Below are 230686 nucleotides of genomic sequence, written 5' to 3' on the forward strand. Positions count from 1 at the left end.
GGGGTAGTCCTAGGACTACCCCGCAGGGCCGCTCGTCGTTATCCTATCGTTTCCGCAAAGTTTGTTCGCATCCCTCCACTTGCTTACCAATTCATGAATCTCTCAAATTCATACGTCTAAGGTCGCAATTCCCGCGTTTTCGCCCGCCCGCCTCCCCAAGAGGCCGGCCAAAAGCTCCCGATCTCCGATGACGAGCGCGTCGCCGAGTGGGACACGACTCTGGAGACTCTCATGTCCATTGCTCGAACGACGGACGATACCGACATGGACGAGCGGTGGAAGAATGGCTACAGCGGTTCTCAGCCGCATCGCACACAGAAGAATTGGTCGATGGCCTTGATGTTCGGGCGAAACCGTTCGCTTTGTGCGATATGCCTGCGTTAACTGTTGTAATGAAGCGAAATCGGTGCTGGCTCCTTGTAGGGTGGGCACTGCCCCCCAGCGTTCCGCAAGGCCCGGTAGATGTCACTAGCCATCAAATTGAGGGCAGAGCGAGTCGACGACTTTCCTGCCCTCGATCGTCACCGGGAAAGACGGGTGGGCGATGCTCACCCCACGGGATGACTTCGGCTCCGATCTCGCCCCATGAGCCGGGAGAATTTCGCGCGGAGATTCGACGAGTCCCACCCGGCACACCCGCAATTCGAGGGGATGTCTCGAGGTGCGGATCATCGTCCTCGACTCCGCCCTTCTCGGGTTGGTAGGCTCGACAGGGTGTTTTTTCTTTCCGGATCGGCGATCCTAACGCCCAACCCTGGTTCGATCGCCCCGAATCTCGTGATCGAGTTCCATAACATCATGATCGTATCTATTGTTTTTACAGGCTTGCTGGCGATCTCGGCCAACGCGGCCGATCTTGGCGAACTGCCCGACTTCACCAAGATCGGCGGAGAGTTGGATCGTCGTTCCGAAGCAAAACAGTTCGTCGATTTGGCAAAGCTGTTCGCTAGCAGTAATGAACGCCTTCACTCATCCCTTCTCAAGTTGTATGAGGCCTCCGCGTGGGCCGATGGCGGCCATGCCGAGGAAGCGGTCAGGGCCCTCGAGCAGGCGTTCGATTACGGGTTGAAGAACCCGAATGTCGTGACCAAGTATCCGAGCCTCGGGGGTCTGAAATCCCATCCCGCGTGGGCTGGGATCGAGGGAAGGATCAAGCGTCTGCGAGACCAAATGAGCGACGTCGAGCACTTCCAGGTCCACACGGAAGACGCCGTCGCGTTTTGGAAGGCCTACGAGCGGGCTCGCGACGACCGTCCTCGCGCGAGGGAGATCTTCGGCGACTGGATTCTGAGCGGGTCGCCCGCCCTGCGGGATTATTACGCGAACCGTTACATGAGCGTCGACAACCTGGTCCAGACGACGTTGGTCACCTATCCGAAGTATTACGAGGCTCTCTATGATCGATTCGAACCCGCTCGACTCGATTCGATCAAGGAGCAGACGATTGCCAATATGAAACGATTCCGGACCCATTATCCCCGGGCGATTTTCCCCCATGGATACTTGATGATCGGCGTCCTCAATTCGGCGGGGTCGGTCACGGAGCTGGGCGTTTTTATCGGCCTTGACATGTACAAATTAGATGATGGTATCTCGCTGGAGGAGTTGCCCGACGGGCTCAAGAGGATGATCGGCGACCCCGGTGGGATCCCCGGCACGTTGACGCACGAGTTGATGCACTTCCAGCAAAGCTATCGCGACCCGATCGGCGGCGTCCTGCTCCGCAAGGTCTTCGAAGAAGGGGCCTGCGACTTCTTGACGGAATTGTCCTCGGCCAAGCCAGGGCCGGAGGGGACGCGGCAGCGTTACTTCCGTGAGCACGAGGCCCATATCCTCGACGAGTTCCGGCACGAGATGAACGGGACCGACCTCTCGAAGTGGATGTATAACGGCAGCCGCGATGGACGCCCGGCGGATCTCGGCTACACGCTCGGATACGTCCTCTCCAAGTCCTACTACGAACGCGCGGCCGACAAGAAACACGCCGTCGACGAGCTCCTGAACACCAACCGCTTTATGCAACTCATCGAAGAGGGCCAATACAAGGCGGCATTGACCTCGAAGACGCCTGCCCAGTAGGGCCGCCGAGTAGCGAAGCACGTCCGAGCATTCAGCCGAAGCCGTATCACATGGCTCTCGCGGGTTGCGAGGACCCAGTAACCTTTCCTGACAAGCCCTGAGAAGCCTCGATCGGCAGAGTCAAAACGAAGGGCCCGCGGCTCATCGCCGCGGGCCCTTGGAAACTCCCCGACTAGGACTCGAACCTAGAACCTAGCGGTTAACAGCCGCTCGCTCTACCGATTGAGCTATCGGGGAATGGATTGATGGGACAAAAGGCCGACTGAGGATTGGATTGGCCCGACGAGTGGTTGAAGAAACTCACGAGTCGGACCGAAGGCAAAAGGCCCGCGGCTCATCGCCGCGGGCCCTTTACAAACTCCCCGACTAGGACTCGAACCTAGAACCTAGCGGTTAACAGCCGCTCGCTCTACCGATTGAGCTATCGGGGAATCGGCCCGTTGAGGATAGCGAATGAAGGCCACGAACTCAAGGGCAGATCTTCGAAACTTGGGGATGAATTACAGAAGGAGGGCATTCCCTTGCTTCGGACGTGGCCGGGAGACCAAACGCCGAAATAGAAGGGCGGCGAGGCGATCCGCCGGCCTCGTCGTCACTCTTTGGTCGCGGTCTTGGCGTCGTGCTGTTCGATCGCCTTCTCGAGGATCCCGACGATCAGGGCGTTGAGAGAGGCTTTGTCTTCTTTCGCCCAACTCGCCAGTTGTTCGTGGAGGACGGGTGGCATCCGGATCTGGAAGTGGACCACGGTCTCAGGCATGGGTAGAACTCCTCAGCTCAAAGGAGACATCGTCCGACGGTGGCGGTGGATACCAACGCCCCATGGTCGCATCGGACAAATCTCGCGATGGGGCATGCACTCTCATTGTACCCGAAAAACTCTCCAGAGCCCTCGGCATTTTCCCGATCGCGAGAGGGAAGCTTCCGATTTCGGTTGTCCGGCGGCGCGAGAATGCTTACAACACTCCGTCTGAAGGCGGAGACGCGAGGCCCGCCCCCCTTTTTCCCGTCGCTTTCCCGAATTTCTAACCGACCCCTCGTGGGGAGGCCCGGGACGGGAAACGGGGCCCGTCCGAGCCATCCTGAATCGTCCTTGCTGGGCTGAGTCATCCAGGTTGCATCCTCGAAACGTCAGGGCCGAGGTTGTCCAAATGTCGACGGAAGACAACGAACGACCGGAGACCTGGGAACCGGGCGAGCATGCCGACCCGCAGGCGGCTTCGGGCACGTCGGAGATCATCCGTCAGTTCGTCGAGCATTGGGGGATGATGGCGCGGTCGTGGGGAATTAACTCCACGATGGGCGAGCTTTTCGCCCTGCTCTATATCTCGGGGACCGACTGGACCGCCGACGACCTCAGGGAGCGGCTCCAGGTCTCTCGAGGCAATGTCAGCATGAATCTCAGGGAGTTGATGGCCTGGGGCGTCGTCCACAAGATTCACCGCCAAGGAGAACGCCGCGAATTCTATCGCGCCGAGACCGACGTCTGGACGCTCTTCCGTCGGATCCTCGCCGAACGCAAACGACGCGAGCTCGACCCGACCCTCGTCGTGCTCCAGAAAAGTGTTGCGAAAGTGCGACAGGAGCCCGGGTTGGACGACCTCGAGGCCCGGATCTCCGCACTCCAGAATTTCTTCGGGCTGATCAACTCGCTCGCCATCCGCATGCTCAAGCTGGAGACCGAAGACCTGGCGGACCTCCAGCTCCTGCTCGGAGACCCGGAGGAAGCTCCTCCCCCGCAATAGTCGAGGCGGGATGCCGCTCCCCGCGGCCGAGGGTTCAGTGAATCGGGAACTGCCGACCGGCAGGGACGGCCCCCGAGGAAGATCCTCCGGAGGTCGCGTGAACGTAACTGCTTCGGGGCGCATGATCCTGACACCGTCGGGCGACCTGAAGTGCTGAAGGCCCGAGTTCCGACAATATAGGGAGTAACGGTCTTGTCCATCGGCCCGGTCGCTTCCTGATTTCTTTTGGGGAGGATCATGGAAGATGGGATTCGATTGCTCTAAACTTAGGGATCGAAGTGTCGCGACGGAGCCATACCGGCCGAGGGACCGCGAGACTCGGACCACGAGCCCAAGACCCTGGAGTCGGGGTGCCTCGAGCGGGAGGGGAAGCGCGATACCGGCGTCGATCCGCCCGGCAGTCGCGGCCCCTCTTTTCTTTGACGACGGTCGAGACATCGGCTAGCTTTTCGAAAGCCGAATCCCCCCCTTCACTCCTGACCTCGGTCCGAAGACGAGCGGCCAATCAGTCCGGACCATTGACATCGTGTTGATGACCCTCCGGGCCTCGTCCGAAACACCCTCGCCAACCGGCATCCCGTGGCCCGCGTCGCGTTCCGGGCTAACCTCAAGCGGAGTTCTGTATGAGCACTGTGTCGGAGGATCAATACCGCCCCGGCCTTGAGGGGGTGGTCGCCAATGAGACGGCGATCGCCAACCTCGAGGGAAAGGAAGGGGACGGCGGGCTTGAGTATCGCGGGTATCGGATCGAGGATCTGGCCCAGTCGGTCTCGTATGAAGAGACGGCGTTCCTGCTCCTCCACGGCGACCTCCCCTCGGTCACGCAACTACGCGAGTTCGACGCCCGGCTCCGCTCGGCCCGCAGCTTGCCCGAAGCCCTGATCGACCTGTATCGCAAGATTCCCGACACGAACCATCCGATGGACGTCTTGCGGACGTCGGTCAGCGTCCTGGCCCACTTCGACCCCGACGTCAACGCCCCTCCGTCCGACCACGCCGCCAACGTGCGGAAGGCCGAGCGGATGATCGCGCAGATGGCCACCGCGGTCGCCTACCGCGAGCGGATCGTCAACGGGCTCCCGTTGGTCGAGCCCCGCGATGATCTCGATCACGCCGCCAACTTCCTGAACATGGTCAACGGCAAGGTCCCGTCCGAGACCATGCGGCGCGCGTTCGACCTCTCGCTCGTCCTCTACACCGAACACGAGCTCAACGCCTCGACCTTCTCGGCACGCGTCACCGTCTCGACGCTCTCCGACATCTATTCGGGGATCGTCGCGGCGATCGGGACGCTCAAGGGGCCGCTCCACGGCGGCGCCAATGAAGAAGCCTGGAAGGTCCTCGAGCAAGTCGGGTCACCCGACAACGCCGAGCGCTGGATCCAGGATGCCCTGGCCCGCAAGGAGCGGATCATGGGCTTCGGGCACCGCGTCTACAAGACCGGCGACCCTCGCTCCCGGATCCTCAAGGAGTTCTGTACCCGGCTGGCGGCCGAGGTGGGCGACGACCGCTGGGAACGGATCGCCGAGCCGATCGAACAGGCCGTGACGACGCAGAAGAACCTGCCCCCCAACGTCGACTGGCCGAGCGCGCGCCTGTATCACTACATGAACCTGGACATCGAGCTCTACACGCCAATCTTCGCGATGGCACGCGTGGCCGGGTGGTCGGCGCACATCATCGAGCAGCTCGACCACAACCGACTGATGCGCCCCAGGGCTCGCTACATCGGCCCGCCGAACCGCCACATCAAGCCCATCGCCGAGCGTTGAGACCCGCGCGTCGGCTTCGCACCGACCTCATGAAACGACCCGGCGTGCCCCAAGGCCCGCCGGGTCGTGCTATTTGACGTCCCGTTCGTCGTCCTCTGCTCCTGGCGAACGGACTTCCTGCCCGGCCCCTTGAGGCCAAGAAAACGGCAGAGCCTCGCGCGAACGTCGGTCCGTGCGAGGCTCTGATTCGTCTTCGGAACGTCGAAATACCAGGAGAACATCCGGGACGCGGATCAGGCGACCGGGTCTGCGTTCCGGGTCATTTCTCCTCTTCCTTCGGCATGTCCTCGGTCGCGGGAGTCGCTCCCTCTTCGGCAGGAGCCGCGGGGGTCTCGGCCTTCTTGGTCGCGTCTTGGCGGGCCCGCCCCAGGTTCTTGATCAGGGAGCGGTCGACGGCCTCGACACGGCCCCGGATCGGCGCACTGTAGTCGAACCCGAGGTAGGCCAGGAGGCGCTCGATCCGCATCGGACGGACGCCGTTGTCGCGGGCCTCACGGATCGCCACAGAGCGCTTCTTGAGGAAGTCGGCGTATTCGACCGTGCTCTGGTCCTCGGTGTCGCGTTCATAGTTCCGCAGCGGCTGGCGATCGTCGGTGATGTACCAGGCGTCGCGGCCGGTGAGCTTGCCTTGCTCCTTGCCGATGAAGGGAGGCGGCAGGTCGTAGTCGACGATGCCACCGGCGGCCGTGATCATGCGGATCAGGTCCGCACGATCGTCTTTCCCGTCGCGGTTGACATCCATCTTACCGATCAGCGCGAACCGCATCGGCTCGTTCGGCGACCAGGCCGGCGAGTAGACGATGTCCCCGAGGCGGATCGGTTCGACCGGATTCATGGTCTTGGTAATCTTGCCCAGGCTGTAATTGTCGCCGACGAACGTCAGTTCGATCGTCCCCTTCGGCCGCTCGGTCGGGATGCCGGGTGAGCCGGTGTCGAAGATCGTCAGCTTCATCTGGGGGCGTGCCCCCATGCTGTGGGTAAGGTTGGTGCGGACCTCACCTCGGTTGTAGTCCACGAAGGTAATCCGACCGTCCGGACGGTCGAGGATCGTCTCCACTTGCGCCTTGGCGTCCTGGTGTTCGCGGACGATGTTGAGCAGGTCGGACTGCTTCTTGGTCGAGTCTTCCCGCAACTGGCGGAGCTGAGTGTTGAGGGTGGCGATCTCGGTCGCCTTGTTGTTGATTTCGGTCTGGTAGAGGTCGATCTTGGCCAGCAGGTCGGCACGGGCCTGGTCGTGCTTGGTGTGCTCGCTCGCCACATCGGCCTGGGCCTGGCTCTTGGCCTTCGCCTCGACGTCGAGCTGCTGCTTGTTCACGATGTTGACCGACTCAAGGCTACGCCTTTGGTCGACGTATGCCAGGGCGACGGACGTGGTGAGCCTCGCCTGGTTCTTGAGCATGTCGGTGACGCGGGCCAGCGACGAGATGAAGTTCTTGTTCGGCTCGCCCTGATACGACGCCAGGAGGCTCTGGGCCGTGTTCTTCACCTCTTCCAGGGCCGGGCTGTTACCCCCCGCCGCCTGGACCTTGCCGACCATCTCGACCACCATCGGGCCGATCTCGCCGATTTCCTTGTTGATCTTGTCGTTGGCGGCCTTGATCTCGCCCTTGACGGCTTCGTATTCCTCGGCACGCGAGCCGATGTTGCCCTTCAGCTCCTCGTATTGCTTGAGGATGAGGCCTTCCGCGGTTTTCGACTTTCTCAAATTATCTTCGGAGGCGGAGAGCTTCTCCGTAGCGTCCGAGTAGTTCGAGAAGAGGAAGTACGATGTGACGGCCAAGATAACCGTCAGCGACACGAATGCCGCCACGGCGATCTTGAGCCCTTGTGACTCGTTAGCAGCAGCCATAGGTCAGCACTCCCTCCGAGGGACCTCGAGCGCACTTCGCCGTCGATCCACCGGTTTGCAGAAACTATGTCACATGAGACGGCCGATGTCGGGAGAAGACGAGAAAAACCTTCGAAGTCCTGACACTTGGACGAAAAATCGCGCCGAAAGTTCCCTTTTGCGGACCTGCCATACGACGACGCCTGTCAGGGGGAGAGAGGATCCCTGAATGGATGTCGAGTTCGCCAAACCCTTGACACTATCCCAGAGGCAACATACCCTGTGAAGGTCGCTCGAGCCTGCCTCGACGCCCCTCAATCCGGCACATATCCCTTCTTCCTTTTTCCATGACCGACCACGATCCCCATCAGTCGAATTTTCTCGACCCGGCTCCGCCTCCTCGGTCCAAGTCGAAGTCGAAGCCTACGATTTATATTCTTGACTCGTTTTCTCTAATTTACCAGGTCTTTCACGCCATCCCATTAATGACGGGACCGAGCGGGCAGCCGACCCAGGCGGTCTTCGGGATTTATCGCGACCTGCTCAACCTCATACGCGACCGTAAGCCGGACTATCTCGCCGCCGCATTCGACGGCGGGCGGCCCGTGTTCCGCTCCGAGATCCTGCCGGAATACAAGGCCCAGCGGGCCGCGATGCCGGATGATCTCGTCCCGCAGATCGATGTCATCCGCCGCGTCTTCGAGGGGTTTCGAGTCCCTGTGCTTCTCTCGGAGGGGAACGAGGCCGACGACGTCATCGCCACGGTGGCCCGCCGGGCCACCGAGCGCGGGCTCGACGTCGTGATCTGCACGGCGGACAAAGATGCCCGGCAGTTGCTCGACGATCAGACGCGTATCCTCAACCTCCGGACTCAGAAGTTTCTCGACGTCGAAGGGTTGAAGGCCGAATGGGGCGTGACCCCGGCCCAGATCGTCGACCTCCTCGCCCTGACCGGCGACACGTCCGACAACATCCCCGGCGTCCCTGGCATCGGGCTGAAGACCGGAGCCAAGCTGCTCGAGGAGTTCGGCGACCTCGAAAACCTCTTGAAGAACGTCGACAAGGTCTCCGGCGCGAAGCGCAAGGAGAATCTCCGCGAGTTCGCCGAGACCGCGAGACGGGCCCAGACCCTCGTCGTCCTCCGCGACGACCTCGAGCTCGACCTCGACTGGGACGCCCTTCGGCTCGCCAAGCCGGACGTACAGGCGCTCAAGGCCCTCTGCGTCGAGTCCGGGTTTCATCGATTCCTCGCCGAATTGCCCGAGGACGAAGCCAAGCCACCGAGGGACTGGGTCGCCGATTACCGACTCGTGAACACGCCCGAGCGCCTGGCCGACTTCATCCACGCGCTCGGCCAGCAGCCCCGGTTCTGCCTCGATACGGAGACCACAGCGGTCGACCCTTTGCGTGCCGATCTGGTCGGCCTCTCGTTCTGCTGGGAACCTGGGGTTGCCTATTACCTCCCGGTCCTCGGCCCCGCGACGGACCAGACGCTCGACGCCTCGAAGACGCTCGAGGCCCTCCGGCCGATCCTGACCGATACCTCGACCGAGAAGATCGGCCAGAACCTCAAGTACGACATGCTCGTGCTCCAGAGAGCCGGGATCGAGATCGGCGGCCCGATCACGGACACGATGGTCCTGAGCTACCTGCTCGAGAGTGGCGAGCGTAACCACAACCTCGACCAACTCTCGCACCGGCTCCTCGACCACGCCATGGTCCCGATCACCGACCTGATCGGCAAAGGGAAGACCCAGATCACGATGGACCGGGTCGAGGTCTCCAAGGTCGCGTACTATGCCGGCGAGGACGCCGACGCGACCTGGCGGATCGAGTCGATCCTCGCGCCCAAGGTCCGGGAAGACGGGCTCTGGGATCTCTACGCCGATCTCGAGAGGCCGCTCGTCTCGGTCCTGGCGCGGATGGAGACGGCGGGGATCAAGGTCGACGTCCCGATGCTCGAGAGGCTCTCGGCCGATTTCGCGGGTCGGCTCGAGACCATCGAAGCCGAAATCTTCAAGCTCGCGGGCCATCCGTTCAACATCGGCTCCGGTCCTCAACTCCGCCAGGTGCTGTTCGAGGAGTTGAAGCTCCCGTCGCTCCAGAAGACGCCGGGGGGAGAGCCGAGCACCGCCCAGGAGGTGCTGGAGGAGCTCGCGGCAAAACACCCCCTGCCCCGACTGCTCATCCAGCATCGCCAGTTGACCAAGCTCAAGAGCACGTATCTCGACGCCTTGCCCGCACTCGTGCACCCCGGCGACGGCCGGGTCCACGCCTCGTTCAACCAGGTGGTCGCGGCCACCGGCCGGCTCAGCTCGAGCGACCCAAACCTGCAGAATATCCCGGTACGCACCGAGGACGGCCGGCAGATCCGGCAAGCCTTCGTCCCAGGCTTCGAGGGGTGGTCGCTGCTGACGGCCGATTACTCGCAGATCGAGCTCCGGATCCTCGCCCACTTCTCCGGCGACCCGGCGTTGACTCGGGCGTTCGCCGAGGACCACGACATCCACAGCGTGGTCGCCTCGCGAATCTTCCAGGTCTCCGAGTCGTCGGTCGACGACGCGATGCGGCGCGTCGCCAAGACGGTCAACTTCGGCGTGATCTACGGCCTGAGCCCATTCGGGCTCGCGAGCCGGCTGGGGATCTCGCAGTCGGACGCCTCGGCGTTCATCGACGCCTACTTCCAGGAATACGCGGGCGTCGATGCGTTCATCACGCGGACGCTCGAAGAGGCGCTCGCAACGGGCCGGGTCGAGACCATCCTCGGCCGTCGCCGCCCGATCAACGGCATCAAAAATACGACGGGACGCAACCGCAACCTCGCCGAACGCACGGCCGTGAACACCGTAATCCAGGGTTCGGCGGCCGACCTGATCAAGCGCGCGATGCTCGACGTCGACCGCCGGATCCGCGAGGAGGGACTGCAGGCGCGGATGCTCCTCCAGATCCACGACGAGCTTGTTTTCGAGGCACCTCGGCAGGAAATCGACTCGCTCGCAATCCTGGTCCGCGAGGCCATGACCCGGGCCCTGGACCTCAAGGTCCCGCTCCGCGTCGACCTCGCGGCCGGCCCGAACTGGCTCGACGTCGAGGCCATCGCCGAAGGTCCCGTCGCATGACGAATGGCACCCTCGGCGCGACGCCCGAATCGAGGCCGGGCGAGCGTCGAACGAGCGATTTCCTGGCGGCTCTTTGCGTGAGGATTCGATTCGAACTGTTGGTGGGAAAAATGAACCACGTCCGATGAAACCCGTTGCAGAAATACGGAGGATGGCGTATAAACGATTGAGTCGTCTATCAGAGATCCGCTCTCGCATTGTGTCTGCCCCTTCACGGTTCCGATTCCTTCCCTCTACGGCCTGTGCGAGCCGTGGAACGCCTCGGGCGAGAAGGATCGGCGACGTAATACCCTCGGGAACCCACCGCCTGGCCCCGATCCGACCCGTACCCCAAACGTTTCGTTAATCCACCCGTCCTGGACAGGATCCCGGTTCACTCGGGATGGTCTCTGCGCCATCACGCGAAGTCCCGAGCGACCGTGGGGTGTCACTTGTCGCCGCTCAGAATGGGCGCCGTCGCCCTCGGCGGTGGGTAAGTGCTTGGATCCGTGTCCGGAATGATCGCCGTCGCGGCTCGACTCAAGGTTAGTCGAGGATGTTCATGAACTCGCGGTCTCGTCGGACAACTCGCTCGCGCCCTGGCCCGTCTCGCCCTTCCGGCCCCTGGAAGCATGGCGCAATCCCCGTGATCGGGGTGATCGGCGAGATCGGCGCCGGCAAGAGTGCGGCCTCGGCGTCGTTGGCGGCCCGCGGAGCGTTCGTGATCGACGCCGACGCGGTCGGGCATGCCCTTATCAATCAGCGACCGGTCCGTGACGAGGTGATCGCCCGCTTCGGCACCGGGATCCTTTCGCCCGAAACCGCTTCGGGAGAGCCCCCGGAGATCGATCGCCGGGCGCTCGGCGCGATCGTCTTCGCCTCGCCTTCGGCGCTCGCGGACCTCGAAACGATCGTACATCCGAAGATGCGTCGGACGTTCGAGCGTGCCATCGCGCGGACGGTCCGGCGCGGCCAGGCCCTCGCGATCGTCCTCGACGCGGCGATCCTGCTCGAAGCGGGTTGGGAAAACCTCTGCGACCGGGTCGTCTACATCGACACCCCCCGGGACCAACGGCTGGCCCGCCTGCTAGCCCAGCGCGGTTGGACCGAAGAGACGCTCCTCGCCCGCGAGCGGTCGCAGTGGCCCGCCGAGAAAAAACGGAGCAAGGCCGACGTCGTCATCGCCAATGACGCCGATGCCGGCGCCTTGGAACACAGCCTAGGACGATTCTGGGAGTCCCTCCCCGGCCTGGCGCGACGACCCTCCGAGCCCCCCCGAGGGGGCCCCGCAGGGGCCCGCGGCCTCTCTCCCCGGACACCCCGCGAGACTTGACGCGACCCACCCATCGCCGACCGGAGGAAATGAACGGATCCCTCGCCCCGCTTCGCCCCAAATTCTGCCTTGCGACTCTTTCGATGAGTATGTTCCGCCCGACCCGTTGACTTGCGCCCGTGATGCCCGAGCGCTTCACCTGCCTCTCATGACCCCTTCATCCGCGCGGCCGGACGATTCGATGTCCTCCCGCGCGGTCGGTCCCGAACCGAGGCTCGAACCGTAGCCCGGCGGCTGACCGCGACTTCGAAAACGCTAGATTTCGAACGAGGAGAATCGAACGCCATGGCCAACGAGACTCGCCCCCGCCGGGAGTCCTCCAGCACTTCCCGCATCCGCAAGGCCGCCTCGTCTACGGGAGGCCCGGCCCCCGCCTCGACCGCCGCCGACCACTCGAACGGAACCGGCCCCACCCCTCCCGTCTCGAACACGTCCACGCCCGAACCGGTCGATCCGCCGGTCGTCACCAACGATTACCGCGAACGAATCGAGCGCGAGCCGTATCCCCAGGAGCGCCCCGCCGACCGCGAGCCGATCCGATACGTCCGTGAGCGTGAGCGTGAAGTGGGACTTCCCGTCCGCGAGCGACTCCGGGATCGTAGCGACCGCAGCGACCGCGAAGTAGCCGGCGGCCCCGTGAGGGCGGAACGAGACGGCGTTGCGGCGTCCCGCGAGCGAGTCCGCGACCACGACCTGGCGGTCTCGAGCCGAGAGCGCGGCGAACGTGAACCGACCATCCCCTCGCGAGACCGCGATCGAGACCGCGACAGGGATCGGGATCGGGACCGCGATCGGGAATTCACCCCGGCCCCTCGCATCGAGCGTGAGCCCATCTCGGCCGCTCCGCCGGCGAGCGCCCCCGCAAGCCCCCTGGGCACCAACCTCCCCGACGAGGAGGAGGATGTCTTTGGCGACGCCGCGATCCACGACCGTTATGAAGACATCAAGCGCGGTGAGATCCACCTCACCGAGCTCCAGAAGATGACGATGCCGCAGCTTATCCGGACCGCCAAGTCCGAGGGCGTCGTCGAATACACCGGCTTGAAGAAGCAGGACCTGATCTTCAAGATCCTGAAGGAACGGGTCAAGCAGAACGGCCTGATGTTCGGCGAGGGGACACTCGAAGTCCTCCCCGATGGCTTCGGCTTCCTCCGCAGCCCGGACTACAACTACCTCCCCTGCCCCGACGACATCTACGTCTCGCCGAGCCAGATCCGCCGGTTCGGGCTCAAGACCGGGGCGATCGTCGCCGGGCAGATCCGCCCCCCCAAGGAGAACGAGCGTTACTTCGCCCTCCTCCGGGTCGAGGCAATCAACTACGAGGATCCCGACCGTTTGAGCGAGAAGGTCGGCTTCGACGACCTCACCCCGCTCCACCCGCTCGGCCGGATCCAGCTCGAGACGGGCCCGGATGAGATCAACATGCGGGTCGTCGACATGGTGACCCCCATCGGCAAGGGCCAACGTGGGCTGATCGTCGCGCCACCGAGGACGGGTAAAACCATCCTCCTCCAGAAGATCGCCAACAGCGTCCTGACGAACCACCCCGACGCCTACGTGATGGTCCTCCTGATCGACGAGCGTCCGGAAGAAGTCACCGACATGGAGCGGTCCGTGAAGGGGCCGACCGCCGAGGTCATCAGCTCGACCTTCGACGAGCCGGCTTCGCGGCACATCCAGGTCGCGGAGATGGTGATCGAGAAGGCCAAGCGGATGGTCGAGTACGGCCGGGATGTCGTGATCCTGCTCGACTCGATCACGAGGCTCGCCCGCGCCTACAACACCGAGGCCCCGCACTCGGGCAAGATCCTCACCGGCGGTATCGACGCCTCGGCCCTCCAGAAGCCCAAGCGGTTCTTCGGGGCCGCCCGCAAGATTGAAGAGGCGGGCAGCCTCACGATCCTCGCCACCGCCCTGGTCGACACCGGGAGCCGGATGGACGACGTGATCTTCGAGGAATTCAAAGGCACCGGCAACATGGAGCTGCACCTCGACCGTCGCCTGGTCGATAAGCGGGTCTGGCCGGCCATCGACGTCAATCGCTCGGGGACCCGGCGCGAGGAGCTGCTGATGGACCCCGAGGAACTCCGTCGCGTCTGGATCCTCCGCCGCGTCCTCAACGACATGAACCCGGTCGAAGCCATGGAGCTCCTCACGGGCCGGATGCGGAAGGCGAAGACCAACGCCGAGTTCCTGATGAGCATGAACCTGTCCTGATCCGCTTCGGGCGGATCTCTCGGACAACCCCGGACGGCCCAGGACCGAACACGGTCCGGGCCGTCCGGACGTGTCGTCTCCCGGTTTCGAGGCTTCGCCCCCGTCACGAACGAGGACGACGCCCGACTCAAGACCTCGAATCTCACGACGCCAAGACCACCTTATGACGACCTTTGAAGGGGACTTCTCCCCGCCCTCCGGCCGATTCGCGATCGTGGTCGCTCGGTTTAATTCCACGGTGACCGAGGCCTTGCTGGCGGGATGCCGCGACGGCTTCATTCGCCTCGGAATCGCCGAGGACCGGCTCGACGTGGCGTGGGTGCCCGGCTCGTTCGAAATCCCGCTCGTCTCCCGCACCCTGGCCGAGAGCGGCCGGTACGTGGCCGTGGTCTGCCTCGGCTGCGTGATCCGAGGCGAGACGGGCCACTACGACCACGTCGCGGGGCAGGCTGCCGCCGGGGTCATGCAGACGGGGATCGCCACGGGGGTCCCCGTGATCTTCGGCGTGCTGACCACGGAAACGGTCGAACAGGCCCTCAACCGCTCGGGCCTGAAGGCGGGAAACAAAGGGGCCGAGTCCGCGATGGCGGCCATCGAGATGGTCAACTTGCTAGGACGAATCAAGGCCGTGGAAGGGAACCCCAAGAGCTGACGGAACCCGGCACCCGGCAAGACTGAGGGAGCGAAATCGATGTCGACACAACTGCTGCCCCAGGCGTTCTGGTTCCGCCTCGCCGTGCCTTGCACTCGCGTCGACGGGATCCCGAAGGCGGGCACCAAGGGAAGGCTCCTCGACCTCCCCGCTTCGTGCTCGATGCCGGACTTCACTCCGCTCGACGACCGGAGTTCCTGGGCGGACGTCCGCGTCGCCTGGAATGTCGAGGGCCTGGCCGTCCAGGTCGAGGCAAAGGGGACGTCGAGCAAGGCAGGCATCGGCGACCGCCTGGAGGGGATGGATGGGCTCCGAGTTTGGGTCGACACCCGAGACACGAGGAACGTCAGCCGAGCCACGAAGTTCTGCCACCGGTTCGACGCGAAGTTGACCGCGGCGAGTCCTCGATCGAGCCTGAGCGTCGAAGTCGCCCGGCGCACGATCTCTCGGGCCGTCGCCGAGCCCCCCGTCCCCCGCGCCAATACCATCAGCTCCCAGGCCGAGCGCACTCGCGACGGCTGGCGCATCGAAATCTTCTTCTCGGCCGAGGCGCTCCACGGCTTCGACCCCGAGACCAATCGACGACTCGGGTTCGCCTACCAGGTGTCCGATCCCGACCTCACGGACCAGTTCCTCGGGGTCGGGCGGGAGTTCCCCGTGGGCGAGAACCCGAGTCTCTGGGCGACCCTCGAGCTGCGTGACTAGGGCCGAAATCGGCCCGCATCCCTTGTCGAGATCACTGGACCTTCCCCAATGTCAGACGCCTCAACGAACAAGCCGAATCCCGACGACGCCATCAATGCCGCGCTTGACGCGGTAACTTCGGGAGGGCCGATACGTCCCTCGGGCGAGGTCCCCCTGAAGCGACAGTGGGACGAGCAGCTCGAGGCCGAGCTCGAGGCCGCACTCGCCGGATTCGACTCCTCGAAGTTCGACGTCCCCTCGTCACGTACCCGCGAGAATGGACGAGGCCACGCTCCCAAGGGGGGGCGGGGCCAGGAGACGCGACAAGGGCCACAGCAAGGCAAGGTCGTCGCGGTCCGGGGCAAGAGCGTCTTCTTCGACCTCGGGGCCAAGAGCGAGGGGATCGTCCCCCTCGACCAATTCGGGGAGAACATCCCGAAGCCCGGCGACATGGTCGAAGTCGTCGTCGACCACTTCGACACCGATGAGGGCCTGCTCATCCTGTCGCTCAAGGGCGCGGCGGTCGAGGCCAACTGGGAAAACCTCCGGAAAGGCCTGATCGTCGAGGCTCGCGTCACCAAGACGAACAAGGGCGGGGTCGACGTCGACGTCGACGGGATCCGCGGGTTCCTCCCCATCGGCCAGATCGACATCAACCGGGTCGAGGATGCGTCGGTCTACGTCAACCAGCGCCTCCGCGTCGTGGTCACCGAGGCGAACCAGCGGGAACGCAACCTCGTCGTCTCCCGGCGCGACCTGCTCGAACGTGAACGCGAAGAACAGAAGGAGAAGACCTGGGCCGTTCTCGAGGAGGGCCAGGTCCGCGAGGGGCTCGTCCGATCGATCAAGGACTTCGGGGCCTTCGTCGACCTCGGCGGGGTCGACGGCCTGATCCACGTCGGCGAGATGAGCTGGTCGCGAGTCACGAACGCCGGAGACGTCCTCAAGGTCGGCCAGAGCGTCCAGGTCAAGATCCTCAAGATCGACCGCCAGACGAGCAAGGTCAGCCTCGGCCTCAAACAACTCACCCCGAGCCCTTGGGACCGCGTCGACGAGAACTACACGCGAGGAATGGTCGTCCCCGGCAAAGTGACTCGCTTGATGGACTTCGGAGCCTTCGTCGAGCTCGAGCCCGGGATCGAAGGGCTCGTGCACGTCTCGGAGCTCTCTCCGAACCGGGTCCGACGGGTCGCCGACATCGTCAAGCCCGAGCAAGAGGTTGAGGTCCGGATCCTGAAGGTCGAATCCGACGCCAAGAAGATCTCCCTCTCCCTCCGCCCGCTCCCGACCGTCGCACCGGTCGAGGCCGTGGTGGAGGAGGAAGAGGACGAGACCCCGCAGCCCCCCAAGCCCGAGCGGAAGACCCCGCTCAAAGGCGGCCTCGGCGGAGGCGGCAGCAACCTCTTCGGGCCTTCGAGCCCGGAGTGAGTTTCCGCCGATCCGATTCTCTCATCACGAAAAGACACAGGGCCGGGCTGTTTTCAGCCCGGCCCTGCCTCGTGAAGGAGACCGAATACGCTTGCGTAAGTCCACATGAAGATTCGTGTCGGGTGGGCACTGCCCACCCGGCAAAACGCCGCGTCGCGAAGTGCGATTGAACAAGCTTGCGTAGGCTTATGCGAAAAGGCTCGTCGTCTCGGGGTGGCCGTACATCAGGTTGAAGTTCTGGACCGCAACCCCCGCCGCCCCCTTGATGAGGTTGTCGAGGCAGGCCAGGACGACGACCTTACCGCGCACCACCCGGACGGTGATGTCGCAGAAGTTGGTGAACGCCGAATCCTTGGTGGTCGGCAGGTGTCCGACGACCCGGACGAACGGGCTCTGCGCATAGTACGAGCGATAGAGTTCGATCAGGTCGTGCTCGGTGACCGTCCCCTTCGGGGTCGCGTAGATCGTGGCGAAGATCCCCCGGTCCATCGGGACCAGGTGCGGCGTGAAGATCACCTCGACGCCATCCCCTTGCGAACGACCGACGTCGCTGAGGACCTGGTCGATCTCGGGGGTGTGTCGGTGCCGCCCCACGCTGTAGGCCGAGAAGTTCTCGTTGCACTCGGGGAAATGGGTTTCTTGCTTCGGGACTCGCCCCGCGCCCGAGACCCCGCTCTTGGCGTCGATGACGATCCCCTTGCGTTCGATCAGATTCTCGGAGATCAGTGGCGAGAGCGCCAAGATGCTCGTCGAAGTGTAACAGCCGGGGTTGGCAATGAGGGACGCACCCGGGATCTTCTCCCGATAGATCTCCGGTAGCCCGTAGACGGCCTCGTGCAACCCCGAAGGGTCGGTGTGGGTGTGGCCGTACCAATCGGCATACACCTGCGGGTCCACGAGTCGATAGTCGGCGCTCAGGTCGATGACCTTGACCCCGCGTTCTCGAAGACCAGGGACGACCGCGAAGCTCGCCGTATGGGGTAGGCCGAGGAAGGCCACCTGGGCCCTTTCGGCCACGCGGTCCGCGTCGAACGGTTCGCACTTGAGGTCGATCCTCCCTCCCAAGCTGGGATGGACCGAATCCAGGCGAGGGGCTTCCCCTTGCCGGGAGGTCGCGAGGGTGATCTTCGCCCCCGGATGATTCAAGAGAATTCGGATCAACTCACGCGCGGCATACCCCGTCGCGCCGACGATCGCTACGCCCGTCATTGCATCAATTCCTGAGTCGACTTCGATCCACGTCCGAGCCAGAAGAACGACAGGAGCCACACGGACCACGCGCCCGCGGAGATCCAAGCCCCAAGTCGGGCATCATCAGCCCGATACTCCAGCCTCAAGGTCCTCGCCTCAGGGCCGGGGACCACAATTCCCTGCCAACCATGATCGCCCCGCCCTTTGAACACCGGGAGGAGGTCCGCGGGAGCCTCGCCCTTGTCCCCGATCCATGCGCCTCGCCACTGAGGATCGGCGAGTTGCGAGACGATCACGACACCCTTCCCCGTCACCTTAAGCTCGACCTCAAGACGCTCAGGGTTCACCCTTCGAGCGGGCAATGGGCTAGCCGCCATGAGCAGGTCGGGTACGGAGGGTCGAAGCCCTGGTAACGCTTTCAGGATGTCCCCTGCCCGACCGTCGGTCAAGGGAACGAACCATGCGAGGACTCCTGGAGAGGGAAGCTTCCAGATCGTGAATGCCGACGCCAAGGGGCCCTGCTGCTCAACCCAATCGGCGCCGTGCAGCCAGCCCGCGAGCGCGGGGTCCTGGATTATCTCCCTTGCATCCCATCCCGGCAGCCTCGAGTTGTTGGCCGACAACTTGGGCGACTCAAGCGGGTCAAGGATCCGGACCGAGGCTCCCGACGCACGAATCGCGGCGACGATCTCGGGCTCCGCCTCGGGTCGGCCCAAGGGGGCCTCGGCCTTGCGGGTCACGCTCGGTAGCGAAGGGAGGTCGAGCGTCCGGTACGATGACACCGGTGCCGCCCCGGCGACCATCGGGAGATTCCGCGAGACGTCGAGGACACGCTCGCCTCGGAATTGCTCCGACAGCTTCGCGAGGACGGGACTTTGCTGAGTCAACGACCGAATCGGCCCGAGGTCGGTCGCCCGATGGCGGCCGGCCGCCCACAAATCGACGCCCGTGATGACGAGCAAACCCACGTCGAGGACACTGCGTCGCCTTGCGAACGGGGCGAGGATGAGGAGGGTGATCACTATCGAGAACGTCACCACCAACTCCTGGCGGTAGATGGCCAAACGCTCGGTGGCGAATCGTCGGCCCGGCATTCGGACGACGCGTTCGCCCTGACGCGCCAGGGCCGTCTGGACTCGCAAGTCGTTGTTCTGAGGTTGGCGGGCCATGCTCATCACGTCACGAAACGAGGGGTCGCGGCCCGGTCCCGACGGGTTCTTCTCATCGACATGGGGCCAGGGCAAGAGGTTCGTTGCCTGGGTATAGAGACCGGCCAGGGCCGGCCAGCCCGGACGCTCGGTGCTTAACAGCGCCCCCTCGATGAGCATCAGGACGAGCCCAATCCATACGGCCACGAGGATCGCGAATCGCGCCAGAGCCTTCGAAGGTGAAGCCCATGTCAGTCTGGCGTCGAACCCCTTCCCCGCGAGAAGGCAGAGGGCCAGCTCGGTCGCCAGCGAAAGCCGGCCGGGTGCCCGGAAGAAGGAGAACCCGGGGATTCGGCTCCACGTCTCAAACCCTGGAGCATAGGGGCCGAGGCTCAGGAACAGGGTTCCTAGGGCGACGACAAGGAGGGCTCGAACCGCCGGATCCTGCCGCAAGCGGCGTAGTGCCATCCCCGCGAGGAACAGAGGGACCAGGCCGATGTAGCCGAGGTATTCCTCGGGCGACGTGTGGAACGGATCCCAGACGAGCGGCCGCCACAGCGGCGACCGTTGGAACAGGCCAGGCGCCACGTAACTGATCAGATGAAGCGGCGTCGCGGCGAATCCGGAGAGATACCCCAGGTCGCGCTGCCCCTCCGCGAGTCGGGCGAGTCGGAACGTCGGCCAGAGTTGGGCCGCGGCCAGCGGAAGCATGGCCACGATCGCCAGGGCCATCAGGATCCCCCGGCGAGGTATCGTCCGAAGTCCGATGCCCCCGCTCAGGAACAAGAAGATCAGCCCCACCTGGGTGTAGAACGCCAGTTGGAAATGCCCGGGGAGGACCTGCAAGGTCAGGACGAGTGCGAGGAGTAAGGGTGTCCGGGCCGTCCCTCGGCCGCTCGCGATCAGCCAACCCAGGCCCCAGGCCCAGGGCATCCAACTCCCGACCGTATATCCCCATTGATGAGGAAGGTGAATTAAGTAGAATCCCGAACTCGCCCAGGCGAACCCCGACAAGGCCGAGCCGGTCGGAGAAACGCCGAACCGGCGAGCCGCCCAGTACGCTCCCACCCCCCCCCAGAGCGTATGAAGCAACAGGCTGGCGACGTAGGCGACTTCGAGGGAGAGAAGTCCGTAGAGCAGCCAGTGGGGTGGATAGTAGACCCCCATCTGACTCTCGCCCAACCCCGGGAAGCCGTACCCCCAGAGGGCATTCCAAAGGGGGAGCCGACCGGCATGAAGTGCCCGGCCGAGTTCCGCCATCAGGCCCAACGAGAACTGCGTCACGTCGCCGCCGACCGGCATCTTCCCGCCGAGTCCGATCGGCCAGAGCCAGGCCAGGATCCCCAGCACCATCGCGACCGGTGCCAATGCCTGGGCTCTTACTCCCCGCCTCTCTTCGATCAACCGACACCCCCCTGCCGCCCATCGGTCTCTCGCCGACGTCGCCGGACAAGAGTGCTCGTGTTGGTCATTTTCTCCTCGAGCTTGAGGAAAAAACTACAAAGGCCGTTAGCGATTTTACACTTCGCGTGAATTGTTAACGAACCTGCCGACGCCCGTTCTCGCATTAACCCGATGGCAAATCGGCACTTAACCTCTCTCGAAAGACGACTTCTTCGCTTTTATTTCGAAGCGGCACGCGAACTGCGTCTTCAGGGTATTTTGTTGGCAGTTCAGTGAGTCTTCAAGGCCGCATCACTTCTTCAAAGAGGAGAGAGCCATGTTGGTCCTGAGCAGGAAGCTCGGTCAACGATTTCAAGTGGGACAAGACGTCCGAGTGACCATCGTGAAGATCGACCGGAATTCGGTCCGGATCGGCATCGAGGCTCCCTCCGACGTGACGGTCTACCGCGAAGAGATTGTCCCCCAGGAAGAAGAGCGGCCCGTCAATGCGGGTGCCGTCTGAAGGCCGAGCCGTTCGCATGATGCGTTGAGCGTATCATCGACAGTCTCTCCTCTTTATAAATCGCTTCCCCCCTTCTTTTCGGCGTCTCGTCCGAGTCCCCGATGGCTCGGGACCTCCCGCCCCGGAATGGTTGGAGCGGCCTCCCCAATTCGGTATGTTGGAACTCGTGGCAGGGACCACGATTCTCGACGATGCCTGAGGGTTGCCGTTGATGCGGGTTGTGGTGGCGCCTGACAAATTCAAGGGAAGCCTGACGGCCCCCGACGCGGCCCGAGCGATCGCTCGAGGGGTACGCCTTGCCGCGCCCGGCGCGGTGATCGACGAAATACCAATGGCCGACGGCGGTGAAGGGACCGTCGAGGCCCTGATCGTGGCGACCCGCGGGAACTTCCATGAGGTTGAGGTCTCGGGGCCCATGGGCCAACCCGTCCGTGCGCGTTTCGGCATGCTCGGCGACGGGAAGACGGCCGTAATCGAGATGGCGTCGGCTTCAGGCCTGGTCCTCGTCCCTCGGATGGAGCGCGACCCGGCACGAGCGTCGACGCGAGGGACCGGCGAGTTGCTCCTGGCCGCCCTCGAAGCCGGTGCGCGCCGACTCATCGTCGGAATCGGCGGCAGTGCGACGAACGACGGAGGCGCCGGACTCGGTCAGGCGCTCGGGTATCGGCTCGTCGATGCTAACGGACGCGAAATCGGTCCGGGCGGCGGAGCCCTCGGACAACTCGATCGGATCGAGACGAACGAGCACGATCGTCGGCTTGATGACGTCGAGATCGACGTCGCCTGCGATGTCGTTAATCCGCTCTGCGGCCCCGACGGGGCCTCCGCGATCTACGGCCCTCAGAAAGGGGCGGGGCCCGAGCTGATTCAGCAACTCGACCGCAACCTCGACCGCTTCGCCCGGATCGTCGAACGCGACCTGGGACGGTCCATTCGCGATCTCCCGGGCTCCGGCGCCGCGGGAGGACTCGGGGGCGGCTTGGTCGCCTTCGCGGGCGGTACGCTCCGACGTGGTGTCGAACTCGTCATCGACGCCGTGGGTTTGGTCGAGCGACTCCGAGGGGCCGACCTGTGCCTCACCGGGGAAGGTGCGCTCGATGCCTCGAGCGCCTTCGGCAAGACCGCCGTCGGGATCGCTCAGGTTGCCAAGTCGCTGGGATGTCCGACCCTCGCGCTCGCGGGGACGATTGGGGAAGGCGCCGAGGAGGTCCTCTCGCGAGGGATCGTCGCGTCGTTTAGCATCTGCCCGGGCCCCTGCTCTCTGGACGAGGCGATGGCCCAGTCGGCCGTATTCCTCGAGCGGGCCGCCGAGCACGCAACTCGGGCCTTCCTGGCCGGTCGCCAATCCAACCGCTGAGACACCGATGGGCTCGACGCAACCGACCGGCGAGTTTGGCCTGATCGCCTGGATTCGCGAACGCTCGACGACTCGAGGGCGTGCGGCGTTGGGGATCGGTGATGACTGCGCGGTGCTCCGGGCGAAGGCGGACGCCGACTGGCTGATCACGACCGACATGCTGATGGACGGTCGCCATTTTCGGCTCGAGCACGACTCGCCCGAGGCCGTCGGATACAAGGCACTCGGGGTCAACATCTCCGACATCGCCGCGATGGCGGGCGTCCCGTTCGCGGCCGTCGTCGCCGTCGCCCTGCCCCGCCAAGGTGCGACGGAACTCGGGAAGCGGATCCACGACGGGATGCGGCCGCTGGCCGATCGCTTCGGGATCGACCTCGTCGGCGGCGACACCAACGCCTGGGATGGTCCGCTCGTCATCAGCGTGACGCTTGTCGGTGAGGCGACGGGACGGGGCCCCGTCCGTCGGAGCGGAGCCAAGGTCGGGGATGTGATCTTCGTCACGGGCCCGCTCGGCGGCAGCCTTTCGGGAAGACATCTCACTCCCGAACCTCGGGTCGCGGAAGCCCTGGCACTCCACCAGGCCGTCCCGATCCACGCCCTGCTCGACATCTCGGACGGGCTCTCTTCAGACCTCGGGCATATCCTCGAAGAAAGCGGCGTCGGAGCGATCCTCGACGCCGAAGCCATCCCCGTCCATGCCGACGCCCTGGCCGCCAGCCACGCCGACGGCCGGACGCCGCTCGACCATGCGCTCAATGACGGCGAGGACTTCGAGCTCTGTCTCGCCGTCGACCCTCGCGACGCCGATCGGCTCCTTGCCTCTCCCCCCGCCCCGTCCGTCCTCCACCGGGTCGGATCGATCGTCGCCGAGCCCGGTCTGAGGATCCGTCAGGTCGATGGGACGGTCGTCCCGCTCGAGGCCCGAGGCTTCAACCACCTAACCTGATCCGGCCGACCTTGGGGTCTCTCCATGCACGTGGTCCCGAATGCCCAGGGATTGATGATCGAGGTCGAGTCGGAGGCCGAGACCGAACGGGTCGGCCAGGCCCTCGCGGCTTGCGTCGCGCCCAACACTGTTATCGGCCTCATCGGCCCTCTCGGGGCCGGGAAGACTCGCCTGGTCCGGGCCCTCGCGGAAGCGCTCGGGGTCGACTCGAGGGCGATCGCCAGCCCCACATTCGTGCTCATCCACGAATACGAAGGGCGGTTCCCCATCTACCACTTCGACACCTACCGCCTCTCCGATCCGGACGACTTCGAAGCGCTTGGTGTCTCGGATTACTGGCAGGCGGGCGGACTTTGCCTCGTCGAGTGGGCCGACCTGGTCCTCGAGCAGTTACCTCTCGACACGTGGTTCCTCCGAATCGAGCCGACGGACGAGAGTCGCAGGCGGTTGACCCTGACAATCCCGGATCGGCCGGAAATCTTCAGGCTGCTGGCCGATTCGCTCGTCAGCCCCAAAAGAGCGCCAAGCGATGGAATCTCGGCATGATCCTTCGTAGTCATGGAGCGAGGATTGGGAGTGGATTGACCCGGCCCGACGCTTAGATAGCCTGCCTGTGCGGCCGTGGAACTCGGGCAAGTGCAAGTTCCTACGCCGGCCGGCGCCGACTCCGGTCTGTCGCCGGACGGTCAGCCAACGTCGATGTGATCGACGGCGTGATGGAGGGCGAGCGAGAGGCGCTCGACTTGGTCCGCACCCGGTGGCTTCCCTTCAACGAGGCCGCGGAGATCCTGGGCATCGCCAACGGCACCTTCGGTCCAGGCTGTTGTCCGAGACGTCCCGCGACCTCGACCCGGCCGTCACGCCGACCATCAAGACCTAAGCCGCCCCTTCCAGATTCGATCGAACCGGGCCATGATCTTGTGGGAGGCTGCGATGCCCGACGAGCCCCGCGTTCAAGAACTGCTCGATGAACTGCTCGACTCGGGGGCGACTCCGGAGGAGGTCTGCCGAACATGCCCGGAATTCCTGCCCGTCGTCCGCGTGCGATGGCGGCAAATCTGCTGGGCACGTGATGAGCTCGATGCGCTGCTCCCAGTCTCCTCGCACGATCAATCTTCGGCGAATCCCTCAGAAGATCGCCCCCTGCCACGCGTCCCGGGCTACGAGATCGGGGCGGTGCTCGGCCACGGCGGCATGGGCATCGTCTTCCAGGCCAAGCAACTGCGCCTGGGGCGCTTTGTCGCCCTCAAGATGACGCTGGCCGGTACCTACGCCGGACCTCGCGATCGTGAGCGGTTTCGCCGGGAAGCCGAGGCGATCGCCGCCGTCCAGCACGCGAACATCGTCCAGATCCATGACGTGGGTGAATGCGCGGGGCTGCCCTATCTCGCGATGGAGTTCGTGGGGGGCGGGAATCTGGCCCGGAGGTTGGGAGGCATCCCACTGCCGGCACGAGAGGCGGCCTCGTTGCTGGCGATCCTGGCCGAGGCGACACATGCGGCCCATCGGGGAGGGATCGTCCACCGCGACCTCAAACCTTCCAACATCCTGTTCACGCCCGAAGGCACGCCCAAGGTCACCGATTTCGGGCTCGCCAAGCGTCTCAAAGGCGACGCCAGTCTTACCTTGAGCGGCGTCTCACTGGGCACGCCAAGCTATATGGCCCCCGAACAGGCCGAGGGCAAGATCAAGGACGTCGGACCGCTCGCCGACGTCTATGCCCTGGGTGCAATCCTCTACGAATGTCTCACAGGCAGGCCGCCCTTCCGAGCCGAGTCGGCGGCAGCAACGCTCCAGCAGGTCGTGACCGACGAGCCGGTCGCTCCGCGGCGACTGAATCCATCAGTGCCGCGCGACCTGGAAACGATCTGCATGAAATGTCTGAACAAGGTGTCGACGCGACGTTACGCCAGCGCCGAGGAACTCGCCAACGACCTGGAGCGATTCAAAGCAGGGGAGCCCATCCGGGCTCGGCCTGTTGGGGCTGTGGAGCGCAGCTGGAAATGGGCACAGCGGCGGCCGACGCTGGCGGCGTTGTTGGGGGTTCTGTTGTTCGCGATGATCGGACTGACAGCCTTGTCCGCCATCGCCCTGGACCGCGAGAAGAAGGCGCGACGGGAAGCGATTAAGGCGAAGAAGGCTCGTGACTTTTTGATAAGCATTTTTCGGATCAAGGACACTCACACGGGAAACACCACGACCGCCCGACAGATCCTCAACCAGGCCGAGGAGCGTATTCCCGTCGAGTTTGCGGACCAACGAGAACTGCGCGACGAGCTGCTGGCGGTAATTGAGGATGTGAATCGCAGCCTGGCTCCGGCCATTCCCGCCGCCATGATCCTGCAGACGCAGGGCGCCATCACGTTACACTCCCAACGCGGCGACACCGACCGGCCCGGGCCGCAGATGCTGCTTTATCCCGACGACCGCCTGACCCTGGCGGCGGATGCCCGGATGCAGCTCGTCTTCCTGTCCGACCTGCGGAAGGGATGGCTGCAACCGGGCCGGGACGTGACCATCGGTCGCAAGGACTGTTCCCCGGGCGATGCGGTCCGGAAGTGTGACGACAGCATACTGATGACGTTCGTCCGCCTGCCGAAGGGGACCTTCTACATGGGCTGGGACGGCAAGCCAGATTCGGCGAAGAAGACGGAGATCAAGGAGGACTTCGAGGTCGCCGTGCATCCCGTGACCCAGGGGCAGTGGGAAGCCATCATGGGCAATAATCCCAGTTGGTTCTCCCGCAAAGGCCTCGGTAGGACCTCGGTCCTGGAGATCTCCGATGAAGAGCTGAAACTGTTTCCCGTGGAGAGCGTTTCGTGGGACGACACGCAGGAATTCCTCAAAAAGCTGAACGAAAAGGAACGAGGACGAGACTATTGGTACCGCTTGCCCACCGAGGCAGAATGGGAATATGCTTGCCGGGGAGGGGCCACGTCTTTAGAAGAATGCTCGCATCATTTCTATTTTGACAAGCCGACCAATGACCTTTCGTCGGAGCAGTCGAACTTCGACGGCAACCGCCCGTTTGGCAACGCACCGAAGGGGCCCTATCGAAGACGGCCGACCCGGGTGGGTGCCTATCCCTCGAACAAGCTGGGGCTGTGCGACCGACACGGCAACATCTATCAATGGACCGACACCGCCCAGGGCTCGTTCCGGGTCTTCCGGGGCGGCGGCTGGAGCGATGACGGCGCCGGCTGCCGTGCGGCGGACCATAACTGGGATTTGCCGTCGTTCCGGTTCAACGTCCTCGGCCTCCTCCTTGCCCGAGTTCCCCGCCCAGTGGCTGACCAGGCAGGCAAGAGCGGACCAAACCAGTCCCCATAGGCAAGACAACAGCACGCTTGTCGATACATTCCACATTGCGACCAGAATCCGGCTACCGCCCCGATTTACATCTAAACATTTTGAAGTTCTTTGAAAGAATAATTTTTAAAACGTGAATTTCTTATTATTCTCATCATGCCTCTCCTCATCACCAGGACAAGGTGGACAGCGATCCATCTCCTCACGGTAGAGTTCGGCCACCTTGGTGTATCGCTCCGGGAGCGTGTTGAGCTGGTCCTCCGTCAGGTTTTCGATATCGATGAGTTCATTCCTCGCCTTGTTGACGGCGAAGATCAGCTCGTCGAGTTTGAGAATGCAGGGCTTTCGACTCGCGGTTCTGGGCGTTCTGGATCTGGAAGACCATGAGGAACGTGACGATGGTCGTCCCGGTATTGGATCACAAGCTGCCAGTTGGAGGAAAAGCCGCAGGACGGGCCCGCCAACGCCCAGGCGATGACGACCGGGAGGGCGCTCAGAAATCCCCAGCGACCGCCGGTCGCGCGAATCGTCCAGCCGGCAAGTCTCGAGAACAGGTCCCGACGGGCCGGGGGGATTGAAGGTATCGTGATTGGCTTTCCAGCCGAAGCTACCGCCATCGTTGCGACCTCTGTTAGGATCCGGAGAGGCGTCGTTGGGGGAAGGCGGACACTTCGGGAGAGACGCCGGGACGACGATCCCGGCCACCATCTCCATGAGACGACCCTCGGACAAGTCCCCCCTTGACGTCGAGTCGAGGGAGACAATCGCGATGGTCGATACAACCTGAAACGACGACACTCCAACAACACTTCTCACGCATCCGGGATGCCAACAATCAGATGGAGATCCAACCCGACTTTGATGTAGTGGTTGTCGGTGCGGGTGCGGCCGGTCTTGTGGCGTCGTTCCGCGCGGCGGAGCGGGGACGTCGCGTCCTCTTGATCGAGAAGAACCGCAAGCCAGGCGTGAAGATCCTCATCTCGGGGGGGACGCGCTGCAACATCACCAACGCGCGCGGCCTGCGAAGCACTCGGATGATCTCGGGACCGATCTCCGACGAGTATGATCCTCGCGAGGCGAAAGGGGCGAAGAGCATCCAGCAGGCGTTCGGCGAAGGGGGAGGCAAGTTCCTCGGCCCCGCCTTGAGAGCCCTGAACGTCGAGCGGACCGTCGAGCTCTTCGAGGCGGAAGGGCTCTCGACCATGATCGAGGGCAACGGCAAGGTCTTCCCCGCCTCGAACCGCGCGACGGACGTCCTGGCGGCCCTGTTGCGACGGTTCGAGCGTTCCGGGGCGACGATGCGATGCGAGACGCCCGCCCTCGGTATCGCCTCCGTCGATCAGGGCTTCAAGGTCCGACTTCACAACGGCTCGATCCAAACTCCCCGAGTCATCGTGGCGGTCGGCGGTCAGTCGTTTCCCGGCTGTGGGACGTCGGGAGACGGCTACGCGATGGCGCGCGAGTTCGGCCACTCGATCGTCACGCCCAAGCCGGCACTCGTGCCGATCCGGGTCCACCCCGAATGGGTCCCCGGATTGAAAGGCCTGACGATCCCCGACGCCCTGGCGTCGATCCGAGGGACGAGCGGCCCTTCGCTCTCCGAACGTCGCGAGGCCGTCCTCTTCGCCCACTTCGGGCTGACGGGCCCGGCGATCCTCGACGTGAGCCGCAGCGTCGCGCGACACGAAGGCCCGGAACAACTCGACCTGGTGCTCGACTTCGTCCCCACCCTTCGCGCCGACGCTTTGGACCAGGAGCTCCAGGCGTTGTGTCGGAGTGGGCGACGTGCCGTCGTCGGCCTCTTGCCGGAGCCCATCCCCCGACGTCTGGCGGAGTCCATCCTGGGCGCCTCAGGGATCCCGTTGGGAAGGATGGGGCCGGACCTCTCGCGAGACGAACGCCACCGCCTGGTCGGCAACATCAAGGGGATCCGGCTCCCGGTCTCGGGGACGCTCGGGTTCGCCAAGGCTGAGGTGACCAGCGGAGGAGTGGCCCTCGACGAAGTCGAGTCGACGACGCTCGAAAGCCGGCTGCGGCCCGGCCTTCATTTCGTCGGCGAAGTCCTCGACCTCGACGGCCTGATCGGCGGCTACAACTTCCAGGCAGCCTGGAGCACCGGCTGGCTCGCGGGCGAGTCGGTGTGAGGCGTTGGCCTCGAACTCTGCCACATCAAGACGACAGGGCCACCTACAACTTTTGTAGGGCGGACATTGCCCACCCTACAAATGCCGAAGCGATCACTTGTGGGCGAGTCGGCTCGAGGTCTCGACCTCGAGCTCTGCCTTGTCAGATCGTGCCAGGAGGACCGGCTTCGGGATGGAGCCAGTCGTAGAATGAGCGGTCCGACAAGGCCCCCGAGGCGCCTCGCTCGGGGACGAACCAGCGATGGAGCGGGTTGTATCGGAAGGAGCCGGGGACGATCGCCCCGGAGTCATCGACGCTGAAACGACCGAGCAGGTCGACCTGGGCCGGTTCGTTCCCCTCCTCGGTGTCGTAACGTGGATCGACGAGGAAGAGGGCCCCTCCAGGATGCGCGGTCGCCTCGCGGATCACGTCGGGGTTCAGGATGGCCACGTCGTTCATGTAGTCGGCGAACACCTTGGCGAACTCGGGGTTCGCCTCGAAGTCTTCGCCATCGAATCCCCCCTCGTCGTCGGGGGTGAATTCGCCCACGATCGCTCGAGAATCAATGCCGACCCGCTGAGCCAGTTCGGGCTCGATGAAACAGGCGACGTGGCGCAAGACGCCCTCGTGCTCGATCTTGAAGGCGTTCAGGAGGGTTGCGGTCGGCTCGGACATGGGGCCTCGACTCTCTCGGCCGGCAATATGGGGAAGTCAGTCCTTCGCGATTGACGAAGAGCGAAGGCCCAGTTTCATAGGATGAATCGACTCAGGTCCTCGTCCTTGACGAGTTCCTCGAGGCGAGCTCGGACGTAGGCCGCGTCGACGGTCACGTGCTTGTCGGGGCGGTCGGGGGCGTCGAAGCTCACCTCTTCCACGATCCGTTCGAGGATCGTGTGCAGTCGACGCGCACCGATGTCCTGCGTGGATTGGTTCACCTGGAACGCGAGGTCCGCCATCGTGTCAATCGCGTCGGGCGTGAACTCGAGCGTCACCCCTTCCGTCGCGAGGAGCGCCTGGTATTGCCGGATCAAGGAGGCCCGGGGCTCACGGAGGATCCTGGCGAAGTCGTCGCGGCCCAGGCTATCGAGCTCGACGCGAATCGGGAACCGGCCCTGGAGTTCGGGCATCAGATCCGAGGGCCGGGAGCGGTGGAACGCCCCCGCGGCGAGGAAGAGGACGTAATCGGTCTTGACCGGGCCGTACTTGGTCGTGACGGTGGTCCCTTCGACGATAGGCAGGAGGTCGCGTTGGACCCCTTGCCTCGACACGTCGGGGCCTCGCCCTCCCCCACCCTCTTCGCCTGCGATCTTGTCGATCTCGTCGAGGAAGACGATTCCGGACTCCTCGGCGAGCGCCACGGCCGCCTGGTTCACCTTATCGGGGTCGATCAGGCCCTCGGATTCCATCGCGATCAGCAAGGGCCGGGCCTCGGAGACGGGCAAGGTCCGGGTCTGAGGGGCCTTGGGGACGAGCTTCTCGAACATCCCCTGGAGGTCCATCTCCATCTGCTCCAGGTTCCCCGCGCCGAGGATCGATACGGGCGGGGCGCCTCGCCCAGGGAGCGTGAGCTCGACCTCGCGGTCTTCGAGCTCGCCAGCCTCGAGCCTCGCGCGCATCTTGTCCCTCGAGCGTTGGCGACGCTCGGCCGCCTCGGCGGCCTCGGGGGAATCCGGATCGACCCACTGGCTCGGAGGTGTGGGAAGGAGGAGGTCGACCAGCCGCTGCTCGGCTCGTGACTTGGCCTGTTCGGCCACTCGCTCGCGCTCGTTGACCTTAACCAGGCTGATCGACGCCTCGACCAGGTCTCGGATCAGGCTCTCAACGTCTCGGCCGTAATATCCAACCTCGGTGAATTTGGTCGCCTCGACCTTCACGAACGGGGCGCCGACGAGTTTTGCGAGCCGCCGGGCGATCTCGGTCTTGCCCACGCCGGTCGGGCCGATGAGCAGGATGTTCTTGGGCGTGACATGCCCTCGGATGTCTTCCGGGAGCTGCTGCCGGCGCCAGCGGTTCCGGAGCGCGATCGCCACGGCCCGCTTCGCGGCATCTTGCCCCACGATGTCATGGTCGAGCTCGGCCACGATTTGCCGGGGGGTCAGGTCGCGCACGGGAGCTCCTCCACCGTCAGATGGCCATTCGTATAAATATCGATCCCCGAGGCGATCAGGAGCGACTCGCGGACGATCTCCGACGCGCTCAGGGTCGAATGGGCCAGGAGGGCCCGGGCCGAGGCGAGGGCGTATCCGCCCCCCGAACCGGTGGCGAGGATCCCGTCGGTCGGCTGGATCACGTCCCCGGAGCCGCTGACGAGGAGGCTGTGCTTCGGGTCAACGACGACGAGGATCGCCTCGAGCCGGCGGAGCATCCGATCCGTCCTCCAGAGCTTGGCCAGCTCCGTCGCGGCGCGAGGGACGTTGTTCGGGTAGTCCTTGAGCTTCGACTCGAACCGTTCGAGCAACGCGAAGCCGTCCGCGGCACTCCCGGCGAAGCCGACCAGGACCTTGCCTTCGAGCAACTTCCGGATCTTGACCGCGTCCGACTTCATCACGGTCGTACCGAGCGTGACCTGACCATCGCCTCCAATCGCCACCCGGTCCCCACGTCTCACCGAAAGGATCGTCGTCGCGTGCCAGTCCAAGTCGTCTCCCTCCCCTCCACCTCGCATGTCACGGACAGGATCTGCCCGAGACGTCGAGCATACTGACGACCTTCGGGCATTGCCAAGCGACGAGTGCTCCCCGAAGCTTCACAGGGCCGGGAGCCAAGCGTCTTCGGCAGCTTCAACCTCTTTGGAAATCAACGAGTTGCGCCAATTCCACCGGGCGACACCCGCACCGCCGCCTCGACCTCGATGGTGCGGAAGATTGAGCGCCGCTAAGAATCGTGTCGATACGAAGGAGAGTGATTAGTCTGCGGGAAAGACGGGTCGGTCCGAATGGGGACCGCGAGGCAGGCGAGGAGGGCACGATGCACCGTCTGTGGATCAGGACCGCGGTATGGGCGGTGGTGTGGACTGGCGTCTCGACGAGCACGGCGGGCGCGGCGGGTTGGGCGGAGTCCTGCTTCGCCGAGAAGGGGCACGACTTCGGCCCCGTCCCCCGAGGAGCGAAGGTCCACCACGACTTCGTGATGACGAACCGCCTCAGCGAGCCCGTCACGATCGTGAACGTCCGCGCCTCGTGCGGATGCACCACCGGACGAGCGAGCAACACGCTCGTCCAGCCGGGCCAGACGACGGTCGTCGAGGCCGAGATGGACACGAAGAACTTCGTCGGCCCCAAGGCCACGACCCTCTTCGTCACTCTCGTGACCGCCAGTGGCAACGAGGGCGAGGCGCGACTTGGCGTCCAGTCGCTGATCCTCAGCGATGTCGTGCTGAACCCCGGGACCGTCGAGTTCGGTACCGTCTCGCGAGGCCAGACCCCCAGCCAGGTCCTGACGATCGACCGCGTCGGATCGCCGACCTGGAAGGCCGAGCGCATGGTCTCCTCCAGCCGGGCCATCAACGCCAAGCTCCAGGAAACCGCCCGGAACGGCGCCAGCGTCGGCTACGTGCTGACCGTCTCGCTGAGGCCCGACGCCCCCGCGGGCATGATCCGCGATGAGATCCGGATCCTGACCAACGACGCCGAGTCCCCCAGCATCCCGATCATGATCACCGGCATGGTCCGAGGCGAGCTGACCGCGAAGCCCAGCCTACTTGCGATGGGCAACGTGGCCTCGGCGGGCGGGGTGCAGGGACGAATCCTCGTCATGGGCACGAAGCCCTTCCTCATCCAGTCGGTTGAAGGGGCCACCGACGGCTTCCGCGTCGGCCCGCTCGACCCGAAGCCCAAGACGGTGCACGTCCTCTCGATCAGCTACCGCCCCGAAGAAGGGAAGACCCGCGGCGACCTCCGCCATCCCTTCCGGATCACCACCAACCTCCCCGGCGAACCGCCGCTCGACGTCATGGCCACCCTCCACGTCTCGCCGTAACAAAGGGCGAGATCCCGAACATTTGAAACCCGGCTTTTTGTTCAAAGCCGGGTTTCTGACGCGTCCGGCATCGACATCCCCCTGCCCAGCCTCATCACCTTACCCGCGGGAACCGGGTCGGTTCGTACCGCCAGTCCCTGGCGAGTCGGTGATCACTCAGCCGACGGGGCTCGCGACGCTTTCTCAGCAATCCCGCTGATCCCGAATCGTCGCGCGAGCTCGCTCTCGACCTCCGCCCATGGGACGTCGTGGCGGCCGAGCAGGACCATGACGTGGAAAACCAGGTCGGCGGCCTCTCTGACGAGGTGGGCCCGACCGTCCTCGCCCGGCTCGGAAGCGGCCTCGATGACCTCGAGGGCCTCCTCGGCGATCTTGCCGACGATCTTCGGATCCCCTTTACGCAAGAGGGACGCGACATACGACTTCTCGTCCGCCGGATTCGCCTTCCGCTCGGCGATCACCGCCAGCAAGGCCGGTACTATCGAGGATTCGGACATCTTCGACTTCGCCCTTTCGCGCAGCGGACCCTCGAAGCCGACGGCCGACACCCTAGCCGTCCGCTCGTTTCGCAATGCCGCCAAGGCCTCTCAGGATAACTTCCGCCGGCCCGAGTTGAGAACCGTGGGCGCCCGGAACCCCTCGAAACGCCGGCCTTGTTGGCCCATCGGCGACGCTTGCCGACGATGCCCCGACTCTGGCAAGATTGGGGAAACCTCGAGGGTTCCTCAAAGCGAAGCGCCCAAGCGTGCGACACGCCACATCGATCCGAGCGAATAGTTCCATGCCGAACCCGGGCGAAGTCGAAACGGAGTTTGGGGTCCCGATCCCGGGTCAGATCCTCCCCGAGGCGGAGTGGGCCCGAACGGCAATCAAGCGCCTCCCTTACCCTCCGGCTCCCCTCAACTGGTCCGAAATTTTCGGCCGATCGGCACCGGTGATCCTGGAGCTCGGCTGCGGCAACGGGCGGTATACCCTGCTCAGCGCCCTCGAACGCCCCGACTCCAACCATGTCGGCGTCGACATCCTCCCCGTGGTCATCCGCTACGCGACGCGCCGGGCCAATCAGAGGGGGTTGCACAACGTCCGGTTCGCGGTCAAGGATGCGGAGACGTTCATGGCGGAATACGTCCCCGAGTCGAGCGTCGCCGAGGTCCACCTCTACCACCCCCAGCCCTACCACGATCCGAGGCGGGCCCACCTCCGGCTCGTGACCCCGCGCTTCCTGGCGTCCGTCCATCGCGGACTAACCGCCGGGGGGCTCTTCGCGATCCAGACCGACAATCCCGATTATTGGTCTTACATCACGCAACTCCTCCCCGTCTTCTTCGAGTTCCACGAGCAGGAAGGCGTATGGCCCGACGCCCCCGAAGGACGCTCGAGGCGCGAGATCCTCTCGAGAAGCCGAGGAGTGCGGATCTTCCGGGGCTGGGGACGCCGCCGCGACGACATCGGCCGCGACGAGGCGATCCGGCTCGCCGAGCAACTCCCCCCGCCCACCTTCCGGAGCCGAGGCCCCTGGTGCGATCTCGACGCCTGGGAAGAAGGGGGCCCTCCCTCCGGAAGTCGTCGATAAAAACAGAAATTGCACCAACAATTCAAAAATTCTTCATTTCCGAGTAATTAGCATCACCACCGAGGGTCGCCTTGCCTCGAAGGGCGCCTATCCCGATAGCCAAGGCGGCCTGAGAGCCAGCCCACAACGCCGCTCGCTCCTGAGCGGATTGAGTTGCGACAGCACGATGTGGACTCGGATCAGTTCGTCGAGCCCGAGCTGCGGATCATGGCGAGGACGGCCTCGACATGGCCATGGTGCAGGGATCGGGTGATCGTGAAGGCGTCGGCGGCGGGGATGAAGGCCGCGCCCTTGAGGGAGCGGCTGAGGAGGTCGATGACATGGAGCGGGAGATCGGAGAGGTTTCCGAGTGTCTCATGCTTGACCTTGCCGTCCTGGCGGAAGGTGCGTCGAAGGTAATAGCTGGTGTAGACGACCCCCTTGATGGTGTTCGTAACTTTGGCGACATGAACGGCGTGTCGTTTTCGACCCATATCGGAGATCTGACGCCGAGGTGCCGAGAGCGTCAACAATATTCCGAACGGATTTTGGCTACAATTCCGACTCGAAATCGCAGTTAACGCCTTGGCGTGCCGGCGTTTGCGTCAAAAACGGCCCTGGAACTCCGGGTTAATAAGGGACGGTTGGGCTATGATGTCTCGTTCTCTCGACGTCGAAAGGTCAGAGAAGAACGTGCCTTCGAGATGCTTGTGGTCGTCATCGGCCTTTCGGCCTCAACGCATCCTAATATTGTCCAAAGCCGGGTTTCTGATGCACTCGACATGATCACGAAGTCGCTGGGCACAGGTCGCGTCCGCAGAGTCGCTGGGCTCACGACGTCGGTTACGTCCCTCGTGGCACCCGAGTCCTTCGGCCGCACAGCGAATTGGGGGTCATAACCCACAGGTCTTCGTGAAGGGCGGTCTCTACTTTTCGACCCCGAAAAGGCTGAGATCCACGGGCTCCTCGGCGCTCAGTACGAGCTTGCGCTTCACCCTGGGCCAGACGCCGAGGAGCGCATCAACGTAGAGACGTTTGACAGTCAAGCTCCTCGCGGGACGGGCTGCGTCGAGGAGCGCGAGAAAGCGAGAGGCTCCAGCCTTCGCCAGGGCGACGGAACGATCGGCGCGGGCCCGAGCCTTTTCGATCCTGGCGAGGGCCGACGACTTGGCGGCGGTGAGCGTCGTGGACTCATAGGCCCTCGCCTCGTTGATCCGACGCTCGCGCTCGCTCTCGGCGGCCTGCGCGGCGGCGAAGTCGGGGGCGACTTCGCTGGGCGGCCGGGCATCGGTCAGGCTCACACCCAGGATGGCGATCCCCAACCGGTCGCGGTCGACGGTCCGGGAAATCTCGGCCTCGACGTCGAGCGCGACCTCTGCACGACCGTGACGCAACGCCGCGTCGATCCCTTTCCGTGAGAGCGTCCGGGTCAGACTCGCCTCGACAAGATGGGCCAGGAGCGGTTCCGTCTCCGAGGCCCGAAGCGTGAAGGCGACCGGGTCCTCGACCCGATACTGCACGACGCCTCGGGCACGGAGCAAGTTCAGGTCGCCCGTCAGGTACTCACCGGCCCCTGGATCGTCATCGGGCCCGGGTGTGCCCACGAGTCCAACCTCAAGCCGTCGCACGGCATCGGTGCGAATCCGCGTCGTCAGGTCGACCCCATAAGGACCACCCCAGTGGAGGCCAGGCACTAAGGGCCGAGGCAGGACGCGGCCGAGTCGTCGCACGACCACGACTTCGCCAGGCGCAACGACCAACAGGCCCGTGGCAAGGTAGCCGACGAGGGCCGCGAAGCCCAACGATGTCAGGATCCATCTCCACGAGATCACGGCGTCCGCTCCATCCTGCTCGCCCCCGAGCCGGGAGTCGACGCCGGCGGTCGTTCGTCCAGGAGTTCCTGCGAAGGCCCTTGCGTCAGCAGCTTGAGCAACGGACTCCCAGACGAGAGGACGATCGTCGCCTTCTCATCGAGGAGGGCGCGATACGTCTCGAGGGTCCTCAGGAACTCGTAGAACTTGGGGTCCTGCGCGTGCGCCTTGTTGTAGAGCCGAGTCGCCTCGGCCTCCCCCTGCCCGCGGACCCTCTCCGCCTCGGCGTCGGCCTCGGCGAGGATCGCGTCGCGACGGCGGTCGGCCTGGCTCGTCAGTGTCTGATACTTCGCGTCCCCTTCGGCCCGGAGCGTCGCGGCGACCTGCCGGCGCTCGCTGCGGATCAGTTCGAAGACAGCCGGACGGACCTCGACCGGATGGTTGAACCGCCTAAGCCGAATATCGATGACGTCGACGCCAAGCTCCGTCTTCGCCGCGGGAGCGACGGCCGCGAGGACTTCGGACGTCAGGGCGTCGAGCGTCCAGACCTTCGCGTCAGTCGAGGCCATCGACGCGAGATCCCGCCTCCCGATCGCGTTGCTGAGTGCCGCGGCGACTCGCTCATCCAGACGGGCCTCCGCCGCGTCGAGGGTCCCCGCCGACGCCAGGAATCGCGCCGGCTCGTCGACCCTCCAGACAACGTAACTAGCAACTTCCAGATTCCGCTTATCCCCCGTGATCACCTCACGCGCCGGCGGACCGAAGACCTGGAGCCTCCGATCGATCGCCTCCGTCGACTGCCAGGGCCACTTCCACGAGAGCCCCGTCTCTCCCGGAGTATCCCCGAGGATCGCGACCAGGCGGCCGAACTCGGTGATGAGAACAAACTGGGTCTCGTCGACGACGACCGCCGATCGCCAGGCGATCGCCGACGGCACCGCGAGCCCCAACATCACAAGCATCCATCGGATCGACCGTCTCATGGAGAAGTTCGCTCGTCGGGCTCGATTCCAGGTTGATCGGGGAGTCCTCAGGGCCAAGACACGTCATCCGCCGACTTCGAGGGCGATCGCTTCAATACACGCCAAGGAGAATGGCCGGGACGGAACATGCGAGGAGTGCCCCGACGGAGAGGATCGGCGTGGCCCAGAGGGCCATCAGGCACCAGTCCCTCCGGGCGCTCGACGGCATCGTGAAGAGCAGAGTCAGCGTGGCGACGGCGGGGAAGACGACGGCATCGACCAGGGCGGCAATCAACACATACTCGCCTCGACCCATCTTCATGGCCATGGTAAGCGGCACGGCGCAGAGGCTGATGATGAGGATCACGGCCATGGATTGGCCGATCGAGAGCGCCCATCGCAAGGACCCGGGCGTGGCGTTCATGGCGTTCCCTTTTCGGTCGAGGCGGGATTCGTCGGGACAGCCAACGCGGGTAAGGCGGCCCCCAATGGGACATCCGGCAGGATGAGATGCCGGTGCCGCGTCTTGTCGGGGTCGAGCACCACCTTGGGCTTCCCGGCGAGGGCCGTGGCAATCGACTCCCAGTAGAGCCGGTGGTCGGTCAAGTTTGAGAACGGGGCACGCGCCGAGAGCTCGTCGAGGAAGGCGTCGGACTGCCCCGAAGCGATCGCGACGCGGGATGTCCGGTCGGCCTGGGCCCGGTTCACCGTCGCCTCGGCGCGACCTTGGGCCTCGGCCAACGTCTTGGACTCGTACGTCTCTCCTTCGATCGCCCGTCGCAGCCGATCACTCTCGGCCCTGGAGACGTCTCGATAGGAGTCGACGACCGGCAGCGGAGGATGAACATCCTGGAACGCAACCCCGACGATCACCAGTCCGAGACCATAGGCGCGGACTCGCTCCTGAAGGAGTCTCGTCGCCGCCTCTTCCGAAGCATGTCGGCCCGAAGTCAGCAGGTCGTCCAACCCGCGCCGGCCGACGACGGAACGGACCACCGACTCGGCGAGGGTGCGTAGGGCGTTCTCGGGATCTTCGGCCCCGAATGCGTACGACCGGAGCGCCTCGGTCCGCGAACCGTCGACGCGGTATTGGGCGATCGCCGCGAGCTCCACGAGTTGGCCGTCGCCCGTCAGGAGCAATGACTCGTCTTCCGCAAGCGCGACGACGCCTCGGTCATGCCGAGATTCCCAACGTACCGGCCCCTCGGCCTCGACGCGCTTCGAGCGGAACCCGAGCTCGACCGACCGGACTCGATCGGGGAAGACTCGCGTTACCCGTTCGATGGGCGGCGGCCAGCGGAGGTGCAATCCCGGCGCAAGTACGGCGACAAAACGCCCGTGGCGCCGGAGAAGTCCCAACTCGCCCGGACGGATCGTCGTCCAGCCCTTCGTCGCGAGCACGAGACCGATCGAGGCGAGTACCAGGGCCACGAGACCTCGCCAGCGCAAGGCGACGCGGTGAATCACGAACGAGGGGTCGAAGCGATCGTCGAACCGGGCGATGACCTCGCGGAGAGACCGCAGCGAGCGCGTCGGCACGAGCGAGGACCAGCCGCCGAAACCGAGCAGACGCATCGAATTCACCAAGACCAGGAACGAGCCGGCCTGGTGGAGGATCGCCGCGGCAACGGGCCCGAGGATCCCGAGCGCCGCCGCTCCCATCGCGAACGCATTCAACCCGAACGCAAAGCCGATGATGTTCTGGCGGATGATCGCGACCGTTGAACGTGACAGCCGCACCAGATCCGGGAGCACGCGCAACGGGTCGCCCAGGACGACGAGGTCGCCCGCCTCGGCCGCGAGGTCGGCGCCGATCCCGCCGAGGGCGATTCCGACGTCCGCCCTCGCGAGCGCCGGCGCATCGTTGATCCCGTCGCCGACCATCGCCACCCGACGCCCGGCCGCCTGCCGCTCCTCGACCCAGCGGGCCTTGTCGGCCGGCATCAACTCGGCGACGAGCGTCGAAATATGTGCCTTCCGAGCAACTGCCCTCGCCGCGTTCTCGCGGTCTCCGGTCAGGATCACGATCTCGGTGATGCCGAGATCCTCGAGGTCGTGGACGACATCGTGCGCCTCGGGCCTTGCCCCGTCTCGCGCCCCGATGAGCCCGGCCGGCCGCCCGTCCACGACGACGATCAACGGGGTCTCACCCCTCGCGTCGAGCGCCTCGAGGGCCGACTCGACCTCGTGTCCAACCTCGATCCCGTGTTCTTCGAGGAGTCGCCGATTGCCCACGAGGACCTGGGCTATGCGTTCGCCGTCGACCCGGCAGCGGGCCGAGACCCCGGCTCCGGGGAGCGCGATCACGTCGTTGGCGGCCTCGAAGACCAGTCCCCTTCTCGAAGCTTCCTGCGTCACGACTTCCGCGAGGGGATGCTTGATCGACGACTCGGCGGCGGCGGAGACGCGGAGCAGACCTTCCTCGTCCCAACCTTCGAGCGGGACCAGGCTCGCCAGCTCCGGCCGTCCTCGCGTCAGCGTCCCGGTCTTGTCGAACGCAAACGTGTTGCACGACGCGAGGCGTTCGAGCGCCTCCCCCCCCTTGATCAACACTCCATGGCGGGCGAGCCACGCCATGCTCGCCAGGATCGCCGCCGGGGTCGCGAGGATCAGGGCGCAAGGGCATGCGACCACCAGGACCGCCACCGTCCGGAACCAGACGTCGGGCCACCCCAGGGCATATCCCGCCACCAGAGTCAGGCCCGCGACGACTTCCACGACGGGCAAGAAGTAAAACGCCAGGCGATCCGCGGTCCGCTGGATCGGCGCCTTGTGATGCTGGGCCTCGGCGACGAGCCGGAGGACTTGGCCGAGCGTCGACTCGTGCCCGACCTTCTCCGCCCGGATGTCGAGCACACCGAATTGGTTGACCGTCCCCGAGTAGACCGAGTCGCCTTCCCCCTTGTCGACCGGGATCGACTCGCCGGTCAACGCGGCCTGGTCGACCGTCGAACGTCCGGCGACCACCGGACCATCGACGGGGATGCGCTCGCCAGGCCGGACCACGACCAGATCCCCTTCGACGACCTGGTTGGCGGGGACCTCGAGCTCAATACCGTCTCGACGGACCCTAGCCGTGCGGGGCGTCTGGTCGAGTAACCTACGGATCTCGCGCTGGGTCCGGTCGAAGGTGAGGGCCTCGAGGACTTCGCCGACCAACGCGATAAAGACGACTTCGGCCGCGACGAATGGCTGCCCGATCACCAAGGCCGCCAGGCACGCCTGCGCCAGGGCGATGTCGGCGCCGATCCGCCCATGCACGAGGGCCTCGAGTGCCCCATAAACGATCCTCGCGGCCCCGATGACCGCGGCCACCATCACGAGCGAGACCCCGCCCGGCTTCCGCCACGGCTCCCACCCGAGCCAATCGAACAGCACGTCCGCCCCGATCAGGAGCCCCAACACGGCCGTCAGGAGGTAGAGCGACCGACGATCATCGACAAGCGAAGACGCCCCCCCGCCTTCGATCGCCTGGGCGCGAAGGTGATGCATGTCGGCGGGATGATATTCGCGGTGCATGGTCGTCTCGGCGGGCTCGCATCCGGCGAGGACGGGGAAGGATCTCGGCGACCGGCGTGTCGACGTTCAAATCAAGGTGGGTACCGGCGAGGTTCACCGATGGCCGCCCCACAAACCCAAACCACACTACCGCAAGTCGCCCTCTAGGTCCACCGCCCAGGCCGCTTGCATTCAGGGGTGGCGTTTGTGAATCCCGCCAAGCTATTGGGTTCCCGTCGACGGCGCTCGGTGACACAATTAGGATTGGATTGAAAGATGGGTCAAGCACGGGCCCACAAGCTTCGGGACCTCGGTACGTGCGTCCCTGTTCATCGCCGAGTGAGCGACCGACCCAAAACCCGACCTCGACGTGAGACCCAAAGGTTTCCGAGGCGGACCATGTCGTCGATCGTTATACAAACGTCATCGCCGACTCGCACCGAAGCCTGGCTTCGTAGGGATGACATGATCGATATCGCCATGAGTTAAAAAATCATCATGATTACAGAAAACCAGGCAACACCCTCACCAGCTCATCACCGTCGATTGACCCTGCTCGACCTCATGATCGTGGTCGCGGGGGTCGCGGTCAGCCTTTGGGTCCTGCCGGAAGGAGTGATCCCGACCGCGGTGACGGCGTTCTCGATCATCACCGGGAAATACGGATACTATGCGAAGGCCCAATGGCTATCCATACTTTTTGTTCGATTTACATATCCTGTGACATTCATCTGGACGCTTACCACCGTGGCGCTCGCACTCACCCCGCCCTGTCCGCCGGCCCGTAGACTCGCCCGCCAACCGGGCTTTGTCGCCTGCGGCGTCGTCGTCATGACCGTGCTGATCGCCGGGCCACTAAACTACGCGATCTCCAGTCACAACTTCATCCCCGGACTGTCCATCTCGACGCGATTTCAAGTCGAGCTCGGTGAAGCCCTCACGTTTCGCCGTGGAGAAGGGGGCTTCGCCGTCGCGGCGGCCTGGTTGGTCCTGTGGGCCAACGGTCGCTGGCGAGCCCAGCCGAGTTTAGCGGATCGACTCGGCCGACTCGTGGGTCTTTTTTGGATCGTGACGATACCATGCGGATGGACATTGGCTGGCACATTCTAACGGGATTAATCCCACGATTTCACGATGGCAACGATCTGCTTTGTATGTTCCTCGGACAGGCCGGACACGACCGCCCGATCCTTGATCGTGTTGTTGATCTTCAACGACACAACGACCTTGCCATCGACGAGGATCACCACAGTTTTCCTTTGTGCTTCTCCGTGGCCGCGGCCATCTTCTTGGCCCCCTCCGCCGTGAAGCCCAGACCAAGGGCCGTTTCTTGACTCGCGTCGAAACTGGAGTAGGCCCGTTCAATCCCTTCCTCGGTGACAATCGCAGTCGAGTGACCATAAATTTTTTATGTCGTTCCTTCGACTTTCTCTTCCTTCAGTCCATCCCCGGGCTTCGAGTCGCCGAGGCGGATTTCCAACTTTGCCTCCTTTTGGATAGGGGCGGCCGTAGCGTCGTCGAGCGGGAACACAGGCCGCTCAAGCAAAGAAACACGACCATCTCGATTCGGGCGATCATTCCGACTCTCCTGCAGGCTAGAGACGAACTTGCTTCTTAACGGATCAATTCGTTTGATTGTACTAATTCACCCAAGCCAACGCTAAATCAATATTGTTTAGACATCATCCTCACTTGCCAAAAGAAAATCCATCTTTGCTCGAGGGATTTCTCCGAGGATAACGCTGTCGATCGTGATGCGAATCAGTTCAGTCCTTAGCCTCCGTTGATCGAATTGGCCACGCTTGCAGGGGACAAGACACGAACACGACGGAAACATCGAGTGGACGGTCGGAATCATGGAGTCCTCGATCCTGCGGAATTCAACCTCACGTCATCGGATCTCAGAGCCGTGTCTAATCGCGTCAGGGCACGCTTCCTGTCAAATGTCGGCGGAGATGGACGAGCAGCGTCCGGAGTTGACCACATCCGGTTCAATCAGGACCAAGCCCGGCGATCAAAGCCAGACGATCCTGCCAACATTACCCCAATCCACAGGGCTGAAGGTACGGCAACTGATAGACCGGCGGCGCCAGCCGGGTTAGAGTCGATCGTTAGTCAACGCGCGACACCCTTAAGAATTGAAAACGGGCGACGAGAGGAGGCCGGCGTGCGTCTCGGGGATCTTCGTGCATCAATCCTCTGGGTTTCTGCAGGCATGGTCGTCGGATGCTCGGGTGGGACGCCGACGGAAGACGTGGCCGCCTCCAAGAAGAACGTGAGTCGGATCGAGGCCGGTCCCGACGCCGCGAAACAGGCGCAGACGGCCCTGATCAACGCCAAGGCGGGCGACGTCGTCGAATTCGGGGAAGGCCGGTTCCCCTTCAAGACGACCCTCTCCCTCGACGTCAGCCACATAACGATCCGCGGCCAAGGGCCGGAGAAGACCATCTTCGTCTTCAAAGATCAGGGGCCTGGGACGGGGGGTGAAGGGTTGCTCGTGACGAGTAAAGAGGACGTAACCCTCCAGGACTTCGCGGTCGAGGACGCTCGGGGCGACTCGATCAAGGCGAATGGCACGAAGCGCATCATCTTCCGGAACGTCCGTGCGGAGTGGACAGGCGGGGCGAAGGAGTCGAACGGCGGGTACGGGCTCTATCCCGTTCTCTGCAAGGATGTCCTGATCGAAGGCTGTACGGTGGCTGGCGCATCCGACGCCGGGATCTACGTCGGCCAGTCCGAAGGGATCATCGTCAGGCGAAATACGGCCCGGCAGAACGTGGCGGGCATCGAGATCGAAAACTCGACACGTGCGGATGTCTACGAGAATCTCGCCACCGACAACGCCGGGGGTATCCTCATTTTCTCGCTCCCGGACCTGCCCACGAAGGTCGGCCGGCAGTGTCGGGTCTTCAAGAACAAGATCCTCGCGAACAACCACGCGAACTTCGCGCCCAAGGGGAACATCGTCGCCACGGTCCAACCCGGCACCGGCCTCATGATCATGGCCAACGACCAGGTCGAGGTCTTCGGCAATACCTTCGAAGAGAATCAAAACATCAGCCTCTCGGTCCTCAGCTACCTCATCACCGAGCGACCGATCAAGGACGAGAAGTACGACCCCTTCTGCGAGACGATCCACATCCACGACAACCAGTTCGCTTCGAACGGAAAGAAGCCGGGCGGCGCGATCGGCGAACTTCTGGTCAAGGTCGTGGGGATCCCCGTACCGGACATGCTCTACGACGGCTTCGCCAACCCCAAGTCGCTGGTCGACGGCAAGCTCCCGGAGTCGCTGGCCCTCAAGATCCACGACAACGGCAACGCCCGAATCGCCAGCCTTGATCCTTCGACCTTGGCCGCAACCTCCGGCACATCATCGGCCGCCGCAACGGTCCCGAAGATCGATCGGGGCCTGGAACCGTACAAGGGCTCCCACCCTCCCCTGGCTCCCGTTTCGATCGAGGGGATCCAGTGACGAGGACTTCGGCATTCGTGGGTTGGTTCGGGTTCCTTCTCGTGTTCGTCACGTCCTGCGCCCCCAAGAACGCGCAGGACGCCCGACCGTCCGGGCCTTTCCCGAAGCTGTCCCAATACGGCCTGTTCGCCGACGCGAAGGCGCAGACACCGGCCGACGGGGTCATCCCTTACGAGCTCAACACGCCCCTCTTCAGCGATTACGCCGAGAAATTCCGCTTCGTCAAACTCCCAAGCGGTTCGCATGCCACCTACCGCGAGGAAGACGTTTTCAAGTTCCCCGTCGGCACGGTGATCGCGAAAACGTTCGCATACCCCGTCGATATGCGCGATCCTGGCAAAGGGCGACGGCTCATCGAAACTCGGATCCTCAAACACGAACCAGAAGGCTGGGTCGGCCTCCCCTACCTCTGGGACGAGTCGCAAACGGAGGCCACGCTGGACGTGGCCGGCGACCTGGTCGACGTCTCCTGGATCCACCACGACGGTCGGCCTCGGACCAATAACTACATCGTCCCCAACGCGAACCAATGCAAAGGGTGCCACACGTCGGGCGAGTCGATGACTCCCATCGGCCCGAAGGCTCGCCACCTCAACCGAGAGGCCCTCGTCTCCGGCGCGATGGAAAACCAGTTGACCCACTGGACACGCCTCGGAGCCCTGACCGAGGCCCCTGCCCCGTCCGCTACACCTCGATCCGCCGTCTGGGACGACCCGTCAACGGGAGACCTCAACGCCCGCGCCCGGGCCTGGCTCGAGATCAACTGTGCCCACTGCCACAGCCCGCAGGGGCCCGCGAGAAACTCGGGGCTCGACCTGCTCGCATCGCAGAAGAACCCGACCGCGATCGGGATCGGCAAGACGCCGGTCGCCGCCGGGATCGGGTCGGGAGGACTCGCCTACGACATCGTCCCTGGCGCCCCCGATCAGTCGATCCTTGCGTATCGGATCGCCTCCACCCATCCCGGCGTCATGATGCCCGAGCTCGGCAAACGCCTCGTCCACGACGAGGGTGTCGCCTTGATCCGTCAGTGGATCGCCGCGATGCCTCCGGTCGCTTCCCCGCCTCGATCATCTTCCTCGGCCGGGCCCCTCGGCTTGCTCGATCGCCGGACGCAATCCGTCCTCGATGTCCCTTAATCTTCCCGAAGGACGGCGTGAGGGATCACCTGGGAAGAGGTGGTTCTCCTTCGTCCCCCTCGGGATCCTCTTCGTTCTGCATGGCCTGTTCGTCGGCCCAAGCGGCGAGCGCCTCGGGCGAGATCTCTTCGTTCGGCCGTTCGTGGAGGAGCGAGGGACGTTGGCGGATAGCCAGGGTGCGCCGAAGGCCCGACATCCAGCGGAGCAAGGAGAGGACGAACATGGCTCCGACCGCGATCGCCATCCAGGTCTTGGCTCCCCCTCGCTCGCCTCCCTTGGGAACTTCGGGCGGGGACCAACCGATTTTGCCGATGAGCACCGGCGACGTGTAGAACCCGAGGTCTTTGCCCGAGCGGTACTTCATCAACTTCAGGAAATAGCCGTTGAAGACCACGCGCTCCGAGAGGTTGTCACCGATCGGGAAGCCCTTGGGGGCGTCCTCGAAGACGCAGACATAGGGATTGCGCTGACTGTCGGAGGTGACCATCCAGGCTTCGTAGAGGCGGCCGGTCTTACTCAACTGACTTTCATAAGTCATCGCCCGCAGGACGGTGCCGAGGATGTGGATCGGCACCCCGCGATAGTCCTTGGGACGCTCCCAGACCTGGATCGAGAGCACGTCGCGGCGGCTCTCACGAGCGAGGACGTCGGGTGTCTTGCCCTTCGCCTGGTCCAGTAGCTTCTTGTACGCCGCCATGTCGCGAAGGCCGAGCGAGGTCTTGTCGGTGACCGTCTCGAATTCGACCGAACGGTCGGGCACGATCGGTGTGATTGGGACGGCCGCGACGGCCTCGGGTTCGCCGACCAACTGCCCCGAGTACAGATACTGCCAGAGGAAGGCCATCCCGCCGGCGAGGATCACCGTCAGGACGAGCAACCTCGGCAACTCCGTGCCCCGGAAGTACGTGTTGGGCGAATTCATTTTAACGACCTGGCAATGGATCAATGAAGGCGGATTTATCCGCAGATGACGCAGATGAATACAGATATTCTTAAAACAAAGAAATTATTCAAGAATTTTTTAATTCCAATCTGTGTTCATCTGCGGTTAAATCCGCCTTCTCTTGTTTTTATTCATTCCGTATTTCATCGGATCAAGGCTCGTTCTTCTCCTCCGGCGTAAGCTCGGCGAAGCTGAGTTTGGGCTCCTTCTTGGCGTCGGAGAAGGCCCGGGAGAAGACGTCGATGACTTGCATCAACGCCGAGTATTTCAAATCAGGGTCGACCTTGATCAGGGTCTGGTCGAAGGGCAGGTTGGGGTCGGTGAAGTAGACGTCGAGTTCCTTCTTGAGGGGCCCGAGGTCGTCGGACGTCAGGGCGATGTCGTTGTCACCGAGGGTAATCCGACCGAGCATTCCCCCTTCCCCCGCGCGGAGCGTCGTGGGGAGGGTCTTGAGGGACGCGGGGACGTCGGCGTCGGTCGGGGCCGACTCCGGCGACTCGGCCTTGATGTCGGTGGCCGGCGACGCGGGGAGCAGGTTCATGGCGAACTGCCCCTCCGTCGGCATCGGGTGGTAGGTCAGGATGAAGAACGTGAGGAGCTGGAACGCCATGTCGAGCATCGGCGTGATCGGCACGTCGAGGCTCTCCTCCCGTCGCTTTCTTCGATGACTCAAGGGGACGCTCCCGAATCAGGCCTCGAGGGACGAAGAGCCCAGAAGGGTCGGCGCGAGTCAATCTCGATTTGACTCAGGGCGCATTCATCGCCTTCAGGGCGAACTTCCGGAACCCATTCGCCTGGCAGGCCTGGATGAGTCCGAAGATCGCCGAGAAGTCGGTATCGCGGTCGGCGCGGAGGATGATGGTCGTCGGCAGGTCTTTGGTGGCGTTGAGCTTGACCCCGGCGGCTTTCATGTTGAACTTCACGAGGTCGGCCTGGTGCTTGATCTCGCCCTTCGCCTTGTGCAGCGGCATGTCCTCGCCCGCCATGAGCAGGTGGCCGTCGCGGCTGACGTTGAGGACGAGTCGGTCGTCGGTCGCGGAGGCATCCCCCTCCTCGATCGGCCTCGCCGACCCCGCGACCGGCAGCCGGACGCGTTGGTCGTAGTTCTGGTCGCTGAAGTTGATCACGAGCATGAAGAACGTGATCAACTGGAAGACGACGTCGAGGAGCGGGGTGAGGTTCGGCTCGGCTTTCGTCTCGCTGCTCATCGAGGCGGACATGTCGACGCCTCCTTCAGCTCGCCTTGACTTGCTTGGCCGCCTGGACGAGTGCGGCGATCGTCCGGTCGGCCACCTTGGTGACCTCCATGGTGATCACCGCGATCCGGTTGCGGAAGAACGAGAAGAAGAAGATCGCGGGGACGGCGAGCGCGACCCCTTCGAGCGTGATGAAGAGGGCCGTCGAGATCCCCTCGGCCACCTTCTCGGGCTTGGGCTGGGAGCCCGCGGCGGTCGCGATCTCCTGGAAGCTCATGATCATACCCCAGATCGTCCCGACCAGCCCGATCATCGGGCCAAGCTGGCCGATGATGGCGAGGTAGCTGATCCTCGACTCCATGCCGGTGACGAGCTCGTCGGTGGCGACGTTCATCGCCTCCTTGGCCTCCGCGCGGCCGTTGGGCAGGTTGGCGACACCGACCCGGACCACCTTGGCGAGGAACGACTCGTTGTCCCGGCAGGCGTCGTAGAGCTCCTGGAACTTCCGGTCACGGATCGCCGCCTCCATCTTTTCGATGAGCGCGGGGGGAGCCGCCTCGGAGACGCGGAGCTCCATGAAGAGCCGGATCACGACGGCGGTGAAGTAGATCGACAGGAAGAGGAGGAAGACGCCGATCGGTCCCGACGCATCGAACGCCCAGCGGAGGAGCGACTTCGGCTTGGGCGGGGTCGCCTCGGCGGCGGCGGCCGAGGCCGGGGCCGGGGTCTCTTTCGCCTCAGCGGGGGCTGCCTCTTTCGGCTCCGGTGCCGCGTCCTTGGCCGGTGCCGCGTCCTTGGCCGGAGGAGGCGCGACCTTGGGAGGCTCTTGCGCCCAGCCTCGGGTCGAGGATGCCGCCCACAGGACGACGAGGGTGCCGATCAGGAACAGGCCCCATTCCTTGGCCTGTCCACTCCACAAGCGGCTTGACAAGGGCAACGTCGACATCGCCTGAGGCTCCCTCGAAAGTGGGTGGCCGACACGAGCGTGAAGTTTTGTTTTGAGCGATTCCGTCATCTTCAAAACGGCGGCGAGGGCCACGCGCAACGATCGCGGCTGAGGATGCGCCGAGAGGGGAGTCGTCGCAACCGAAATCCCGAGCGGGACTCCGGTGTTGCCCCAATGCAATCACTATTCAAGGAACCCTTTCCGAAGTCAACTCCGTCGAGCCGATCGAGGTTGTTTCGTCCGCAGGGGTTTCTCATTCTTGAGGTTGCTCTCGCCACTCGGCTCGGAAAAAATGATACTACACCAGATACGATGAGGCGCGGACCCGCGCGAGGCCGTCCTCAACGACGTCATGAATCCCATACTTGAGGACGAGGCTCCCGGGTCGGGCACGAGGTCAATGCCAATGTCGAACCTGGTCAGTGTGGCCACGCTCCTCCTCCTGTGGGGGGCGCCCCCCGCCCCCTCGGCACCGACGGACCTCGTCTCCGCCCTGGAGAACGCGGTCGCGGACGCGATCGAGCGGGTCGAGCCTTCCGTGGTCGCCGTCGCCCGCGAGAAGTCGGAGAATGACGCGACCACGGCGATCCGGGGCCGGAACCCGCTCCCACCCGCCGGGCCGCTCAGCCCCGACACGCTGATGTTCGACTACGGCTCCGGCGTGGTGGTCGGCGGGTCGGGCGAGATCCTCACCGCCTTCCATGTCGTCAAGGGGGCGAGCCGGCTCCACGTCCGCGCCCTCGGCGCCCCCGAATTCGAAGCCGAGATCATCGCGGCCGACCCCAGGAGCGACCTCGCGGTCATCGCGCCTCGAGAGGTGCCGGGCGCCCCGGCGCCGAAGCTCAAGCCCCTCACTATCGGCGACGCAAGCGCCCTGCGTAAAGGGGCGTTCCTCGTGGCTCTCGGCAACGCCTTCAACGCGGCCAGGAGCGACGGCCGGCCTTCGGCGAGCCTCGGGATCCTTTCCAACGTCGCCAGGCGCCTCGAGCCCTCCCCGAATGAGCCACCTCACCTGGCCCTCAAGCACTACCCGACGTTGCTCCAGCTCGACGCGAAGCTCAACCTGGGCATGAGCGGGGGCGCGGTGGTCAACCTCAGAGGAGAGCTCGTCGGCCTGACCTCGAACAGCGCGAATGCGGCCGGATACGACGCGCAGGCCGGATACGCCATCCCGATGGACGCCCTCGGCCGAAGGGCCGTCGAGGCACTTCGCGAGGGCAAGGAGGTCGAGTACGGCTTCCTCGGGATCCAGCTCCATCGAGAGGGGGGCACCAGCCGAGTCAAGGATGCCGTGGCCGGGACGCCGGCTGCCGACGCCCTCGTCCGAGCCAACGACCTGATCACCGCGGTGAACGACACCGCCATCACGGGGATCGACAGCCTCATCCTGGCCATCAACGCCGTCCCCGCGGGGGCCAAGGTCACCCTCAAGCTCATCCGAGGCGACGAACGGATGGAACGCGTCGCCGAGGTGGCCAAGTTGCGGGTCGAAGGCGAGGTGATCGCCACCAACCGACCGACCGCCTGGCGAGGCCTCCGGATTGACTACACGAGCACGTTGCCCCAGGTCGCCTTCGGCGAGGACGTTTTGAAGGCCATGGCCGGTGGGGGGGTTGCCATCGTCGAGGTCGAGTCGGGCTCCGTCGCCGAGAAGGCCGGCCTCAAGGGGGGGCAGGTAATCCGGGCCGTCGACGAGAAGAACGTCCGCAACCCCCGCGACTTCGCCGCCGCCGTCGCGAACCGTGACGGCCCCGTTGTGCTCAAAACTGACGCGGGGCCGATTACTGTTCCCGCACCTTGACCCAAGACCAGAACCCTTTGTCGACCCGGAGTCCAGCGAGAGGTCGAGGCCTTCGCTCGATCGGGATCGTGCCGCGAAATGGGACTCGGGGCCTCTCGGGCCGCTTGATTCAGCCCGCCCCCTTCACAATCACCGGCCTCGAGCCGCCAGAGACCATCGACCTTTCATGATGACTACCGACGAACTCCGCGAACTCTATCTCGACTTCTTCGCTTCCAAAGGCTGCGTTCGACGGCCGAGCGATGTCCTCGTCCCGAAAGAGGACGCCACGGTCCTCTTTACCCCGGCCGGCATGAACCAGTTTAAGCGCGAGTTCATGGGTCTGGGAGATCCCAGTTTCACCCGCGCGACGACCTGCCAGAAGTGCATCCGGACCGGGGACATCGAGAACGTCGGAAAGACCGCATTCCACGAAACGTTCTTCGAGATGCTGGGGAACTTCAGCTTCGGCGACTACTTCAAACGCGAAGCGATCCACTGGGCCTGGGAATTCCTCACCAAAAGCTTGAAGCTCGACCCCAACCGTCTCACGATCACCGTCTACCTCGACGACGACGAAGCCTTCAACATCTGGCACGACGAGATCAAGGTCCCGACCTCGCGGATCACCCGCATGGGAGAGGACGACAACTTCTGGCCGGCGGGCGCCCCCACGCACGGCCCGAACGGCGTCTGCGGCCCTTGCTCCGAGATCTTCTACCACGGCAACGGCCCTAAGGAAGTCGAGATCTGGAACCTGGTCTTCACCCAGTTCAACCGGATAGGACCGGGCCAGCTCGAACCTTTGCCGAAGAAGAACATCGACACGGGTATGGGCCTCGAGCGTGCCGCCGCGTGCCTGCAAGGGGTCCCCACGGTCTTCGCCACCGACATCTTCAAGCCGATCGTGGCCTCCGTCGCGGACCAGCTCGGGGTTGAGTACGTCCCGTCCGACCCGAACGGGATCCGGATCCGCCGGATGGCCGACCACTCGCGAGCCCTGGCGTTCTGCATCCACGAGAACGTCCAGCCGTCCGCTAAAGAAGAGGGCTACGTCCTCCGCAGACTCCTCCGGCGCGCTGTGCTCGACGCCTACCAGATGGGCCACCGGGACCCGTTCCTTTACAAGATCGTCCCGACCGTGGCCGAGGTCATGGCTCGTCCCTACCCCGAGCTCAAAGAGAGTGTGCCGAGGATCCAGACCGTCATCCGTGAGGAAGAAGAGCAATTCCTCAAGAACCTCGAGAACGGTCTGAAGCGATTGGATAACCTGTTCCGCAAGACCAAGGCCGCAGGATCGGACACCGTCTCTGGCGCTGATGCCTTTAACCTCCACCAAACCTACGGCATCCCGGTGGAGATTACGGAAAGTCTCGCGTTGGACCAGAACCTGCGAGTTGACCTGGACACCTTCAAGACGGCCCAGGAAGAACATGCCGGGATCTCTCGAGGAGATGACGAGGCGGCCGACGTCTTCCGTACCGGCCCCCTCGACGTTCTGAAATCATCATATCACCATGGCAACGAGTTCCTGGGCTATACCACGACCGAGGCTGACGGCACCGTCATCGGCATCCTCGAACAGAACCGGCTGGCCGACTCGGCCACGGTGAACGGCGGGGCGCTCGTCGCCCTCGTCCTCGACCGCACTCCGTTCTACGGCGAGAGTGGTGGCCAGGTCGGCGATGTCGGCGAGGTCCGGGGTGACTCGTTCGTCTTCCAGGTGACCGACACCAAGAAGGACAATGACTTCACCCTGCACATCGGCAAGGTCGTCGAGGGGACGGTCTCGCTCAACAGCACGGCCCACGCCAAAGTTGACAACGACCGCCGCGACGCGATCCGCCGGGCCCACTCGGCCACGCACGTGCTTCACCACGCGCTCCACATCCACCTCGGCAAACACGCCCAGCAGGCGGGCAGCAAGGTTGAGCCCGACCGGCTCCGCTTCGACTTCGCCAACCCCGAGGCGGTCGGCCGCGAGCGACTCCACGCGGTCGAAGAAACCGTGAATCATCGGATCCTTCGGGCTGAACCGGTCTCGTGGTCGACGATGCCTATCGAGCAGGCGAAGTCGCTCGGCGCAATGGCGCTCTTCGGCGAGAAGTACCCCGAGGTCGTCCGCGTCGTCCAGATGGGCGAGTTCTCTCGCGAGCTCTGCGGCGGCACCCACCTCGACAACGTCGGGCAGGTCGGCCTCTTCAAGATCATCGGCGAGGAGTCGGTCTCCGCAGGGACGCGCCGGATCACCGCCCTGACGGGCAAGGCGGCGCTCGAGCACGTCCGCCAGGAAGAAGCCGTGCTCGCCGAGGTTGCCTCGACCCTTCGCGTCCCGCCGGGACTCGTCGGCGAGCGCGTGTCGGCCCTGTTGGAGGAGATCAAGGCCCTCAAGAAGCAGGCCGCCCAGCGTCGGACGGACGCGGCTCCGAAAGCCTCGCCCGACGAGATGCTCGCGACGGCCTCGAAGGTCGGCGACGTCTCCGTCGTGGCGCAGGCCCTGGAAAACGCGAGCCCCGACGAGCTCCGGCAGCTCATCGACGTCCTCCGGCGCAAAGCCGGGACCGGGCTGGCGGTCCTCCTGACCTCCGTCGCCGAGGGAAAGGTCCAGCTTGCGGCCGGTCTGACCCCCGACCTGATCGCCCGAGGCCTGCACGCCGGCCTCTGGCTCAAGGACGTCGCGCCCGTGGTCGGCGGCGGCGGCGGCGGCCGGCCCGACCTCGCCCAGGCCGGCGGGAAGAATCCCGAGCAGATCCCGGCCGCTCTCGAGAAGGCCCTCGAGTCGGTCAAGGCCAAGCTCGGAGGCTGACCACCCACGCGGTCGACGTTCTCTCGGGGGCAGGGATCCAAGTTGATCGCGGCCCAATTCGAGCCGAGAGGCCGACCCGACCGCAGGACTTCTCGGCCGAGGTGACGGCCTTCATGGCCGTCTCGCGGCTCGGGATCATTCGCCCCGAGCCTGCCAAGTTCCTACGCAGGGAAATCACCCTCGGCGAATATCGTCAGGTGGGACTGGCTCGGGGATTTCCATCACCACGTCGAACTTGACATCGATTGAATTCAGGAGGGCATCCGACTAGGATCGGATCCGGCCCAGCCTTGGACTTCTTCGCGCGCGTTGACCGTCTTGAAACGGAGTGCATCCCCGTGGCGATTCCTGTCTCTTGCGAATGCGGTAGGCAATTCCAGGTGGGCGAGGAGCACGCGGGGCGCCGAGCACGGTGTCCACAGTGCGGCCGGGAGATGATCATCCCGCACCCTTCGGCATCACCCTACGAGAGCCCGAAGTCCGGACTATTCCCGGATGATGCCGTGGGTCCCTTCAGCGGCCCCCCGAAGACCAGCGGAAAGGCGATCGCCAGCCTGGTTCTCGGGCTCTGCTTTTTCTGCAACCTCCTCACCGGCGTCCCCGCCTTGGTCTTCGGCTTCCTCGGCTTGAGCGACATCAAGAAGAGCCGAGGTCGACTGAAGGGACAGGGGATCGCGATCACCGGGATCGTCCTGGGCGGCGTGAGCTGCACTCTCGTCCCCATCGCCGTCCTGATCGCCCTCCTGCTGCCGGCCGTGCAGGCGGCCCGGGAGGCGGCAAGGCGGGCGCAATGCGTGAACAACCTCAAGCAAATCGGCCTGGCCCTGCACAACTATGAATCGGCCTACGGCCAGCTTCCCCCCGCCGCGAGCACGGACCGCGACGGAAAGCCGCTCCTGAGCTGGCGGGTCGCCATCCTCCCCTTCCTCGAACAACAGCCGCTCTACAACGAATTCAAACTCGATGAGCCCTGGGACAGCCCACACAACCAGCCGCTGGCCGCGAGGATGCCCTCGACTTTCCGTTGCCCAAGCGTCCCGATGCCGGAGAGCGACACGAGCGGCCTGACCGAGTATCAGGCGATCGTCGGCCCAGGGGCTTTCCTTGACGAGACGACCGGGACCAGGTTCGATTCGATGACGGACGGGACGGCCAACACGCTCGCGATCGTCGAATCCAAGGGAATGGTCGTCTGGACGAAACCCGAGGACATTCCGCTCGATAACCTCGCCCAGTCGAAGGTCTCGAGCTATCATCCCGGCGGCAACAACAGCCTCTTCGCCGATGGTTCCGTTCGTTTCCTCAAGGTCCCGACCATGAACCCGGCCAACTTTCATGCCCTCTGCACGAAGAACGGGGGCGAAGTCGTCTCGGCCGACTCGCTCTAGGCCAGAATCGACCTTGACGGTACGCAAACCGTCGATAAGATAGGCGTTTCGCTTCGTGGAATGAAGCAAGAGATCACGACGTCAGTTTAGGTAGCTTACGTTCATGAAGTGTTATCAGGCGAAGGCGGGGGAACTGACCAAGAACTGGTACGTGATCGACGCGACCGACATGGTCGTGGGCCGGCTCGCCGCGCAGATCGCACCAATCTTGATGGGCAAGCACCGACCCACGTACACCCCCTACATTGACACGGGCGACTTCGTCATCGTGACGAATGTCGACAAGGTCGTTTTCACCGGCAACAAGTGGCAGCAGAAGTTCTATCAGCGCTACTCGGGCCACCCGGGCGGGCAGAAGGAAGAGCAGGCCTGGAAGCTGCTCCAGCGTCGGCCGGACCGGATCTTGCATCTCGCGATCCAGCGAATGATGCCCAAGAACAAGATCGGTCGTCACATGCTTGGGAAGCTCAAGCTGTGCGTCGGCCCGCAGCATCCGCACCAGGCCCAGGCGCCGATCCCGTTGGAAGCGATCTCGGGCCGCCCCGCCTCCTCGGGCGCCCTGTTCGCTCCCAAGCCGGTCCCCAAGGCCCCGAAGGCCCCGGCCGCGAAGAAGGTTGCCAAGGCGGCCGCCGAGCCCGAGGTCACGACCCCGGTTTCCGACGTTCCTCCGACCACCCCCGAGCTCACGGCCCCGGCCGCCGAGCCCGGGCTCCCCGCCCCGGAACCGACATCGGAAGAGGGCTGAGCGACTTCCGGCTCGCCGCAAGGCGAGCCCTCGAGATTTTCAGGATTTGAGCGAGGGTGGCCGCTCCATCGCCCCCTTCCCTTTTGACGGCTTTCGAGGACTGACTTACCCATGGCCGCGACGGCAGCACAACCGTACATCTGGGGCACCGGCCGCCGCAAGACGGCCGTCGCCCGCGTCCGGATCCGCGAAGGGACCGGCAAGTTCATGGTCAATGACCTCGAGGTCAATGACTACTTTCCCCTCGAAATCCAGCAGAGCGACGTCCGCGCCCCTCTCACCACGACCGAGATGGCCGGCCGGATCGACGTCTTCGTCAACGTCCGCGGCAGCGGCAAGCACAGCCAGTCGGGTGCCGTCGTCCTGGGCCTGGCCCGTGCCCTGAAAGAGCACCGCCCCGACCTCGAGACCGCCCTCCGCGATCACGGCTTCTTGACCCGCGACGCGCGTATGGTCGAACGAAAGAAGTACGGGCACAAGAAAGCCCGCAAGAGCTTCCAGTTCTCCAAGCGCTGATCCGAATCGTCTCGTCGGTCTTCCGACGATCGAGCTTCGACACGGACCGTGGGAACCCTTCAACCTGGGTTTTCACGGTCTCTTTCATTGCGCTCTGTCCATTCCGATTCCAACGACTTCGCCTGGTGGCCGGATCGCTGCCGACCAGGATCTCCCTGGCGATTTCTTCGGGCAACGACTACGATCGAAAGAGGGTTGGTGGGGATCCTCTACCCATTTCCGCAAGGGCCCTCCGAGGTTGCCTCGATCGGATATCATCCCCCTCGATGCCGAGGGGATTCGCTCGGATTGTCACTCCTCAACGCCACGTCATGGGAGTCTTTCCAATGTCGGAGTCGTCAGCGCAGAACGTGTCGGCTGGTCCCCTGGTGGACCTCGACGATTGGGAGTCGGCCCACGTACCCCTCGACGCGGATGAGGAGGAGAAGCGTTCGAAGTTCCGCAACTACCGCGAGAACGTCCGGGCGGGAGTGCGCGAATTCTACCAACTCAATCATCGGTACCAGACTCTCGACTTCGTCCTGGGGAAGAAGCGCGAGTATCTCGCGAAGACCCGGCGCGAGATGGGAATCTGGGAGGCGATGGAATTCCTCAACACCCTCGTGGACGACAGCGACCCTGATACCGACTTCTCGCAGATCGAACACCTGATGCAGTCGGCCGAGGCGATCCGAGCGGATGGTCATCCGCGTTGGTTCATCCTAACGGGACTGATCCACGACCTCGGGAAGGTGCTCTGCCTCTTCGGCGAGCCCCAGTGGGCCGTGGTCGGCGACACCTTTCCCGTCGGGTGTCGCTACTCCGAGGAGATCGTCTTCCCCGAGTACTTCTCCGAGAACCCGGACTCCTCCGTCGCCGAATACCAGACGCCTTGCGGGATTTATTCGGAGCACTGCGGACTCGACCAGGTCAACCTCTCCTGGGGGCACGACGAATATCTGTACCACGTCGTCAAGGACTACCTCCCCGAGGAAGGCCTGGCGATGATCCGCTATCACTCGTTCTACGCCGGGCATCGGGCGGGTGAATACACCCACCTGATGACCCCGAAAGACCTCCGCATGCTCGACTGGGTCCGCGCGTTCAACCCGTATGACCTCTACTCGAAGGGGCACGCACGTCCCGACGTGGCCGCACTAACCCCCTACTACCAGGACCTCATCGCCGAATTCTTCCCGGCCAAGATTCGCTGGTGAACCTGGCTTCGAGACTGAGCCCTGGACGCCAAGACGCCACCGCGACCGTGCGACGAACTTCTCGTCGCACGGTCGCGGTGGCGTATGTATTGATCTCAGATTCTTTCAACAACAAAATCCCCCACTCTTGATCGCCAACACCGACACTCGACCGAGTGGCGGATAGGCCGAGTGAGGGTTAGTCAGTGGGATCGCAAGTCGAAACCGAGGAGCCGGCTTTTCTTCCTCGTTGGGGCGGGGAATCGTTGAGGAAGGTCGGTCCGGAGTCGATGGTCCCCCCGCCCCTCGGACGGCTCATCCGCGACCTAAGGCGGAGAGTCGTCCCCGGGCGAGAGAAGATTCGAGACCTGGAATGGCCAGGTCGAGTCGAGGCTCAGGCGGCGCGACGGCGGAGGCGACCACGCATGCCGAGGCCGGCGAGAGTGGTCAGGAAGAGCGCGGCCGTGGTCGGTTCGGGGACCGGCTTGACCGTCGAGATCGTGCTGATCCTCGCCTCGGCGGTCGTGCGGCCACCATTGGTCGTCGATGGCACGAGGGTCACCTTCAGGTCGGGGATCGTCAGCGTGTTCTGGTAGTTCCCCGTCTGGAACTGGATCGAGCCGATCGGGTCGAACGTCGCCTGGACGCTGGACTTGTCGCCGCCGGTGATCTTCCCGTCGAGGTAGCCGGTCAGGACGATCGGCGACTGGTTGGGATCAGGCGTCACGCCGTTCACCTGGTCGACGACCAGGGTGATCTTGAACGGGGTGTGCGTGTAGGTCGTGGTCTGCCCGGGCTGGAGCGAGGCCACCTGGAAGTTGCCGAGGCTGAAGTAGGACGTCGGGGTGAAGGTCGCGGAGTCGATGCTGCCGAAGCTGATCACGGGAGTGCCCGAAACCCCCGAGGAGTCGATCGAGCCACTCGTGCTGTACTGGATCAGGGTGCTCGCCGAGGCATCAGAGCCGGCGGCGAAGGTGAGTCCCATCGCGATGACAAGCGTCGACAACCCGCTCTTCCTGCGTACCATTCGCATCTGTGTTCCTCCTGAAATCGATGGTGCAATCCTGCATTTGGTACTGTCGAGTTGCTCAAGGTGAGGTCGAGCGGTGCGGAAGATACTCAACACCTCGCCGACTGTAAACCTCGATTTTTCGACTCGCCGGCATTTTTCCTCAAGGTTTCCTCATGTCTTGCCGACAGCCCGAAAGATGCCCTTTCAAGCCTCTCGAGACAACCGCCTGGCGGCTCATCTTCAGATCCTGGGACCCGGCGTTCGCAATCTTCGCGGCCAGATGCGAACATCACCAGCCCATCGACGACGAGTCGGTGATATCGAAGTCGCCGGCTCGTCGCCGCGTAACGATCGACGCGAGATTCCACCTCAAATCGAGGAGGGCTCTCACCATCGCCTTTCGTCACTTTATCTCGGGCTTGTGGGCGTCGGTTTCCTCAGGAACCCCGGCCAACGACGCCGCGGACACCGGCGATGACCCGCTCGATCTCTTCCGGGGTCGTGTAACACGCACAGCCGATCCTCACGAGCCCTTGCTGGGCGAGGCCGAGCCGTTCGACGACGATGGTCGCGTAGAAGTCCCCGTGACTCGCGAACACGCCCTCTCGGGCGAGGGACCGGCACACGTCGACCGATGGGCGATCGCCGACCGTGAACGAGACGGTCGACGTCCGAGCCCCCGAAGGGGGTGGTCCGTAGAGCTTGATCGACGCAATGCCCGAGAGGCCCTCCCAGAGTTGTGCGACCAGGGCGGAGCCCCGGTCGTGCAACGCCTGGAACGTCGCCTTGAGCCGAGCCCGACGCGTTGGGCCTTCCGCGAGCGAGGCGAGGAAGTCTACCGCCGCCGCCGCGCCGACGATGCCCTCGTGATTCTGGGTTCCCGTCTCGCAACGTTCCGGCGCCGAGTCCGGCGCCGGCCTGAGCTTCGGCACGTCGATCGACTGCAATAGATCCTGCTTGCCGTACAAGACGCCGACATGCGGCCCGTAGAACTTGTAAGCCGAGCAGGCGAGGAAGTCACAGTCCCAGGCACGGACATCGACGCTGCCGTGGGACGCGTAGTGGACCGCATCGACGAAGACCAACGCCCCGACCTCGTGGGCCAGCCTCGCGGCCTCCTTGACGTCGTTGATCGTCCCGAGCGCATTGGACGCCGCGCCGATCGCAAGGATCCGGGTCCGATCATTGAGATGCCGACGGAGGTCCTCCCAGTCGAGGATACCGTCTTCCGGACGCAGCTTGACCACCCGCAAGGTGATCCCTCTCTCACGCTCCAGGGCCTGCCAGGGGGCGAAATTCGCCTGATGATCGAGCTCGGTGACGACGATCTCGTCGCCGGGCCCGAGCCGACGACCCAGCGACCGCGCGAGATGGAACGTGAGCGTCGTCATGTTCGCGCCGAAGGCGACTTCCGATGGGGACGCATTCAGGAAATCAGCCAGCGCCTGCCTCGACTCCGCCAAACATTGGTCGGTCTCCTCGCTGGTCGGATAGGCCCAATGGGTGTTGGCGTTGTGATTGAGCAAATAATTCGTCATCGCCCCGACGACCTGTTGCGGAACCTGTGTGCCGCCCGGGCCGTCGAAATAGGCCACGAGGCTTGCACCGCTTCGTCGGCCCAGCGCAGGGAAATGAGAGCGGATGGCCGACGTCGGGGCCACCCGGTCGTCGGTCTTGACCTGGTGCGTCATGGGAGATTCCGGAAACTCGGGACGAGATGATGACTTCGAGCCACGATCGCCCTGACCATAGAACGGTCGAACCCAAGACGTCAATCCGGTGACGCAGTCCGACCCGGAGGATCGAGGCCGAGAGACAATGCGGCCCGCACACCCTTCGCGGTCGATCGTGGTACGATGCCCGCCAACGAACTCACGGGATCCTGCGGCATGGAATCACCTGGGAAGCCCCCTGCTCCGAGACGGCGACGTCTCACGACCTCCCCGCTCGTCATCGGGGTCGTCATCGGTTTGCTGGCCACCGTGTCCGTCGGCCTGAATACCCGATTCGCATCCCCGCCCCGATATGACGGAGCCGGTTACGCGATGCTCGGGCTGGGACTGTCCCAAGGGCTCGGCTACGTCGAGTTGAATCACCCCGACAGGCCACCACACGCCCATTTCCCCCCGGGCTATCCCCTCCTCCTGGCGCTCCTGTTTCGGGCCTTCGGGCCATCGACGGGGATGATCCACGGGCTCTCGGTCGTCCTCACCGTGGCCTCGATCCTCGTCTACACGCGATGGTTCCGCTCGCTCTATCCTCCCGAGACGGCGACGCTCCTCGGACTCGCGCTGGCCATCAATTGGACCTGGGGACGGATCGGGGGGACGATCCAGTCGGAGCCGTTGTATCTGCTTCTTGGGGCGATGATCGTGACGATCCTCCCCTGGGCAAGTCGTCAGGGCCCGAGGGGCGGCTTCGTGCTGGGTAGCTTGCTGGCTTCCGCCATCCTGACTCGCCACGTCGGGATTTGCCTTTTCGTGGCGATCGCGATCGACCTTGCGATCGCCCGACGATGGGCGACACTGGCGACGTCGACAATCGTCGTGGGCGTCTTGCTCGTGCCCTGGGTCTTCTGGCTCGAGGGGTCGGGCCGGACGACGCAGGCGGGCCTTTTCTCGCCCAAGGATCTGGTCACCAGCATCGCGAGCCAGGCCATCTTCTACGCGCGACGCATCCCCGATCAACTCGTGGGGCCGGTCGTCGAGGTTGCCACGGTCTTCGCGCGATCCCCTCGGCTCTCGTGGATCTCGACGGGCGTGGCCCTCGGCGTCTGCGTGCCGATCGGCCGGGGTTGGGTCCGACTGATCCGCAGCCCTAGGCGTCGTCTCGCGGGCCTCATCCCGCTGGCGACGTTCCCGCTCCTCGTACTCTGGCCCTTCACCGAAGCAGGTCGATTCTTGATCCCGCTCATCCCCTTCCTCATTCTCGGGGCCATGGAGGGGCTCGCCGCCTGGGGGATGCGGTTGGGATTCAAGCATCCAAAGCGCGTGGCCTCGGGGATTATCCTCCTTCTCTCGTTTCCCTATTCCCTCTATTCACTGGCCTCAGGGCGAGCCTCCGCGCAGGAAGCGACTCACGAAGGCTTCGATTCAGCCTGCGCCTGGATCACGGCGTACGGGGACCGTCCTGGGCCGGTGCTTGGCCGGTATCCCGCGGACCTCTATTGGCAAACGGGCCGGAACGCCCTGGAGTTCTCGGAAACCCCGGGTTCGATCGACGACGCGATCCGCCGCTATGGTGTCGCCTACTTCGTGGTCGACGAAACGCCGTTTGCCAACGCGACGAAGGATCCCTTGGCGCTCTACGTCGAGCAACACACGAGCGGCACTTCGCGTGTCTGGGGGCCCCGCCGCGGCGTGTCCGTACACGTCCTCGCACCATTCGAGGAAACGCGATCGGGCTCGAACTCACGGTGATTCGGGGCCTCGCGAGATGAATCCGAGGGTCCGGAGCCATCAGCCAGAAAAACACTCGCACTCCGCGTGGACACTTCCGGAGACCCGTCCTAGGCTGTTGATGGGTTGAGCGTTAGACGACTTCCGACGAATTCGACGGGGTCGCCGTCAAGTCCGGTTGGGGGGATCCGCATCGTGTCGCCTTCGGTCAACGTGCCGGAGAATCCGGTATTGACCGGAAAGTACCGAATGTCCATACTTCTCCGGACAGGAGTGCTCCGCCCACATGATGTACACCAAGGGTGGTTGATACCGGGTTGGGTCACGGATGACGAGCCATAAACCGTGTCACTTTGCGCAAGCTCCGCGAGTCATTCCTGTTCCACTCTTGATCACAGACCTCCTGGCCGTAGGCTTTTTCGAGCATACGCAAGAGGATGCCCGTCCGATGCCCCGCCGTTGAATTCTCCACGCCTTCCGCAACGTCCCGAATCCGGAGCCAGACCCGGACGACTAGGGGGGTTAACAAACTTGAAAGACCTGACTTGTTCTTCGGCACAAGGCAATGCGTTCCTGTCGGCGTGACCAAGTGTGTTACACCACGCCTCGGGCAACGTATAAGAAGGACAACGGCCCTCGGGCACGACTTGCAGTCGACGGACTTGGGTGACAGGACCGTAACAGGGCCGACGGCCACTTGATCGAGGGCATTGAGGAAGCTCCTGTCCATGATGATCTCGAACACCTTGCTGCTGATTTTCGCGGTCGCCTTCATGGGATGCGTCCTGGCGACTCCCCTGGTGACCCGGATCGCGGTCTGGGCCGGCGCGATCGACCGTCCCGATCATTTCCGCCGGATCCATAAAGCCTCCACTCCCCGACTCGGCGGTTTGGGACTGGCTTTCGGGATCGGGATCGGAGTGATCCTCGTCGCCGTCGGCGGCTATCTGAACGACTGGCCGGGCTTCGCCGATTGGTGGCCTCGCCAGTGGCCGGTGCTGGTCGCGGCCCTGATCATCCTCCTCGTCGGCTTCGTCGACGACACCCGCTCGATGGGGCCGAGGACGAAACTGGCCGGCCAGACGTTCGCCGTCCTCGTGCTCTACTTCGGCGGGGTCCGGATCCACGGCTTCGACGCACTCGGGTTGACCATCGACCTGAGCTATCCCTCCTGGATCCTCACGCTCCTGGGGCACACGCTCGAAGTCTCGCCGCTCAGCCTGCTCGTGACCCTGTTCTGGTTCCTTGCTTGCATGAACATTTGGAATCTCATCGACGGCATGGATGGGCTGGCCTCGGGGGTCGGGTTCCTGGTCAGCGGCACCCTCACGCTCGTGGCGATCCATTACCAGAACGTCGGCGTGGCGATCCTCGCGGCGGCGCTCGCGGGGAGCCTGGCCGGGTTCCTCCTTTATAACTGGCACCCCGCCTGCATCTTCCTCGGCGACAGCGGCAGCCTGATGATCGGGCTCCTGATCGGGATCATCGGCGTCCAGGGCTCATTCAAGGGCCCATCGACGTTTTCGATCCTCTTCCCGATCCTGGCGATGGGTTTGCCGATCTCCGACACCGCGATGGCGATCTTCCGACGCTGGGTGCGGAATCTCCCGCTCAGCTCGGCCGACCGACGGCACGTCCATCACCTGCTGATCGGCCTCGGCCTGAATCCTCGCCAGGCGGCGCTCCTGCTCTACTGCTTCTCGGGCTTCCTCTGCGGTGTCGTCCTCCTCGGCGTGGCACTCCGCAATGAGATGCTCGCCCTCGTGCTCGGGATCACCGGCTGTCTGGCGTTCCTGCTCATCCTCACGAGCCGGCTCGACGAGTTGACCAACCTCCGCGGCGAACTCCAGGCCCGCCTCTCCCGAGGCCGGCAGGAACGGTTCGCGGCGAAGGTCACTTACGAGACCATCCAGCGGATCGAACTCTGCACGCAGTGGTCGGTCATCCGGAACCTCCTGATCGAGACCGCCCGGACGTTGGGGTGCGACGTGCTCGAGATCTCTTGCACCCGAGACGGTCGTGAGGTCTTCACGGGAGACGACGCCGATTCGTCGGATCAGCTCGAGGTCCGGGCCATCCTGTCGGGCCCTTCCGCAACTTTTCGACTCTCCACCAGCAAGGACATCTCATTCACGGTCACGCTGCACCAATCGACCGATTCGACGCTGGCGGCCGACATCGCCTTCCGGTTCCTGCAACAACTGTCGACGTCGACGGCCGAGAAGGTGGAGCGAATGATCAGCGCTGAGGTCGACGGCGATGCCCTCGCCGACTCGGGCCGACTCCCTGGAGATCGCTCTCCGGTGACCCCCGACCCAATCCCCAGCGGCGCCCTGCTCAAGTCACCGACCGGATCCGTCCTTGCACTTTCCCCGACTCCGACGCTGCCGGGAAGCTCGATGAGCTGGATCCGGGCGGCACTCGGTTGGGAGTCGAGGCCGGTGGTGCACCACCCCTCCCTCGGGGAAAAATGATCAGCCGACTTTGATATTAGGAGCGGACCGATCCATGGACGGACTACAACCTTACGCCGCCCCGTCGCGCCTCCCGAGCCACCCCGTCCCCCATCCGTCGTCCAAGTTAGCGAAGGGCCCTGCCGACTATATCCGGGCCCTGAGACGCCGAGTTTGGGCCGTGCTGGCGATCGGCGTCCCCCTGAGCATCCTCGGGGCCATCTGGACGGCGAGGCAGCCGAATGTCTACAGCGCCAAGGCCGTGATCCAGATCACGGCCCCCGGATTCGACGATCACCTCAAGACCTTGATCTCCAAATCCTTCGGCGGCAACGATTCGTCCGAAACGAGCAAGGACTACATCCAGAACCGGGTCGCCATGCTCAAGAGTCGGGCCCTGGCCGAGCGGGTCATCAACGATCCGAGCCTCGTTCAGGGTGCCGCCCCTCCCCCCGATGCGGCCGACGAACTCATCGGCGCCCTCCAGTTCCGGCCGATCCCCACGACGAATCAATACACCGTCTCGCTCGAAGGGGGCGACCCCGAGCGGGTCACGAAGCAGCTCAAGCTCATGCTCGACTTCTTCGTGGAAGACGCGAGCAACGAGATCACGAGCAAGATCAACACCTCGCAGTCGTTCGCCGAGAGCAGCATCGACACCCTCAAGGGTGAGCTCCAGAACCACAAGAAGCTGCTCGAGGACATGCTCACCAAGTCGGGGACGATTGGGCCGGGGGGCAAGAACCTGAAGCAGACGGAGTACGAGACGAAGATCGGCTCGATGGCGCACAAGGAGTCGCAACTCACCGATCTCCAGCAGCAGACGTTCCTCTCACAGTCCATGCCGAGCTCGAAGCGCAGTCTGGCGCAGGAGCGGCGGGACGTGAAGCTCGGCGACCTCGAGCGAGCCCGAGAGGAATTGACTTCCAAATTGGAACCCTTGCACGGCAAGATCCGCGGCTACAACTCCGACCCCTCGGTGCGGGCCCTCTCCGCCAGGCTCAGAGACGTCCTGGATCGAATCGAGAAGCTCCAAAACGCCCCGCTGCCCAATGACGAAGGGCCGAACCTCCACGAGTCCCTCCTGGAAGCCAAGCGGGCCGAGATCGCCAAGGACGAGCAACTCGCCCAGGAATTGCTCGGGGAGTTGCGGGCCTCGATGCCCGAGCATCAAAAATATCTTGATATGCTCGACGAGCAGCGACAAAAGACCGAGCAGATCAACGCGATGATGACGAAGCTCTGGGAGTTCAAGGCGGTCGCCCAGTCGAGGCGCGTCCCCGTCGCCGTCCTCTCGGCGCCGAGCGAGCCGACCTCCCCGATCCGCCCGAAGCGTGCCCTGAGCATCGCGGCTGCGGTCATCCTGAGCTTCGGCCTGGGGATCGTTTTGGTCTGCCTCCTCGAGCACCTCGACCACTCGGTGAAGCAGCCCGAGCAACTGGCCACCGGCCTGAGCCTGCCACTTTTCGGCGTCGTCCCGCGGATCCGCCGGACGGCCTCGCTTCACCGGGGCGGGCACCTCTGGACGCCCGGCATCCCCGACTCGATCGAGGCGGATGCCTATCGCAACCTGCGAGCGAGCCTCCTTGGCGTCTCCGACAAAAAAGGGCCGCTCATCAGCCTCCTCGTCACCAGCGCGAAGGCGGGCGAAGGGAAGAGCACGACCGCCCTCAATCTGGCCGCGACATGCGCCCGGGCCGGTGAACGCACCCTGCTCATGGACGTCGACCTCCGGCGCCCGAGTCTCGGGGGCGTCTTCCAGAACAATGACAACGGCGAAGAGGGCCAGCTCGGCCTCGTGGACGTGCTCCGGGGTGATCTCCCCTGGCAGCGTACCGTGGTCCGGTCCGACATCGCCAACCTCGACTTCTTGCCGACCGGCGACACCCGTGGCGTGCCGATCGAGATCCTCGGCACCCTCGAGCTGCGGCAGTTGGTCCTCGGTCTCTCGAACCACTACGACCGCGTGATCCTGGACGGCCCGGCGATCCTCGGGTTGGCCGACTGCCGGATGCTGGGCCGGATCGTCGACGCGGCGATCCTCGTGGTCCGGTCGGGCTCGCAGGAGCTCCGGCCGCTCCAGCACGCCAAGGCCATGCTGGAGCAGTCGCACGTCGTGATCGCGGGGGTCGTCTTCAACGGCCTCAACGAAGAGCTCAAGAACTGGTCGAGCTACGGGCCCGACACCCCCTACGGCTATACCGACGGGGGTAGCTCGGGCCGCAAGGTCGGGGCGGCCGGCGGACTCGAGGCCCCCAAGGACGGACGGACCGCTTTGCCCCTCGCAGGGTCGGCGCGGAACTGAGTCGGAGACTCACCTTTGAATCTGAGAGATCGCCTCCTGAGTTACACCGATCGACTCTCGGCCGTCGTGCTGGCCCTCCTCGTGGCCGGCACGACGCTCGCCTTTGGGGGGGCCGTCTGGTGGGCCCCCACCGCGATCGCGGTGCTGACCCTCGTCTTCGTCATGACGGCCCTCATCCGCATCGCGCTCGAAGGCCGGATGCGCGTGCTCAAGAGCCCGTTGACGTTCCTGGGACTTCTCGCCATCGCGATCGGCCTGGTCCAGCTGGCCCCGCTGCCCCCCCGCCTGGCCGGCCTCCTCTCACCGAAGTCGCACGACGCCTACGCCCTGGGATTCTTCTCCGCGAGGGCCAGGGCCACCGACCCCGCGCTCGCCTTGCCCGAACCGATGTCGGTTCGCTCGCCCGTCTCTGTCGATCGTTCGGCGACGCTTCGATGGGTCGCGGGGGCCACCGTCTGCCTCGCCCTGTTCTGGGGCGTCGCCCAATACACGGACAGGCTCCGCCGACTCTACCTCGTCTGGGGGAGCGTGTTGCTGGCCTTCTTCGTGAACACGGCGATCGTCGTCGTCCAGGTCGCGTGCCAGTCGTCGGGCCTCTACGGCGTCATGGAGCCCGGCCAGGACCCGACGTGGGGGCCCACGACCAATGAGCTTTTGAACACACCCAACGCGACGGTCCTCCGCATCGCCCCGCCGCCGGCCGAGGGCGTCGCCGGCGGCCCCTCGACGACGCCCGACCGGCCGACGCTGATCGGCACGATGTTGGGGGGGCCGGACGCCTATCTCGCCCTCGCCGCGATCGGGCTTCCCCTCTCGCTGGCCACGGTCCTGCAACTCGTCGCCCCGAGAGGGAGCCGGGAACGTCTGCCGGTGCGCCTTGCCCAATCAGGCCAGGGCGGGCTCGTGGTCCTGGTCTCTCTCCTTTCGCTCACGGCGGCCGGACTCGTCGGGATGCTCGGGGGGCCGCTCGTCAGCCTTCCCTTTGCTTTCGGACTCATCCTGGTCGGGCTACCGAGCGCCTGGCCTTCGGGCCTACGATGGTCCGGGCTCGGGATGACGGCGGTCATGCTGCTGGGGATGGGAGGAGGAGTCGTCCTCCACGACGTCCTCCAGCGGATCCCCGGTTCGCCCCCCCCGATCTCGGCCGAGAACCTTCGGTCGGCACCCCGGGTCTGGGCCGACACGCTGCCCATCGTTCGCGATTTCCCCTGGCTCGGGGCCGGAATGGGGAGCTTCCCCGCGATCTTCCCCTCGTACAAGACCCGGGACGAATCCCAGACCACCGCCCTCAGCAGCCTGCTCCAGTGGTGGGCGGAATCCGGCGTCGCGGGCATGGCGGTCCTCGCGATCGGCCTGCTCTGGTGCCTCTGGAAGGTCCCAGGGGCCATCGGACGGGTGGGTTCCGCGGATCGTCCACTCGCCTTTGGCTTGATCGGTGCCGCCTCGGCGTTTAGTCTCTTCTCGGTCGTGCATTGGTCCGTCGAGCTCGCCGCCATCGCCATCGCCGCGAGCGCACTCGCCGGCGCGTGCAATCGCTGGCTCGCCGGCGGCACGGACCTGTTCGTCGAACGTGGGTAAGCCGTTCACCTCGGCATGCTTCAAGGAGGAGTGATTCCCACGATGCCGGAAACCGCTTGCCTGCACATCCGAGCTGGAGACACCGACCCGATCCGCGTCGTGGAAATCCCCGGGGTCTCCGTCCGGATCGGCCGCGCCTCCTACTGCGAAGTTCGCCTTCCCGAGCCCGAACTGGCCGACGAAGAGTGTCGGCTCAAGCGTCGACAGGGGATCTGGCACCTCGTCCCGACCCGGCCCACCGGGGCGGTGTCGATGGATGGTCATTCCGTCGCCTCGTCCTGCCCCCTGCCCTTCGACGTCCCGTTCCGAATCGGGACCCATTGGCTCACGCTCCGCCCGACCCAGGCGTCCGCCCCCGACTGGGAATCGTTCCAGGCAAGGCCCCCGATCGACCTGCCCAGGGCGTCCGCGTCCCCGGTCGACAACCGGTGGAACGAGCCCCGAGCCGAGGTGCGAGCGCCTTCCGAGAACGTCCGCCCCACCGGTTCGATCCCGGCGTCCCCGGACGGCGACCGCCTCGAACGCTGGAGCGAACGCCACGAGCAGAGCGCAAGCCGGCTCCGATTGAACCAGGCCGAACGGCGCTGGGAAGAGCGTTGGAAGGCGGCCGGGGAACGGATCCGTTCTCGAGGCGACGCCAAGGAGGCGAGCGCCCCACAGACGCCGCCGAAGCCGACAACTCCCCTAAGCCCGGGGAACTATCGCGCCCGGCCGATCGACGACCCGGCGTCTCGGACACCGTCGACCCAACGGATCCGGGAGTTCACGAACCGCTCGAAGGCGTACGAGCCCAGGCCGGTCACCCCGCCGGTCCCGCCGAACACGACACCTCCCCGACCATCGATCGTACCCGTCTCGAGGACGGCCCCAGTACCACCGTTGTCGGACGCCACGCCGCCGACACACCCCGCAGCGGTCCCACCTCCAACATCGGTCGAGCCGAACTCGGAACTCTCCGAGGTGGTGGCAACTCCCGTCGCAGAACCAGAACCGGTACCCTCGACGTCTCACGCCTTGATGATTCCCTTCGTCGAGCCTGTTTCGGAGCCCACCGACTTCGTCGCGCCTCCGACCTTCGAGGATGTGGACTCTCCTGTCGAGACATCCGAAGTCGTCTTCGTCGAAACTGAAGTCTCCGTCGCGCTCGAGCCTGAGGTCGTTCTCGAAGCTCAGTTCGATCCGGAGGTGATTCTCGAAGCCGAAGTCTCGTCCGAGCCCGAGATCGTTGTCGAAGGCGTGCTCACATCTGAGCCTGTGGTTGAGGACGGCGTCGGAGTCGAACTCGAATTCGGCGACGAGACCTCGGCCAGCCCCGCGGTCGAGGACGAGGTCGACACCGAAGTGGTGGTCGAGGCCACCATCGTCACGTCCGTCGACGACGTCACGATCGAGCCGGCCCCGGCCGCCAATCGCCCGGCGAAGGAATTGCGTCCGCCGATCGTGATCGAGCTGCCGCCCCAGTCCCATAGGCTGACGTCGGACTCGGCGTCGATCCCGGACGACCTCGAGGCGAAAGCCTCACTCAAGACAGGTAAGGTCGACCCATCGAGCCGCGTCGACACCCAACGATCGGCTTCGGCATCCTCCAAGGCCGAACCGGATACGGCCACCAGGCGCGATCGCGGTCTGTATTACACCGACCCCCGTACGTCGACAACGCGAGAGTCAACTCGTTCCAAATCCTCGAGCTTCGACACTGGCACGTCGAGCCACGGGCGCAACGGCACCGAAGCGCCCTCATCCCGACGAAATGGCCGGAAACCGACGCCGACGCCAACGCCGTTGGAAGGGGAACCGCGACGTTCGTCGGCACCGAACTCGAAGCTGGCCCCGGACCTCTTAGCACCCCCGAGTCGGAAGCTCGAGGACGCGAAACCCGAAGCGAGAACGTCCGAGGAGAGTGCCAGGGAGTGGCCGAGAGCCAGCGACATCTTCGCCGCGCACCAGACAGTCTCTGCCCGCGTCGCACCGACACGTCCCTCGGCCCGCAAGCCGCTGACAGAGCCCACCCCGACGGAGTCGCGCGAACCCGCATCCTGGAGGCTCCCCCTCTGGCTCAGTTGGTTCCCCATGGTCGTGGCCACCCTCGGCGTCGGAACCCTCGGGTTCGTCGCCTCGCGGGCATGGACACGTGATGCGTCGTCGACCGGCGTCGTCGCCAATTCCCTGGCACGCGGTGGCGAAGCGAAGCCGCTACCCGAAGGGATCGAACCGCCCCCCGTCGGCTCCTGGTGGCGATCCTCCGGCGCGAATCTCTCGGTCTGGGCCGCGTACTTCGAGCGTCGGGCGGCCGCCGATCCTTCGGAGGACGAACGGGCCCGCGTGTTCACCGAGGCCGCCGTCAATGCCTCGCCGCTCCAGGCCCAGGCACGATTCGCCAAGGCAAGACGGCCGAGCGTCGGCGACCCGCCCAATCCCCTCCTCGTCGGCCTGGGGCTGAGCCGCGACGTCGTCACCCTCGCCTGGACGGGTCACCAGTGGCTCAAGGCCGGGAAGAAGGACGTGGCCCGCAAGTTCTACCGCGAAGCCCTCGAGATGGCCTCGAAGGCCGAGCTCTCCCGACTCGGGACACCGGTCTTCGACAACGACCCCCAGATCCCCCGCTACCACCTCCCCGGTGAAGAACTGATCGGGCTGGTCGTCCGCGACATGGCGGCCGACGAAACCTGGACCTTCGACGAGTGGTCCGAGGCCCTCCCCGCATTCGCTCCGGTCCACCTCGTGACGGCCCGGATCCTCATGGAACGCGGGGGCAACGATGCGGAGAAACCCCTCGAGTCGATCGTCGAGAGGAAAGACGAGCCGGCGCCGGCCGGGTTCCCCTCGGCGCTCCACATCGCGGCGGTGGGCGAGGCCCTCGCGATGAAATCGCGGCCGGAAGAGGCCCTTCAGAAATACCGACAGGCGATCGACCTCATGCCGGACGACCTCGTCAAGCGCTCCTGGTGGGTGAACGTGGCGGACCTGGCCCAGAGGGTGAACGACGATTCGGAGCACAGGCGAGCCCTCGACGCCGCCAGGGGACATGACGCCAAAGACCTGGTCGCTCGACACGCCCAGGACCTCATGAGACGCGACGGCGGCCGACGGCCCTAAGGCGCGACGACCCAACGCTGATTCCCAACGTGGGACGAGCCCGCGGGGCCTCGCCTCACGCCCGAGACTTGCTTGCCCGACCAACAGCCCAAGGATCACGACGATGGCGACGACGCCCCTGCTCCCCGAACCCGAACCCGCCCCTTCGGCGGCCCATCCCCCCGAAGGGCTCGCGGCGCTCCTCGTCGAACTCTGGAACGATCACGGTACCCGGGGCCGATGGTCACTCCTCGGGGCACTTGCCTGCCTCGGACTCCTCGGGCTCATCTTCCGGGTCAACCTCGAGCACCTCGTCCGCGAGTGGTCGACGAACGAGAACTATAGCCACGGCTTCCTCGTACCCCTGATCAGCCTCTACTTCGTCCACCAGGCCGCGAAGTGCGGGCCGATCGTCGTCCGGGGTGGGATGGGGCTGGGCCTCTTCCTGCTCGCCATCGCGATCTTCGGCCGGCTCGTCATGGAGCTCGTGCCCATCCCGTTCGCGGGCGACCTCGCCTTCCTCGTGGGTCTCGCCGGGATCTGCGCCATGACGGCCGGGGTCGAGGCGATCCGTCGGTTCGGATTCGCCCTCTTCTTCCTGATCTTCATGATTCCCCTGCCGCTCGCCCTCTACACCAGCATCGCGTCTCCCCTCCAGCTTTTCGCGAGCCGGATCGCGACCGTCGTGCTCAACCTGACCGACGTCCCCGTCCTCTGCGAAGGGAACATGATGACCCTGCCGGGGGGGATCCAGATGTTCGTCGCCGAAGCCTGCAGCGGAATGCGCCAGCTCACGGGGTTCCTCGCCCTGACGGCCGCCGTCGCCTACCTGTCCTCGCGGCCGACCTGGTACCGCCTCGCCGTGATCGGCTCCGCCATCCCGATCGCGATCACCGCCAACGTCATGCGGGTCATCCTGACCGGCTACATCATGTACTATGTCGACCCGTCCTTCGCCGCGGGGACCTACCACACCGTCGAAGGCCTGCTCATGATGGGGGTCGGCCTGTCCCTGCTCCGCGGGGTCTGTGGGATCCTCGACCAGGTCGCCGCCCTGTTTGAGCCGGCCCCGGAGTCCTCGACCTCCGGTCCGACCCCAGCCTGATCGAGCGTCGTCGGGACCGCTCGAATCGAGCACTCCGGGCCCGTTTCCCGGATCTTCGACCGAGCGTCTGCCCCTTTGAGTTCGGAATGACGGAGCATTCGAGGCCCGAGTCGACTCGCTCGGGCCGACTCAACCCTCCCCAGGAATTCACCATGTCACCGGTACGACGAGTGGCGATCTGCGCGGCGATCCTCACGTTCGGTTACGGGGCGCAAGCCGGCCTCGAGTCGATGTCCCACATCGAACGCCCCCTCCTGGAGAAGTCGCTGAATTCTCTCCCGATGGAACTGGGAGACTGGGTCGGCTACGACGAACCGGTCGATGAAAAAATCATCAAGGAAGCACAGACCACCGAGTTCCTCAATCGCGTGTACAAACGCCGAGATGATCCGAGTCATCGCCTGACGCTCTGGATCAACTACTCGCGTGAGGGGCTCAATCTCCGGCATACCCCCGAGATCTGCCTCCCGTCGGGCGGCTGGTCGAAGGTCGAGTCGCAATGTCGGGTCTTGCCGGTCGAATATCGCCCGGACAAATCGCAAGAAATGACGCGACTTGTCTACACCAAGGGAGAACTAGTGGAAGGGATCGGATTCTGGTACTACATTTTCGGTGAAGGTCGAATGGAGCGCTATGTCCGGCGGCTACCGATCACGAGCCGGAGCAGCCACGGACGCACGACCCGCGGGTCGGGGATGACGGTCGAGGTCTTCTGCCCCATCGACAGCGACCCCAACAGCGAAGCCCTGAAGGACTTCGCGAAGTCGCTGCTCGTGGCCCTCGAACCGATCTTGCCCCGAGACCGCGCCGAGTATTACATCCCTTGAGTCCTCAAGTCCGCGCTCAGCCCGAACGGCGACCTACGCCCGAGAGGCTTCGGCCGGCCCCTCTCGCCAACAGGATCCTTCTTCCATGAAACACGCCTTGATCACGGGGATCACCGGCCAGGACGGCTCCTATCTCGCCGAATACCTCCTCTCCAAGCCCGACTACGTGGTCCACGGGCTCGTCCGAAGGTCGAGCAGCCTGAATCGCCAACGCATCGACCACTTGCTTGGCAGGGACTCGAGCGTCAGCGACCGATTCTTCCTGCACTATGCCGACCTGGCCGATGCCTCGAGCCTGTCGGGGTTCATGGAGACCGTGAAGCCCGACGAGGTCTACAACCTCGGGGCCCAGAGCCACGTCCGCGTCTCGTTCGACCAGCCCCTGTACACGGCCGACGTCGTCGGGTTAGGGACGCTCCGGCTCCTGGAAGCGGTCCGCAACCTCCACCGGACCCACCCCGTCCGGTTCTACCAGGCGTCGAGCTCCGAGATGTTCGGCTCGGCCGCGCCGCCGCAGTCCCTCGACACCCCGTTCCACCCCCGCAGCCCGTACGCCTGCGCCAAGCTCTACGCCCACTGGCAGACCGTCAACTACCGCGAGGCTTATAACCTCTACGCCTGCTCGGGCGTCCTGTTCAACCACGAGAGCCCCCGCCGCGGCGAGTCGTTCGTGACCCGCAAGATCACGCTCGGCGCAACCCGGATCAAGGAAGGCCTCCAGCGCAAGCTCGTCATGGGCAACCTCGACGCCAAGCGCGACTGGGGCTTCGCCGGCGACTACGTCCGCGCCATGTGGATGATGCTCCAGCAGGATCAGCCCGACGACTACGTCGTCGCCACCGGCGAGACCCACTCCGTCCGCGAGTTCCTCGAGGTCGCCTTCGCCCACCTCGACCTGGACTACCGCGACTTCGTCGAGTTCGACACCAAGTACACCCGGCCGTCCGAAGTCGACGTCCTCCTGGGTGACGCGAGCAAGGCCGAGAAGGTCCTCGGCTGGAAGCCCGAAGTGAGCTTCTCCGACCTCGTCCGGATGATGATCGAGCACGACCACGAGCTCGCCCGGCGCGAGAAGTTCGTGCAAGGGTTCAGCACGAACTGACGGATCGACCCAGACGGGCGGGGCCTCGGCCCCGCCCGCCCAAGGAGAGGCGACGACGATGAAGCGGGGAGCGGAAGCCAAGGTCGTGGTGATCGGTCTCGACTGCGCCGAGCCGAGCCTGATGTTCGAGCGGTTTGCCGACCGACTGCCCAACCTCTCCGCCCTGCGCTCTCGAGGCCTCTGGGGCAAACTCCGGAGCTGCGACCCGCCGATCACCGTCCCGGCCTGGATGTCGATGATGTCCAGCAAAGACCCCGGGACGCTCGGCTACTACGGGTTCCGCAACCGCGCCGATCGCTCTTATGAGAAGATGACCACGGCGACATCCCTGGCCGTGCGCGAGCCCCTGCTCTGGGACTACCTGGGTCGCGCGGGCAAGCAGGTCATCCTCATCGGCGTCCCCCAGACCTACCCCCCGAGGCCCGTCAATGGCCTGATGGTCACCGACTTCCTGACCCCCTCCATCCAGTCGAACTACACCCACCCGCCCGAGCTGAAGGCGGAGATCGCGAGCTTCCCCGACGTCCACCCCTACGAGTTCGACGTCAGCGACTTCCGCACCCCCGACAAGGGGAAGATCCGCGATGCCCTGGTCCGGATGACCGACAAGAGGTTCGCCCTGGCCCGCCACCTGATGGCGACCAAGCCCTGGGACTTCTTCATGATGGTCGAGATGGGGACCGACCGCGTCCACCACGCCTTCTGGCAATACATGGACCCCGCCCACCATCGCTACGAGCCGGGCAACCCTTATGAGTCGGTGATCGAAGACTATTACATCCACGTCGACGGCAAGATCGGCGAGCTCCTCGCCGGTGTCCCCGAAGACGCCTACGTGATCGTCGTCTCCGACCACGGCGCGAAGTGCATGGACGGCGGGATCGCGCTCAACGAGTGGCTGATCCAGAAAGGCTACCTCGTCCTCCGCGAGCCCCCCGCGACTCCCTCCCGTCTCGAAGCTGTGAAGATCGACTGGGAAAAGACCACCGCCTGGGGCTCCGGCGGCTATTACGGCCGCCTCTTCCTCAACGTCCGGGGCCGCGAACCCCAAGGACTGATCGCTCCCGAAGACTACGAGCCGATGCGCAACAAGCTCATCGCCGAACTCGAAGCCCTGGGAGACCCCGAAGGCCGGCCCATCGGCACCCGCGTCCTCAAGCCCGAGGCCTTATACAAGACCGTCCGAGGCCCCGCCCCCCCCGACCTCTTCGTCTACTTCGGCGACCTCCGCTGGCGCTCCGTCGGCACCGTCGGAACCGGCCAGATCCACACCTTCGAAAACGATACCGGCCCCGACGACGCCAACCACGCCCAGGACGGCCTCATCATCATCAACGGCCCCGACGTCACCCCGACCGGCCCCGTCGAAGGGATGCAGCTCATGGACGTCACACCGACGATCTTACAAGCATTCCAAATGAACATCCCGGAAGACCTTCAAGGGCACATCATTTCAGGGGTTTTCCCAGGCAACCCCGCCCCTTAATGCCTTAAGCTCGAGCGATTACGATCGAGTGGCATCCGTCCGTTACAAGCCCGAAGCGCCAGCGAGTGAATCGAGACCTCGGAAACTCGAGGGAGAGTCACTTGCTGGCGCTTCAAGGTTGTAATGGATCGCTCAGCGAAGTCGTTTGATTCCCGAAAACTCGTGGGTGATCCGCCCCAGATCAGATAAAAATTAAAGTGCGCATGGATCCATACTATTTCTCGAAAAACAATTGCAAGCGGCTCATACACTCGTCCCTACGGCCCCGTAGGAATGCCGTCCTCGACGCTCCGCGTCGGCATTTCGGACGGGGAAAACATCCCCACGGTCCCCGTGAAAACAAGATCTCTCTTATGATATGCGGATGAGAAACACTCTACACCCGCAATATCGTCGTTGAGAACGCGGCCTCGCGCGGCTCGACGACGAGCACAAACAAAATGAAAGCAAATTTCAATGATATTGAATGCGACACTTATTAATATTCTCGACATTTTTCAAAAGCGACACCCGAAAACCTGATTCCGATCCCACCCGAAGCGACCTCGGGTGGAACCTTGGTGAATGCGGTGGCATTAGCTTAGGCAGAGAGTTCGACAATCAACGACCCGGCCGGCTCATCCCCCACCGTCACCGCACCATACGCCTTCGGCTTTACGCCGTTCGGCTCGGAGTAATTGACGATCTCGCGGAACCCGGCTTCCTTGGCGAACGTCGACAGCACGTCATAGTTATACGCGTACTTGTGCTGACCGTCGCAGAACAGGTAGTTGATCGCCTGCGCGGCCGGGTCCGCGAATGCGCGGGGCCAGTCTTCGACGTGGAGCCCGCGGGCGATCTCGAGCGCGTACTCGAAGCTCGGCACGGCGATCCGCGCGATCCCGTCCGGGGTTAGGACACGCCGGACTTCACGGAGAAGCGCGATGGCCTCGTAGGGGAAGAGGTGCTCGATCGTGTGAGAGGAGTATACGAACCGGCAGCTCTTGTCGGGGAAAGGCAGGCCGTTCCTCAAGTCCAGCCAGAGGTCGATCTTCCGGAAGGCGTTGCCGTCCGTGTTGATCATCCCGTCGAGGTACTTGAATCCGCAGCCCAGATGGAGGTAGTGCCCCTCGGGCCGGGCGGGTTTCCCAAAACCGTATCTGGCTTTCTTGTACGCGTAGTTGGGCAGCGAGAGGTAGCGGACCCCTTGGAAGTAAAGATCCTTGATGCTCTGTCGAATCATAGCGATCCGTTCCCTGGAGATGTCACATCCGTTGTTGAGCCAGGCCGGGGGGCTTCGAGGGAGGGTCCGCCGCGACCGGCGGCTATTATGGGCTTGAGAAGGCTGGGAATCCAGCCTAGATCTCCGGTCTCCGAAATCGCGAGGACCCCTGGCCGCTGACCACACGCCAACTGTCGCGTTTCAGACGCGACTAATCCCCGATCAGTGAGCCAGACCGCCATCACTTGACGACATCCGGACTCCTTCGATACCTACAAGAAATCGGGCCATTCGACACCGTCGAAGTGACGGGACAACAACGATCAGACGTCGTTCTCCGAGCCATCAATACTGGGGACGGTTCCCGGCGGTCGACGCGTTCCGACCTTGACCACGAATCGGATTTTCACAAAATGCAGGGAGATCGACACCAGGATTCGGACGCAGGATGGGAGGCAGGGATGCGAAGGATACGCGAATTGGATGGTCTCCGCGGTCTCGCGGCATTGACGGTCGTTGGCTTCCACCTGAGCCCGCAACTCCTCCCGTACGGTTGGGCGGCCGTCGACCTCTTCTTCGTCCTGTCGGGGTTCTTGATCACATCCATTGTGCTTTCGCAGATGGACGAACCCCATTTCCTTCGGACGTTCTACATCCGGCGCGGATTCCGCATCTTTCCAATTTACTATTTGACACTTCTTTTGCTCGTCGTTCTTGAGCATCCGAATCTTCGACAATGGCTCCCTTTCGCGTTCTACGTCCAGAACGCGCCCTTTTACCTCGAACCGGTCTCCAGCCTGGGCGGTAAGATCTTCTCGCCGAGTTGGTTGGACATGGACCATACCTGGTCGCTGGCCGTCGAGGAGCAGTTCTATCTCATCTGGCCCGGTTTACTCCTCCTAGTGGGTCGGTGCCGGCTCCGTCCCATCGCCCTCGGGTGTATCCTCGGGTCGATCGTCGCGCGATTGTTGGGATATCCCCACTCGCTCCTCATCACCCGATGTGACGGGCTGGCACTGGGGGCCCTGCTCGCCACGATGGGGAATCGCGAGGCCAGCCATGACGATCCAAGAGTACGAGTCTTCGATTGGCGATGGCTCTACGTCTCGGCGGCGGTCCTGGTCGCGCTGCTGGGAGTCCTGGCCTTCGGGTGGTGGACGGGCCGGTATCAACTCCCTTTGAGTTACTTGCTCGAAGCCCCGGCGATTGAGGTCCTGGCCGTTGGTCTCATCTCATTGCTGATCGTGGCCATCGTGGTCGAGTTCTCGGGCCGACAGGCGCTCGCCCCCCTACGTTGGAAGCCTCTCCGAGGGCTGGGGACGATCAGTTACGGGGTCTATCTCTACCACTTCCCGATCATCCATTACACCTTCGCGGTCCTCCCACGAGCGACGCCTGGCTATTGGATGGTGGGCATGGTTATCAGTTTGACGGCGACGCTCGCACTGTCCATCCTCTCCTGGCATCTCGTGGAGAGCCCGATTCTCAAGCTGAAGGACCGAGTCGCCTACGATCGGGCCCCCATTACCGAACCACGTCCGTCGGGTTCCTTCTCCGACGCACCCGCGCTTGGTCGGGGGCGAGCATTCGGGGGCCGAAGCGAGTCGACCGCCTGACGGGGGCGGCGCGTCCCCGACATACATAAAGGCACAAGAATTTACCGACACGAGAATTCACCCCATATGAAGACCCCGCCTAGGCAGACGGTGGGGATCGACCCTCTCGAAGAGGGTTCTCGTTTTTCGGGCCTCAAGGAAAGCCACTTGACGACCTTCGAGGCCGCCGACTAGCATGCTCCTCGAAGGATGCGCCACCTTTGTCGGGCTCCACGGATGATCGAGCCGCCGCCATGATTTCACAACCCTGCCCCCCCGTATTGGTTGCCTGCCCGGACGCACGACCCCCCGCATACCAAGCGGTGGTCGGTCTCTCCCGCGCCGGGATGCTTGATCGATTCCTCACCGCATACTACTACCGGGGCGAAGGGCCACTCTCGGCGATGGGGCGGAAGCTCGCGCCGGCGCCGTATTCGCGGCTGCAACGCAACCTACGACGACGGCACGATCCCGAGATTCCTGTCGGTCGGGTGCGGTCCCAATGGGATTACGACGCTTCGCTGAGGATCGAAAATCACCTGGCCTCCCGAGGCTCGCGACTTCGAGGGCCGATGGCCCGGTGGCGGACCCGGAGATTCGACCGGGGCATCGCCCGGCAGATCGGGAGTCAACTCCCCGCATCTTTGCTGATCTTCAGCGACGTGGGTTCTCAATACACCCTGCCACTCTGCCGTACGATGGGGATCCCGACGATTCTTAGCATGGTCCATGGCGACGTCCGCGAAGAACAAGTCGTCCTCGAGCGGGAGGCCGAGCGCTCACCTGATTTCTTCCCGATCTACCTAGGCGACGGCTCTCTCGATCGGGAAGAACTGACCTGGCTCCATGAGAGGAGACTGCGCGACCTGGAGTTGGCCGATCGGATCCTGGTCCCCTCCGAGCACATCGCCCAAACCCTCGTCCGCTTTGGGACGCCCGCGAGCCGAGTCGTGGTCGTCCCCTACGCCGCGGACACGAATCGGTTCAAGCCCGCCCCCCAGAAACCACACACGTCTTCTTGCACGTTCCTGTTCGCGGGTGGCATCACCCAGCGCAAAGGGATCAAGTACCTGCTCGAGGCCTGGCGGAGGATCCGACGGCCCGGTTGGCGTCTCCAGCTCCTCGGGGCCTTGCCCAGCGATCCGGGCCCGCTCCTCGGCTATCTCGACGAGGTCGACCACCTCGGACGCGTCTCACATTCGGAGATGCCCGGTCTGATGGCGTCGGCTGACGTGTTCGTCTTCCCGTCTCTCTTCGAAGGGTCCGCAGTCGTCACCTATGAGGCGCTCGCGTGTGGCCTCCCGAGTGTCGTCACCTTAGAGTCGGGGGCTGTGGCCCGAGACGGCCTCGACGGCGTGGTCGTCCCCGCCGGAGACGTCGAACGACTCGCCGAGGCCATGGAACGACTGGGGAACAATCCGGGCCTCCGTGAGGCGATGTCAGCCTCGGCCCGGACGCGTGCCGAGGCCTTCGACTGGCCGAGATATCACGCCGCCGTGACGCGGGTGGCTCGCGATATCACCGGTTGAAGCGCTGCACGGAGGATTTCCAAGGAGGGGCCAACATGGAACTCTACTACGTCGGTGCAAGCTCGGCGGTCATCGTCGCCTTGTTCCTCGTCCAGGTACTGACGAAGCGGTTCGATCCATTCGCTCCCGTCTGGCTGTTCCTCGTAGGTTTCGTTCAGGTCTACGTCGTGCAAGCGATCACCCGCCACGATTGGGCGATCGATATTCGAGGAGCCGAGCTGGTCACGGAAGCCAATCTGAGGTCATTTTGGGCCCTCCTCTGGTTCCTGGTCGTCTACCACTGCGGGCTGGCCAAGCCCCTCTCGTCGATTCTCCCACGCCCGCCGGCCGGATGGTCGCTGGGCACAGTGAACGCCCTCAGCCCGCTCCTGGTCGTCTGGGGCCTGGTCTGCGGCGGGATGATGATCCGAGCGGGCCAGGCGAACGCCGACGAGCCCCTCGGGGAGGAGATGATCTTCCGCTCCTTCCCATACGTGATGTTGATCGGCGGCATCCTACTCCTCGTGTCCGCGCGCGCCGGCGGACAATTCCGCCCTGCGTACCTCTATGCGGGGTTCGCCGTCTGCGGGTTTTTCACCTTCCTTTGGATGTTCAACGGGAAACGCTCGCTGTCAGTGATGGGTGTTCTCGCCACGACGTGTGCCTTCTACATCTCGAAACGGTCTCGGCCGTCGTGGGCGGTCCTGTTCACCACGGCCTTCCTGGGCGCCCTGGCCGTCACGATCGCGATCGGCTGGCGAAACGACCGCGATCACGACCGGTCTTTCTCGGGGTTCGCTGAGTTTCTCACGGGGATCCGCCCCGACTCCATCCTCAAGAATATCAACATCGACCTAGAGGACGAAGGCGGAGGCCAGTACATCTCCTACGAGACCGAGGAGTACGGCGGATTCCTCCTCATGATGGACACAGTTCCGCTCAAGTCTGAATATGATTACGGCGCAAATTACCTCCGCATCGTCTCGACGTTCATCCCGCGGTTGATCTGGGTCGACAAGCCCCTCTACGGGCGAGAAGCCTGGATCAAGGCCTGGATCGCGGGGTCCGAGTTGGAGCGGGACATGACGTTCACTGGCCCCGCGATCGGCATCCTCGGCGCGACACAGTTGAACGGCGGCGCATGGGGGACGCTGATCGTCATCGGCGTCATGTCCCTCCTCGTCAGAACGGCCTACGAATATCTCCAAAAGTATCCCGACTCCCCGTTCGTGCAGGTCTTCTGGTCAGTCACGTATATCAACGCATGGTTCATGGTTGTAGGCGACGACCCGATGAATTGGTTCTATTACAACTGGGGCTATACCACGATGCCCATCATGATCATCCTCTGGGTCGTCAACAAATTCTCGGCCCCGCTCGTCCCGTCGCTTTCGGCGGCACCCGCCTGAGCGGCCCACCGCGCCCCGACCGAAGCCGTCGAGGAGTAGCGAGGTGGCCGCCGGCCAGCCCGAAGCCCAAGACCTCTGATCGACCGGAACGAATTCCCATGACGCAAGCCATCCTGCCGAACAATACACTCGGAGCGACCGAGCGTCCGCCCGCCGCCGAGGCCCGGGCGACCCGCACGCGGCTCGGGCTGTCGGCGCACGAAAAAATCGACATCTGCCGAGGCCTTTTCGCGTTCTTCGTCGTGAGCGCGCACGTCCTCGACATCTGCCGGGACTTGCGCCCCGACGCCTTCCGAGCCCTCCCCGCCTCTCTCGACCGACTTATCTATTTGTCGCTCGAACACGGCATTTACTGGGTGATGGGATTCTTCGTGATCAGCGGCTATTGCATCCATCTCTCCGTCGAACGCCTTGGCGCCTCCGGACGATTCCCGCTTCGCACGTATCTCATCGCGCGATTCACGCGGATCCTCCCGCTCTACTACGCAGCCCTCCTCTTCACCGTGCTCACGGAAGTCTTGATGGTCGGAGCACGCCCCGGCGTCTGGCCCAACGGATTGAGTCCACTCGTCTTCCTCGCCCAGGTGTTCATCATCCAGAACTTCACGGAGACGTTCGGTGCCTTCGGCCCGTCCTGGAGCATCACCAACGAGGTGGCGTACTACATCTTCTACGGCTTCCTGGCCAGCCGTCCGCTCGGCCGAAAGATGGCCCCGGCGCCGCTGGGGATGGTCCTGTGCGTGGTCATCGCAACTTTCATGCAAATCCTCTACACGACGATCGCGCACACCCCGTTCGTACTGGGGATCGGCCTCCTCTTCGGGCTGGGGATCAACTGGTTCCTCGGGGCCTTGGTCGCGAGTTACTCGCGGACGCTCCTTGGATACCGGGTCGTGAGGGTCTTCGCGCACGCCTGGTTGCCTCTCCTACTTGGGATCATTTATCTAAGGTGCCAACATGATCTGCCAAATCAGATCATTTTTCTGGCTTGCGGCGTCGCATTCTCACTAATGCTTCTGAGATTCTTGGACGAAGACCACGCGAATCCCGAGGTCCGCACACCGGCAAGATGGTCGGAATTCATCCGGGTTCTCGGCCTCGCGAGTTACCCCACGTATCTGTTCCACGGGCCGATCATCATGCTCCTCGGTTCGCTCATTCTCCGGTGTGGCCTCGTGATCGATTGGCGGATCCTCTGGGTCGTGTGCACAGGAGTGGGTATCGCCACGGGGCTTGCCCTCGGGTTACTTGTCGAAGGGCCCACGATGACCTGGCGAGCGGCGTTCCTTCGTCGATTGAAATAGTCCCTCGATCGACCAACTCGGGGGTCCCGTCCCCCTACCGCGTCATTAAAAGTCCGTCGGAAGGGGCAACCTCCTTGAAATCGAACCTGGCGATTTGCTTCACCAACTTCGGCCCCTACCACCTGGCGAGACTCCGCGCGCTCTCGGCGGCCTTGGAGCGATCGGGAGGCCGGCTGTTTGCTTATGAGATGGCCGGGACGGAGCGGAAGTACGCGTGGGAGACGGCCCGGGTTGACGAGTCGTTCGCGTGGACGACCTTCTTCCCGGATCGGACCATGGAATCCATCCCCGCCGCCGCTTGCAGGAAAGCGATCCGAGAGGCGCTGGATCGGGACCAGCCGGATGCGTTGGCGGTCGTGGGGTACGTCCGACCGGAATCGCTGGCGATGCTCGCGTGGGCGAGGAACGCCGGAAGGCCGGCGATCATGATGTCGGAGAGCCAGTCGATCGACCATGCCCGCGTCTGGTGGAAGGAGACGATCAAACGTCGCCGGATCCGCCTTTGCTCGGGCGCACTGGTGGGAGGGCCCCGACACCGCGATTACCTCGTCGACCTGGGCATGCCCCGCGACCGGATCGTGATGGGATATAACGCGGTGGACAACGAGTTCTATGCCCGGGAAGCCGAGCGGGCCCGCGCGGCGGCCGACGGGCGTGAAGGGCTCCCCGACGCCCCCTACTTCCTCGCCGTCAACCGGTTCGTCCCCGAGAAGAACCTGGTCAGGCTCGTCGAGGCTTACGCGCGATATCGGAGGGCGAACGACTCCCCTCATCCCTGGCACCTCGTCCTCTGCGGCGACGGACCCGCCTCGGGCGAGATCGGCGAGGCGATCGAGGCCAGCGGGTTCGCCGATGCCATCCACCGGCCGGGGTTCCTCCAGACTGATGGTCTGTCGCGTTGGTACGCCTTCGCCTCGGCCTTCGTCCACCCGAGCCTCATGGAACCCTGGGGACTCGTGGTGAATGAAGCCGCCGCGTGCGGCCTCCCTCTGGTCGTCTCGGAACGTGCCGGTTGCGCCGAGACGCTCGTGCCGGACGGAGGGCCGAGGACCGGCGTGCGATTCGACCCCCGCGACGTCGACGGGCTCGCCTCGAAACTCGCCTGGATCGCGGGATTGCCGGAAGCCGAACGTCGAGCCCTCGGAGACCAGGCGCTGGCGGTCGTCTCCGAGTGGGGTCCCGAACGATTCGCCTTGGGAACCCTGGAAGCCATCGAGAAAGCCAAGATCCCCGTCTCGCCCAGGCGCGGGCGGGAGCCGCTTTTGGCCGGCAGCCGCTGACCCTCGACTCCCGACTTCGCCTTGGAGGACTCTCAGATGAATCTTGCATCCTCGCCCCCCGCGTCCCCGTCGTCCAAGCCGTCGGCGAGCGTCGCCGGCAGGAAGTTCCGCGAAGGTTGGCTGCACCTCTGCAACGGGCTCGACCCGATCCGAGACGGTGGGATGGTCCCGAGCATCCTCGGGATGGCAGGGGCCCAGGCCTCGCAGGGGGGGCCGGTGACGATCGTGACCCCAACCCCCTCCCGGCTCGGCACGACCTCGCTCCCGGGCGGGGTGACCTTGCGCGGGCCCGAGACCGACCTCGAGGCGGTCGTTAGGTCTTCGGAAGTCGTCCACATCCACGGGCTCTGGCAGCGGCAGACACGCCAAGGGTCCCGGCTCTGCCTCGCGGCCGACGTCCCCTACCTCGTCGCCGCCCACGGCATGGCCGAGCCCTGGGCCATGCGCCACAAGGCCCTGAAGAAGAAGATCTACACGGCGCTCGTCGAAGGAAAAAACCTGAGGAACGCCGCCTGCCTCCACGCGCTGTCGCGCCCCGAGATCGGCCACCTCCGGGCCATCGCCCCGAAGACGCCGATCGGCTTCGTACCGAACGGAGTCGACCTCGCCCCCTTCGACGCCCTGCCCCCTCGCGCCGAGTTGGAAGAAGAATTCCCCGAGCTGGCCGGGAAGTTCCTGCTCCTCTTCTACGGCCGGATCCACGTGAAGAAGGGGCTCGACCTCCTGGCCGAGGCCTTCGCCACGCTCAAGGCCGACCATCCGAACCTGCACATCCTCATGGCCGGCAACGACGACGGCGCCCTCGGGCCCTTCCTCGACCGGGCCGCGGCGGCCGGGTTGTCTTCGGATGTCACCTGGGTCGGCCACGTCTCGGGCGAGCGGTCGCAACAAGTCTGGGCCGCCGCCGACGCCTTCGTGCTCCCCAGCTACAGCGAGGGGTTCAGCATGGCGATCCTCGAGGCCCTCGCCTGCCGACTCCCCGTCATGATCACGACCGCCTGCCACTTCCCGGAACTGGCCGACGCCGGGGGAGGGATCGTCGTCGCCCCGAATGTCGAGGAGGTCACCGAAGGGCTCCGACAACTCCTCGAGCGGACCGACTCGGAACGCGCGACCCTCGGGGCCGTCGGACGGGCGCTGGTCGAACGGGACTATACCTGGGATCGCCAGGCCCGTCGGCTCGCCGAGATCTACGGATGGGTTTGCAACGGAGGCTCCCCGCCCGACTTCGTCCGCGACGCCGAGGATTGGGATTGAGGACCTGTCCTGAAACCTGTTTTCTTCCGAGAAAACGGGTTTCTGAGTGGGAAAGGCAACGGTGACCGCCAGGGGTCGGCAACGTTGACCGCATCAGAAACCCGTTTTTTAGGAAAAAACAGGTTTCGGGACTGACTATGGTACGACGACCGTGGAAGGATGACTCCTGTGACGATACTTAACACCTACGACCCATTGGCCGACGACATGGACGCGGGCGATCACCCCGCTCGGACGCCGGGGCCCAAGGCCAGGATCAGCGTCATCGTCCCCGTCAAGAACGAGGCCGAGAACCTCCGACGCTGCCTCCCCGCGCTCGACTGGGCCGACGAAGTCTACGTGATCGACAGCCAGAGCACCGACGAGACCGTCGAAGTCGCCGAGGCCTTCGGCGCCCGGGTCGTCCAGTTCCAGTTCAACGGGTCGTACCCGAAGAAGAAGAACTGGGCCCTCGAGAACCTGCCGTTCCGCAACGAATGGGTCCTGATCGTCGACGCCGACGAGGTCGTCGTGCCGGAGCTGGCCGAGGAGATCACGCGGCGGACCGGCGACGACGAGGCGGACGGCTTTTATCTGAACATGAAATACTACTTCCTCGGCCGTCGGATCCGCCACTGCGGCTATGCCGAGGCCTGGAACCTCCGCCTCTTCAAGCACCAGTTAGGGCGCTACGAGAAGATGCCCGTCCGCCCCGGGGCCCAGACCGGCGACAACGAAGCGCACGAGCACGTCGAGCTCCAGGGCCAGGCGAAGCGGCTCGTCCACGAGCTCGACCACTACGCCTACCCGTCGATCGCTTCCTGGGTCGAGAAGCACAACCGGTATGCGTGCTGGGAAGCCGAGATGTTCGACCGCTTCCTCAACGAGCCGACCCCGAAGTCGATCGGGCCGGGCAAGCGGTTCAAGCGGATGCTGAAGAAGATCTACCTGCGGCTCCCCATGCGCCCGCTCATCCGCTTCGTTTACGCCTACGTCGTCCGACTCGGTTTCCTCGACGGGAAGCCCGGCATGGTCTTCTGCACCCTGCTGTCGTTCTACGACTTCCTCTGCTGGGCGAACGTGTACGAACGGCGGGTTTCGGCCGAGCTGGCGAGAGCTCAGACCGAGAGGGCCGGCTGAGCGACCCGTTGGTCGACCCCATCGATGAGGGTCCGATAGAGCGAGGCCAGGTTCCTGGCCTCCTCGTCGGGATCGAAGACGTGGAGGACGGCCTCGCGTCCTTGCCGGCCGAGGCGGGCGGCCCGTTCGGGGTCGGCGAGGAGTGCAAGGATCGTCTTCGCGAGGGCCGTCGAGTCGTTGGGGGGGACGCGGAGGGCGGTCTCGTCGTGCGTCACGAACGCCCGGACCCCCTCGATGTCGGAGGTGATCGAAGGCACGCCCGAGGCCATCGCCATCGCAAGGGTTCGTCCCATCGTCGGGACCAGGTTGGTCTGGCAGTAGACGTCGAGCACGTTCCAGAATCGAAGCCCGAAGCCGGGCTGGTCGGCGAACGTCACCCGGTCCGCGATCTTCAGCCGGGCGGCTCGACGGCGGAGGTCGATCTCATCCTCGCCCTGCCCCGAGATCACGAACTCGGCGTCGATCCCCGCGTCGACGACCCTCCGGGCCGCCACGAGGAACGTGGCGTATCCCGACGACGCCACCAGCGGGCCGGCCGTCCCGATGACGGGGATGTGATTCGGGCGTTTCTGACAAGGTGAGAGGATTCCGGTCGAGGTGATCGCCGGGGCGATCACCGAAAGGTAAGAGCGCGGGACCCCGAAACTCTTCACCAGGTCCTTCGCGAGTTCCTCGCCGACGACCACGAGCCCGCGGCACCAGCGCCGGCTCACCCGGAGCCGTTCTCGAGGGCCGAGATATTCTTCGATCGTCTGGACGTACGGGAGTCGCCAGTGCTCCGCGAGGGCCAGGCCCGCGGAACCCACCGAGGAGTCGAGGACATGGACCAGGTCCGGGGTCCGAATCACCCCCCCCATCCCGAGCCGACGGACGGCCAGGGCCTGCCGCCAGCGGTGGGCGAGACCTGGGCATTCGACGATGCGTTCGTCCGCGTCCGCGCCGTCCTCGTCGTCGAGGCAGAGGACCTGGGCCCCGATCCCCTGGGTCGCCAATCGTTCGACGAAGGCACGGATCGGGCCGCCATGCTGCCTCGCGCCGAGGCGGCCGGAGAGGAGGAGGATATGTCGCGTGGGATCCGCCATCGCGTTTCTCCAGGCCCGTTGTGCGGCCTCCTGGTTAGCACCCCGACAGGTCGCACCCTAACACAACATCGGCCCCGAGTGGACCCGAATCTCGTCCCGGCAGGGCTCCAGGCCGGGCCGAGGGGGACATACGCCGCACTCGACCCCTGAAAAGGAGGTCGACCATCACGGGTAAGTCGTGATCGGGTAGAAATTTCCGACAATCCCAGGGTGAAACGTCATTCCCTCGGCACCCCGGCGAGGATTCGGAGCGACGTCGAATCGGCCCGTTGGAATCGACCGCCCCCCTGTTTATACTAACGATGGGACGCCTGTGGTCCACGGAGGGTGCCCGAGGCCTGTCGATGGCGCATTCGCCCCGGACCCCCTCGACAACGATTTGAATCCAAGGACACCGCATGAATTCACCTCAGGCCTCCGATGTTGCCGCGCCCGACGTTGATGAGTTGTCCGCCCTGTTGAACCGGCTCCTGGAGAACGTCGGTTCGGTCGTCCTGGGGAAGCCCGAAGTCATCAAGCTGGCCGTCGTCGCGCTCCTCGCCGAGGGGCACGTCCTGATCGAAGACGTGCCGGGCGTCGGCAAGACGCTCCTGGCCAGGGCCCTGGCCGCGAGCATCGACTGCTCGTTCCGCCGCGTCCAATTCACGCCCGACTTGCTGCCGTCCGACATCCTCGGGTCGAGCGTCTACAACGCGGCTTCGGGCGAGTTCGTGTTCAAGCAGGGCCCGATCTTCGCCAACGTCATCCTGGCCGACGAGATCAACCGGACCACCCCCCGGACCCAAAGCGCCCTGCTCGAGGCGATGGGCGACGGCCAGGTCTCGGTGGAGGGGAAGACGTACGAGCTGGAACCGCCGTTCATCGTGCTGGCGACCCAGAACCCCTATGAGTTCGAGGGAACCTATGTCCTCCCCGAGAGCCAGCTCGACCGGTTCATGATCCGGCTCCGAATGGGTTATCCGTTGCGCTCGGAGGAGCGTAAGGTGCTCTCGAGCCACCGGACGGGCGAGCCGGTGGAGTCGCTACGGCCGGCCCTGACCGCCGAGGACGTGCTCCAGCTCCAGCATGCCGTGCGAAACGTGCGGGTCGACGAGGCCATCGCCGATTACCTGCTCGACATCGTCCACGCGACGCGCAAGGGCGAAGACCTTCACGTCGGCGTCAGCACCCGAGGGGCCCTCACGCTCTACCGCGCGGCGCAGAGCCTAGCCTTGGTCTCGGGCCGCGATTATGTCGTTCCCGACGACATCAAGACCCTGGCGATCCCCGTCCTGGCCCACCGCGTCGTGGGCAAGTCGTTCCTCCAGGCGGGCGAGTTCGGCGCCGCCGAGGCGATCATCCGCGACATCGTCGACCGGCTCCGCGTCCCCGCTTGAGCCTCCCATCTCCGGCTCGAACCCTTTCAAAAGAGACCGTCGACCGAGACGCAGGGCCGGCATATGCTCGCCGGCCTCATCCCAGGGGAGAGTTTCGCCCGATGGAGCCTCGTGGTCGTTTCGGAAGGATAGGCCGGCGAGTCTTGCTCAGCCTCTGGCCGACGCAGCGTCTGTTCTGGACGCGCGAGGGAATCTGGTACATCGGCGTCTGGTGCCTGCTGCTCCTCGTCGGCCTCTACCAGCAGGTTAACTTGATCCTGCTCGTGGCCGGGCTCGCGGCCGGCCCGATCGTCGCGTCGATCTTCGCGAGCGCGTCGATGCTGCGTAAGCTCCACGTCTCGCGCCGAGTTCCCCCGTACGTCTTCTCGGGCGACCCGTTCCTCATCGATTACACCCTCGAGAATGCAAGGGCCTGGTCGGCAGCCCTGGCCCTCCGAGTCGAGGACGACGTGATCCCGGTCGACCGAGTCGTCTCCGGCTCGACCACCCTGGCGCCCTTCGTCTTCTTCCCGCGAGTCCCGGGTCGAGGGCGCGACCGCAAGCGCTGGCAAGGGATCGGCCCCAAGCGGGGGAAGTACCGATTTCGGACCCTCGACACCGTCACTCGTTCCCCGTTCGGGCTCCTGGAGCGCCGGGTGACGACGGCCGAGCCCGACCAGTTGGTGGTCTATCCGAGGGTTGGGCAGTTGAGCCGACGCTGGCAGATCGTGCAGCGTCAGGCCGTCGAGACGAGGCGAGGCCAGCGCCACGACCGCTCGAGCCAGCAGCAGGAATACCACGGGCTGCGGGACTATCGCCCCGGCGACAGCCCTCGCTGGATCCACTGGCGGACCTCCGCCCGGCTTGGCCAGCCGATGGTCAAGGAGTTCGAGCAGCAGAACGAGCAGGATCTGGCGATCCTCCTCGACCCCTGGCTCCCTCGCAGCAAGGTCACGCCGGAACAGCGCGAGTCGCTCGAGCAGACGATCCAATTCGCGGCGACCGTCTGCCTCGAGACGTGCCGCCATCAGGGCCAGCGACTGCTCCTGGGCTGGACGGGGCCGACCCCCGGCGTCCGCCAGGGGCCCGCGTCGGTCAAGCTCCTCCACGAGCTCCTCGAGCAGCTCGCGGTCATGCGACCATCCTCTGAAGGGACACTCGCCGCCCTCTTCGATGCGCTGCCACCGGTGACCCTCCGGGAAGCCGTGCTGATCATCGTGTCGACCCGCCCGGTCAACCTGATCGAGGAGGCCGAGCGATCGGCGAGGCTCTCGGGGATGTCGTCGCGAGGCCTGATGGGACGCGTCGTCTCGCTCGACGCCTCCAACGGCGACCTCAACGACCTGATCCAGTTCGCCGAGGCGTCCTCGACCTCGATGGATCGCACCGCCAAGTCCGATAGCCCGGATCCCGACGACCGATCGCCGACCGAATCCATCGACGGGGAGGACGAACGAGCATGATCTTCTTCAACCTCTACCGCATCAGCTTCTACGCGATGCTCTTCTTCGCGACGCTCTCCCTGAACGTCGACGACACCGAATCCAAGTTCGGGTTCCTCTTCCCGATCGGCGTCGCGCTCTCGGGAGTCCTGGCGTTCCTGACGGTGGACCGCAACCCCAAGCTGGGGCTCTCGCGATCCGTCGTCAACGCCCTGGCTTTGGTCTCGATCGGCCTCGTCTTCGTCGAGTACTCTCTCGACCCGACCCAATTGCTCCAATCACTTTCGCACTTCCTGATCTACCTCGTGCTGATCAAGGTCTTCCTGACGAAGACCAACGAAGACGACTGGTTCATCTTCGGCCTCGGACTGACCCAGGTCGCCATCGCCGCGGTGATCAATCAGAGCGACATGGTCGGCATCGTCCTGTTCTGCTGGGCGTTCCTGAGCCTTTGGGTCCTCGCCTTGTATTCGCTTCGGCGCGACGCGTTGCGGTATGGCGACCAGGACGTTTCGGGGCCGACGCCTATGGCCGGTGCGGAGCCGTACCCGGGTCTCCTCGACTTGCCGTTCATCCTCTCGGCCTTCCGCGTCCTGGCCCTGACGCTCGCACTCGGCGGCATCATCTTCATGGCGATGCCCCGCCGAGGGATCGCCGGCAGGGTCCAGCGCGGGCCGGAGCCGATGGCGAAGCACCTGACGGGCTTCGACGAAGAGGTGCAGCTCGGCCAGCTCGGGGAGATCCTCGAGAACGACAGCATCGTGATGAGCGTCGAGATGTTCAACGCCGACAAGACCCCGCACCGGCCCGGAGGAGAACCCCTCTGGAGAGGTGTGACGATGGTCAACTACGACAAGGGGCGTTGGCACGCACAAGAACGTCACACGACCACGCTGTCTCGACTCTCCGACGGGAACTCCGACCTCTCCCGGACGGTCCTCCAGCAGATCAAGCTCGAGGCGAACGACTCGGCCGTGCTGTTCGGCCTGCGGCCCATCGTCTCGATCGGCTCCCCCCAACGCGCCGACCCGGAGATCAATTCGGTCGACGGCACCATCGTCCGGCCGGAGACCCGACCGGGGACCTACGACTATCACGTCCTCTCGGATCTCGACCAGTCGCAGCCCCAGCGTGGCGAGGCCGTCCCGAGCGCCGACCGACTCGAGAAGCTCGTGGCGCTCCCCGAGGAGTTGAAGATCCGCCTCCGCGCCATCGCCGAGCCCATCGTCAAGGCGATCCCCCCGGAGGACGTCGCCGCCCGTGCCAGGGCCGTCGAATCCTTTCTCCGCGACTCGGGGCAGTTCGGCTACACGCTCCGCATGACCCGGGTCGACCGCTCGCTCGACCCGATCGAAGACTTCTTGAAGAACCGCAAGGAAGGACACTGCGAATACTTCGCCAGCGCCCTGACCCTACTGCTCCGGTCGATCGACATCCCCGCGCGGATGGTGAACGGGTTCAAGGGGGGGGATTGGAACGAGATCGCCCAGGTCATGAACGTCCGTCAGAAGCACGCCCATAGCTGGTGCGAGGCCTACCTCGGCATGCAGCGGGTCCGGGCGGAGCGCGTCCCGTTCTGGCTCACGCTCGACCCGACCCCCGCCGGCGAGCGGACCAACTCGCTGGCCAAGGTCGGCGGGTTCGGCTCCAACTTCCGACAGATCACCGACCTGATCCGCTATATCTGGACGTTCTTCATCGTCGGCTACAACGCCGATCGCCAGCGCCGGTTGATCTACGAACCGATCCAGGAGCTCATCCGCGAGGCCCGCAGCGGGTTCGCGATGATGGGACAGGCGATCTGGCCGACGATCGCCAACTTGCTTTCGTTCAAGGACGTCGATCAGTTCATCAGCATCCGCGGATTCTTCGTCTCGTTCGCCGCGCTGTCGCTCCTGGCCATCGCCTTCCGCCTGGGACGCTCGGCCTTCCGGAAGCTGTTCCGCTGGGTCCGCGGCAACGACCCGGACGCGGCCTCGCTCTCGGCGGGCGTCGTCTTCTACCGGCGCCTGGCCCAGCTCCTCGCCGAGTACGGACTCGAGCGACCTCCGGCGGAGACCCAGTCCGAGTTCGCCCGACGCGCCGCCGTCTTCCTGACCGGCCGGGGCTCGGGCACCGAGCCGGTCGCCGACGTCCCGCGCCTCGTGGTCGACGCCTTCTACCGAGTCCGCTTCGGCGACCTCACGCTCAGCCCAACCACCCTGACCGAGCTCGAGGCACGCCTCGACGACCTCGAGGCGAGCCTGCTCGCCACGCGCCGGTCATGAGCCGGGACGCGACGCGGGCCGTCGGCCCATCAATATCGTCACATTTTCACATCATCAATCTTTGAAGTTTTTCGGCCTGGCCGATCATTCCGGCGGGCCGTGCCGCTCGGTCCTTGAGCCGGCGGGCGTCCGGTGGGAGAATCGACCCCTCTCGTGCCCTCGCACGTCGATCCACCGGGCGGCCGCCCGGCCATCCCCCGCGCCGCCGGCCGATGATCGTCGAAATATTTGAAGGAATGTTTCGTTTAAAAACCCCGGAGCGCCTCGAATGCGACTCTGCCGTTTCAGCCTCGACGACGTGATCCTAACGGGGTTCTATGCCGACGATCGCGTCATCCCGATCGACCAGGCGGCGGAGGCCTACTGCGAGGACGTCGGGCTCGAGCTCCTCCTCCCTTCGACGAACGACCTCCTCGACCTTTTGCCGCCGGGCGGCCCATCCTACTATGCCGCGCGGGACCTCGCCCAATGGGTCGAAGACCTCGACGTCGTCGCCCTCGACGAGTTGTCGATCCCGATCGGCGACGTCCGGATCCTCGTCCCGATCGAGCGGCCCGGGAAGGTTCTCCTCCTGGCGGGGAACTACGCCGAGCACATCGTCGAGCGGGGGGGCACCAGCGTCGAGCGAGACGAGACGTTCCCCTACGTGTTCATGAAGCCGTCGACCACGCTGACCCACCCGGGAGACCCGGTGGTCCTCCCCAGCATCTCGCCCGATCACATCGACTGGGAATGCGAGCTCGGGGTCGTGATCGGCCGCACGTGCCGAGACGTCGAGGAGGCCGATGCGCTCTCCTACGTCGCCGGCTACACGGTGGTGAACGACATCAGCGACCGCAAGTTCAAGCCGAACCCCGACCGGAAGCCTCGCGAGCGTGACCGCTTCTTCGACTGGCTCCACGGCAAGTGGCACGACACCTTCTGCCCGATAGGACCTTGCATCCTCTCGACGGATTCGGTGGACGACCCCCAGAATCTTTCCGTCCGGCTCGAGCTCAACGGCGAAACGAAGCAAGACGGCTCGACCGGGCAGATGATCTTCCCCATCGCCGCCATCATCTCGTTCCTCTCGAGGTTCGTCACCCTCGAAGCCGGCGACATCATCTCGACCGGCACACCCTCGGGGGTCGGCTCCGCCTCGGACACCTACCTCCGCCCCGGCGACGTCCTCCAGGCGACGATCGAGGGGATCGGGACTCTCGTGAACCCGGTCGAGACCGAGGGCGTCTGACTCTCGCGCTCAAAACCCGGTCTTTTCTTAAAAACCGAGTTTCCCGCACCGTCCACACGAACACACGAATGACACCCCCGCGGGATGTCGTCGATGACTCCCGCAGAAACCCGGTTTTAAGAATAGACCGGGTTTCGGGGGACGGCTTCTGTGTCGGCGCTCGACCCTCTAAATGAAATGACGCCTCAGGAACTATCGACCCTGTCGGTCAGGTCGGAGTCGCAACTCCGATTCGACCGACAGGGTCGATAGCAATTTCGAAGTCTCGATAATATCTGGTATCCTTGTGGTCTCGATCGTGCGCGTGGTGCCTCCCCCTGGGCTCCTTCACCGGGATGGTTCGATGTCCGAGATTCGTAAGCTGTTGGTCGCCAACCGTGGCGAGATCGCCATCCGCGTCTGCCGCTCGGCCCACGAGCTGGGCATTCGAACGGTGGCGATTTACTCGCACGAGGACCGGTTCGCGATGCACCGGCTCAAGGCCGACGAGGCCTACCAGGTCGGGAAGCCCGGGGAGCCGATCCGCAGCTACCTGAACATCGACGCGATCGTCGCCCTGGCCAGGGAGAAGAACGTCGACGCGATCCACCCGGGATACGGGTTCCTCTCCGAGAATGCGACGTTCGCCCGGGCCTGCCAGGCGGCGGGGATCGCGTTCGTCGGCCCCCGGCCGGAGATCCTCGACCAGCTCGGCGACAAGGTCGCGGCGAGGAAGCTGGCGAACGAGTCCGGTGTGCCGATCCTGTCGGGGAGCGACGAGCCGGTCTTGCCCGGCGAGTCGGCGCGTCGAGTCGCCGAAACGCTCGGCTATCCGATCATCGTCAAAGCCTCGATGGGGGGTGGCGGTCGAGGGATGCGAGTCGTCGAGTCGGCCGACCTGCTCGACGAGGCCGTCGACCAGGCGAGGCGCGAGGCGGGCGCCGCGTTCGGGGTCCCGGACGTCTTCCTCGAGAAGTTCATCCGCAAGGCCAAGCACATCGAGGTCCAGCTCCTCGGCGACGGCCAAGGGAACCTCGTCCACCTCTACGAACGCGACTGCTCAGTCCAGCGCCGGCACCAGAAGGTCATCGAGATCGCCCCGGCTTACAACCTTGCTCCCGAGACCCGCGAGGCAATCTGTGACGCCGCCGTGCGAATCGGCCGACACGTGAGATACGACAACGCAGGGACCGTCGAGTTCCTGCTCGATGACGAGAGCGGGAAGTTCTACTTCATCGAGGTCAACCCCCGGATCCAGGTCGAGCACACCGTCACCGAGATGGTCACGGGGATCGACCTGGTCAAGAGTCAGATCCTGATCGCCCAGGGGGCGTCGCTCTCCGATCCGGAGATCGACATCGCAAGCCAGGACTCGGTCCAGACGCTCGGCTACGCGTTCCAGTGCCGGATCACCACCGAGGACCCCGCAAACAAGTTCACCCCCGACTACGGCCGGATCACCCACTACCGATCGGCGGGAGGGCTCGGTCTCCGGCTCGACGGCGGACCCGGGATCACCGGCGGCATCGTCACCCCGTTCTACGACTCGCTGCTCGTCAAGGTCTCGGCAAGCGGCCGACGCTTCGAGGACGCCGTCAAGCGAATGGAACGGGCCCTCCAGGAGTTCCGGATCCGCGGCGTGAAGACGAACATCCCGTTCGTCCTCAACGTCATCAACCATCCCGACTTCCTCGCCGGCCGCTGCACGACGCGTTTCATCGACGAGACGCCGGAGCTCTTCCGGTTCCCGATCCGGCAAGACCGCGCGACCAAGATCCTGACCTTCGCCGCCGAAGTCACCGTGAACGGCTTCCCGGGCGTGACTCGGCCCGAGTCGTACTGTTCGCTCCCGGAACCCGTCCCGCCCGCGTATGACCCGACGGTCGTCCCCCCGCCGGGGTCGCGTCGGTTGTTCAAGGAGCTGGGCCCCGAGACGTTCTCGGCCTGGGTCCGCGAGCAGACGCCCCTGCTGCTCACCGACACGACGTTCCGCGACGCCCACCAGTCGCTGCTGGCTACCCGGATCCGGACCCGGGACATGCTGAGGGTCGCCGAGGCCTACGCACGACTCTGCCCCCGGATGTTCTCGATCGAAATGTGGGGCGGGGCCACCTTCGACACCTCGATGCGGTTCCTGAAGGAAGACCCGTGGGACCGCCTCGCACAGCTCCGCGAGGCGATCCCCGAGATCCTCTTCCAGATGCTGCTCCGAGGGTCCAACGCCGTCGGGTACACGAGTTACCCCGACAACCTCGTCCGTGCCTTCGTGAAGGAGTCGGCCGCGGCCGGGATCGACCTGTTCCGCGTCTTCGACGCCCTGAACTGGATCCCCAACATGGAGGTCGCCCTCGACGCCGTGCGCGAGGCCGGGGCGCTCTGCGAGGCCGCCATCTGCTACACGGGCGACATCCTCGACCCGAAGCGGACGAAGTACAACCTGAAGTACTACGTCGAGATGGCGAAGGAGCTCGAGCGCCGGGGCGCGAACCTGATCGCCATCAAGGACATGGCGGGGCTCTGCAAGCCGTTCGCTGCCGAGCGTCTCGTCAAAACACTCCGAGAAGAGGTCGGGATCCCGGTCCACTTCCACACCCACGACATCGGCGGAGCTCAGGCGGCGAGCATCCTGAAGGGGGCCGACGTCGGGCTCGACGTGGCCGACGGCGCCGTGGCCTCGCTTTCCGGCCTCACCTCGCAGCCGAGCCTCAACGCCATCGTGGAATCGCTCCGGTTCACGCCCCGAGAGACCGGCGTCGAGCCCAACGCGTTGATCGAGCTGAGCCGGTACTGGGACGAGGTCCGCACCCTCTATGCCCCGTTCGAGACCGGCCTCCGCTCCCCTTCGGCCGAGGTCTACGCTTACGAGATGCCGGGCGGCCAGTACACGAACCTCTTCCAACAGGCGAAGGCGCTCGGCCTCGCGGCCCGCTGGCCCGAGGTCTGCAAGGCGTATGCTGACGTCAACATCCTCTTCGGCGACATCGTGAAGGTCACGCCGTCGTCGAAGGTGGTCGGCGACATGGCGCTCTTCCTCGTCGCCAACAACCTCACGCCGGCCGACACCGTCGACCCCGAGCGCGAGCTCGCGTTCCCGGAGAGCGTCGTCGAGCTCTTCGAAGGCCGGCTCGGCCAGCCTCCCGGAGGCTTCCCCCCTGCCCTGCAGGAGCGTGTCCTGAAAGGACGCCCGGCGAGTACCGAGCGACCTGGGGCGAATCTCCCCGCCGCCGATCTCGAGGCCGCCAAGGAGAAAGCCTCGGCGCTCCTCGGCCGCCCGGCGAACGATCGTGACGCCCTCAGCCTCCTCATCTACCCCCGCGTCTTCCCGGACCTCGCCGCGCACCAACGTACGTACTCCGACACGTCCATCCTTCCGACCTCGATCTTCTTCTACGGCCCCGACCCCGCCGCCGAAAACCTCGTCGAGATCGAGCCCGGCAAGACCCTCATCGTCAAACTCGTCGCGGTCGGCGAACCCCACGCCGACGGCAAGCGGACCGTCTTCTTCGAGCTCAACGGCCAGCCTCGCGAGGTCGAGATCGTCGACCGCTCGCTCGCCTCGGCCGTCCGAGAGACCCCGAAGGCCGACCCCAACGACCCCAACCAGATCGCGGCCCCGCTGCCGGGCCTGGTCGTCGGCGTCGCGGTCCACCTCGGCGACGCCGTCCGGAAAGGTCAGAAGCTCCTCTCGATCGAGGCGATGAAGATGGAGACGACCCTCTACGCCGAACGCCCAGGCCGGGTCACCGAACTCCTCGCCGTCGTCGGTCAGCAGGTGAAGGCAGGCGAGCTCCTGCTCAAGCTCGGCAGCGAATGAGAGCGAGAGGTAAGGGTCGAGCTCGACAACGACCGAGCTCGGCCCTCGATCCCTCGATGACGTGTTGGGTCCGCCGAGTTCCTCGCTCGGCGACGCGAGGGAGAGCGCATGAGCCCAACATTCGTGCGGACGTGGATCCATCGGGAGACCGTCGAGTCGACCAGCGACCTCGCCAAGGAGCTCGTCCTGGCAGGCCTCGACGACCTCCCGCTCGTCGTAACCGCGGACCGACAGACCCGAGGCCGGGGCCGTGGTGAACATGTCTGGTGGTCCGACGAAGGGAGCCTCACGCTCACGGTCGTCATCGACCCCCGGACGTACGGGCTGAGGCCCGATCACGAGCCGAGGATTGCCCTGGCGACCGCCGTCGCGGTCGTTGAGGCGACCACCCCGGTCATCTTCCCGCACTCGGCCGGGATTCGTTGGCCGAACGACGTCGAAGTCGGGGGGCGAAAGGTTGGTGGCCTCCTCCCCGAGCGGATCGACATCGAGGGTAAGCTCCGGATCGCGGTCGGCGTGGGCCTCAACGTGCTGACCCGGACGACTGAAGCCCCGCCTCAGATCCGAGGGATGGCGGTCTCCCTCGCCGAGCTCGCGTCGAGTCCACTCGACCGCGACGACCTCTCGACCATCCGAGACAGCGTCCTCGGACGGTTCGATTCGAGCCTGAGACGGCTCGCCTCGGATGATGTCACCCTCGCGGAACGATGGTCGGAACTCGATACCCTGCGCGGAGAGCGACTGCGGGTCGCCCTCGGCCCTCGCATCGTGACCGGCGTCGGGCGGGGGATCAACACCGAGGGAGCGCTCCTGGTCGATGTGGACGGCGAAGTGATCCCGCTCTTCGGCGGCCAGGTCCTTCGCGATCGGCTCCCTGGCTGAGGCCGAAGGTCTCAAGTGGTACGGTTTCGTTGAGGGAGTACGGCTTAAGAAAGCTCGAGCGGGAAACGAACGATCCAAAGGCGACCTGCCCTAACCTTCCGATTCGAACCCCTCGCCCGAACCCGACTTGGCGTCCCTTCTCCACTCCGATAGGATTGGTTGAGGGAGAAGCTCATGCCTCAAATCAGAATCCGATCGCTCATGATCGCGGTGGCACTCACGGCCGTCGTGCTGAGGTTCGCCGATGATGCTAGGACCTTGATTCAAGACAGGAACAACTATACCTGGCCCGACGACCGGATCAACCCGTTCACCGTGCTGGTCCTCTTGGTGATCGCTCCTGCTGTTGGACTGTTCGCGCGGCAACGTCTCAGGGATGACATTGATTGGGATCAACGAAACGATGTCCCGAAGTGAGATCCTTCGGGCGTGCTTGATCCTGCATTGGCGGAATAAACTCATCCCGGCATTCTTGTACCGGTTCGTTTTGTTGCCGTAGAAGCCGCACCCCGTGAAGCAGAGCATCGCGCTGACGCGGGAGAGATGCGGGTGGACTGGCAAGTTCTCGATGGAATCCGCCATCCCATCAATACATTATCCATTTTTCTAATGCCTCGAATCAGAGCATCTTTGCCCGGACGAGTATGGGTCGGGTGGTGAGAGGTTTGGGAAAGTTCCTCGGGCGAATCCGCACCGGGCCGGAACACTTTGGATGAAAACAGGCTGGCCCGGGTAATACATAGAGAGAAAGTAGTCCCCTCGTGGAGGAGCCATGAAGGATGGTGACATGGATGCGATAGCCAAGGACCTAGGCACCCTCTTCCGCGTTGGGACCATCCGTGGCCTTTCGGACGGGCAACTGCTGGGACGCTTCGTGGAGCGGCACGAGGCCGACGCCTTCGAGGCCATCATCCAACGCCATGGGCCGATGGTCTGGGGCGTCTGCCAACGGATCCTCCGCAATCGACACGACTCCGAGGACGCCTTCCAGGCCACGTTCCTGGTGCTCGCCCGGAAAGCCGCTTCGGTCAGCCCGCGAGAGAAGCTCGGCAACTGGCTCTATGGGGTCGCCAATCAAACAGCCAGGAAGGCAAGGTCGATGCGAGAAAAGCGGCGGATTCGGGAGGGACAGGTCCCGGATCCGCCGGAGCCGACGGCGAAGTTCGACGACGCGCGGAATATCCTGAGCGAGGCCCTCGACCGAGAGTTGGGTTGTCTGTCCGAGAAGTACCGTACTGCGGTCGTCCTCTGCGAGTTGGAGGGCCTGACCCACCGAGACGCGGCGAGGCAACTCGGGTTGCCTGTTGGGACAATTTCGAGTCGGTTAGCCAGGGCCAAGGCGATGCTCGCGAAGCGGTTGACTCGGCCCGGAATGACGCTCACGGTTGGCTCGTTGGGGGCATTCCTGGCCCAGGCGTCTGCATCGGCCGGCATATCGCCCAAGCTCAACGAATCCACGGCTCAGGCCGCAAGCCTGATCGCGGCAAGGAGAGCAGTGTCGGCGGGGATCGTCTCTGCCGAAGTTGCAGCCCTGACAAGGGAGGTCATGAAGACCATGCTGCTGTCCAAGATCAAAGTCGTCATGGGGGTTCTGCTGGCAACGGCATTGGTCGGTGCTGGTATTCCAAACTCATCGACCGAAGAGCAAAAGTCCTCCGCCAGGCCGGCTCAACAGGCAGTCCCCCCGGACGGCGAGGGACGTCAAACTGTCCAGGCAGCGGCCCCGCAAGCCGGTGGGCATCGAATCACAGTCACCAGCATCATCGCCGATCCTTCGACTCTGCCGGTAGGTGCAGAATGCCAAGTTGCACTCGAAGCCGAGACGAAGGGAGAGAAGAAAGTCGTGGAGCTGATCTACCACGGAAAGATCAGCAAGGCCACCGCTGAGGGCCTCGCACTGACCGTCTCCTCGGTCAGGCGGAAGGAAAGCCATCCGTCGAAGCTTTCACAGCTTCCCGTCGTGAGCCGGCTCTTCACGAATGTAGGCATCGGCCAAGTAAAGCCGGGCGAAGAAAAGGTCGTCTGGCTCCCTGCGGAGAAGATCCGCTCGGTGACTCTCGCGGGGAACAGCACACTCTAGCTCCTGCGCCTCCGAATAGCGCCCTTGTCGCAATACTCGGCATCGGGCAAACTCGTTTTATTGATGGCTCCCCCCTCATGGAGGGACAGCGGCGGACGTCCCGTGCAGGCGTCCCAGCGCTGTCCGGGCCGTTTTCGCGTGTTTCCCGATTGGGGAATCTCGCTGATGACTGCCATCGTAGGGGGTTCCGCCTCCTTTCATGAACTCGCCGTAGTCCACGCGTTCGCCTTCGCCCGTGGGACTTGCCAAAGCGGCCGGACTCGGCTCTCGACCTGCCGCAGAAGGATCTGGCGACAAATCTCCAATTGGCGACGGAGGAGGTCGTGCTCCACCTCGCGCGCAACGCGCCGGTCCGGTGCGGGATGATGAATCCCTCGCTGGCGGATGGCGTGGCGTTCAACGACATCGCCGACGATCGAAACCTCCTGCTCGGGTCCCTCATCGTCCTGGCCGGGACGCTCGCCGCACCATTGGTTGATGCATTATCATAAACAGGCCCGTATATGCCAGACACTTCAGAAACACCCGGAACCCCCGAAGTGCAGCCGGCTCGGACTTGGAGCTTGAGGAGGATTGGCAAACTCGCGGCGATCGCCCTCATCCCCACACTCGGCTATCTGTTCGTCCATTTTTATCTCGCAGGAGCCGTACTCGATATTCCCAAGGCGGTGTTCTGGCAGGCAGGGTTAGGTTTTCTGCTCGCCCTCGAAGCGTCCTACCTTGTCGCCCTGGCAGCCTGTCTGTTGGGGATCCCGGCGCTCGCCTTGCGTCTGAGGGACGGCCGAAGGCGCGGGGTGCGCCGGCCGTTGACGGCCCGCGGACTCTTGCTCTGCGCCTCGCTCGCGATCAGCATGGCGGTCTCCGAGGTCGCCTCGGCCGCGCTGCGGAGCCGCCTTCGGCTCGCGACGGCCGTCCCGGCCGGAGCACTCACGCAAGGGCAATCCGACGCCGGCAAGTTGCCGCATCCGCCGGACGAGGTGGTCCTACCCGAGACGTTCGAGGAGGTTTCCAAAAAAGACGAGGTGAGCATTGCGGTTGTCGGAGAGTCGAGCGCCCTGGGCTTCCCTTACAACGCCTGGCTCTCGGTCGGCCACATGGTCGCCTGGAAACTCAAGGAGGCGATCCCCGAGAAGACGTTCCGGCTCGACATGATCGCCGTGTCCGGCGAAACCCTGGAGGCGCAGCATCGGAGGTTGGCAGGACTGGGGCGAAAACCGGATGTGCTCATCATTTATTGCGGACACAACGAGTTCTCCGCGCGGTTCCCCTGGTCGCGCGACCTCGACTATTACGTCGACGAGATCCAGCCTTCCCCCTGGCGCCTCATCATCGGTCAGCTCGAGCGAATCTCACCGCTTTGCGGCCTGATCCGCGAGTCCGCCGACAAGTGCCGGATCGCCATCCCCCCTCCCGTGAATGGTCACCGCGCACTGGTGGATGCCCCGGCCTACACCCCTTCGGAATACGACGCACTGCTGGCCGACTTTCGCCGGCGCATCGACACCCTTGTCGGGTACGCCGGGCGGGTCGGCGCCATTCCCATCCTGGTGGTTCCCCCGGCGAACGACTCGGACTTCGAGCCCAATCGCTCGTACCTCCCACGCGAAACGCGTCGTTCCGATCGCGAGGCCTTTACGCTCGCGTTCTCCGAGGCGCGGGCGCTCGAGGCCACCGACTCCCAGGAGGCGCTCCGGCGCTACCGTTCCCTTCTCGAGCGCCAGCCTGGATTCGCAGAGGTGCACTACCGGCTGGCGCGCATGCTGGAGGTCGCTGGCCAGTGGGACGAAGCCTACCGGCACGACGTCGCCGCCCGCGACCTCGACGGGCTACCGTTGCGATGCCCAACTGCGTTCCAGGAGGTCTACCGAGAAGTTGCCCGGCGCCGCGCCTGCATCCTCATCGACGGCCAGGCCGTCCTTCGGACGATCGCCCCTCACGGGCTCCTGGATGATCATCTCTTCCAGGATACAATGCACCCTTCGCTCCGAGGGTTTATCGCCCTCGCGCAGGCCGTGCTGACCGAGCTTCACGCGCGAAGGTCCTTCGGATGGCCGGAGACCCGGCCACTCACCCCGATTGATCCGAATCTCTGCGCTCGGCACTTCGGCCTCAACACCAGCGCATGGTCGACGATCTGCGGGAGCGGGATGACGTTCTACGGCCTGGTCGCCGGGACCCGCTACGACCCCTCGGAGCGCCGTCGCAAGGCGTCGGCATTCGGCCAGGCCCAACACGCGATTCTCGGCAGGCGCTCGCCGCAGGAAGTCGGCCTCCCGAACATCGGTGTTCCCGAGCCGGTTCCCCTCATGCCGCCGCCGGCGCCCAAGGCACTCTCGCCATCGCCTCGAGGGGCGGTTGACGCAGCCGCTCCGCATCATTTCCCGCACGCGACCGCTGCGGGGTGATGTTCGACGCCCGGACTACACACGCAGCCAGCGTCATCGGGCCAGGGAAAAGGGCCACGCCCCCAGTCAAGGAGACGTGGCCCTCAATGATCTCGAACGATCGTCGCGCCGGGGGCTCATCGCGGTTGGGCCCGCGACGAGCCCCTCGAGGCGGGTGACTTAGCGGGACGCGGCCAGTTCCTTCTTGGACTTGGTCTGCGGGGTCGTCGGGGTCCCGATCCAGTCGATCAAGATCGGGGTGGCGATGTAGATCGTGCTGTACGTCCCGCTCAAGAAGCCGACCACCAGGGCGAACGCGAAGCCGTGGAGCCCTTCGCCGCCGAGGATGTAGAGGATGACCACCACGAGCCAGGCCGTCAACGACGTCAGGATCGTCCGGCTCAAGGTCTGGTTGACGGCGTCGTTGATCATCTTGGCCGTAAGGTGGGGCGTCTTCCCTTTGATCTCGCGGATCCGGTCGAAGATGACGATCGTGTCGTTCACCGAGAAGCCGATCAGCGTCAGGAACGCCGCGATCATCGGGAGGTCGATCTTGAACGGCTCGAGCAGCAGGGCTTCGCGGACGCCTGGGATGTTGGACAGCCAGTAACTGACCGCCACCGCGCCCAGGGTAATCAACACGTCGTGGACGACGGCGATGACCGCGGCGAGACCATAAGTCAGCGACTTAAACCGCAGCCAGAGGTAGGCGATGATGATCAACCAGCTCGCGACGGTCGCGATCAACGCGAGGGTCTGGGTCTCGCTCGCCACCGTCCCGCCGAAGTTCGTGATCCGCTCGAAGAGCATGTCACGATTGTTCTGCAATGCGGTGGCCAGCGTCGTCAGCTCCTTCTGGGCGACCTCGGGCTCGAGGTCGGTTCGGAGGAGCAGCGTGTTGGCGGGCGACCCTGAGGGCGGGTTGATGATCTCGAATCGAGAGTTCGGGTTGGCGATCTTGGCCTTGTCGAGCACCTCGTTCGCGAAGATCGTCGAGACGACCTGGGCCGGGGGGAGCGAGCTATTGAAGGTCAATGTGTTGAACTTCAACAGGTACTGACGGCCCCCAGCGAAACGATCCTGGACCGCGGTCTTGCCGGGCTCGGCCGCCGGTGCGGGTGCGGGTGCGATGGGCTTGGCCTCGCCCGCGGTCATCATCACGCGTTCGAGCGAGGTCCCGAACGCCTTGAGGATCGTCTCTCGGACGCGATTGGGATCCTGATCGGTCGTACGGATGTTGAACCGATTGAGGGTCTTGTCCTGCCCAACCTTGAGGCTCTCGACGGTCACGTCGGGGAGGTCGCGGGCCTGCTCGCGGACGAAGCTGGCCCTCTGCGACTCGCCGAGCGACTTCACCTTGGAGTCCTGCTCGTTGAGTCGGATGGAGACGAGCGTACCGCCGGTGAAGTCGATGTTGTACATCGTCCGGCCTCGGGCGAAGAAGGCCCCGAGCCCGAGCAGGATCACGATCGTCGAGGCGGCCATGCAGTAGTGGCGCGGGCCGATGAAGTCGTAGTTGGTCTTGTCCATCAACTTCAACATCGTCAGCTTGCGGATCCAGCCCTGATGGAAGCAGAACTCGAAGATCACACGCGACACGAAGACCGCGGTGAACAGGTTCCAGAGCATGCCGATGATCATGGTCAAGGCGAAGCCCTTGACCTCTTCGGTGCCGACCCACCAGAGGACGATGCTCGACAGCAGGTTCGTGACGTGCGAGTCGAAAATCGTGACCCACGCACGGTTGAAGCCGTTGCGGATCTGCTGGGCGAGGCTCGCGCCTCGTTCCTTCTCTTCCCGCATGCGCTCGAACACGAGCACGTTCGCGTCGACCGCCATACCGATCGTGAGCGCGAGGCCCGCGAGGCCGGGGAGCGAGAACGTCGACTGCATGAACGCCATCGTCCCGATCAGCAGGACCATGTTCAGGACGAGGGCGATGACCGCCACCACGCCGGCGAACCGGTAGTAGATGACCATGAAGATCGGCACGACGAGCATCGAGACCCAGATCGCGCGGACGCCCTTGGCGATGGTGTCTTCACCCAGGGTCGGTCCGACCTTCTCTTCCTGGAGCGGGTTGTGGTTGAGGCTGGCCGGGAGGCTCCCCTCCTGGAGGATCTTGATGAGGTAGTCGACCTCCTTCGGCTTGAAGCCCTGGCCGCCCCCTTCGATGATGCCCGACTCCCGGATCTCGGAGTTGATCGACGGGGCCGACATCACGAGGTGGTCGAGGAGAATCGCAAGCTGATATTTAAAAGCGTCGTTCTCTTCAGGTAGGTGCTCGCGGGTCAAGGCGCTGAACTTGCGGGCCCCTTCGCGATTGAACACGAAGCCGACGGCCGGTTGGAGCCGTTCGTCCTGGGTCGAGTAGGCGCGAGCGAGAAGCGAGCCGTTGACTTCCTGCCGATCGACGTTGCAGAGGATCGACCGCTCGATCCGGCCGGGGGCCACCTGGTCCTCGCGGATGATCGGGTCGCTCGGGCGGGTGTCGGTCGGGCTTCCGCCTCGGATCCCGCTGGGGTTGTAGTCGACGCGGTAGGATGTGATCGAGCGAAGATTGTGGGGCTGGGCGAGGAAGAGGGTGTTCGAGGAGTTCCGCTCGATCTTCACCAACGCCGCCTGATCGGCCCCGGCCGCATCCTTGCCCGACAGCTCGACCTCGATGCCCGAGTACAGGTTCTTCTTCCAGTCCTGCGCGGGGTCGACGATCGTCGTGTCGGTGAACTGGGGATTGGTCCCGTTCGAAACTTCGCCCAGTCGGGCCCAGGTGTAACGCGAAGGGGGTCGAACGCGACCGTTGGGGCCGAGGGCTCGTTCCATCACCTGGCCGTCGTGCTTGCGGTTCGCCAGGATCCGGAACTCCAGCGCGCCGACGTCGGTCAGGAGTCGCTTGACCTCATCGACGTCCTCGTCGGCCGGCAGGATGATCTCGAGCCGGTTGCTGCCGATCTTCCGGATCGGGATTTCCTTGATCCCGTCCGGGTCGACGCGATGCTTCAAGGCCGAGATCAGCTCGTCCATGTTGAAGCTGGCGTTGAGATTCTCCTTATTCGCCTCGTAGACGAGGATGGTCCCGCCCGAGAGGTCGATACCCAGCTTCAATTTCTCGGTCGGGGGCCAGAGCGCCAACAAGCCGAGGAGCGTCGTGACGCCGATGAGAGCGAACTTGCCACCAAACTTTTTCATGGTCGTTCCTTGCGGCCCGGCGGTCGCTGTACCTGCACGTCCTTACTCGGGCGCCACTCCTTGGGAAATCCTGCCACACGAGCCCCGTGCGGGGGAGCGAGAAACCAAGCCTCTCCCGACTCGACTCGGGAAGAGAACACTCCTCGGGCCTCCGGGAAACCCCGGCTTCCAAGGCCGATCCGGCGCGTGACGTCAGGTCGATTCCCCGGCCTTCTCCGTCGCGGAGTCGATGACTTTCACCACGGCCGCCTTGCTGAACGCGAGCTTCACACCGCGATCGTCGTCGACACGGAGGACGACCTTGTCCTGGTCGCTATCGACCGACATGACCGTGCCGTAGATCCCTGCCGACGTCAGGACCTTGTCGTTCTTCTTGAGCGCGGCGATCATCTCGCGACGCTTCTTCTCCTGCTGCTGTTGGGGACGGAATAGAAGAAAGTAGCCCCAGAAGAGCGCGATCACCAGGATCGGCAAGAGCTGTCCGAGGCCCCCGGCCGCCCCGTTCGGATTCTCGGCGGGGGCGTTCTGGGCGAAGACCAGGGGGATCGCGACGAACAAGTCGGGCATATCTGGGGTCCGTGATGTCTCAGTCGTTTCGAAGGGTTCGCGACCGACCCGCGCGTCGGGGAAGACGACCGGAGTTGCCCCGGGCGAGTCCCTCCCCTGCAATCTAACCGCTAGGGTCCCAACGCTTCAAGCATCTCCGCCCGCAACCGGACGAATCGTCCCTCGGATATCGCCTCGCGGATTTCGCGGGTTAGCCGATGCAGGTAACTGACGTTGTGGATCGAGGCCAGGATCGGGCCAAGCATCTCCTTGGCGATGAAAAGATGGCGGAGATACGCGCGGCTGAAGTTCAGGCAGGTGTAGCACGTGCAGCCGGGCTCAACGGGACCGTCGTCGTCCCGGTGCGAGGCGTTGCGGAGCTTGACGGCCCCCTTAGCGGTGAGGCAAGTGGCATTCCGGCCGTTGCGGGTCGGCAGTACGCAGTCGAACATATCGATCCCGGTTGCCACCGCATCGAGGATGTCCTGCGGCCGCCCGACCCCCATCAGGTAGCGCGGCCGGTCCTCGGGCAACAGGTGGGTCGAGACCTTGAGGGCCTCGCGGACCTGCTCCCGGCTCTCGCCCACGCTGACGCCGCCGATGGCGTAGCCGTCGAAGTCGAGGCCGATCAGCGCCTCGGCGCACTCGGCACGGAGGTCGGCGTGCGTCCCCCCCTGGACGATCCCGAAGAGGGACTGATCCGCCCTTGTGTGGGCCTCTTTGCAGCGCCGGGCCCATCGGATCGTCCGACCGACCGCCGCGGCGACCTCGTCCTTCGAAGCAGGCAAGGCCGGGCAGTGGTCGAAACACATCGCCACGTCGGCGCCGAGGGCTTGCTGAATCGCGGTCGCCCGCTCGGGCGTAAGGTCGAGCAGCCGGCCATCGATGTGCGAGCGGAACGCGACCCCCGCCTCCGTCATCTTCGAACGCGCCGCCAGACTGAAGACCTGGAACCCGCCGGAGTCGGTGAGGATCGGCCCGTCCCAGCGCATGAACGAATGCAGCCCACCCTGCCTCGCGACCACCTCTTCCCCGGGCCGGAGCGCGAGGTGATAGGTGTTCGCGAGGAGCATGGACGTTCCCGAGGCGACGAGTTGGTCGGGGGTGATCCCCTTGACCGTCGCCTGGGTTCCCACGGGCATGAAGACGGGTGTCTCCACCGTCCCATGCGGCGTGAAAAGCCGACCCCGCCTCGCGGACGAGGCGGGGTCGACCTTCAGCGTTTGGAATCGAACGGGGCGCGACAACGGCGGCGGCTTACTCGTTCTTGAGCTTGAGGTTGAACTCGGCCAGCTTCTCGCGGACCTCGTTCAGCGAGGTCACGCCGAAGTTCTTGCATTCCATCAGCTCGTCACCGGTGTGGACGATGAGCTCGCCCACGGTCTGGATGCCGAGCTTCGTCATGCACTTCCGAGCCCGGACCGAGAGGTTCAGGTCGCTAATCGACTTGGCAAGCAGCGCCTTCTCTTCCTGCGAGAGCTCCTCGATCGGGTCGGAGCGGAGGTCGTTGGCCGCCCGCTCGCCCCCTTCGAGCGCCATGCCGAGCCGGAGCCCCTTCGAGGTCATCATCTCCTTGATCTCGGAGAGCGACGTCTCGCCGAAGTTCTTGCTCGCCAGCAGCGCGGCCTCGGTGGTGCGGGTGAGGTCGCCCAGCGTCCGGATGTTCATCTTCCGCAGGCAGTTTCGGCTGCGGACCGAGAGTTCGAAGTCGGTGACGGGGATCTCGAGGAGTTGGCGGAGCACGGTGAACCCGCGCTCGGCCTCCTCGTCGTAGTACATGTCCTTGCTCGCGCGGCAGTCCTTGAAGAACAGCCGGGCGCGCGGGTGGTTCGGGTCGAAGGAGAGGACCTGCTTGTAGCAGGTCTCCGCGTCCCGGAACCGCATCTCGTCCTCATAGAGGATCCCGAGATTGATCAGCGCGGCCAGGGGGACGGGCGGGCGCTGGGTGCAGCGCTTGTAGTACTCGACCGCCGTCTCGTCGTTGCCGTAGAGATCATTGATGTAGGCGAGTTCGAAGAGGGCCCCGGTGTGCTCGCGGTCGAAGTTCAGGGTCTTCTCGAACTCGACCGCCGCCAGAGCCAGCTCGCCGTCGGCCGCCAGCAAGCTCCCGCGCTGATAATGATATTCGGCGGAGCTGCCCGAGAGCTTCTCGAGGCCCGCGAGGATCTCCTGCGCCTGGTCGACGTGCCCTGCCCTGCGGAGTGCCCCGGCGCGGTGCAGGTCCGCCTGCTTCGAGTCGTATCCCGCCGTCGCGGACTCGGAATACGCCTCAGCCGCTTCCTTCCAACGTTGGAGGTTCTGAAGGGCGATCCCTCGATGGAAGTGGGCCAGCCCATTTGCCCCGGCCTTCGCCAGTAATTCGAGGCCGCTCGTGAACCTGCCGAGCAGCACCTCGCCGACGCCGAGCCGCAGGTAGATGTCGGGCGTCATCGCCGCCTTCTCGCGGTCTCGCATCGCGGCGACCGCGTCTCGCAGCGTGCGATAACGCGAGGGGTCGCGGCCGAGGACCTCGCGCAGATCGGCCACGGCCGATTGGTCGAACGGTTGGCGATCTAAAAGCGTCCGCACATCGGTGGTCATCAACTCGGCCATCCGTCCCTCTCTCCCTCGCCTCGGGCGCTCCCGATGTCGATATCCAGGGCGCGAACCTCCACCCGCCAGGTATCCCCGGCAGGCGCATCAGAGCGCCGCATCCCAACCGAAATACGGCGGCATCCGAGAGCCAAACCAGCTATCCTAACCATCGGCGCGTCTTTTGCAAGGGGTATCGATCGACGCAGCGACGCGGGAGCCCCGACCCGGACCCCTGCACGTCCTCTCCGCACGATCGATCAGCTCCTTCCGACGCCACCCAATTCTCCGCGGCCCAGACCCGTCCCGTGTCGTCACGGCCGGATTGCCTCCTTTGGTGAACCGAGCTGCAATGCTCCGGGATCGTGGATCCGTGCCTCGCTTCCATGCGTCGCACCGATGTACCGGTCGAGTGATGCGTAACCGATTCGGGTCTCGTATGATCGTCCGAGAATCCCTTTCGGATGGTCTCCCCCTTGCGGCCCCGAATACCGGTAGCGACTCCCAATGAACCTACCCGAACAACCGCCACCGCCCCCACCCCTGCCCCCGCCTTCGCCCCCGACACGACTCGGGTCGATCGACGCCTATCGTGGCCTGGTGATGTTCCTCATGATGGGAGAGGTCCTCAGCTTCTGCGCCGTGGCCGCGACGCGGCCCGAGAGCCCGGTGTGGAAGCTCCTCTGCCATCACCAGGAACACGTCGAGTGGGTCGGTTGCACGCTCCACGACCTGATCCAACCCTCGTTTTCATTCCTGGTCGGGGTCGCCCTCCCCTTCTCGCTCGCCAGCCGTCGGGCTCGAGGGCAGTCGCAACTCAAGATGGTCGCGCACGCCGCTTGGCGTGCCCTCATCCTCATCTTCCTCGGCGTGGGATTACGCTCCGTCGGACGCCGCCAGACGTACTTTACGTTCGAGGATACGCTTTCCCAGATCGGCCTCGGGTATGTCTTTTTGTTCGCACTCGGACTGAGGCCGAGACGCGACCAATGGATTGCGCTCGTGCTGATCGTCGTGGGATACTGGGCCGCCTTCGCCGCCTATCCCCTACCGGGGCCGAACTTCGACTACACCAAGGTCGGTGTCCCCGCCGAGTGGCCCCACCACCTCAAGGGCTTCGCCGCCCACTGGGACAAGAACAGCAACGCGGCCTGGGCCGCCGACCGCTGGATCATGAACCTGTTCCCGCGCGAGTCGCCGTTCTCCTACAACGGCGGCGGCTATTCGACCTTGAGCTTCATCCCCACCCTCGGCACGATGATCCTCGGGCTCCTCGCCGGAGGGGTCTTGGCGAGCGACCGCCGGGCCTGGCCCAAGGTCGCCTGGCTCGTGGCCGCGGGCGTGATCGGACTGGCGTCCGGCTGGGCCCTCGACGCCTTCGGGGTCTGCCCCATCGTCAAGCGGATCTGGACCCCAAGTTGGGTCCTCTTCAGCGGCGGTTGGTGCTTCCTCTTCCTCGCCTTCTTCTACTCGGTCGTCGATCTGTTGAAGCTGCGGGCCTGGGCGTTCCCGCTCATGGTTGTCGGGATGAACTCGATCGCCGCCTACTGCATGAGCGGGTTGATTGAACGTTTCATCGCCAGGACCCTCACGGTCCACTTCGGGTCGGACGTCTTCAAGGTCCTCGGGCCCGACCTCGAGCCGCTCCTCCACGGCGCCGCCGTGCTGCTAGTCCTCTGGCTGATCCTGCTCTGGATGTATCGGCGGAAGATTTTCCTGCGGATCTGAACGAGGACGAAGATCGCCCGGCATTTCGCAGATGTTTGGCCCACAGATGCGGGGCGCGAGTGCCCGACTACCGGCCATTTGCGAAGTCCGCAAGAGACGCGGGGCACACCTGCCCCGCGGGAATGAGCAGGGATTGACGCGTCCTCACATCGTGAGGCTGTGCACAGGTCGATCGAACGCCCAATTCACTACGAGCGGGATCGAGCCTCGTGGTCATGGAGCGTTTAGGACAACGACGGGAGTCGCCTTCGATGAGTCTCTTCCGACAGCAATCGCTCCGCCTCGTCGTCGTCCTGACCGCCTTCGGCCCGGCCTCGCTCGCCGCCCAGTCCCTCAAAGACCGTACCAAGCCTGTGAACTTCGTCCGCGACATCCGGCCGATCCTCTCCCGAAACTGCTTCGCCTGCCACGGCCCGGACGAGGGCCAGCGCAAGGCCAAGCTCCGCCTCGATCTCAAGGACGGCGCCCTCGGCGAGCACGACGGCAACCGACCCTTCGTGCCGAAGTCCCTCGAGGAGAGCGAGGCGATCCGCCGCATCACCTCGAACGATCCCGAAGAGCGCATGCCGCCGGGGGACGAGTCGAAGCGGCTCCCCGCCGAGCAGGTCGAATTGCTCAGGCGCTGGGTCCAGGAGGGCGCGACGTGGGAGTCGCACTGGGCCTTCGAAAAGCCCGAAATGAGACCCCTTCCCACGATCTCCTCGACGGGAACCATAAATCCCATCGACGTGTTCATTCGAGCACGACTCGCCGCAGAGAACCTCGCCCCCTCCCCCGAGGCGGACCGGTATACCCTCGCCCGTCGGGTCAGCTTCGACCTGACCGGCTTGCCCCCCGAGCCGGACGTGGTCGAGGCCTTCGTCGCCGACCGCGCACCGGACGCTTATGAGTCGCTCGTCGACCGGCTCTTGCAATCCCCGGCCTACGGTGAGCGTTGGGCCCGAGTCTGGCTCGACCTCGCACGCTACGCCGACACGAAAGGCTATGAGAAGGATCAGAAGCGAACGGGCTGGCGTTATCGCGACTGGGTCATCGAGGCCTTCAACGCCGACATGCCTTACGACCGGTTCACGATCGACCAACTGGCCGGCGACCTCCTGCCGGGCTCGACCGCCGAACAGCAGCTCGCGACCGCCTTCCACCGAAACACCCTGAACAACGACGAAGGTGGGACGGACGACGAGGAGTTCCGCATCGCCGCCGTCAAGGACCGCGTCGACTCCACCATGCAGATCTGGATGGGCCTCACGATCGGCTGTGCCAAGTGCCACAGCCACAAATACGATCCGATCTCGCACAAGGAGTACTACCAGTTCTACGCCTTCTTCAACCAGACCGAGGACAGCGACAAGCCTGACGACCGCCCCGTGACCTCCTTCCCGAACCTCGAGCAGCAAGGTCGGATCGCCAGGATTCGCGCCGAGATGACCCGGCTCGAAGGCCAGCTCCACGCCCCGACTCCTGAGCGACTTGCCGCCGTCGAGCGTTGGGAGAGCGAGCTCGGGCCCAACATCGCCTGGGCGATCCTCAAGCCGGCCCGGATGGACGCGGCAAGCGACTCGAGGATGAAGCTCCTCCCCGACGACTCGATCCTTGTGGAAGGCAAGGGACCAGCTCGCGAGACCTACACCTTGACCTTCGCGAACGTCCCCCACCGCGTCGGCTCCATCCGCCTGGAGGCGATCCCCGATCCGTCGCTCCCGCAGAAGGGCGTCGGCCGCTCTCCGAACGACGGGAACTTTGTCCTCTCGGGGATCGACCTCTCGATCCGGAAGAAGGACGGAAGTACGGTCCCATGGGTTCTCGCCTCGGCCGACGCCGACTTCGCGCAGGACAATTACCCGGTCTCGGCCACGCTGAAGAATACCAATCCCAAGAAACTAGGCTGGGCGGTTTCCCCTCGACAGCGTGAGCCCCACCAGGCAGTCTTCCGGCTCCCCGAGGCGGCGACGATCCCCGAGGGTGGCGAGTTGGTGGTCCGCCTCGATCACCAATTCGAGTTCTCCTACCCAGGGTTCAGCATCGGCCGATTCCGGATCTCCGCCTCGGACGCCATCGATGCTCCGCTTCGAAAAACCCTCCCCGCCCCGATCGAGAGCATCCTCACCAAGCCCTCGGCGACCCGATCGACCAACGAGCGTGAGCAGCTCGTACGGCATTATGCGGACACGGCCCCCGAGACGAAGCCGGCCAGGGAAGAGATCGCCAGACTCCGCGGCGAGGTCGACGCGATCCTCAACGCGGTCCGCACGCCCGTCATGAAGGAGCTCTCCGAGGGCCAGAGGAGAGAGACGAAGGTCCATCGCCGTGGGAACTTCCTCGACCCCGGCGAGAAGGTCGATGCGGCCACCCCCTCGTCGTTCCCCCCCTTGCCCAAGGGGACTTCGGCCGATCGTCTGGCGCTGGCTCGTTGGCTGTTGGCTCCGGGCAATCCGCTGACGGCGCGTGTGGCCGTCAACCGGCACTGGGCCCACTTCTTCGGCCGAGGGCTCGTCGAGACCCAGGAGGACTTCGGGTCGCAAGGCCAGCCACCGAGCCACCCCGAGCTGCTCGACTGGCTCGCGCTCGACTTCCAGCGCACTGGGTGGTCGTTCAAACATCTTTGCAAGCGGATCGTGATGTCGGCGACGTACCGCCAGTCCTCGAAGGTCTCGCACGAGCTCGCGTCGAAGGATCGGTTCAACCGACTCCTCGCGCGTGGCCCTCGCTTCCGTCTCGAGGCCGAGATGATCCGCGACGCGACTTTGGCCGTCTCGGGCCTGCTCAGCCCGAAGATGTTCGGGCCGTCGGTCATGCCCCCCCAGCCCGAGGGGATCTGGCGGAGCACGTACAACCTCGATACCTGGAAGACCAGCACGGGCGACGACCGATACCGTCGAGGGCTTTATACCTTCGTGAAGCGGACTTCGCCGTACCCGGCCATGACCGCCTTCGACGCGCCGAGCCGAGAGTTCTGCTCGATCCGTCGGCTGAATACGAACACTCCGCTCCAGGCACTCGTGACCCTGAACGACTCGGCCTACATCGAAGGGGCGCAGGCCCTGGCACGCCGGACGGTCCGGGAAGCCGGCGCAACGTCCCGGGATCGCGTGTCCCTGGCCCTCAGGCGGGCGTTGAGCCGCCCCGCGGAGTCGAGGGAGATTGAGGCGCTCGCGTCGCTCTACGACCATCGCCTCGCGTTCTACCGCACCGACCTCGAGGCCGCCCGGGCCCTGGCCACCGACCCGCTCGGCCCCCTGCCCGAGGGTTGGGACGTCGCCGAGCTCGCCGCACTCACCTCGGTCTGCAACGCCATCCTGAACCTTGATGAGTTCCTCACCAGGGGCTGAACTCGGGTCGCCTGCACGCGAAGCCAACGCTTGGGAGCACAGATCGTGGAACTCGGCAACGAATACCTCAAGGCAGTCACGAGGCGCCACTTCTTCGGCCATTGCGGGGTCGGCCTTGGTGCGATCGCGCTGACGAGCCTGCTCCAACGCGAAGGCTCCAGTTCCGAAGAAGGCCCCGACCCGGACCACCCGCTCGCCCCTCGCCCCCCTCGACTACCGGCGAAAGCGAAGAACGTCATCTATCTGCACATGGCAGGCTCGCCCAGTCAGCTCGACCTCTTCGACGACAAGCCGGCCTTGCGGAAGTTCAACGGGAAAGCTTGCCCGCAGGAGCTGCTCAAGGGGAAGCGGTTCGCGTTCATCCAGGGCGTCCCCAACATGCTCGGCAGCCCGTTCTCGTTTTCGAGGCACGGCCAGGCCGGCGTCGAGTTGAGCGAGGTCTGGACCCACCTCCCGCGCGTCATCGACGAGTTCGCCGTCGTGAAGTCGTTGAACACCGACCAGTTCAACCACGCCCCCGCGCAGCTCTACCTCCACTCGGGGACTTCGCAGTTCGGTGGGGCCTCGCTCGGCTCCTGGGCGACCTACGGGCTCGGCTCGGAGAGCCAGGATCTCCCCGGCTTCGTCGTCCTGACGAGCGGCGGCAAGACCCCCGACGCCGGCAAGAGCGTGTGGGGGAGCGGGTATCTCCCCTCGGTCTATCAGGGCGTCCAGTGCCGATCGCCGGGAGACCCCGTCCTCTTCCTCTCCAATCCCGCCGGCATGGATCGCCAGGGCCGTCGCGAGATCCTCGACACGCTCAAGACCCTGAACGACTGGCAGGCCGAGTCGATCGGCGACCCCGAGACCGTCACCCGGATCGCCCAGTACGAGCTGGCCTACCGGATGCAGATCGCCGCCCCGGAGGTCATGGACATCTCCCGAGAGCCCAAGCACATCCTCGAGATGTACGGAGCCCGCCCCGGCTTCGTCCCCGACTCCGACTCGGCCGCCGACCCCCGCGTCGCCTACAAGGGGAACGACGCCGCCTTCGCCAACAACTGCCTCCTCGCCCGCCGCCTCGTCGAGTCGGGCGTCCGGTTCGTCCAGCTTTATGACTGGGGCTGGGACCACCACGGCGTCAGCCCCGGCGAGCACATCCCCTACATCCTCCCCATCAAGGTCCAGCAGATCGACCGCGCCATCACCGCGCTCGTCACCGACCTGAAACAGCGCGGGCTCCTCGACTCCACCCTGATCGTCTGGGGCGGCGAGTTCGGCCGCACCCCCATGCAGCAGAACAACGCACCCAACCAGCCCTACATCGGCCGCGACCACCACCCTTATGCCTTCACCATGATGCTCGCCGGCGGCGGCATCAAAGGGGGCCAGACCTACGGCCAGACCGACGAGATCGGCTACTACATCACCGAAAACCCGATGGACGTACGCGACCTCCAGGCCACGATCCTCCACCTCCTCGGCCTCGATCCCTGGAAACTCACCTACTCCTACCAGGGCCTGGAGCAGCGTCTCATCGGGGTCGAGGGCAAGGCCAAGCTCCACCAGGCCCTGCTGGCATGAGGCACATTGATCCTAGCCGCAAGAAGAAAGCTCATGAGTCGACTTCACAGGAGCGAGCCCACAACCGACTGATTCCTTTTGCCTTCGCTATCTCCAGCTACGAGGCTCAGGACGATTACCGCGCCATGATTCTCCCCAACTCTTCGAGTTCCATCTCGGTCATGGTGTCTCGGCGTCGATCATCAATCGTCTCGCCCTGATCCAGCTGATCGGCATGGGTCGTCTGTTGGAATGACAGAGTTTTCGTTTGCGGAATGGCCGCACTCCGTTGGGGGAGAAATACCTCAAAAAGAGGGACACGGATAAGCTGAGGAAAGCGGCGGTTCTGACGGATGATTCAGGCATCTCAGCCAGTCGTCTGCCGGAGGTTCTTCTGCTTGCCGGAGGCATTTTCTCGACTGAATGACCTACGAACGTGGCCGACCCATTCGCCCACTGTGGCGGTCAAAGACGACATGGGATTATCCTTGATTCCTGAGTCGCCCGGAAATACGATCTGCTCCCGCGGACGTGCCTTCGCGTGATCGGCATCCGCATGTCTTTTTTTATTTCGAGTGGAGCGAGATCATGAAGCGTAAGTATTTCGCGATTTTAGGATTCGCAGCAATCACGGTCGTGGCGATTACCGCGATGGCCCAATTGCCGGATGAAGTTCCGCAAAACGCCCTGACGCCCGGCAGGCCGGCTGGTATCGTTCCTGGCAATTTGGACTTGAACTCAGTCGATAGAAACGCCCCGCCTTTCGTCAAAGAAGCGGGCGCGTTGGTGGCACCAGCGGAGGTCAAAACCGAGCAGGGAAAGACCGTCACCGTTACGCGAAGCATCGTCGAGTCGGTCTCCACGCCCGCCTATGGTTATATCCATCAGTTCGGGTCGTTTCAGATCACATCATCAACTGCCGAAGGCATGTTCATGCTAAGTGCACAGCTGCCATTTCCGGACAATCGTCGGAGTGTGGACTTCTACCATGCGGCGCTCAGTTACGTGGGAAAATTTACCGATCCCACGACGGGGATCACGGGCTATTTATACCAAACGACGATTGGGGCACCAGTCAATGACACGAGGTTCTTCTTGTTCGGAGACAGCAACTTGAACTTCGCGGACCCTGACAGTAACGGCGTGCGATGGATGGTCTACTACAACGGGCAGGGGCAACGCACATTCTCTACCACCGCGCGTTTCTACCGCCCATGAATTCGATCGTCCATGTCTGATCCTGAGATTCGCCGACGCCGTGGCTCGATGCCATGCATTGGGCCACGAACGATTCTCAATCTCATCTTATGTCAATACATAATGACATGAACTCTTCGGATTTGTGCGGATGTTTCTCAAGCGAGAAGTGGTCGGACGACCTTGCCATGAACGTCGGTCAGGCGGTGGCGGCGGCCCTGGAAGGCGTAGGTGAGGCGGGTGTGGTCGATGCCGAGGAGGTGGAGGATCGTGGCGTGGAGGTCGTGGACGTGGACCGGGTCTTTGGTGATGTTGTACGAGAAGTCGTCGGTCGCGCCGTGGGTGTAGCCGGGGCGGATGCCGCCGCCGGCGAGCCAGAGGGAGAAGCAGCGCGGGTGGTGGTCGCGGCCGTAGTCGTCGACCGTCAGATCCCCTTGGCAATAGACGGTTCGGCCGAACTCGCCGCCCCAGACGACGAGGGTGTCGTCCAGGAGGCCGCGACGCTTGAGGTCGATCAGGAGGGCCGCCGACGGCTGGTCGGTGTCGCGGCACTGTCCGACGATCCGCGTGGGGAGCTTCACGTGCTGATCCCAACCCCGGTGGAAGAGCTGGATGAAGCGGACGCCGCGCTCTGCCATGCGGCGGGCCAGTAGGCAGTTGGCGGCGAAGGTCCCGGGCCGGCGTGAATCGGGGCCGTAGAGGTCGAAAATGTGCGCGGGTTCGTCGGAGACGTTGATCAGCTCCGGCACCGAGGTCTGCATCCGGGCGGCCATCTCGTATTGCGCGATCCGGGTCGAGACCTCGGGGTCGCCGGACTCTTCGAGCTTGCGGGCGTTGAGCCGGGCCAGGTCGTCGAGCATGCGCCGGCGAGTCGAGGAAGGGAGGCCTTCCGGATTCGAGAGGTAGAGGACCGGATCTCCAACCGAACGAAACTTCACACCCTGATACTTCGACGGCAGGAAGCCGCTGCCCCAGAGCCGGTCGTAGAGCGGCTGGTCTTCGGGGTTGCCGGTCCCCTTCGAGATCATCGCAACGAAGGCGGGGAGGTCGTGGTTCTCGCTGCCGAGGCCGTAGGCAAGCCAGGAGCCGATGCTCGGTCGGCCGGCGAGTGCGGCACCGGTCTGGAAGAAGGTGATGGCCGGGTCGTGGTTGATCGCCTCGGTGTACATCGACCGGATGATGCAGAGCTCGTCCGCGACTTTGGCCATATGCGGCAGGAGCTCGCTGAGCTCGGTGCCCGACTCGCCGTGCCTGGCGAACCGGAAGCGGCTGGGGGCGACGGGGAAGCTCGACTGCATCGAGGTCATCCCGGTCAGGCGCTGGCCGTTCCGGATCGAGTCCGGCAGCTCGGTGCCCCGGTATTGCTCGAGCTTCGGCTTGTCGTCGAAGAGATCGATTTGCGAGGGGGCCCCCGACTGGAACAGGTAGATCACCCGCTTGGCCTTGGGGGCGAAATGCGGGAGCCCCGGCAGGCCCCCGTCGCTCGACCCGCCCTGCGCTTTCTCGGGTTCGCTCGCCAGGCCGGGGACCTGGCCCGTGAGGGTCGCCAGGGCGATGGCGCCGAGGCCCGCCCGGCCGAAGAACCGTCGGCGATTTTCGAGGATCCGGAGCTCTTCGAACGGGTCCATTCGTCACTCCTTGGTGATCGTCTCGTCGAGGTTAAGGAGCAGTCCGGCGACGGTCGTGTAGGCCGCGACCTCGGCCACGTCGAGGTTCGGTCGGCGCGGGGCTTCGCCGGCCCCGGCGAGCTTCTCGGCCGCCTCGAGGTGAGTGCGATAGTAGGCCAGATGCTCCTCGAGCCCTCCTGCGAGGATCTCGAGCTCGTCCGAGGCCGGGGTGCGGGCGGTCACCAGTCGGAAGGCATGAGTGAGTCGTTCTCGAGGCCCTGCGCCCCCTTCGGCGATCACGCGTTCGGCCAGGACGCGAGACGCCTCGACATACGTCACGTCGTTCATCAAATTCAGAGCCTGCAACGGTGTGTTCGTGCGGGACTCTCGGACCGAGCAGGTCTCGCGTCCGGACGCGTCGAACGTCATCATCGACGGAGGGGCGATCGTCCGCTTCCAGAAGGTGTACAGGCTCCGTCGATAGAGCGACGGGCCGTTGTCGCGGTCGTAACGGGCCTCCGCCAGCTCGCTCCAGAGCCCCTCGGGTTGATACGGCTTCACGGAAGGTCCGCCGACCTCTTCGACGAGGAGCCCGCTGGCCGCCAAGGCCTGATCGCGGATCGCCTCGGCCGAGAGGCGGAAGCGCGGCCCTCGGGCGAGCAGGCGATTCTCAGGATCCTTGTGCCAGGATTCGGTTGTCACCTTTGAGGACTGGCGATAGGTCGCACTCGTGAGCATCAGCCTCAAAATGGACTTCATATCCCAGCCGTCTCGGATGAACTCACGGGCGAGCCAGTCGAGCAGATCCGGATGGCTCGGCCATCCTCCTTGCGAGCCGAAGTCGTCGGCCGTCTTGACGAGACCAGTGCCGAAAAGCATTTGCCAGGCTCGGTTGACGGCCACACGGGAGGTCAACGGGTGGGACGGGTCGACGACCCAACGGGCGAGGGCCAGTCGGTCGGGCTTCGTCGAAGCAGGAAGGTGAGGGAGCGAGGCGGGGATCGACGGCCCGACGCGCTCGCCCGGCTTGTCGTACTGACCCCTTGCGAGCACGTATGTCGGCCGAGGGGTCGGCAACTCCTGCATGACCATCGTCGTGGAGACTTCATCCCAGAGCGCCTGCCGACTCTTCCTCAACGTGAGCCATATCTTGCGGCAGCTACGAGCGAGGCTGGGGGCATCGTGCTCGAGGTAGTAGAGCCGCAGCACTCTCGCCTGAGCACTCGACCTGGCCGCTTGAGGGATGGCGGCGATGGCGTTAATGGGCTCACGGACCGCCAGAGATTCGATCTCGTCCTGGTCGAGCACGACGTTATAGATCCGGACGTCGTCGATCGCGCCGAAGAAAGGCTTCTGCGTCCCTCCCCCGCCGACCCCGATCCGCAACGGGGCCTTCGTCTGGAACGACTGATTGAGGTCGTCGAGAACGACGCTCAGGGGTTCATCGACTCCATCGATGAAGAGATGGACACCGCCGGCGATTCTCGATCCATCGTAAGTGAAGAGCACGTGGTGCCAGTCGCCTGGCTCGAGACGTCGGCGAGACTCCAACCAAATGGCGTCGTCGAGCGGTCGTTTGAACAGTCCGATCCGAATCGTCTTTTCCTCGAGCGAGACGATATACCCTTCCGGGATCGAGCCGTCGGTCATCCTCGAGACGATCCCACCACCGACCGGACCGTCGGGACGAATCCAGGTCCCGATCGAGAACTTGTCGAAGAACCCGAAATCGCCGGTGTCGCCAGCCTCGACAAATCCCGAGCCGTCGAACGTCGCGGCGCGACCGATTGCACCTTCGGTAAAGCCAGGTGCCTTGCCGGACGGTTTGGCGGACGTCCCGGAGGGGCCGGTATCCTCGAAACGGTCGTCGAGCGGGTAGTGCCCTAACAACCCTCGCTCGGCCCCCCAGCGAATGGGCGGGCCAGAGGCAACGGAACGCTCCCACTCGGTCTGCGACTGAGCGACGAACGACTCGAGCTTCCGATCATCACGTTCGATCGTTGCGAGCTGCTGATCGAGATTGTCGAGCTCTTTTTGTTGTCGCAGGGTTGGGGCCTTGATATAAGGGGGCGAGTTGCCGATCTTGATCGCCCTTCCCCGCTCGGGGATGTTGTTGAAGAAGGCGTAGAGGCTGTAGAACTCGCGCTGGGTGATCGGGTCGTACTTGTGATCGTGGCAACGGGCACAGCCGGCGGTGAGCCCGAGCCAGACCGTGGCGGTGGTCTCGACTCGGTCGACGACGTATTCGACGGCGTATTCCTCGGGGATGATCCCCCCTTCGGAATTCCCCCGGTGGTTGCGGTTGAAGCCGGTGGCAATCACCTGGTCGCGCGTGGCGTTCGGCAGGAGGTCGCCCGCGAGTTGTTCGACGGTGAACCGATCGAACGGCATGTTGTGGTTGTAGGCGTCGATGACCCAGTCGCGCCAGCGCCACATCGAGCGTTCACCGTCGGTCTGGTAGCCGCTGGTGTCGGCATACCGGGCCGCGTCGAGCCATCGTACGGCCATCCGCTCGCCGAACCGGGGTGAGGCGAGCAGTCGATCCACGGCTTTCTCGTAGGCCCGGGGCGAGTGGTCTGCGAGGAAGGCATCGACATCCTCGAGGCTCGGCGGCAGGCCGGTCAGGTCGAGCGTCGCCCTGCGGAGAAGCGTGACCTCGTCAGCCTCGGGCGAAGGGGTAAGCCCTTCCTTTTGGAGCTTTGCCAGGATGAAGGCGTCGATCGCGTTCCTGGCCCAGCCGCCAGGCGAGTCGGGAGGCGTCCGAGGCCTCGGCGGGACGAGCGACCAATGGGCCTCCCAAGGTGATCCTTGGCGGATCCAACGTCGGATCGTCTCAACCTGGCCGGACGTGAGGGAGCGACCCGAGTCGGGGGGAGGCATCCGTTCGTCGGGATCCTCGGACGTGATCCTTCGGAGGACCTCGCTCTCGTCGAGGTTGCCGGCGGAGATTGCTTTCCGGGCCTCGGCCTCGAGGTCGAGGCGGAGCCCCCCCTTGCGCTGGGCCTTGTCGGGACCGTGGCAGTGGTAGCAGGCGTCGGACAGGATCGGCCGGACGTCCTTGTTGAACCCAACGGGCTCGTCCGCGAACGCCGGGGCCCACCCGAGGCTCGAGATCAACAGGGCCCCGAAAGGCCAGGCGAACCGGATTCCCATGCGACGCCTCCCGACCGGTTTCCCCGAGACGCACCTCGCCGACGAATCCAAGACGATCGACTTGAACGATCACTCATCCGAGACGATCACCAATCGCCGACACTCCCGTCGGGATAGAATGAGCGCTGCGGCAGTTCTTGCTGGAACGGGTGCTTGGCGACGACATCCTCGTCGATCTCGATCCCGAGGCCGGGCAACTGGCTCGGCCGGACGATTCGCCCTAGTTTCTCGACGGTGAAGCCCTCGCGGACGACCTCTTGTCGCCAAGGGACGTCCTCGTGGACCGTCTCGCAAATGATGTACGAGGGGGTGGCGAACCCGAACTCGAGCGAGGCGGCGGTGCTGACCGGCCCCTGGGGGTTGTGGGGGGCGAGCGCGACGCGGTACGCCTCGGCCATCGCGGCGACCCGCCTGGCTTCGGAAAGGCCGCCACAGTGGGTGATGTCGGGCTGAAGGACGCTGCACGCCCGCTGCTCGAGCAGGTCGCGGAAGGCGTGCTGCGAGACGAGCCGCTCCCCCGTGGCGATCGGCGTCGAGACCGAACGCTGGATCAGGGCGATGTCCTGGATGGTCTCCGGCCAGCACGGCTCCTCGAAGAAGAAGAGGCCGTAGGGTTCGAGCGCCTTGGCGAATCGGAGCCCCATGCGAGGAGACGGCCGGGCGTGGCAATCGACCATGATGTCGATGTCGTCGCCCACGGCGTCCCGCATCGCCTTGACGCACGCCTCCGCATAATGGAGCGGCCTCAGGCCCTCGAGCGGCATCGTCTCGGGGACCGCCATCGCCTTGAAGGCCGTGAAGCCGTCGGCGACCGCCCGCCAGGCGAGGTCGGCGAATCGCGAGGCGTCCTCGGGCTTCGTCTCGTAGAAGCTCTCCATCTTGCCCCCGCCGAGGTGGCTGTAGAGGCGGATGTAGTCGCGGACCGGCCCGCCGAAGAGCTTGTGGCAAGGGACCCCGTGGACCTTGCCCATGATATCCCACAAGGCGATGTCGATCCCGCTAATCGCGGTCCCGCGGACGATCCCGTTGCCATGCCAGAAGTGCTGGCGGTACATCATCTGCCAGAGATACTCGACCCGGGTGGGATCCTCCCCCACCACGAGCTCCGCAAGGTCTTCGATCGCGCCGACGACGGCGCGGGTGTGCCACTCGAGCGTCGCTTCCCCCCAACCGTAGAGCCCGGGCTGGTCCGTGATGACTTTCACGAATACCCAGTTCCTCATCCGGGCGTTGCAGACGAGGGTCTCGACCTTCACAATTTTCACGGGGGGTTCCCTCTGGAATCCGGAGGCAAGGCCAACACCAGTCTCGAGCGGGTCGGACTCACGGGAATCGAAAGCGTCGGACGCCAACCCCCGCGACGGATCCGGGGATCGTCCGACCGTCGAGTTATCATACTCTCGAAATGTCCCGACCTCCCCATCAGAACTTCCCGCGAAACCGGGAAGAGCGATCTCTCGATTCCAGCTCACTTCAGGTCAGACTCGCGCCCGCCGACGCCCAGTCCCGGGCTGGTGGAACCAACCGCAAGCGTGACCTCCTCGAGATCAGCCTCGGAGACGCCGAATGGGCGTGCGGACCTCGCGACGGACGCAATCGGATCTGCCCGGAGAATCTCTTCGGTCAACTCCAACGTCAAGTCGACGTCTCCTTCGGTGTGGGCGGCCGAGAGGCTCCCCTGCTTGGTGGGGAGCGGGAAGTGGTAGACGCCGCGGTCGATCAACGCGCGACGGTAGCGGGCGTCGAGGGCCATGTCGTGATGCTTGGCGAGGTCGCGCCAGTCCTGGGGCAGGTGGTCCATGAAGTAGGCGCAGAAGGCGGAACCCTGTCGCGCAACGACCGCCGAGATCCCGAGTCGATCGAAGATTCGTTCGAGACCGGCCTGCATCCGGGCCCCGAGGCGCTCGAGGCGAGGATAGAGCGTCGACCGTTCCCTGAGGAGCGTCTCCATCGTCGCGATCGCCGCGGCCACGGGGACGGGGTGACCGTTGAACGTCCCGGCGATCATCACGCGACGGTCGGCGTCGGGATGGTCGAAAAGGTCCATGATCTCGGCCCTCCCGCCGATCGCGCCGATCGGATACCCGTTGGCGATCGCCTTGCCGAAGGTGGAAAGGTCGGGCCGGACCCCGGCGATCGCCTGGTAGCCGCCCGGGTCGTGGCGGAAGCCCGTCTTGACCTCATCGAAAACGAGCACGACCCCGTGCCGGTCGCAGAGCTCCCGTAGGCCTTTGAGGAACCCCGGACGCGGCATCACCACGCCGATATTCTGGAGGATCGGCTCGGTGATCAAGCAGGCGACGGGATACGCCTCGAACGCCCGGCGGACGGCCTCGAGGTCGTTGAACTCGACGACGTGAACATGCGAGGCGACGTGCGAAGGCATCCCGGCCGAGAGCGGGACGAAGGGGTTCTCGCCCGAAACGGTCCGCGGCCCGAGCCGTTCCAATGGCGTCATGACGTTGCAGGCGACCTCGTCGTGCCAACCGTTGTACCCGCCTTGCATCACCACGACGTGGTCGCGGCCCGTGAACGCCCGGGAGAGCCGGAGCGCGTGGTAGGTGGCCTCTGAGCCGGTCGTGGTGACCTGGACCTTGTCGAGGGTGGGCACGCACTCGCAGAGGAGCTCGGCCAACCGCCCTTCCCAGGGGGTGGTCCCCGAGCCCATCAGGGTCCAGCCTTCGACCATCGCCTTCCGCACCGCATCCTCGACCTGGGGCGCGGAGTGGCCGAGGAGGAACGGGGCGAAACCGCCGTGGTAGTCGATGTAGCGGTTCCCGTCCGCGTCCCAGACGTGGGCCCCCTGCCCTCGGACGAAGGCGATCTCCGGCTCGACCCGGCGATTCAAGGAGACCATCCCGCCCGGGATGACTCGTCGGTTTCGTTCGAAGAGAGCCTTCGATATCGGACGGTCCATGAGAGTCCTCGACGAGTTAGGCAGGCCTGGACTCGGAGCGGAGCCACACCCCGATCCGTTCCGATGCTGCGTCGGTCAGCGCCTCGAGGCAGCCGGCCTCCAGGATGGCGACCCGTTCTTGATAGATCCCGCGCCCATAGGTCGACGCGGTCGGGAGGTAGACCGGGCCGCTGCCATTGACCAGCGTGATCACGACGATCAGGGTCGACGGGTAGCGCCGGCGCAGCTCGCGCTGGAGATACTGATAGTGCTCCGACTCCACGGCCAGCCAGACCACGTCGCCGGCCTGCCAGAGCCGAATGGCGAACGGGTAGGCCGGCCCCGGCGGGAGGTCGAGCCGGACCAGGAGCCGGTCCGCCCGCTCGATAAACGCACGGCAGTCGGCGGCCCGCGCGACATCTCCGCGTTCGAGGGCGTCCCGCTCCTCCGCCTGCCATCCGGCGCGTTCGCGGCGGACCTCCTGCGCATTCGGGAGTCCCGACCGATACGGGAGGTCGACGGTGGCGTGCTCCCGTCGCCAGGTTTCCAGGGCCTTCAACCTGGCCTCGTCGACCGCGCCATGCCGCCAGGTCCCGATCGCGGTCCCGGATTCGACGATGCCCGCGTACTCGAATCTCGTGAGGGGCGGCGGGAGCGACTCCAGGGCGGACAGCACCGCGTATCCGAGCTGCCGGCCGTTCCGGTCGGCCACCGCCGGATCACCGACGAAGCCGTCGCGAGGGCCGAGGTCCCCCGAGGCCCCCTGGAGGAACAGGCAGGGGACACCCGTCTCACGCTCGACGACTTCCCGCATCGCGCCGGGGTAGTCCGGACTGATGAGCGAGTTCCCCCAGGCGAGGGTTGTCGGATGGCAGGCGTAATTCACCAAGGTGGCGACGGGCGAGCCGTCGCTTCCCGTGATCCGGACGACCAGGACGGTGTCGTCCGCATCGCCGTCGGGGTTGAAGCCGACGACGATCCGCCCGTCATCCTCGTCGAGGAAGTCGCGGTGGGCGGCGAGGCCGCAGCGCCCGAGTCCGTACCCGAGCGTCGCCGGCTGCCAGCGGGAACGGGCCTCGAGGATGAGCGAGCTCAGCCGCTCGGCCAGATCCTCGAGGTACGGCCCGATCAATTCTCCGCCGGGCCGATCGGCGCGAGTCTTGTCCATCAAGCCCGCGGCATGGGTGTGAGAGAACGCGATGAGGAGCCGGTCGGGATCGACCGCCGCCCGTTCGGCGATCGCGACCAACAGCCGAGCACTCTCTTTGCCGAAAAGGAGGCAATGATCGACAGCGATGAGCGTCTGTTCCTCCGAAGACGCGTCCTCGGGTCCGAACACGAGGACCGTCGCGGTGAGCGGACGATGAACCCCCGTGGAACGGTCATGGGGGGCCGCCCCCCACATCCGGTGGTAGATCCCGACCGGCGGAGTGACGTCGCCTCGGGAGAGTCCGACGTGGCAAAGACTCTGGGGGAAGTCGACGAATCGAGTCATGACAAGCCCGGCGCCTCCGTTTCGGCTTCGGCGGTCGCCGGGGAGTCGGCGTTGAAGATGAGCCAGCTCACGCACGCGAGGATGTGGATGCCGGCAAACAGGAAGAGGACGGCCTCCCACGAGCCGGTCGACTTGACGATCTCGGGCACGACGAGGGGGAAGAGGATCGCGCCGACCGTCCCGGCCGAGTTCATGATCCCGAAGAACCGGGCCGTGTCGTCTTTGCCCAGGTCGATCGTGAGGGCATACGCTGCCGGACCGGCCATCGCCGCGGCGAACGCCCCGAGGCTGAGGACCAGGACGGCGAGCCAGGCGTTCGAGACCGGCTGAGCAAGGACGATGCAGCCGGTCGCCAAGGCCAGGCTCACCGCAGAGACCCCTTGTCGGGCGAGCCGGAGGCTTCCGGTTCGGGCCAGGACGAGATCGGAGAGCCAGCCGCCGACGAAGCAGCCGGACATCATCGCCCAGTGGGGCAGGCTCGCGAGTACCCCCGACTCCCACATCACGACCCCTCTCGTCTCGCGGAGATAGGTCGGGAACCAGCTCAGGTAGAACATCACCCCGGCCGCCCGGAAGCACTGCTGGAGCGAGAGTCCGATCAGGGCGCGGTCCGTAAGCAACTGAGCCAAAGGTCGAAGCGTGTGCGAAAGCTCCCGCTCCGGCCCTCTCCCGGCGTGAATGAGGGCAAGCTCGGCCCGATTGACGGCGGGATGCTGCTCGGGTCGATCCCGGAACCAGCGGGCGAAGCCGGCCGCCCAGACCAGGCCGGGGATCGTGTAGAGCGCGAACATCCAACGCCACGAGGCGACCTCGAGGATGACCCCGGAGAGGGCCGCCCCGATCGCACCTCCGACCCCCATGAAGCTCGTGAGGACTCCGCTCGCCATCCCCCGTTTCGCGGCCGGGAACCATCGGCCAAGCGTGGCCGTTGCCGAGGGGAGCGCCCCCGCCTCCGCCGCCCCCATCGCGAGCCTCGCGAGGACCAGTAGGGCGAATCCCATCGCGAGGCCGCACAGGGTCGTCGCGAGCGACCAGGCGAACGCGAACGCGACCAGGGCCCGCCTCGAGCCATAGGTCCGATCCACCCAAGCCGCAGGGACCTGGAAGATCGCGTACGTCAGGAAGAAGGCGCTCATCGCCAGGCCCATCTGCGAAGCGGAGAGCCGAAGGTCGTCGCGGATCAATTTCTCCGCAACGCTGATGCAGCCTCGGTCGACATAGGCGATCGCCGTCGCCACGCAGAGCCACCCCAGGACGATCTGGCGGACATGCGAGGGCTGTTCGTCCCCCGCTCCAAGAGTCCCGGCGAAGTAGCGACTCGGGCTCGGCAGGGCGATCGTCGCCTCGCCCGTCGAGGGGAGCGACAATCGGCCGAGGCCCTCATCGCCTTCACCTCCCAGACGAGGGACGCCGGATCGATTCTCGAATTCCTCTTCAATCATGCGATAATCTCGAGAATGGGCTTGCCATGGTCGATGTCGAGCCGCTTCTGGCCGGGGACTTCGAGCCGTCTCGAGTCGAGGCCGAGCTGGCGAAGGACCGTGGCGTGGACGTCGGTGACGTAGTGGCGGTCTTCGACGGCGTGGAATCCCAGCTCGTCGGTCTTGCCGTGGACCACCCCTCCCTTGATACCGCCGCCGGCCATCCAAATCGAGAACCCGTACGGATGATGGTCGCGGCCGTCGCTCGACTGGGCCCCCGGCGTCCGGCCGAACTCGGTGGCCCAGACCACGAGGGTCTCGTCGAGAAGCCCGCGTTGCTTGAGGTCCTTGAGGAGCCCGGCGATCGGCCGGTCGACCTGGCCGCAAAGTGCAGCGTGGCTGTTCTTCAGATTGCTGTGGGCATCCCAGGCCCCTGCCCCTCCGTTCGAGCCGTGGAAGATCTGGACGAACCGGACGCCCCGCTCGACCAGACGCCGGGCCGCCAGGCACGACTCGCCGAACGGACGGGTCTGGTCGTGGTCGAGCCCATAGAGAGTCCGGGTCCCGGTCGACTCGCTGGAGAGCCGCACAACCTCGGGGACGGACATCTGCATCCGAAAGGCCAGCTCATACGACTTGATCCGGGCCCGCAGGGCGGAGTCGTCGGGATACCGAGCCGACGAGAGCCCGTTCAACTCTCTCAGGAGTTCGAATTCTCCCGCCTGTTCCTCGAGGTAGACCGACTTCTCCGGCCTCGCGAACGGGAGCGGGTTCGCCGGGTTGACCTCGAGCCGGACGCCGTCGTGCTCGGGGCCGAGGTAGTGGCCCCCGTGGCCCTTCACGCCCCCGCAGCAGTCGGCCAGGGGGCTTCCCAAAACGACGAAGCTGGGGAGCTCGTCGTTGAGCGAGCCGAGCCCGTAGTGGACCCACGAGCCGAGTGTCGGGAAGACCCCCTCGAGGGCATGCCGGCCGGTGTGGAACTGGAGCTGGGCGCCGTGGTTGTTGTCGGTCGTCCACATCGAGCGGACGAACGAGATGTCGTCGACGCAGTCGCCGAAGTTGGGCCACCAGTCGGAGACCTCGATCCCGGACTGCCCCCGCTTCGAGGAGCCGACCTGCATCGGGAAGATCGTCGGTTGGATGGAGACGATCCCCGGCACGACTTCGCGAAGGTTCTTCTTGACGAAGGGGGAGTCGAGCGTCGCCTTGTAGGGGGTCTCGGCGATCGTCTTCCCCGCGTACTTGTTGAGCTCCGGCTTGGGGTCGAAGCTCTCCATGTGGCTCGTGCCGCCGATCATGAAGAGCCAGATGACGTTCTTGGCCTTCGGCGCGAAGTGGGGAAGGCCGTCCGGCGGGGCCCATTCTCCGGCCTTGGCGATGCCGTCGCGGTGGAGCATCGCCCCCAGCGCCAACCCGGTGAACCCCATGCCGACGTCGGCTAGGAAGGCGCGTCGAGGCATGGCACGTCGAGTGGGATCGGTCTGTCTCCGGTTCATGATCGAGTCCTCCCGAGAGCGACCGGTCAACGGATCGTGACGAAATCGTTGTGGTTCAACAGCACGTGGACGAGGTCTTCGCGGGCCCTCTGCCGAGGTTCGGGCGAAGGGCCGGTCGTCGGGGCCGGGCCGTCGTCGACCGGCGTGAGCCGGGAAGGGTCCGAGAGGAGCCGCTCCTGCTTCGCCAGGTATCGGACGCAGGCAAGCCGTTCCGCATCGGTGGGCGACCGGCCCAGGACCTGCTCGCAGGCCGCGACGACGAACCGGTCGGCAGCCTCGGCTGAGGGCAAATCCTGGAGGCCCTCGGCGAGCTTCCTCGCGAGGATGCGCGACAGTCCGAGTGCGAGCGGGCTGTTCGCCAGGGCGAGTGCCTGTTGAGGCACGATGCTGACGTCTCGGCTGTAGCAGGCCACGGCATTCGCCGAGTCGAAAATACTCAAAAATGTGGAGACTTTTTCATTGGCGTGGCGGAGGTACAGGCTCCGCCTCGGGACCTTGGCGTCGAGCGTCTGGTCGAAGTCGGGGCCGCCCATGGTGGGGTCGAGCTCGCCCGCGACCTGGAGCACATTATCCCGGACGATCTCTGCCTCCATGCGTCGGGCATTCATCCGCCAGACCGAGCGGTTCTCGGGGTCGACGCGCATCGCCGGGCTGTCCGGCGGGGCCGACGACTGCATCCGGTAGGCCCGGCTCGTCACGATGAGCCGGTGCAGATGCTTGAGGCTCCAGCCCGAGTCCATCAGCTCGACGGCCAGCCAATCGAGGAGCTCGGGGTGCGTGGGACCTTTGCCGTTCGCGCCGAAGTCGAAGACGGTCGGGACGAGCGGCTTGCCGAAGTGGCGAGCCCAAACATAATTGGCCGCGACCCGGGCGGTGAGGGGGTTCTTCCGGTCGGTGATCCAACGCGCCAGGGCCGATCGACGACCGCTGCTGACAGCCGGCCGCGCCGGTTCGAAGGGGGTGTAGGCGGTCGAAGGGCCCGCGCTCGCGGCCTTCACCGCGGCCGCGAGCGCCATCTTCGCCGCGGCCAATTTGGCCTCCCCATCTTCCGCCTGCCCCTTCGGCGACGCCTTCGACGCCAGTACGGCATGCCGCCGATGCTCGACCTCGGCTTCGGCGGCCAGGACGGCCGACTGCCGCTCGGCATACGTGGCCTGGATCGCGAGAAGGTCGGCCCGCTTCGAGTCGGGAGGGTCCGCATATCGAGCCTGGTCGGCGACGATCTTGGCCCGTACGGTCAGCAGGGCCGCCTGCGCAGACGACAGTTGCCTCGAGCACGCCAGTACCTTGGCACCGGCCACGTCAACATCCACCTCGATCTTGGCGCGATCGGGATTCCCGCCCTCGAGTCGGGTAATCGATCGGACGAGCTGCTCCCGAGCCTGATCCTCGGCGAGTCTGGCTCCTCCAAGCGCATTGGATGCCGAAGCGACCTTTGCCTCGGCCGCGTCGATCGCCTCACGTCGAATGTGCGGACGAAGGGCCGGATACCGGGCCGTCGCGGGAAGCGAGACCACTGCGATACCGGCCTCGCCGCCGAAGACTGCCGGGACGGCCGGGGTCAAGGGGTGGTCCTTGTCCGGTTGGCTCTCCTCGCCTCGGCGAAACAGGTACGTCAGTTCCGTCGGGTGTGCGTCCAGGACGCGTGCCACGCCGTCCTTCGTGGTGTCGGGCTGGCCGGGGAGTCGGTCGGTCGCAACGTCGTGCGATTGGAAGAAGGCCTTGAGCCGGTAGTAGTCCGCTTGTGTAAAAGGATCATATTTATGGTCGTGGCACCGGGCGCAGTTGAGCGTGATGCCGAGGAACGCCTTGGACGTATGCTCGACCGTGGCGTCGAGCCAGGTGTTGCGGTTGAACTTGTACCAGTTCCGCGCGAGGAATCCGGTGGCGCGGAGGGTGTCCGGGTCGTCGGGGGCGATCTCGTCGCCGGCGAGCATCTCGCGGATCATCGCGTCGTACGGCTTGTCGCGGTTCAGCGAGGTGACGATCCAGTCACGCCAGCGCCAGATGTGCGGCTGGCTCTCGCGGACCTCGGCACCGAATCCGGCCCAGTCGCTGTACCGCCAGATATCCATCCAATGCCTACCCCAGCGCTCGCCGAATCGCGGCGACGCGAGGAGCCGATCGACGAGACGTTCGTAGGTGTCTTCGGAATCATCGTCGACGAACGCCCGAATGTCTTCGCGGGAGGGGGCTAGGCCCGTCAGGTCGAGCGCGACGCGCCTGAGGAGGGTGGCCCTGTCGGCCTCGGGGACCGGCTCGATACCGAGCCGGCCATAGCCCGCTTCGAGAAACGCATCGATCGGATTCGAGGGATGGCCCCTGCCGACGTCGGCCGGTACCTTCGGCCGGGTCGGCCCCACAAACGCCCAGTGCTTGGCAGGATCCGGCTGCGGCTCCTCGGACTCCGGCGATTTGGCACCCGCGTCGATCCAACGGCGCAGGTGCGCGATCTCCGAAGCGGAGAGCGGCTCCCCTTCCGGCGGCATCCGCGTCCCTTCCCCGGCCGTCACCAGTTCGATCAGCAGACTCTCGGCCGACTTGCCGGGTTCAACAGCAGCCCCCCCCTCTCCCCCCTTCCTGATCGATTCGCCCGTGTCGACCCGCAGGCCCCCCTTCTGCTTCAGGGCGCCGTGGCAGGAGTAACAGCGGTGCGACAGGACCGGCTTCACGTCGCGAGTGTAGTTGACCGGCTCCGCGGCTCGGCCTTCCGAACACGCTCCTGTCGAGGCGAGTACCAGGAGCAGACAAGGGACAACCCACGGAGTCCTACGACGGGCGGCGCGTCCCGCCGGGATCCGAGAAACCGGCCCGACGAGTCTCGCACCCTTATTTATCGATTGCATCATCATAAATCGCCTTCGTCAGGGACTCGCGCTCGCTATCGAGGGAGTGGGTCCCGAGCCCTTTGGGGAATGCCGACTCTCTCGCAGTCGGCACTCCCGAGCACCATCGGCCGGGGCCTCCGAGGTGGTTTGGGACGAGGTCGGGGAAGGCCCTAGGGTTGGGGATGTTCGGAGTCATCGTCACAGTCCGACGACCTTCCTGGAAGCCTCTTTAACGTTAAAGTATCATGCCACACGCCCTGCCAATTTTCAAGGAAGACCCCTGTGGCTCGCTCAGACTCTGTCCCGAAACCCGATTTCTTCCTTCAAAATCGGGGTTCTGTGGGATTTGGCGACGAGAACCCGCGAGCGGTCGTCGGGGTTGACTGGGTCAGAAACCCGATTGACTCAAGGGATAAACATGTGCCTGAGTCATCCCGTAGGGTGGGCATTGTCCTCCAGACTTTCCCGGTGACGATTGAGGGGCAGCAAAGTCGCCGATGCGTGATCCGCTCGCTTCTCGATGTGTGGTGCTGCTTACCGGGCCCCCCGGAATGTTGGTGGGCAATGCCCACCCTACAAGGCTTTCCGCACCGATTTCGTCCCATGAGCCGACCCGGTTTTAAGAAAAAAAGGCCGGGTTTCGGGACCGCCTCTCACTCCTTCGGGGCGAGCTTGATGACTTCGGCCGGGTCGATGGCGATGCCTTTGTGGAAGACCTTCGCGATCGAGCGGGTGTTTGCAATCTTCTCGAGCGGGTTCGCGTCGAGGAGGACGAGGTCGGCGACCTTGCCGGGTTCGATGGTCCCGAGGTTGGCCTCCTGCCCGAGCGCCTTGGCGTTGTTCAGCGTGGCGCATCGGATCGCGGCGGCCGGCGGGAGGCCGGATTCGACGAGCATCTCCAACTCTTGGTGGAGCGACGTACCGGGCGGGCAGTACGGTTCGGGGGTGTCGGTCCCCGCGAGGAGGGTCACGCCGGCCCGGTAGAGGATCCCGGTCAGTTCCTGATACTTGGCGAACTCACCCCGACGCGCCGGGAGGGTCGCGGGGCTGAGGTTGAGCTTCGCCGTGTCGTCCCTCCAGAGCTTGAGGAGACGGGCGGGCATGACGTTGTTGTCCGGATGGCCGTAGATCTCCGGCAAATCCGGCAGGAGGATCATGTTGCGGAAGACCGCCAACGTCGGGTCGACGATCGTCCCGTGCTTGACGATCTCGCCGATCAGGTGATTTGCCTTGGGATTGTGGAGGTCGAGCGTCGAGCGGAAATCAGGCCGACGACGCTCTTCCGGGGTGATGATGAAGTCCCAAACGCCCCAGATATGTTCGAGCACGTCGATCCCGTCGGCGACGGCATCCTGGGCCGCGTAGTTGCCGAGATGTCCAATGACCTTGAGCCCGCGCTTGTGCCCTTCCGAGATCACCAACCGTCCGATCTCGCGCGGGACCCCGACATAAATCTTGAGCGACGTCACCCCCCAGGCGGCCATGTCCTCGACGAACGCGGGCACCTTCGCCGGGTCCGTCAGGGCTTTGCCGAAGACCATCGCGGGGGATTCGTAGTTGTGGAACGGGGGATCCTTGTCGATCAAGGGACTGCACATGAACACCCGTGGGCTGCTCTCGGGGTGCTCGTCGGCGAACCGCGCGACGAACGTCTCCGGGACGACCTCGTCGCCGGTGTCGCGGACCGACGTCACGCCGGCGGCGATGAAGAACGGGAGGATCGTCTCGCCGGTCATGTGGGTACAGGCCAGGACGTGGACGAGGTGGACGTGGGCATCGATGAGGCCGGGGATCAGGTATTTCCCCTTCGCATCGATCGAGACCGCCCCCGCCGGGACCTCGGCGGGGGCGTCGGCCGTCCCGACGGCCCGGATCTTGCCGTCGACCAGGACCACGGTCCGTCCGGGGAGCATCTCGCCCTTCGCCACGTCGAGGATCGAGCAGTCGCGTAAGACCGTCGGCCGAGGGGCATCCGCCATCCCGGCGCGGCCGACCGCGCAGGCGAGGACGGCGTAGAAGACTCGAAGCGTTTTCATGGGTGGTATTCTCGGGGGATCGCCAATGATCTGGGGAGGAGTTCCATCGCGGGACCATCGCCGAGCGGGTATCTCGCGCCGTCAACGGCCCTTCGAGGCGTCCGACTTCCCCTTCTCCTTCTTGGCGGGTGCGGGGATGCCCTTGAGGTCGGGGAAATCGATCGCTTGCGAGCCGGCGACGACCTCGCGGACGATCTTGCTCTTGGTGTTGGCGTCGGGCGGGAGGGCCTCGACGAGCTCCTCGCGCATGGTCCCCGGGGCCATGTGGTTGGGGACCATTCGGCCGGTCTTCTTGACCCCCCGGATCTCGACCCGGTTCTGCCCGACGACCGGCCCCCCTGCCTCGGGGATGTTGTACAGCCCCTTCGCGATCACTCCGCCGGCGGAGGGCCCTTCGGCCGTCCCCGCCGGGAAGAAGTTGATCGACCCGCCCTCGAGCAGCTCGCCGTCGACGCGCACCTCTCCGTGGACCGGGGCCCGCTGCAGGCCGTCGCCGGACCAGCAGCCGAGGGGGAGGGTCGCACCGATCAGCAAGGCCGTCGCGCGAGGCCAGATCCTTTGCGTCATGGTTGTCCTTTCAACTCAACTCGGCCGATTCGCGATGGTCCCTGAACTCAATTGGAATCCGCCGAGAGGACCTCGCCGGCGCTGATCGATCCCAGGCCTCGCCAGACGGCGATGTTGACCGTGTTCTTGAAGAAGCGGACCGAGCCGTCACCCACCAGGACGTTCACCCCGCCGGGATGCCGGCTCCGCGTCGCGGCCTGGTCCGTCCCACCGCCCGTCCCGTCCGCACAGGGAAGATTCCGGGACGGGTAATTGAAGCAGTACGAAGGATAGAGGAGGTCGGGGCTCGAGCTGTTGGGCGTGAGCTGGGTGTAGAGTTGGCTGAAGCCGGAGAAGTCGCCCCAGAGGCAGCCTCGGCCGTCGTTCGCCTCGCCGCTACCAGTCAGGTATTCGCCGATCAGCATACTGTTACTCGTGCCGTCGGTGAAGCTGGAGATCTTGGTGACCGTGTTGAAGCCGAACGCGGCCGGCAGATGATCGGCGGTCTTGTAGTACGCCTGGTAGAAATTGTTGTTGCCGAAGAAGCCCAGGTAGTTGCTGCGGCTCAGGTAGTTCGTGAGATTATCGGGGGCGTCGGCCGGGTATTTCTGCTTGAATGGGGCGTTGGCAACGCCGTCGCTCGGGCAGAGCAGCGTGGCGATCGTCACCCCGGTGATGGCGGTCGGCCCGAACGAATTCACCGTGTTGTACCAGGGGAGCCCGAACGGGGGGCCGGTCAGGCTGAAGTTGAAGTTGTTGTAGACGTTGGTCGCCTCCATGAACGGGTAGAGGTGGACCATCCACGTCTGCCTCGGGGTGTCGAACGGCCCGTTCTTGTTCAGCGCCCCGGGCGGGAACGAGCCCAGCGTGTCGTGGTAGTTGTGCATCCCGATGCCCAACTGTTTCAGATTGTTCACGCACTGGATGCGCCGCGCGGCCTCGCGCGCCGACTGCACCGCGGGGAGTAGCAACGCGATCAAGACCGCGATGATCGCGATCACGACCAACAACTCGATCAAGGTAAATCCGCGCCGATGCCTGAGGCTCATCTGAGAACTCCGGGGACGTGGGGGTGACGCCGACGACCTGGGTCGTGCGAGGGCCGGAGAGTCCGCAATGGTCAGAATCGATCGTACGGTCGACGGAGGCGGGACGAACGCCCAAGAGGCTAGGGCAATCACCGGGACTTGATGACGAAGAACCCGGGCCGATCGATGGGAAAGCTCGATGCTGCCCGCTTCTTTAACGTTAAAGCGAATCTAGCGACCGCCCAGGGACCTGTCAAGCGACGGAACGATCCTTTCTGGATAAATCCAAAAAATGGTGTCGAGCCCTTTTGCATGAGAACGGGTTGATCGACGCCCGCCCACGTTTCGGGCCAATCGAGATTGATGTGTCGACGTGCGATCCTTTCGATCCCGCGCTCACCAAATCCCATGCGGCGCTTCGAGCAAACAAGACCCGAACGACCTCCAGGCTTACCCTGTCGAAGCCAGCATGCCCGGGGCCAGTTGTCGGTGTCCGATCCGACGCGCTCCTGGTGACCATCCCTCCACCCGAGACTTCGAATCGTGATGTTACTCAAGAGCTTGCGGACGCTTCTCCTCCTCCTAAACTCTACAATCTCCCTTGCCGCTCCCACCGAATCCCGCGTGGATGCCGACCGATTGATGGAGACGATCGCACGCAAATACAACGCGGACAATTTCGGGGGGATCTACGCCCTTGCCGGTGACGCCTTCAAGAAGTCGCTCGACGAACGCACCTTCGTCCGGTTCTTCCGGCGTAATCGAAATGGCGGCAACATCCTCCGATGGGTTTGCACTTCGGAGCAAGGTCGCCGGGTCACCTATCGACTCGAGATGGAGGCTCGGGACATGCTCATGACCTTGGAGGTCCGATCAGCCGAACAGTTCGACACGATCGGCCTGGCGAATGCCCCGGTCGAGGTCCTTCGCCAGGAACGAGCCGTCCCCACCGACAATCCGTTGACAACCCCGTTCGACCGCGCCGTCGACGCCGCAGCCAGGGCGTATTTCCTCAACCCGCGCGCGGCCGGCCTCTCGATTGGGATCATCCGACACGGGTCGACTCATGCCTTTCATTACGGCGAGACAGGGCGGGGCGAAAAGGCTCTCCCGAACTCGCAGACCCGCTACGAGATCGGCTCGATCACCAAGACGTTCACCACGACCCTGCTCGCCCAGGCGGTCTCTGACGGCAAGGTTGGCCTCGACGACGACGTCCGAAATTACCTTGTCGAGCCCTTCCCCGGACTCGAGTTCCAGGGTCGGCCGATCCGGTTACGCGACCTGGCCAACCACACCTCGAGGCTCCCGACTCTCCCCGACGATGTCGGAACTCAGCCCGGCGCCCGGCCGCTCACGCCGGAATGGAACTATGGTCGGCAGCGGTTCTTCGAAGCCTTGCGGAACGTCCGCATGCCCGGTCCTCCCGGAGACCGGATGGAATACTCGAACTGGGGAATTGCCCTCCTCGGCCTCTCGCTCGAACGAGCCTACTCGCAGCCGTATGACAAACTCCTTGCGCGATCCATCACCGTCCCGCTCGGGATGAAGGACACGTCTTACGGGCCCGACGCGGCCGCGCGACAACTCGCGGCCGTCGGACATTTCGAGAACGGCAAGGTCGCCCCATACCAGGACCTGGACCAGTTCGGGCCCGCCGGCGGCATCCTCTCGGATCTCGACGACATGCTCCTGGACCTCAAGGCCCAACTCGAGGAATCCACCCCGGCCATCACCCTGACCCATCGCCCGACGGCCAACGGGATCGGGCTGGGATGGGGCGTCCGGACGGTCGACGGCGTGCGTGAGATCCAACACAACGGGAGCACGTATGGCTTCACGTCCCACATCTCCGGCTTCCTGGAACCGCGGAGTGGGTGCGTGATCCTTTCCAACAGCAAAGCCCCGCTCGGACCGCTCATAGGGGCCCTGCACCGCGAACTCCTGCACGTTGAGGGCCGGGCACGGTCAAACAGATGACCCTGCCAACGTCGCGTCCTCAACGTCGGAGTCAACTTTCGATTATGAGGGGGGAAATTGCGTCAGTCGGCAGTCATGTCAGGCGCTTCCGCGCCGGACGAGAGAGGCGGGAAAGACGACGTCGAGCGAGGAAAAGGCACCGTCCTTGAAGTAGCCCAGGAGCAATTCGGCCGCCTTGCCTCCCATCTCGTAGCCGGGAAGGGCGACGGTCGTGAGCGGAGGGTCGACGAAGCGGGCGAACTCGAAGTCGTCGAACCCGACGATGGCAAAGTCGGAGGGTACGACACGTCCGAGCCGGCGAGCGGCCTGGAGGGCCCCCACCGCGAGCACGTCGTTGGCGCAGAGGATCGCGGTGACGGACGGGTCGCGGCGGAGGACCATCTCGGTCGTCTCCCTCGCGTCCTCGAAGGTCTCGTGGCCGACCCTCCAAACGCGACTCCAGCGCCGGCCGCTGGCCCGCATGGCCGCGTCGTAGCCGATGAGACGTTCCTCGACCGCCGGCCAGGAGCGGTCGGTCGCCAGGAAGGCGATGCGATCATGCCCCTGAGATCGGAGGTAGGCCACGGCGGCCTCCGCCCCGCTCCGGTCGTCAGCCCGGATGCAGGCCACCTTCGGCGACTTCACCCGTTCTTCGACCAGCACGAACGGGCAGCCACTCTCCTCGAGCTCCTTGACGTGGGCCTGCCGGCGTTCCGCCGTCCCCGAGAGGTGGACCACCGCGCCGTCGAATCGTCGCTGGTGCACGAGGCGACGAAACCCCTCCCCCGCTTGCTCGGGCTCGAGCCCGTTGACGAAGAGCGAGTAGTCGTGCCGCCGCAACACGTCGATCATCCCGCTGACGATCGCGACGTGGAACGGGTCGGCCAGGAAGCGTGAGGCGGGGTCGATCGTCAGGAACGCGACGGTGTTGGAGCTCTGCGACCGCAACGCCCGGGCCTGGGCGTCGGGCTGGTAGTCGAGGTCCTCGATCGATTTCAGGATTCGTTGACGCGTCTCCTCCCCGACCTGGGAGGTCCGTCCATTCAGGACGTTGGACACGCTCTGCAGCGAAACACCGGCGTGCTTCGCCACATCCTTCATCGTAGTCCTTGCCTTCATCGCCCCCTCGCGAACCCCCGAGACGCCACCGGGGCCGACGTCGGCCCAACCTGCCAGGACGTTCGAGAACGTCCCCGAGCAGGTCCCGACACTCGGAGCGGCGTCACCTCGGCCGCGCTGTGTCCCTCAGGATTCCAGCATTATAGCCGAAGTGGCGCCCCCACGCCTCAGACTCGCACAGCACCGCGCGGGGCTCAGGCCTTTTCAGTCGAGGGCCACTGGGGTTTCGAGCAACCGGACTCGAGAGGAGTCCGCGTCGAGCTCGATCCACCCGCCATGCGGCAGAGTCGCGTTGAACGGCGTGTGGCCGAGTGGGAAATTCAACAGGACGGGGACCCGAAGCTGAGAGGCATACTCTCGGACGACGACCTCGACGGCCTTCTCGTCCGTGTCGTCGAATGTGCCGACGATCAGTCCGGCAATACGGTCGAGGACTCCGGCGAGGCGAAGCTGGGCGAAGTAGCGATCGATCCGATACGCCGCCTCGCCCGTGTCCTCGACGATCAGGATGTTGCCATCGGCTTCGAGCGCATAAGGTGTCCCCAGCGTGGCACAGATCAGCGTGAGGTTCCCGCCGACCACTCGTCCCCTGGCCTTCCCCCCGACGAGGGAAACAGGCTTCGGCCGCCCCTCCGGCAGGTCGACGACGACTCCGTCTCTTGCGTTCCCCGAGAACCCTTCCCCTCGAACAGTCTTCCAAAAAACCGACGAAGCGTAGGCGTATTCGCCGTCGACGCGATACAAGGCGCTTTCGGGCATCGGCGAGTGGAACGTGATGACGCGTGAGCGTCGGGCGACGGCCAGATGCAACGCGGTCAGGTCCGAGTACCCGGTGATGATCTTCGGGTCCTTCCGGATGGCCTCATAATCGACGCGGTCGAGGATCCGCATCAAGCCATATCCGCCCCGGCACGGGAACACCGCCCGGACCTCCGGGTCTCGGATCGCCTCGTTGAGCTCCTTGGCCCGAGCGTCGTCCGACCCCGCGAGATAACGGTCCCGCCGAAACAGGTCCTTCGGGACCCGGACCCGGTATCCCATCGCCTCGAGACTCTTCCGACTCTGTTCCACGCGGTTCGGATCCGACGGCCCCGCTGGGGCTACGAACGCGATCGTATCCCTCTCACGCAAGGCCCGAGCCTTCTTCCAGTCCATTTCGCCGCGAGCTTCACCGGCCGCCAAAGGTCCGGACCGTCCCAACATTTGGCCAGCGGCGAGGGATACACCAGCGAGGATCGAACGTCGGCTCACTCTCAAGGGACGCCTCACGCTACAGGGACCATCGAAACATCAGAAATCACAACAACCAATACACATAGAGAAGCTAAAATCATCTACCAAACACGACTGACGCCGACGTTGTCGAATATCACGTCGGCACCGACGATGGAGATCTGCTCGCATATCGCCTGGGAATTGAGGACCCGACCGAACGGGTCAGTGTGGTGGAAGGGTAGATCGACGACGAGACCGCGAAGTGGTCGTCACCGATCGGCACCCATTCGAAGTTCCTGCGAATCATAGGCTGTGGGAAGAAGCCCTGATATTGGCCGCCGATCTCCAGCGTCTTGAGGCTCACCTTGATGGCGCCATCCCACGCCATTGTTCGACCCGCGGACCGACTCCTTTCTTAACCTTATACCATAGACCTTCAAGGCCCGAGATAGGATCGTCGGCAACTTTCCGTCGCACGTTGAGCCCTCAAGAAGATCGACTTGGCTTCACCGATCTCCCCCCTTTCGAGTGCGAGACGGAGGGAATGGATCGCGTCGTGAAGTTCCCGGGTCTGGCGGAGCGAATCGGCTCCTGGAGGGTGGAGGCGAATCGTGGCACCGAGGGGGAGTTTGTCGACGAGTCGGTTCCAAAGATCGAGATGATAAAGGGGAGTGGCTCGGTCCCTGGCACCGAGTTCGCCGTGGAAGTCGGCCTTGACGATCTGGATGTCCTGGAACACCTCGAAGGGGCTTGGATAATAGGCAAAGGCCCCGGCCAGGAGGACGGCGAGCGCACCGAACCCGGCCAGCCCCCTGCCCCACGACGTCGGCAGCTCTCGACTCCAGATCGAGGATGAGGCGACCGGGGCGTCGAGGTTGGGTTCGTCAGGCACGTGCGTCGCGTAAGCTTCGCACGAAAGTCGAGCGCCGACCTTGCGGCACGCGAACCCACCGAGGATCAGCGCCCCGAGGGCGGCGGTCGTGAAGAGTCGGAAGGTGCTCGCGCCCTGGAGCTCACGCCCGATCTTGGCAGGGAGTGCGGCGAGTCCCTCGTTCGGGGGGTAGGGATTCGCGAGGCGGCCGAAGTGGTCGTTGTCGGCGTTGACGGTGCCGACGGGCGGGATGAACGAGTCGACGGCGTAGGCCCAGCCGATCGACAGGCCGAGGATCAATGCCGTCCATAGCGCGAGCGCAGGGAGTCCGAGGTTCCGCCCGATCCAGGTGAAATGGCCAAGGGTCACCCCGACGCCGAGGACGAGGAGCAGGAACATCGCCCCCGGCGACTGGCGGAACTTGACCATCTCCGGGATCGCCGTGATCCCCTGGTCGGGCGTGAGGTAGCTCAAGGGCGCGACGGCGGCCATCGTCGGGATCGCCAGGGGATCGCCCACGAACATGGTGTCGGCCAGGTACGAGGGCGAGAGCAACGAGGCGAGCACGGTCGCCCCCAGGATCCCCGCGACGACGTCGACCATCACAGGCCCGGTCGCCACTCGGGCGGAATGGATCGCCGCCGCGGCAAGACGCCCCAGCCCGGTCGCGGGCAAGGGCTCGGCCTCCGGCTTCGTCGGCAAGTCCGGATCCAACCGCGAGCCGAGTCCGGCCCAAACCTCGCCGACGCCCACCGACACGACGAAGAGGCCGGCGAGCAGCATCGCGAGTAGTGGCAAACCGAGGTAGGACACCCCGTACATCAAGGAGACCGGGTTGAGCACCGGCGCGGCCAGGGCGAACGTCAGGATTATCCGACGGGGGACCGCCGCACGTCGGAGCTCGCCCAGGACCGGCAAGATTCCTAGGGCGCAGACGGGAAGGAACGCCAGGGCCGCCAGCCACGCCTTGAGCGGCCCGGTCCATCCCCCCGAACCCAGGAACGCCCTCAGTCGAGCTTGGCCGACCATGCCTCGGAGCACACCGGCGGTCACGAAACCCGTCAAGAGATACTGAGACGACTCGACGACGATCTGGATCGTCCTCAAGACGACGCCACCCACGATCTCCTCCGCGTTCAGAACCATCGGGACAGACCTCCTCCGAAGGAAAGGGCCGGCGATGGGCCGGCCTCCTGGTGTGGTGCGTGTTGTCGACGCCTCGGCTCCCTCGCCTCAGGTGGGGACGACGACCGAGTCGAGGATTTCAGTCAGGACGCGGGAGGTCGCTTCCGGCTCGATCCCGAGCCGGACTTCCAGCGTCGGCCCGGCGACGTCCAGGACGTCGTCGGGGGTGACGAAGACCCGGCCGTCGAGGAAGGCCCTCGCCTGGGCCAAGCGTTGCCAGACCAGGAGCCCTCGGGGGCTCAGGCCCAGGGTCACCTGCCGGTGGTTGCGGCTCGCGTGGGCGAGCCCGACCAGGTAGTCCCGGACGGCGGGGCCGACCGCAACGCGCGCGACCCTCGCCTGCAAGGCTCGGAGGGTCTCCGCACCGATCGACTCGACGCCAGCATTGGGGATCTTTCGGTCGGGACCGGCCGCGGCTTCGAGCATGGCGAGTTCGTCGGATCTCTCGGGGTAGCCGATCCGGAGCTTCATGGCGAACCGGTCGAGCTGGGCCTCGGGGAGTGGATAAGTCCCGTGCTGTTCGACAGGGTTCTGGGTCGCAATCACGAAAAAGGTCTCGGACAGCACGTGCCGGACGTTGTCGATCGTCACCTGCCTTTCACCCATCGCCTCCAGCAACGCGCTTTGGGTACGGGGGGTCGTGCGATTGATCTCGTCCGCGAGCAGGACGTCGGAGAAGACCGGCCCCGCCAGGAACTCAAAGGCCTTCGTCTGCTGGTCGAAGATGCGGAAGCCGGTAACATCGCCCGGCAAGAGGTCGGGGGTACACTGGACCCGAGCGAACCTCCCTCCGATGGCCCGCGCGAGCGCCTTGGCCAGGGTCGTCTTGCCCAGCCCCGGCAGGTCTTCGATCAGGAGATGCCCCCGAGCGAGCAGGCACGCCAGGACTTGCTCGTTCACGGCTGCCTTGCCGCGAAGCTCGGAATTCAGGGCGGAGCGGATCAGGTCCATTGCGCCGAATTCGGCCTCCGTCGTCTGGGTCGCGTCGAGAATCACGAGGTCAATGGCCTTTCCATGGTCGGGGGGATGTTCCAGGCGCGGAACCGCCCGAGGGTCCAGTTTCGGACGACGCACCGGCACGTCGATCGGATATCGAGATCAGAGCGAGTCAGGGGGGGTGGCGTGCCCTCGGGAGAGTAACGAGCCCAGTCCGCCAGGCGTACCAACCTTGCGAGCTCGACCTCCGGCTCTCCGGCGAAGCCCCGAGCCAGCGGCGCATACCAACGCGCCGGGGTCGAACCCGGCGGCCTCGGCCGCCCCGCCCGAGTGGCTCTCTTTTCCACAAGGGCAAGGGTCGCGAGGGTGCCCCGACGCCCTCCCCTGCCGCCGGTCACTCGCCACGCCAGCGTCGAGATGGCGTCGAGCCCTCGCAGGCGGAACCGGACGATCAAGAGGGCCGCCAGCACGCTGGCGCCGCACTCGAAAGGATGCCTCGCCGCCCGACGCGCGGCCGAGCCCAGCGCCGCGACGAATCGATCGCCCCAGCCGGGACTTGGCCGCAAGAGCTCATAGCCCGGGGTCGGCTCGATCGCGACCCAGGTCCCGCCGAGCAGCATTACCTCGGCCCAGAAATGGACGTCCTGGCGAACGACCGGGGTGTAGCCAGTGCGGAGGTCGACAGATCGAGGGTCGACATAGAACCCGCTCACGAGCCTGGTCCGATAGCCGAGCGACCGGAGCAGGAGGACCGCAGAGGTTGCGAAAAGGTAGTCGGGCCCCTGCCTCGAGTGCAGGAGGAATTCGACCGCGGGGTTGAGCTCGCCGTCGCCCACGACCTCGCCTGGTACGTGCCTGTACGACCTTCGCAAGGCCTCGACGACCGCGGCGACCTGGGCCCATCCCCTGCCCTTCCCGACAACCCACGAACGCGCCAACGCGATGAGAGCCGGGTCCACCCTGGTATCGCCCGGGCGGGGGAGCGCGACGTCTTCATACCCATCGAGCAGCCTCGGGTCGACGACCTTCGCCGAGGTCTCGATCGTCGTCCCGGCAGGGACGGTCCGCCGGATCATCGTGAGGATCCCGTCCTGGGCCCAGCCGAAGAAGTCGGCGCGGTCGACGCTGCCGACCCGGAATCGGTCCAGGTGTCCGGGGACCGGCAAGGCGCTCGAGTCGAGGGTCCCAATCCGGATCGCGTGGGCCACGGTCTCGCCGAAAATGGACGGAGCCGGTCTATCCAGGCGAAACCACGAGCTGCGGCCGACCTTCTCGAGCGGACAGTCGACGCCGCAGTGGCCCTCCTCATGCCACGTATGCCCATCGAAGTGATCATACGACTTCAGCCGAAGGTGAAGCGGTGTTGGCCCTTTCACATACACGAGGGACTTGGCCTCACGCTCGCGAGGACGTCGCGTAGGACGTTCCGGCTTGCGTCGCACCAGGGAGAACTCGCGGCCGGAGTGGAGGTTCTCCGTCGGGCGTTCCTGCTGCTCCTTCACCTCCTGGGGGCCCAGGGCGATCATCCGCTCGGTCTTTCGCTTGGTGGGCTCGCCGTAGGCTTCGTTGAAGGCGTCGTAGAGGCTGGGACGGTCGGTGTCGAGGTAGATCTCGCTTTGAGTGAAACCGACGCTCTGTGGGTTCTCGCTGGCACTGACCTCGTTGTCGCCATCATTGACGCCCCCGCGAGCCTCGGGATCACTCCATTCGGTCCCTCCCGAAGTCGGGACCAGATCGAAGAGAGCGGTGGCGGCCCGGGATGGCCCGATAACTACGCCTGCGAGGACGCAAACGGCGACCCCGAGGATCCACGCCGAGCCTCCCCCCCAAGGAATTGGTTTCGATTTTGAGCCCTCCTCCCTATTCAGAGAGTCGAGACGCGTCCAGTACGCCAGCATCAGCCAGGTGGTCCCGCCGACCGCGTGGAGGCCAACCAGGGCGAGGAGGAGTCGCCCTTCGCCCAGCGAGGCGGCCACGAGGATCAAGAACAGACTGATGAGCGCACAGAGCCGAGAGCAGACCGGTCGCCTCGACAACACCGCGAGCCCAAGCCCAAGGTTGCGTAGCGAGGCGAGGAGCAGGATCTCGAGCATGGCCGGCCGCCTATGCCAGCAGAATCGAACCAGCGCGTCGGCTTCCGGCAGCAGGAAGGCCCCAAGCAATAACATGATCGCAAAAGGCGACGGGACCGATAACGTGCCGACTGGCCCGCATGTTCGCCGGGAGGCCGGCCTCCGATCAAAGACCAAGGCCAGGATCAAGGTGGGGGCGATGAGCATACCCAGCGTCGTCATGATGACGTGACTGACCACACGATCGGGTTCGGCGAGCGCCAACTCGAGCGCGAGGGTCGACGTGAGCACCATGAACAGCGTCACGCGCCTGACGTTGGGGTCCTCGACGTCAGCCATTCGACGAGCCCTCCTTCCAAGCGCGGCGGAGCCTTTGCGGGACCCGTGTCGCATCATCGATCCAGATCCAGGGTCGGATTTCGATCCCGCTCGCGGGAGAGGAGCGGTTCGGGGGTCCGAACCCCGAGGCCCGAAGGACCACGAACCGATCGGCCTCGGATTCCAGGTTTCGTCTCCTCCGGAGAGAGCGAATTCCCAGGTCAGTAGTGACGACGACCCGAAGTCCTCCGCGGAATCGTCGACACTCGGGCATCTCGAGGAGGTCGTCGAGCGTAAGGATGCCCCCGGGCTCGACCCGAGCCAACGCATCCAGGCCTCGAGCCCGCCGCACCGCCGTCGATCCGCCGGCCGCGGGGATTGCCCGACCTTCAACGACCAACTCGACGGTCGCGCCCTGCTCGGTCCAGCCCTCGTAGAAGCTGGCGGCGACTCGGATCGCCCATTCGAGGGAGCTGTCCGCCCCCTGCCCGGTATGCGAAGTCGCGTGGGTATCCAGGACGACCTGGACCCTCGACGCCGAGTGCGACTGGAGCTCGCAGACCACGAGTTGCCCGTGCCTCGCCGTCTGCGGCCAGTGGACCCTGCGGAGCGAGTCCCCTCGGCGGTAGGGCCTGACCCCCATGACGTCGCCCGAGGTACCGGGATGCTGGCACGACGCCAACCCTTCGGAAACCTGGCCCGAAGCCTCGGGTATGGGGCCGACCGGATACGCCCTGGGCCAGACGAGCAACTGCGTTAAGTTATGCAGATGGCATGTTGCCTCGCGGATCCCGAACGGGAACCCCGTCGAGAGGTTAGGCGTCTCCAGCGGATACGCCCCCCGGCAGACCGGCGTGAAACGCCAGCGTGTCTCCGACGTCCGGAAGCCGGGTTGGTGCGCCAGCCCGAGGACCCTTGACTCCGCCGCCGAATCCGCCCTGCCCGAGGGGGCAAAACCCCGCGACAACGTCACTCCCCAGGCCCCCCAAGGCGCTCGGTTGCGGATCCGCAGGCGAACGCCGACCGACTCCCCTTCGCGGCATCGCTCCGATTCGAAGTCCAACGAGCCTCGCAAGGCCCAGACCTGAGCCCAGGGCCATCCGACCCCGACGAGGATGACGGCCACGATCCCGATCAACACGACGAACGCTTGGCCGTGAAGGACGATCCCGCAAACACCGGAGATTAAGGCCACAAGGGCCAGGGTTCCCAGGGGGGTCCGCAACCAATGAAGATGCTGGGCCACTCCCGGGAAATAGTCTCGGGAGAGGATCCGGCCCCAGGTCTCACTCCGTCCAATCTGGATCATCATGGCCTCAAGGAAATCCCTCTTTTGAGATCTCGGAACGGAGAGCTTCTGCGTAAACGGGATGTCAGCGATTACGATTGAAAATATGGGAATCCAGAGAGCAATTCACCCGGATTTCGTAGGGTGGTCACCTCCCACCGGTATCGAGAAGGCCCAAATAACTGGTCCGACCCAGCGCAGACGCGGGCCAAGCCCGAAGGTCATTGCCCCCCACAATCCGGTTGACGGGCAAGACTCGAGATCACGAACATCTCGATGTGGATTCAACCTGAACAGTGGCGCCGAGAGACGTCCGTCCCAACGACGCTTTGGAAAAGGGGTGCCGCACCGACGGGATGAGTTCCCTCGAAAACACGCCCCCCCCTCGAAGTCGGCTCCGTGCAAGGCTGAAACGAAGGACCCCAAAAGTCCGCTCCGGCCGAGCGCCGAGAAACCTTACCGTTCCCCGACCGGACTCTTCACCCCATGGACGTCATCCCTTTCACGCCGAGGCGGTTCCAGTCGGCGGCCGCGAGCTATATCCAAGGCCGCCCGGCCTACCCTTTCAAACTCTTCCGGCGAATCGCCGAGATCGGCCAGCTCAACACCTCCCACCGTGTGATGGACCTCGGCTGCGGCCCCGGTCAGGTCGCCGTCGGGCTTGCTCCTTTCGTCGGTCGAGTCGTCGCGGTCGACCCTGAGCCCGAGATGCTGACGCTCGCGGCCGAGTTGGCGAAGAAATACGGTGACCGAATCGAGCTCGTCGAGGGGAGCTCCTACGACCTCGGTCCCGAGTTCGGACGATTCCAGGTCGTGGCCATGGGTCGCTCGTTCCACTGGATGGACCGGGCCGAGACCTTGCGACGCCTCGATGCGATGATCGAGCCCGCGGGCGCCGTCGTCCTGCTCCACGACGAGCATCCGGGCTTGCCCGACAACGCCTGGTACGCCCCCTTCCAGCAGACAGTCATGCGCTACGCGGCCGACGACGTCGCGAAGTCGGTCCGGTCGAAATGGGCCGCGCACGAGGCCGTCTTACTCGAGTCGCCGTTTTCCCAGCTCGAGCGAGTGAGCGTGTTCGAGCGTCGACGAGTTTCGCTCGATGAGCTCGTCTTGAGGCTCCAGTCCATGTCGAGCGTGGCGCATTCGCGGATTGGGCCCAAGGCCGACGAGCTCGCCCTCGACATCCGTCGCGAGATGTCGGCCTTCGCCCGCGCCGGATTTCTCGACGAGGTCGTCGTGTACTCGGCCCTCCTGGCGACGAGGCACGAGACCTGAGGGAACTTCGGCAGGAAATGCCCACCCGACGCGGAAGGCAAGAATCTCTCGTAGGGTGGGCATCGCCCATCTAGCCCTTCTCACTTTGATATGACGCCGTCGATATCAAAAATCAAAGCCGAATCAAGGCCCGACTCATGACCTCCCTGTGTTCAACCGCCTAGACTTCGAAGATCAAGCAAGGTCTCTTGTCGAGAGAAAGCCCGCGTTCGCTGTGACAACGGGGTATCTGTCCACTCCTCTTGTTTCAAATGACGTTCGCAATATAATCCTCGGGCCTCGTCGGCCGACGGGCCCGAGCGTCGTTACGAACAGGGCGTCCGTCGGGAGGGATTCTGATGGATCCTCCGTCGGATGCGTGGGGCGGGTGCACGGACGATCGCGTCGAATCCGCGGAGGCAGGGTCATGAGTCAGGGGATGAGCGGGAACCGTCGCGTGGTGCTGACCGGGTTGGGGACGGTCAACCCGCTCGGCCGAGGGGTCGCCGAATTCTGGAAGGGGCTTTGCGAAGGGAGGAGCGGGATCGGGCCGATCGAGCAGTTCGACGTGAGCGCCTTCCCGGTCCGGTTCGGCGGCGAGGTCAAGGGATTCGACGTCGACGCCCTGCCCGACCCTCGCGCCGGCCGCAGGATGGACCGGTGCTCTCGGTTCGCGGTCGCGGCGGCGGCCGAGGCGATCAGGGACGGCGGACTCGAATTAGCAACCGGAGATCCTTATCGTCGTGGAGTCGTGCTCGGTTGCAGCATCGGGAGCCTGCACGAGTTCGAGGACGGGCACGACGCCTATCTGCGAGGAGGTCCGCGTCGGATCAGCCCGTTCGTGATCCCGAAGATGATGCCGAACGCCGCCCCCGCCTCGGTCGCGATCCAGTTCGGCTTGATGGGGCCGAGTTCCTCGGTCGCCTCGGCGTGTGCCTCGGCGGCGGACGCGATCGGCGAAGCCTTCCGGATCATCCAGCGCGGCGAGGCCGACGTCATGATCACGGGGGGCTCGGACGCCTCGATCACCGTGATGGGCCTCGGCGGATTCATCGCCGCCCGCGCCCTCTCGACGCGGAACGAATGCCCGCAGAGGGCGAGTCGCCCGTTCGATCGCGACCGCGACGGGTTCGTCTTGAGCGAAGGCGCCGGTGTCGTGGTGCTCGAAGAGTGGGAACACGCGAAGCGCCGAAGGGCCCGGATCTACGCCGAGCTCCTCGGCTTCGGCCGCACGAACGACGCCTACGGCATCGCCGCCCCCCACCCCGAGGGCCGGGGCGCCCTCCGGGCCATGATCAACGCCCTGGACGACGCGCAGATCCCGCCCGACCAGGTCGACTACCTGAACGCCCACGCCACCAGCACCGTCCTCGGCGACAAGGTCGAGACCCGGGCCATCAAGAAGGCGTTCGGCCCGCACGCCGACCGCCTGGCCATCAGCAGCACGAAGAGCATGACCGGGCACCTCTGCGGCGCCAGCGGTGCCGTCGAGTTGATCGCCTCAGCCCTCGCCATCACCCACGGCGTCGTCCCCCCGACCATCAACTACGAAACCCCCGACCCGGCCTGCGACCTCGACTATGTCCCGAACGTTGCGAGGGAGAGGCCCGTCCGCCGGGCCCTCTCCACGAGTTTCGGATTCGGCGGGCACAACTCCTGTTTGATTGTTGGCTCGATCGCCTGAAATCCAATCGCGTCTATTCGCCAATTTCCCCTTTGCTCTCGCCACACTGGTACGTCCCCACGAAGACACAACCCCGAAGATCCCGAGCGAATCGATTTCCCTTCGGGTTTTCTCCCTCGGCTCTTTGTGTCTTTGTGCCATTGTGGTGAATCGCTGGCGGAGTCGACCGGGCAGAGATTTGGACCACGCCGGTGACCGGCTCAGTCACGGAACCGCGACGCGGCGATCATGTCGCAGAAGTTCGGCCGGACGTAGCCTGGCAGAAGCTTGGCCAGGACATCCGCCTTGACGTTCCCGAACGCGGTCTCCGGCTTGTGGGCGATGCCCCCGGCGAAGGCTTCGATGATCTGCCGCTTGAAGTCGACGCGGGGGAAAACCGCCAGGATTTGCTCGCGGACCTCGTCAGACAGGTCGTCATAGCCGATGCCCAGGACGTCGAGCTCGACGCCCGCAGTGACGAGGGCCACCTCGGGCTTCTTCCATTTCGGGATCCCCGGCGTCGTGTGCAGGGCGATGGCATCCCAGACGACGTCGATCGACGCCTCGGGGACGCCATGCGTCCGAAGGAAGTCGCGGGCCGCGTTGGCGCCGTCGACCTCGAAACGCTCGGTCGCGCTCCGGTACGACTTGGTCAGCCCGAGGTCGTGGAAAATCGCGCCGATGTACAACAACTCCGCGTCATAAGTCAGGCCCTGTCGGTTCCCCTGCAAGGCCCCGAACAAGTAGACGCGCAAAGAATGGTCGAAGAGCAACGGCGACTCAGTGTCCCGCACGAGCGTCGTCGCCTCGACGGCGAGCCTGCTATCGGGGATCGAAATACCGGCGATCTGCTTGGGAAGCATCGGACATCCTCCAAACATTGGAAAAAAGTCAGGGAACCTTCACGTGAACTCTTGAGATTTTGCAAATTCCATGACCGGGCGCCCCCCGATGGGCGATCGGGTCTTGCCGTGGAGACCTCAACTTGCGGCTCTTGGGCCCGTCGAGCGTCGAGGCACCCGACCCCGGGACTCAACCGGCGGGCGAGGCCCGGAATCGCCCTCGGTAGTCGTTGGGCGGCACATGCAACACCCTGAGGAACGAGCGTCGCATCGAGTCGGCCCCACCGAACCCGCATTCGCGGGCGACATGCTCGAGCCCGGCGTCGGTCTCCTCGAGGAGGCGACGCGCGGCATCGACCCGGAGCCGCTCGACAAATCGCGCCGGCGTGGTCCCGACCTCCTTGTGGAAGACGCGTGCGAAGTTACGCGAACTCATGTGTGCGCGACCCGCCAGCGCCTCGATTGAGAGGTCTGCGGCGAGATTCTCGCCGACCCAGAGTTGGAGGTCGCGGAGGGGGCGACGCTCGGCGGCCTGCAACTCCAGGAGAGGGCTGAATTGCGACTGTCCCCCAGGCCGACGGACGAACAAGACCAGATGGCGGGCGATCGTCAACGCGACCTCCCTCCCGAGGTCGTCCTCGACCAAGGCCAGCGCCAGGTCCATGCCGGCGGTCACCCCGGCCGACGTGAAGAGCGATCCGTCCCGGACGAAGATCGGGTCCGGCTCGACCGAGACCTTGGGATACTCGCGGGCGAGTCGTTCGCACCATCGCCAATGGGTCGTCGCGCGTCGGCCGTCGAGCAGCCCTGCCGCGGCCAGGACAAACGCCCCGGTGCAGATGGACCCGACGCGAGCCGCTCGAGAGGCCTTGCGACGTAGCCAATCCCCCAACACCTCGTCCCTCTGAGCCTCCCACACACCCGTCCCTCCCGGGACGAGCAGCGTGTCGATCTCGCCTCGCACGCCAGAGAGCGAGCCCGTCGCCAGGATGACGACTCCACTCGACGTCTTGATGCACAGCTCGCCGGTCGTCGAAACGACTTCGACCTTGTACTCCTCGCCGACCCCGTCCTCACCGAACGCCTCGGCGATCGACGAAAAGACCTCGCCCGGCCCGGCCACATCCAGCAGGTTGACCCCGGGATAAGCGACGAGAACCACTCGTCTCGTCCTGGATCGCAGCCCCGACTCCCGACCTCGCCGACGATCCCCCGGGCCAAGCATCTCGAATCTCCCCTGGCCTCTCGTGTCATCCCAAGGGAATCATAGCGTCGAACGCACCTGGCAGAAATGACAAAGTTCCGACAATTTCCGCCATTCGCTCCGAGCCACGATACTTGGGCTCACGTGCGCCGATGGGCGGCTTCATCGAGAAGGATCTCACCCACCTCCGGTCGTCTCGGCAACCCCAAGGTCCGAATCCCATTCGAGAAAACGCCTCTCCTTTGATTTTTGTCCTTATTTTCAATACAACGAGTATCCCCCCAGCGTTCAGGACGTACCACTCGTTCGCAAAACGAGAATCTCATGACATCATCATTAATTTTGATCGCTTGTCTGATGACGGCACCACCGTCGCAGAGTCGCGACTCGGCGACGGGTTCTGACTTGAAAGGATTCCTGACCCTGCCGCCATTGCCGCAGGGCTATGGAGCGGAGGTCAAGGAGATGAAGAAAGCCGGCAAGATCGTCGGCCATCAGATCTTCATCACGAAGAAGGATGCCGTCTCGAAGGTCATCGTCACAGTCGACGAGCGTGAAATCACGAGTCGTGCCGCGAAGGTTGCCACGACGAAGGGCTACATCAACGGCACCGCCAAGGCCATGGGAGGCCTTGGTGCGAAGCTCACCAAGAAATCGATCCCCGACCTCGACGAGGCCGACTTCAAGGAGCGCTTCGTCGTCGACCTCACCTACGAGGTCCCCGACGGAGGAGAGCTCCAACTCGAGCTCCAGGTTTTCTTCGGAAATGCAGGCTATAACATCCTGATCGTGGGAAGTACTCCGGAAGACTTCACGGCGCTGGTCAAGTGGGCGAAGTCGATCAAGGAGTCTTCAAGCGTCGACGGGGAAACCAAAGGCGGGAAGACGGGAGGTTAGGCCACGTAAGCCCCCCCAAGCCGTCTTCAGGCATCGCCCCCCTTCAATCGGTTAACGAGGTACGACGAGATGAGCACCGGAGCCCTCGCTCGATCTCGCGGGCGAGCCGGCCTTGTGAGCGGATTGTCCCGGCTCACTCGTGGACGACCAGTCCGAGCGCGTTGATCTCGCGTCCGTTGCTCCGGCCGTGGATGCCCGAGACGAGCTTGCCATCTCCGGAGACGCTCGCGAGGTTCCCCCCCCTCGGATCTCCGAGCCAGGGTGAAAGGTAAGAGTCGGCGGGGTCAAGTCGTCCGTCCTTGAACTTCATGAAGACGACCTGTAAGGCGTCGAGCAGGAGGCCCGTGCGGGTGTTGATCGCACCGACGGCGAAGCCGGGCCGGGCCACAAGGGTGACCGAAGTATCGAGGGGCGCCCCGTGTCGATTGCCCTCGCTGTACGCGTGGCCGAGTTGGAAGATGGGGAGGATCGAGCCGACTTTCAACCCGCCAAACGCGTCGATGTAGCCGATGCGGACTCCCACGAGCACTCCGCCTTTCGGGGCCGTTTCGCGATAGGCCTCGCGATCGTCGGGCCGCTCGGGCTCGGGACGGTCGACGACGCCGTCGGAGGCGACGCTTGGCTCGATGGCAACTTCGGCGGGCTTGCTCGGATCGGGCCCCGGATCGTCAATCTCGGCGGGTGTCGAGGAGAACGAGCTTGTCTTGGAAGCGAGCGGGGCGGCGGTCGCCAACACGGGAACATTCCGGAGCAACATGAACGAGTCAAAACGTCCCTGAATATCATCGGAGCGATATTTCGACTCCGGCGCGATCATGACCACCTGATAGAGCCGATTTCCGATGACAAAAACACGAGCCCGGCCGATCCCTTTCTCGGGGCTCGTCGTCGACCGGACTTCGAAGTGGACGTCGCGACCGTGGTGGAGGCCAAACGTGGTCGGCTCCTGGCTGGTCACCGACCACTGGCCGGCCGCGATCATCCCACGCAGCCCTCCGTCGAGGATCGCGTCAACGCCCTTCGCGCGGACGTACTCCTCCGGAAACTCGGAGTAGAGGACCGAATAGATCGACGTGTCCGGCTTCGTGCTCACGAAGCTGTGGAGCATCTGGAACCCGACGGGCGTGGTCAGGTTCTGATGCTGCGCCACGGGCTTCACGGGGAGCCGGATGCGGAAGTTCCCCGGATCGTCGAGGAAGACTTCGGGGTCCATCTGCGTCTTCTGAAACCCTCGATTCGGTGCGGGGGGATCCTTGGGCCCTTCGCCAAGTTCTCCGCATCCCGCTAGCAAGGACGACAGACCGATCGTCGCGACACAGCGGATCCATCCTCCCCTCACCCTCGTCCGCATCGCCGCACTCCTTGTGTTGAATCGCCTCGACTCCGATCGGAGAGCCTACCCAGCGTCTCATGACGCCAAGATCAACGCAAGGAATTCCCTTTCATGTCAGTCGGACACCGATTGAATTGACATTTCCGAAACCCGGCGAGACGTTGAGTTGGCCTGCAAGGCTCCTAGCCGGCCCGACCCGGGCAGTCCGCTGCGAGGCGTTGACTGAGACGTATCAACACTCCACGAACGAAGAAAACGCAACGGATCGCCCCCGACCGCGATCAGCCAGGGGGCGGCCGGGACCATGAGCGGCGTCAGGGATCCGACCATGACCGAAACGTGGACTCTTCGCCAGCCGACCGATCCGTCAAGACGCCGAACATCGCTCAGGACCGACCACTCGGCGAGAGCCCCGAGCTATTCTCACGGAGTCGTCAGCCCGAATGGTTTCCTCCCGAAGGCGTGAAGGATGGACCGGCCACTCGGTGGAGTGTATGCAACAGGTTCGGAGACCGAATCCAGAAACTCGGGTCGCGGCGAGGTTGCGAGAAACATCGAGTATAGATTCGGCTCTGATAAATCCTTAGGCGTGGATTGGGCTTGTGGAACGAATGCGGTCGATTCTGAGGACGTCACTGCGGACGTGGGCGCCGTGCCGGAAGTCTTGGCGAAGGGCGTCAACAAATTCACAACACGGAAATAGTTGACTGAGGGGGGAGGGTTCAGAAATCCGCTCGGCGGCGGGAAAGCGTCGTTCGTCCCGGGGTTGATATCCTTGACTTCCGCCGTGCCGGCGACAGTTCCATCGCTCTTCCACAACTCTCGGCCGTGATTGGCCCCCGTCCCACTGTTGGTAGCTGCGAAGAAAAGTCCGGAGTTGAAGTTCGTGAGATCCGCGGGGAACGACCCCAGGTTATTGCTGGCGCCCGTGTTGATCTCCTTGACGAGGACGGTGCCGGCCGTCGTCCCATCGGTCTTCCAGAGCTCGAAATTGTACATTGAGGGAATCCCGGCGTTCTGGGCGGCGCCGAAGAACAGCGTGCTCCCGACGACAGTCAACGAGTAGGGTTGGGAAGAGACGACACCACCCGGGGGAGGTTGCACAACATCAACGTAAATATCCTTGACGAGGACAGTGCCGGAAGCCGTTCCGTCGCTCTTCCAGATTTCGCGTCCATGATCGCGATCGAGCGCCGAGAAGAAGACCGTCCCGCCGAAATTGACCAGTCCCCACGGACTCGAGCCTACATCTGTCTCTCCGGACCGAGGCACGTCGATGTTCTTCACGAGGACGGTGCCGGCGCTCGTCCCGTCGCTTTTCCAGAGCTCCGCGCCGTGGGTACCATCATCCGCCGAGAAATAGTAAGACGACCCGAGTGCCAGATGATCGATCGGCAAAGCATCGTCGATGCCGATCGAATGTGACACGGTCCCGCCTGGGTTGATATCCTTGACGAGGACGGTGCCGGCAGCCGTCCCATTACTCTTCCAAAGTTCTCGACCATGCGTGCCGTCATCCGCCGCGAAGAGCAGGTTCGTTCCGACGATCGTCAGATTGTTGGACGCCGCGGCCACGAACGAGCTCGCCACCCCCGGCGAGATATCTTTGACGAGGACCGTGCCGCCCGCAGTTCCATCGCTCTTCCACAACTCTCGGCCGTTGGTACCGTCCGTCGCCTCGAATACGAGGGTCCCGTTAAAATTGATGAGATTCTGGGGGCTGGAACTGTTCGGACCCGACATTGGTTCTGGATAGATATTCTTTACCAGGACGGTGCCCGCGGCCGTCCCGTCGGTCTTCCAGAGCTCGCGGCCATTGGTGCTGTCCGTCGCGGCGAAATACAACGTCGTCCCGACGATTGCGAAGTCGCTGGGATCGGAGGTGCCACCGGTGTTGATGTCCTTAACCATGACGGTCCCAGCGGCCGTACCGTCGCTCTTCCAAAGCTCTCGACCATTCGTCCCGTCGTCCGCCGAGAAGAACAGGAGATTCTTGTATTCGATGTTCGAGGTCGGGTTCGAGCTCGCCGCCCCCGGGTTTATGTCCTTGACAAGGACAGTACCGGCCGTCGTCCCGTCGGTTTTCCAAAGTTCGCGGCCGTTGGTGCCGTCATTAGACGAGAAGAAGAGAATCTGACTGAGCAACGTCCGATCGTCCAGTATCTCGGCCCGGCCTACGAAGGCCCGTGACATCGTCCGGCGTCGATTCCTGAACACGTTCACGTCAAGATACGAAACCGCATTGGCCCATCGCACGAGCTTTAAGCGCATGTCTTTCTCTCTCGATCGTGTGGAGAAACCCAGATTGGCGACATACGAGGCCAGGTCTCGACCCTGTCCCTCAGCTTGAGGCGCAAAATCTCCAGGACTCGCTCCAGGTAGGACCCCGGAGCGGTGCGAGGAAAGCGACCTCGCACCGAACCACGGGCCTGATCGGCCCGAAGGCTTCAGTCCGCGACTCTCATCGCGTGCGTTCGATTCATGATATGACTGGGCCTGGACCCCGCGAGAGTCAATATCAGGATCAGATTCGCGGCATGCAACAAAAAAACAGAAAAATTAATGCCAAACAAACATAAAGTCTATCGGTGATTCGTTTTCGTGAAATCGACTGATTTGATCCATCGGCCACCGAGTACGTCTGTCCGGCGCTCACCGTCAGACAGACCGCAAAAAAACGTGAGGGCTCGTGTCGCCGATTGTCATCGGGTGACACGAGCACCGACTTTGGCTACTAGAAATTCCGTCACAGGCCCGATTCCGCTCCCCGAGTCACAGCACCGGACCCCGGCACGGATTCTCAGGCAGAGGGCTGCGCCGGCAGATGAGAGCCCACCTCTGTGGAGGGAGAAGCCTCGATCACACGCATGCTCTTCCACTTCCCGGAGCGGAATCTCAAGGTGAAGCAGACGGCCATGGCGAGGATGTAGGCGGTCGCGAAGCCCCAAGCCCAGTTGAGGTTTGCGCCGGCCCGGACGAGCAACGCCGTCGGGACGACCATGATCGGCCAGGCGAGGGCGAAGGTCAGCAACGAGACGAACCGCGTGTCCCCCGCGCCTCGGAGGGCGAAGGAGAACGTCATGTTCACCGAGTCTGCCAGGGAATAGACCGCCGCGCAGGCCAGGAGCGAGGGCACGAGCGCGGCGAGTGCGGCGAACTGCTCGGCGTCGTGGTCCCCTTCAAAGACCCCGACGAGGGTCCCGGGGAAGAGGACGTAGGCCGAGGCCACCAGGCTCATGTACCCGAAGATCCAACGGAGGCCGGTGTAGGCCGACCGCTCGGCCAGGTCCGGTCGATCCGCGCCGAGCCTCTGGCCGACCAGGATCGAGACCGCCTGTGCCAGCCCCATCATCGGCAGGAACGCCACCATGTTCAATCGAACGGTCAGGGTGGTGGCGCCGGCCTGGGCCTCTCCCAACCGCCCCACGAGTTGGACGAAGACGTGGAAGACGAGCACGTCGAGGAAGACCTGCATCCCGGCCGGGCCGCCGTACTTCATCAGCCGAGCGAATAACTCACGCTCCGGCTTCCACCCGCGCACGGTGTTGAACTCGATTCGGTTCTCTCGACTGAGGAAGAGGGCGATCGCGACCGCGGCGGACATCCACGAGCCGGCGACGGTCGCCCAGCCCGCCCCGGCGATCCCGAGTTCGGGGAACCCGAGCCGGCCGAAGATCAAGACGAGGGCCAGCGTGACGTTCGTCGCCGTCCCCGCCGTCTCGATCCCGAGGACGGTCCAGGTCTTTCCCCGACCGGAGAAGAACCCGTTGACCGCCGCCATGATGAGCATCGGCAGGCCCGCGAAACTGAGACAGCGCAGGTAGGTGACCTCGAGCGTCTGGAGCGCCTCGGTGTGTCCCCCGACGGCGATGAGCCACGGGGCGGCCGGGTACATGAGCAGCATGAGTGCCCCGGCCAGGAGCGAGAAGTGGATCCCTTGCCAGACGGCCGGACCGACCCGCTCGAGTCGGCCGGCCCCCGAATACTGGGCCACGAACGTGGAGACATACCCGGCAGTTACCTGGATCAGCCCGAAGACCAGCCAGAACCACATCACCGCGGGGAACGAGGCCGCCATCTCCCTGGAGTCGTGCCACGACAGCAGGATGGTGTCGAGGAAGACCTGGACCGTCATGAACCCCTGGCTCACCACGAGCGGCAGGGCCAGCGCCAGCAACTCTCGGCTGCCGCCAGGCCGAGCCGACCGGGGGCTCGCAGATTCGGTGGTTGTTGTCGGCTCGTCAGTCGCTGATTCGGCCGGTTCTTCCGTGACTGCGCGGATCGTCATCTCGTATCCCTCGACTGGGCCGGACCCTGCTCGACGAACGTACGCCGACGAAGCCCCAGAATCGTTGGAAACCTCGACCTCGGCAAGGACACTCGCGCGTCCCACTTCAGGCATCGCGCGTAAGCCGACGTGATCGTCCCGGCCGTCAGAGGGCCGAAGCCCCCTGAAGGTTCGGTCTCAGGTTTCTGGTCGAGATCGTCGGGGAGCGACTACCGTCCAGGTTGCGTCCCCTCGACTAGCCCAAGCTGCCAGCGAGTGGAACTGCCTCGCGTTCCTGAGGGGAACTCCTTTCGCTGGTGCGACGGGCTCGTACGAGGCCGCTCGGGGATTTAAGGGGAGTTCAACTCGAGTGTCGTCCGCTCCAATCGGGCGAGAGGGTGTCGGGGCTTCGATGATTTTATTAGGCCTAAACTTCTGGGCCCGAGGAGGTCCGACTCCATTAGGGCTCAACTAAGCCGCGACCTTCTTCATCGCATCGGGACACAAAAACTAACGATTCAAGAGATCATGGACTCTGTACCCGGCTGGTCCGATTCGAGGGCCGAGACGTCCACACGGCGACAAGCGAGGAGAGGATGGCGACGCAAGATGCCGCGAAGAGCCGGGCACCGGATGATGTCGAAATCGGACTGCTGGTCAACGCGAGCGGATACAAGACGGCGCCGAGGGCCTCGAAGACGACAGTCCCAATGACTGCCCCCAGGGCACCCCCGAAACAGGCGAGGGCCGCTCGAGAGCCACCGCTCGATCCCAAACCAAAGGCCAGGCCCCCGGCGACCCCCGCCCCCGCCCACATCCCCGCGTGGATCATCAGGGGAAAGAGGAGGTCGTCCCCCAGATGGTTCGGCGATTCCTGGAACACGCGTAAATAGATCGGGATAAGCCCCAAGGAAGCCCCCGCGCAAACCGCTCCGCCCAAGAGCGTGCCGACCACCGCGGCGACGAAGCCCTTTGAGGGCGACCGACGCACGAGCCCGCCGGCGATGCCCAGTGAAAAACCGAGAAACGCCCCGAGAGAACCATACGAAACCGCGGCGGTCTGGAGCAGCGCAACACGTTTCTGTCGACCGACCTCGGCAGTCGACTTGAGCGCGTTCGACATCAGTTCCTTCGACATGTCGAAGGAGGGAGCGAAGTAATCCTCCGCCCATTCCCCCATTCCCCAGGACGCCAATCCCGCGAGGCCACCGGCGATCAGTACGATCGGGATGATAAACGCGAGGGACAGAAACCCCGCACCGCCGGGGGACGATGCGGCCGACGATTCGTGCGAATCCGACGAGAGGGTTGCGTTTGGTTTCGAGCCGCTCACGGACATGGAGACCTCCCCGGTCGGCGCGCAGCGGGAGGGCGACCGGGGCGGAGTCACGCCCAGACCGGTCGCACGACGCCAGCCGCACACGATAGAATTAATTGTGTATCGAAGAATGCCCGCTAGAGATCCGAACGAATCGACTGGATATATCGGGAGAGGCCGTCGCTCGCGAGGAAATTCGCCCTCGAAATCCGCAGGCCTCCCTAACATGCAAGCATTCGCCTGCGTATCCATTGGCTCGGCCAATCGTCCGGATTCGGGATTATAGCGAGAATATTATAGCAGTCTGCCAGATTTTTTCTTGACAGAGCATAAGGTCCGTGGAAAGAATCATCGATCGTCTTTCATGTATTCTTCGAATCAATTCGTATGACTCAGCCATTCGGCTAGGCCGGCGTCGATCCCTCGCGAGGTTGGATCGACCCGAGGCTCCGAATACGTGCGGACATTGCTCGGCGGTCGACTAAGCAGGGCTCCTTTCGGCGTCGCTCTCCCCGTCGACGTTCCGATCCCGTTGCGCGCCTCCGCCGATCGATTATGGCCCGCCGCCACGGTGGCGACGGGCCGGTGACCCGATGGAGGGCTTCGAATTCGCTAGTCTTAATAACTCGGTTTTTTCAACGGTGAATTTCTAAAGGTTTCACTCATGACTTCATCTCGTCGATTTGCGGGGTTGGCCCTCGCGTTCGTGATCGTTTGTTCGCTGGCGGGTTGCGGCGAGGGGCCTAACGACGGGGGCGTGTCGCAAACGAAGGGGACCGCGGCGGCGGATGCGCCGAAGAGCCAGGCCGATTTCTTCAAGCAACAGCAGGCCAAGCTCCCCACGCCCAAGTCGAAGACGAAACGGGGAAAGAACGGCCGGGAGTCCCAGGGGGCTCGCTCCGGCCCGTCGAAGAGTGTCGTCGCCTCGGCCTCGGGCCGGTAGACGATCGCTCGTCAATGTTTACGATCCATCCTCTCTCACTCGGTCCACACTTCCTGCGGAGATCGAATCTTATGTCTTTTAAACGACGCGGGTTCACTCTGATCGAGTTGCTGGTCGTCATTGCGATCATCGCAGTGCTGATCGCCCTTCTCCTCCCCGCCGTCCAGGCGGCGCGTGAAGCGGCGCGGCGCATCCAGTGCACCAACAACCTGAAGCAACTCGGGTTGGGCGTGCACAATTACATCAGTCAGAACAACGCCATGCCCCCGGTCATGGTCATGTACGGCCCTCCGGCCGGTGGCGGCGCGAACACGGGCCAGGGCCATTCCATCCACGCGCGGTTGCTGCCGTTCCTCGAGCAAAACGCGATCTACAACGCCATCAACTTCATGCACAGTGAGCGTTGGGGCGGCCCGGGCGGCGACATCATGAATGGCTACCTCGGGTCGACCGCCGACGGCGACCTCTGGGGCCTTCAGAACGCCTCCGCGACGTGCAATCAGATCAATGCATTCCTCTGTCCTTCCGACATCGGCCAGGCCAACTTGACCGGCATGAAGTTCACCGCATCAGACACTCTCCACATCATCGGCCAGCTCAACTATCCCTTCAACGCCGGCCCGAATCCGTATACCGGCGCAACGGGCGGCTCGGTCCGTGGCCCCGGATATTGGCCGGGTTGGAAACAGTTGCAGGGCACCGGAGAGTTGAGCGCGATCCAGGCCGAGGCGACCGTCACGATCTCATCGTTCGTGGACGGTACCAGCAACACCGTCGTGTTCAGCGAATGGCTCAAGGGGGACGGACTTGATCCGGCGGTGTCCAAGGACGGCCTCGGCCAGGTGTACACATCAGGCGCAAGCGGAGACGTGAGGGCGGACGCGTTCGCAGGCACGGTCACTAACGACAGGTCCCAGGCTCAGGCGTGTGATCAAGGGACCAAACACAACTGGACATGGAAAGGCGACTGGTGGATTTCGGGACAGTCGGCCACCTACTCGCACACCCAGACTCCGAACCGGAAATCGTGCTATTACGCGAATGTCGGCCAGCCAAACTCGTCGGCGATCAACAACATCGCGGCGTCGTCGAGCCACCCGGGCGGCGTGAACACGGCCTTCGCGGACGGCTCGGTGAAGTTCATCAAGTCGACCGTTAGCTACACGACCTGGCAGGCCCTCGCAACCCCCTCGGGCGGCGAGGTCATCAGCGCCGATTCCTATTGATAATTAGGGCGGCGTTTCCGTAAAACCGATGGACGTCAATGTCGCGGGGGTCGTGCGTCGGATCGGTCGGGTGTCATCCCTCCGGTCGTCGCGCGCCCCCCTGTCCCTGTCAGAGTCGGGCCGTGGGCGAAGGTGACACTCGATGGCGACCAAGCTCTCCCGCTCGACCAATCGGCCGAGCCCCGCGCCGCCGGCCCCCGTCCGCAAGCCCGCAAGGCGAGCGTGGGCCTTCGGCTTGTTCGCCACGTCCCTGGCCCTCGTCCTCATCCCCGTCGCCTGGTGGCAGGCCGATCCTCAGGGTCTCCGGATCGCCGAGGCCGACTTCGCACGCGGCGAATCTTCCAAAGCCCTCCGCAAAGCCCTTAAGCACCTCAACTCTCACAGATTGGGCGTGGGTCGTGCGTCGCTGATCGCGGCCAAGAGCCTCAGCCGGCTCGACCAGCCCGATCGGGCCGAGTCGTATTATCAGCGAGCGGGGAGTCTGTCGCTCGAGGATCGACACATTCGTGCGTATGCGATCGTCCGGGCGAACCAACGAACCAGGGCCATCGCGACCTATCGCGAAATCCTCGTCGATTTCCCCAACGACGTCCTGGCCCTCCGACGACTGGCCGGCGTCCACATGTCGAACACCGAATATATTGAGGCGATGGAGATCGCCGAACGCCTGATGAAGCTCCCGGACGGACGAACCATCGGTCACACGCTCTCGGGCTTGATCTATCATCGAACCGGGTACACCGACCAGTCTGTCGCCCAGTTCCAGCGTGTCCTCGAGCTGGACCCCTTGCTGAAGGCGATGCCGCTCGACCCCTCTTGGCAATTCTGGGCGTACCTGGCCGAAGACCTCCTCTCTCTCGGCCGATCATCCGAGGCGCGGATCTATCTGGAGGATGCCCTCGAGTCTCTGCCCGACGCAAGGCTGGCAGGGCTCCTGGGCCGTGCGTATCATCAGGAAGGGGACCTGGCGGCGGCCGAGCGTACCTGGCGAACGGCTAAGGAGTGGGATCCCGAACTGGCCGGCCCCTGGCTGGAGCTCGGGAAGCTCGCCCTGAATCAGGATCGGCCCGCCGAGGCGCTCGAGCTCCTCGAACACGCCGAGGCGCTCAAGCCGGGCTCGCCGATGACGGCCTACAGCCTGAGCCTCGCGCATCGACGTCTCGGGCACACGCCGGAGGCCGAGCGCTTCGCCGCCAGGGCCGACGAGCTGCGACGTCGCGCTCGGGCGCCCCTCAAAGGCATGGCCCCTTCACCGAGCTATCCGGAATGACTCTCATGGATGCCGAGGTCACAGCACCCCGGACCCCGGTCCGTCTCGCAGCCCTCACCGTCTTGCTCGCCCTCATCGGCTCGCCCGGTTGCCGCCCCACTCCGCCGACGCTCGCCAAGGAGGCGAGCCTTGTCAAAGCCGCTAGGCCCGCGAAGGATCCGACGGATCTCGGTGACGCCTCGCGTTCCTCCGATGCCGAGGCCTCGGACACGATCCGTTTTCGGGATGTGAGCGATAGGAGCGGAATCGACTTCGTCCTTTTCAGCGGGAATAGCCCGGAGAAAGTCTATCCGACGGCCAACGGGAGCGGGCTCGCCTTGCTCGATTACGACGGCGACGGCCACCTTGACGTCTATCTCGCCACCCTCCGGAACCTCCCCATGGAGGCCCCGAATCGCTCGGGAGGGAACCGACTCTATCGAGGCCGTTCGGATGGCACATTCGAAGATGTGACCACGAAAGCCGGGGTCGGATTCCACGGCTTCAACCACGGCGTCGTCGCCGGGGACGTCGACGGGAACGGCTGGACCGACCTCTACCTCACGAACCTCGGCAAGAACGTCCTCTATCTGAACCAGGGGGACGGGACGTTCCGCGACGCGAGCGCCGGTTCCGGAGCCGATAACTTCTGCCCCTGGTCGTCGGGCGCGGCGATGTTCGACTACGACCTCGACGGCGACCTCGACCTCTACGTCACTAGCTATGGCACCTGGCCGGAGGGGACGTCGACGGCCTTCGCCGAGATCCAGAACAAGGGGATCCGGACGTATGCCTCCCCCAACGCCGTCACCCCGACACGTCACTTCTTGCTCCGGAACCGAGGGAATGCCACCTTCGAGGACGTGACGGAGAAGGCCGGCATCCTCCGGAAGGACGGCCGGGGCCTCGGCGTTGTGGCCGCCGACCTCGACCATGACGGCAAGACCGACCTCTACGTTGCCAACGACATGAGCCCCCACTTCCTCTTCTTCAATCGGGGCGACGGCACCTTCGAGGACGCCACGGACTCCTCCGGCGCGGCCCTCAGCGAGGCCGGCTTCGCGCAGGCCGGGATGGGCGTCGACGCCGAGGATGTCGACGGGGACGGCCGCCCCGACCTCTTCGTGACCCACTTTCGTGAAGACTATAACACTCTTTATCAGAACCTGGGGAACCACCTCTTCCGGGACGTGAGCGCCCGGGCCGGCATCATCAAGGACAGCATGCCCGACGTCGGCTGGGGCTGCTCCCTCGCCGACTTCGATAACGACGGCCACCCGGACATGATGGTCGTCAACGGACACGTCGACGACAACCTCTCGGCGGTCACCGGCCTCGACATCCCGCAGGCTGAGCTCCCGAAGATCTGGCGGAACCGGGGCGACGGGCATTTCAACATCGTCCGGGCCGCGGGGCCGAATTTCCCAGGCGCGGGCCCATTCTTCGAGACGCTGCACGTCGCCCGAGGGGCCGCCTTCGGCGACCTCGACGACGACGGGGATATCGACGCGATCGTCACCCTGATGGATTCGCGGCCCGCGGTGCTGCTCAACGAATCCGATCGACATCCCTGGATCCGGCTCGACCTCCGAACCGGCCCATCCCATCGGCCCGCGATCGGCGCCACCGTCTCGGTCCACGCCGGTGGCCGGGTCATCCATCGGCTACTCAAGGGAGGGGGATCCTACCTCTCCTCGAACGACCCCCGGATCCTCGTAGGGCTGGGCTCGGCCACCGAGGTCGATCGGGTGGAAATCCTCTGGCCGGGGGGAAAGCGATCGACCCTGGAAAAACCGGCTGTCGGCAGGACCCACCGGGTTGACGACCCGAGCATGATCACGCCCGCCGCAGGGACCAAACCATGAGACTTCGTACCGGTGTCGTCGTCGGGTCGGTGGTCATCCTCTCGGTCGGGACGCTCGGGACGGCCTGGTCCCGGCTCGCGCCAATGCCGGATCTCGACCTGGCTGTCGCGATGGCCCAGGCGAATCGGTTCGACGAGGCGGAGGCGATCGCCCGCGACTACCTCCGCCGCGACCCGTCGGACGCGAGAGCCCAAATGCTCACCGCCCAGTTCGCGATCGAGCGCCCCTACCTTCCCGCCAACCCGGACGAGCTCCTCGACCCGGCCCCGGCACTTCGGGCACTCGAACATCTTCAACACATCAAGACCGACCTACCCAGACTCCAGGCCACGGCCGCCCTCTATCGCGGCAAGGCGCAATACCGCCTCGGGCGACTTGTCGATGCCGAGGCCTCCTGGGAGGAAGCTCTCCGGCTCAATCCGCAGATCCAGGAGGCGGGCTGGCACTTGCTCGAGCTCTACTACCTGCAAGGCCGCATCGAAGCCTCCCGGCGGCTCGCCTTGAAGATGCACCAGATCGAGCCCGACCCGCACGACCGGGTGCAGTACCTCCTCGAAATCCTCCGACAGGAGGCCCAGCCCCCGGCCCCAGAATCCCTCCTGGGTGTCTTCGGGCCCATCGTGAGGGCGAATCCCAAGGATTTCCGCGCGCTCGTGACGCTTGGGCTGGCCTTCGAGCGTTCCGGGCGGATCGACTCGGGTCTCGAGCAAGTGCGACAGGCCGTTCGCGTCGCGCCGGAGCAACCAGACGCCTGGGAGGCCTGGTTGACGCTCCTGGAAGAGGCGGGACAGATTGATAACCTGGAACGGGCCCTGGAACGGTTGCCGAATGACCTCTCCGGCTCCCCTCGTTTCGCTCGGTTCTCGGCGAAGGTCGCGCAAGAACGAAACGACCGGGAGGCGGCCGTCGCGGGCTATCGCCGGGCCGTGGACGCTTCGTCCGGGGACCGGACCCTCGCCTTCCGACTGATCCGAGCCCTCTCCGCCGCGGGCCTCGCCGACGAGGCCAATCGACTCGACCGCTCTTTGAGTGCAAGGCAAGAGGCCGTGGCCGAAATCCTGCCGCTCTACCAAGAGCTGAATGGGATCTCGACGATCGGGAAGACCCCCGCCCCCGACCTCTACAAACGCGCGGGGAATCTCCGCGAGCGGATGGGACTGCGGGATGAGGCCCTCGCGTGGTATCGCCTCGCCTTGAAGGATCGCCCCGACGACGCCGAAACGCTGGCGGCCGTCGAACGACTGTCCCACGCATCCCCGTCTGTGGCCGAAGAAAGGCCGCCCGAACTCAGCTCTTCCCGTCGAGGCTCCGCGCCTTCGGCCGAAGCCTCCTCACGGTGAGCCGATCAGAGCGAGGAGAACGACTCCTCCACCTCTTCGCCATCGACTTTGGCATGGATCATCCCCTGGATGCCCCTCGAATAGGGGCCCGGTTCGGAGACGAAACGATTCGGGTCCTTGGCGTCCGGTGCGAGCGTCACCGACTTCGCCTTCTCCGTCGTCCCGATCTTGAAAACCACGTCGGTGGGGGCCGGGGTCATTGGAGTCGACGCATCGTTTCGATAGAAGTAGGCCACGATGCTCACCGGCCGATTCTTCAATTTCGGCCCCTGCGTCGGCGAGGGATTTTCCGTCTTGATCGCGACATAACCGCGGTCCCTCGGAAGGCGAACCATCGCGCCCCCGTTCGGAGGAGGCTTGAGATTCAGGTTGGAGGGATTGGGGCCGCAACCCAACGTCGCGATGAGCACGACCGGAAGCAGTGAAGAAGAGATCGCACGCATCAGGGGAGTCACTCCGCGATAGGGAAAGGCCGGGGGATGCTCCCCCGGCCTACGCCGTCCCATCATAAGGCGATTCGAGACCAACGAAATCGAAACGGAAAGACCCTCTCCCGGGCGGGGGAGGGTTCGATCGGACGTCCAGAATCCTGGGACGTGGCGAGCATTGTCGTCACGTCGGCTCGCGACTCGATCAATAAGAATCGGCGCTGATGACCTCGCCGTTGGCTCGAGTGCCGAGTGCCCACCAGGTCTGCCGGTTCACGGAGTCTTTGATGAACCGCACGCTGCCGTCGGCAAAGACCGCATTGACGCCGCCGGGGTGCATGCTACTGGCCGGGAGGGAGTTGCTGCCGTTGTCGCTCTGGCTGGGGTTGCCTTGCCCTCGGCAGACGTTGAAGGGATAGGTCTTGTCGTTCGGGGTCTGGGCGACGTTGAACGCCGAGCCTTCCGAGAACGAGGCCCAGCGATAGCCGCGGTGGCTCGTGATGAGGACGGAGCCCGGGTTGCTCATCTCCGCCGCACACGCCTGGAGGCTGGCCGTGATCCCCTGCATGTTGGCCTGGCTCGAGGTGAAGTCGTCGACCTCGAACTTGGCCGCGGCCACGACGACGCCATTGCCCCGATAGTGGCTGCCGGGGCTCGTGCTGCCGATCCCGCGGCCGTGGTTGCTCTCGTTCCCCTTGTTGTCACCGACGAGCGCCTCGGAGAAGAGCAGGGTCGACGACGTGCCGTCGGTGTTATTCCGGATGCCGTAGCTGATCCAAACCGCGAACATCCCGGTGCTGCCGTTACCGTCGGCATTCTGCATGTTGCCCGAACCGTTGCTCGGACCGCTCGGCCAGTCGGTCGTCGTCCCGTAGCAGGAGTGGTAATTGTTGATGTTCATCTGGCCGACGTTCGGATCAGACGGGCACATGTACGTCTTGATGACGGTGCCGACGACGGTGGCGTTCTCGGGCGCCGGGGTCGCGTCGTGGATCTCTTCGGCCATGCTGAAGTTGATCGCATTGTACAGCGGCGCCTGTTCGACGAACGGGAGCGTGGTGCTCAAGGCGCTCCAGCCCCGCCAGTCGGCATAGCCCGGGCAGGTCGAGGAGGGGTCGGAGTTGCAATTCTTCGCGGCACCCATCGGGAAGACATCATAAGTACTGTGGTAGTTGTGCATCGCCAACCCGATCTGCTTCAGGTTGTTCGTGCACTGCATCCGGCGGGCCGCCTCACGTGCCGACTGGACGGCGGGAAGCAGCAGGGCAATCAGGACGGCGATGATCGCAATTACGACGAGAAGCTCGATCAGGGTGAAACCTTGACGCACGGACGACTTCATGTTGGGCCTCGGGCCTAGTTGTGAGAATCTCGCCCCTTGGGAAATAGGCGCAGAGCGAACACCAACGAGCCAGCTCGTTCCCTGGGGGGAATTCTCAGCACGGTGAAGGCTTCGGCCGGCCGATTGGAGATTCTCGCCCCTCACACCGAGGGCGAAATCCACGCGCCGACGAGCCAGCTCGTTCCCTGGGGGGGAAATCCTCAGCACAGGCGAAACATCGGCCCACGCGGCCCAGCCCCCTCTAACGTTGGGGGGTCCAGGATCGTTGCGTCGGCCCGTTTCCACCCGGCTAGGAGCACAAGGAGCACCTAGTATAGCGGCCGTCGGTGAAAGGCTCGTGTAGATTCGTCGATGACCACGAAAAATCTACCGGAGGCAATGATAGCATTCAACCATGCTCGATTCTTCCTATAATTGCCGCGAACATCTTTCTCTTAAGAATTTCGTCGAGACCTTGTGGCCCTGAAATCACGTCGTCAATATTTTATTGAATCGAAATCAATGCCCGATCCGGGTCGGAGTCGAGTAGGCCGACGGCCAACGCCCCCATGAGATTCGAATGTGACGACGGGACCGGTAAGGGAGAGCTCGCCGCCCCTGACGGATGAGGGGCGGCGGGTGGAGTCGAGGGCGCCAAGTGACCGCGGGTTAATCGAGTTGGGTTCCGAACCCAGTGATCTTGTTCGCCTTGTCGAACTGGCAGACGACGAGGAGGCTGTAATCGTGATAGCTCACGCGATAGCGATACTCGCGTCGGTCACCCTGGGAGTTGCGTTCGACGAGGGTGACGGACGCGATCGGCCCGGGCCAGCGTAGATCGTCTCCCGGAGGAGACTCGACCACACGTTTCCTGAGATCCGCGGCGAACAGGTCCAGGTCCACCTTCCCGCCGACCCAGCCGTCGACCAGCGTCTTGACTTTCGAGGTGACTTCCGGCTCTCGGTCCGGGATTGGGGCCAAGACCGGGGGTTTCAACTCGGGGATGTAGAACCCGGCCAGGTTGAACGCAATCTTTTCGGTGTCGGCGCGCTCGGTATTGACCATGACAATGACGGTCAGCCGGTCGTCGACGAATCGCTGGTACTGGGTCAGGAAGCCGGGGAGGTGGCCGTTGTGGCTCACTCGCTTATGGCCTTTCCACGGGGAGAGGCTCCACCCGAGGCCATAGGGAAGGTCCGTCCCGTCCTTCAACTTCGTCGGTGTCCACATCTGCTCACGACTTGACTTGGAGAGGATTGCGTCCGAGTCGAGGAGCGCGTCCCACTTCGCCATGTCGAGGACCGTGGAGAGAAAAGCCCCGCTCGGTCGGACCGCGACCCAGTCTTCCGCATTCTTGAGCGAACCGCTCTTCGATGAATAGCCTCGGGCCCGTTGCGGCACGATCTCCGTCGTGGTCGTGGTGCGGGTGGAAGTCATCCCGGCGGGGGTGAAGAGACGGTCCCGAATAAACTCGTCCCAGGGCCGACCGCTCGCCTTGCGGATGACCTCGCCGAGCGCGAAGTACGCCGCGTTCGAGTACCTCATCTTCTCCCCGGGCGGGAAGAGGAGCGGACGATCGTACCCGGAGCGGACGACTTCGGCGTCGGGTTTGAGCTTGTATGGCTCGAACCCGGGAAGGTCCTCGTCGAGCCCCGACGTGTGGTTCAGGAGAGTTCGGACGGTCATCCCTTCCCAGGCCTTCGGGATGCCTTCCAGATAGAGTCCAACCTTGTCGTCGAGGCTGAGTTTCCCGTCCTGGACGAGGAGCATGACCGCGGCAGCAACAATCGGCTTGCTGACCGAGGCGATCTTGTAGCGTGTTTCCGGCGTTGCCGGCGTGTTCGTCTCGACGTTGGCCAGGCCGTAACCCTCGGCCTTGAGGAGCCTGCCATCACGGACCACTGCGAGCGAGAGCCCCGGGATCCGGTGGCGCTTCATCTGCCCTTTAATGTAGTCGTCGATCGGGTCGGGCCCTTTGGGAACACCGACGGGGGCCGCGTTCGGCCCGGCCGAAGGCGACGAGCCCTGGGCCAGTGCAAGCGGAGATAGAAACATCATCGCGAGGAACCAAGCTCGAAGTCTCACGTTGTCCCCCATGGTTCGACCTTCCCCATCCACGAGAACACGCGGTTTCGATCGACCGATCAAACCCAAATATTTGCGGTCTCGGAACCGTGACCACGGGGCCAAGCGCCGACAGGGTTCGTCGCACGACCCGGCGCCGGGGTCACATGACAACACCTCGAAAATCCCGAGACTTGAACACAAAATAATCTCATGTCGGTCCCGAATCCGGCCCTCTCGCTCCGGCGCATCTCGCCAGAAGTGTCAGGATAGGGGCGGGGAGTCGAATCGTTCTAGTCGGGCTCCAACTTCGCTTGGCACGTCTTTAGCGCGCACGGAAGTGGCGACGGAATTCGCCGGGCGTCATCCGCATCTGGAGCCGGAACGTCCTGGTGAAGTGGCTCTGGTCCGAGAACCCTGCGGCGAGTGCGATCTCGATGAGAGGGGTGCTCGTGGTCGCGAGCTTCTGGCAGGCGAACTCGACCCGAAGTCTGCGGAGATACTCGCCCGGCGTGCAACCGTAGTAGCGACGGAACGTGCGGGCGAGGTGGACGGGGTGGATGCCGATCGCGGTCGCAATCTCGTCGAACGAGACCATCTCCGCGAATCGGTCATGGAGCAAGTCTCGGGCGCCGCGGAGCCAGCGAGGGGGCGTCTTGTCGCCGGGAGGGACGGTCACACGCGACGCCTCGGCGAAGATCTCGAGGGCCAGCCCTTCGAGGGCCAAGGGAGAGGCACCATCAGCGCGACAATACTCGCGGTAGAGCCGGGCCGCGAGCCAAGGTGCCACGCCTCCCGGGAGTTCGGCCGGGCCATCGAGGGTCGGCGCGTGTTCGCGGATTGCCTCGGCCCTGACGCCGGAGAGGTCGACGTGGAAGACCCGCCCTCCGGACTCATCCCAGCGGTTGGAGTGCGGCTCGCCGGCCGGATGGAACGCCAAGGTCGAGGACGACCGGACCCGCGTCTCGCGCCCGTAGACCTCTTCGCAGACGCCCTCGATCATGAAGTGGAGGAACGCATCCTCGTGGGCGTGGCGCGGGAGGTAGAGCTCCGACCCCGCGGAATAAACCGACTCGGCGAACGTGAGGCCCCCGACCTCGATCTTCTTCTGCGTACGCCCGAAGAAGGTGCCCGGGGAGAGCTTGGCCGACATGGCGATCCGAGGTGGAAAAAGGCCGATCGAAACCGATCCGTCCCCGGCCGAGGAGGCCTTGGATCGGCAACCTCTCGGGGTCCGACGAGGCCTTTATCCTAACGAACCGGCGAACCTCGGGACAACCTCCCGACCCCGACGAGGTCGGTCCTATCCCGTCGGGTCCCAGGCAAGCAACCGAGGGGGACGAAGCACGGGCGAGGGGCCCCTCGAGTCGCGGTATCCCGAAAGGCGATCGGATAAACTCCGGAAGACCACACAATCAACGGATAATCTGATCTCGAAATTTCCGACCCAGCTCCCGAAGCTTCTGGCGGTCGGGCCCGCCCTTGCCGCGTTTGGACGTCAGCTCGATGGGCTTCCCGTCGAGGGTGAGGTCCATGGCGTCCAGGTTCCCGGTGACGTGGAAGGACGAGACGTTCTTCAGGTCGATCGAGAACCCGGAGAGGTACTCGCGGGCCTGCGACGGCAGGCGTTCGGTGACGCCATCGGTCCGGAGGCGATAGTCGAGCGACCCGTCGAAGTCGGTCCACCCCGCGAACACGATGGGGATCCGGCCGACGTCGACGGTCAGGTTTTCGGTACCGACGCGGCCTTGCTTGACGAGGAAGTCGGAGTGGAGGGTGCCGGCCGCCTCGCCGTTGGCGAGGTCGAGGATGTCGGAGAGTTCGGCGAGGAATCGCGAGCCGGTCAGCGTGATCGAGTCGAGCACCAGTGCCCCCTGCCCGATCATCGAGCGGTTGAGCGAGTCCCGGGTTTTGCCCTGGCCTCTTAGATACACGTCCAGCCGCATCTTGCCGTCGATGGCCTGGGGATCGGGGAGCCCCGAGAGGACCGGGATGACGTACGAGAGGGCGTTGGACATCCCTATCAGTGCCATGCTCCTCCCGTGGAATCGCCCTTCGAATCGGGGCTCCGACGTGGTCCGATCGACCGCCGCCGACAGCGAGAACGGGCCGTCGTTCAGCGTCCCGCGGAGCTCGTGGAGCGTTCCCACGTGGCCTTGCGAGCTCGCATGTCCTTCGACGTTCGCGAGCTCCACGTGGGATCGCGAAGGCTCGTCGATGATCGAGACGTGTCCCCCGCTGAGCGTCAATTCGAGTGCTTGGGGCTCACAAGGCTCCTGTTCCTCGTCCGAGGATGCAGCCCCCTCCCGATGCAAAAGATCGGCGAGCTCGAGGCTCCCGTCCTTGCGTCGGAGGACCCTCAAGTTCAGGCCTTCGACCGCGATCCGGCTCGGTTCGACCTGGCCGCAGAGGAGCTGCCAGACGCTGACGTTGATCTGGACCGACCTGGCCTTCAGCCAGGGGTCTCTCGACGAGTGGGGTGAGCCGATTTCCAGGTCCGACAGACGGATCCCCCCAAAAACACCGATGTTCAACCGGCCCAGATGGATCGTCCGGCCGCTCTTCTTGTTGAGCTTGGCGACAATCCGGGTCCGCGCCCATTCGGTCGGGGCGATCGTCAGCACGAAGACCCAGAGGGTTGGGGGCAGGAGCAGGAAGGCCAACGGGACCAACCGGCGGACGCGAAGACGAAGGCGTCTCATGGGGTCCTTCCTCGTTCTCCCGGTCAGGAATCGAAGAATACGGGACGTGTCTGCGACGAGCCACTCTTCAAGCGATCGAGGCGAACCGGGGCGACTCAGGGGGATGGGATCGAGTTCGCGGCCGGACGATACCTCAACCGAGGCGCGTCGACAAGCACAGTTTTCGGCCATTCGCGCCTTGGGGGTAGACCATTGAACGGGAGCGGGGGACCGTGTAGACCAGCGCCCTGAGAAGATGCGACCACGCGATCTCTTCAACACTCCCTCCCCCTTGACGAAGGGAACCCAGCACCATGTCGCTCCGCGCAGCCCACTCCACCCTCCGGCCGCTCGCGCCGGCGCTCTGGCTCGCCCTGGCACTCCCCTGCCTCGGTGAGGACCTCGCCCTGGTGGACGGGGTCGAATTCCAGCCGCTGTCCGCCCAGGCCCAGCAGGTGGTCGAAGCCCTTGAGATGCTTGGGCAGCCCTTGCCGGCGGAGTCGAAGACTCGCCTCGATCGGGCCCTGAAGATTACGGGGGGCGCGGAGGCCGTCCGCACGATCCAGGAGATCCTCGACCCGCTCTGCCTGGTCGGGGTCGAAATCAATCCGGAGAGCCGGGTCAAGGCCGCCCAGGGGCCGGCCTCGCCTCGGCTCGTCCAGCACGGCTGGCGCGTCTTCCTCGTCAAGGTCCACAACGAAGGAGGGGTGACCGCCCCCCTCGTCGCCGAGAGCCCGAATGCCGCGAGGTTGCAGAAGCCCTCTTCGGGCAGCGCAGAGCCAAGCCTCTCGATCCCCCCCGCCGAGGTGGCGAAGCGCTGGATGGACGTGAGTCTCTTCAAAGACCGCCCGTTGCGGCCCAACCTCTCCGGCCTCGCGCTCGAATATCGGCTGCTGCAGGTCTATAGCCGCGATGCCGGGCCTCGGGACGCGAAGATCAGCTTCAACGTCGGCCAGGGGACCCAGGATCTCGGCTTTCGCAGCGACGTCGACATCCTCTTCACTTGCGAGCCCGCCGTCCCCGTGACGCTCGAAGTCCTCGATGTCGACGGCCAGCCGACCACGGCCTCATTCCTGTTCCGGGACGCCCAGCGCCGCGTTTATCCGTCCCAGTCGCGACGACTCGCCCCGGATCTCTATTTCCATCCCCAGATCTACCGCAAGTCGGGAGAGACGGTCCTCCTCCCGCCGGGGACCTATCGCGTCGAATACACGCGAGGACCCGAGTATGTCTCCCAAACGAAGACAATCACCGTCCCCGCCGGCCGGTCACATCGCGAGTCGTTCCAGCTCAAGCGGTGGGCCCACCTCGCCAGGATGCACTGGTACTCGGGCGACCACCACGTCCACGCGGCCGGCTGCGGACACTACGAGAGCCCGACCGAGGGCGTCCGGCCCGAGGACATGATGCGGCAGATCCTCGGCGAAGACCTCGACGTCGGCTGCGTGCTGAGTTGGGGGCCGTGCTGGTACGCCCAGAAGGGATACTTCGAGGGTTCGCTCCACCCGCTCTCCACCCCGGACTACCTCATGCGCTACGACGTCGAGGTCTCGGGGTTCCCCTCGTCGCACGCCGGCCACCTCTGCCTCCTGCGACTGAAGGAAGACGACTACCCGGGGACGACCCGCATCGAACAGTGGCCGAGTTGGGACCTGCCTGTCCTGAAGTGGGGCAAGTCGCAAGGGGGCGTCGTCGGGTTCTCGCACTCCGGCTGGGGCTTGCGGATCGCCGACACGAAAATCCCGAGTGATGAGGTCCCCCCATTCGACGGCATCGGCGCCAACGAGTATATCGTCGACGTCGTCCACGACGTCGTCGACTTCATCTCGACGGTCGACACGCCGGCCCCCTGGGAGCTCAACATCTGGTATCATACGCTGAACTGCGGCTACAGGACGCGGATCAGCGGCGAGACCGACTTCCCCTGCATCTACGGCGAGCGGGTGGGCCTCGGCCGAGTCTACGTCAAGCTCGACGACGGCAAGCTCGACTTCGACCGCTGGTGCGAAGGGATCAAGCTCGGCCGGTCGTATGTCTCCGACGGCAAGGCCCACCTTGTCGATTTCAAGGTCGACGACATCGCCGTCGGCGAATCGGGGAGCGAACGGAAGCTCGACGCGCCGGGGATGGTCAAGGTCACCGCGAAAGTGGCGGCCTACCTCGAACCCGAGCTGACCCCGGCCCTCGAACAGCTCAAGGCCCGCTCGCTCGAGTCCAAGCCTTACTGGGATGTCGAGCGTGCCCGAGTCGGCAAGACCCGGACGGTCCCCGTGGAAGTCCTCGTGAACGGCCTCCCCGTCGCGAAGACGGAGATCGCCGCCGACGGCACGTTCCGCGACGTCTCGTTCGACGTGAAGGTCGACCGCTCCAGTTGGGTCGCCCTGAGGATCTATCCCGCGGCCCATTCCAACCCCGTCTTCGTCCTCGTCGACGGGAAGCCGATCCGCGCCTCGAGGAAGTCGGCCGAGTGGTGCATCAAGAGCGTCGACCAGTGCTGGTCCAAGAAAGAACGGGCAATTCGGACCGAGGACCGAGCCGCCGCCAAGGCGGCCTACGACAAGGCCCGCGAGGCGTATCAGGCGATCCTCGCCGAGTCTCCTCAGGATTGAGTCTCCGTGCCGAAACCCGGTTGGTTCTTTCTTTAAGACCGGGTTTCCGACGCCCGACCCCGACAACGGCCCGCGGGATATCATCGTACCTCCCAGAAACCCGGTTCTTAAGAAAGAACCGGGTTTCGGTAATTCCCTCACAACATATTCAAACCCACATAAATGGAATGAATCACATCAATCGAATCTCCGGTTTTGCCCGGCCTCCCTTCAGGGCCTTCGTGGGGGGACTTGCCCTCCTCGGCACCCTGCCGCTCTCGTCGGCGGTTGCCGAAGGACCGACGGCCGACCTCATCATCCGCAACGCGAAGGCCATCACACTCGACGCGAAGGATCGGCTCGTCGAGGCCATCGCGATCGTCGGTGACCGCATCGTCGCGGTCGGGACCAACGCCGAGATCGACGCGACGACGGGGCCCCGGACCCGGACCGTGGATGCCGGCGGCAAAATCCTGATGCCGGGGCTCTACGACAGCCACGTGCACCCCTTGGGGGCGGCCTCGAGCGAGCGTGATCACCCGATCCCCGCGTACGACTCGCTTGCGGCGATCAAGGCGTACATCGAGAGTCGCGTGAAGGTCCAGCCGAAGGGGAGCTGGATCGTCGTCCGCTATGCGTTCCCGACCCGGCTCGCGGAAGGGCGGTTCCCGACCCGCGCCGAGCTCGACGCGATCGCGCCCGACCACCCCGTGCTCCACCAGGCCGGGCCGGCGGGACTTGCGAATACGAAAGCGCTCGTGCTCTCCGGGATCACTCGAGACACCCCCAATCCCCCCGCCGGGCAGATCGTCAAGGACCCCAAGACCGGCGAGCCGACGGGGATGCTCCGCAACGCCTACTCGGTCCTCAAGGACCTCCCCGACGACGCCTACTCGGACGACGGCGCACCGGCCGTCGACCGGGTCAAGGAGCTTTTCGCCCGATACAACGCGCGCGGGCTGACGAGCGTGGCCGACCGTGGAGCGAGCGTCCAGGCGTTGCGTCTTTATCGATCGCTCCGCGACAAGGGTGAGTTGAACCTCCGGATCAACGCGACCCGAATCCTCGAACCTCCGTTCGGCGACCGAGCCGCGATCGTCGCGAAGATCAAAGAACTCGCGGCCGACGGCGAGGAGGGCGAACCCAACGGCCCCAGCGGTGTCGGAGACCTTTGGGTGCGGGTCGGCCCCTTGAAGATCTTCCTCGACGGCGGGATGCTCAACGGCACCGCGTCGATGCGAGAGCCCTGGGGGGTCGGGCCGACTTACCAGATCACCGAGCCCGAGTATCGAGGCCTGCTGTTCGTCCCTCCGCCGACCCTCGCGACGATCGCCGAGGAAACCGCCCGTCGAGGTTGGCAGATGACCGCCCACACGGCGGGCGAGGCGGCCATGGACGAGCTCCTGAAGGCCTACGCGACCGCGGACAGGACGATCGGGATCCGGGGCCGGCGATGGATGATCACACACGCCAACTTCGTGTCCGCCGAGAACCTCACCCGATGCGCGGCGCTCGGCGTGGGGGCCGACCTCCAGCCCGCCTGGGTCTTCAAGGACACCAAGGTCCTCCTCGGAGTCCTCGGCCCGAAGCGGATGACCTGGTTCCACCCGTACCGCAAGTGGCTCGACGCCGGCCTGACGATCGGGGGAGGAAGCGACCACATGATCCGGCTCGATGCGCTCGGGGCGACCAACCCGTGGGACCCCTGGCTCGGCATCTGGGTCGCGGCGACCCGGAAGACCGAGGGGGCCGGCGTCCTCAACCCGGACCAGAAGCTCAGCCGGCTCGAAGCCCTGCGGTTCTACACGATCAACAACGCCAGGCTCCATTTCGAGGAGCAACAGAAGGGTTCAATCGAGCCGGGCAAGCTCGCGGATCTCATCCTGATCGACCGCGACCCCTTGACCTGCCCCGAAGATGACATAAGGACGACCGAGGTCATCTGGACGATGGTTGGGGGGAGGATCGTCCATAACTCCCACTGATTGATCCCGGTCGAGTCGACAAGAGAGGTGGTGGATGTCCGAGCACGACCGTGCGCTCTCGGCAGCCTTCGATGGCCAGGCACCGAAGTTCGAGCGAGCCCCGGTCCAGAGCGACCCGGCCGCCCTGGCTCGGCTGGTCCTCGCGGCCGACCTCCCGCCGGAGAGCCTCATCCTCGACGTCGGCTGCGGCCCGGGACTCGTCAGTAGCGTCCTCCTCGAGGCGGGGCACCGCGTCGAGGGGGTCGACCTCTCCGCCGAGATGATCGCCAGGGCCCGGGCGCGCTGCCAGGCTTTCGGCGATCGCGCCGGTTTCGAGCGACTGTCTATCTACGACCCGACACTCAACGGCCCGTACGACGCCGCGATCTCACGATACGTGCTCCATCACGTGACGGACCCCCTCGCGTTCGTCTCCCGACAGGTCGAGCTCCTCCGCCCCGGAGGCATCCTCGTCCTCTCGGATCACACCACAGACCCCGACCGGTTGGCGGCCGAGCAACATCAGGAGATCGAGAAGGCCCGGGATTCGACGCACACCAGGAACCTGACCCCGGGCGAGTTGGTCGACCTCTTCGCGGCGGCGGGGCTCGTCGAGATTCGTCTCGTCGAGGAACACTTTGATCTCGACTTCGACGAATGGTTCGACCGCGGCACCCCTTCCCTACCGAAGGAGGAAGTCCGCGTCATGATGCTCGAAGGGCCTCGCGCCCGAGGTTTCCACGCCGCCCTCCAGCCCGACGGCCGCATCCGGATCCTCTGCGCACGGGCAATCGTCCGAGGGGTCAAGCCGTCGTCGACTACGACCTGAATGAGTCATCCCAGAACTCCTCGAATCGGACGGTTTATCGCCGTCGACGTATCCCACGAATCTCGTCACCTCAGTTGTCCCCACTTTCGACTCGCGATCGGGAACCTTGAAAACGGGCTTCTCCAGAGGCGGCCAGGGCCGCCTTTCTCGTTTTCCGAGACTCCCTTCCCAGATAATGCATGAGGCGACCTTGAGACCGTTTCCCCGGCTGCTGCTGGTCCTGACACTCACCCACGGGCTGGTCGACACCTTCGCAGCCTTCGTCCAACCCCTCTGGCCCGACCTCCAGAACCAGTTGTCCCTCGACGAAGGCTCGATCCAATGGGCGTACGTCCTCTGGGGCCTGGCGTCGTCAGTAAGCCAGCTTCTTTTCGGGTATTGGGGCGACCGCGACCGGGGCCGAATGATGCTCTGGCTCGGCCCGGTGGTGGGAGTGATCTGCCTCAGCGCGATCGGACTCGTCCACTCTCTCGTCGCACTCAACCTGCTCCTGATCGCCGGTGGCCTCGGAATTGCCGCGTTCCACCCCGAAGCCGCGGCGCTCGCCGGATCTTCTTCGCCCGACCATCGGAGCCGGGCGATGTCGATCTTCGCCGTCGGCGGCTACCTCGGGCAGGCCGCGGGCCCGTTCTACAGCGGGGCCATCACGACCTCGTTCGGCCTCCGGGCGCTCGTCTGGAGCATGACCTGGGGCCTGCCGATCCTGGCCCTCCTCCTCATGGGGATGGGACGAGTCTCCGCCCAGAAGCCCGCACCCAAGGGAGCGACGGCGGCCGTCTCGCTGATCGACCTGGTCCGCGGCCGGCGGAAGGCCGTCACCGCGATTCTGTTCGTGGGCGTCTTCCGGGTCTTGCCGACGATGGGGGTTCCGATTGCCCTTGCTTACGTGTTGAAGGGGCGGGGCTTATCCAATGAAGATATTGGGATCGTCCAATCCGTCTTCCTCGGGGCCATCGGCGTCGGGGGACTCGCGTGTGCGGCGTTCGTCCGCCGGACCAACGAGCGCAAGGTCCTCACGCGGCTCCCCTGGTTCGCCGCCCCCTGTCTCCTGGCCTCGCCGGTGGTCGGCTTTGGCCTGATGGTGGCCTGCTCCGCGGCCACGGGACTGCTGCTCGGGGCCACGCTGCCGATCCTCGTCAGCTACGGACAGAAGCTCATGCCCGAGGGCCAACGCGTCGCCAGCTCGATCACCATGGGGGTAACCTACGGCATCGGCGGCGTCATCGTCGCCCTCCTCATGGCGAGCGTCAACCACGCCCACCGCCCCGACCACGCCTTCGTCGCCTTCGCCGGCTCGTGCGTCCTCTCGTCAATGCTGTGCTACTGGCTGCCCGAGCCCGAACCGAACCGCCGGCCCGGCCTCCTCACGTCGGCCTGAGCCGGTGATACCATCCGGCAGAGGTCCCCGGGGATTGGAACCACTCAGGCTTGAGTCGGAGGAACGACCGGCGTGTGTTCGGAGCGGACCGAGGCAAGCGCCACGCCGACCGCCATCAGGGAGGCGACGACCATTTGGGACATCACTCGCGCGGTCAACGTCTCTGCGACGGGGAGTTGGGTCCGAGCACTGGGGAAGAGGATCGCCCCTACGAGCTCGGACACGACCGCCCCCGCGGTCGCTCCGACGACCCCGCCCATCACGGTGACCTTCCACCGCCCTGCCCCACCGAGCCCCATACCGCAGGCGAGCCCACCGACGATCCCAACGATCCACCAAAGTGCGACGTGCACCGCCAGGGGGATGAGGAGCTCTTCGGATTGGGGGTCGACTTTCTTGAAATACTGCGACGCGACGACCATCGCCACGAGAGCCCCCAGCATCGGTCCCACCACGAGTCCCGTTAAGGCCGCCTTCGCTCCTCTTGGCAACGACCGCCGCGAAAGCCCGCCAGCCAGCCCGAGGGCGGCGCCCAGGATCCCGCTCGCCGCAGCGAACGTGATCGAGACACTGCCGACCCGGGCGCTGCTCATCCGGCTCGCGTTCTCAAGACTCGGGGCGGACTTCGTATTCGGGTTCAATTCAGATCGGTAGAACTCCATAACGGCTTCGCCCGAGAGCGCGGAGAAACCGCCGCCTAGGAGGCCGGCCAACACGATCAGCCCCAAAATCCGGCCGGCCGATCCTCGATTCCTCGAGGGCGAATCGATTGGAGTCGGCGGAGCATCCTCGGCCGAGTTGGGGATCCTCGAAGCCAACGAAGCGTCTTCGGGTTCGTGAGCGGCCATCGCGTCCGGCTCCCAATCTCATGAAACGTCTGGATAGGCCGCGATTCCAGGATTTCCACCGCGAGGCTTCGCGATCCGCGACCCATTTCGGCCCATCATGACGACCGACCGCACCGTCCACAACGATGAATTTCGTGGGGCAGGCGTATCCGGACACTCCGGCCGAAGAGGGTCCGGGAGCAGACCTTTGCACCTGAATTGGGAGACCTTCGGAGCCGAGTTCAGCTCCTCCGTCCCCCCTTCGCCTCGGCTCGGGCCGTGAGTGGGTCTTCGGGCCAGGAGTGCTTGGGGTATCGGGCACGAAGGTCTTTTCGGACCTGAAAGTAGGTGGTCGACCAGAAGCTCCGGAGGTCGTCGGTGATTTGGACGGGACGGTAGTTCGGACCGAGTAGGTGCAGCAGGATGGCGACCCGACCTCCGGCCACTTTGGGCGTCTCTTTCAAGCCGAAGAGCTCCTGAAGCCGAACGGCCAAGGTCGGAGGCCGGCCCGACTCGTAGCTGATCCGGATTCGATTCCCGCTCGGGACCAGGGTCGCCTCCGGGGCCTGTTCGTCGATGGTCCGGTTCTGAGCGAAGGAGAGCCGGCCTTTCAACAGCGTGACCGGCCCCGCCCGCTTCAACTCGTCCAAGCTCTTACGGCCGGCGCACGCCTCTTCGAGGATGTCGCCGAGCGAGTCTTCGACGTCGGGCCAGTCGAGTTCGGGCATCGCCGTACGGAGCAGTTCCAGGCGGGCGAGCCAGTTTTTCGCGGCCTCGTCCTGTTGGAAGAACTCCGAGGCACGGGGGCGGAGTGCATCCGCCAGGGCCTTCGAAGCCAGCGACGGATCGACCGGGGCATTCCGATCCTCGCGGAGGATGAGGTCGAGGAACCAAAGCGTGTTCACGCCCACCACGCGCTGTCGCTCGTCGTCGTACTGGGCCCCGACCTCGCGACGGATCAAATTCGGGAAGAACTCTTCGAGCCATTCGACGCGCGAACTGCTCGCGATCCCCACGCGAGCCTCGAGGGCCTTGCCCCTCCGGTCCTCGCGAGGGTCGAGGGCGATGAAATAGTCGGAGTCGCGGACGACCGATTCTCGGTCCAATCGGACGCCCCGACCACCGACCATCACCCCGGTCGCCTCCCCCCCTCGGCGTCGCGAGACTCGATCCGGATAGGCCAAGGTCACCCAGCGAAGAATGGTCGCTTCGTCGGGAGTCTCATCTTGCAGGTTTGGCGCATGGCGACGGAGCCTCCGAGCGATCCGGAACAACTCGTCACGGACCTGGGCGACTCGCCGGGCCGCGATCGGGTCGACCCCCTGTTGCCGGAGTCGAGGCGCGAAACGGGCCCGCTCGGCCTCGGCGAGGAGGTCGAGGCGAACGAGGAGGTCGGAAGATCCTCGAGCGGACGCCGACGGACGAGTCGGGCCGTAGACCGGCGTGAGGATGTCCTTCTCGGAGAGCAAGGCCGCCAGCGCGGCGCCTTCGCGCGGGTAACCGTCGCGGGACGCGGCGACGAGGATCCGGCCGAGGCGAGGGTGGACGGGAAGCGTGGCGAGCGTCCGACCCAGGTTGGTCAATCGCCCCGAGTCGCCATCCAGAGCACCGAGCCAGGTCAGGAGCCGTTCCGCACTTCGGACACGTTCCTCCGAGGGGGGGTCGAACCAGCCGAACTGACCGACGTCGGAGGTCCCCCAGGAATGAAGAGCGAGGACCGTGCTACAGAGGTCGACGCGATGCACTTCGGCGACGTCGGATTCGGACCGTCCTCGCTGCTCGCCCTCCGACCAGAGCCGAATGCAACGCCCGGGCGCCGTCCTCCCCGCACGACCTGCGCGTTGGGTGGCCGAAGCCCGGCTGATCCGGCCCAGTTCGAGCCGATCGAGCCCTTTTCTCGGATCGAAGCTGGCGAACCGGGCGAGGCCGCTGTCGACCACGGTCGTCACCCCGTCGATCGTCAACGAGGTCTCCGCGATGTTCGTCGCCAGGATGATCTTCCGCCGGTCGCTCGGCCGGAGGGGACGCGCTTGATCCTCGGCCGGTAGGCTGCCGTGGAGGGGTAAGACCAGGAGGCCTTCGCGTTCGGCTCGTCCGGCCATCCGAGCTCCCGCACGCCGGATCTCCTCGGCCCCGGGCAGGAACACGAGGATGTCGCCGGTACGAGCATCGGAGTCGAGCACCTCGTCGAGGGCGGACCCGACCGCTTCGGCCGAGGAGGATTTCTCCGTCGGGCGATACTCGATCTCGACGGGATAAGCCCGCCCGTCGACCCGAACGACCGGACATCCCCCCAGATATTGGGCGACCGGTTCCGCATCCAATGTGGCCGACATCACCACGAGGAACAGGTCGTCTCTCACCGACTCGCGGATCTCGCGGAGCAACGACAACGCGAGGTCGGTGTGAAGGCTCCGTTCGTGGAATTCGTCGAGCACCACCGCCCCGATGCCGCCGAGGAACGGGTCGGAGACGAGCTGCCGATTGAGGATCCCCTCTGTGGCCACCCGGATCCTTGTCTCGGGGCCAATCCGACGCTCGAAGCGAATCTGATAGCCGACCCGACCGCCGACGCTCCAGCCGTTTTCCTCGGCGATCCGCTCCGCCGAGGCGCGGGCAGCCACACGCCTTGGCTGGAGGAGGACCAGCGACGGATGTTCTTTCGACAAGAGTCCCGCATCGACGATTGCCACCGGGACTCGAGTCGTCTTCCCCGCTCCAGGGGGAGCCACCAGGACCAGGCAACGCGTTTCTCGCAACTGCGCGACGATCTCATCGAGGCGGGCGTCGATCGGGAGTGAGGTCTTTCGCAAGGTCGCATTCCAGCAGGGAGCTCATCCGGTCCCCGATGGTATTCTTCACCCGACACAGACGCCAGGGGCGCGAGACCCCTCGTCTGCGGTTCGGCCAGGATGACTCGGCCGAACCGGTGAGTCTTACGAGCCCTCGAAGACTCGGAGTGTACCCGAGGTGACGACTAATCGATCGCCGTGAGCCCCGATCCAAATATCGAAGGAGGCGAACAATATAAACTATCATGATGACTTCTCTGACAATGTTCGCAGGAGAGCGCTTCTTTGGCCCCGTCGATCGCGTCGGAATTCGCCCCCATCGACATCGCGACCTGCACCAGCAACAACCCAAGCACGACGATATGGACGCAGGGATCTTTGAGGCAATTGAGCAGAGGCTTCATTGTCCCTCTCCTATCTCTTCCCCTAAGGAGGTTCGCCCGTCACCATCAGAGTTGAGGCGAAGCAGGGACAAGCAATTCTCATACCTTGGGAGACGAGTCTGTCAGAGATGGAGTCGAGCAATCGACACACGACAATTATACCGATCGTCGGGCAGGCCTGGCACACCAGCGTGCAGTGCAACACTCGAGGATTCACTCAAGGGGAAGAGAACGAGTGCAATTGAGACTGATGCCTAGCTTGCTTGCTACGTCATGTCGTCTTGCACCCTCGCATGGAGGAGCAAAGTCGCTCTTCTCCGGAGCTTGAGTTCAAACTCGTGCATGGAAACGGTCACGGAGCTTTCCCGAGATGACGCGTTCCCCATAATCCCGCAATCAATAGGTTTGTCGCGCATCCCGAAGCGATTTGAGGCCGACGAAGATGTCGCGGCCGGAAATGCGAGAGGCCCGGCCCTCCATCGAGGAGGGCCGGGCCTCAAACGATCCCTGCTGCGTTCAATCCCACTTGGGGGACAGGACGGGTCTCAGACCGACTTTGCCTTGACCAACCGTCCTTTGACGACCCGGTAGAAGGTACCGCTCGAGGGTTGGATGTGCAGGTACGTATTGTTATGGAAATGTTCTCGAGTATAGCTCTTGGCGGGCACGCCCGCATAGGCGTACGTGGTCGCCACCGAGGGCTTGAACTTCACCTGGCCGGCGCGACCGACCAGCTCGTTGATACCCTGGCCGCCCTTCAAAGTGGACTTCCCGAACCAGCCGTGCAATCGGGTCGGCCCGTTGGCGGCCTGGAGTACGTTGAAGCCACCGTGGCCTCCGTCGAGCATGACGGGGATGCCGGAATCCACGTTCGGGTTGACGATCACGGTGTCGTTCGACTTCGAGCCGAAGATCACGATCCGGTTGATGTTCGAGGCGAGCGGCTGCAGCGCGTCGATCGTGCCGTTCACCGTCACCTGGAGCACGTTCTGTGCCGAGCCATTCGGGCTCGTCAGCTCAGCGACCGTGATGATGTTCGTATCTTTGAGCTTCGATGGGACAGGCGTCACCACCAGCACATTGCCGATCAGTCGCACGGCGCCGGTGTTGGCAAACCCGATGTTCACGGTGACCGTACCGGGTGGACTCGTGAGGTTCGTCGAGCCGGTCCCGTGGTCGGTCACCTGGTACTGGAAGGTGTCGGTGCCCGTCGTGTTGGGGTTCGGCGTATAGATCAAAGTCCCGTTGTTCGGATTGAAGTTCGAGATCGTCCCGTGGGTGGGCTGCGAGAGGAGGGAATAGGTCAGGCCGGTCGAGGTGGCCGGGTTCGCGCTCTTGCCGTTCAACTGGACCGTCTGCGGCGTATTCGCGCTCGCCGACACCGAGGTTGCCAGCGCAATCGGCGTCAACGCCACGGGCGACGACGACGAATTCACGGTCAATTGAATTCGATGATAATCATAATTCGGCGGCGATTCGAGGGCATACTGGGCGTTCGTCGCCGGATCGATCCCCGCTCGGTTGGTCTGGTCGCGGACCCCGACGAGAAGGCTGATCGTGCCCGAGAATCCCGCGGTCGGGACGACCGTCACCACCCCCGTCGCCTGGTCGACCGTAGCGGTCGCGTTCTGCACGGCGGCGAAGGTCTGCTCGCCTGTGCTGCTGGTCGTCACGCCGCCGGAGACATTATAGGTCAAGGGGTCATTCGGTGTTGCGGCATATCCCTGGATCTGGAAGATATCTTTCTGGTTCAGCCCGACGCTCTGCTGGTAGACGACCGACGGGCTCGAGGTCCCGGGGTTGAGCACGGTCGTCGCGTAGGGCAACTGCTGGAGGTATGGCTTTTCGACGACGGGCGTACCGCTCGAGTTATTGTTCGGGATGACCGTCACCGGGAAACTCTGGACCGAGGTCGTGCCGTCGCTCCCCTTGGCCGTCACCGTGATCGTCGAGGTCTCGCCCGCGGCCGCCTTGGTCGCGTCGATCTGCGCGACGCCGTTCGGGTTCGTCGAGCTGAGCGCCGTCGTGAAGAATACCGAGCTGAGCGGCTGGTTGGTGCTCGAGTTCACCGCGACCTTGGTCATCTGGGAGAGGATGTTGTCGGGGTCCGACACAACCTGCCCGATGATGGTGTAGCCGAAGTCGAGGGATCGGAACGAGTTGATGTTCGGCGAGGCCGCGGTCGTGATGAAGAACTGGGTGTCATTCGTGTCGGGGCCGGAGTTGGCCATCGCCAGCTGGCCGTTGCCCGTGAAGGCGAGCTGCGGGTTGAAGTCGTCGATGAACGGCGTGCCGGGCTGGCCGCTATTTCCCGACGTCGTCCCCGTGATCGAGCCGCCTTGCAAGATATAGTCGGACGTGGTCGGAAAACCGTTGGCGATCCGATTGAACGTCCCGGCGGTCGACGGGTTGTTGTTGTAGAATCCCGAGGTGATCACGTTGACGATCTGCTGGACGGCGTCCGGCGCCAGGTTCTGCGTGAGCTGGATCGTCACCGTTCCCGAGAAGCTGACGTCGGTCGTCGAGCCGGACGCGGCCGTATGGCGGATCGTCAAGCTGAGGAACTGGCCGTCGGCGATCGATGCCTTGATATCAGGATTGCTCGATGAGATCGAGTAGGACACGGAGGGGTCGGTCGAGGCGCTCCCGTTCAAGGGGACCTCGGCACCGAGTGTGGTCGGGACTTGAAGGGGGCTGATCGCCGCGAGCGAGGCCGTCGCCATCAACTCTCGGCCCTCAAGGGAATCGAACCCAGGGGCCGTCCCCCGCTTCGGCGACCTGCGAACCAACCCGCGCCTCTTGCGGTCCCACATCGCAACTCCTCCTGCGCCTCGACCGATCCTTCAGGGCAGGACGCGTACGCCCAACCCTATGGTCACCGTCTGTTCTCAAGGTATCGGCTGCGCCAAACTCTCAGCTTGAGAGGTCCACAGCGAAATCACTCATCGACGCGATCGGTCCGGGATGTCGGCCTTTGCGGGTTGTCGACTGCAATCGCTGGTTTTCCATCGGATCTCCGTTTTCGTCGACATGAGCGTTTTTGCGGGTTATGCCGATAAAAACAGCGAGGCGGGCCGGAGAAGTCCGGCCCGCCTCGCGTGTTGTCAACGGCAGCGCCCGCGCCAAACTCCGCCTTCAAATAATAAGAAGACGGAGTTCGCGACGGGGACCTGGGATTAGGGGTTGCCCTTGCGGAGCGTAAACGTGGTGATGGTCACGCCGTCTTCTTCCTGGACGCTGTACCCGCCGCCCTGGGCGAGGTACTTGGCGAACGTGGAGAAGTCCGGGAGCTTGTCCTTGTCCAGGATCGAGCCGATCTTGGAGAGGTCGGGGCCACCTGCGGTGGCCGCGCCCTGCAACGCCTTCTCGAACTGCCCGCTCTTGATCATGTCATAGGTGAGCCGGGCCTGCTCTTCGGGCCGGACGAAGGTCATGCTGCTGACCTTGTCGGGGATTTCCTTGGCGACCGCCTGGAACGGTGTGCTGTCCGCCAGGGCGGGGCTGCCGCCGCGGAGGACCTGCTCGAGCAAGGTCGGCTCGCTGGAGACGAAGAGCGTGTTCTTGGCGATCGTGACGCTGATCGGGCCCTTGAACTGCCGCCCTTGCGGGGCGGCCGGGTTGTTCGGGAGCTCGGGAAGTTCGAAGTCATAGATCGTCGAGCCCTGGAACTCGCGCGTCTTCGGCGCGGCGCCGACGAGGCCGATGATCTTCGTCAGCGTGCTCTGGAAGGCTTTCGCGTCCTCGAGGGCCACGCCCATCAACATACGCTGATTGTCTTCTTTGATCGGCTTCTTGAAGTCGCTGATGATCGTGAACCGGTCGCCGATCGGGCCGAAGAGGTCCTTCTGGAACTTCAAGGGCTCGCCGCCGTTGGGTCCGACCAGCGACTGCTCGAGGACGTCGAGCGCCCCGGGCTGGAACATGTTGACCAGGTCGTTGATGGCGGTATACGCCCCGTCGAGGTCCCAGCTGTACGACTGGTAGCTCGCGACGGTGGCCGGGACCCAGCTATCCGGGCGGAGGCTGACCGCCGGGAGGCGGAAGATCTTCAGCAAGCCCTGCGCGGGGCCGGGCGAGAGGATGATGGTCTTCGAGACGCTGTCGTAGCTGCCCGAGTTGAGCACGAAGCTGCCGGCGGCGGCCTTCAGGTTCTTGAGGCCCGACATCTGGATCAGGGTGTCGACCTGCTGGGCCTGGGCCGGGTTCCCCTTGGCGGCCGGGTTCGCCTGGACGACGAGCTTCAAGACCTTGGCGAGGTCGATGAACCAGACGACCTGGCCATCCGAGCCGAGCTTCTTGAGGCTCTGGATGTAGGTCTCGTTGCCCGAGATCGAGTCGTCACGACCGTCGGCGTGGGCGACGATGTCCTTGATGGCGTCGACGTCGCTCGAGATGAAGAACGTCGTCCCTTGCTGGGTCCAGACGACCGGCGGCTCAGGGCGGTCGTCATCCTTGGCGCCGTCCTTCTTCTGCGCCGGCTGGATCACGTGCAGATTCGCGCCCTTGAAGGATTCGGTCGCGATCTTCGCGCCGCCGCCCTCGGCCTGCTTGGAGGCCTTCTCGAGCACGTCCGCCATGGTCGCCGCGTTCTTGCCCGCGTCGGCGGAGATCACGACGGCAATCGGCAGCTTGGGATCGTCCCGGCGCAGGACCGCGATCGAGGCGGGCCCTTGGGGCAGGTCCAGGAGCTCCTTGTAGGTGACCCCAATCTTGCTCTTCAGCGACTTGCCCGCGTCCGCCACCTGCTCGGCCAGGCCATCCCGCCAGGCCTTCAGCGCCGGGTCGTTCCAAAGCTGACCGAACTGGCTCTGCTTGAACGACTCTCGCAACGCGGCCGCGTTGTTGATCTTCAGCAGGGCGATCGTCGAATCGGGAAGCACTTTTTCCGGCGGCGTCGCGGCCCGGCCTTGGACCGCCACGAGCGACAGACCAGCCAGGCCAAGCCAGCCGGCGAGGACGAGGCGGAGGGCCGCCCGCATCGGGTTTCGCATACTCAAGACTCCGTTACCAAGTCGAACTCCATCCCCCGGCTCACCGTTACGGAGGGAACTTACCGAATCAAATCCCGTGCCACACCGAGAGCGGCGCGGATTGGGCACGTCTTCCGTTACTCGACTCATTCCCGCAATTCGCCCGGGCCGACGCCCACGGTGACTGGCGGCCGCCCGGTGTTCCTTCCCTGTCCACCGCGACCCCGCATTACCGTCGAGGTGCCGCCGTCTTCTCGGGGCTACCCGAAGCCTTCTCCTTGGTCGACGACGCCGGACGCACTTCGGGGGGCCTCCCCGCGCGAATCCGTCGGGGTGGATCGAGGTAGCGATACCCCGTGTTCGGGTTCTCCTTGTCGAACGAAAACGCCTCGCGATTGCGGAGGAAATCCTTCACCGCGTTGATCGGGATCGCGAAACCGAGGTTGTCCCCCTGGGTGGCCTTCATATTCGTCACCCCGACGACTTCCCCCTTCAGGTTGAACAGCGGGCCGCCGGAGTTCCCCGGGTTGATCGCCGCGTCCGTCTGGAGGTAGATCTGGCCTTCGAAGTTCCGGTTCCGCGTGCTCACAATCCCCTGCGAGACGCTCCGCTCCAGGCCCAGTGGGTTCCCGATCGCGAAGACACCATCTCCCGCATTGAGGTCGTCCAGGCTACCCAGGATCACGTGGCTGAGTTTCAAATCCTTCTGAGGAGGGAGCTTCAACAGCGCGAGGTCGACGAACGGGTTGAGCGCGACGATTTCGACGTTCTCGACGCGTCGTCGGGCAAGGCCGCTCGGCACGTTCATGTAAAGAACGACCGAGATCCGCGTCTCGCCCTGGATCACGTGATTATTGGTCACCGCGTAGCCGTCGTCGTTGATCACGAAGCCGGAGCCTTTGCCCGAAGGCGTCTCGATCGAGATCACCGCCTCGCCATACTTCGAGACGAGCTCCTTCACCGGTGCGGCCCTGAGCGACCCGGTCGCGAAGAAGCCGGTCGGGTCGGAATCGATCGCCCGCCCCGTCGAAGGCGAAGCCGAGCCGGAGGCCTCGGGCTTCCCCCGATGGACGACCTGATCGCGAGGAATTCGAAGGACATCGAAGCCTAGGTCAATGTAGAGAGCACTGGGCTTCTCGGCGACGACCTCGCCGACGACTTGATGACCGTCCTTCAGGCCGATCACTTCGGGGGCACCCCAGGCGGATCCCACCGACAGTACGACCAAAACGGCCGAGACCGGCGTAACCAAGCGCATCGTCCGAAATCCCTTCGTCAATAAGCTAGGCGCAGTCCGAACGAGCCGATCTCTATTCGAGCGAACCCCAGCATTGTAAGTAACCGCTCGGAGGTTTCAACCCAAGCCCGGTTCAGCAAATCCGACGATTTCTTTCGGCGGACGTCGGGCAATTCTACCCAAAACACCCAAGATTCCAGGATCGCCAGAGGATCTCTTGACGAATTGCCGACAAATCTTGTTTAATACGAAAACCTCGATGGATTCTCCACTTCGATCTCGTCTTCGTCGTCCCTTCCCGCTGACCGTCGATGCTGGGGAGAATGCCGTGTCTATGCCACCGATCCGTCTGTTCGTGGCCGTCGGTTTCGCCGCGGCCGTGGGGGTAACTCCGGCCTGGGCTCAAACCGACCCACCCGACGCCAAGCCCATCGCGGCCAATGCGAGTACGCTCGAGTTGACGCCCCCCCCCGAGATCCCGAACGTCACCCTGGCACCGGCCTTGAAGACGACGGCGGTCCGGCGCGGGTCGGCAGGCTTCAACGTCCAGATGGTCGACACCGCCCTCCTGCCCCGCGACAAGTCGGGGATCTGGGTGCTCGACTTCGCCTTCAAGCCCGTCCGGATCATCACGTCCGAGATCGGCGGCAAGCGTCGGCAACTGCATTACATGTATTACCGGGTGATCAACCACACCGGCAAGCCGCAGATGTTCGTCCCACAGTTCAGCCTCGTGACCGACACGGGCAAGCGCTATGAGGACACCGTCGTCCCATCGGCCGTCAAGAACATCCAGGCCCGTGAAGAACCGACGATCCCCCTGCTCGGCGCGGTCAACATCATGGGGACGATCCCGCCCAGCACCAAGGAAGGGGTGGACGACGCGGTGTTCGGGGTCGCCATCTGGGACAACGTCGACCCGCATGCCGACCGGTTCCAGATCTACGTAAGGGGCCTCTCCGACGGCCTCCAGGTGATCCCACGTCCCCAGGACGCCGCGGCCAAGGCCCCCGTCAAGCCGATCATCCGCTACAAGGCGTTGCGGGTCGACTTCGTCCGGAGGGGCGACGAGCACAACCTGAACGAGAAGGAAATCCAGCTCCTCGACCCGCCGTATGAGTGGGTCTACTGGTGACCGTCAAGGCCCTCCTCTCCGTTCGTGACACGTCGATCATCACGAATGATCGACGTAGGCGATGGGGTCGCGGAGCCCGAGGCCGGCGAATGCGGCCAATCGGAGCGAACACGAGTCGCAATGGCCGCACGACCGTCCGTCGGGAGCCGGGTCGTAGCAACTGTGCGTCAGGCCATAGTCGACGCCGAGCTCGAGCCCCCTGGAGATGATCTGCTCCTTGGTCATCTTCAGGAGCGGGGCATGGATCACGAACCGCCCCGTCCCTTCCACCCCCGCCTTGGTCGCAAGGTTGGCGAGCGTTTCGAACGCCTGGAGGAACTCCGGTCGACAGTCGGGGTAGCCTGAGTAGTCGACGCAGTTAACCCCGACGAACAGGTCGAACGCCCCCAGGGCCTCGGCCCAGGCCAGGGCGAGCGAGAGGAAGACGGTGTTGCGAGCGGGGACGTAGGTAATCGGGATCCCCGAAGCCATCACGTCGCCATCGCGATCCTTCGGCACGTCCAGGTCATCCGTCAAGGCGCTCCCGCCGAAGGCACGGAGGTCGATCACCTGTTCGACCTGCCTGACGACGCCCGAGGCTGCCGCCACTCGCCTCGCGGCCTCGCGCTCGACGTGGTGCCGCTGGCCGTACAGGATCGTCAACGCATAGACCTCGAACCCGAGGGCCTTCGCCTCGGCGAGCGCGGTCGCGGAGTCGAGCCCTCCACTGAGGAGCACGACCGCCTTCCTGGGCGTCTCTTTCATGGCCTTTGGAACTCCCGAAGAACTCACCTTGCCTCATGCAGAGCGAAAACGGTGGAGGAACGGAGGTCGAGAGTACCACGGGTTTCGTCTTCGGATCCCGTGCGGATCAGGCGTGGCCCATTGCCTCGATCTTCGATCGGATGAGGATCCCAGCCCGGAAGGTCGGGAGCGTCACCGACGAACCCCACGCCCAAGCCCGATCTCGTCGGCCGAGCCTATTCCGCACGAAGTCCGAAGACGGAACCCGTGGCACCTGAGGCATGAACCTTGGAGTCTCCACGCCTCGGTCTCCGCATCGATTTCGATCCATGAGCGACTCGACTTCATCGGCTGCGCCACCATCGTGGGCGCGAGTGAAAATCCTCGCAAGGTACAACCGCTACGTCCGATCGGTCGAGTTGAGGCCCACGCCGAGGTCGGCAAGGACCTCACTCCGCGACTTGCCTCGCCCGCCCAATCGAGATAGCTTGGTGTACGACCTTTGCCAGGCTCGCCCGCGATTCGACGTCGTTTCTTGACGAACGCACGAACGTCGAACGACGACCAGACGGCGCACCTGTTGACGATGCCTCCGGAGACTCCTTTCATGCCGCCGGCCGCCGACTCGCTCGATCAACTTTCACGCGCCGAAGCCGAAGGGAAGCTCTCGGCCACTGCGGCGGCCAACATTCGCCGCTGGTTGACCGAGGCCCCGTTCGCCACGCACAAGGAGCGGCTCGTCGCGGAGATTGCCGCCGGGAACTGGAAGGTGCTCGACGACGCATTTTATGCCGTCCTCGAGTTCGGGACCGGCGGGCGTCGCGGCCGCATGTATCCCGTCGGCACGAACGTCCTGAACTCGCGCACGATCGGCGAGAGCGCCCGAGGGCTCGCGGACTACGTCACTGGCCGCAAAGGGGCCGACGCCCCGAAGTCGTGCGTGATCGCCCGCGATACCCGACACAACTCGCCGGAGTTCGCCCAGATCTGCGCCCAGGTCCTTGCGGCCGCCGGGTTCAAGGTCTACCTGTTCACCGAGCCCCGCTCGACCCCCCTGCTCTCGTTCGCAGTCCGCCATCTCGGCTGCGACGCCGGGATCATGATCACCGCCTCGCACAACGCACCCTCTGACAACGGGTTCAAGTGCTACGCGGCCACGGGCGGTCAGGTCGTCCCGCCCGACGACGCCGGCATCATCGAATGCGTGAAGGCGGCCTCCGACCGCGAGATCCCGGAGACTCCCTTTGAAACCGGGGTCGCCGACGGGTCGATTGTCCTTGCGGGTCCGGAGGTGGACGACGCCTACATCGCGGCCGTCGTCGGCGAATCGGTCAGCAAGGACCGCGATCTCTCGATCGTGTATACCCCGCTCCACGGGGTGGGCGAGACCTCGGTCGCCGCGGCACTTCACGCGGGCGGCTTCGACCGGGTGAACATCCTCGCGTTGCAGCGGACGCCGGACGGCGACTTCCCGAACGTCCCCGGCCACGTGTCGAACCCGGAGATCCCCAAGACCCTCGACGCCTCGATCGCCGAGGCCAAGGCCACCGGCGCCGATCTTGTCATGGCCAGCGACCCCGACGCCGACCGCATCGGCGTCGGCTTGCCCGTCACCGGCGACCCGAAGGGCGATTGGATCACCCTCGACGGCAACCAGATTGGCGCCCTCCTCGCCGCGTTCGTCGTGAAGGAGACCAAGGCACTGGGCCGACTCCGGCCGGACCATTACCTTATCACCACGCTCGTGACGACCCAGATGGCCCGGGCAATCGCCGAGCGGGATGGCGTCCGCACCGAAGACGACCTGCTCGTCGGCTTCAAGTGGATCGGCAAGCGGATCGACGAAGCCGGGCCCGAGGGATTCCTCTTCGGCTTCGAGGAATCGCACGGCTATTTGAAAGGCACACACGTCCGCGACAAGGACGCGGCGGTCGCCGCCTTCTTGTTCGCCGAGCTCGCGGCGACGGTCAAGGCCCGAAAACAGACCGTGCTCGAATACCTCGACGGGCTCTACCTCGACGTCGGCCACTACGGCGAGCGGCTGATCAACAAGACGATGGAAGGACGGCAAGGGGCGGCCCAGATCCTCAGGCTGATGGCCGCCTTCCGCGAAAGCCCTCCCAAGACCATCGGCGGCCTGGCCGTCAACGAGATCTACGACTACAAGAACCACGTGATCATCACGCCGGGCTCGTCGGAGACGAAACCTCTGCCGGAGCCGTCGGGCGACCTCCTGATCTTCCACCTCGACGCCCCCGGCGTCCGGTTCGCCGCCCGGCCCTCGGGGACGGAGCCGAAGATCAAGTTCTACTTGTTCGCCAGGACGAGCACCGAGGGGGTCACCGACCGGGGTCAGCTCGCGGCCATCAAGGCGGAGACGACCCGGAGGCTTGACCAAATCTCAAGCGACATCGAACAATACGTACGAGACGTTGTGGGATCATCCTCGTAGGATCCGGGGGCCACGACGGCGGGGAGGGACTCCGCGAGGGCCGTATGTCCGACACACCGACGACGACCACCAGCCCGGCCGAAAAGGTCCGCCTCTTCCCGACCACGCCCGGCGTCTATCTCATGAAAGACGCCCAGGGCCGGGTCGTCTACGTAGGCAAGGCGAAGAACCTCCGGAGCCGCGCCGGGTCTTACTTCCAGAAGACCTCGGCCGAGGACCGGAGGATCTGCGACTGGATCGGTGAGGTCGTCGACATCGACTTCCTCACCGCCGATAGCGAAGTCGACGCCCTCCTCATCGAGGCGAGGCTGATCAAGGACATCCAGCCGAAGCACAACCAGAGCCTCAAGGACGACAAGTCCTTCCCCTACCTCCAGATCACCACCAACGACGACTTCCCGCGCGTGAACTTCACGCGGGAGCCGCTCGACCGGGGCGTCAAGCTCTACGGCCCCTTCCCCAGGGCCAAGAGCCTACGCGGGGCGATCCAGGTCTTGCAGAGGATCTTCAAGTTCCGCACCTGCTCCCTCGAGATCGAGGAGGGCGACCCTCGCTGGCGATGGTTCCGCCCCTGCCTGCTCCACTCGATCGACCAGTGCACGGCCCCGTGCAACCTAAGGATCGATCGCGAAGCGTATCGGACTGACATCCGCCGCCTCCGGCTCTTCCTCGACGGCAAGAAAGACGTCGTCCTGAAGGAGCTCGACGACGAGATGCGCGAGGCGAGCAAGGCCATGCTCTTCGAGAAGGCGGCCCGGCTTCGCGACGAGATCAAGGCGCTCACGAACCTGAACCTCCGGGGCGACCTCGCCAAGCACGCCCAACCCGAGGTCTTCTACGTCGACCCGAGGAAGGGCCTGAAGGGACTCAAGTCGATCCTCAAGCTCGACTCGATCCCCCGGACGATCGACGGCGTCGACATCGCCCATCTCGGCGGGACCGAGACGGTCGGGTCGCTCGTCTCCTTCATCGACGGCCTCCCGTTCAAGCCCGGGTATCGACGTTACAAAATCAAGAGTGTCAAAGGTGTCGATGATTATGCGTCGATCCGCGAGGTCGTGAGTCGTCGCATTCAAGGTCTCCGGGAGCGCGACGAGCCGTTCCCGGATATCTTCATGATCGACGGCGGCAAGGGGCAGCTCAACGCCGCACTCGAGGCCTTCGACGCCCTCAAGGTCGCCCCACCGACCCTGATGTCGCTCGCGAAACGCGAGGAGGAGATCTTCGTCCCCGGCCAGTCGGAGCCGATCGTCCTGAGTCGCCGATCCTTCTCATTGCGACTCCTCCAGTACGTGCGCGACGAGGCCCACCGCTTCGCGCAGCACTACCACCACATGCTCCGGAAGAAGCGGACCTTCGGCGAGGACATCGGCTGATATCAACGACCTAGCGGCATCCCTCCGTGACGAGCCCGAAGCGCCGGCGAGTGCATCCCCAGACTCAGAAAATCAAGGAAGATTCACTCTCTGGCGCTTCGGGCTCGTATCGGGATTCGCCCGGATTCAGCAGGCAGTCGTCACGCCAGCCACAGCCATCCACCCATAAGTCAAACTTTACAGCAATAATCTTTCCATGATACTGCTCTCCGCCAACGGCCTGGGACGACAATTCGCGGGCGATCCGGTCTTCTCCGAGGTGAGGTTCGAGGTCCGCGCCGGGGAACGGATCGGCCTGGTCGGCCCCAACGGGGCCGGCAAGACGACGATGATGAGAATCCTGGCCCGGGAGGATCAGGCCGACTACGGCAGCCTCTACGTCCGACCCGGGATCCGCGTCAGCCTCCTCCGCCAGCAGCCCGACTTCGGGCCCGAGGAAACCTTGGTTTCCGTCGCCCGAAAAGGCCTCGCCTCGGTCCTGGACCTCCAGCGCGAGCTCGAAGAGGCCGCGCAGGAGATGGCCGAGGCCGAGGACGACGACGATCGAGGCCGGGCTGAGCGGCGTTACGGCGAGATCCACGACCGGCTCGAGCACCAGGACGCCTACTCGATCGACCACCGCGTCGAAGAGATCCTCTCCGGACTCGGCTTCCCCACGAGCGACTTCCAGCGCGCGGCGAGGACCTTCTCGGGAGGTCAGCAGTCGCGGATGATGCTCGCGAAGCTGCTCCTCGAGAACCCCGACCTCATGCTCCTGGATGAGCCTTCGAACCACCTCGACATCGAGACGACCGCCTGGCTCGAGAACTACCTCAGTCGGCAGTCGGTCGCGATGGTCGTCGTCAGCCACGACCGCTACTTCCTCGACAAGGTCGTCACCAAGATCTGGGAGCTCCACAACGGGAAGGTCGAGGCCTACCCCGGCAACTACTCCCAGTACTGGCGGCTCCGCGGCGAGAAGGCCACGAACCTGGAGAAACAGGCCGAGCGTCAGCAGGAGAAGATCGCCGACCTCGAGGCCTACATCCGGAAATACGGCGCCGGTCAACGGGCCAAGCAGGCCCACGACCGCGAGAAGAAGCTGGCGAGGATCGAGCGGATCGAGACGGTCCAGGACATCGTCGGCCCGGTGATGGGCTTCGGCGAGGTCGAGCGATCAGGCGACATCGTAATCGACGTACGTCAACTCTGTAAATCTTTCGACAAACCCTTGTTCCTGAACTTCAACGGGGCCATCCTGCGAGGCCAGTGCGTCGGTGTCCTCGGGCCGAACGGCTCGGGCAAGTCGACCCTGATGAAGACCCTGATCGGGCGAGAGAAGCCCGATTCCGGCGACGTGAAGATCGGGCACAAAGTCCAGGTCGGTTACCACGACCAGGGGCTCGAGTCGCTCTCGCCGACGACGACGGTCGTCCGCGCCGTCTGGCCCGAAGACGACCCCGAATGGCTCCAGGGAGAGATCCGCGACCTCCTCGCACGTTTCGGCCTGTCCGGCGAAATCGTCTTCCAGACCGTCGGCCAACTCTCCGGTGGCGAGAAAGCGAAAGCCGCCCTCGCCCGGCTCTCCGCCACCGGGGCGAACCTGCTCGTCATGGACGAGCCCACGAACCACCTCGACATCTGGTCGTGCGAAGCCCTCGAGCGCTCGATCCGCGAATTCGAGGGGACCGTCCTCGTCGTCTCCCACGACCGCTACTTCCTCAACCAGGTGGCCGACCGCATCATCGTCCTCGGCAACGGCCGCGCCCGGATCATCGAGGGGGATTTCGAGACCTACCAGCGGATCATGGATTCCGAGAAGGAAGCCGAGGCCAAGACCAAAGCCGCCGCCTCCGCCCGGGCCACCCCCGAAAAGCCCGCCGAACGCACCGAGAAGCGAAAACGCAAATTCCCCTACCGGAAGTCCGCCGACATCGAACGCGAGATCGCCCAGGTCGAAACGAAAGTCGCCGAGCTCGAGGACCTCCTCGGCCAGCCCAGCACCTGGCGCGACCCGATCAAGGCCGTCGACACCCAACGCCAGCACGAGGATCTCAAGCAAGCCCTCGCCAAGCTCTACGAGCACTGGGAAGAGGCATCCGAGTACGACTCCTGACCGGATCACGAACGCGAGCCCCTTTCGACTCTGAGGTCGAGGGTTGGAACTGGGCTCAGTTTGGCAAATTCTTTAAACCCTGTATGACTGGCAGTTTGAACACTGCATCATACCAGCGATTCACCGCGTCGATGATGCGATCCATCGCGTGCGGAGTAAGTTCACGCGCCTCGAAGGTCGTCTTAAGCGGGAGTTGGACTCTGCCATCCTCGAACAGAGGCTCAGCCTGCCAGTCGTAATAGCCTTGATCGTCTTGCATGGAAAACAGAAAGACGCAAACAGGCATCATGACCTGTGCGCCCTTCTGTTGGATCTTCAAGAGGTTCAAACGGGCCGTCGCCTCCTCCTGATCGGCGATCGCGTCAGTCGTTCCTTCGATCATGACACCGAAAACTCGCCGACTCGGCTCTCTGGACTGATTGATGTAAACGAACAGGTCGACACCGATATCGAGGTCGCTTTTCGTGACAACAAGGTCCTTGCGGCGCGTCAGATGGATAATCGCAAGAGCTTCGAGACGCTGGTTGAGGTAAGGAAGCACGTTGGTTGCCATGTTCCATCTCCTACACGGAGAAAACCGAACTCATCATCCTCATGTCGCGGGCTTTCCAAAACGCATTCACCTCTTCCCAGAGTCGTTTCACATTCCCGCAGTCCGATGGGAAGGATGTCGGCATCCCACTCACCGAAGACGTGGTGATCTCGTTGATTGACAGAATAAAGACCCGTTCCTCGTTGAGATCGACGCCGGCGAGGTAGGTCGGCGCCAGGTACTCGCGCATCCGAGTGACATCCTCCGCTTCGAGCCGAATTCTCAGGCGTTTGGGTCCCTTACCCGATGTGTATCCTTGAGTTGTCGTCTTGACCTGAACAAAGAGATACGGGGTTCCTGGCTCCGCGTCGACCAACTCAACGATGAAGTCCAGTGTCCGGAATTTGTCCCCGAGGAAGTGCGAAACGAAGTACGGTCGAGTGCGTCCACAGAAGCTCATTATAGCGGCCGTAAACAGGGCTTCGCCACGCATCCCTATCTCGTCGCGTTGGCCCATGGCCTCCTCCTTGAGAAAGGAATCGCTCCATCACTCCTATCGGTGGAATATGGGTTTCACGATCGCTGAAACGGGTCGGTCAGACGATCGGTCTTCCCGGCAGAACAAGTCCCGATGACACATCTCTCCACGGCGCTGCAGCGATCCCATCATCTACGTGAGGGTCTGGAACGTGCCACCCAGACCAAATCCATGCAACCATCCAACAAAAGGATCTCGTCAATGCGTCGAGAATGGTGGTAAAATGAGATGAGGACTTTGAGAGCGCCCCGGACGGCGGTCCGGATCCTGGCCCCTTTTCGAGCGTAGTCGAACCATGCCCGACCCCGAAAAGCTCCTGACCACGATCCGACGCGCCACCGACCTCTTCCGGACTACACCGGGTCGACGAGGAGGGGTTGTCACCCTCGAGGATGCGGCGGATGTGCTCGTGGTAGGCGACCTCCATGGCAATATTCCCGCCTTCCGGAAGATCCTCGAGGAGGCTGCGCTCAACCTCAACCCGAAGCGCCACCTCGTGCTGCAGGAGCTGATCCACGGACCCCGGTTCTACCCCGACGACCGGGGCGATCGTTCCCACCAGCTCGTGGACCTGGTCTCGGCGTTGAAGTGCCAGTACCCGACACGGGTCCACGTCATCATCGGCAACCACGAGTTGTCCGAGTTGACGGGTCGGATCATCGGCAAGAACGGGATGGCTTTGAACGCCCAGTTCCGCCTGGGGATCGCCACGGCGTACGCGCCTCGCGATGAAGAGGTCTTCGTCGCTTACAAGAATCTTTTCGCCGCGCTCCCGCTGGCGGTCCGGACCCCGAATCGCGTCTTCCTCTGCCACACGATCCCGGACCCCGTCGACCTCGACGGGCTCGACCTCGGCGTGCTCGAGGCCGAGACGTGGACCAAGGAGGCCATGGCGCGACACGGGACCGTCTACGCCCTGACCTGGGGCCGCAACACCGAGCCGACGACGATCGACCGATTCGCCGCCATGGTCGACGCCGACTGGTTCGTCACCGGTCACCAGCCCTGCGACGACGGCTTCCGCCAGGCCAACCACCGCCAACTCATCGTCGACGGCACCGATCCCTATCCGACCTACTGCCTCTTCCCTGGTCGCGACCCGCTCACGATCGAAACGCTCGTCGGCGGTGTCCGGAGCATCTCGCTCCTCTCCTGATGGTGCGGACTGCCCCGCTTTCCGACTTTCAGGCATTAGTGATGCGTCGACTGTAAAAGCTGGGGTCGAATTTACGGCTTCACTCGGATGAGGAGGATCCCCCGGTGGGTGGGGCACTCTTGCCCCGCGGATTCACTCTCGGCTCGCGCAGCAAGAGCGGGGAAAGAGTCCCCCACCCACCGGGGGTACGTCCATGCGGCCTTGTTTGCCAGAGGGGCTGCCACAACTGCCACGGCATACCCCGAATCATGCCTCGACGATGCACTAGGCCAGGATCGGGGTGAGGACGTGCCCGTGCACGTCGGTCAGTCGACGGTTGGCGCCGTTGTGCCGATACGTCAGACGCTCGTGGTCGATGCCGAGGAGGTGGAGGATCGTGGCGTGGAGGTCGTAGCTGTACGTGGGAGTCCTGGCCTTCCACGACCACTCGTCGCTCTCGCCGTAAGCCGCGCCGCTTCGGATCCCCGCGCCCGCGAGCCAGGAGACGAATGTCCCTCCGTTGTGGTCGCGCCCCTTGCTGGCCTGGCTGAAGGGCATCCGGCCGAACTCGGTCGTCCAGATGACGAGAGTATCCTCGAAGAGTCCTCTCGCCTTAAGATCTTTGACCAGCCCGGCGACCGGCTGGTCGGTGCTCCTGGCGATCGCCTGTAGGTCATTCCCGACGTCGTTGTGGTTGTCCCAGTTGCCGCTGGCCCCGCCGGTGCCGCTCCAGACCTGGACAAACCGAACCCCGCGCTCGATCATCCTCCGAGCGGTCAGGCAATTCCTGCCGAACTCCTCGGTCTCCTTCCGGTCGATCCCGTAAAGCGCCTGGGTCGCCCGCGACTCGCCCGTGATGTCGAGGACCTCGGGGGCGCTCAGTTGCATCCGGGCGGCCATTTCGTAGGAATCGAGGCGAGCTTCGAGCCGGGAATCCCCTTCCCAATGCGCCATGTGATCCTGGTTAAGCTTGCGGAGTAGGGCCTGCCCTTCAGACTCTCCTCTTGGGGTGATGTAGGCCGCGGACTTGGGCGGGAAGAGGTCGGCGATCGGGACGGGGGCGTTCGGCTTGATGATCGTCCCTTGATGGGCGACGGGGAGGAAGGCCGACGAGAAGTTGCCCGTGTTGTTGTACGGCAGGCCTCGCGAGTCCGGGAGCACGACGAAGGTCGGGAGGTTGTCGTTCAAGCTCCCCAGCCCGTACGAGATCCACGAGCCCAGGCAAGGAAATCCGGGGAGGACGAACCCGGTGTTCTGCATGTAGCTGGCGGGCCCGTGGACGTTCGTCTTCGAGGCCATCGACATCAGGAATGCAAGGTCGTCGACGATCTCAGTCACGTGAGGCAGGACGCTGCTGACCCAACGCCCGGTCTCGCCATATTGCTTCCAGGACCAGGGGCTCTTGAGGATGTCGCCCGGCACGCTCGTCGCCGCCTCGACCCGCCCGCCGGGGTCGAACTTCTCGCCGTGGCGTTTGATCAACTCCGGCTTATAATCGAACGTGTCGCACTGACTGGCGCCACCGTTCATGAAGAGCTGGATGATCCGCCGGACCTTGGCACGATGGTGCAGCCCGCCATTCAGGTCTTCGCGAGGCGCGACGGTGTCCGCGAGGACCTGCCCCCTCCCCATCAGTTGGGCCAGGGCGATCCCACCGAGGCCTCCCCCCACGTCCCAGAGGAACCGGCGACGGCCCAACGGGTGCGGCTCGACGTCCGGACGTTCGAGGTCGATGGGCATCGCATGGTCCTAGTTGATAAACATAAATTCGTTGCTATTGAGCAAGATCCGGCAGGCGTTGGCCATGCCGTGCTCGGCGGCATATGCGGCGACGGCGTCGGCCTCATCCGGCGTCGGAGGACGGCCGAGGGCCAGGAAATAGGCCCGCACGACCTGGCCACGTAGATCCTTCCCGTCCCGTTCGACTCGAGCGGCGAAGTGCTCGCTCTGCCGGACGATGAAGCGATCGTTGAGCATCGCCAGGGCCTGGAGCGCGGTGACCGACGCGTTCCGCTTGGGGCTGAGCTGCGACGAGTCGGGGCAGTCCATCGAGTCCATGAACGGGTCGGGGACCGTGCGGAAGAGGAAGCGGTAGACGCTCCGGCGATAGCTGCCGGGGCTGTCGACGTCGAAGTTTAGGTAGTCCACCACCGGCGTCACGTGGACGCCCTGGCTCTGGATGAACTGCTTGACCGACGGCCCTCCCATGGTCAGATCGAGTTTCCCCGAGACCTGGAGGACGGCGTCGCGAACCGATTCCGCATCGAGGCGCGATCGGTTCATCCGCCAGAGCATGAGGTTGTCGGCGTCGAGTCGCGCCGCGACGGGGTCATGCCGACAAGACTGGCGATAAGTCGAGCTGGTCAAGATGAGTCGGTGCAGTGCCTTGAGCGAGCCGCCGCCGTCGCGGAAGCTCACGGCGAGCCAGTCGAGCAGCTCAGGGTGGGTCGGCTCGGCCCCCATCCGGCCGAGGTCGTTGGGCGAATCGGCCAGGCCTCGCCCGAAGTGGTAATGCCAGATCCGGTTCACGATCGAGCGCCAGGTCAGCACGTTGCGCGGGTCGCTGACCCACCGGGCCAGGGCGGCTCGCCGGGCTCCCTCGTCGCCAGGCTCCTCCAGGGAGAAACGGGAAGGCAGGCCGGGCACGCAGGCTAGTGCCCCGGGCGTGGCCGGCTTGAGTGGGTTGTTGAGATCGCCACGCCTCAGGATGAAGATGGGCCTTGGTGCCTTGGCCGGCTTAAAGCTCATCTCCGGCTTGAAGTCATGCGCTCCCGCATAAACCATCGGAGGCGCCGGCAGAGACGAGAGGGCCCGACCGGCCCGATCCATCTCCGCCTGGACCTCGGGCGAGATCGTCAGGTAGTACGCGGCCAACGCCGACTGCTCCTCCCTGCTTCGACGCCCGGAAGGAATCGCGAGCACTTCGACGATCCGAGCCGGCAACGGCCGCGCGAGCGAGGGCCGGGGCGAGGTCGACACGGAGAGGCGAACCCGTCCGATCAGGTGCTTCCGGCCGTGCCCCTGCTCGAGCACAAAGGTCAGGGCCGTCCCCCCATCGAACCCGACAGGCGCCGACAATTCGAAGACGGCCTGGTGGGGCTTGCCAACCTCGGGGAAGATCCCCCAAGCTGTCGGCCCCTGGCCGTCGATCGCGTGGGCAATCGTCCATCCGTCTTGGTCGAAGTCGGACCAGGCCCGTTTAAGGGCCACGGGGTTCGACTTCGAGGGATCACTCCCGGGGGCGGCCTTCAACCGGAACTCGGTGAGATGGAAGTTCCCGTTCGGGCTCCGGCCCGGGCCTTTCTGAGGAAGGGCGTCGTCGGTCAAGACTTCGACGCGGACCGCGCTGATCCCCTTCAAGGCGGTCGGGGCGACGAAAGTGTACGTGTCGACGTCGGGCTCGGCCCCGTCGAAGCGGATGGAGGAATCCGGCAGCTTCCTCGGGGTCGCCCCACCGGAGGATGTCACGCTCGAAGGCTCGAGGACGATCCAATCGTTCGAAACGGCCGCCGAAGAGTCCTCCCAGGCCTTCTGGCCCTCGGCGATTGCGACCAGGGCATCCCGGCCGAGATGGCGTTCCAACGCCGGCTGGAGCCGAGTCTCGAGCGCGGCCTTCCTCTCCAGCAAGGCCTGGCGGATCGCCTCGGCCCTGGGGTCGATGACGTAGGGCCGCTCGGCACGATCGACCCCTGCGAAGACAGCCTGGAGGCCGTAGTACTCCTCCTGGCTGATCGGGTCGAACTTGTGGTTGTGGCAGCGCGCACAGTGGACCGTCGTGCTCGTGAATGTCGACATGGTCGTCGCCACCATGTCGTCGCGGTCGAGATACTGGGCAACCTTCTTGTCGACGGTGTCGTCCCGGATGTCGCGCTGGGAGCTTTCGTCCCAGGGGCCGGCGGCGATGAAGCCGAGGGCGACAACCGCCTGCGGATCTCCGGGGTAGAGGACGTCCCCCGCGAGTTGCTCTCGGATGAATCGCGCGTAGGGCTTGTCGTCGTTGAACGACCGGATCAAATAATCGCGATAAGGCCAGGCGTTGGGCCGAGGCCGATCCTGGTCGTTGCCATGCGTCTCGGCGAAGTGGACGACGTCCATCCAGTGCCTGGCCCAGCGCTCGCCGTATCGAGGACTCTCGAGGAGCCGATCGACGACCTTTTCATAGGCATCGGAAGCCGAGTCGGCTTCAAACGCAGCCACGACCTCGGGGGTTGGCGGCAGGCCGGTCAGGTCGAAGCTGACGCGGCGGATCCACGTCCTGCGATCGGCCTCCGGGGCATGGGCCAGCCCTTTCGACTCCAAGCCAGCCAGGATGAACGCATCGACGGGCGTCCTGACCCAGCCGTGCTCCCTCGGCTCCGGCTCCCGAGGGAGGACCAGTGGCCGGAGCGACCAGTGGGGAGCCTCGGACGCGGAACGATCCTGACTTGCCGCAGCGTCGACCGGCCACTCGGCCCCCTGATCGATCCAGGCTCGGATCAGGCCAACCTGCTCCGAGTCGAGCCTGGGGCCTTGAGGCGGCATGACGCCCGAGGAGTCGTTCCCGGCCACGAGGTGAACCATGGGGCTCTCGGCCCCCTTCCCCGGCACGATCGCGGGCTCGCCCGAGTCGCCCCCTCGGAACGCATCGTCGCGACGATCCAGGCGATAGCCGCTCTTCTGCGCCTCCGGCCCGTGACACTTCGAGCAGCGCTCGGTCAGGACGGGACGGATGTCCTTCGCGAAGTCGACGCGACGGGCCGCGGCCTTCGGTAGGTCATCGGCCTGCGGCCCTTCCGCAAGCACCGGCGACCGACCCATCGACGCGACAAAGGTCGCCAGCAACCCGACAATCACCAGGGGCCACTTCATATCCTCGACCTCCGCTCATCGCGGGAAGGCGCGGGTCCGCGTCGAGTTCACACCGGACCTATCGCACACCCGGCTTGGACAGGCCTGGACGCATTATACTTGCTGAAGAAAAGTTTGAGACCCGTATTCCTCGCATTTCTCCGCGGGCCTCAACATCGTCGGAGGGTCTCTGTAGACGATCCTCCCCCGCAATGATGACTTTCCAGGCCCGGTCGCGTCGCCGCTTGACGTGCGCCCGGACGATTCTGGTACCGTGTTCTATGGCCTCGAGCCCGAATTTGGTCGTGGAGGTCCGCTCGCGAGGGCCAGGGCTCGAGTCTCGGGATATCGAGGATCGCTCCATTGCGACAGATCGGGACGCTCCCCAAAGAGTTCGACCCCAGGCCGTTGACCGATCATTTGACGACGCTCGGCCTCGATACGCGCACCGACAACCTCCCGGATGGCTGGCTCCTCTGGATCTACAAGGAAGACCACCTCGCGAAGGCCCGCGAAGAGCTCGCCGATTACCTCAAAAACCCCGACGATCCTCGATATACCTCGGCGAAGGAGAGCGCCAGGGCCGTCGCCCGTGAGAAGGAAGCCGCCGAAAAGCGATACCGCAAGAACGTCCGAGACCTCAGGGGGCATTGGGAGCAGCCCAACCTCCGGAGACGACCACTGACGACCGCCTTGATAGCGGTCTCCTTCGCTTGCTTCGTCTTCTACCTCCTGGGCAAGAACGGACAAGTCACGTTCGATCTCTATCATTGGCTCTATTTCTCGAGGTTCTTCACAGGCGAAGACGGCCGGTGGTATTCCTCCGGGCTGCATGACATCCTCACGGGGGAAGTCTGGCGACTCGTCACACCGATTTTTGTTCATTTCAGTGTGGTTCATATCGCGTTCAACATGTTGATGCTTCGCAGCCTCGGCTCGCTCATCGAGATCCGTCGGAGCACCAAGGTTCTCGCCCTCGTGGTCTTCCTCTCTGCGGTGGCCTCGAACGTCGGGCAGTTCGCTTCTCAGGTCCTGGGCCGGGAACAGGCGATCCCGTTCGGGGGAATGTCGGGGGTTGTCTATGCGTTACTGGGATATGTCTGGATGAAAGGGCGGAACGAGCCTGAGCAGGGGATGGTCCTCAATCCGAGCACCGTCCAGTTCATGCTCTTCTGGCTCGTACTCTGCTTCTCAGGCGCATTGGGCCCGATTGCCAACGTGGCCCACCTCGTCGGACTGCTCGTGGGCCTCCTCATGGGACTGGGCCGCATCTGATTCGGAGAGTTGGAGGCGGAGCACGCCGAAACTCCGAGTCATCCAGGACGGACCCGAAAGTCCCTCGTATTCGACGTGTTGCACTCCCCCGGGCGAACCCCCACAATGGTGTCGGGCGTGATCGGTCGTGTGCGGAGGCGTTTTCGATGAAGTTGGGTTTCGTGTCGGCGATCCTTCCGGAGTACTCGCTGGAGCAGGTCCTCGCGTTCGCCGCCGAGGCTGGGTTCTCGAGCGTCGAGGTCATGTGCTGGCCCCCGGGCCGCGCCGAACGACGCTATGCCGGGGTCACCCATCTCGACGCCACGGACCTCTCGCCCGACGCGATCAAGCGAGTCCAGGACCTGACGGCGCGGTATGGTGTCGCGATCTCGGGGCTCGGGTATTATCCCAACCCTCTGACGAGCGACCGGACCGAGTCGGAGGCGGCGGTCGCTCACATCCACCGCCTGATCGATGCGTCCGAGGCGCTCGGTATCGGCGTGGTCAACTCGTTCGTCGGTCGAGACCCCGCGCTCTCGGTCGACGCCAACTGGCCACGCTTCCTCGAAGTCTGGCGGCCCCTCGTGCAACACGCCGAGGACAAGGGCGTCCGCATCGGCATCGAGAACTGCCCGATGCTCTTCACGGCCGACGAGTGGCCAGGCGGGAAGAATCTCGCGACCACGCCGGCGATCTGGCGCCGGATGTACAACGACATCCCGAGCCTGAGCTTCGGCCTCAACTTCGACCCGTCCCACTTCATCTGGCAGCAGATGGATTACCTCGCCCCGCTCTCCGAGTTCGCGTCGAGGATGGTGCATGTCCACGCCAAGGACGCCCGGATCGATCGAGGGCCGCTCAACGACCACGGGGTCTTGAGCTTTCCGAAGCTCTGGCACACCCCGAAGCTTCCCGGCCTGGGCGATGTGCAGTGGGGGCGATTCCTTGGCACATTGGCCGAGTCGGGCTATGACGGCCATGTCGCGATCGAGGTCGAAGACCGCGCCTTCGAAGGATCGCTGGAGAAGCGCCGCGAGTCGCTCATCATCAGCCGTCGCCATCTCCACCAGTACATGATCGGCTGACCCCCCATGTCGCTCACGACCCCGACCGCATCGGCCTCGGAACCCGAGGCCAAACTGACGATCGACCTGTCGGTCCTCATCCCCGTCTACAACGAGGTGGAGAACGTCGGACCGCTTGCCGAGGAGTTGTCGAGGACCCTCCTCGGCATGCCCCTACGTTACGAGTTGATCTTCGTCGACGACGGGTCGACCGACGGGACGGCGGCCCGGCTCGCGGCGATCCAGGACGGCGACCCCGAGCACGTCCGCGTCGCCTTCCTCCGCCGCAATTGCGGCCAGACCGCGGCACTTTCCGCGGCGCTCGACCTCGCGCGAGGCAACATCCTCGTCCCGATGGACGGCGACCTCCAGAACGACCCGGCCGACATCCCTCGCCTCCTCGAACGCCTCGACCAGGGGTTCGACGTCGTCTCGGGTTGGCGAAGGGCCCGACAGGACAAGTTCCTGACGCGCAAGGTCCCCTCCTGGATCGCCAATCGGCTCGTCGCCCGGATCTCGGGAGTTCCCCTCCACGACTTCGGCTGCACGATGAAGGCCTACCGCCGTCGCGTGCTCGAAGGCGTGCGCCTCTACGGCGAAATGCATCGCTTCATCCCGATCTTCGCCATGTGGCAAGGGGCCCGCGTCGCCGAGCTCGAGGTCCACCACCGTGCCCGCAAGGCCGGCCGCACCAAGTACGGCCTCGGGCGCACGTTCAACGTCGTGCTCGACCTCATGCTCATCCGCTTCTTCCAGCGCTACGCCCAACGCCCGATCCACCTCTTCGGCCGCATCGGGCTGGTCTCCGTCGCCCTCAGCTTCCTGACGTTCGCCTTGATGCTTTATTTTAAATTCTTTCATAAAATTGTCACCGGAAACGGCACGAAGGACTTCGTCGAGACTCCCCTGCCCCTTCTGGCCATCTTCTTCTTCCTGATGGGTGTCCAGAGCATCCTGATGGGCGTCCTCGCCGAGATGGTGATGCGGACGTATTACGAGTCGCAATCGAAGACGACCTACCTCCTCGGCGAGATTCGCCAAGGGCCTCCCATCGTCGAGCGAAATGGCACAGGATCGTCATTCGGGGCTTGATGCCGACCGCAAATTCTTCCGGCCCGGTGGGCAACGGCCACCGGGTCCGCCGGGTGCCTGGGCCATCGTTTTTCCGGCATGACATTCGCGGCGAGATCACGCGAGTTCGTCCCGCGACCGATTGGCGTTCACGCGTGGGACGATCGCGGTATAATCACTTCCGATGCCCGAGTGGTGCCCGCTCTCTGGCCCCTTGGTGGTCCTGTCATGATCCTTCTCTCACTGACTCACGTGCTGGTCTTCTGCTCTGTGCTCCACGCAGAGCCGGGGCAGGCCGTGCGCGGGGCATCGGTCGCGATCGTCGCCCCGTCGGCGAGGGACAGAGACCTAGGAGCATCGCCCGCCAAACTCACGCCCAGACCTGCCCGCGTCCCTCCGCTGGCGAAGAAGATCTCTCGGGGATTCTCGAGGCATCCACGCCCTTGGCATCCCCCCGCGAGCCGCCCGAACGTGCACGGGACGGGCTTGGGCCGATTCACGCTGGTGAAAAACCTCCTCCAACTGACACGAGCTCTCTCGCCTCCTGACGGCGAGGTGACGGCACCCGACGACTCCGAGGACGGCGATTCGGATAGCCCCGGAGAAGCCTTGAGGCGTGACGGTCGGACCCTCGAGTTCCTCGCCGCATCCCTCGTCCCGGAAGTCGAGCTCCTTTCCCTTCCCCCTCGATGTGGTCCTCACACCCCCTCGGCGCGTGCCCAGCGATGCTCACGAGTGATCGCCCTGTGCCGATTCCTTTGCTGATCCCTCCCCCCACACTCCCCCTCTCGCGGTGATCGAGTTTTGTGATCGTCGGGCCTATCGGCTCGCCGCTCGTCCTCGACATCCGTCGCCATCCATCTCTCCCGACCCTGATCGTTCCCGGCCTCTTCGGAGGGTCCCCAGGTTCGGCCGATGCGCCCTTCCCGCTCGGCCTCAGGCCTCTCGGAGTCGTCCCTGATCGGACCACGTGCACGGTCACTCCGCACGCTCCGTTGAAGAGCGAGAGTGGGCGGCCGGATCGTGCAGGCGAGGCCCTCGCCTCGCCCCTTCACATCGACGTTGTCTCGAAAACAGGCCGTGATCCCGACGCCATTCCCGAGGTGGGACGGCATGGCGCGAGCCGGAGGCTCCGCGCCTATCTTTCAAAATCTATTATCTTGTGGATAATTCCATGATTCGATTGACCGCCGGTTCCTCCCGGCTTTGCGACGGCGTGTCGCGACGTGACTTCATACGGGTGGGGGCATTGGGGACGCTCGGCCTCGGCCTGCCCGGCCTGCTCCAGGCCGAGGAGATGGCCGCGAAGGCGCGAGGCCGATCGACGCCGAAAGCCAAGGCGAAGGGATGCATCCTCTTCTTCCTCCAGGGGGGCCAGAGCCAGTTGGAGACGTTCGACATGAAGCCGCAGGCCCCCGAGCAGGTGCGGGGGACGTTCCGGCCGATCGCCACGAACGTCCCGGGGATCCAGGTCTGCGAGCATTTGCCCAGGCTCTCGAAAATCGCCGACAAGTACAGCCTGATTCGGTCGATGTCACATCGGTTCTCGACCCACAACCCGGCGGGCTATTACACGCTGAGCGGGACTCCCCCCATCCGCGATCAGTTCGACATCAGGCGCTCACCCGACGACCACCCCAACCCGGGGGCTCTCGCGGCGAAGTCGCGGACGGGGCCGGTCGTGGTCCCGCCGTTCGTCCAGATCTCCGGCCCGCTCGTCGGCGACATCGGGATCCCGATGCCCGGACAGACCGGCGGGTTCCTCGGCGCGTCCTACGACCCGTTCTCCGTCACCCTGGACCCGAACGAGCCGAATTTCGGGATCGATGAGCTCTCACTCCCGGTTGGCGTCTCCCCGGAACGACTCGACCGCCGCCGGGAGCTCCTGAGCGTCGTGCAGGACCAGTTCTCGAGGCTCAACGACCGTCCCGAGCCCGATCGACTAGACGACTACTATCGCCGCGCGTTCCAGCTCGTGACGTCGGCGGAGGCGCGTCGGGCGTTCGACCTGAGTCAGGAACGCCCCGAGGTCCGCGACCGCTACGGCCGACATACGCAGGGGCAGTCGCTCCTCCTCGCTCGTCGCCTCATCGAGTCCGGCGTCCGTTTCGTCACCGTCTACTGGGGAGGTGCCCTCAATCTCGCGGACAGCTACTGGGACACGCACACGAACAGCATCCCCAAACAGCGAGACCTGCTCCTCCCACGTTTCGACCAGTGTCTCTCGGCGCTCCTCGAAGATCTCGACGGGCGAGGACTCCTCGACTCGACGCTGGTGGCCAGCCTGGGCGAGTTCGGACGGACTCCGCGCATGGGCCAGACCACGGGCGAGAACGGCACCGACTCGACCGGCCGCGACCACTGGCCCCATTGCTACTCGGTCCTGCTCTCGGGCGGCGGGATCACCGGCGGTGCGGTGATCGGCAAGTCCGACCGCTACGCCGCCCGGCCGATCGACCGACCGACCGGCCCCGAAGACCTCGTCGCCACGGTCTACGACGCCCTCGGCCTCGACTGGGGCGCCGAGGTGAACGATCGGCTCGGCCGACCGCTCCCCGTCACGCGAGGGCGACCCGTCGCGGAACTCTTCGCCTAACATCTCACCTCGTCGAGTGTTTCCATTTCACATCATCCCGACGAGTGATCGACCTTCACCGAACACTCATACCGTGATGTGTCCCCCCCCCTCTGAAACCCGAGGTATCACTCTCATGTCACTGAGCGGCTCGACTCTCCGATGCTTATTCTTCGCCGCGTCATTCCTCGCCCTGGCCGTGAACGGATTGGCCGAGCCGAACGAGTTCGACGGGATTCTGCCCGAGGATTCGCGGTTGAACGGGGTCGCCGTGATCCTGATGTGTATTCTCGTCGCCTTGCCTCTCGAGTCCCCCGAGACACCCTGGTCTCGCAGATCAGTCCGCCCTGGACGACTCCTGGAATGATCGAATTCTTTTGAGATTTTATGTTCGAGAGCGTGGTCGAAGTTCTTACACCATTTGGATTCACGTCTCGGAGGCCGGCCCGCGAGCGGAATCGCCCTTGTCGGTTGGGAGGGGTTGGGCTAAGATAACAACTCGACTGAGTCCTCGGTAGCGCTCGCCGTACGCCCATTCCAAAGGCCCGCCCCTCCCTCGGCGGACTCCATTCCCATGACTCGACGCAACGACATTCGAAATGTGGCGATTATCGCCCACGTTGACCACGGCAAAACCACTTTGGTCGACTCCATGTTGCGGCAGTCCGGCCAGTTCCGGGCCAGCCAGCTCGTTGGCGATTGCATCCTCGATTCAAACGACCAGGAACGCGAGCGCGGGATCACCATCCTCGCCAAGAACATCGCGATCAACTACGGTTCGACCAAGATCAACATCATCGACACGCCTGGCCACGCCGACTTCGGCGGAGAGGTCGAGCGGACCCTCCAGATGGCCGACGGCGCGCTCGTCCTGGTCGACAGCTTCGAAGGGCCGATGCCCCAGACGAAGTTCGTGCTGCGCAAGGCGTTCGCGAACAAGATTCGCCCCATCGTCGTGATCAACAAGATCGACCGGCCCGACGCCCGCCCCGACGAGGTGCTCAACGAGGTCTTCGACACGTTCGTCGAGCTCGACGCCGACGAGCAGCAACTCGACTTCGCCTACATCTTCGCCTCGGGCCGTGCCGGCTTCGCGTCCCACGACCCGAAGGCGATCTCGGGGGACATCCGCCCCCTCCTCGACCTGATCGTTGAGAGAGTTCCCGGGCCCGTCGTCGACGTCGACAAGCCGTTCTCGATGCTCTGCACGACCCTCGATTTCTCCGAGTACGTCGGGCGGATCGCGATCGGGCGGATCGCGACCGGGAGCGTTCGGAAGGGCCAGAAGGCGGTGCTCATGAAGGCCGAAGGGGTGGTGACCCCCGGCTCGGTGGACAACCTCCTCGTCTTCGACAAGCTCGGTCGAGTCGAGGCCGAGAAGGCCGAAGCGGGTGACATCGTCGCCATCGTCGGGCTCTCCTCGGTCGAGATCGGCGACACGATCGCCGACGCCGAGGCGCCGCTCGCCCTCCCCCGCATCGAGGTCGGCGAGCCGACCCTGAGCATGCTCTTCACCGTCAACGACTCCCCCTTGACCGGCGAAGGCGACTACCTCACGACCCGCCACATCAAGGAACGTCTCGACAAGGAGCTACGCTCCAACGTCGCACTCCGCGTCGAACCCACCGACGAACGCGACTCGTTCATCGTCTCGGGGCGCGGCCTCCTGCACCTCTCGGTCCTGATCGAGACGATGCGGCGCGAAGGTTTCGAGCTGGCCGTCGGCAAGCCAGAAGTCATCATGAAGCGCCTCAACGACGTCGTGCACGAGCCTTATGAATATCTCGTCGTCGACGTCCCGCACGGCCAGATGGGCCCGGTGATGGAGTTGGTCGGGGCCCGCCGCGGCGAGCTCTCGAAGATGGACGTCAAAGGCGCCTACGCCCACCTCGAGTTCCAAATCCCCGCCCGCGGCCTGCTCGGCCTGAAAACGCGCCTCTTGAGCGCGACCCAGGGCGAGGCGATGATGCACCACAACTTCCACGACTACCAACCGTTCCGCGGCGAAATCCCGAAGCGGTCCAACGGCGTCATGGTCAGCATGGTCCGCGGCCAGGTCGTCGCGTTCGCCCTCGACAGCCTCCAGCAGCGCGGGACGATGTTCGTCGAACCCGGCGACGAGGCCTATCAGGGTATGATCATCGGTGAGAACGCCCGGTCCGACGACATGGTCGTCAACCCGTGCAAGGAAAAGAAGCTCACCAACATGCGGGCGTCGGGCTCCGACAAGAACGTCCTGCTGAAGCCCCCCCGTTTGCTCACCCTCGAAGTCGCGCTCGAGTACATCGAGTCCGACGAGCTCGTCGAAATCACCCCCTCGAAGATCCGCCTCCGCAAGAAGGAACTCACCGAGGAAGGGCGACGTCGGTCCGAACGCGGCAGCAAGAAAGTCGGCGTCTGATCGGGAGAGGGGTTCACCACAGAGGCACAAAGAACACAAAGGGAATCAAATGCAATTTGATTCCCTTTGTGTTTTATTTTTGACGAGCCGAGTTTTGGTCCAAAGCCCCGTCGATTTGGTCGAATCCACCCATTCGATCGGGCACAAAGAATCAAATCGAAACCTCTTGATTTCGATCCTCTTTGTGCCCTCTGTGCCTTTGTGGCGAACCCTCTTCCTCCACTCAGGCCGATCGTTCCTTCATGAAGGCGAGCCCTTCGCGGCAGAGGCCGAGGGCGTCGGGGAATAGGTCGCGCCAAACTCGGGTCGCGGCGGCCAGGGCCGGCAGGGCGCGGCCGAAGGCTTCGATGGTGACGTAGCCGTCGTAGCCGCTCGCCTTAAGGCCCGACCAGAACGAGTCCCAGTGGACCTGGCCGGTCCCGGGAGTCCCGCGGTCGTTCTCGGAGACGTGGACGTGGATCGTCTCCTTGGCACATGACGCGATCGCCTTGGCCTGGTCCTTCTCCTCGATGTGGGCGTGGAAGCTGTCGTACATCATCTTGAGCGACGGGTGGTCCACCGCGCGGACGAACCTGGCGGTTTCGACGGCCGTCGTCAGGAAGTAGTTCTCGAACCGGTTGAGATACTCGACGGCGATCTTGACCCCGTGACCTTTGGCCTTCTCGGCCACTTGCCGCAAGGTGTCGACGCCGTACTTGAACTCGTCCTCCGTCGGCGCCTGGCCCGAGAAGGTGCCGAGGGCCGAGTGCGTGGGGCCGCAGAGGATCTCGCAGCCGAACGCCGCACAGCGGTCGAGGACCTTGTCGAGATGGGCGACCGCAGCCTGGCGGATCGCCGCGTCGGGCGAGATCGGATTGATCTCGGGCGACATGACCGTCACGGCGGTGGCGCCGAGGCCCAGATCTTTGAGCCGCTTGCCCAGCCGCTCGTAGGGCGCACGGTCGTCGATCGCGAAGACCGGGACCTCGACGCTGTCGAACCCGATCTCCTTGAGTTGGTCGAGTAGCGCGTCGTGCTCCGCCTTGACGACGTCGGTCCAGAGCAGCAGGTTCATCCCGGTTTTCATCAGAGCGTCCTCACATTTTGTAGGGTGGGCACTGCCCACCGGCACCGGGCAAGGCTGGTGGGCAGTGCCCCCCTTACCCGGATCGATGGGTGGCAATGGTCGCCGCGAAGTATGGGGTCGCCGTCACGAAACCCGGCCTTTCTTAAAAACCGGGTTTCGGGGAGGGTTCTCAGACGGGGACGACGGTCTGCCACTGGCCGACTTCGGCCGAGTCGAGCACGGCGTCGCAGACGGCCTGGGTCTCGAGTGCCTCGCGGAAGGTGGGGCTGGCCGGCGTGCCCGAGGCGAGGCCCTGGAGGAAGTCGGCGACCTGGTGCACGAACGTGTGCTCGTAGCCGATCTGGAGGCCGGGGACCCACCACTGCTTCATGTAAGGGTGATCGGGGTCGGTCACGTGGATCGACCGCCAGCCACGCAAGGCCGCCTCGTCGCGGTGGTCGAAGTACTCGAGGCGGTGGAGGTCGTGAAGGTCCCACTTGATCGAGGCTTTTTCGCCGTTGATCTCGAACGTGTACAGGGCCTTGTGGCCTCGGGCGTATCGCGTTGATTCGAACAGACCGAGCGAGCCGTTGTTGAAGCGGCAGAGGAAGGCGCAGGCGTCGTCGATCCCGACGGGCTCGACCTTGCCCGTGAGGTTATGCTTGCGTTCCTTGACGAAGGTCTCCGTCATGGCCGAGACCTTCGAGATCGACCCGTTGAGCCAGATGGCGGTGTCGATGCAGTGGGCGAGGAGGTCGCCGGTGACGCCCGAACCGGCCGCGGCCACGTCCAGCCGCCAGAGCGCCGCGCCGCCTTGCGGGAGGTCTGTGGAGATCGTCCAGTCCTGGAGGAAGTTGGCGCGGTAGTGGAAGATCCGACCGAGTCGGCCCTCGTCGATGAGCTGCTTGGCCAGGGTGACGGCGGGCACGCGGCGGTAGTTGTACCAAACCGTGTTCGCGACGCCGGCCTTCTCGACCGCCTCGACCATCGTCTGGCCTTCGACTAGATCCATCGACAGGGGCTTCTCGCAGAGGATCATCTTGCCGGCTTCGGCCGCGGCGATCGCGATCTCGGCGTGGGTGTTATTAGGCGTGCAGATGTCGATCGCGTCGATATCCTTGCGCTCGATGAGCTTGCGCCAATCGGTCTCGGACGACTCGTATCCCCATTTCTCGGCGAACGCGGCGGCGTTCTCCGCGCTCCGGCCGCAGACCGCCTTCAGGACCGGGCGATACTCGAGGTCGAAGAAGTCGCCGACTCGCTTGTAGCCGTTCGAATGCGTCCGGCCCATGAAGCCGTATCCGACAAGGCCGATATTCAAGGGTTTCTTCGCGGCCATGAATTCACCTGATGAAGCGGAAAGTGGGCACCAAGGAGTCGGAATAGGTGGCCCGCGACCCGAGGTCGGGGACGCGGGTGATCGTCGAGAGAGGTCGGGGACGGTCTTATTCCTGCCAGCCGTGCGCGTCGCGGACGGCGATCGACTTGGCGAGGATGTCGTTCCAGGTCTTGGGCTCCATCATGACGGCGTTGGGGAACATGCAGCCGTCCCAGCAGATGTGACGGAACGCCTTCGTCAGCGTCCCCGACTCGTCGCGGAGCCAGAAGCCGGCGTGGTGCGGGATGTCGAGCTTGCCGTTGGGGTCGGTGGCCAAACAGTGGCGGCCGGTATGGTCGTGCGATCCGGAGCCGAAGACGGTGGCGTCGTTCTGGGCGACGTGGAAGTCGATCGTCCAGGGCCGCAGCGCCGCGGTCAGCGTCTTGAGGGCCTCGTCGAGGACGGCGCGGTCGGACCAGTCGTAGTTCTCGGGGAGGATCCGGTCCTCGGGGGCGTTCTCGCCGAGCGTGTAGAGGAGCGTGTGGGCCATATCGGCCTGGAAGCCGACGGTCTCGGGCTCGCCGACCCGCTCGAGGAGGTCGACCATCTTCCGCCACGAGTGCATCCCGGCCCAGCAGATCTCCCCTTCGGCCGCGAGCCGTTCGCCGGAGTCCTTGGCGATCTTGCCCGCTTCCTTGAAGGTCGCGGCGATCTTGGCCTGGTTGCCGGAGGGGTCACTGGCCCAGTCGCCCGGCCCGGTCGCCGAGTCGATCCGGACGACCCCGTAGGGCCTCACGCCGAGCTCGCGGAGCGTCTTGGCAATCCGGCAGCCCTTGCGGACCTGTTCGAGGAACTGGGCACGCCCCTCGCCCTCATCCATCGCCGAGCCCCCCCCCGTGGGGGGCCAGACGGGCGCGACGACCGAGCCGATCGTGAGGCCCTTCGACCGGACCTTGTCGGCGAGCGCCTTGAGGTCGTCGTCGCTGGAGTCGATGTCGACGTGCGGGGCGAAGAGGAATAGGTCGACGCCATCGAACTTGATCCCGTCGACCTCCGCGGCCGCGGTCAAGTCGAGCATCGTGTCGAGGCCGATCGCGGGCTCGGAGCCCTCACCCTTGCCGACCACGCCCGGCCACGCCGCATTGTGCAACTTCGGGAAATTGTTCGGATGTTGTGCGCTCATCGACATCACTTCCTCTGTAGACGGGCGGGGCGCTCATCGGTCGGGGGACACTCCTTGGACCACGTTCGGGTCCAAGGGGAGCTTGAATGCGGACTCCCGACTCTTGGCCGGTTGGAACCCGGAAGCTGGGGAGGCTTCCCCGCGGGGACCGGCCTTCGTGCGGAAGTCCCCGGCGGAGCCTCCGGTAGAAATCGAGAGGCCTCAGCGCCCCTTGCGATAGTCGCCGACGGCCGGGGCGTTGGGATGGACGTCGGGGCCGAAGTAGCGGAGGCTCACGAACACCTCGGTGCCGGTGTTGGTGAACGTCACCCCTTCCTTGGCCCGCTTCTCGGTGATGAAGACTTCGTCCTTCGTCACCTCGCCGTAGCGGATGTAGGCGGGGCAGTCGACGTCGACCTTCCCGACGGTCCCTCGGCCCTGAGTGACGACGAGGCCGGAGGCCCCGGCATCCTTGATCGTGACCGACTTGCCCGGGAAAACGGTCAGCTCACGCGCCGTGAAGAGGTCTTTGCCGTCGACCTTGCCGTAGACGATCCACTTGTCGAGGTAGCCCTCAGCCTCGGAACCGGCGTGGACGATCGGCTCGAGATAGTTGTGATCCTTGAAGTGAGGATCGACGTTCTTTTCCCAGTCGAGCTGTTCGACGAGGTAGTCGAGGTCACGGTGCTTGTCCGGGGGCACGTCCTTGACGAGCAGCTCCCAGGGGACGCGGCGCCCTTCGACCATCGACTGGTACATCCCGAAGACGTCCGAGCCCCATTGCGGCTCGTACGTCACGAGCGAGCCGGGGGCATGCAGGACGCAAGGGGGGATCAGCCAACCGGTCCCCGGCTTGAGGCGATAGGCCTTCGAGAGGTCGAGGATCCCGTTGTCGCCCTCGTCCCAACGCTCGAGGCAGCGTCGGAGCTCGTCCTTCGTCGTCCCGGGCTCGAGACCCATGAACGTATAAGGAAAGTTATTGCCGGTCCAGTTGAGCTGGGGCGGGAAGTAGTAGCTCTCCGGCTTCCCTTCGAGGCCCAACAGCGCGGCCTGCTCGGCCGACTGGTGCATGTGGTGCGGGATCGGGCCGAGGTTGTCGAAGAACTTCGAGTAGACGGGCCAGCGCTTGTACTTGTCCCACATCGCCGCCCCGATCATCTCGGGGCCGTTCAGGGCGATGGCATCCTTGAGGGTGAACTTGCCGCCGTCGTGGACGACATAGCTCAGCCCCTCGTCGGGGGGAGCCCCTTCGTTCGCCGCGGCCGTCGTCGAGGAGAACCAGCGCTCGTCGATGCCACCGCGATGCGTCCCCAACGCGTAGAGATCCTGGGGAGCGAGCTTGAGCCGGGCTCCGGGCATCAGGAACGAGCGCGGCACCCAGGTCGGGGCCAACCGCAAAATGCCTTCACCGGCGTCGAGCGCCGCGCGAGCTCGCGCGGCGAGTTGTTGATCGCTCATCCGTCCCAGTCTCCAGCCTGTCGAAGCGCCCGGACCTGCTTCAGTGACCCCTTCGCGCCGGGACTGAACGTTGTAAACCTAAGCCAGCCGCGACGCAAGAAAAAATTCGGACGGCCGGACGAGTTCAAGTTGGCGGCTTTTGACGGCAAATTGCATCGACGGATGTGTGATGACACGATCGATGATTCGATCTGCGGAATTCCGCCCGCCCCTTGAACGCTTGTGGACGATCAGCGTAGCCTTCCGGTCGCCAGGGCCCAGGAAAACGCGAGCAGGATGGTGGCGACGACCCACAGGAGGTAAGCGAAGGACGAGCGTGGGGAAAGGACAGACTCCCCGGGGCTGAGCGGGTTGTAGTGGACGTCGACCTCGCTGCCGACCCGATACTTCGCGGCGGTCCGGCCCGCGAGGCCCGGCAGGGTTGACGACACGACGATGCCGATCGTCAGCCGATCTCCGAGGTATTTTCGGCCGTCGACTTCGTACGAGTAGACGACACCGGGCTTGAAGCGCGTCCTCGTTCGACCGTAGGTCGACGTGCCGTCTCGCCACGGCCGAAACGCCTCGACGTTGGCTTCGGAGATCTTCCCCCGAGTGACGGGCCAGGAACAGGCCTTGCGGACGTGCTTGAAGAACGCGATGGCGAAGAGCGCGACGGCCAAGCCGAAGCCCGAGCTGATCGCGACGAGCGGGGCCCGCCCGGGATCGGCCATGTGCGTCTTCAGCCATCCCAGCGTGTTGAAGTAGAGGACCGCGGCGATCAGTGGGACGCCGATGAAGAAGCCCATCACGTAGAGGAATCCCACCGTCATCCTCCCCATCGGGAGCGTACGCTCCAGTAAGGCGACCTCCGGCTTGGCCGGGTTGTAGAAGACGGTCACGACCTTACCCACCGGGTAGCGTTCGAGGACCTCCTCTAACTCCGTCCCGTCGAACTTCTCGCCGATCGTCACCCGGTGACACCTCAGTTTTCGCTTGCCGACCGTGTACTCGTACTCGACGAACGGCTCGTTCGTCACCTCGGTATCGCTGAAGCCATAGCTCGCGTCGGACGGCTTGTTCTTGCGAGATTCGACCCGGGACGCGATCACCTTGCCGGTCGTCGCCGGCCAACGGCTCGCCTCTCGGATCTCAGCAAGCTTGACCACCAAAGCCACGAGGATGAGGGCCGGAAACATAGCAACCACGAGCGTGATGAAGATGGCCCCTGCGGACATATTCCGTCCCCCGATCGAATTCCTCGGCAACCCGATCGTATACCTCGGATGAGAATTCTTGTGACCTGCGACGAAGCGGGAACGGGACCTGGATCGAGACTCCGCTTCCGTTAATCGATGAAATCCTCATGTCCCACGACAATAATGAGCATCGACAGTCGCCCGGCGCGCCGTGTTTTGTCCTCCTGGAGTTTGGCAATGACGCATGACCGTTTTCGTTTCTGTCTGGCCCTGGCTCTCTCGACCGCCTTGAACGGAGTTGGCCTCGGAGCCTGGGCGAATGAACCCGTCCGGGTGGACTCGGAGGGAGGTCCGGATCAGGAGGCGAAACAGCCGCAGGTTACGGTCGACGCCAAGGGTCGGATCTTCGTCGTATTTGGTCGCGGCGACACGGTGCGGCTGGCCGTTTCCGACGATCGAGGAAAGACCTTCACGACCTCCACGGTCGGATCGCCCGGAGTCCTGGCGCTCGGAATGCGTCGGGGACCGAGGGTGGTCGCGACGGAGAACTCCGTGACCATCACCGCGATCGGCGGGGCGCAAGGGAAAGGACGGGACGGCGACGTCTCCTCCTGGCGATCGACCGATCTCGGGAAGACCTGGAGCGGCCCGAACCGGGTCAACACGGTGGCCGGTTCCGCACGCGAAGGCCTGCACGGGATGGCCGCCGGTCCCGGCGGCCGAGTCTTCTGCACCTGGCTCGACCTCCGGAATGGCCGCATGGAGATCTTCGGTGCAAGGTCCGAAGACGACGGGGCCACCTGGAAGCCCGATGCCCTCGTCTACCGCTCTTCGGGTAAGAGTGTCTGCGAGTGTTGCCACCCCTCGGCGGCGTTCGGTCCCGACGGGACGCTTTACGTGATGTGGCGCAACTCGCTCAACGGCTCACGTGATCACTACATCGCCCGTTCGACCGACGAAGGCCGATCCTTTCACGCTGCGGAGAAGCTCGGCAGGGGGACCTGGCAGCTCAACGCATGCCCGATGGACGGGGGTGCCGTCACCGTCAGCCCCGAAGGCAAGGTCGAAACGGTCTGGATGAGAGGCGGCCGGATGTTCTCCGCCGCACCGGGATCCGCCGAACGGTCGATCGGCCGAGGCGTCCAGGGTTGGGCCACGTCCGCCGCCGACGGACCATTCACCGTCTGGCTCGAAAGCCGACCCGGTCGGCTCCTCGCACTTACCCCGAGAAGCTCGACGCCTCTCAAGCTCGCCGAGCAAGCGAACGACCCGGTCGTCGCGTGCGGCCCGGGCGGGCGCGGACCTGTGGTCGCCGCGTGGGAATCGAAGGCCGAAGGGGGTGGAATCATCACGCAGGTGCTCTCGCCGGGCGAATGAGCACGCAAAATGGTGCTCCCAGAACCTCTCTCGAAACCCGTCATTTTCTTAGATAACGGGTTTCGAGGGACGGCCGCTACGGCGTTTTCAAAGGCGGGACGCCCGCGTCTCGCCAGTGGCGTGAAAGGTGTTCGGCCTGCTCGGGCGTCACTCGGTAGAGGAGGATGGAATACCCGACCTGTGCGAACGGCGTTAGCTCTTGAAAGTAGGCGTATGCGTTCATCCAGACGCCACGGGGGGCCCACCGCGGGAGTTCGTCGTCGTAGACCCGCCAGGGTAGGCCTCGGACGAGGGACGCGCTGACGGCATAGAGGCCGGGGTCAAGGCGTCCCTTTGCATAACTCTTGGGCAAGGCCTCGGGCAAGGCCGTGCCGGGGAGCGGAGGGGGGAGGAACCACCGGAATCCCCCCTCGTTGCGGAACATGAAGACGTTCGGGTTGACCTGGCCGAAGTACGCGAGACCGACCCGTTCCTCCGGCGCGTTCGCCTCGAGCCAACGCTTGAGCCCGACCAGGTCCTGTCCCCAGTCGAGGTTGCTGTCGATGAGGTGGGCCGATCCGTTCGAAGGGCCCCCCGAGACGGCGTTGAAATAGGCGAGGAAGTGCGGCGCGATCCAAAGCGTCGCCCCGCACGTCGCCGCCAGGCTCGCTCCCAGGAAGACCCCGGCCGCCCGCCGCTGGGCAAGGTCCTTCATCCCCGCCGCCCAGGGCACGAGCTTCCCCGCGGAGATATACAAATAAGGGAAGATCGGCAGGACGTAACGGAGGCCGATGTTGATGTTGGTGAAGACGCTCATCACGAACAGGATCACGACCGGCATGATGAGTACCGTCAGCTCGTCGAACCACGAGGACCGCGACCGCGACGAGGCCACCATAACCACCAGCGAGGCCAGGACTAGGGCCCAGGTCCCTTCGGGGACCTTGTAGACCAACGTCAAAAAGTAATAATACCACCAACTCTTCTGCCGCAACTCGCCGTCCAGATAGACGGGGTAACCCTTGGGCTCGTCCCGCTCCGATTTCGGATCCAGATACCTCTCGGGGATCCCGTCCGCCTCGAGCTTCTGGTCGTCGAATCCGAGCATGTAGTGCTTGGGGAGCGGGACGGGGAGCGAATCGAGCCAGGTCCCCCGGAAGAGGTTGACCCGGTATCGATACGCGCCGTTGAGCAGAGCGTCTGGGCTGGACGGTCGCCACATCCCGGGGGGGACGTCTCGAGTGAACGTTTTATTCACGAACTCATATTTGCCAAGAGGGATCCCAACCCCCTCGAACGCATAGCCCGCGTCGATCACGAAGAGGCTCAGGACGAACATCAAGGCCCAGCGCCCGAGCCCCGCGGCCATTCCCTCGAAGCGTGCCCCTCGAGCCGAGTTCGAGAGCCAGTGGACGACTCCCAGGAGGGGCCAAATCCCGTAGAGGAGGATCAGGCTGAACTTGGAGAGTTGGGCAATGCCGAGGCAGAGTCCTGCGAGGACGGCCTTGAACCAGGTCGGGCGTTTGAGGTAGTGCCAGAAGACGTAAGTCGCGAGCGCCCCGAGTGCGGTCGCGCCGACGTCGGTGGTGACCAGTCGGCAATGGGCCAGGATGTTCGGGCAGAAGATCCAGAGCGAAAGGCTCAAGAGTCCCCCCCCTGCCCCATACAAGGACTTCGCCCAGAAGAAGACGACCAGGCCGCCCAGGATCGAGAACAAGGGGATCATCAGCCGGGCGCGGGCGAAGAGCTCGAAGTAGTGGGGGGCGTTCTCTTGCTGGAAAGCATGGGCGAAGGCCGCCTTGTTCGGCGGCTCGTCGTTCCAACCCGACATCTTCGAGTCATACGGGACGCGCAAGCCGTCCATGCCCAATACGGGCAAGGCCGCCACGAGCTTGATCAGGGGCGGGTTGTGGTGGTAGAGCCGAAAGCTCCCCGTTTGCCAGTAGGTAAGGCCGGCCGGGAGGTGGACTACCTCGTCGACGGTCGGATTCTCGAGGACGAGACTCATGACCGCGAGCGTCGCGTGGGACGTCAACAACAGCGCAACCGCCAGCACGAGCCTCCTCGTCGACCAGAAGGGCTCGTCGGGAACCTCGGGCGCCTCTTGAGGAGGCGCCTGGGGAGGCTTGGATGATCGTGCTGCTTTCTTTCGATGGGCCACGTCCCGACCTCCCGACCTCGACGTCTTAACGTCCGTAAGAATCGACCAGCGCCGAGATGGCCGAGAACGAGCCTCGGAGGTCGCGGTAGAGCTGCCGGTAGATCGGGTACGCCCGGTCGTAGAACGCCTGGGTCTTGGGGTCGACGGGCGTCTTCCCCGCGAGGCGGATGGTCGCGTCGCAGGCCTCGGGGACCGAGGCGAACCCTCCGGTGCCGACCTGGGCGAGGAGTGCGACGCCGAACGCGGGCCCTTCGGTCGACTCGAGGGTATGGACGTCGACGCCGTACACATCCGCCTGGATCTGGCGCCAGAGCGGGTTGCGGGCCCCGCCGCCGGAGAGCCGGACCTGCTCGATGGCGGCCCCCATCTCGCGGATCAGTTCGAGGCTGTCGCGCATCGCATACGCGGACCCTTCGAGGATGCTCCGCACGAGGTGCGGGCGGCCGTGGCGGACGGTCAGGCCGACCCATGATCCTTTGGCGTTGGGGTCGAAGTGGGGAGTCCGTTCGCCCGTGAGATAGGGGAGGAAGAACAGGCCTTCGGCCCCAGGCCCCGCGATCGCGGCCTCGTCGGTGAGGAGGAAATACGGGTCGACCCCCTGGGCCTTCGCCGCCTCGATCTCGGCCCTGCCGAGCTCGTTGCGGTACCACTGGAGGCTGCCGCCGGCGGCGAGCACGACGCCCATCACGTGCCAGGCCCCCGGCACGGCGTGGCAGCCGCGCTGAAGACGGCCGAGCGGGTCGAAGCCGAGCTCTCGGGTGTGGGCAAAGACGACGCCGGAGGTCCCCATCGTCGCCGAGACCGCCCCCGGCCGGACGATCCCGTTGCCAACGGCCCCGGCTGGCTGGTCGCCGCCCCCGCCGACGACCGGCGTCCCTTCGGCGAGGCCCGTCGCCTCCGACCCGATCCGGCCGACCTTGCCCGAGACCTCGGGACTCTCATAGCACGGTGGCAGGAGCGCCGGGTCGATCTCGAGCTTGGTGAGCAGCTCTCGGCTCCAGCATCGGTCGGCCACGTCGAGGAGTAAGGTCCCCGACGCGTCGCTGACCTCGGTCGCGAACGTGCCGGTCAGGCGATAGCGGACGTAGTCCTTCGGGAGGAGGACCTGTCGGACCTTCTCCCACGATTGCGGCTCGTGGTTGCGGAGCCAGAGGAGCTTCGGTGCCGTGAACCCGGTCAAAGCCGGGTTGGCCACCATCCGGATGAGTTCCTCACGGCCGCCGGCCCTCGACTCGATCTCGGCGCACTCGGCCGCCGTGCGCTGGTCGTTCCAGAGCAAGGCGGGGCGGATGACCTTGCCGGCCTCGTCCAGGAAGACCGAGCCGTGCATCTGGCCGCTCAGGCCGACCCCGGCGATGTCGGAGGGCTTCAACTGGCCCTTGGCGAGGACCTCGGCGATGGTGCTCCTCGTCGCGGTCCACCAGAGTTCGGGATCCTGCTCCGACCAGCCCGGCCGAGGGTGGGAGCACGGGTATTCCGCCGAGGCCGAGACGAGGACCACGCCCCGCTCGTCGATCGCGATAGTCCTCGTCCCCGACGTCCCGATGTCGATCCCAAGGGTCACGCCCACCGTTTGATCTCCCAACGCTCGCCGCACTGCAAGACCCGAGGGACGACCCCGCCAGGCAGGCGTGTCACCTCGGCCTCGAAACGGCCGACCGGTACTGTATTGAAGGTGAACATATCGTAGTGGTGAGGCACGACGAACCGAGGCTGGACCCGGACCGCGAGCGTCACGGCCTCGGCCGCCGACATGTTCCCCGCGACCCCTCGCGAGGGGTCGCGGCCGTTGATCGGCAGGAAGAGGACGTCGAATCGTTCGGGGCCAAGCTGCTCGACCAGGCCGTCGTAGGCCATCGTGTCGCCGCTATGATACAGCCGAACCCCCTCGGACTCGACGACAAACCCCAGATAAAGATGATGGCCGTGCTCGTCGGTGTCGAGCCCTTCGTGCGCCGAGGGGATGGCCCGGACCGAGAACCCTCGCACTTCGATCGTCTCTCCGGCGTCGAGCCCGACCAATCGATTCTCGGGCAATCCCAGCGTCTTGGCGTGCTCGAGCAGCGACCTCGGCAGGGCTAACCGGGCCTCGGAAGAAGCCTCCAGCAACCCCGGCATCGTCCCGGGGTCGAGATGGTCGGAGTGCTTGTGGCTCGCGAGCACGAGGTCGACGACCGCGAGCTCGGCACCCCGAAACGGTGCCCTCGTCATCCGGACGTGGGGCTTGGCCGTTCCCTCGTACTTGGCGGTCAGGTGCTCCGAGAGGTACGGGTCGATGACGAGCAGCCCGTCCGGCGACTTCAACGCATAGCCGCTCTGCCCGAGCCACCAGATATCGAGCGACCCTCGCCCCGGCTCGGACGTGCGGATCTCCTCAAGTAACTCGGCACCCGACCGCAATGGCTCGATCATTCCTGCTCGCTCCTCCCGAAGCCAACAATCCGGCACTCAGCCGAATGGCTTTCCGACACCGATCCGGCACCGGATGTGCATCAAGTCTTCGATAAGAACTGTCGTATCGAACTTCTTCCGGAGAATGGATCATGAAGCGATTTTTCCATCCCTTCTTGTTGTCGATCGCGGTCATCGGGATGGCGGAGGCCCTCTCGGGGTGCAGCCGCGAGTCGAGCAACCCGGACGTCCAGGCCGCCGAGTCCGCGGTCGGCATCGATCCCAATAAGGAGCGTCACATCAGCGAAGAGAAAACGAGAGACGTGACGGTGGTCAAGGACACGAAGGTGATCGACAATCAGACGGGCAAGACGATCTCCGAGAAGTCCGAGTCGACCCCCGTGAAGATCACCGAACAGAAGAGCGAAAAGACCAGCATCGACGTGAACGTCGGAGACACCAAGGCGCAACCCGCACCCAAGTGAGCGGCCTTCACGAAGCTTGCCCACCGATCGAGGCACGCACGAGCCTGACGCCGTCGACCATCGCCTTCGACTTGGCGACCGCGATATGCCGGGCCGTCTGCGAGAAACCGCAATCGGGCGTGATCGACACCCGCGAGGCGTCGACCAGCGTCAGGACCTGCCGGAGCCGTTCGGCGACCAGTTCGGGCGGCTCGATCCACGTATTCTTGACGTCCACCAGTCCGACCGCGACATCCATGGTGTCCGGAAGCTGCGCCAGCAATTCCACCTCGGCCATCTCTCGGCTCGCGAACTCGAGCGCGAGTTGGTCGACTTTCACGCGGCCGATGTGCGGGAACAGCGGGGAGTACGACCGCCAGCCGACGGCCCTCGCCCGATAATTCCCGAAGCACATATGCATACTTACATAGGCGTCGACCCCTTCGACGGTCCTGGCGATGACGTCGAGGAAGACTTCGGGGTCGTCGGGGTGGCAGGCGAAGCTCGGCTCGTCGAGTTGAAGGAACTCGATCCCGGCGGCACACGCGGCCTTCAGCTCGGCATTGACGATCGGGATCAGGGCCTCGGTCACGGCCGTACGATCGAGATAGACATCGCCCCCCGCGAGGCATCCCGCCAGCGTGAAAGCCCCGGGAATCGGCATCTTCACAGGGGCCGAACTCAACTCGCGGAGCCGTCGATATTCGTCGACGATCCCCAGGCCATTGGGTGCCCGGAGGGGTGCGACGCAGCGATATTTTGAGCGCTGGTCGTGCGCAGGGGCCCCCCAATTTCGAGCCATGGGCAGGGCTTCGAGCCCTTCGAGATAATCGTAGAATCCCAGGTTGAAGTCGACCCGCTGCATCTCCCCGTCGGTGATGCGGTCCAACCCCGCGCGAAGTTGGTCATCGACCGCCAGTCGGATCGCGTCGCGGAGCGCCTCCTCGCGGTCCACGGGGCCGAATAGGCCGGGATGGGCCGCGACGTCGGCGATGAACTTCTCATACCAGCCGGGGAACGACCAACTGCCGATCACGGTCGCGGGGAGTAAAGTTTCGGACATCGTTGCGTTCCTCGATGGGCAGAAGCGGTGGACTCGCAGCCAAAGGTCGGTCAGACGACAGTCCGGCTGCCATGAGAACCCGTGTCGAAACCCGTTCTTTTCTTAAAAGACGGGTTTCTGATCCGCTCGACGCCGACGACCCGTCGCGGGATGCTGACGGCTTCCCCGCATCTACCGGGAAAGACCGGAGGACGGTGCATACCCGGCTTGAAGGCCCTGACACCGCCCTCGCTCCATGAGACATTTGGGCTTCCGCCCCTTCAACGCCGACAACCCCTCGTGGGATGTCGATGTCTCCTGCCTCAGAAACCCGATTATTCAGAGAGATCAGGTTTCGAGGCTGACACTCAGCCCTTGCCAAGCAGACGATCCACCGAGTCCACGGTAATCGGGTGATAGAACGGCCGTGCTTTCTCATAGATGGCCTTCGCCCGGGCCTTGCCTTCCGGCGTCTTCTTCAACTCGCCGTAGAGTGGCATCAAGAACTTCCGCCGCCCGATGGTCGTGAGAAATGACTCGAGCCTGGCGTCGGCGGGCGAATAGTGGTTGCGGATCGCCATGAGCAGCCAGGTCTCGGCGACCTCGGAGTTGCCCGAGGCCGTTAGCGCAAAGGCGCGGTCGAGCTCTTCCATCTTTTCGGTTGGCAATTCGAGCGGGAGCGTCTGGAGAAACTCCAGCCACTCGTGAGTCGACCACCCTTGAGTTTCGATTCGACCGACCGGCAAGGCGTCGTTCGCCCAGTCCCGAGCCTTCTGCGCGACGATCGCGAGCTTCTCGGATTTCGGCTCGGGGAGGTCGGCCGGCAGGCCCGGCTCTTCGAGCCAGGCGTGGAGGTTGATGCGCGAGGCGGCCCGTTCGTCGAAGGGGAAAAGGTGGCGACGGAGGTAGGCCTCGAACATGTCCGTCGTGATGCTCTGGAAGGCGAAGTGGTCGAAGTAGCCGCGCAGGAATTCGTCGAACCGCTGCCGACCGAACGCCTCCTCGAGCGTCCGCAGCAAGAAGGCCCCCTTCTCGTAAGGCACTCCCGTCATCCCTTCGTCCGGGTCGCGCCCTTCGAGGTTGATGTGGAGGATCTGGTCGCGAGGGGCGAAGTCTTTCAGTTGGGCCCGTAGGTCCTTCAACCCCAGGACCTCTTCCATCTTCGCGCGGTCACGCCCGTAGATGTCCTCGACGATCCGGCGCTCGAGGTAGGTGGTGAAGCCCTCGTTCAGCCAGAAGTCACGCCAGGTCGCGTTCGTCACGAGGTTTCCAGACCACGAATGGGCAAGCTCGTGGGCGACGAGGGCGATCAGCGAGCGGTCCCCGGCCAGGATCGTCGGCGTGGCGAACGTCAGCTTGGGGTTCTCCATGCCGCCGAAGGGAAAGCTGGGCGGCAGGACGAGGATGTCGTAGCGTCCCCAGCGATAAGGGCCGTAGCGACGTTCGGCCGCCTCGACCATCTTCTCGGTGTCGGCGAACTCGTTGGCACAGGCCTCGATCATCGAAGGCTCGGCATAGACGCCGGTCCTCGGCCCGAGCGGCCGGAAAGCGAGATCTCCCACGGCCAGCGCGATAAGGTAGGCGGGGATCGGTTGGGGCATGTCGAAGCGATAGAGCCCCTCAGCCTCGTCGCTCGGCAGGTGATCGGCGCTCATCGCGGCCTTGAGGCCTTTGGGGGTATGAATCGTCGCGCCGTAGGTGATCCGAACTCCCGGCGAGTCCTGCACGGGGATCCACGACCGGGCGTGGATCGCCTGCGACTGCGTGAACAGGAACGGCTGCTTCTTGCCCGCAGTCCGCGGCGGGTCGAGCCACTGCAACGCCCCCGCCTTCTCGGCCGTTCGGTAGGTGATCCGGACGCGCGTCGCCGAAGGAGGGAGGATGATCCTCAGCCTCGAACCCAGGATCGGGAGTGCGCCCGCCGGAGCCCCGAGTTCGAAGGGGGTCTCCGCGGACGTCGAACCGCCCATGATCGCCTCGACCCGTTCGATCGCGAGTCCCCAGGTATCAAGGTCGAGCGGGGCGTCGGCGGGACACCCCGGCTGTCTCTCGAAGTCGAGGGTCGCGGTCCCTCGCAGCGTCTTCCCTGTGAAATCCGCGGTCAGGTCGAGCTCGACCCGCTTCACGCGCACCTGCTCGGGATTCCCGAACGAGTGAGCATCCCGAGCCCCCTCGGCGCCCTGGACCTGCATTCCCATCACCACCCCCAACGCGAAGAGGCCCGCCAGGACCGACCCAAATCGTGATCCGAAGGAAATCATCCTCATTCTCGCAGTTCCTCGGGTAGATCCCGGACTCAGGGATGAGCGGGTGCTGGTCGAATGTCTCCAACGTCACCGACTTTATCGCGGCCGCCCGCGGTTGGCCAGCATCGAGGCAGGACGTCGCATGACCGTCACGAAATGTCCAACGACTACGGAACACGGTTTGCTAAAAATTGTCCAAAGGCGTTCAGGATCAATCGATTCTGGAATCTCAGGGATCTTGAAAAAAAGCGCCAACGGGATGTCCTCACGCGACCGTATAGAGGCATAGTCTCGGCGTCTTGTTGAACATTCGCAGCACAATCCTTCTAAATCGCCCCATGCCGACCTGCGTAGCTGCATGGACGTGTGACCCCCGCCCGCTGTCTTGCCCAGGAAACCGGAAGCCCTCCCGAGGGTCGAAGGTCCAACCAACCAGCCAACCCGAATGTCTCGGCGATTTGATTCCGCAAACTCGCCTCCGCGTTCGGGATCGGGCATGACACGCGTCGTGCGTCCGGCCTTTTGAGCGATGTGGCGGGCAGGCCAGGGACTTTCGGTAAGCCAATCCGATCCATTCTCCCGAAGGAGACGTTTCGATGTCTGAAGGTCATTCGCGGCAATCGATGGGTCGTCGAGGATTCCTGACGGTCGGCACCATGGGGTTCGGCCTCTCGTTGGGCAACTACTTCCAGCTCAAGGCACGCGCCGAGCTAAAGAACTACGCCCCGATCGCCGCGAAGGCCGACTCGGTCATCCACATCTTCCTGCCCGGCGGTATCGCCCACCAGGAGACCTTCGACCCGAAGCCGTTCGCCCCGATCGAGTATCGCGGCGAACTCTCGCACGTCGCCACCAAGATCGAAGGCGAGCCGTTCTCCGAGACGCTGGCGAAGACCGCCCAGGTCGCCGACAAGCTGACGGTCATCCGCTCGATGACGCACGGCGAGGCGGCCCACGAGCGCGGCACGCACAACATGTTCACGGGTTACCGCCCGAGCCCGGCGCTCCAGTACCCGAGCTTCGGCAGCGTGGTCTCGCACGAGTACGGCCCGAAGAACAACCTGCCGCCTTACGTTTGCGTCCCGAGCATCCCGAACGTTTACGCGGGGACCGGCTACCTGAGCTCCTCGTTCTCGCCGTTCAGCCTCGGCAGCGACCCGGCCGACGGCGGGTTCCGAGTCCAAGATCTGAATCTGCCCGGCGGGATCGACGAGTCGCGGTTCGCCACCCGGCGCAACATCCTCGACTCGGTCAACGACTACTTCGCGCACAAGGAAAAGAGCGACGGCCTGGCCGCGATGGACACCTTCTATCAGCGGGCCTACAGCCTGATCAGCTCGCAGAAGGCCCGCGAGGCGTTCGACATCAACGCCGAGCCCGCCGCGATCCGCGATGAGTATGGCCGCAACACGGCCGGCCAGCGGATGCTGATGGCCCGACGATTGGTCGCCGCGGGCGTCCGGCTCGTCTGCTTGCAATACGGCGGCTGGGACCTCCACACGGGGATCGCGGCCGGCATGCGGAGCCAGATGCCCGCCTTCGACCAAGCCTACGCCGCCCTCATCAACGACCTCTCCAGGACCGGCCTCCTCGATCGGACCATCGTCATGGTCTCGAGCGAGTTCGGCCGGACCCCGAAGATCAACAAGGACGCGGGCCGCGACCACTGGCCGAAGGTCTTCAGCGTCGTGCTCGCGGGCGGCGGGTTCAAGCGAGGCTACGTCCACGGTGCCTCCAACGCGACGGCCACCGAGCCCGAGCGCGACCCGATCGGCCCCGAGGATCTCGCAACGACCGTCTACCACCAGCTCGGCATCGTCGCCGACAAGGAGCTGATGGCCCCGGGCAACCGGCCCATCGAAATCGTCGATGGCGGTAAGGTCCGCAACGAACTGCTCGCCTGATCGCCCCGAAGCTCGGAGTCCTCCCGCCCGTCTGTCCCATGCAGACGGGCGGGCCACTCCCCCCTGCTCGCCCCGGAACACGCCCGGCATCGTCTCCCCACGACCCTCCCTTTGGATGATCTCTAATCCCATGGCTGATCGAATCGCAATCCGGTCGCGGCGCCTCGCCGTTGCGTTCGCGACGCTGGCGCTGGCTCTCGGCATGATCGGCTCGGACGCCCTGGCCTCGTCCCCGAGCCTCTCCTCGCTCCGCCCGATGGGCGGCCAACGCGGGACTGAACTCGAGGTCACGCTCGGGGGCGCCCGGCTCACCGACGCCAAGGAAATCCTCTTCTACCGGCCCGGGATCACGGTCTCCAAGCTCGAGGTGGTCAACGACGGTGCGGTGAAGGCAACCTTCAAGATCGCCCCCGACTGCCCGCTTGGCCTGGTCGACCTCCGGCTCCGCTCGGCGACCGGCCTGAGCGAGTCGAGGAGCTTCAGCGTGGGGGGCCTCAAGGAGGTCTCGGAGGTCGAGCCGAACAACGACTTCGCCGTCCCCCAGGTGATCGCGATGAACTCGACCGTCAACGGGATCGCGGACAACGAGGACGTCGACTACTACGTCGTCGACGCGAAGAAGGGGGAGCGGATCTCGGCCGAAGTCGAGGGGATCCGGCTCGGGATCACGTTCTTCGACCCTTACGTCGCGATCATGAACGCGAAGCGCTTCGAGCTCGCATCGAGCGATGACTCGGCCCTGATCTGGATGGACGGCGAGGCGTCGGTCATCGCCCCCGAAGACGGCAAGTACATCATCCAGGTACGCGAGAGTGCCTACGCCGGCAACGGCGCCTGCCTCTACCGGCTCCACGTCGGGAACTTCCCGAGGCCGACCGGGACGATCCCCGGCGGCGGCAAGATCGGCGAGGCCGTCGACGTGAAATGGGTCGGTGACGTCGCGGGCGACACCACCACCAAGGTCACCCTACCGGCGACACCCATCCGCGACTATGGGGTCGTCGCCCAGGACGACAAGGGGATCGCTCCCCATCCGAACGTCTTCCGACTCTCGCCTTTCGGGAACGTCGTCGAGGTTGAGCCGAATGACAC

160 protein-coding genes, 2 tRNA genes and 1 pseudogene (1 of these 163 cut by a window edge) are annotated in these 230686 nt (G+C 64.7%); 85 read left to right on the forward strand and 78 right to left on the reverse strand.

Annotated features, from left to right (window positions below):
• Positions 1-798: 798 nt before the first annotated feature.
• Positions 799-2079, forward strand: a complete 1281-nt coding sequence (locus tag ACYOEI_RS09185; RefSeq protein ID WP_462849125.1) for a DUF2268 domain-containing putative Zn-dependent protease — start codon at positions 799-801, stop codon at positions 2077-2079.
• Between the two features lie 164 nt (positions 2080-2243).
• Here the strand turns inward: ACYOEI_RS09185 and ACYOEI_RS09190 are convergent.
• The 3 genes from ACYOEI_RS09190 to ACYOEI_RS09200 all read right to left on the reverse strand — a co-directional run bounded on the left by ACYOEI_RS09190 (position 2244) and on the right by ACYOEI_RS09200 (position 2836).
• Positions 2244-2316 (reverse strand) — tRNA-Asn (locus ACYOEI_RS09190).
• 121 nt (positions 2317-2437) lie between these two features.
• Positions 2438-2510 (reverse strand) — tRNA-Asn (locus ACYOEI_RS09195).
• Between the two features lie 161 nt (positions 2511-2671).
• Positions 2672-2836, reverse strand: a complete 165-nt coding sequence (locus tag ACYOEI_RS09200) for a type II toxin-antitoxin system antitoxin (RefSeq protein WP_462849126.1) — start codon at positions 2834-2836, stop codon at positions 2672-2674.
• Between the two features lie 391 nt (positions 2837-3227).
• On the opposite strand from ACYOEI_RS09200, the gene ACYOEI_RS09205 reads away from it, so the two are divergent.
• A complete protein-coding gene (locus ACYOEI_RS09205; RefSeq protein ID WP_462849127.1) occupies positions 3228-3821 on the forward strand; it encodes a GbsR/MarR family transcriptional regulator in 594 nt (197 codons plus the stop codon).
• A 623-nt stretch (positions 3822-4444) separates the two neighbouring features.
• The gene (locus tag ACYOEI_RS09210) at positions 4445-5593 is read left to right on the forward strand and encodes a citrate/2-methylcitrate synthase (protein ID WP_462849128.1); all 1149 of its coding nucleotides are present in this window, start codon (positions 4445-4447) and stop codon (positions 5591-5593) included.
• Positions 5594-5852: 259 nt separating this feature from the next.
• Here the strand turns inward: ACYOEI_RS09210 and ACYOEI_RS09215 are convergent, their stop codons facing one another.
• On the reverse strand, positions 5853-7442 hold the full coding sequence (locus ACYOEI_RS09215) for a coiled-coil domain-containing protein (RefSeq protein WP_462849129.1): 1590 nt from the start codon (positions 7440-7442) through the stop codon (positions 5853-5855).
• Positions 7443-7855: 413 nt separating this feature from the next.
• Here ACYOEI_RS09215 and polA point away from each other — a divergent pair, with 413 nt between their 5' ends.
• From polA to ACYOEI_RS09245, 6 genes are all read left to right on the forward strand, one after another.
• A complete protein-coding gene (gene polA / locus ACYOEI_RS09220; protein WP_462849554.1) occupies positions 7856-10540 on the forward strand; it encodes a DNA polymerase I in 2685 nt (894 codons plus the stop codon).
• Positions 10541-11081: 541 nt separating this feature from the next.
• Positions 11082-11852, forward strand: a complete 771-nt coding sequence (coaE, locus tag ACYOEI_RS09225; RefSeq protein WP_462849131.1) for a dephospho-CoA kinase — start codon at positions 11082-11084, stop codon at positions 11850-11852.
• A gap of 285 nt (positions 11853-12137) precedes the next feature.
• Positions 12138-14069, forward strand: coding sequence for a transcription termination factor Rho (gene rho / locus ACYOEI_RS09230; protein WP_462849132.1), 1932 nt, complete (start codon positions 12138-12140; stop codon positions 14067-14069).
• Positions 14070-14232: 163 nt separating this feature from the next.
• The gene (ribH, locus tag ACYOEI_RS09235) at positions 14233-14721 is read left to right on the forward strand and encodes a 6,7-dimethyl-8-ribityllumazine synthase (protein WP_462849133.1); all 489 of its coding nucleotides are present in this window, start codon (positions 14233-14235) and stop codon (positions 14719-14721) included.
• A 39-nt stretch (positions 14722-14760) separates the two neighbouring features.
• Positions 14761-15426 (forward strand): DOMON domain-containing protein, encoded by a 666-nt coding sequence (locus ACYOEI_RS09240; RefSeq protein WP_462849134.1) that lies wholly within the window; start codon positions 14761-14763, stop codon positions 15424-15426.
• Positions 15427-15474: 48 nt separating this feature from the next.
• A complete protein-coding gene (locus ACYOEI_RS09245; protein WP_462849135.1) occupies positions 15475-16833 on the forward strand; it encodes a 30S ribosomal protein S1 in 1359 nt (452 codons plus the stop codon).
• A gap of 186 nt (positions 16834-17019) precedes the next feature.
• Here the strand turns inward: ACYOEI_RS09245 and argC are convergent, their stop codons facing one another.
• On the reverse strand, positions 17020-18042 hold the full coding sequence (gene argC, locus ACYOEI_RS09250) for an N-acetyl-gamma-glutamyl-phosphate reductase (protein WP_462849136.1): 1023 nt from the start codon (positions 18040-18042) through the stop codon (positions 17020-17022).
• Complete coding sequence (locus ACYOEI_RS09255) at positions 18039-20540, reverse strand: hypothetical protein (RefSeq protein WP_462849137.1); 2502 nt, start codon at positions 20538-20540, stop codon at positions 18039-18041. The genes argC and ACYOEI_RS09255 overlap by 4 nt, the downstream gene beginning before the upstream one ends.
• 352 nt (positions 20541-20892) lie before the next feature.
• Here ACYOEI_RS09255 and ACYOEI_RS09260 point away from each other — a divergent pair, with 352 nt between their 5' ends.
• The 5 genes from ACYOEI_RS09260 (at position 20893) to ACYOEI_RS09280 (ending at position 26711) form a co-directional block, all read left to right on the forward strand.
• Complete coding sequence (locus ACYOEI_RS09260; RefSeq protein WP_462849138.1) at positions 20893-21078, forward strand: carbon storage regulator; 186 nt, start codon at positions 20893-20895, stop codon at positions 21076-21078.
• 211 nt (positions 21079-21289) lie between these two features.
• Entirely contained in the window at positions 21290-22435 is a 1146-nt protein-coding gene (locus ACYOEI_RS09265; RefSeq protein WP_462849139.1) for a glycerate kinase, read from the forward strand.
• 7 nt (positions 22436-22442) lie between these two features.
• Positions 22443-23381 (forward strand): thiamine-phosphate kinase, encoded by a 939-nt coding sequence (locus ACYOEI_RS09270; protein ID WP_462849140.1) that lies wholly within the window; start codon positions 22443-22445, stop codon positions 23379-23381.
• 24 nt (positions 23382-23405) lie between these two features.
• Positions 23406-23927 carry a tRNA (adenosine(37)-N6)-threonylcarbamoyltransferase complex ATPase subunit type 1 TsaE gene (gene tsaE, locus ACYOEI_RS09275; protein WP_462849142.1) on the forward strand — a complete coding sequence of 174 codons (522 nt, stop codon included), beginning with the start codon at positions 23406-23408 and terminating at the stop codon, positions 23925-23927.
• A gap of 387 nt (positions 23928-24314) precedes the next feature.
• A complete protein-coding gene (locus ACYOEI_RS09280; RefSeq protein WP_462849143.1) occupies positions 24315-26711 on the forward strand; it encodes a bifunctional serine/threonine-protein kinase/formylglycine-generating enzyme family protein in 2397 nt (798 codons plus the stop codon).
• Between the two features lie 105 nt (positions 26712-26816).
• On the opposite strand, the gene ACYOEI_RS09285 is transcribed toward ACYOEI_RS09280, so the two are convergent.
• Both ACYOEI_RS09285 and ACYOEI_RS09290 read right to left on the reverse strand, forming a co-directional pair.
• A complete protein-coding gene (locus ACYOEI_RS09285; protein WP_462849555.1) occupies positions 26817-27122 on the reverse strand; it encodes a low affinity iron permease family protein in 306 nt (101 codons plus the stop codon).
• Positions 27005-27307 (reverse strand): low affinity iron permease family protein, encoded by a 303-nt coding sequence (locus ACYOEI_RS09290; RefSeq protein ID WP_462849556.1) that lies wholly within the window; start codon positions 27305-27307, stop codon positions 27005-27007. The genes ACYOEI_RS09285 and ACYOEI_RS09290 overlap by 118 nt, the downstream gene beginning before the upstream one ends.
• Before the next feature lie 222 nt (positions 27308-27529).
• Between ACYOEI_RS09290 and ACYOEI_RS09295 the strand changes: the two genes are divergently transcribed.
• On the forward strand, positions 27530-28834 hold the full coding sequence (locus ACYOEI_RS09295; RefSeq protein WP_462849144.1) for a BaiN/RdsA family NAD(P)/FAD-dependent oxidoreductase: 1305 nt from the start codon (positions 27530-27532) through the stop codon (positions 28832-28834).
• Positions 28835-28976: 142 nt separating this feature from the next.
• Here the strand turns inward: ACYOEI_RS09295 and ACYOEI_RS09300 are convergent, their stop codons facing one another.
• The 3 genes from ACYOEI_RS09300 to hslV form a co-directional block, all read right to left on the reverse strand.
• The gene (locus ACYOEI_RS09300; RefSeq protein ID WP_462849145.1) at positions 28977-29489 is read right to left on the reverse strand and encodes a hypothetical protein; all 513 of its coding nucleotides are present in this window, start codon (positions 29487-29489) and stop codon (positions 28977-28979) included.
• 74 nt (positions 29490-29563) lie between these two features.
• Positions 29564-30922 carry an ATP-dependent protease ATPase subunit HslU gene (gene hslU / locus ACYOEI_RS09305; protein ID WP_462849146.1) on the reverse strand — a complete coding sequence of 453 codons (1359 nt, stop codon included), beginning with the start codon at positions 30920-30922 and terminating at the stop codon, positions 29564-29566.
• Positions 30910-31452, reverse strand: coding sequence for an ATP-dependent protease subunit HslV (gene hslV, locus ACYOEI_RS09310; protein WP_462849147.1), 543 nt, complete (start codon positions 31450-31452; stop codon positions 30910-30912). Before hslV ends, hslU begins: the two co-directional genes overlap by 13 nt.
• A gap of 329 nt (positions 31453-31781) precedes the next feature.
• Here hslV and ACYOEI_RS09315 point away from each other — a divergent pair, with 329 nt between their 5' ends.
• Positions 31782-32792, forward strand: coding sequence for a DUF1573 domain-containing protein (locus ACYOEI_RS09315; protein ID WP_462849148.1), 1011 nt, complete (start codon positions 31782-31784; stop codon positions 32790-32792).
• A 152-nt stretch (positions 32793-32944) separates the two neighbouring features.
• Here ACYOEI_RS09315 and ACYOEI_RS09320 read toward each other — a convergent pair whose 3' ends face one another.
• The gene (locus ACYOEI_RS09320) at positions 32945-33289 is read right to left on the reverse strand and encodes a phosphoribosyl-ATP diphosphatase (protein ID WP_462849149.1); all 345 of its coding nucleotides are present in this window, start codon (positions 33287-33289) and stop codon (positions 32945-32947) included.
• 284 nt (positions 33290-33573) lie between these two features.
• On the opposite strand from ACYOEI_RS09320, the gene trmB reads away from it, so the two are divergent.
• Positions 33574-34365 (forward strand): tRNA (guanine(46)-N(7))-methyltransferase TrmB, encoded by a 792-nt coding sequence (gene trmB / locus ACYOEI_RS09325; protein WP_462849150.1) that lies wholly within the window; start codon positions 33574-33576, stop codon positions 34363-34365.
• A gap of 179 nt (positions 34366-34544) precedes the next feature.
• Here trmB and ACYOEI_RS09330 read toward each other — a convergent pair whose 3' ends face one another.
• The 5 genes from ACYOEI_RS09330 to ACYOEI_RS09350 form a co-directional block, all read right to left on the reverse strand.
• Positions 34545-34838, reverse strand: a complete 294-nt coding sequence (locus ACYOEI_RS09330; RefSeq protein WP_462849151.1) for a hypothetical protein — start codon at positions 34836-34838, stop codon at positions 34545-34547.
• Between the two features lie 432 nt (positions 34839-35270).
• Complete coding sequence (gene hflK / locus ACYOEI_RS09335) at positions 35271-36176, reverse strand: protease modulator HflK (protein ID WP_462849152.1); 906 nt, start codon at positions 36174-36176, stop codon at positions 35271-35273.
• A complete protein-coding gene (gene hflC, locus ACYOEI_RS09340; protein ID WP_462849153.1) occupies positions 36173-37117 on the reverse strand; it encodes a protease modulator HflC in 945 nt (314 codons plus the stop codon). The genes hflK and hflC overlap by 4 nt, the downstream gene beginning before the upstream one ends.
• Positions 37118-37229: 112 nt before the next feature.
• Positions 37230-37541, reverse strand: a complete 312-nt coding sequence (locus tag ACYOEI_RS09345; RefSeq protein WP_462849155.1) for a hypothetical protein — start codon at positions 37539-37541, stop codon at positions 37230-37232.
• Positions 37538-40636 carry a cation-translocating P-type ATPase family protein gene (locus tag ACYOEI_RS09350; protein WP_462849156.1) on the reverse strand — a complete coding sequence of 1033 codons (3099 nt, stop codon included), beginning with the start codon at positions 40634-40636 and terminating at the stop codon, positions 37538-37540. Before ACYOEI_RS09350 ends, ACYOEI_RS09345 begins: the two co-directional genes overlap by 4 nt.
• A 477-nt stretch (positions 40637-41113) precedes the next feature.
• On the opposite strand from ACYOEI_RS09350, the gene ACYOEI_RS09355 reads away from it, so the two are divergent.
• Positions 41114-41725 (forward strand): hypothetical protein, encoded by a 612-nt coding sequence (locus ACYOEI_RS09355; RefSeq protein WP_462849157.1) that lies wholly within the window; start codon positions 41114-41116, stop codon positions 41723-41725.
• A 5-nt stretch (positions 41726-41730) separates the two neighbouring features.
• Here ACYOEI_RS09355 and ACYOEI_RS09360 read toward each other — a convergent pair whose 3' ends face one another.
• Entirely contained in the window at positions 41731-41862 is a 132-nt protein-coding gene (locus ACYOEI_RS09360; RefSeq protein ID WP_462849158.1) for a hypothetical protein, read from the reverse strand.
• A gap of 920 nt (positions 41863-42782) precedes the next feature.
• Here ACYOEI_RS09360 and ACYOEI_RS09365 point away from each other — a divergent pair.
• Both ACYOEI_RS09365 and ACYOEI_RS09370 read left to right on the forward strand, forming a co-directional pair.
• The gene (locus tag ACYOEI_RS09365; protein WP_462849159.1) at positions 42783-44090 is read left to right on the forward strand and encodes a parallel beta-helix domain-containing protein; all 1308 of its coding nucleotides are present in this window, start codon (positions 42783-42785) and stop codon (positions 44088-44090) included.
• Positions 44087-45229, forward strand: coding sequence for an SO2930 family diheme c-type cytochrome (locus ACYOEI_RS09370; protein WP_462849160.1), 1143 nt, complete (start codon positions 44087-44089; stop codon positions 45227-45229). Before ACYOEI_RS09365 ends, ACYOEI_RS09370 begins: the two co-directional genes overlap by 4 nt.
• Before the next feature lie 25 nt (positions 45230-45254).
• Here ACYOEI_RS09370 and ACYOEI_RS09375 read toward each other — a convergent pair whose 3' ends face one another.
• From ACYOEI_RS09375 to ACYOEI_RS09390, 4 genes are all read right to left on the reverse strand, one after another.
• On the reverse strand, positions 45255-46151 hold the full coding sequence (locus ACYOEI_RS09375; RefSeq protein ID WP_462849161.1) for a hypothetical protein: 897 nt from the start codon (positions 46149-46151) through the stop codon (positions 45255-45257).
• A 172-nt stretch (positions 46152-46323) separates the two neighbouring features.
• Positions 46324-46845 (reverse strand): ExbD/TolR family protein, encoded by a 522-nt coding sequence (locus tag ACYOEI_RS09380; protein WP_462849162.1) that lies wholly within the window; start codon positions 46843-46845, stop codon positions 46324-46326.
• 73 nt (positions 46846-46918) lie between these two features.
• The gene (locus tag ACYOEI_RS09385; protein WP_462849163.1) at positions 46919-47392 is read right to left on the reverse strand and encodes an ExbD/TolR family protein; all 474 of its coding nucleotides are present in this window, start codon (positions 47390-47392) and stop codon (positions 46919-46921) included.
• Positions 47393-47405: 13 nt separating this feature from the next.
• Complete coding sequence (locus ACYOEI_RS09390) at positions 47406-48314, reverse strand: MotA/TolQ/ExbB proton channel family protein (protein ID WP_462849165.1); 909 nt, start codon at positions 48312-48314, stop codon at positions 47406-47408.
• A 406-nt stretch (positions 48315-48720) separates the two neighbouring features.
• Between ACYOEI_RS09390 and ACYOEI_RS09395 the strand changes: the two genes are divergently transcribed.
• From ACYOEI_RS09395 to ACYOEI_RS09420, 6 genes and pseudogenes are all read left to right on the forward strand, one after another.
• Positions 48721-50115 (forward strand): trypsin-like peptidase domain-containing protein, encoded by a 1395-nt coding sequence (locus tag ACYOEI_RS09395; protein ID WP_462849166.1) that lies wholly within the window; start codon positions 48721-48723, stop codon positions 50113-50115.
• Between the two features lie 169 nt (positions 50116-50284).
• Positions 50285-52900 carry an alanine--tRNA ligase gene (alaS, locus tag ACYOEI_RS09400; protein WP_462849558.1) on the forward strand — a complete coding sequence of 872 codons (2616 nt, stop codon included), beginning with the start codon at positions 50285-50287 and terminating at the stop codon, positions 52898-52900.
• Between the two features lie 434 nt (positions 52901-53334).
• Positions 53335-54288, forward strand: a complete 954-nt coding sequence (locus tag ACYOEI_RS09405) for a DUF1559 family PulG-like putative transporter (RefSeq protein WP_462849167.1) — start codon at positions 53335-53337, stop codon at positions 54286-54288.
• Between the two features lie 103 nt (positions 54289-54391).
• Positions 54392-54814 (forward strand): annotated as a pseudogene (gene rplM, locus ACYOEI_RS09410) (50S ribosomal protein L13); the annotation flags it as partial.
• Between the two features lie 330 nt (positions 54815-55144).
• The gene (gene rpsI / locus ACYOEI_RS09415; protein ID WP_462849168.1) at positions 55145-55549 is read left to right on the forward strand and encodes a 30S ribosomal protein S9; all 405 of its coding nucleotides are present in this window, start codon (positions 55145-55147) and stop codon (positions 55547-55549) included.
• A gap of 326 nt (positions 55550-55875) precedes the next feature.
• A complete protein-coding gene (locus ACYOEI_RS09420; protein ID WP_462849169.1) occupies positions 55876-56745 on the forward strand; it encodes an inositol oxygenase family protein in 870 nt (289 codons plus the stop codon).
• A gap of 373 nt (positions 56746-57118) precedes the next feature.
• Here the strand turns inward: ACYOEI_RS09420 and ACYOEI_RS09425 are convergent, their stop codons facing one another.
• Together ACYOEI_RS09425 and ACYOEI_RS09430 are read right to left on the reverse strand one after the other, a co-directional pair.
• Positions 57119-57757: a PEP-CTERM sorting domain-containing protein gene (locus ACYOEI_RS09425; protein WP_462849170.1), complete on the reverse strand. Its 639-nt coding sequence runs from the start codon at positions 57755-57757 to the stop codon at positions 57119-57121.
• 416 nt (positions 57758-58173) lie between these two features.
• Positions 58174-59427, reverse strand: coding sequence for a cysteine desulfurase-like protein (locus tag ACYOEI_RS09430; RefSeq protein ID WP_462849171.1), 1254 nt, complete (start codon positions 59425-59427; stop codon positions 58174-58176).
• Between the two features lie 198 nt (positions 59428-59625).
• Between ACYOEI_RS09430 and ACYOEI_RS09435 the strand changes: the two genes are divergently transcribed.
• The 9 genes from ACYOEI_RS09435 (at position 59626) to ACYOEI_RS09475 (ending at position 75065) form a co-directional block, all read left to right on the forward strand.
• Positions 59626-61155, forward strand: a complete 1530-nt coding sequence (locus ACYOEI_RS09435; RefSeq protein WP_462849172.1) for a glycosyltransferase family 39 protein — start codon at positions 59626-59628, stop codon at positions 61153-61155.
• A 707-nt stretch (positions 61156-61862) separates the two neighbouring features.
• A complete protein-coding gene (locus ACYOEI_RS09440) occupies positions 61863-63608 on the forward strand; it encodes a glycosyltransferase family 4 protein (RefSeq protein WP_462849174.1) in 1746 nt (581 codons plus the stop codon).
• Between the two features lie 34 nt (positions 63609-63642).
• Positions 63643-65892 carry a GumC family protein gene (locus ACYOEI_RS09445; protein ID WP_462849175.1) on the forward strand — a complete coding sequence of 750 codons (2250 nt, stop codon included), beginning with the start codon at positions 63643-63645 and terminating at the stop codon, positions 65890-65892.
• Positions 65893-65907: 15 nt separating this feature from the next.
• Positions 65908-67470: an O-antigen ligase family protein gene (locus tag ACYOEI_RS09450; RefSeq protein WP_462849176.1), complete on the forward strand. Its 1563-nt coding sequence runs from the start codon at positions 65908-65910 to the stop codon at positions 67468-67470.
• Positions 67471-67512: 42 nt separating this feature from the next.
• Complete coding sequence (locus ACYOEI_RS09455) at positions 67513-70566, forward strand: FHA domain-containing protein (RefSeq protein ID WP_462849178.1); 3054 nt, start codon at positions 67513-67515, stop codon at positions 70564-70566.
• Positions 70567-70669: 103 nt separating this feature from the next.
• Positions 70670-71650 (forward strand): exosortase/archaeosortase family protein, encoded by a 981-nt coding sequence (locus ACYOEI_RS09460; protein WP_462849179.1) that lies wholly within the window; start codon positions 70670-70672, stop codon positions 71648-71650.
• A 152-nt stretch (positions 71651-71802) separates the two neighbouring features.
• Complete coding sequence (locus ACYOEI_RS09465; RefSeq protein WP_462849180.1) at positions 71803-72477, forward strand: EpsI family protein; 675 nt, start codon at positions 71803-71805, stop codon at positions 72475-72477.
• An 85-nt stretch (positions 72478-72562) separates the two neighbouring features.
• Positions 72563-73579, forward strand: coding sequence for a GDP-mannose 4,6-dehydratase (gmd, locus tag ACYOEI_RS09470; protein ID WP_462849181.1), 1017 nt, complete (start codon positions 72563-72565; stop codon positions 73577-73579).
• Between the two features lie 58 nt (positions 73580-73637).
• The gene (locus ACYOEI_RS09475; RefSeq protein ID WP_462849182.1) at positions 73638-75065 is read left to right on the forward strand and encodes an alkaline phosphatase family protein; all 1428 of its coding nucleotides are present in this window, start codon (positions 73638-73640) and stop codon (positions 75063-75065) included.
• Positions 75066-75645: 580 nt separating this feature from the next.
• Here the strand turns inward: ACYOEI_RS09475 and ACYOEI_RS09480 are convergent.
• A complete protein-coding gene (locus ACYOEI_RS09480; protein ID WP_462849183.1) occupies positions 75646-76287 on the reverse strand; it encodes a class I SAM-dependent methyltransferase in 642 nt (213 codons plus the stop codon).
• Positions 76288-76727: 440 nt separating this feature from the next.
• On the opposite strand from ACYOEI_RS09480, the gene ACYOEI_RS09485 reads away from it, so the two are divergent.
• The 7 genes from ACYOEI_RS09485 to ACYOEI_RS09515 all read left to right on the forward strand — a co-directional run bounded on the left by ACYOEI_RS09485 (position 76728) and on the right by ACYOEI_RS09515 (position 85738).
• Positions 76728-77882 carry an acyltransferase family protein gene (locus ACYOEI_RS09485; RefSeq protein WP_462849184.1) on the forward strand — a complete coding sequence of 385 codons (1155 nt, stop codon included), beginning with the start codon at positions 76728-76730 and terminating at the stop codon, positions 77880-77882.
• Between the two features lie 233 nt (positions 77883-78115).
• The gene (locus ACYOEI_RS09490) at positions 78116-79390 is read left to right on the forward strand and encodes a glycosyltransferase (RefSeq protein WP_462849185.1); all 1275 of its coding nucleotides are present in this window, start codon (positions 78116-78118) and stop codon (positions 79388-79390) included.
• 35 nt (positions 79391-79425) lie between these two features.
• On the forward strand, positions 79426-80778 hold the full coding sequence (locus ACYOEI_RS09495) for a hypothetical protein (RefSeq protein ID WP_462849186.1): 1353 nt from the start codon (positions 79426-79428) through the stop codon (positions 80776-80778).
• Positions 80779-80876: 98 nt separating this feature from the next.
• Positions 80877-82082 (forward strand): acyltransferase family protein, encoded by a 1206-nt coding sequence (locus tag ACYOEI_RS09500; protein WP_462849187.1) that lies wholly within the window; start codon positions 80877-80879, stop codon positions 82080-82082.
• 74 nt (positions 82083-82156) lie between these two features.
• Positions 82157-83362: a glycosyltransferase family 4 protein gene (locus tag ACYOEI_RS09505; RefSeq protein WP_462849189.1), complete on the forward strand. Its 1206-nt coding sequence runs from the start codon at positions 82157-82159 to the stop codon at positions 83360-83362.
• A 36-nt stretch (positions 83363-83398) separates the two neighbouring features.
• Entirely contained in the window at positions 83399-84619 is a 1221-nt protein-coding gene (locus ACYOEI_RS09510; RefSeq protein WP_462849190.1) for a glycosyltransferase, read from the forward strand.
• A 168-nt stretch (positions 84620-84787) separates the two neighbouring features.
• On the forward strand, positions 84788-85738 hold the full coding sequence (locus tag ACYOEI_RS09515) for a glycosyltransferase family 2 protein (protein WP_462849191.1): 951 nt from the start codon (positions 84788-84790) through the stop codon (positions 85736-85738).
• On the opposite strand, the gene ACYOEI_RS09520 is transcribed toward ACYOEI_RS09515, so the two are convergent.
• Entirely contained in the window at positions 85717-86820 is a 1104-nt protein-coding gene (locus ACYOEI_RS09520) for a glycosyltransferase family 4 protein (protein WP_462849192.1), read from the reverse strand. The genes ACYOEI_RS09515 and ACYOEI_RS09520 overlap by 22 nt on opposite strands.
• Positions 86821-87218: 398 nt before the next feature.
• Here ACYOEI_RS09520 and ACYOEI_RS09525 point away from each other — a divergent pair, with 398 nt between their 5' ends.
• The 10 genes from ACYOEI_RS09525 (at position 87219) to ACYOEI_RS09570 (ending at position 102275) form a co-directional block, all read left to right on the forward strand.
• A complete protein-coding gene (locus ACYOEI_RS09525; protein ID WP_462849193.1) occupies positions 87219-88196 on the forward strand; it encodes an AAA family ATPase in 978 nt (325 codons plus the stop codon).
• 143 nt (positions 88197-88339) lie between these two features.
• A complete protein-coding gene (locus tag ACYOEI_RS09530; protein ID WP_462849194.1) occupies positions 88340-89638 on the forward strand; it encodes a DUF58 domain-containing protein in 1299 nt (432 codons plus the stop codon).
• Positions 89635-91884 carry a transglutaminase TgpA family protein gene (locus ACYOEI_RS09535; protein ID WP_462849195.1) on the forward strand — a complete coding sequence of 750 codons (2250 nt, stop codon included), beginning with the start codon at positions 89635-89637 and terminating at the stop codon, positions 91882-91884. The genes ACYOEI_RS09530 and ACYOEI_RS09535 overlap by 4 nt, the downstream gene beginning before the upstream one ends.
• Before the next feature lie 268 nt (positions 91885-92152).
• The gene (locus ACYOEI_RS09540; RefSeq protein WP_462849196.1) at positions 92153-93115 is read left to right on the forward strand and encodes a fumarylacetoacetate hydrolase family protein; all 963 of its coding nucleotides are present in this window, start codon (positions 92153-92155) and stop codon (positions 93113-93115) included.
• A 343-nt stretch (positions 93116-93458) separates the two neighbouring features.
• A complete protein-coding gene (locus ACYOEI_RS09545; RefSeq protein WP_462849197.1) occupies positions 93459-96908 on the forward strand; it encodes a pyruvate carboxylase in 3450 nt (1149 codons plus the stop codon).
• Positions 96909-97016: 108 nt separating this feature from the next.
• A complete protein-coding gene (locus ACYOEI_RS09550; RefSeq protein WP_462849198.1) occupies positions 97017-97790 on the forward strand; it encodes a biotin--[acetyl-CoA-carboxylase] ligase in 774 nt (257 codons plus the stop codon).
• A gap of 174 nt (positions 97791-97964) precedes the next feature.
• Positions 97965-98207 (forward strand): hypothetical protein, encoded by a 243-nt coding sequence (locus ACYOEI_RS09555; protein ID WP_462849199.1) that lies wholly within the window; start codon positions 97965-97967, stop codon positions 98205-98207.
• A gap of 370 nt (positions 98208-98577) precedes the next feature.
• Positions 98578-99870, forward strand: a complete 1293-nt coding sequence (locus ACYOEI_RS09560; RefSeq protein ID WP_462849200.1) for an RNA polymerase sigma factor — start codon at positions 98578-98580, stop codon at positions 99868-99870.
• A 323-nt stretch (positions 99871-100193) separates the two neighbouring features.
• Positions 100194-100361 carry a hypothetical protein gene (locus ACYOEI_RS09565; RefSeq protein WP_462849201.1) on the forward strand — a complete coding sequence of 56 codons (168 nt, stop codon included), beginning with the start codon at positions 100194-100196 and terminating at the stop codon, positions 100359-100361.
• 72 nt (positions 100362-100433) lie between these two features.
• A complete protein-coding gene (locus ACYOEI_RS09570; protein WP_462849202.1) occupies positions 100434-102275 on the forward strand; it encodes a tetratricopeptide repeat protein in 1842 nt (613 codons plus the stop codon).
• Between the two features lie 159 nt (positions 102276-102434).
• Here ACYOEI_RS09570 and secD read toward each other — a convergent pair whose 3' ends face one another.
• The 4 genes from secD to ACYOEI_RS09590 all read right to left on the reverse strand — a co-directional run bounded on the left by secD (position 102435) and on the right by ACYOEI_RS09590 (position 108581).
• Positions 102435-105443 (reverse strand): protein translocase subunit SecD, encoded by a 3009-nt coding sequence (secD, locus tag ACYOEI_RS09575; protein WP_462849203.1) that lies wholly within the window; start codon positions 105441-105443, stop codon positions 102435-102437.
• Positions 105444-105635: 192 nt separating this feature from the next.
• A complete protein-coding gene (gene yajC, locus ACYOEI_RS09580; protein ID WP_462849204.1) occupies positions 105636-106010 on the reverse strand; it encodes a preprotein translocase subunit YajC in 375 nt (124 codons plus the stop codon).
• A 110-nt stretch (positions 106011-106120) separates the two neighbouring features.
• Positions 106121-107131 carry a tRNA guanosine(34) transglycosylase Tgt gene (gene tgt, locus ACYOEI_RS09585; protein ID WP_462849205.1) on the reverse strand — a complete coding sequence of 337 codons (1011 nt, stop codon included), beginning with the start codon at positions 107129-107131 and terminating at the stop codon, positions 106121-106123.
• 115 nt (positions 107132-107246) lie between these two features.
• The gene (locus ACYOEI_RS09590; RefSeq protein WP_462849206.1) at positions 107247-108581 is read right to left on the reverse strand and encodes a DNA-directed RNA polymerase subunit alpha C-terminal domain-containing protein; all 1335 of its coding nucleotides are present in this window, start codon (positions 108579-108581) and stop codon (positions 107247-107249) included.
• Positions 108582-109067: 486 nt separating this feature from the next.
• Here ACYOEI_RS09590 and ACYOEI_RS09595 point away from each other — a divergent pair, with 486 nt between their 5' ends.
• The 4 genes from ACYOEI_RS09595 (at position 109068) to ACYOEI_RS09610 (ending at position 116377) form a co-directional block, all read left to right on the forward strand.
• Positions 109068-110288 (forward strand): acyltransferase family protein, encoded by a 1221-nt coding sequence (locus ACYOEI_RS09595; RefSeq protein WP_462849207.1) that lies wholly within the window; start codon positions 109068-109070, stop codon positions 110286-110288.
• Positions 110289-110539: 251 nt separating this feature from the next.
• The gene (locus tag ACYOEI_RS09600; protein WP_462849208.1) at positions 110540-113617 is read left to right on the forward strand and encodes a PSD1 and planctomycete cytochrome C domain-containing protein; all 3078 of its coding nucleotides are present in this window, start codon (positions 110540-110542) and stop codon (positions 113615-113617) included.
• A gap of 45 nt (positions 113618-113662) precedes the next feature.
• Positions 113663-115180, forward strand: a complete 1518-nt coding sequence (locus ACYOEI_RS09605) for a DUF1501 domain-containing protein (RefSeq protein ID WP_462849209.1) — start codon at positions 113663-113665, stop codon at positions 115178-115180.
• 567 nt (positions 115181-115747) lie between these two features.
• Positions 115748-116377 (forward strand): hypothetical protein, encoded by a 630-nt coding sequence (locus ACYOEI_RS09610; protein WP_462849210.1) that lies wholly within the window; start codon positions 115748-115750, stop codon positions 116375-116377.
• 137 nt (positions 116378-116514) lie between these two features.
• Here ACYOEI_RS09610 and ACYOEI_RS09615 read toward each other — a convergent pair whose 3' ends face one another.
• The 11 genes from ACYOEI_RS09615 to ACYOEI_RS09665 all read right to left on the reverse strand — a co-directional run bounded on the left by ACYOEI_RS09615 (position 116515) and on the right by ACYOEI_RS09665 (position 134883).
• Positions 116515-117984 carry a DUF1501 domain-containing protein gene (locus ACYOEI_RS09615; protein ID WP_462849211.1) on the reverse strand — a complete coding sequence of 490 codons (1470 nt, stop codon included), beginning with the start codon at positions 117982-117984 and terminating at the stop codon, positions 116515-116517.
• Positions 117985-117987: 3 nt separating this feature from the next.
• Positions 117988-121116: a DUF1553 domain-containing protein gene (locus ACYOEI_RS09620; protein WP_462849212.1), complete on the reverse strand. Its 3129-nt coding sequence runs from the start codon at positions 121114-121116 to the stop codon at positions 117988-117990.
• Positions 121117-121202: 86 nt separating this feature from the next.
• Positions 121203-122381, reverse strand: a complete 1179-nt coding sequence (dgoD, locus tag ACYOEI_RS09625; RefSeq protein ID WP_462849213.1) for a galactonate dehydratase — start codon at positions 122379-122381, stop codon at positions 121203-121205.
• A gap of 203 nt (positions 122382-122584) precedes the next feature.
• The gene (locus ACYOEI_RS09630; protein WP_462849214.1) at positions 122585-124033 is read right to left on the reverse strand and encodes an aspartate aminotransferase family protein; all 1449 of its coding nucleotides are present in this window, start codon (positions 124031-124033) and stop codon (positions 122585-122587) included.
• 16 nt (positions 124034-124049) lie between these two features.
• On the reverse strand, positions 124050-125507 hold the full coding sequence (locus tag ACYOEI_RS09635) for a neutral/alkaline non-lysosomal ceramidase N-terminal domain-containing protein (RefSeq protein WP_462849215.1): 1458 nt from the start codon (positions 125505-125507) through the stop codon (positions 124050-124052).
• Entirely contained in the window at positions 125504-126949 is a 1446-nt protein-coding gene (locus ACYOEI_RS09640; RefSeq protein WP_462849216.1) for an MFS transporter, read from the reverse strand. Before ACYOEI_RS09640 ends, ACYOEI_RS09635 begins: the two co-directional genes overlap by 4 nt.
• A complete protein-coding gene (locus ACYOEI_RS09645) occupies positions 126946-128424 on the reverse strand; it encodes a DUF1501 domain-containing protein (protein ID WP_462849217.1) in 1479 nt (492 codons plus the stop codon). Before ACYOEI_RS09645 ends, ACYOEI_RS09640 begins: the two co-directional genes overlap by 4 nt.
• 26 nt (positions 128425-128450) lie before the next feature.
• Positions 128451-131276, reverse strand: a complete 2826-nt coding sequence (locus tag ACYOEI_RS09650) for a PSD1 and planctomycete cytochrome C domain-containing protein (RefSeq protein WP_462849218.1) — start codon at positions 131274-131276, stop codon at positions 128451-128453.
• Between the two features lie 629 nt (positions 131277-131905).
• Positions 131906-133288, reverse strand: a complete 1383-nt coding sequence (locus ACYOEI_RS09655) for an amidohydrolase family protein (protein ID WP_462849219.1) — start codon at positions 133286-133288, stop codon at positions 131906-131908.
• An 81-nt stretch (positions 133289-133369) separates the two neighbouring features.
• Positions 133370-133855, reverse strand: coding sequence for a hypothetical protein (locus tag ACYOEI_RS09660; protein WP_462849220.1), 486 nt, complete (start codon positions 133853-133855; stop codon positions 133370-133372).
• 47 nt (positions 133856-133902) lie between these two features.
• Positions 133903-134883, reverse strand: coding sequence for a DUF1559 family PulG-like putative transporter (locus ACYOEI_RS09665; RefSeq protein WP_462849221.1), 981 nt, complete (start codon positions 134881-134883; stop codon positions 133903-133905).
• Between the two features lie 621 nt (positions 134884-135504).
• On the opposite strand from ACYOEI_RS09665, the gene ACYOEI_RS09670 reads away from it, so the two are divergent.
• Positions 135505-136842 (forward strand): serine hydrolase domain-containing protein, encoded by a 1338-nt coding sequence (locus ACYOEI_RS09670; protein WP_462849222.1) that lies wholly within the window; start codon positions 135505-135507, stop codon positions 136840-136842.
• Positions 136843-136920: 78 nt separating this feature from the next.
• On the opposite strand, the gene ACYOEI_RS09675 is transcribed toward ACYOEI_RS09670, so the two are convergent.
• The 6 genes from ACYOEI_RS09675 to ACYOEI_RS09700 all read right to left on the reverse strand — a co-directional run bounded on the left by ACYOEI_RS09675 (position 136921) and on the right by ACYOEI_RS09700 (position 145849).
• Entirely contained in the window at positions 136921-137940 is a 1020-nt protein-coding gene (locus tag ACYOEI_RS09675) for a LacI family DNA-binding transcriptional regulator (RefSeq protein WP_462849223.1), read from the reverse strand.
• Between the two features lie 204 nt (positions 137941-138144).
• Positions 138145-139143, reverse strand: coding sequence for a S66 peptidase family protein (locus ACYOEI_RS09680; RefSeq protein ID WP_462849225.1), 999 nt, complete (start codon positions 139141-139143; stop codon positions 138145-138147).
• Positions 139144-139591: 448 nt separating this feature from the next.
• The gene (locus ACYOEI_RS09685) at positions 139592-141172 is read right to left on the reverse strand and encodes a permease (protein ID WP_462849226.1); all 1581 of its coding nucleotides are present in this window, start codon (positions 141170-141172) and stop codon (positions 139592-139594) included.
• An 87-nt stretch (positions 141173-141259) separates the two neighbouring features.
• The gene (locus ACYOEI_RS09690; RefSeq protein WP_462849559.1) at positions 141260-142162 is read right to left on the reverse strand and encodes an AAA family ATPase; all 903 of its coding nucleotides are present in this window, start codon (positions 142160-142162) and stop codon (positions 141260-141262) included.
• Positions 142163-142203: 41 nt separating this feature from the next.
• Positions 142204-144558, reverse strand: a complete 2355-nt coding sequence (locus tag ACYOEI_RS09695) for a transglutaminase-like domain-containing protein (protein WP_462849227.1) — start codon at positions 144556-144558, stop codon at positions 142204-142206.
• Positions 144551-145849 carry a DUF58 domain-containing protein gene (locus tag ACYOEI_RS09700; protein ID WP_462849228.1) on the reverse strand — a complete coding sequence of 433 codons (1299 nt, stop codon included), beginning with the start codon at positions 145847-145849 and terminating at the stop codon, positions 144551-144553. The genes ACYOEI_RS09695 and ACYOEI_RS09700 overlap by 8 nt, the downstream gene beginning before the upstream one ends.
• Before the next feature lie 462 nt (positions 145850-146311).
• On the opposite strand from ACYOEI_RS09700, the gene ACYOEI_RS09705 reads away from it, so the two are divergent.
• Positions 146312-147103, forward strand: coding sequence for a class I SAM-dependent methyltransferase (locus tag ACYOEI_RS09705; RefSeq protein ID WP_462849229.1), 792 nt, complete (start codon positions 146312-146314; stop codon positions 147101-147103).
• A gap of 406 nt (positions 147104-147509) precedes the next feature.
• A complete protein-coding gene (fabF, locus tag ACYOEI_RS09710; protein ID WP_462849230.1) occupies positions 147510-148766 on the forward strand; it encodes a beta-ketoacyl-ACP synthase II in 1257 nt (418 codons plus the stop codon).
• 200 nt (positions 148767-148966) lie between these two features.
• Here the strand turns inward: fabF and ACYOEI_RS09715 are convergent, their stop codons facing one another.
• The gene (locus tag ACYOEI_RS09715) at positions 148967-149608 is read right to left on the reverse strand and encodes an HD domain-containing protein (protein ID WP_462849231.1); all 642 of its coding nucleotides are present in this window, start codon (positions 149606-149608) and stop codon (positions 148967-148969) included.
• A gap of 169 nt (positions 149609-149777) precedes the next feature.
• The gene (locus tag ACYOEI_RS09720; protein ID WP_462849232.1) at positions 149778-150812 is read right to left on the reverse strand and encodes a GlxA family transcriptional regulator; all 1035 of its coding nucleotides are present in this window, start codon (positions 150810-150812) and stop codon (positions 149778-149780) included.
• Positions 150813-151115: 303 nt separating this feature from the next.
• Between ACYOEI_RS09720 and ACYOEI_RS09725 the strand changes: the two genes are divergently transcribed.
• A complete protein-coding gene (locus ACYOEI_RS09725; RefSeq protein WP_462849233.1) occupies positions 151116-151688 on the forward strand; it encodes a hypothetical protein in 573 nt (190 codons plus the stop codon).
• Positions 151689-151821: 133 nt separating this feature from the next.
• On the opposite strand, the gene ACYOEI_RS09730 is transcribed toward ACYOEI_RS09725, so the two are convergent.
• The 4 genes from ACYOEI_RS09730 to ACYOEI_RS09745 form a co-directional block, all read right to left on the reverse strand.
• A complete protein-coding gene (locus tag ACYOEI_RS09730; RefSeq protein WP_462849234.1) occupies positions 151822-153039 on the reverse strand; it encodes a hypothetical protein in 1218 nt (405 codons plus the stop codon).
• A 405-nt stretch (positions 153040-153444) separates the two neighbouring features.
• The gene (locus tag ACYOEI_RS09735) at positions 153445-155166 is read right to left on the reverse strand and encodes an ELWxxDGT repeat protein (protein WP_462849235.1); all 1722 of its coding nucleotides are present in this window, start codon (positions 155164-155166) and stop codon (positions 153445-153447) included.
• Positions 155167-155821: 655 nt separating this feature from the next.
• Entirely contained in the window at positions 155822-157309 is a 1488-nt protein-coding gene (locus ACYOEI_RS09740) for an MATE family efflux transporter (protein WP_462849236.1), read from the reverse strand.
• Positions 157310-157814: 505 nt separating this feature from the next.
• Positions 157815-158627, reverse strand: a complete 813-nt coding sequence (locus ACYOEI_RS09745; RefSeq protein WP_462849238.1) for a hypothetical protein — start codon at positions 158625-158627, stop codon at positions 157815-157817.
• Between the two features lie 643 nt (positions 158628-159270).
• Here ACYOEI_RS09745 and ACYOEI_RS09750 point away from each other — a divergent pair.
• The 5 genes from ACYOEI_RS09750 (at position 159271) to ACYOEI_RS09770 (ending at position 165229) form a co-directional block, all read left to right on the forward strand.
• Positions 159271-159549, forward strand: a complete 279-nt coding sequence (locus ACYOEI_RS09750; RefSeq protein WP_462849239.1) for a hypothetical protein — start codon at positions 159271-159273, stop codon at positions 159547-159549.
• Positions 159550-159620: 71 nt separating this feature from the next.
• On the forward strand, positions 159621-160775 hold the full coding sequence (locus ACYOEI_RS09755) for a DUF1559 family PulG-like putative transporter (RefSeq protein ID WP_462849240.1): 1155 nt from the start codon (positions 159621-159623) through the stop codon (positions 160773-160775).
• A 142-nt stretch (positions 160776-160917) separates the two neighbouring features.
• Complete coding sequence (locus ACYOEI_RS09760) at positions 160918-162045, forward strand: tetratricopeptide repeat protein (protein WP_462849241.1); 1128 nt, start codon at positions 160918-160920, stop codon at positions 162043-162045.
• A complete protein-coding gene (locus tag ACYOEI_RS09765; RefSeq protein ID WP_462849242.1) occupies positions 162042-163889 on the forward strand; it encodes a CRTAC1 family protein in 1848 nt (615 codons plus the stop codon). Before ACYOEI_RS09760 ends, ACYOEI_RS09765 begins: the two co-directional genes overlap by 4 nt.
• A complete protein-coding gene (locus ACYOEI_RS09770; RefSeq protein ID WP_462849243.1) occupies positions 163886-165229 on the forward strand; it encodes a tetratricopeptide repeat protein in 1344 nt (447 codons plus the stop codon). Before ACYOEI_RS09765 ends, ACYOEI_RS09770 begins: the two co-directional genes overlap by 4 nt.
• A 5-nt stretch (positions 165230-165234) precedes the next feature.
• Here the strand turns inward: ACYOEI_RS09770 and ACYOEI_RS09775 are convergent, their stop codons facing one another.
• The 5 genes from ACYOEI_RS09775 to ACYOEI_RS09795 all read right to left on the reverse strand — a co-directional run bounded on the left by ACYOEI_RS09775 (position 165235) and on the right by ACYOEI_RS09795 (position 171744).
• Positions 165235-165672: a hypothetical protein gene (locus tag ACYOEI_RS09775; protein WP_462849244.1), complete on the reverse strand. Its 438-nt coding sequence runs from the start codon at positions 165670-165672 to the stop codon at positions 165235-165237.
• 190 nt (positions 165673-165862) lie between these two features.
• Positions 165863-166999, reverse strand: coding sequence for a DUF1559 family PulG-like putative transporter (locus ACYOEI_RS09780; protein WP_462849245.1), 1137 nt, complete (start codon positions 166997-166999; stop codon positions 165863-165865).
• Between the two features lie 648 nt (positions 167000-167647).
• The gene (locus tag ACYOEI_RS09785) at positions 167648-169063 is read right to left on the reverse strand and encodes a serine hydrolase domain-containing protein (protein WP_462849246.1); all 1416 of its coding nucleotides are present in this window, start codon (positions 169061-169063) and stop codon (positions 167648-167650) included.
• Positions 169064-169367: 304 nt separating this feature from the next.
• A complete protein-coding gene (locus tag ACYOEI_RS09790) occupies positions 169368-170195 on the reverse strand; it encodes a helix-turn-helix domain-containing protein (protein ID WP_462849247.1) in 828 nt (275 codons plus the stop codon).
• Positions 170196-170457: 262 nt separating this feature from the next.
• Positions 170458-171744 (reverse strand): AsmA family protein, encoded by a 1287-nt coding sequence (locus ACYOEI_RS09795; protein ID WP_462849248.1) that lies wholly within the window; start codon positions 171742-171744, stop codon positions 170458-170460.
• Between the two features lie 293 nt (positions 171745-172037).
• Here ACYOEI_RS09795 and ACYOEI_RS09800 point away from each other — a divergent pair, with 293 nt between their 5' ends.
• The 4 genes from ACYOEI_RS09800 (at position 172038) to ACYOEI_RS09815 (ending at position 178482) form a co-directional block, all read left to right on the forward strand.
• The gene (locus tag ACYOEI_RS09800) at positions 172038-174332 is read left to right on the forward strand and encodes a CehA/McbA family metallohydrolase (protein WP_462849249.1); all 2295 of its coding nucleotides are present in this window, start codon (positions 172038-172040) and stop codon (positions 174330-174332) included.
• 221 nt (positions 174333-174553) lie between these two features.
• Positions 174554-176296, forward strand: coding sequence for an amidohydrolase (locus ACYOEI_RS09805; RefSeq protein WP_462849250.1), 1743 nt, complete (start codon positions 174554-174556; stop codon positions 176294-176296).
• 34 nt (positions 176297-176330) lie between these two features.
• Positions 176331-177104, forward strand: coding sequence for a class I SAM-dependent methyltransferase (locus ACYOEI_RS09810; RefSeq protein ID WP_462849251.1), 774 nt, complete (start codon positions 176331-176333; stop codon positions 177102-177104).
• A 190-nt stretch (positions 177105-177294) separates the two neighbouring features.
• Positions 177295-178482 carry an MFS transporter gene (locus ACYOEI_RS09815; protein WP_462849252.1) on the forward strand — a complete coding sequence of 396 codons (1188 nt, stop codon included), beginning with the start codon at positions 177295-177297 and terminating at the stop codon, positions 178480-178482.
• Positions 178483-178526: 44 nt separating this feature from the next.
• On the opposite strand, the gene ACYOEI_RS09820 is transcribed toward ACYOEI_RS09815, so the two are convergent.
• The 5 genes from ACYOEI_RS09820 to ACYOEI_RS09840 form a co-directional block, all read right to left on the reverse strand.
• The gene (locus ACYOEI_RS09820; RefSeq protein ID WP_462849253.1) at positions 178527-179330 is read right to left on the reverse strand and encodes a hypothetical protein; all 804 of its coding nucleotides are present in this window, start codon (positions 179328-179330) and stop codon (positions 178527-178529) included.
• 221 nt (positions 179331-179551) lie between these two features.
• A complete protein-coding gene (hrpB, locus tag ACYOEI_RS09825; protein WP_462849254.1) occupies positions 179552-182122 on the reverse strand; it encodes an ATP-dependent helicase HrpB in 2571 nt (856 codons plus the stop codon).
• A gap of 907 nt (positions 182123-183029) precedes the next feature.
• Positions 183030-185297 (reverse strand): peptidylprolyl isomerase, encoded by a 2268-nt coding sequence (locus ACYOEI_RS09830; RefSeq protein WP_462849255.1) that lies wholly within the window; start codon positions 185295-185297, stop codon positions 183030-183032.
• A 363-nt stretch (positions 185298-185660) separates the two neighbouring features.
• The gene (locus ACYOEI_RS09835; RefSeq protein ID WP_462849256.1) at positions 185661-187475 is read right to left on the reverse strand and encodes a hypothetical protein; all 1815 of its coding nucleotides are present in this window, start codon (positions 187473-187475) and stop codon (positions 185661-185663) included.
• A gap of 208 nt (positions 187476-187683) precedes the next feature.
• Complete coding sequence (locus ACYOEI_RS09840; protein ID WP_462849258.1) at positions 187684-188712, reverse strand: S1C family serine protease; 1029 nt, start codon at positions 188710-188712, stop codon at positions 187684-187686.
• A gap of 313 nt (positions 188713-189025) precedes the next feature.
• Here ACYOEI_RS09840 and ACYOEI_RS09845 point away from each other — a divergent pair, with 313 nt between their 5' ends.
• Positions 189026-189826: a hypothetical protein gene (locus ACYOEI_RS09845; RefSeq protein WP_462849259.1), complete on the forward strand. Its 801-nt coding sequence runs from the start codon at positions 189026-189028 to the stop codon at positions 189824-189826.
• A gap of 39 nt (positions 189827-189865) precedes the next feature.
• On the opposite strand, the gene queC is transcribed toward ACYOEI_RS09845, so the two are convergent.
• On the reverse strand, positions 189866-190570 hold the full coding sequence (gene queC / locus ACYOEI_RS09850; RefSeq protein WP_462849261.1) for a 7-cyano-7-deazaguanine synthase QueC: 705 nt from the start codon (positions 190568-190570) through the stop codon (positions 189866-189868).
• 586 nt (positions 190571-191156) lie between these two features.
• Here queC and ACYOEI_RS09855 point away from each other — a divergent pair.
• The 3 genes from ACYOEI_RS09855 to ACYOEI_RS09865 all read left to right on the forward strand — a co-directional run bounded on the left by ACYOEI_RS09855 (position 191157) and on the right by ACYOEI_RS09865 (position 196472).
• Entirely contained in the window at positions 191157-193001 is a 1845-nt protein-coding gene (locus tag ACYOEI_RS09855) for a phospho-sugar mutase (protein ID WP_462849262.1), read from the forward strand.
• Positions 193002-193045: 44 nt separating this feature from the next.
• Positions 193046-194377 carry an excinuclease ABC subunit UvrC gene (locus tag ACYOEI_RS09860; protein ID WP_462849263.1) on the forward strand — a complete coding sequence of 444 codons (1332 nt, stop codon included), beginning with the start codon at positions 193046-193048 and terminating at the stop codon, positions 194375-194377.
• A gap of 196 nt (positions 194378-194573) precedes the next feature.
• Positions 194574-196472, forward strand: coding sequence for an ABC-F family ATP-binding cassette domain-containing protein (locus ACYOEI_RS09865; protein ID WP_462849264.1), 1899 nt, complete (start codon positions 194574-194576; stop codon positions 196470-196472).
• A 55-nt stretch (positions 196473-196527) separates the two neighbouring features.
• On the opposite strand, the gene ACYOEI_RS09870 is transcribed toward ACYOEI_RS09865, so the two are convergent.
• Together ACYOEI_RS09870 and ACYOEI_RS09875 are read right to left on the reverse strand one after the other, a co-directional pair.
• A complete protein-coding gene (locus ACYOEI_RS09870; RefSeq protein ID WP_462849265.1) occupies positions 196528-197025 on the reverse strand; it encodes a hypothetical protein in 498 nt (165 codons plus the stop codon).
• A gap of 10 nt (positions 197026-197035) precedes the next feature.
• On the reverse strand, positions 197036-197521 hold the full coding sequence (locus ACYOEI_RS09875; RefSeq protein ID WP_462849266.1) for a DUF4365 domain-containing protein: 486 nt from the start codon (positions 197519-197521) through the stop codon (positions 197036-197038).
• Between the two features lie 316 nt (positions 197522-197837).
• Here ACYOEI_RS09875 and ACYOEI_RS09880 point away from each other — a divergent pair, with 316 nt between their 5' ends.
• Entirely contained in the window at positions 197838-198698 is an 861-nt protein-coding gene (locus ACYOEI_RS09880) for a metallophosphoesterase (protein WP_462849267.1), read from the forward strand.
• A gap of 264 nt (positions 198699-198962) precedes the next feature.
• Here the strand turns inward: ACYOEI_RS09880 and ACYOEI_RS09885 are convergent, their stop codons facing one another.
• Both ACYOEI_RS09885 and ACYOEI_RS09890 read right to left on the reverse strand, forming a co-directional pair.
• Entirely contained in the window at positions 198963-200417 is a 1455-nt protein-coding gene (locus ACYOEI_RS09885) for a DUF1501 domain-containing protein (protein WP_462849268.1), read from the reverse strand.
• Between the two features lie 9 nt (positions 200418-200426).
• A complete protein-coding gene (locus ACYOEI_RS09890; RefSeq protein ID WP_462849269.1) occupies positions 200427-203525 on the reverse strand; it encodes a PSD1 and planctomycete cytochrome C domain-containing protein in 3099 nt (1032 codons plus the stop codon).
• Between the two features lie 342 nt (positions 203526-203867).
• Here ACYOEI_RS09890 and ACYOEI_RS09895 point away from each other — a divergent pair, with 342 nt between their 5' ends.
• The 7 genes from ACYOEI_RS09895 (at position 203868) to typA (ending at position 211869) form a co-directional block, all read left to right on the forward strand.
• A complete protein-coding gene (locus ACYOEI_RS09895; RefSeq protein WP_462849271.1) occupies positions 203868-204779 on the forward strand; it encodes a rhomboid family intramembrane serine protease in 912 nt (303 codons plus the stop codon).
• Between the two features lie 146 nt (positions 204780-204925).
• Positions 204926-205843, forward strand: a complete 918-nt coding sequence (locus ACYOEI_RS09900; RefSeq protein ID WP_462849272.1) for a sugar phosphate isomerase/epimerase family protein — start codon at positions 204926-204928, stop codon at positions 205841-205843.
• Between the two features lie 6 nt (positions 205844-205849).
• Positions 205850-206914 carry a glycosyltransferase family 2 protein gene (locus ACYOEI_RS09905; protein WP_462849273.1) on the forward strand — a complete coding sequence of 355 codons (1065 nt, stop codon included), beginning with the start codon at positions 205850-205852 and terminating at the stop codon, positions 206912-206914.
• 207 nt (positions 206915-207121) lie between these two features.
• Positions 207122-207658 carry a hypothetical protein gene (locus ACYOEI_RS09910; protein WP_462849274.1) on the forward strand — a complete coding sequence of 179 codons (537 nt, stop codon included), beginning with the start codon at positions 207122-207124 and terminating at the stop codon, positions 207656-207658.
• Between the two features lie 409 nt (positions 207659-208067).
• Entirely contained in the window at positions 208068-209489 is a 1422-nt protein-coding gene (locus tag ACYOEI_RS09915; protein WP_462849276.1) for a DUF1501 domain-containing protein, read from the forward strand.
• Between the two features lie 115 nt (positions 209490-209604).
• Entirely contained in the window at positions 209605-209835 is a 231-nt protein-coding gene (locus ACYOEI_RS09920) for a hypothetical protein (RefSeq protein ID WP_462849278.1), read from the forward strand.
• Between the two features lie 207 nt (positions 209836-210042).
• Positions 210043-211869 carry a translational GTPase TypA gene (gene typA, locus ACYOEI_RS09925; protein WP_462849279.1) on the forward strand — a complete coding sequence of 609 codons (1827 nt, stop codon included), beginning with the start codon at positions 210043-210045 and terminating at the stop codon, positions 211867-211869.
• A 223-nt stretch (positions 211870-212092) separates the two neighbouring features.
• Here typA and ACYOEI_RS09930 read toward each other — a convergent pair whose 3' ends face one another.
• From ACYOEI_RS09930 to ACYOEI_RS09950, 5 genes are all read right to left on the reverse strand, one after another.
• The gene (locus ACYOEI_RS09930) at positions 212093-212935 is read right to left on the reverse strand and encodes a sugar phosphate isomerase/epimerase family protein (RefSeq protein ID WP_462849281.1); all 843 of its coding nucleotides are present in this window, start codon (positions 212933-212935) and stop codon (positions 212093-212095) included.
• A gap of 169 nt (positions 212936-213104) precedes the next feature.
• Positions 213105-214253 (reverse strand): Gfo/Idh/MocA family protein, encoded by a 1149-nt coding sequence (locus tag ACYOEI_RS09935; RefSeq protein WP_462849282.1) that lies wholly within the window; start codon positions 214251-214253, stop codon positions 213105-213107.
• Positions 214254-214359: 106 nt separating this feature from the next.
• A complete protein-coding gene (locus ACYOEI_RS09940; protein ID WP_462849283.1) occupies positions 214360-215415 on the reverse strand; it encodes a sugar phosphate isomerase/epimerase family protein in 1056 nt (351 codons plus the stop codon).
• Between the two features lie 201 nt (positions 215416-215616).
• On the reverse strand, positions 215617-216852 hold the full coding sequence (locus ACYOEI_RS09945) for a hypothetical protein (protein ID WP_462849284.1): 1236 nt from the start codon (positions 216850-216852) through the stop codon (positions 215617-215619).
• A 230-nt stretch (positions 216853-217082) separates the two neighbouring features.
• Positions 217083-218069: a DUF3592 domain-containing protein gene (locus ACYOEI_RS09950; protein ID WP_462849285.1), complete on the reverse strand. Its 987-nt coding sequence runs from the start codon at positions 218067-218069 to the stop codon at positions 217083-217085.
• A 198-nt stretch (positions 218070-218267) separates the two neighbouring features.
• Here ACYOEI_RS09950 and ACYOEI_RS09955 point away from each other — a divergent pair, with 198 nt between their 5' ends.
• The gene (locus ACYOEI_RS09955; RefSeq protein ID WP_462849287.1) at positions 218268-219407 is read left to right on the forward strand and encodes a sialidase family protein; all 1140 of its coding nucleotides are present in this window, start codon (positions 218268-218270) and stop codon (positions 219405-219407) included.
• Positions 219408-219483: 76 nt separating this feature from the next.
• Here the strand turns inward: ACYOEI_RS09955 and ACYOEI_RS09960 are convergent, their stop codons facing one another.
• From ACYOEI_RS09960 to ACYOEI_RS09970, 3 genes are read right to left on the reverse strand one after another with little or no spacing between them, the layout of a single operon-like run.
• Positions 219484-221547 (reverse strand): ArnT family glycosyltransferase, encoded by a 2064-nt coding sequence (locus ACYOEI_RS09960; RefSeq protein WP_462849289.1) that lies wholly within the window; start codon positions 221545-221547, stop codon positions 219484-219486.
• Between the two features lie 25 nt (positions 221548-221572).
• Positions 221573-223117: a xylulokinase gene (xylB, locus tag ACYOEI_RS09965; RefSeq protein ID WP_462849290.1), complete on the reverse strand. Its 1545-nt coding sequence runs from the start codon at positions 223115-223117 to the stop codon at positions 221573-221575.
• On the reverse strand, positions 223108-223959 hold the full coding sequence (locus ACYOEI_RS09970) for an MBL fold metallo-hydrolase (RefSeq protein ID WP_462849291.1): 852 nt from the start codon (positions 223957-223959) through the stop codon (positions 223108-223110). The genes xylB and ACYOEI_RS09970 overlap by 10 nt, the downstream gene beginning before the upstream one ends.
• A 131-nt stretch (positions 223960-224090) precedes the next feature.
• Between ACYOEI_RS09970 and ACYOEI_RS09975 the strand changes: the two genes are divergently transcribed.
• Complete coding sequence (locus tag ACYOEI_RS09975) at positions 224091-224423, forward strand: hypothetical protein (protein ID WP_462849292.1); 333 nt, start codon at positions 224091-224093, stop codon at positions 224421-224423.
• A gap of 7 nt (positions 224424-224430) precedes the next feature.
• Here the strand turns inward: ACYOEI_RS09975 and ACYOEI_RS09980 are convergent, their stop codons facing one another.
• Positions 224431-225465 (reverse strand): methionine synthase, encoded by a 1035-nt coding sequence (locus ACYOEI_RS09980; RefSeq protein WP_462849294.1) that lies wholly within the window; start codon positions 225463-225465, stop codon positions 224431-224433.
• 347 nt (positions 225466-225812) lie between these two features.
• Entirely contained in the window at positions 225813-227711 is a 1899-nt protein-coding gene (locus ACYOEI_RS09985) for a M1 family metallopeptidase (RefSeq protein ID WP_462849295.1), read from the reverse strand.
• Positions 227712-228286: 575 nt separating this feature from the next.
• Between ACYOEI_RS09985 and ACYOEI_RS09990 the strand changes: the two genes are divergently transcribed.
• Positions 228287-229594 (forward strand): DUF1501 domain-containing protein, encoded by a 1308-nt coding sequence (locus ACYOEI_RS09990; RefSeq protein ID WP_462849296.1) that lies wholly within the window; start codon positions 228287-228289, stop codon positions 229592-229594.
• A gap of 130 nt (positions 229595-229724) precedes the next feature.
• Positions 229725-230686, forward strand: partial view of a PPC domain-containing protein gene (locus ACYOEI_RS09995; RefSeq protein ID WP_462849297.1) — the 5' end (the start) only. The gene runs 1525 nt beyond the window's last position; 962 of the gene's 2487 nt are visible here — the first part of the coding sequence; it begins with the start codon at positions 229725-229727; the stop codon falls past the right edge of the window.

This window comes from Singulisphaera rosea (genome assembly GCF_054877945.1).

Bases quoted from the DNA above. Each gene is read 5' to 3' on its own strand.
- ACYOEI_RS09185 (WP_462849125.1), top strand. From the start codon at position 799: ATGATCGTATCTATTGTTTTTACAGGCTTGCTGGCGATCTCGGCCAAC.
- ACYOEI_RS09200 (WP_462849126.1), bottom strand. From the start codon at position 2,836: ATGCCTGAGACCGTGGTCCACTTCCAGATCCGGATGCCACCCGTCCTC.
- ACYOEI_RS09205 (WP_462849127.1), top strand. From the start codon at position 3,228: ATGTCGACGGAAGACAACGAACGACCGGAGACCTGGGAACCGGGCGAG.
- ACYOEI_RS09210 (WP_462849128.1), top strand. From the start codon at position 4,445: ATGAGCACTGTGTCGGAGGATCAATACCGCCCCGGCCTTGAGGGGGTG.
- ACYOEI_RS09215 (WP_462849129.1), bottom strand. From the start codon at position 7,442: ATGGCTGCTGCTAACGAGTCACAAGGGCTCAAGATCGCCGTGGCGGCA.
- coaE (WP_462849131.1), top strand. From the start codon at position 11,082: ATGAACTCGCGGTCTCGTCGGACAACTCGCTCGCGCCCTGGCCCGTCT.
- rho (WP_462849132.1), top strand. From the start codon at position 12,138: ATGGCCAACGAGACTCGCCCCCGCCGGGAGTCCTCCAGCACTTCCCGC.
- ribH (WP_462849133.1), top strand. From the start codon at position 14,233: ATGACGACCTTTGAAGGGGACTTCTCCCCGCCCTCCGGCCGATTCGCG.
- ACYOEI_RS09240 (WP_462849134.1), top strand. From the start codon at position 14,761: ATGTCGACACAACTGCTGCCCCAGGCGTTCTGGTTCCGCCTCGCCGTG.
- ACYOEI_RS09245 (WP_462849135.1), top strand. From the start codon at position 15,475: ATGTCAGACGCCTCAACGAACAAGCCGAATCCCGACGACGCCATCAAT.
- argC (WP_462849136.1), bottom strand. From the start codon at position 18,042: ATGACGGGCGTAGCGATCGTCGGCGCGACGGGGTATGCCGCGCGTGAG.
- ACYOEI_RS09260 (WP_462849138.1), top strand. From the start codon at position 20,893: ATGTTGGTCCTGAGCAGGAAGCTCGGTCAACGATTTCAAGTGGGACAA.
- ACYOEI_RS09265 (WP_462849139.1), top strand. From the start codon at position 21,290: ATGCGGGTTGTGGTGGCGCCTGACAAATTCAAGGGAAGCCTGACGGCC.
- ACYOEI_RS09270 (WP_462849140.1), top strand. From the start codon at position 22,443: ATGGGCTCGACGCAACCGACCGGCGAGTTTGGCCTGATCGCCTGGATT.
- tsaE (WP_462849142.1), top strand. From the start codon at position 23,406: ATGCACGTGGTCCCGAATGCCCAGGGATTGATGATCGAGGTCGAGTCG.
- ACYOEI_RS09280 (WP_462849143.1), top strand. From the start codon at position 24,315: ATGCCCGACGAGCCCCGCGTTCAAGAACTGCTCGATGAACTGCTCGAC.
- ACYOEI_RS09290 (WP_462849556.1), bottom strand. From the start codon at position 27,307: ATGGCGGTAGCTTCGGCTGGAAAGCCAATCACGATACCTTCAATCCCC.
- ACYOEI_RS09295 (WP_462849144.1), top strand. From the start codon at position 27,530: ATGGAGATCCAACCCGACTTTGATGTAGTGGTTGTCGGTGCGGGTGCG.
- ACYOEI_RS09300 (WP_462849145.1), bottom strand. From the start codon at position 29,489: ATGTCCGAGCCGACCGCAACCCTCCTGAACGCCTTCAAGATCGAGCAC.
- ACYOEI_RS09315 (WP_462849148.1), top strand. From the start codon at position 31,782: ATGCACCGTCTGTGGATCAGGACCGCGGTATGGGCGGTGGTGTGGACT.
- ACYOEI_RS09320 (WP_462849149.1), bottom strand. From the start codon at position 33,289: ATGTCCGAATCCTCGATAGTACCGGCCTTGCTGGCGGTGATCGCCGAG.
- trmB (WP_462849150.1), top strand. From the start codon at position 33,574: ATGCCGAACCCGGGCGAAGTCGAAACGGAGTTTGGGGTCCCGATCCCG.
- ACYOEI_RS09330 (WP_462849151.1), bottom strand. From the start codon at position 34,838: ATGGGTCGAAAACGACACGCCGTTCATGTCGCCAAAGTTACGAACACC.
- hflC (WP_462849153.1), bottom strand. From the start codon at position 37,117: ATGCTTGTGATGTTGGGGCTCGCGGTGCCGTCGGCGATCGCCTGGCGA.
- ACYOEI_RS09345 (WP_462849155.1), bottom strand. From the start codon at position 37,541: ATGAACGCCACGCCCGGGTCCTTGCGATGGGCGCTCTCGATCGGCCAA.
- ACYOEI_RS09350 (WP_462849156.1), bottom strand. From the start codon at position 40,636: ATGCACCGCGAATATCATCCCGCCGACATGCATCACCTTCGCGCCCAG.
- ACYOEI_RS09355 (WP_462849157.1), top strand. From the start codon at position 41,114: ATGATTACAGAAAACCAGGCAACACCCTCACCAGCTCATCACCGTCGA.
- ACYOEI_RS09375 (WP_462849161.1), bottom strand. From the start codon at position 46,151: ATGAATTCGCCCAACACGTACTTCCGGGGCACGGAGTTGCCGAGGTTG.
- ACYOEI_RS09385 (WP_462849163.1), bottom strand. From the start codon at position 47,392: ATGTCCGCCTCGATGAGCAGCGAGACGAAAGCCGAGCCGAACCTCACC.
- ACYOEI_RS09390 (WP_462849165.1), bottom strand. From the start codon at position 48,314: ATGTCGACGTTGCCCTTGTCAAGCCGCTTGTGGAGTGGACAGGCCAAG.
- ACYOEI_RS09395 (WP_462849166.1), top strand. From the start codon at position 48,721: ATGTCGAACCTGGTCAGTGTGGCCACGCTCCTCCTCCTGTGGGGGGCG.
- alaS (WP_462849558.1), top strand. From the start codon at position 50,285: ATGACTACCGACGAACTCCGCGAACTCTATCTCGACTTCTTCGCTTCC.
- ACYOEI_RS09405 (WP_462849167.1), top strand. From the start codon at position 53,335: ATGATCATCCCGCACCCTTCGGCATCACCCTACGAGAGCCCGAAGTCC.
- rpsI (WP_462849168.1), top strand. From the start codon at position 55,145: ATGGCCGCGACGGCAGCACAACCGTACATCTGGGGCACCGGCCGCCGC.
- ACYOEI_RS09420 (WP_462849169.1), top strand. From the start codon at position 55,876: ATGTCGGAGTCGTCAGCGCAGAACGTGTCGGCTGGTCCCCTGGTGGAC.
- ACYOEI_RS09425 (WP_462849170.1), bottom strand. From the start codon at position 57,757: ATGCGAATGGTACGCAGGAAGAGCGGGTTGTCGACGCTTGTCATCGCG.
- ACYOEI_RS09430 (WP_462849171.1), bottom strand. From the start codon at position 59,427: ATGACGCACCAGGTCAAGACCGACGACCGGGTGGCCCCGACGTCGGCC.
- ACYOEI_RS09435 (WP_462849172.1), top strand. From the start codon at position 59,626: ATGGAATCACCTGGGAAGCCCCCTGCTCCGAGACGGCGACGTCTCACG.
- ACYOEI_RS09440 (WP_462849174.1), top strand. From the start codon at position 61,863: ATGATGATCTCGAACACCTTGCTGCTGATTTTCGCGGTCGCCTTCATG.
- ACYOEI_RS09445 (WP_462849175.1), top strand. From the start codon at position 63,643: ATGGACGGACTACAACCTTACGCCGCCCCGTCGCGCCTCCCGAGCCAC.
- ACYOEI_RS09455 (WP_462849178.1), top strand. From the start codon at position 67,513: ATGCCGGAAACCGCTTGCCTGCACATCCGAGCTGGAGACACCGACCCG.
- ACYOEI_RS09460 (WP_462849179.1), top strand. From the start codon at position 70,670: ATGGCGACGACGCCCCTGCTCCCCGAACCCGAACCCGCCCCTTCGGCG.
- ACYOEI_RS09465 (WP_462849180.1), top strand. From the start codon at position 71,803: ATGTCACCGGTACGACGAGTGGCGATCTGCGCGGCGATCCTCACGTTC.
- gmd (WP_462849181.1), top strand. From the start codon at position 72,563: ATGAAACACGCCTTGATCACGGGGATCACCGGCCAGGACGGCTCCTAT.
- ACYOEI_RS09475 (WP_462849182.1), top strand. From the start codon at position 73,638: ATGAAGCGGGGAGCGGAAGCCAAGGTCGTGGTGATCGGTCTCGACTGC.
- ACYOEI_RS09480 (WP_462849183.1), bottom strand. From the start codon at position 76,287: ATGATTCGACAGAGCATCAAGGATCTTTACTTCCAAGGGGTCCGCTAC.
- ACYOEI_RS09485 (WP_462849184.1), top strand. From the start codon at position 76,728: ATGCGAAGGATACGCGAATTGGATGGTCTCCGCGGTCTCGCGGCATTG.
- ACYOEI_RS09490 (WP_462849185.1), top strand. From the start codon at position 78,116: ATGATTTCACAACCCTGCCCCCCCGTATTGGTTGCCTGCCCGGACGCA.
- ACYOEI_RS09495 (WP_462849186.1), top strand. From the start codon at position 79,426: ATGGAACTCTACTACGTCGGTGCAAGCTCGGCGGTCATCGTCGCCTTG.
- ACYOEI_RS09500 (WP_462849187.1), top strand. From the start codon at position 80,877: ATGACGCAAGCCATCCTGCCGAACAATACACTCGGAGCGACCGAGCGT.
- ACYOEI_RS09510 (WP_462849190.1), top strand. From the start codon at position 83,399: ATGAATCTTGCATCCTCGCCCCCCGCGTCCCCGTCGTCCAAGCCGTCG.
- ACYOEI_RS09520 (WP_462849192.1), bottom strand. From the start codon at position 86,820: ATGGCGGATCCCACGCGACATATCCTCCTCCTCTCCGGCCGCCTCGGC.
- ACYOEI_RS09525 (WP_462849193.1), top strand. From the start codon at position 87,219: ATGAATTCACCTCAGGCCTCCGATGTTGCCGCGCCCGACGTTGATGAG.
- ACYOEI_RS09535 (WP_462849195.1), top strand. From the start codon at position 89,635: ATGATCTTCTTCAACCTCTACCGCATCAGCTTCTACGCGATGCTCTTC.
- ACYOEI_RS09540 (WP_462849196.1), top strand. From the start codon at position 92,153: ATGCGACTCTGCCGTTTCAGCCTCGACGACGTGATCCTAACGGGGTTC.
- ACYOEI_RS09545 (WP_462849197.1), top strand. From the start codon at position 93,459: ATGTCCGAGATTCGTAAGCTGTTGGTCGCCAACCGTGGCGAGATCGCC.
- ACYOEI_RS09550 (WP_462849198.1), top strand. From the start codon at position 97,017: ATGAGCCCAACATTCGTGCGGACGTGGATCCATCGGGAGACCGTCGAG.
- ACYOEI_RS09555 (WP_462849199.1), top strand. From the start codon at position 97,965: ATGCCTCAAATCAGAATCCGATCGCTCATGATCGCGGTGGCACTCACG.
- ACYOEI_RS09560 (WP_462849200.1), top strand. From the start codon at position 98,578: ATGGATGCGATAGCCAAGGACCTAGGCACCCTCTTCCGCGTTGGGACC.
- secD (WP_462849203.1), bottom strand. From the start codon at position 105,443: ATGAAAAAGTTTGGTGGCAAGTTCGCTCTCATCGGCGTCACGACGCTC.
- yajC (WP_462849204.1), bottom strand. From the start codon at position 106,010: ATGCCCGACTTGTTCGTCGCGATCCCCCTGGTCTTCGCCCAGAACGCC.
- tgt (WP_462849205.1), bottom strand. From the start codon at position 107,131: ATGCCCGTGGGAACCCAGGCGACGGTCAAGGGGATCACCCCCGACCAA.
- ACYOEI_RS09590 (WP_462849206.1), bottom strand. From the start codon at position 108,581: ATGGCCGAGTTGATGACCACCGATGTGCGGACGCTTTTAGATCGCCAA.
- ACYOEI_RS09595 (WP_462849207.1), top strand. From the start codon at position 109,068: ATGAACCTACCCGAACAACCGCCACCGCCCCCACCCCTGCCCCCGCCT.
- ACYOEI_RS09600 (WP_462849208.1), top strand. From the start codon at position 110,540: ATGAGTCTCTTCCGACAGCAATCGCTCCGCCTCGTCGTCGTCCTGACC.
- ACYOEI_RS09610 (WP_462849210.1), top strand. From the start codon at position 115,748: ATGAAGCGTAAGTATTTCGCGATTTTAGGATTCGCAGCAATCACGGTC.
- ACYOEI_RS09615 (WP_462849211.1), bottom strand. From the start codon at position 117,984: ATGGACCCGTTCGAAGAGCTCCGGATCCTCGAAAATCGCCGACGGTTC.
- ACYOEI_RS09620 (WP_462849212.1), bottom strand. From the start codon at position 121,116: ATGGGAATCCGGTTCGCCTGGCCTTTCGGGGCCCTGTTGATCTCGAGC.
- ACYOEI_RS09630 (WP_462849214.1), bottom strand. From the start codon at position 124,033: ATGGACCGTCCGATATCGAAGGCTCTCTTCGAACGAAACCGACGAGTC.
- ACYOEI_RS09635 (WP_462849215.1), bottom strand. From the start codon at position 125,507: ATGACTCGATTCGTCGACTTCCCCCAGAGTCTTTGCCACGTCGGACTC.
- ACYOEI_RS09640 (WP_462849216.1), bottom strand. From the start codon at position 126,949: ATGATTGAAGAGGAATTCGAGAATCGATCCGGCGTCCCTCGTCTGGGA.
- ACYOEI_RS09645 (WP_462849217.1), bottom strand. From the start codon at position 128,424: ATGAACCGGAGACAGACCGATCCCACTCGACGTGCCATGCCTCGACGC.
- ACYOEI_RS09650 (WP_462849218.1), bottom strand. From the start codon at position 131,276: ATGATGATGCAATCGATAAATAAGGGTGCGAGACTCGTCGGGCCGGTT.
- ACYOEI_RS09655 (WP_462849219.1), bottom strand. From the start codon at position 133,288: ATGAAAACGCTTCGAGTCTTCTACGCCGTCCTCGCCTGCGCGGTCGGC.
- ACYOEI_RS09660 (WP_462849220.1), bottom strand. From the start codon at position 133,855: ATGACGCAAAGGATCTGGCCTCGCGCGACGGCCTTGCTGATCGGTGCG.
- ACYOEI_RS09665 (WP_462849221.1), bottom strand. From the start codon at position 134,883: ATGAGCCTCAGGCATCGGCGCGGATTTACCTTGATCGAGTTGTTGGTC.
- ACYOEI_RS09670 (WP_462849222.1), top strand. From the start codon at position 135,505: ATGGAGACGATCGCACGCAAATACAACGCGGACAATTTCGGGGGGATC.
- ACYOEI_RS09675 (WP_462849223.1), bottom strand. From the start codon at position 137,940: ATGAAGGCAAGGACTACGATGAAGGATGTGGCGAAGCACGCCGGTGTT.
- ACYOEI_RS09680 (WP_462849225.1), bottom strand. From the start codon at position 139,143: ATGTTGGGACGGTCCGGACCTTTGGCGGCCGGTGAAGCTCGCGGCGAA.
- ACYOEI_RS09685 (WP_462849226.1), bottom strand. From the start codon at position 141,172: ATGGTTCTGAACGCGGAGGAGATCGTGGGTGGCGTCGTCTTGAGGACG.
- ACYOEI_RS09690 (WP_462849559.1), bottom strand. From the start codon at position 142,162: ATGGACCTGATCCGCTCCGCCCTGAATTCCGAGCTTCGCGGCAAGGCA.
- ACYOEI_RS09695 (WP_462849227.1), bottom strand. From the start codon at position 144,558: ATGGCTGACGTCGAGGACCCCAACGTCAGGCGCGTGACGCTGTTCATG.
- ACYOEI_RS09700 (WP_462849228.1), bottom strand. From the start codon at position 145,849: ATGATGATCCAGATTGGACGGAGTGAGACCTGGGGCCGGATCCTCTCC.
- ACYOEI_RS09705 (WP_462849229.1), top strand. From the start codon at position 146,312: ATGGACGTCATCCCTTTCACGCCGAGGCGGTTCCAGTCGGCGGCCGCG.
- fabF (WP_462849230.1), top strand. From the start codon at position 147,510: ATGAGTCAGGGGATGAGCGGGAACCGTCGCGTGGTGCTGACCGGGTTG.
- ACYOEI_RS09715 (WP_462849231.1), bottom strand. From the start codon at position 149,608: ATGCTTCCCAAGCAGATCGCCGGTATTTCGATCCCCGATAGCAGGCTC.
- ACYOEI_RS09720 (WP_462849232.1), bottom strand. From the start codon at position 150,812: ATGCTTGGCCCGGGGGATCGTCGGCGAGGTCGGGAGTCGGGGCTGCGA.
- ACYOEI_RS09725 (WP_462849233.1), top strand. From the start codon at position 151,116: ATGACATCATCATTAATTTTGATCGCTTGTCTGATGACGGCACCACCG.
- ACYOEI_RS09730 (WP_462849234.1), bottom strand. From the start codon at position 153,039: ATGCGGACGAGGGTGAGGGGAGGATGGATCCGCTGTGTCGCGACGATC.
- ACYOEI_RS09740 (WP_462849236.1), bottom strand. From the start codon at position 157,309: ATGACGATCCGCGCAGTCACGGAAGAACCGGCCGAATCAGCGACTGAC.
- ACYOEI_RS09745 (WP_462849238.1), bottom strand. From the start codon at position 158,627: ATGTCCGTGAGCGGCTCGAAACCAAACGCAACCCTCTCGTCGGATTCG.
- ACYOEI_RS09750 (WP_462849239.1), top strand. From the start codon at position 159,271: ATGACTTCATCTCGTCGATTTGCGGGGTTGGCCCTCGCGTTCGTGATC.
- ACYOEI_RS09755 (WP_462849240.1), top strand. From the start codon at position 159,621: ATGTCTTTTAAACGACGCGGGTTCACTCTGATCGAGTTGCTGGTCGTC.
- ACYOEI_RS09760 (WP_462849241.1), top strand. From the start codon at position 160,918: ATGGCGACCAAGCTCTCCCGCTCGACCAATCGGCCGAGCCCCGCGCCG.
- ACYOEI_RS09765 (WP_462849242.1), top strand. From the start codon at position 162,042: ATGACTCTCATGGATGCCGAGGTCACAGCACCCCGGACCCCGGTCCGT.
- ACYOEI_RS09770 (WP_462849243.1), top strand. From the start codon at position 163,886: ATGAGACTTCGTACCGGTGTCGTCGTCGGGTCGGTGGTCATCCTCTCG.
- ACYOEI_RS09775 (WP_462849244.1), bottom strand. From the start codon at position 165,672: ATGCGTGCGATCTCTTCTTCACTGCTTCCGGTCGTGCTCATCGCGACG.
- ACYOEI_RS09780 (WP_462849245.1), bottom strand. From the start codon at position 166,999: ATGAAGTCGTCCGTGCGTCAAGGTTTCACCCTGATCGAGCTTCTCGTC.
- ACYOEI_RS09790 (WP_462849247.1), bottom strand. From the start codon at position 170,195: ATGTCGGCCAAGCTCTCCCCGGGCACCTTCTTCGGGCGTACGCAGAAG.
- ACYOEI_RS09795 (WP_462849248.1), bottom strand. From the start codon at position 171,744: ATGAGACGCCTTCGTCTTCGCGTCCGCCGGTTGGTCCCGTTGGCCTTC.
- ACYOEI_RS09800 (WP_462849249.1), top strand. From the start codon at position 172,038: ATGTCGCTCCGCGCAGCCCACTCCACCCTCCGGCCGCTCGCGCCGGCG.
- ACYOEI_RS09810 (WP_462849251.1), top strand. From the start codon at position 176,331: ATGTCCGAGCACGACCGTGCGCTCTCGGCAGCCTTCGATGGCCAGGCA.
- ACYOEI_RS09820 (WP_462849253.1), bottom strand. From the start codon at position 179,330: ATGGCCGCTCACGAACCCGAAGACGCTTCGTTGGCTTCGAGGATCCCC.
- ACYOEI_RS09830 (WP_462849255.1), bottom strand. From the start codon at position 185,297: ATGTGGGACCGCAAGAGGCGCGGGTTGGTTCGCAGGTCGCCGAAGCGG.
- ACYOEI_RS09835 (WP_462849256.1), bottom strand. From the start codon at position 187,475: ATGCGAAACCCGATGCGGGCGGCCCTCCGCCTCGTCCTCGCCGGCTGG.
- ACYOEI_RS09840 (WP_462849258.1), bottom strand. From the start codon at position 188,712: ATGCGCTTGGTTACGCCGGTCTCGGCCGTTTTGGTCGTACTGTCGGTG.
- ACYOEI_RS09845 (WP_462849259.1), top strand. From the start codon at position 189,026: ATGCCACCGATCCGTCTGTTCGTGGCCGTCGGTTTCGCCGCGGCCGTG.
- queC (WP_462849261.1), bottom strand. From the start codon at position 190,570: ATGAAAGAGACGCCCAGGAAGGCGGTCGTGCTCCTCAGTGGAGGGCTC.
- ACYOEI_RS09855 (WP_462849262.1), top strand. From the start codon at position 191,157: ATGCCGCCGGCCGCCGACTCGCTCGATCAACTTTCACGCGCCGAAGCC.
- ACYOEI_RS09860 (WP_462849263.1), top strand. From the start codon at position 193,046: ATGTCCGACACACCGACGACGACCACCAGCCCGGCCGAAAAGGTCCGC.
- ACYOEI_RS09865 (WP_462849264.1), top strand. From the start codon at position 194,574: ATGATACTGCTCTCCGCCAACGGCCTGGGACGACAATTCGCGGGCGAT.
- ACYOEI_RS09870 (WP_462849265.1), bottom strand. From the start codon at position 197,025: ATGGCAACCAACGTGCTTCCTTACCTCAACCAGCGTCTCGAAGCTCTT.
- ACYOEI_RS09875 (WP_462849266.1), bottom strand. From the start codon at position 197,521: ATGGGCCAACGCGACGAGATAGGGATGCGTGGCGAAGCCCTGTTTACG.
- ACYOEI_RS09880 (WP_462849267.1), top strand. From the start codon at position 197,838: ATGCCCGACCCCGAAAAGCTCCTGACCACGATCCGACGCGCCACCGAC.
- ACYOEI_RS09885 (WP_462849268.1), bottom strand. From the start codon at position 200,417: ATGCCCATCGACCTCGAACGTCCGGACGTCGAGCCGCACCCGTTGGGC.
- ACYOEI_RS09890 (WP_462849269.1), bottom strand. From the start codon at position 203,525: ATGAAGTGGCCCCTGGTGATTGTCGGGTTGCTGGCGACCTTTGTCGCG.
- ACYOEI_RS09900 (WP_462849272.1), top strand. From the start codon at position 204,926: ATGAAGTTGGGTTTCGTGTCGGCGATCCTTCCGGAGTACTCGCTGGAG.
- ACYOEI_RS09905 (WP_462849273.1), top strand. From the start codon at position 205,850: ATGTCGCTCACGACCCCGACCGCATCGGCCTCGGAACCCGAGGCCAAA.
- ACYOEI_RS09910 (WP_462849274.1), top strand. From the start codon at position 207,122: ATGATCCTTCTCTCACTGACTCACGTGCTGGTCTTCTGCTCTGTGCTC.
- ACYOEI_RS09915 (WP_462849276.1), top strand. From the start codon at position 208,068: ATGATTCGATTGACCGCCGGTTCCTCCCGGCTTTGCGACGGCGTGTCG.
- ACYOEI_RS09920 (WP_462849278.1), top strand. From the start codon at position 209,605: ATGTCACTGAGCGGCTCGACTCTCCGATGCTTATTCTTCGCCGCGTCA.
- typA (WP_462849279.1), top strand. From the start codon at position 210,043: ATGACTCGACGCAACGACATTCGAAATGTGGCGATTATCGCCCACGTT.
- ACYOEI_RS09930 (WP_462849281.1), bottom strand. From the start codon at position 212,935: ATGAAAACCGGGATGAACCTGCTGCTCTGGACCGACGTCGTCAAGGCG.
- ACYOEI_RS09935 (WP_462849282.1), bottom strand. From the start codon at position 214,253: ATGGCCGCGAAGAAACCCTTGAATATCGGCCTTGTCGGATACGGCTTC.
- ACYOEI_RS09940 (WP_462849283.1), bottom strand. From the start codon at position 215,415: ATGAGCGCACAACATCCGAACAATTTCCCGAAGTTGCACAATGCGGCG.
- ACYOEI_RS09945 (WP_462849284.1), bottom strand. From the start codon at position 216,852: ATGAGCGATCAACAACTCGCCGCGCGAGCTCGCGCGGCGCTCGACGCC.
- ACYOEI_RS09950 (WP_462849285.1), bottom strand. From the start codon at position 218,069: ATGTCCGCAGGGGCCATCTTCATCACGCTCGTGGTTGCTATGTTTCCG.
- ACYOEI_RS09955 (WP_462849287.1), top strand. From the start codon at position 218,268: ATGACGCATGACCGTTTTCGTTTCTGTCTGGCCCTGGCTCTCTCGACC.
- ACYOEI_RS09970 (WP_462849291.1), bottom strand. From the start codon at position 223,959: ATGATCGAGCCATTGCGGTCGGGTGCCGAGTTACTTGAGGAGATCCGC.
- ACYOEI_RS09975 (WP_462849292.1), top strand. From the start codon at position 224,091: ATGAAGCGATTTTTCCATCCCTTCTTGTTGTCGATCGCGGTCATCGGG.
- ACYOEI_RS09980 (WP_462849294.1), bottom strand. From the start codon at position 225,465: ATGTCCGAAACTTTACTCCCCGCGACCGTGATCGGCAGTTGGTCGTTC.
- ACYOEI_RS09985 (WP_462849295.1), bottom strand. From the start codon at position 227,711: ATGAGGATGATTTCCTTCGGATCACGATTTGGGTCGGTCCTGGCGGGC.
- ACYOEI_RS09990 (WP_462849296.1), top strand. From the start codon at position 228,287: ATGTCTGAAGGTCATTCGCGGCAATCGATGGGTCGTCGAGGATTCCTG.